Here is a 226381-nt window from a genome sequence, read left to right as displayed (position 1 = left end):
GGGCGCCAGAGGGCATTCCAGCAGCAGCATCCGATCGAAAAGATCCGAGGGAATGCCCGCAGGGGGCGCGTTCGCGACCGGGCCGGCATCGGCATCCCATCCGGCCAGCAGCGCGATCAGCGACGACTTGCCGGTCTGAGCAGGACCCGCGACCGCCACCCGCACCGGCTGCGACAGGCGCTGGCGCAGCCGCATGCCCTGGCGCCGCCCGGGGTCGGGCAGGGTCCCCGCCGCCAGCACCGCGTCGATTCGGGCGATCAGGTCGTCTTCGGGGGCGTCGGTCACGACAGCTCCCCCCGATGGCCCGGAAGCCAGCGGGCCGCCAGAGCGCCGAACCGCGAGCGCGGGGCCGTGGCACAGGGACAGTCCGGGCGCGGCCCGGTCTTCGGGGGAGCGTCGAGCAGGCGCAGCGGCGGATGCGCCTGCACCGTTGGCTGACCGGCCGCGCAAAGCACGCGGATCACGCTGAAGCAGACATTGTCCTGTTCGGGATCGGCGATGTCCTCGATCGCCCGGAACAGCGCATCGGCAATCTCGGTGCTGGACCGGGTCCGGTTCTCTTCAAGAATGGTGCGGATCCGGTCGAGGCCGATATAGGCCAGCCCGTCGCTGGCGGCGACCAGGATGTCGCCCTCTGCAAGCTCCAGCGGGTCTTCGGGACAGTCGATCTGGGTGATCTCGGTGCCGCAGATCGCCGAGGTCAGGCAGTTGCGGTCGGGGTGGCGGCGCGCCTCTTCCGGGGTCAGCAGGCCGATCCGGGCCATGCCGTCGATCTGCGGCGCCAGCGAATGGTCCTTGTTGATCCGCTGCAAGGCGCCGTCGCGCAACAGCAGCAGAGGCGAGTCGCCGACCGACAGCCAGAACAGCCGGTCTCCGGCGACGATGGCCGCAATCAGCGTGGTGCCCATGCCGCGGGTTTCGGCATGGCGCCGGACATGGACGGCGATCGAGGTATTGGCGGTATCCGCGGCGCGGCGCAGAAGCCGGGGCGCGTGGGCCAGCACCCTATCGGGGTCGCCCGCACCGCATTTCAGCGCGCTGAACACCTCGGTCACGGCGATCTGGCTGGCGACATCGCCCGCCGCGTGCCCGCCCATGCCGTCGGCCAGCACCACCAGCCCGACCCGCCCGCCGATGGGGAAGTCCGACACGATGGTGTCTTCCTGATGCGCGCGCCGCCCCTGGGCGATGCCCGAGGCGGTGTCGAGCTTGAGATCAGCGTGTGCGGTCATCGGTGTCGGGTCCGGTCTGAGGGGCGTTCCAGGCGAAACCCGGACCGCAGAGGGCGATGAATCGCAGGCGCGTCTCGCCGAGCCGGATCTCGTCCTCATGGGAAAGTTCTTCGGTCGACAGCAGCGGACGGCCGTTCAGGCGCACGATGTTCGCCTTGCCGCCGCTGCCGAGGTAAAACAGGCCCTGTTCGTCGTCATAGGCCAGCAGCGCATGGCCAGAGCGCGAGATGGCGGTATCGCCGAAATCGAGCCGCACCGCCTGATCGGGGCCGCGCCCGATCTGCGAGACACCGGAAAAAAGCGCGAAATGGGCGCCGCGGCCCGGCCCGGCGGTCACCACCAGCCAGCCGACCGGAAACCGCCGAAGATCGGGGCGGTCGGCGGGCGTCTCGGCTTCGGCCTCGGCCGGGGCAGGGCGATGCCCGGCGAAGGGATCGGCCGTCTCTGCCTCCGGCGCGCCGAAGCCCAGGAACCGGGTCCTGGCGCGGAGGCTCTGCCGCGCGGCGGGGGCGGCGATGGCCAGCGCAGAGAGGTCGTCGTGCTGCCCTGCGGGGGGCGGCGGTGCCCGGCCGGCCGCTTCGGTTTGCGGCAGGGATCGGGGCTGCGCGTCCTGCGCGGTTTCGGGAGTGAGGGGCTCGACCATGCTGTGCAGGCGGGTCATCGGCCGCTCGCTGCCCCGATGCGGGATGTCCGCCATCGGGGCGTCAAGGTCGGTCGGAACGCGCGCAGCCGGGACCCCGGCCGTCCGGGCGGCGGACAGGCTGGGAACGCTCCCGGTGTCGTTTTCGCGGATGATGCTGCCGAAGATCGGCGCATCGGTGCCGAGATCGCTTCCCCAGGGATCGGGAGCGTCGAGGGGCCCGACCTCGCGCCGGACGGCGGGGCCGTGCTCGGCCTCGGGCTTGGGTCTCAGGAAGTCCATCGCGTGCCTTCTCCGTGCGGCGGTGTGGAGGCCCATCGCGGGCCGGTTACGGGCGCGTCCTGCTGCGGCGGCTCAGGGCGCCGGACGCGAACCGTCCGAACAACCCGCAGCCCGGCCGGGGCGGCGCGCCCGGCGGGGCGGGGCCGGCCCCGGCCAGTGTGTCGGCTGCGGCAGTCTGGGGCGCCGCCTGCGGCGCTGCCGCCGCAAGGCGCCTGACCGGCCGGACCGCCGGGGCGGTGCCAAGGCTGGTGTCCGGCTCGGCGGGCAGGGGATCGGGGGCCCGGTCGGGGTTGGGCGTGGCCGGGCCGGGGGCTGTGGCGGTTACCTCGTCCTCGTCGTCGAGGGTGCGCCAGGCGAAGGGGCGGCGGCGCGCGGGCGGGCGCGGCGGCTCGGCCGGGCCGCGGGACCGGGCCTCTTCCTCGGCGAGGCGGCGCGCCTCGGCGACGGCGCGGTTGGTTTCGTCGACCAGCCGCGAGATGACGCTGCGCGTCGCGCTGTCGAGGACGGGGTCGGGGGCCTCGGCGGGCGCGGGACCGGCGGCGGGCCGCGGCGGCGCGGCGTCCAGCAGGGCCAGCCAGTCCCGCGCCGATTGCGGACGGTCGCGCGGGATCACGTTCAGCGCCAGGTCGATCGAGGCCAGCAGGGTCCGGGGCAGTCCGTCGATCCGGCCCGCGAGCGGCTGATAGGGGTCGGGATCGCCCGCGGCCAGCGCGGCGGTCCGGATCTGGCTGTTGGGCGGGGCCGCGCCCGCGATCAGATGATGAAAGCTTGCCGCGAGGCCGTAAAGATCCGAGGCGGGCCCCTGACGGATCCCGGCCACGTAGAATTCCTGCGGCGAGTAGCCGTCCTTGACCACCTGCATGCGCGACAGCACGCGGCTGGTACGGGTCGCGCGTTCGCGGGCCGCGCCGAAATCGATCAGCACCGGATTTCCGTCGCGTTCGATCAGGATGTTGTCGGGCGAGATGTCCCGATGCAGCAGGCTGCGGTCATGGACGAAGGCGACCGCGTCGAGCAGCTTGCGCAGCATGTCCTCGATCTGCGCCGGGCTCGGCCGTTCGCGCGCATCCTCGATGATCTCGAGCAGGGTCTTCCCGTCGACGAAGTCGAGCGCCATGTAGGCGGTCGAGTTGTCGGTGAAGACCTGATGCACGCCGACGATGTTGGGATGGTCGAGCCAGGCCAGACGGTGCGCCTCGTCGATGAAAAGTTCGACGATGGCGTCGAATTCAGGGCCGTGGGCGCGGCTGCGGGCCTGCACGTCGAGCCCCGACCGGGTGCAGAGCGTATCGGGAAAGCACTCCTTGATGACCACCCGGCGACCCAGGCTGTCGCGGGCCAGATAGGTCAGCCCGAACCCGCCGGAATTCAGGAACCGGTCGATCCGGTACTGGCCGCGCAGCAGGTCTGTGCCCGGACGCAACTCTTCCATCTGGCCCTCGGCGGGCGTCGGGCTGTGCATGTCGAGAGCGGCTGTCATGCGGTCGGTCCGTGGCTTCCGGAGGCGGTTGCGGTCTGCGGTTTCGGGTGGCGGTCTCGTGCGGCGGTCAGCCGCCCTTCGGGCCGGACCCGCGGCAGGCAGCCCATGCGGCCAGCCGAGGCCCGGCGGATTGCGGGGCGGCTCGGGCTAGACTGTCACGGAAAACTTGGACCAAAACATGGATGTTGACCGCCGCATTCTGGCAAATTCGAGGCAATGTGCCGGTCGTCTCCCCGGGCATCCGCCGGTCTTTTCCCCTGAACGCTAGGTCAAACCCCGCGGAACGGCCGAACCGGTGCCTCTGGCGAAACACCCGGTGGGCCCCGGCCGTCCGGCGGTCTCGGGTCTGCCCGGCGACGGCCCTTCGGCTGCCATGCTCGGGGCCGCTGCGGGCGGGCGCGCGACGCGGGTTTCGACATGCCCTGCGGGCCGGTCTATAGAAGAAGAACCCGCCGTTCGGGCGGAGCAAGACAGGGGCAGGGGATGGCGCGCGTCCTGATCGTTTCAAGCTTTGTGGCCTCGGGCCATGTCGGCCTTTCGGCCTCGGGCGCGGTGCTGCAGGCGCTGGGCCATGACGTCACCGGGCTGCCGACGGTGGTTCTGTCGAATCACCTGGGCTGGCCGCAGGCGGCGGGCGGGCCTTTGCCGGTGGACCAGCTGCGCGACATGGCCCGGGCGCTTCGGGCGAATGGACTTCTCGAGGGCCATGACGCGGTGCTGATCGGCTATCTGCCCAGTCCCGATCACGTCGCCTTCGCGGCCGATCTGGTGGCCGAGATGCGCGCCATGGACCCGGCGCCCCGGATCGTGGTCGACCCGATCCTCGGCGATGCGCCGGGCGGGCTTTACGTGCCCGAGGCGGTCGCCCGGGCGGTGCGCGAGCGGCTCGTGCCGCTGGCCGACACGCTGACACCCAACCATTTCGAGCTGGGCTGGCTGACCGGCCGGGCGTTGCCCGATCTGACCGCAACGCTCCAGGCAGCGGGGCCGCTCGCGCCCGAGGTGCTGGTCACGTCGCCGCCGCTGGGGGCCGAGGCCACCGGACTGCTGGCGGTGCGCGGACGGCGGAGCGCGCTGTTCCGCACCCTGCGGCGGGGCGGCGTGCCGCATGGCGTGGGCGATGCCTTTGCCGCGATGGTCGCGGCCGGCATGGCGCCGGGCGAGGCGCTGGGCCGGCTCGACGCGCTGGTGCTGTGCAGCATTGGTGCTCCGCATCTGGCAATTGCGACCGCCGCGCCGCGCTGGGTCGCGGCCCCGGCGATCGGCCCTGACTCGCAGGTCTGAAAGGCAACGCCATGGCCTTCGACTTCATCCTGATGCTGACCGAGAACGACCGGACCATCCCCGACGCCCGGGCCCGGCTGGACGAGGCGCTGGAGGGCGGGGTGCGGCATATCGGCTTCAAGGATGTGGGGTTGCCGGTCGCCGATCTCTGCGGCCTCGCGGCCGCGATCCGCGCGGCGGGGGCGCGGTCCTATCTGGAGGTGGTCAGCCTTGACCGCGACAGCGAACTGGCCTCGGCCCGGGCGGCGGTCGCGCTTGATGTCGACTGCCTGCTGGGCGGCACCCGGGCGGCCGAGGTGACGGCGGTGACCCGCGACCATCCGCTGCGCTATTACCCGTTCCCGGGCGCGGTCACCGGCCATCCGAGCGTGCTGGAAGGCCCGGCGACGGCCATTGTCGACTCGGCCCGGGCAATTGCCGATCTGGAACATGTGCACGGGCTCGACCTGCTGGCCTATCGCTTCGCGGGCGATGTGCCCGGGCTGATGGCGGCGGTCTGCGCGGCGGTCGCCAAGCCGGTGATCGTGGCGGGCAGCATCGATCGCGCCGCCCGGATCGAGGCGGCGGCCGAGGCCGGGACGGCGGGCTTTACCGTGGGCACGGCGGCGCTGGCGGGGGCCTTTCCGGCCGAGGCGGCAGGCTTTGCCGGTCAGGTCCGCGCGATCCTGGCGCTGGCGGCACGGGCGAGGGCGCAATCGACCGCGCCGAGGCGGCTGGCGCTGGTCGCCCATGACGCGCGCAAGGCGCAGCTTCGGGCCTGGATCGGGCGCCATGCCCGGGCGCTGGCGGGCCACCGGCTGATCTGCACCGGGGGGACCGGAGCGATGGTCGCCGCGTCGGTGCCGGGGCTTTCGGTGCAGCGGCTTCAGCGCGGCGCGCGGGGCGGCGACCAGCAACTGGGCGCCCTGATCGCGACGGGCGAACTGGACGCGGTGATCTTCTTCGCCGATCCGCTGAGCCATCCGGGCGATGTCGATCTGCAGGCTCTGACCCGGCTGGCGATCCTGCACGACACCCCGCTGGCGCTGAGCCCCAGCGCCGCCGACGCGCTGGTCGCGGCGCTTCTGCCGGGCCTGGCGCCTAGCTGAGGCGCGCGCGCAGCCGCGCCAGCGTGGCCTCGAGCGTGCCGTTGGCGTCGATCCTGGTCCAGCCGATCCGGCCCGGCCCGTGCGAGAGCTGGGTTTCCAGCACGTCGAGCGTGGCGTCCGAGGCGCTTGCGCCCCGGGTTGCGATCCGGTCGCGCAGCCGGTCCGGCGCGGCCTCGAGCCAGACCGCGTCGAACCGGAGGCCCGCGAGCCGGTGTTCCAGCTGGGAACGGTGCGCGGCGCTGTCGAAGACCGCGCCGACGACCACCGTGGCGCCGCCTTCGGCAAGCTTTCGGGCGCGCGCGGCAATCCGGGCATAGACCTCGTCCGAGACGCCCGGAGAATAGGCTGCCTCGGGCAGATGCTCGGTCGCCTCGACGCCGAACATGGCCTTTCGGGTGCGGTCGCTTTCCACGATCCGGGCACCGGGCGCAGGCCCCAGATGTGGCGCGATCCGTTCGGCCAGCGTGGTCTTGCCGCTGCCCGACAGCCCGCCCAGAACCACCACCCGGCCGGGCTCGGGCGCCAGCAGGTCGCGGGCCAGGTCGAAATAGCCTTGCGCGGCGGCGGCGCGGTCCGGGTCGTCCTTCGCGGCGGTGGCGGTCACATGGGCGCGGACCTCGGCCCGGACCGCCATCAGGAAGGGCAGAAGCCCCTGTGCGTCCTCGGCGCCCGCCGTGTCGAAATAGCGGTTCGCCACCCGGTTCGCGAGCTCGGGCAGCCCGCGATGCCAGAGGTCCATCAGCAGGAATGCCAGATCGTAGGCGACATCGACCGTGGCCAGCGCATCGTTGAAATCGATGGCGTCGAAGACCTCGGGGCGGCCCTCGTGCAGCACGATATTGGCCAGATGCAGATCGCCATGGCAAAGCCGCACGAGTCCCCGCGCGCTACGCCGATCAAGCTGCCCGCGATGGCGCCGGAAGGCCCGGCGGAAGCGTTCGTCCAGCGTCGCGACCCTTTCGGGCGCGAAGACCCGGCTGGTGGCGAAGCCTGAGCGGTTGATGTCGAGCACGCCCTCCATCAGCGCGCCGCCGCCGGGGCGGCGCACGACGGGCGCGCGGGCATGCATCGCGGCGACCGTGCGCGCCAGGCTTTCGGCATGGGCCTCGGTCAGCCCGCCCGCCGCAGCCACCCGGTCGAGAATGTCGTCCTGGGCAAAGCGCGTCATCTCGACCACCGCATCGACCAGCGGCCCGTCGCCGTCGAAGGCAAGCCCCCCGGCCTGCCGGGTGATCCGCCGCACGCCCAGATAGATGCCGGGCGCGGTCGGGCGGTTCAGCGCAAATTCCTTTTCGCAGGTCTCAAGCCGGATCTGGGGGGTCGAGAAATCGGCATAGGGCAGGCGCACCGCGCGCTTGAGCTTGAAGGCGCGGTCCCCGGCCAGGAAGATGCGCGAGATATGGGTCTCGATCTCGCGCACGGTTTCGCCGTCCGGCGCGGGCCCACAGGGCTGGCTGCGCAGGAAGTCTGTGACCTCGCTCTGGTCGTCCAGGATCATGGGCGCTCTCCTCCGGGCCAAGCCTAGCCATCGGTTTTCGGTCCGAACAGGGGACAGATGCGCCCGGAAGCGGCGCTGCCCTTGGCCCGGCCCGTCCGGCGGCTAGATCAAGGATGTGGGGCCGCGCCGCCCCCAAGGACAGGAGAGCCGATGGCCGCGACCACGCAGAAGAAATACGAAGACCGCATCCCGGAGCATCAGCGCGAGGCCATGGAGTCCAAGGCGCCGATCCGGGCACTCGCCTTGTTCGAGTCGATCCGCCGCGAGGGCGCGCATGAGCTGAACCGTCCGGCTTCGGCGCTGGCGCTGTCGGGGCTGACGGCGGGGCTGGCGATCGGGTTCTCGGTGTTGTCCGAGGCGCTTTTGCGGACCCATCTGCCCGACGCGCCCTGGCGCCCCTTGATCGAGAATCTGGGCTATTCCGTGGGCTTCGTGCTGGTGATCCTGGGGCAGCTTCAGCTGTTTACCGAAAACACCATTACCGCCGTCTGCCCGGTTCTCGACGAGCCCCGGCCGCGGGTTTTTGCCAGCCTGGCGCGGCTTTGGTCGCTGGTTCTGGTCACCAACCTGATCGGCGCGGCCGCCTTCGGCTGGGTGCTGCATGCGGGGACGATCTACGAGCCAGAACTGCGCGCCGCCGTGGTCGCCCTGTCAGATCACGCGACCTCTTACGGCTGGTGGGAGACGGCGGTGCGGGGCATCGGCGCGGGATGGCTGATCGCAGCCCTGGTCTGGGTCAAGCCGAACGCGCGCAATTCCGAGCTGTTCCTGATCGTGCTGGTGACCTACCTGATCGCGCTTGCGGATTTCTCGCATGTGGTCGCGGGCACCACCGAGGCCGCCGTGATGGTCTATTCGGGCGGCATGAGTGTCGCGGCCGCGTTGGGAGGCTTCGTTCTGCCCGCGCTGGTGGGCAACATCCTCGGCGGCACCGTCTTCTTCACGCTGCTGACCTATGCCCAGATCCGCAGCGAACTGGTCGGCGACCCAGCGCCCGAGCGGGCGCGGCGCCGCTAGGCCCCGGCGCGCGGGCTTTACCCGCTTGCTGGTCGGACTGGTCCCCGCGGACAGGCGGGGACCGTGTCGCGACAGTTAACGCTTGCCTCCCCGGCGCCCGGACGGTTCCATGGCGGGACAAGAAAAGGCCCGTCCCGCGCGGGCCGCAAAACGGGGAGTGACAATCCATGAAGATGCTGACGACCGCCCTGGCCGCGGCCGCGCTTTGCGCCGTGTCGACCGGAACAAGGGCCGAGACCTGGGACATGCCGATGGCCTATGCGGCCTCGAACTTCCATTCCGAGGTCGGCGCGGAGTTCGCCCGATGCGTGGGCGAGGCCACGGGCGGTGCGCTGGAGATCGTGACCCATCCCTCGGGCGCCCTGTTCGGCGGCGCAGAGATCAAGCGCGCGGTGCAGACCGGGCAGGCCAATATCGGCGAACGGCTGCTGTCGGCGCATGAGAACGAGAACCCGCTGTTCGGGGTGGATTCGATCCCCTTCCTGGTGTCGTCCTTCGACGAGCATGAACGGCTTTGGGCCATCGCCGAGCCCCATGTCGCCGCCGCTCTGGAAGAGGACAACCTGCATTACCTCTATTCGGTGCCCTGGCCGCCGCAGGGGCTTTACGTCAACAAGCCGGTCGAGACGGTCGAGGATCTGAAGGGCGTCAAGTTCCGGTCCTATTCGGCGGCGACGGCGCGGATGGCCGAACTGACCCGCATGGTCCCGGTGCAGGTCGAGGCGGCCGAACTGAGCCAGGCGCTGGCCACGGGCGTTGCCGAAAGCTTCATCTCGTCGGGCGCGACCGGCTATGACCGCAAGGTCTGGGAACATCTGAGCCATTTCTACGAGGTCGATGCCTGGCTGCCGCGCAATGCGGTCTTTGCCAATCTCGACGCCTGGACCGGGCTCGACGAGGCGACCCGGTCGGCGGTCGGCGATTGTGCCGCCAAGGCCCAGGCCGAGGGGCTGGAGCGTTCGAAAGCCTATACCGCCTTCACCGTCGAGGGGCTGAAGGAAGGCGGCATGACCGTCGGCCGCGCGCCCGAGGGGCTGGTCGTGGGGCTGAAGGCCATCGGCGAGACGATGACCGGGGAATGGCTCGACCGGGCGGGCGACGAGGGCCGCGCCATCGTCGAGGCTTATCGTCAGGGCCAGTGAGGCAAGGCAGACAATCAGGTCGGCTCCGCGCCTGGCACGCGGGTCCGGCGCGAACCGGCGGGGGCCTCGGATGGCAAGGGCAGCAGCAGGGCTGAGGGCGCTTCGGCGCCTCCTCGATGCCCTTTATCTGGCGGGCGGGGTGATCGCGGCGGGTTTCCTGCTGGCGATCCTCGGACTGATCGTGGCGCAGATGGTGGCGCGCTGGACCGGGCATGTGGTGCCGGGGGCGTCGGACTATGCGGGCTATTGCATGGCCGCGGCCTCGTTCTTCGCCTTTGCCCATGCGCTGGACCGGGGCGCGCATATCCGGGTGGGGCTTTTGCTGACGGCGCTGGGGCGGCACCGGCGCTGGGCCGAGATCTGGGCGATGGCGGTCGGCGCCGTGACCGCCACCTTCTTTGCGCGCTATGCGGTCAAGGGCACTTACTGGTCCTGGAAACTGGGCGATGTCAGCCAGGGTCTCGACCGCACGCCGCTGTGGGTCCCGCAGCTGTCGATGGCGGCGGGCACGGTGCTTCTGGCGATCTGCTTCTGGGACCATCTGATCCGGCTGATCGCGACCGGCGATGACGGCATCCGCACCGAGCAGGCCGAAGACCGCCCGGCGGGGCCGCGCTGATGGAGCAGCTGGCCCCGATCGCGATCTTCCTGTTCGTCCTTTTCCTGCTGCTCGGGTCCGGCGTCTGGGTCGGGCTGGCGCTGATGGGCGTGGCCTATGTGGGGATGGAGCTGTTCACCCTGCGCCCGGCGGGCGATGCGATGATCACCCGGATCTGGTCGGCCTCGTCCTCCTGGACGCTGACCGCGCTGCCGCTGTTCATCTGGATGGGCGAGATCCTTTACAGGACGCGGTTGTCCGAAGACATGTTCCGGGGCCTCGCGCCCTGGATGGCGCGGCTGCCGGGCGGGCTGATCCATACCAATATCGTGGGCTGCACCGTCTTCGCGGCGGTCTCGGGCTCGTCGGCGGCAACGCTGACCACTGTCGGGCGGATGTCGATCCCCGAGCTGCGCCGCCGCGGCTATCCCGAACCGATGGTGATCGGCACGCTGGCCGGGGCGGCAACGCTGGGACTTATGATCCCGCCCTCGCTGACGCTGATCGTCTATGGCGTCACCATCAACGAGTCGATCACGCGCCTTTTCATGGCCGGGGTGGTGCCGGGGCTGGTGCTGGCGGCGCTGTTCATGGCCTATGTCGCGCTGGCTTCGCGGCTGTCGAAGAGCTTTGCCCCCACGCCCGAGCCCGCCCTGTCGCTGATCGAGCGGCTGAAGGCGGCGCGCCACCTGCTGCCGGTGCTGTGCCTGATCGTGGTGGTGATCGGGTCGATGTATCTGGGCTATGCCACCGCGACCGAGGCCGCGGCCTTCGGCGTGCTGGGCGCGCTGGCGCTGGCGGCGGCGCAGGGCTCGCTGTCGGCGGCCAGCTTCGGCGCAAGCCTGATGGGCGCGGTCCGGACCTCGGCGATGATCGCGCTCATCCTCGCGGGGGCGGCCTTCCTGTCGCTGTCGATGGGGTTCACCGGCATTCCGCGCGGGCTGGCCGACCTGATCGCCGGGTTCGATCTGTCGCGGGTCCAGCTGATCCTGGCGCTGCTGGTCTTCTATATCGTGCTCGGCTGTTTTCTCGACGGGATCTCGTCGGTGGTGCTGACCATGGCGGTGGTCGAGCCGATGATCCGTGCCGCCGGGATCGACCTGATCTGGTTCGGCATCTTCATCGTCGTGGTGGTCGAGATGGCCCAGATCACGCCGCCCATCGGCTTCAACCTCTTCGTGCTGCAGGGCATGACCGGGCATGGCATGGGGTTCATCGCGCGCGCGGCGCTGCCGATGTTCCTGATCATGGTGGTCATGGTCTTCGTGCTGATCGCGGTGCCCGGGCTGGCGACCTGGCTGCCCGACAGCCTGCGGCAGAGGCCGGGTGGCTGAGGCGGGCATGAGCTTTACACGTCTTCAGGGTGCGGCATGATCCGATTTCTGGGCGCTTTGGCCGCGCAGGGGCGCTATTTGCTGGTTGCGGGGCTTGCGACGGGCGTTCTGTTGCCGCCGCTGGCGCAGGCGATGCGGCCCTGGCTGCCCGAGATGGTGGCGGGGCTGATGTTTCTGGCGGCGCTGCGGATCGGGCCGCGTCAGGCGCTGGGTGCGGCGCGCGACCTGCCGGGGGTGCTGGCACTGGTCCTGCTCTTGCAACTGGCCCTGCCGCTGGCGGTGGCGGGCGGGGCGGCGGCGCTGGGCCTGGGCGGCACCGCCGTTGCGACCGCGCTGATCCTGATGGCGGCGGCCTCGCCGATTTCGGGCGCGCCCAACCTGACGGTCCTGAGCGGCGGCGATCCCGCCCCTGCGCTGCGACTGCTGATCGTGGCGACCGCGCTTCTGCCCGTGACCGTGCTGCCGGTCTTTCTGCTGGCCGAGGGGCTCGGCAGTCCTGCGGCGGTCCTGGCCGCGGCGGGGCGGCTTCTGGCGGTGATCCTGTTGGCGGCGGGCGCGGCCTTCCTGCTGCGCGCGACCTGGCTGAGGGCGCCGCGACCCGAGACGATCTCGGCGCTGGACGGGCTTTCGGCGCTGGCCATGGCCGTTGTCGTGATCGGGCTGATGGCCGAGGCCGGGCCGACCCTTCTGTCCCGTCCGGCCGAGCTTGCGGGGTGGCTGGCGGTGGCGCTGGCGGCTAATCTGGGGCTGCAGATCGTGGCCGACCGGGTGCTGGCGCGGGGGCCGCTGAGGGACCAGCGCCTTCCGCTGTCGGTTGCTGCGGGGAACCGCAACATCGCGCTTTTCCTGGTGGCGCTGCCACCCGGGACGACCGACCCGCTGCTGCTGTTCATCGCCTGCTACCAGGTGCCGATGTACCTGACCCCGCTGCTCCGGCGACGGCGCGGCGGCTAGGCCGGGCTGTCGGGGGACGGACCGCGGCGCGGCGGTCTCGACACGGGCGGGCGCGCGGCTAGGTATCGGGGGCGAACAACAAGGAGACAGCCGAGATGGCCGATGGAAGCAGGACGGGCGGCGCGTGCCGAAGCCTCGTCGTCAACGGGTTCACCAACAGCGTGCTCGACCCCGATGCGCCGATGCTGGGGCCGGTCGAGAATGGCGGAACGGTGATCGCCAATACCGCGCCGGGTTGCTGGGGGCCGATGATCACGCCCAGCCTGCGCGGCGGCCACGAGGTCACCCGCCCGGTCGCGGTCGAGGGCGCCGAGCCGGGCGACGCCATCGCCATCCGCATCCGCGACATCACCGTGACCTCGGTCGCGACCGCTTCGGGTCATGACAGCTCGCCCGAGGGGTTCTGCCTCGGCGATCCTTATGTCGCGGCGCGCTGCCCGACCTGCGACGCGCTCTGGCCCGAAACCCATGTCGAGGGGATCGGCCAGGAGGCCGTGCGCTGCAATGTCTGCGGCAATGCGGTGACGCCCTTCGCCATCGTCCATGGCTATACCGTCACCTTCGACGACACCCGCAGCGTCGGCCTGACCCTGCCCAAGGCCGCGGCCGAGACCATCGCCCATGACGCGAACCATTACGCCGCGCTGCCCGATGCCAGCCACCAGCACTCGATCCTGGTCTATGCGCCCTCGGACATGCCGGGCGCACTGGTCCGGATGCGCCCCTTTCTCGGCCAGCTGGGCACCTGTCCGTCGAAGGCCATGCCCGACAGCCACAATGCGGGCGATTTCGGCGCCTTTCTGGTCGGCGCGCCGCATCCCTATGCGCTGAGCCCCGAGGAACTGGCCCAGCACAAGACCGATGGCCACATGGATATCGACGCGGTCCGTCCCGGCGCCATTCTGGTCTGCCCGGTCAAGGTGAAGGGCGCGGGGCTTTACATGGGCGACATGCATGCCGGTCAGGGCGATGGCGAGATCGCGGGCCACACGATGGACGTGGCGGGCAGCGTGACGCTGCAGGTCGAGGTGGTGAAGGACTATCCCATCGACGGGCCGGTGCTTTTCCCGCTGGCAGAGGACCTGCCGCCCATGGCGCGTCCATTCACCGCCGAGGAAAAGGCGCGCGGCGAGCGGCTAGCGCGGCGCTGGGACGTGGCGGCGCTGGAAGAGGTGGCGCCGGTTTCGGTCATCGGCACCGGGGCCAACCTGAACATCGCGATCGAGAACGGGCTGGAGCGGGCGGCGACGCTTCTGGATCTGTCGGTCGCCGAGATCCGCAACCGCGCCACGATCAATGGCGCCATCGAGATCGGCCGGGCGCCGGGGGTGATCCAGGTCACCTTCCTCGCGCCGCTCGACCGGCTGGATGCGGTCGGGCTTGGCGATTACGCGCGCGAGCAATACGGTCTGTGAGGACCGGCTCCGGGGGGCGGGAGTGCCGCCCCCCGGGTTTGGTTCGGCCTCCTCAGGCCGGTTTTTTCGCGCTGCGGCGCCGCAGCCCGGCCACCCCGGCCAGGCCCGAGACCAGCATCAGCGCCGAGGCCGGCAGTGGCACCGGCGCGGGCGCGACCGGATCGGCGAAGGCGAAATAGGCGTTGTCGATATAGCCGTCATTGTTCGTGCCGCCGCTGATCCGGGTCGAGCTGAGCACGAAGGTCAGATAGGCGGTGCCGACGGGAACGGCGCCCGAGGTTTCCTGATAGTATTTGCCGCCCGCAGTGATCTGGGTGTCCCAGGACCCGCTGTAAAGCGTGCTCGACATCAGCGCGTCGCTGCCCAGCTGGGTGTCGTCGGCTCCGAAGAAGAAGACCGACATCACGCCACGGTCCTCCTGGGTGTGCCAGCCGAAGAGATCGGCCGACATGGTGTAGTCGAGCCCGGTCGTGCCGAGCCGCGAGAGGTCGTCCGCGTTCAGGCTGTAGGTCTGCGAGATCGCGGTGAAGGTGCCGGGCCCGGCAAAGAAATAGGACCCGGTGTCGATCCAGGGATCGGTCGAGCGCAGCCGGTAGGTACCTTCCCAGCCGTCGGTCGTGTTGTCGAAGGTGCCGTTGACGATCAGGCTGGCGGCCGCGACCGGCGAGGCCAGGGCACCCAGAAGAACGGCGGGCAGCGCGCGGCGCAGGACGGGCCGGAAGAGAGAGCGGAACAGGGCGGTGAACATGGGAGTCCTCATGGAACAGGGAAAGGGCGGCCGGGGATACCGGCCGCAAAAGACAGCGGCTCAGGCCGCGAGGGCCGGACGGCGGCGGCGGGCGAGGCCGCCAAGCGCGGCCATGCCTGCCAGCAGCATCGGCAGCGCGGCCGGAAGCGGCACCGGGGCGGGCGCCACGTCATAACCGCTGTTGGCCAGGGCGGCGTTCACATAATCGGCGTTGTCGGTGATGAAGCCGTCGACACCCCAGGCCAGAAAATCGGCCAGCAGCGCCGCCGCCGAGGCCTCGTCGGTCGGGCGCAGGGTCCAGGCATAGATTTCCAGCCCGGCCGCATGCACCGCCGCAACGAAATCCTCGGTGATGTAGGTGTAGCTGCTGGCCACGGCATCGGCGTAGCCGGCCAGTTCGCTCAGCAACTCGTAGCTGGTGCCCGACCCGTTCAGGCTCAGCGCCCAGCCCTCGGCGGTCTGCACGCCGCCATAGCCCAGCAGGTCGACATAGACATCGGCCCCCGCCGCCTCGAACAGCGCCGACATCTCGCGCACGTTGGCCACGCTGAAGGATTGCACCGCGCCGTTCGAGCCGGTTTCGCCGAAGCCCTTGTCCAGCATCTCGGCCACGACCTTGGCGTTGACCTCGGGAGTGTAGCTCGATTTCAGCTCGGTCAGCACGCCCAGATCGGTGCCATGGGTGGCATTGTAGGCATTCACGGTGTCGAGGAACTCGCCCAGCGTCGGCACGCTGAAATCGGTGGTGGGGGTGAAGCCCGGATGGCTGTAGGAGGCCGACCCCGTCGGCAGAAGCGTCAGCTGCTTGATCTCGGCCAGGGTGAAATCGGCGACGCTGTAGCCGCCGTTCCGGGGCGGGAACCTGGCGGCGATGTTGGTGGTGCGTTCGAGCGTGCCGTCATGCATGACGATTAACTCGCCGTCCCTGGTAACCTGAACGTCGGTCTCGACCATGTCGGCGCCAAGATCGCCTGCCAGTTCGTAGCCGGGCAGGCTGTTCTCGGCCAGATAGTTGGGCGCTCCGCGATGACCGATCACCTTCGGGGCCTGGCCGGACAGGGTCTGCCAGTCGAGCGTGGCGGCCTGGGCGGCCGGGGGCGCCAGCAGCGGGCAAAGCGCAGTCAGCAGCGCACCGACAAGGGCGCCGTTCGAAACGAGCTTCATGATGTCCTTCCTGATTGCGAAGTGGGCGCAGATCGTGCCCGCGGGGGTGCGGGCCCCGTGTCGGTTAAGCCGCGCGGGTCACAGGATCATGACATTTTTAATCAATAGCATGAGGTCTGCCGCGGCGCTGCGGCACGGCGGTCCGGCTGCCCTTGCGGCACCCGGACTTTCCGTCCTTATCCGCGACGGAACGGTGCCGCTCAGCGGAAGCGGCGGCGGTATTCCGAAGGCGACAGGCCGACCTCTTTCTTGAACGCCTTGCAGAAATAGTTGGCGTCCTGGAAGGAGAGGTCGAGCGAGACGTTGGTGATCGGCAGGTCGCTGTCCTGCAACAGTTCCTTGGCGCGCTCGATCCGCTGGGTCTTGAGGTAGGAGATGAAGGTCACGTCCATCTCCTTGCGGAACAGCCGGCTGAGATAGCAGGGGCTGATCTGGGCGAAATCCGCGGCATCCTCCAGCGTGACGCCCTTGTGCAGGTTCCGTTCGATGTAGTTCAGAACGTCCTGGATCCGGCCCGAGGCATGGGCACCGCCGGATTCGCTGGCCTCGAACAGCACGTCGGTGATCTGGCACAGGACTTCCTGCACCTGGAAATGGCTGTGCATGTCGAGCCGCTGCGACTCGAGCGCCTCGACATGACGGGCCAGCGCCGGCGGCAGGGCAAGACCGCGCACCTCGACCACCTGCAGCATGATGCGCAGGAATTCCAGCACCGCGCGGCGCGGCGAGGCCTCGCGCTGGGCGTAGATGGCTTCGAGATGACGGCGCACCAGCGCCAGGCATTCGCGATAGGCGCTGTGATCCACGAGACCGGCAATACGGTCGGCGACCGGCGGTTCGGGCACGCGGATCGCATCGGGGGCAGGGGCGGTCACGGTCCAGGCCCCCGCAGCACGGGCCGCCATCGGCTCGTGCGTGGCGAGGCATTCGTGAACCGCCTTCAGCAGGTCTTCGGTGCGGATCGGCTTCAGCAGGAAATTGTCCGCCTTGAGGTGGATCGCGGTCTGCATGATCTCGAAGTAATCGTAGGCGGTCAGGATGATGACCTTGGTCGCCAGGCCGCGGTCGCGCACCGACTGGATGATCTCCAGCCCGTTGGGGCGCGGGATCTTGATGTCGATCAGCATCAGATCGATATGCTGGCCGTCGATCAGGGCCATGGCCTCGGTGCCGTTGCGGGCCTCGCCCACGATCCGGGCGCCGTCGAGGTTCTTTTCCAGAATGCTGCGCAGGGCACGGCGTTCCAGCTCTTCGTCTTCGATGATCGCGATATCGAACATCTTCTCGCTTCCTTGTCGTTCCGGGGCCTAGACCGCTGCCTCGTCGAAATTGGTGGGCAGGCGCAGCCGCACCAGCGTGCCGCGGCCACCGCGGAACGGGCTGACGATCTCCAGCCCGTGGCCGTCGCCGAAATAGTGCCGCATCCGGCTGTCGACGTTGTGCAGCCCGATGCTCTTGCGTCCGCCACGGTCGGCGACGCCGGTCAGAACCTCGATCCGCCGTTCGGTCGGGATGCCATCGCCGTTGTCGACGACGTCCACGATCACGTCATGGCCATCCCGATAGGCCGTGATGTCGATCAGACCGCCGCTTTCGCGGGGTTCTATCGCGTAGTTCATGCAGTTTTCCACGATCGGCTGCAGCACCATGAAGGGGCAGGTCACCTCGGCCAGATCGGCGGGCAGGTCGATCGAGAAGGTGAAGCGGTCGCCCAGCCGCAGCCGCAGCAGGAACAGGTAGTTCTTGACGTGATCGACCTCGGTCGCGAGCGGCACGAACTGGGTGCCGCTTTTCTTGAGGATGTAGCGCATCATGTCGGCGAAGGCATGGACCGTGTTTTCGGTCTGCGAGGCCTCCTCGATCAGCGCGAGCCGGCCGATGGTGTTGAGCACGTTGAACAGGAAATGCGGGTTCACCTGATAGGACAGGGCCTGCAGTTCCGCCTCGCGGAGCGAACGTTCCAGCTCGGCCCGGCGCTTGGATTCCTCCATCAGCCGCAGGTTCTTGGCGTAAAGCTCCTGGGTGACGCTGCTGGAATAGCTTTCCTCGACGATATGCGAGGCGATGTAGAACAGCGAATAGGCCGCCGAGCGGAGCCGCCCGTAGGAAATCTCGCCGATGTCATGGTAAAGCGCCATCAGGCGCGGGTCCTCGCGCCACGACGCCTCGACCGGGAAGAGGCCCGACAGGTCCACCAGGTCGGGCGCCATCTCGCCGGGCCGCATCTTGACCTGGCCGCAGATCACCGCGCCCAGATATTCGCCCCGCATGATGATCGGCGCGGCGAAGTCGACGAGGCCCGCATGGCACTTGTAGATCGAAGGATCGCCGGTCGACAGCGCCGTGCGCCCGCCCACCGCGTCGCAGTGATAGCACCGCTCGCGCCATTTCGGATGGTGCCGGATGGTGTCGCAGAAGGAACTGAACCCGCTTGGCCGGGTGACCGGCTCGCCTTCGGGGTCGACGATCACCATCGCCACGCCCACCGCCGCGCTGAAGTTGTCCTGCACTTTCTGCAGCATGTCGACGCTCATGAGGTCGGCAAGGCGCTGGCGGCGGGCGGCTTTGGCCTCGACGGTCTCGCTGCCGCCGCGTGGAAATGATGTATTCTTGATGTATGAATTTGGAGGCGCTTCGGATGTCAGTTGCAGGCCTTCTGCAAGGCGACCGTCCGATCCGTCTGCTCCCATGGGAACCCCTCTGTGCCCCGTCCGAAATGCCCGTAGGCCGCCGTTCTCTCGAAGATCGGCCGACGCAGGTGCAGGGTGTCGATCATGCCCGCCACGGACAGAGGAAAAACCTCCCGGACGGCTTTTTCGAGCCTGTCCGGGGTCACCTCGCACCCACGAGGTAAGGTAATCCCGACCATCTCGGGATGAAACTGACCTATCGCAAATGCGAGCGAGACTTCACAACTTTGTGCGATCCCGGCCGCCACGACGTTCTTTGCGATGTAGCGGCACATATAGGCGGCCGTGCGGTCGACCTTGGTCGAATCCTTGCCCGAGAAGGCTCCGCCGCCATGTCGGCCGATGCCGCCATAGGTGTCGACCATCAGCTTGCGGCCGGTCAGCCCGGTATCGGCGGCGGGCCCGCCCAGCACGAAGCGGCCCGTCGGGTTGATCAGCACCCGCGTCTCGGCCCGCAGCCAATGGCCCATTACCGGCGCGATCACCTCTTCGATCAGGCCGCGCAGCATCTCCTCGCGCTCGATCTCTGGCGCATGCTGGGCCGACAGCACGAGGCTGCGCAGCACCGCCGGGCGGCCGTCGGGGCCGTTCTCGAAGGTGACCTGAGCCTTGCCGTCGGGCCGCAGCCAGGGCAGCCGGCCGGTATGGCGCACCCGCGCCAGCGCCTCGGTCAGGCGGTGGGCATAATGGATGGCGGCGGGCATCAGAACCGGGGTCTCGTCGCAGGCGAAGCCGTAGAAGATGCCCTGATCGCCGGCGCCCAGTTCGGCGTCGCGCGACACGCCCATGGCGATGTCGGGCGACTGTTCGTGCAGGTCGGTCAGGATGAAGCAGCCCTCGGCGTCGAAGCCGAGCGCGGGATCGGTATAGCCGATCCGGCGCAGCACGCCGCGCGCCACGGCGGACACGTCGACATGGGCGGTCGAGGTGATCTCGCCCGCGATGTGCAGGGTATTGCCCGAGGCCAGAACCTCGGCGGCGACGCGCGCCATCGGGTCCCGGGTCAGGTAGGCATCGAGGATCGCGTCGGAGATCTGGTCGCAGACCTTGTCCGGGTGGCCTTCGGTGACCGATTCAGAGCTTGTATACGACATGTCCGGCGCCTCCTTCGGTTTGGCGCGCGGCCGGGGGTCAGCCCCCGACCACGCAGGTCAGTCCCAGATCCTCGATGGCCGCGACCAGATGCCCGACATCCTCGGGTTTGATGTTGGGGGTGTCGCCCATCGGATAGGCCCGCCCGAGCAGGGCGTACTTGTTCTCGCCATAGGTGTGATAGGGCAGCAGGTGCACGGTATCGACGCCGGGCATCAGCCTGGCGAAACGGGCCACGGCCTGCGCCGCCTCGACGGTGTCGTTGACGCCCGGAACCACCGGCACGCGGACCACCGTATGGGTCAGCGATGCCATGCAAAGGGCGTTTTCCAGGATGATGCGGTTGTCGACGCCGGTATTGGCGACATGCACGTCGGGATCGACCGCCTTCATGTCCAGCAGCACATGGTCGACATGGGGGATCACGTCGCGCACGATCTCGCGGGTGGTGTAGCCCGTGGTCTCCATCGCGGTGTTCCAGCCCTGTTCATGGCAGGCCATCAGAAGCTGCTTGGCGAAGTCGTGCTGGAAGAGCGGCTCGCCGCCCGACAGCGTCACGCCGCCGCCCGAGCGGCGATAATGGATCGCGTCCTTGCGCAGTTCCTGCATGACCTGGGCCACCGTCATCTTCTTGCCCGAGATGGTCAGCGCCTGGGTCGGGCAGACCCCGGCGCAGGTGCCGCATTTCACGCATTTCTGCCGATCGACGAACCCCGGATTCGTGACCGCCAGCGCCTGGGTCGGACAGACCGGGATGCACTGGCCGCACTTGATGCAGCTGGAGGCGCGGAAGAACAGTTCCGGCTCCGGGTTCTGGCTTTCGGGGTTCGAGCACCAGCGGCAGCGCAGCGGGCAGCCCTTGAGAAACACGATGGTGCGCACGCCCGGGCCGTCATGGATCGAATAGCGCTGGATGTCGAAGACCGTGCCTTCTTTGTCGAAATCGATGTCGGACATCTCTTTGTCCCTTCCGTTTGTCTTGCCGCCACAGGCTGAGCGGCTGGTCAGAAGGCGGGGCTCTGCGCCGCCTCGATTGCCGCCATCGCCGCCCGCACGGCCGAGGTCTCGCCCATCACCGCCAGCGTCGTGGTGGTCTGGGGGCAGGACCCGAAAAGCTCGACCGTGTAGACGTTGGCCGCCTTGCCGGCCACGTCAGCGAAGAAGAAGAGATCGGGGACGCTGGTCTGGACGAACCCGATCGCCGAGATCGGATTCGCCTCGATCCATTTCCGGGTATGCGGGGCGATGCGCCGGGTGAGCATGTCCAGGATATTTTCCTGCGGCGCGTTGATGATCCTCGTGTTCATGGTCCCGTATCCCCTGATCTCTTGCTTCAAGTTTCTGCCGACGCCCGCCTCAGCGGACGTTCAGCGCCTCGACCATCACGCATTTGCGCTTGCGGGCGAAGGACTTGGCCGAGGTCAGACCCTCGCCGGTCGGTCCCGCGATGGTGAAGGTCGTGTAGCCCTCGCCGCCGACGCCGAGCCCCGCATAGGACGGGCCGTTCTTGACGAAGATCGTGGTCTGGATGAGCTTCGCCATCTTGGTCAGCTTGCGCACGTTGGTCGAGTGCATCATCGCGGTGTGGCGGTTGCCGTGTTCCAGCTCGACCGCCAGGTCGATGGCATCGTCGACGCCGGGCGCGCGGACCAGCGGCAGGATCGGCATCATCAGCTCTTCCTGCACGAAGACATGGTCCTTGTCGGTCTCGATCAGGATGATCTTGACGTCATTGCCCGCCTTCACACCGATCTTGTCGAGCAGGTAGGTCGCGCTCTTGCCGACGCAGGAGGTCTGCGGACCGCCCTTGTCGTTGATGACCAGCGCCTCGAGCTTTTTCACCAGCGCCGGGTCCTTGATCAGGTAGGCGCCGCATTTCTGCATTTCCGCGATCAGGTAGTCGGCGATCTGGTTGACCGCGATCAGCTCTTTCTCGGCGATGCAGGGCAGGTTGTTGTCGAAGCTGCAGCCGTTGACGATGTCGCGTGCGGCCTTCTCGATGTCGGCGGTCTCGTCGACCACGACCGGCGGGTTGCCCGCGCCCGCGCCGATGGCTTTCTTGCCGGTCGACATCACCGTCTTGACGATGCCCGGGCCGCCGGTCGCGACCAGCATCCGCACTTTGGGATGGTTCATCATCGCGTTGGTGTTGTCGATCGAGGGCTCCTGCACCGTCACCACGAGGTTCGCGGGCGCGCCCAGCGTGGCCAGCTTGCGGTTGATCAGCTTGACCACCAGAAGCGAGACCTTCTTGGCGCGCGGGTGGGGGCTGAAGACGGCGGCGTTGCCCGCGGCCAGCATGCCGATCGCGTTGCAGATGATCGTCTCGGTCGGGTTGGTGGTCGGGCAGATCGCGCCGATCACGCCGAAGGGCGAATATTCGACCAGCGTCAGCCCCTCGTCGCCGCTGAGAGCGTCGGTCGTCAGATCCTCGATGCCCGGGGTCTTTTCGCAGGCCAGCCGGTTCTTGATGATCTTGTGGGCGGCATTGCCCATGCCGGTATCGTTGGCCGCCATGTGCGAGATCCGCTCGAGCGTGCCGTTCGACAGGATCACCTCGCGGATGCCGTCGGTGAAGCGCTTGCGCGCGGCCATGGTGCAGAACAGGTACTGCCGCTGGGCCAGTTCGGCCGCCGCGACGGCCTCGTCCATGGACGCGAAGACGCCGTCGCCAAGGGTGGTGGCCTCGTCGTCGGACACGGCGACCTCTTCCGAGCTGGCCGAATGCGGGCAGACGGTGCAGGGTTGCTTGTCGCCCAGCGCATGCGCGACCAGCCCGTTGACGATATCGTCCAGCGGATCGTCCGAGGGATGCGCCTTGGACCAGCAGCAGCGTTTCGAGCCGGGCACGTAGGCGGGTTGCGCCGCGTCGCCGGCCGCCGGAGACGAGCCGGTTTCGGCCAGGATCTGCGCCACGAGGTCGGACATGGGCTGACCGCTCTTCGGATTGGCCGGAGGCGCGCCGGCGCCGGTGTCGGCCGCCGCGCTGCCATAACCGCTGAGCACCTGGGCCACGGCGTCGCTGATATCCTTGTCGTTCATCTTTCCGCTCCTTCTTCGGGGCCGCGCCCCAATCCGTTCAAATTCCGTTCAGGGCCTGGCGCGCGATGGCCATGTCCTCGTCGACGGTGCCGCCGCTGATCCCGACGGCGCCGATCACGGTGCCGTCGCGGCGGACCGGAAGCCCGCCGCCGAAGGCCACGACGCGGCCGTCATGGGTGCTTTCGACCCCGAAGAGCATCCCGCCCGGCTGGGCCTGCCGGCCCAGCTCGTCGGTGCCCATGCGAAACGCGGCGGCGGTCCAGGCTTTGCCGGGGGCCAGCGTCGCGCTGGCGGGCAGGCTGCCCTCCATCCGGTGAAACAGGATCTGGGCGCCGGTCGCGTCGGCCACCGCGATCACCATCGGCACGCCCATTGCCGCCGAGGCGGCCTGCGCGCGGGCCGCGATGGCCTCGGCCTCGGCCAGGGTCAGCGACGGGGTCGGGGCGGCGGGCAGGGCGCGCCGTTCCAGCGCGGCCGTGACCAGCCGTTCGATCAGTTGGGCGTCGATATCGCAGTGCATGTCCGGGTCTCCCTCAATGGGTCTCGACGGTGTCTACGATGCCGACGATCGAGGCATCCGAGACCGACTTGCCCAGCGTGCCCGCCATGCGCGCGCCGCTGCCCTTCGAGACGATCACCGTCTCGCCATAGCCCGCGCCGACCGTGTCGACGGCGATTTCGGTGAACCCGGTCGGGTCCAGCTGCGGGGAAAGCCGCGCCACGATCAGCAGCTTGGAGCCCACAAGGCTTGGGTCCTTGCTGGTCGAGACGACGGTTCCGATCACGCGTCCCAGATGCATCGCCCTTCTCCTTACACTCGCACGACCCGGACGTGCCGGGCCCGCAATTCTTCCGCCGCCAGCGGCGTGATCAGCACGTCCGACCCGATCCGCAATTCGGCCGAGTCCAGCGTCTGGGCCTCGCTCCGGCCGAAGACCCGCGACCCGGGCACGGAGGGTGTCGCAGTCCTCCGGCCCGGGCCCGGCCCCCGGTCGCCCGGCCGCGGGGACGCGATGGCATCGCCCAGCTTCGCGGCCCAGGCCAGTTCGACCCCATAGCTTTGCAGGCGGACCAGATGTCCGGCCAGCATCTCGCGGAAGGCCTCGTTTCCGGTCAGCCCGCGTGCGTTGCGCTCGCGGCCCGCGGGGCAGACGCCGTCGCGCGCCACCACCACCCGGCGGCCGCGTTCGAGCGCGCCGGTCAGCAGCGACGAGACCTCGTCCTCGGCCATGCCGAGCGAGGCGCGCGCGGCCAGCGCCACGCTGAGCGCGGGCACCACCACCAGGCCGTTGCGGCTCAGCGCGCCGTCGATATCGGTTTCCCCGGGCGCCGCCATCGGCGGGATCGCCCGCGCGCCGCCCAGCAGCCGCAGCCGTTCCGGGGTCAGAAGCCCGGCCGCGTCGGGGGTGCGGCGGATCTCGAAGCTCCAGCCCGCATCGGTCAGTTTCGACAGCGATTTCAGCGCCGGATCGAGCCCCAGATCGGTGCCCGAAAAGAGCAGGAGCGCCGAGCGTTCGCGCGCCTTCAGCCGGGCGACGATGCGGTCCGACAGAAGGTCCAGCAGGGCCCGGTTCAGAAGGGTGTCGAGCGCGGAGCGGTCCATCACTTGTCTCCTGTCACCTGCGGGAACATGGCAATGCCGAGCGGGGTCACCAGCAAAGGCTCGGCCGGTTTGACGATCCGGCGGCCGGTCTGCTTGGCGAAGACGCCTTCGAACTCGCTGAAGGTGCAGGCGCCGCCCACCACATGGACCGTGTCCACATCGGGATGGGCCTGCAGGAAGCGTTCGACGATGCTGGCCATCTTCTCGACCACCGGGCGGACGACCGCGAAAACCATGCGTTCATTCGCGGGATCGAGCTTTTCGGCCTCGGCCTCGTCGAAGGGCAGGCCGCGCGCCCCGGCCAGGACCAGGGTCATGTGGGTGCCGCCGGTGGCCTCGTCGAAGGAGGCGAGAACCTTGCCGTCCTTCAGCACGCTGATGCCGGTGGTGCCGCCGCCGACATCGACCACCGCCCCGTCCGAGACGCCCAGGAAGCGGGCCGCGGCGGCGGGTTCGTCGACGATCTCGGCCAGTTCGAAATCGGCGGCCTCGACCACATTGCCGATGGCCTTGGTGCTGCCGGGATGGACGCCGGGCGGGATCGCGGCTGCGGCTTTCAGCAGCGGCCGGCCGATCCGCTTTTCAAGCTCGGCCTTCATCGCGGTCACCGCGCTGACCGCGCCGATATAGTCGACGACGATGCCGTCGCGGACCACCGTCGAATGATGGGTGATGCCCGCAACCGGGCGGTTCGACGCATCGAGCACGGCCAGCACCAGGTTCGCCGTGCCGAGGTCGACGCCGACCTTCAGCGGACCCTTGGCCCAGGCGTCGGCGGGCACCACAGACCCCGAGCGGATCAGCTCGGCGAAGTCGCGCAATGTCCTGTCGGTGCTCATCGTTCTCTCTCCGTCTCGCCGCCCGTCCGGATCAGTCCCTGAGGATCCGCACGAGGTCGTCGTTCTTCAGCCCGAAGGCGTTCGCTTCCTCGACGTCGATATGCATTTCGGTGGCCGAGGCTTCGGCCGCGCGGATCACGACGTGATGCATGATCCCGCCGCGCGGACCGCCGACCAGCACGCTGACCTCGTCGCCATTGGCCAGACCCAGCCGGGCCGCGGTTTCGGGCAGCATGTGGATGTGGCGCATCGCGGCGATGACGCCCGAGTCCTTGCGGACCGTGCCCTGCGGCCCGACGATCTCGATGCCGGGCGTGTCGCCCAGCTTGCCGGACATCCGGAGCGGCGGCTTGACGCCCAGCACGAAGCCGTCGGCGATGGAAATCTCGACCTGGGTGTCCTTGCGCAACGGCCCGAGCACGCGGACCTTGCCGATCTCGCCCTTGGCGCCGCGAATGATGACGGTTTCCTCGGCCGCGTACTGGCCGGGCTGTTTCATCGCTTTCTTGCGGGTCAGCATGGCGCCGGGGCCGAAGAGGGCGTCCATGTCCTGACGCGACAGGTGGATATGCCGGTTCGACACGCCGATCGGCACCAGAGCGGGATCGGCCTCGGGGCCGGCAGCCGCCGTCGGGGCCGCCGCCTCCTTCGCCGCGGCGCGGCCTTGGGCCAGCACCTCGGCTACGATCCGATCAATCATGTTCCCAGTCACCTGCATCGCCTTGTCCTGTTCTTCTCGGCCCGCCCCGCCGCGCCGTTCCGGCGCCGGTGGGATCCCGGTTCCGGGCACATGTCGTGCCCGGGCTCCGGCCGTTTCCCGTGCTTGCCCCGCCGGTTCGGCCGGGGCGGTTCGTTTCAGCGCCCTTTACCGCCCGGCTTTCCGGCCGGGCCGGGGCGCCGGCGATTTCGCCGTCCTGCGCCAGACGCCCCGGCTCCGGTCGCCGCCGTCTCACCGGAGGGTCCGGCGGCAGCCTCCGAAGGCGCGGGAGCCGCCGCCGCCTCGGAGGGTGTTTCTGTGTCTTGTGTCTCGTCGCTGGGTTCGGGTTCGGCTTGGTGCGTGGCTGCCGCAGCTCTTTCCGGGTCCGCCGGTTCAGCCGGGGCGGGGGTTTCGTCGGACGCCGGTGTCCCAGCGGCGTCCGACGAGGCTTCGGCGTCCTCGTCCGTATGTGAGACGGCCTCGACCGGGGCAGAGACCTCCGACGCGGCTTCAGCCGCGCTGGAGAGCTCCGCCTCGGCCTCGGCCGCAGGCTCGGACGCCGCGGCCGTTCCGGCGGCCGGTTCAGGAACCGGTTCCGCCGGGACCACGCCCACGGTCGCGGGACTGTCCACCAGCAAGGACACATCCCGCGCCGGGCGCGCGATAACCTGGGTCGACACGACGCGGTTCACGCGTTCGGCCGCCACGGCGCCGGCCGCGACCGCGGCCTTGATGGCGCCCACTTCTCCGCGAAGCTTGACGACCGTCATGCCGTCGCCGTTGGTCAGCTCGTAGCCCACCAGCTGGACGTTGGCCGATTTCACCGCAGCGTCGGCGGCTTCAACGGCAGCGGCCAGGCCGATGGTTTCGATCAATCCAAGGCTTTGCTCGGTCATGACGGTCATCCTCTTTCAAGCTCAGATGTACGGAGTGGTGGTCGACTTGAGCTCGGTGGTCGGATCAAGCGTGCCCAGAAGCTGCTTGCCGACGTCGCGCGCAGCGTGGATCGACTGGCGCACCGCGCCGGAGTCGCCGCTGAACATGTAGATCACCTCGTTCGAGTAGCTGGTGCCGCCGTTGCCCGGCGACGCGTAGCCGACGGTATCGACCGTCGCCGCCTTGGCCGCGGTATCGGCCATCAGCACGCCGATCGCCGCAGGGGCGCCGACGGTGATGCCGAAGGCCTGGCCGATCGGGGCGCCAAAAGCCTTGTTCAGCGCAAAGCTGGCCCGGGCGGTGTACTGGAATTCCAGGTGGCCCGCGGCGTTGCCGTAGACGTCCCCGAAGGTCCGGTCCAGTTCGCTCAGCATGACTTCGACCGCACGGCGGGCGTCGGAAACGTCCGCGGCGCCGAAGATGATCAACGACCCGTGGCCAGCGCCGCCTTCGGTATCCCGCGGCAGTTCGATCACCAGCACTTCGCTGTTGGTCGCCTTCACCGCCTCATCGGCCGCGAAGATGTGGGGACCGGCCCCGGTCCGCGCGCCGACGATGCCGATCGAGCGGTACTTCTTGTCGATCTTCATCGCGTCATGCAGCGCCGGATCGACGTTGGCGATGACCATGCCGATCGTGTTGCCGATCGCGGTGCCGACGAATTCGGTCAGCTGGCACGCCTTGGGGGCTTTGGCGGGAGCCGCCTTGGCCTGGGGTTGGGGTTCGGAGGAGGAGGAGCTGTCGCTCCCCCCCATTTTCCGGATCACTTCCCCCATCAGTTGTTCGACAAGATCGTCTTTCATGACCGATCCTCCTTGTCCTTAATCAGGGGTTATTCGGCGGCCGGGGCGGGATGGGGCAGAATGCGTTCCACCTCGGTATGCGGCCGCGGGATCACGTGGACAGAGGCCACGGTGCCGACCTTGCCGGCCGCCACGGCGCCCGCATCGGTGGCGGCCTTGACCGCGCCGACATCGCCACGCACCATCACGGTGACGAGGCCCGACCCGATTTTCTCGTAGCCGATCATCGTCACGTTGGCCGATTTGACCATGGCGTCAGCGGCCTCGATGGCGCCGACCAGACCTTTGGTTTCGACCATTCCCAGTGCTTCCTGTTGCATCGCTCTCTCCTTGCTCACGATGTTTCGTTGATGAAGTTTGCCTTAGGGTCTTCGCGCTTCTTGCTCTGCTGCATCCTCCCTCGTCTCCTAACCGCCGACCTGCATCAGCAGGGCGTCCAGGTCTGCCTGGGACGGTTTGCGTGGGTTGCTGGTCGTGCAGGCATCGGCCAGCGCTGCCGCCGCGATCTGGGATCGGGCATGGCTGAATTCCTCCATGTCCGTCCCGAGACCCCGGAGGGATGACGGGATGCCGAACCTGGCATTGAGGCCCTGGATTGCGTGGATCAGGGTGCCGACCCCGGCGCGCGTACTGGGCACGTCGAGCCCGATCAGACGGGCGATCCGGGCGTAGCGTTCGGCGGCCTCGGGCTCTTCGGCGTTCCAGGCGATCACCAGCGGCATCAGCACCGCGTTGACGCGGCCGTGCACGACATGGAGCCGCCCGCCGAGGGCATGGGCGAGGCTGTGGTTGATGCCGAGCCCCGCCGCGCTGAACGCCAGCCCGGCCAGGCAGGACGCCTGGTGCATCGCGTCCCGCGCCTCGATGTCGTCGCCATTGGCGAAACAGCGGGGCAGGGAGGCGAAGGCCAGCGCCAGCGCCTTTTCGGCGAAGGCGTCGGTGAAGTGGTTGGCACCGGTCGCGACCACGGCCTCGATGGCGTGGGTGATGACGTCCATGCCGGTATCGGCGGTCACCTTCGGCGGCGCGGTGCGCACGAATTCGGGGTCCAGAAGCGCCACGTCGGGGACGAGCTCTTCCGAGATCAGGGGAAACTTGCGGCCGTTGGCGGGGTCCGAGATCACCGCGAACGAGGTCACTTCGGACCCGGTGCCGCTGGTCGTCGGGATCGCGACGAACGGGATATAGCGGCCTTCGGACATCTGGCGGACGATGGCAAGGATCGCCTTGCCGGCGTCGATCGGCGAGCCGCCACCCAGTGCCAGGATCACGTCCGGGCCGAAATCGGCCAGCAGGCGGGCGCCCCTGGAGACGGTGTCGAGCGGCGGCTCGGGGATCGCTTCGTCGAAGACCAGCACGTCGCAGCCCTTCAGCGAGGCTTTCACCCGGTCGAGCGCGCCCGACTGGGCCATGAAGGCGTCGGTCACGATACCGACTTTCTGACCGCGATAGGCATGCAGGCGGTCCAGCAGTCCGGGGCCGAAGACGATCTCGGTCCTGGGATGGAAGCTTTGATAGCGGGTCATTCGGGTCACCTGTTTCTTCGCGGGTCGGTCGGGTGGGGCGGACACGGGCGGCTGGATGTCAGGGGCCGCCGCCCGCGCCTCTCCCCGGTCGGCCCCCGCGTGCTGCGATGCGGGGACCGGCCAATCGCTGGATCAGAACGTCTGTTCCGTCCGGCTGATGATGTCGTCCTGCACCTCTTTCGCGAGGACGACGAACTGGGCGCTGTAGCCGGCCACGCGGACCACGAGGTCCTTGTGGGCATCCGGGTTTTTCTGCGCGTCCAGAAGGGTCTGGCGGTCGATCACGTTGAACTGCACGTGCATGCCCTTGTGATCGAAGTACGACCGCACCAGCGAGGCGAAGTTCTGCAGACCCTGGTCACCGGCCAGCGCCGCAGGCAGGAACTTCTGGTTGTAGAGGGTGCCGTTCGAGGCGATGAAGTGGTCGAGCTTGGCCACCGAGTTCGCCGCGGCCGTCGGGCCCTTCGCATCCTTGCCTTGCCGGGGCGACACGCCGTCCGAGAGCGGTTTCTTGGCGAGACGGCCGTCGGGCAGCGCGCCCACGTCCTTGCCGAAGAGCACGTTCGCGGACACCGGGTAGATCCCGGCCTGGAACTGGCCACCGCGCGGGTTGGTGTACTTTTCAACCTCGAGGCAGTAGATCCGGGCGCATTTCCGGGCGATCAGGTCGACCTCGTCGTCATCGTTCCCGAAGCACTCGGCCGAGTCCATCAGGCGGCGGATGCCGTCATATTTGGACGAACCCGACTGCGGCGTGTCCTTGGCGGCCAGCGTGCGGTAGACCTCGTCCTTCAGCGTGGCCACATCGACCGAGCTGTTGGTGGAGAGCACCTTGCGCACCGCGGCGTAGACTTCCTCTTCGCTCGGCGTGCCGCCGCCCGACGTCTGGGCGCTCTCGCCCAGCGCGACCCCGAAGTTGGCGTCCAGTGCGTCCTTCAGATCCGCCATCGACACTTTCTTTTCGTCGAAGACGAATTTCTTCATGGCGTAGACCGAGTCGCCGGTATCGGCGACGCCGAAGGCCTGCGGACCGGTGAAGTTGTAGATCGCGCCGCCTTCCTGGACCGACTTGCCGCGACCCATGCAGTCGTCGACCATGGCCGACAGGAAGGGCAGGGGCGCCCGTTCGGCATGGGCGAGGTCGACGCAGTTGTCGGCTTCGGCCAGGTACTTGACGAAGAAAGTCATCTGCGCCTGGAACGCCGCATAGAAGTCGTCAAGCGATTTCCAGTCGGTCATCTCGCCGGTCTTCGGCCCCAGCTGCGTGTCGCCCACGCGGCCGTTGTTCATGGTGATTTCCAGAACCTTGGCCACGTTGAAGAACGCCGCGTCGTGCCAGCCTTCGGTGCGGTGGATCGCCTGCGGTTCGACGCAGCCGACGATGCCGTAGTCGCGGGCATCGGCCAGCGAGACACCGCGGTTCTGCAGCGCGGGGATGATCACCTCGTCGTTGTAGACCGCGGGCACTCCCAGCCCGAGGCGCACGACCTCGGCGGCCCGGAACAGGAACTCGTCGGGCGTGCCCTGCCAGACGCGGATCGAGAAGGACGGCGCGGGCAGTTTCACATGGGCGACCGCTTCCATGCACATGTAGGACATGTCATTGGTCGCATCGAGACCGTCTTCGGTCTGGCCGCCGACGCAGAGGTTCTGGAACACCGCGTAACCGGCAAAGGCCTGGGCCGACACCTCGTCGCGGGTCTTGTTGACGTCGTTGAGCTTGATCCAGATGCAGTCGACCAGTTCCTGCGCGAATTCGCGGCTGATGGATTTGTCGGCTTGCAGGTAGGGGTCCATGTACTGGTCGAACCGGCCCGGCGAGATCGAGTGGCCCGAGGATTCGATCTGCAGCATGCACTGGACGAACCACATGGTCTGGCAGGCTTCCCAGAACGTCGTGGCCGGGTTTTCAGGCACGCGGCGGCAGTTCTTGGCGATCTGTTCCAGCTCGGCCTTGCGGCTCGGGTTCGATTCCTGCCTGGCCAGCTCTTCCGCCTTCGCCGCATAGCGGTGGGCGAAGTTGATCGCGGCGTTGTAGGAGATCACGACCGCGTTGTAGAACTGTTTCTTCTTGATGAAGCCCGGGTCTTTCTCGTCGAGGCATTCAAGCAGCTTGATCGCCTGTTCGATGACACCGCGGAAACCGATCTTGAGGATCTTGCCGTAGTCCACGCAGACATGGCCGACGCCGCCGAAGTAGTAGTTGCCGACGGTGAACACGCCGTTGGCCATGCAATCATGGGCCTTTTTCGACATGTAGGACGCGGCAAGCGCCTGGGTCGTCTTGCCCGGCCAGTACTTGAAGGCCTCATGCAGCTCGGCGGCGGTTTCCTTCGGGATCTCGAAGGGGTCGGCGACGCGGGTCGCCATGGTGTCGAACTCGGCTTCCACCCAGTCGAACGAGAATTCGGGGCAGATTTCGGTCGAGCGCGGGTTCTTGGTGATCGCGCCGACGATCAGCTCGTCGTCGCGGATGGTCACGGGAAGCTCGTTGAAGATCTTCTCGGCCACCTTGGCGCGCCGCAGGATCGCAGGCAGCCCTTCGGTTGCCTTGTAGGCTTCGGTCGCCAGAACCGCACGCTCGGACTCGACATAGGGCCGGGCGTGGATGATCTGGGACTTGAGCCGCATCACGCGGTCCGTCGGTTTCGTAAAGCCCTTCTCAATCATGATTTCCTCCAGGCTGTGATGCCCCGCCGAGCCCTCGCGGCCCGCCGGCGCCGATTGCTTCAGATCGCGAGGTCGGGGGCCACCTGGCGCGCGAAGGCGCGCAGCAGTCCCGGATGTCCGGGCCAAGCCGGAGACGTCGCGAGGTTTCCGTCGATCACGGTGTTTTCCGGCGCGACGGCGACATAGGTGCCGCCGACGGCGCGGATCTCGGGGGCGACGGCCGGGTAGGCCGTCAGGCGGCGACCGGCGAGAACGCCGGCGGCGGCCAGAATTTGCGGGCCATGGCAGATCGCCGCGACCGGCCTGTCCGCCTCCATGACGGTGCGGGTCAGCGCCAGCACGTCCTCGTCGAGCCGCAGGTATTCGCAGGCCCGGCCTCCGGCGAGGTAGAGGCCGTCATAGGCGTCCGCCTCGATCAGCCCGAAGGCGGCGTTCAGATGAAACAGGTGACCGGGTTTTTCGCTATAGGTCTGGTCGCCCTCGAAATCGTGGATCGCGGTCCTTATGGTGTCGCCCGCGCGTTTTCCCGGGCAGGCCGCGTCGACCTGGAAACCGACCATTCCAAGCGCCTGAAAGGGAACCATCACTTCATAATCTTCGGAATAGTCGCCGACGATCATGAGGATTTTCTTTTTCGAGGAGCCGGGCATTTCCATTTCCTTCGCGATTGGCCGCGTCGTTGAAGAGAGAATAGGGTTTTGCAGGGGCCGTCAGCAACGCGAAGGGTTTGACAATGACGGGTAATCCTTTGACGGCGGCAGCAAATCGGACGCATCGCTCTTGAAAACAAGGGGTTTGGCGCCGGCCGGCCGCGGCGTGCAATCGGCCGGGAGGACAAGAAATTACGCGGACCGGTAAATTCTTGTCATCGGGAGGACAAGGTAACCTCGGTCGGAACCGGGCAGGGGCGTGTCGGACAGGGCCTTCGGGAGGTGCCGGGGGACTCGCGCGTTCTTCATAAGATTACGTAATTGAAAAATAAAATCGGCGCGATGCTGCTGCGGCAGGCCGATTCCGGGGACCCCGGAGGGCGAATTTCGGGCCTCCTCCGGCTCCGGCAAGAAATTACCACCGGAGGCCAAGTTCCCCGCGTTGACCGGCCGAGTCAATTCGATCAACATTATTTTCGACGACGCACCCGAATTCGGGACTCGCTTTCGATATCAACATATCGGGGGATGCAGTTTGAACCAACCGGAGGGCTTTTGGCTTTTCCGGAGTCGGCAACCTGCGTTTCGAAAAACGGGCGCGGGTGCGAAGCAAGTGGAAACCGAAAAAATCGACATGCGAACTTGGAAGCGGAATCGAGGCGAACGCGTAAATCTCCTTCGAGGATTTCGCGTGAGGAATGTCGATTGCGTTGCAAGGAGGAATAAATGACTGCACTCGGTTTACTGGTCGCCTTCGGAGGCGGCATCTTCGGGGCGGCGATCGGCGCATTGCCGGCCTTCGCCTTCGTGGGCATCCTGACGATCGCGGGCGTCGCGATCCAGCTGGCGGTCGCACCCGCGGCCACCGACTTCTTCGGGATCCCGTTCGGCGTCTTCGGCCCGCATGTGGGCGGGTTCGCCTCGGGCGTCGCCGCCGCGGCCTATGCGGCCTCGAAGGGCAAGCTTGACAGCGGCCGCAACATCGTGACGGCGGGCATGGGGTTGAACAGCCCCGACGTGCTGCTGGTCGGCGGTATCTTCGGGATCGTCGGCTACGTGATCTGCTGGGGCGTCGCGATGGTGCCCGATGTGGGTCCGGGCCTGCCCTGGACCGATTATCCCGGCATGAGCGTCGTGATCTCGGCCTTCATCGTGCGCTTTCTCTGGGGCACCTGCGGCCTGTGCGGGAAAACGCCCGAGGGCGAGCGGTTCTTCCACCCGACCGATGCCACCAAATGGCTGGTGTTCCAGAGCAGCTTTGGCCAGATCGCCGTGATCGGCATCGGCGTCGGACTGCTGGGCGGCTGGCTGGGCGTGACCTACGGCACCGCTGGCGCGCTGCTGGCCTTCGGCATCGCCGCCGCGAGCCTGCTGTTCCTGACGGTCGGCGTTCTGACCCCGGTGACCCACCACATCGCCCTGCCGGCCGCCATCGTCGGCGTGGCCTCGGGCAGCATCCTCTGGGCCGGCATCGCAGGCTTGGTCTGCGCCTTCGTGGGCGAATTCTTCGCCCGGGTCTTCCTCGACCGCGGCGACACCCATATCGACCCGCCGGCCTGCACTATCGCGGCCATGACGCTGGTCTTCAACGTACTGACTTCCATCGGCTTCTGGGCTCTCCTCCCACTGCCGGTGTGATCCGGGGGCAGACCGACACCCTGCACCCCGAACGGGCGGCGCGACACCCTCCTCCCACCCTCCCCCCCGTCGCGCCGCCCGTCCTTGCTGTTTCAAAGAAAGGACGACACCATGATCCTGACCATCAACTGCGGCAGTTCCAGCCTGAAGTATCAGCTTTACACGACCGATCTGTCCGAAGTCGTGGCGAAGGGTCTGATCGCCCGGATCGGCGAAGACGGCTCCTATTCGGATCACAAGGCCGGAGGCCGCGGCGAGAAGGTCGAGCTTCCGGTGCCCGATCACAAGACCGCGCTTGAACTGATGCTGGCCAGCCTGATGCATGCCGACTATGGCGTGATCGACTGCCCGGCGGCCATCACGGCCATCGGCCATCGCGCGGTCCATGGCGGCGACGTTTTCGTCGACTCGGTCGTGGTCGATGACGCGGTCATGGCCCAGCTGCGGGCCTGCGTCGGCTTTGCGCCGCTGCACAATCCCTGCAACATCGCGGGTATCGAGGCCGCGATGCGTCTGTTCCCGGGCGTCCCGAACATCGTGGTGTTCGATACCGCGTTCCATCAGACCGTGCCGCCCGAGGCGCATGTCTATGCGCTGCCCTACGCGCTTTATGCCAAGAGCGGCATCCGGAAATACGGCTTTCACGGCACGTCCTGCCGATATGTCAGCCAGGCCACGGCCGATCTGCTGAACTGGCCCATCGAGGACATGAAGATGGTGATCTGCCATCTGGGCAACGGCGTGACGCTGACCGCGGTCGATGGCGGCAGGTCGGTCGATACCTCGATCGGGTTCGGCACCTTCGGGGGCGTTCCCATGGGCACCCGGTCGGGCGATTTCGATCCGTCGATCATCTTCCATCTGGTCAATCAGCTGGGGATGAGCCTGAAGGACGTCGAGACGCTTTGCTATCACAAGAGCGGGCTTCTGGGCGTCTCGGGCGTCAGCAACGACATGCGCGAGGTGACCACGCGGGCGGCTGACGGCGACGAGCGGTGCAGGCTGGCGGTCGAGATCTTCGTCTATCAGATCAAGAAGACCATCGGCGCCTATGCGGCCGCGATGAACGGGCTCGACGCGCTGGTCTTCACAGCAGGCATCGGCGAGAACAGCGCCGAGATCCGGACCCGGATCTGTTCGGGGCTGGGCTTCCTGGGCGTCCGGATCGACGAGGCCACGAACGAGGTGGCGCGCGACGGCTATCCGAACATCAGCGCTGCCGATGCGTCGGTCGCGACCCTTGTCGTGCCCACCGACGAAGAGCGGATGATCGCGATGGACACCCTGCGTCTGACCCCCGATCACCTGCTGACAACGCCGCGCGGCGTCTCTGCGCGCGGCTACGAACAGGCGCGGCCGCTCTAGGCCGTCCCTGCCGTCGTCCGGCGGCGTGTCGGGGAGCAGCGGGAGCATCGTCTTCCGCGGGCCCGGCACGTCGTCGGCGACTCCAGTCCGAAGGCCCCGGCATCGGTGCCCCTTCGGGGGCGCGGCTCGGGGCCTTCCGCTGGCTGTTCTCGGGCGTCTTTCCTCGGGCGCCCGCCCGCGCTAAGAGAGCGCGAAAGGAGCCGCCATGCTGAAGATCCGTATCATCCCCTGTCTCGACGTGGCCGAGGGGCGCGTGGTCAAGGGGGTCAATTTCGTCAATCTCGTCGATGCGGGCGATCCGGTCGAGGCCGCCAAGGCCTATGACGCGGCCGGGGCGGACGAGCTTTGTTTCCTCGACATCCATGCCACCCACGAGAATCGCGGCACCATGTTCGATGTCGTGCGCCGGACGGCCGAGCAGTGTTTCATGCCGCTGACCGTCGGCGGCGGGGTGCGGACGGTCGATGATGTGCGGGCGCTGCTGCTGGCGGGGGCCGACAAGGTTAGCTTCAATTCGGCGGCGGTGGCCGACCCCGACGTGGTGCATCAGGCGGCAGACCAGTTCGGCAGCCAGTGCATCGTGGTCGCCATCGACGCCAAGACCGTGAGCCCCGGCAAGTGGGAGATCTTCACCCATGGCGGGCGCAAGCCCACCGGCATCGACGCGGTCGACTTCGCAAGGACCGTGGTCGCCAAGGGCGCGGGCGAGATCCTGCTGACCAGCATGGACCGGGACGGGACGCGGGCGGGCTTCAACCTGCCGCTGACCCGCGCGATTTCCGATGCGGTGGATGTGCCGGTCATCGCTTCGGGCGGAGTCGGCACGCTTGATCATCTGGTCGAAGGGGTCACCGAAGGCGGGGCAAGCGCGGTTCTGGCCGCCTCGATCTTCCATTTCGGCGAATTCACCATCGGCGAGGCCAAGGCCCATATGGCCGCCGCCGGCATCCCCGTGAGGCTGACATGACCGGATCCGAGCTCGAGGCGCTGGCGCGCCTTGCCACCACCGTCGAGGCGCGCAAGGGCGCCGATCCCGACACGTCCTGGACCGCCAAATTGTTCTCGAAGGGGCCCGAGAAATGCGCCGAGAAATTCGGCGAGGAGGCGGTCGAGGCGATCATCGAGGCGGTCCGGGGCGACCGTGCCCGGCTGACCGCCGAGGCGGCGGATGTGGTCTATCACCTGCTGGTGATGCTGGCGGCCCGCGACGTGAGCCTGGCCGATGTCGCGGCCGAGCTGGCGCGGCGCGAGGGCGTCAGCGGGATCGCCGAGAAGGCATCGCGCTGAGCTTTGCCCGGGGGCGGGCGCATGGGCGCGACCCCAAGCCGCGCTTGCCTGTACCCGCGCGCGGTGCCACTTTCCGGCGCATGGACAAGGACAGCAAACAGCCTTCGACAGGGCGGATCGCCTGGGGCGTGGGCATCGCGGTGACGCTGGTCACCCTTCTCATGACCGACTGGGGCTATCTCACGGCGGGCCCGGTCCATACCGTGAGCTCGATCGCGGCGGCGGTCTTCTTCGGCTTTCTGGCGGCGCAGAGCGCGATCTTCGGGATCGAGTTCCGCGAGAAGCGGCGCCGGGAAAAGGACTGAGCAGAAGGCGGGAGCCCGGGCGGGCGGTCAGACGCCGCTCTTCTTGCGCTCGCTTTTCGAATAATTGCTGAAATGGCCTTCCTTCTTGGCGAGGCTTCTAGCCCCCTTCAGGAGCTTTGCGCTTTCGCCCGAAGCGGCCACGCGCGACAGCAGGCGTTTGACCTCGGGGCTGCCGCAATCGGGGCAGGCGGGGGCGCTGTCGTCGCTGAGGCTGCGCAGAAGCTCGAATTCGGCCTCGCAGGCGGTGCAGCGGTAATTGTAGATCGGCATTCTCGAGTCCTCTTGCGCGCGCGTTTCGGGGCCCCTCCATCCTGACGGCTTCGCGGTCCGGGTCAATCCGCAGCGGTGCCGCGCCCCCCTTCAGCCCCGCTCGGCGCAGAGATCGGCCGCCTGCGCCCCGGCGACAGCCAGCGCATCGGCCGGGGCCAGCGCCACCATCAGCCCGCGGCGGCCGCCGTTCAGCACGATTTCGGGCACATTCAGCGCGCCTGCCTCGAAGGCCAGCGGCGCGCGGCGCTTCTGGCCGAAGGGGCTGATGCCGCCGGTATGAAAGCCGGTCAGCCGTTCGGCCTTGTCGGGCGGCATCATCTGGGCCGATTTGGCGCCGAAGGCCGCGGCCACCTTCTTCATCGACAGCGTGCGGTCCGACGGGATCACCGCGCAGGCGGGCTTGCCGTCGATCTCGACCATCAGGGTCTTGAGCACACGGCCCGGCTCGGCGCCGATGGCTTCGGCCGCGTGCAGCCCGATCCGGTCCTGCCCGGCGACATAGTCGTATTCGATGGGTCGGAACGCGACGCCCGCGCGTTTCAGCGCCTGCGTCGCGGGGGTGGCGGTGCTCACGCCCCCGCCTTCAACCCGGCAAAGACCTCGGTCAGCGCGGCCTCGAGCTTTTCGAACATCTCGTCCATCTGCGGCTCGGTCAGGATGAAGGGCGGGCACAGCACGATGGACTGGCCCAGCGGCCGGCAGATCAGCCCGTGATCGGTGCAGGTATTGGCGATCCGCTCGCTGACCGAGAGGTTGGAGGGGAAGGGCGTCCTGGTCGGCTTGTCGGCGACGGCTTCGAGCGCGCCCATCAGCCCCTTGCCGCGAAACTCGCCAATATTGGGGTTCTCGGCCAGCCGCGTCATGCCCTCTTCGAACCGCGGCGTCAGGCGGCGGACATTGTCCAGCAGACCCTCGTTCAGGATGACGTCGATGGCCTTCAGCGCGATGGCGCAGCCGACCGGGTGGCCCGAGGCAGTAAAGCCGTGCGGAAATTCCTCGACCGCCTCGGAGGCCGCGTGCAGCCGGTCCGCCAGCTCGGGGCCGAGGATCACGGCGCCCATCGGGAAATAGCCCGCCGTCAGCGCCTTCGACGAGATGATGGCGTCGGGCACGAAGTCGTAGGTCTCGCAGCCCCAGACGGCGCCGGTGCGCCCGAAGCCGCAGATCACCTCGTCCGAGATCAGCGGGATGCCGTGTTTCTTCAGGATCGGCTGGATCGCCTGGAAATAGCCCGCCGAGGGTGGGATCACGCCGCCCGCGCCCATGACGGGCTCGGCGAAGAACCCGGCGATGGTCTCGGCGCCCTCGCGCGCGATGACCTCTTCCAGTTCGGCCGCCATGCGGGCGGTGAACTGGGCCTCGGTCTCGCCGGGCTGGCCCTCGCGCCAGTAATGCGGGCAGGTCAGGTGGATGAAATCGGGCAGCGGCAGGCCGAACAGTTCATTATAGGGCTTGCCGGTCATCGAGGCCGAGACCGCCGTCACGCCGTGATAGGCGTTCTTGCGGGTCAGGATCTTGCGGCGCTGGGGCTGGTCCTCGGCGCGGGCCAGGAACCACAGCATCTTGACCAGCGTATCGTTCGCCTCGGACCCGGAGTTGGTGTAGAAGACCCGGCCGCGATCATAGGGCGAGACCTCGATCAGTTTCTCGCTCAGCATCACGGTCTGGTCGGACATCCGCCCGAAGAAGGCGTGATAGCCCGGGAAGCGGTCGTATTGCGCCTTGGCGGCGGCGGCGAGCCCGGCATGATCGAAGCCCGCGACCATGTTCCAGAGCCCCGAATTGCTGTCGAGATAGCGCCGGCCTTCGGTGTCGATCACATAAGGCCCTTCGCCATGGGTCAGCACCACCGTGCCGCGCGCCTTGATCGAGGGCAGATCGGTAAAGCCGTAGAAACTGGACGATTCGGCGCGGGCTTCCCAGCTGTTCGGGGCGGTATCGGGCATCTTGGGCTCCTTGGGGCGGTGGCGGGCAGAGGCTAGCGCCGCGCCGGTCCGGGTGCAATCGGGCTTTGGCGCGGGGCGGCTCAGCGCAGCCCGGTCCGGGCGATCTGGGTCGCAAGCTCGCGCAGCGCCGCGCCGCGCGCCGCCGCGATTTCGGCGGGACCGGCGGGGGCGGCGATCGGAACGGCGATCGCGAAGGGTGCGGCCCGGTTCCGCCCGCCGGCATCGGGGGCCACGAAGAACTGGCCGGTCAGGCGGAAGGTCCCGTCGGGCTCGGCCAGCATGTCGGCCACGCGGATCTCGAGCGTGGCCTGGGCACGGTCGAAGAAGGGCCAGGGCTCTGCCGCGACCTGGGCGCCGGTCATCTGCGCCAGCAGGCGCGCCAGATCCTGGGTGATGGCGCGGGTCGGGTCGTCGGCCCAAAGCACGTCCGAGGACGAGGTCAGCGCGCCGCTGGCGCTGCGGCTGTAGATTTCCTCGGACGCGGCATAGGTCGGCAATGACACCTCGCGGATCGCAACGCTGCGCCAGGCGACGGGCAGGTGCGGCCCGGCGACGGCCGTGTCCGGCACGGTATAGCGGTCGGGGCTGCCGCTGCAGGCGGCCAGCGCCAGGGCGGAGGGAACGAGGGCGGCAAGAAGCAGGTGCGGTTTCATGTCAGCGTCCGAACAGGATCGAGTTGGGGTTGCGTTCCAGCGCCCGCGACAGCGTCGTCACGGCCTGGGCGGCGCGCTGGATCTCGCGGAGTGCGGCGTCGATCTCGCGGCCCATCCCGCGCGAGGCGTCATAGCCCTCGATGGTGGCCGAGGCCTGACCCAGAATGCGCTGGGCGCGGTCCAGCAGGTCGGGCAGATCGCGCGCGGCTGTCGAGATGTCGTCGGCGGCCGACCGCGCCGAGGCGAGCGTGGCATTGGCATTGCCGACGATGCCGCCCTCGCGCAGCTCGGCCAGCATCGCGGCCAGTTCGCGCAGGGCGGCGGAAAGATCGGCCGGCAGATCGCGCGCCTGATCGGTGTCGATCAGCCGGTCGGTGCTGTCGAGCAGCGCCGAGATCCGGTCGGCCAGCTCATTCAGCGGCAGGGTCGCGGCCTGATCGGCCACCGCGTTCAGCCGCGCCACCAGATCGGGCAGCCCGGCGGCGGCGGTGTCGATGCTTTGCGCCGCCCCGGCGGCCGCGTCGAGCGCGCCGGTCAGGCGGGTCGCGGCATCGGCCTCGGCCAGCTGACGGGTCAGCGTCTCGATGGCGGCGACGGCCCCGTCGATGCGGCCGGGCAGGGCCTGCATCTCGTCCGAGCCGACGATGCCGCGCGCCTCGCCGACCAGCGCCTTGACCTCGCCCGGCACGGCGCGGATCTCGTCGCTGCCGGCCAGGGTGCTGACGCTGTTCAGCGCGTCGATGGCGCTTTGCATCAGGTCCTCGATGGGCAGGTCGTTGATGCGGTTGTAAAGCCCCTCGGCGGTGGCGGAGACGTCGGAAATGTCGCTCGCGGTAGTCGGGATCACCGGGTTCGGATCGGCGTCGCGGTCGATCTCGGCCGGTGCGTTTTCGGCGGTCTCGACCAGTTCCACCTTGAGCCCGCCGGTCAGGATCGAGGCGGTCACCAGCCGTGCCCGCAGCCCCTCGCGCACCCGGCCCGCGAGATAGTCGAGCGCGTCCTCGGGCGTGGCGCTTTGGGCGATGCCCAGTCGCGAGGGCTGGATCGCCAGCGTCGCCGACAGCCGCACCCGGTCGTCACCGAAGCGCGCGGCATCGACGATGCCGTTCAGCGACGTGACGCGGCCGATCCTGAGCCCGCCCAGCGTCACCGGTGCATCGACCGAAAGCCCTTCGACATTCTCCTCGAAATAGGCGGTCAGGGTCAGCGCGGTGCCCTCGTCGGCGGCAAAGACGCTGGCCCGGGCGCTGGATTCGTCAGGATAGACCTCGAACCGGGTCTCGGGCTCGACCTCGCGCCCGCCCGACACCACGCTCTGGAAGGTGACGCCGCCCGAGACCAGCGCGGCGACGGACGAGAAATCGACCCGCGCGCCGCCGGGCCCGAGCGAGAAGGAAAAGCCCGAACTGTCCCAGAACCGGGTCGAGGTCGAGATCAGCCGGTCATGCGGGGCGAAGACGATGGCATCGGCCTCGACGGTCGAGCCGTCCTGGCTGACCTCGGCCTTGCCGATCCGGCCGACCTCGATGCCGCGATAGAGGATCGGCGCCTCTTCGGTCAGCCCGGCATCGCTGGCGGCGCGCAGCCGCAGCCTGAGGCCCGGGCGGCCCTCGCGGTTCAGGGGGGCCGCGTTCTTGCCCTGGTGGCGTTCGACAAAGCCGTCGGGCCGGTCGTCCCAGATGCCTTGAATGAAGACCCCCGACAGCACGGTCGACAGCCCGGTCACGCCGCGCGCGCTGACCTCGGGCTGGACCACCCAGAAATCGGCACTGTCATCGACATAGGGCGCAACAGCCTTGTCGAGCCGGACCGAGACCAGCACCTCGCCGAGACTGTCGGTAAAGCCGACCTTCTCGACGACACCCACGGTCACGTCGCGGTAATGCAGCTCGGTCTCGCCCGCCTTGATGCCCGAGGCGGTTTCGAAGGTCAGCTCCAGCAGCGGCCCGCGTTCGGCATAGCTGTGCCAGGCCACGCCCAGCGCGATGGCCAAGGCCGCCGCCGGGATCACCCAGACGATGGAAATGCGGTCCAGCAGGCTGCGGCCGGCCGGTTCGACCGGGGTTTCGGGAGGAAGATCGGTCATGCCAGGCGGCTCCGGGGGGCGGGGGACGGATCGGGGCCGTCCCAAAGCAGGCGACTGTCGAAGCTTTGCGCCGACAGCATGGTGGCGATCACCGAGACCGCGAAGAACAGGCTGGCGGGGCCGGGACTGATCGAGACCACGGCGCCGAGCTGCACCAGCGCCGAGAGAATGGCGACGACGAACACGTCGATCATCGACCAGCGGCCGATATATTCCACCACCTCGTAAAGCTGCTGGCGCCGGGTGCGGCTGACGTGGCTGCCATGCGCGACGCTGAGCGCGAGCCCCGCCACCGCGAGGAACTTGCCGATCGGGATCAGCACCGAGGCCGTCAGGATCACCGCGGCGATGCCCCAGCTGCCGTGGCCGGCGATCTCGACCGCGCCGCCGACGATGGTGTTGTCCTGGGTGCTGACGAGGGTCCGGGTTTCCAGCATCGGGTAGAGGTTCGCCGGCACATAGGCGATCAGCCCGAGGCTCCACCAGGCCCAGACCCGCTGCAGCGACAGCGGTTCGCGCGGGTGCAGCCACTGGCCGCAGCGCGCGCAGCTTCGGGTGCCCGCAGGCCAGACCCGGGTGCAGCGGGTGCAGGCCACAAGGCCCATGTCGCGCGCGCTTTTCACTTCTCCAGAGACGTCCATACCGAATACCTGCACATGAAGGTGTCCTGCACCACGATCAGGATGACAAGGGCCGAGAACATCCAGAAGGCCGGGCCGAATTCGACCTGGGCCAGGTCCGAGATCTTGACCAGCGCAACCGCGCAGCCGATGGCGAAGACCTCGGCCATCGACCAGGGGCGCAACGCCTCGGACAGCCGGAAGGCGGCGCGGGCATGGCGCGCGGGGGGCCGGTCAAGCACGATGGGCGTCAGCACGTACAGGATCAGCAATGCCCGCAGCACCGGCACGAAGACGATCAGCGCGGCCACCGCCAGCGTCAGCGCCATCAGCATCGGCCGGGCGCTGAAGGCCAGGGCCGCGCCCAGAACCGAGGTCGCGTTGCTCATGCCGCCCGCCTCGACCCTGAGAAAGGGCGTCAGCGTCGCGGCCCCGATCAGCACCACCACCGCCAGCGCCACCGCGATCAACCGTTGTCCGGCCTGTCGGTGCGGGGCGATCAGCACCGTGTGACAGCGCGCACAGACCGCCCGCGCGCGGGGGGCGGGCTGTACGGCCCGGTAGACCGCGTCGCACTGGGGGCAGGCAATCAGCGAGGCAAGGTCGGCGTCCGGGACACTGCCCGCGACACAGGCCTCGGCTCGGCCCTCGACACGCGTGGAAGCGAGGCCTGACCCCGCGCCGGGGGCTGAGGCCCTCGGGTCTGAGGGTGTATCGCTCATGCAGTCACGTCGCGGCCTTTGAATCGATGTCAGAGCATAGTCCTGTGCCGCGCCTATTCCAGCGTCTTGTCCCGTGCGTACTGTCCGGCGGACCTCCGTCGCGGTTTCGGCGAGGGGCCGAATTGTGGCAGGTGGGTCGGACCTGACAGCGCTTCAGGGCGCCTTTTGCGGGTCGTTTCGAGGCGTCTGGCAAACAATCCGGGCGAGGCACTGTGGATCGTTCCTGCCTCGGGAACCAATGGCCCGACCAATTCCTTAATAAATCACGAACCCGGCCACATTCTGATCCACGGCCGGCCCTAGACTGAGGATATCGCACAGACAGCGTCCTGCGAGGGGAGCGCCAATGGTCGGGAAAACCTTGTTTTTCCTGTGGGTATTTCTGTTGTCTCTGGCGCAGACCGCCCTGGCCCAGAAGGCCGGGGTCGGCGCCTGGGAGAACAGCCGCTACACCACGATCCACTGGGTCGAGGATCAGCCCGCGCTGGGCTGGTACTACACCTGGCGGACCGACCAGCTTTGGACCGACGGGCGCATCTCGCGCACCGTCGAATTCGTGCCGATGATCCATTCCGAAAGCGATCTCGCCAAGCCGATCACGTCGGACCGCCCGGTGCGGGCGCTGATGGCATTCAACGAACCCGACGGCAAGGGGCCGCATCAGGGCGGGCTGTCGGTCGAGCGCGCGCTGGCGCTCTGGCCGCGCGTCGAGGCCAAGGGGCGCGGCCTGCGGATTGGCAGCCCGGCGACCACCCAGGCCGAAACGCTCGGGCCGGGCTCGTGGCAGCGCCGGTTCATGACCGAGGCCGAGCGGCGCGGCTATCGCATCGACTTCATGGCGGTGCATTACTATTCCACCGACGGCGATGTCGCGGCCTTCCGGCGCTGGCTGCAGGCGGTCCACCGCGAATACCGCCGTCCGATCTGGGTCACCGAATACGCCCTTGTCGACTGGGACCGGCCCGGCGCCGTCAGCTACGGGCAAAGTGCGGCCTTCTTCGAACGGGCGGCGAAGATGATGGACGGTCTGCCCTTCGTCGAACGGCACGCCTGGTTTGCCGCCAATCCCTATCCCTGGCAGGGCACGGTTCCGAAGATCAATCTTGTCGACGATTGGATGCAGCCGACGCCCATGGGCGAAACCTTCCGGCGCGTGCTGTCCGAGCTTGGCGGCCGCGAGATCGCCTCGGCCGACTGACCCTTTTCCTTCTGCAAGCGCGACAAGGGCGGGTCTTCAGAACCCGCCGCCGGGGTCTTTGGAGCAGTCGCGCGGGGAGGGTGTCACCGGGGATGACCGAAATTTCGACATTGGATGAAACTTTCCGCTCCTGATGCGGTTATGCTGCAAGTGCATTCGTCATTTTCAGGAGCCAGATATGATCCCATCGCCCGTGCGGACAGCCATTTTTCCCGTGGCCGGGCTTGGAACCCGCTTTCTTCCCGCCACCAAGGCGACGCCCAAGGAATTGTTGCCGGTGATCGACACCCCGCTGATCCAGTTTGCCATCGACGAGGCGCGCGAGGCCGGGGTGGAACGCATGGTGTTCGTCAGCCATCCCTCGAAAACGGCGATCGAGCGTCACGTGCGGGCCGATGCCGACCTGATCGAGACGCTGCGGGCGCGCGGCAAGGCGCGGATCGCCGAGGCGCTGGAGGCGGCGGCGCTGGACGAGGAAGAACATGAGGTCGAATTCACCATGCAGCACGAACAGCGCGGCTTGGGCCATGCGGTGCTATGCGCGCGCGATCTGGTGCTGCCCGGACCGGTCGCGGTTCTGCTGCCCGACGATCTGATCCTGTCCAAGCCGGGCTGCCTGGCCCAGATGGTCGAGGCCTACGGGCGTACCGGCGCAGGGCATATGGTGGCGGCTATGGATGTGACGCCGGAAACCGTGTCGCGCTATGGCGTGCTCGACCCGGTGGGGCAGGAGGGGGCGATCACCCGCGCCCGCGGCATGGTCGAGAAGCCCGCCGCCGAGGAGGCGCCCTCGCTGAAGGCGGTGGTCGGGCGCTATATCCTCGATCCGGCGATCTTTGAAACACTGGCAAGCCAAGGCCCCGGCGCCCATGACGAGATCCAGCTGACCGATGCCATTGCCCGCGACACCGAACGTCTGGGGCTGGCGGGCTTTGCCTTTTCGGGGCGTCGCTACGATTGCGGGTCGAAGGCGGGGATGCTGGAGGCGACGCTTGCGGTGGCCAGCCGCGATCCGGACTATGCCGAGGTGCTGGCCGAGTGGCGGGCCGAGGCGGCGCTGCCGATCGCGGCCGAATAACCCCCGAGCCATCGGATCGAGAAAAAAGGGGCCGCCCGGACAGGCGGCCCCTTTTTCGTTTTCCCATGCGCCGATGGCGCGGTGTTGCGGCTCAGACCCGGCCGGCCAGCAGCGGCAGCGCCATCGCGCGGGAATAGTTGCGCGCCTCGGCCAGCGCGATGTCATAGGTTTCGCGCACCTTGGCCACATCGGGATTGGCGGCGGTCAGTTCGTCCTGCACTTCGGTCCAGGCGGCGCGCTGGGCCGCGACCACGTCGTCGGAGAAGCTGCGGAACTCGACGCCCTGGGCTTTCAGTTCGGCCATCGACTTGGCGTTGAAATGGTCGAACTGCGCCTGCACCTCGTAGGCTGCGGTCAGCGCCGCGCTTTCGCAGATCGCCTGCAGGTCGGGGGGCAGTTCGGCCCAGGCATCCTTGTTGAACACCACCGACAGCCCGGCGCCTGGTTCGGTGAAGGCGGGCAGGTAGCAGATATCGGCGATCTTCTGCAGCCCGAACGCCTGATCGAGATAGGGGGCCACCCATTCCGCAGCGTCGATGGCGCCCGATTGCAGCGCCTGGAAGATCTCGGGCGGGGGCATCAGCACGGCGTTCACGCCGAGCTTGCGGTAGACCTCGCCCGCCAGGCCCGCGACGCGCATGTTCAGACCCTTCAGGTCCTCGACGCTGTCGATGGGTTTCTTGAACCAGCCGGCCGACTGGGTGTTCGAGTTGCCCGAATAGATCGGCTTGAGGTTGCGCTGGGCATAGATCTCGTCCCAGACCTCCTGCCCGCCGCCCCAGCGCAGCCAGGCCATCTGCTCGGTCGAGGTCATGCCGAAGGGCACGCCGGTGAACCAGTGCAGCGCGGGGTTCTTGCCCGCGGCGTAATAGGTGGGGCCATGGCCGACCGGGGCATTCCCCGCCTGAACCGCATCCTCGACGCCGAAGGCCGGAACCAGTTCGCCCGCGCCATAGACGGTAAAGCTCAGCCGTCCGTCCGACATCGCGGCGACGCGCTCGGCGAAATTGGTGACGTTGGTGCCGACACCCGGTGCCATCTTGGGAAAGGCGGTGGGCAGTTTCCAGTGGATCTTGCCGGAGGCAAGCGCCGGGCTGGCCAGCGTGCCTGCCGCCGCGACCCCGGCGCCGGTCTTCAGGAAGGTTCTGCGGTGCATGATGTCCTCTTGCGTTGCGCTTACCGGAATATCGCCTGCGGCAGCCAGGTCGCAAGCTCGGGCAGCGCGACCAGAACGCCCAGCGCCACCAGTTGCAGCAGCACGAAGGGCACCACGCCGCGATAGGTGTCGAGCGTGGTGATGTCGGGCGGCGCGACCGAGCGGAAATAGAACAGCGCGAAGCCGAAGGGCGGGGTGAGGAACGAGGTCTGCAGGTTCATGGCGATCAGGATCGCGAACCAGACCGGAGAGATGTCGGAGCCGAGGATCGGCGGGCCCAGCAGCGGGACCACGATGTAGATGATCTCGACCGCCTCGAGGATGAAGCCCAGCAGGAAGATCACCGCCATCACCAGGAAGATCGCGGTCATGCCGCCGCCGGGCAGGCTGGCCATCAGCTCCTCGACCAGATGATCGCCGCCGAAGCCGCGGAACACCAGCGACAGCAGCGAGGCCGCGACCACGATGCCGAAGACCATGCCCGAGATGCGCACGGTGTCGGTCAGCGCTCCCTGCAAGAGGCCCGCCCGCCAGGTTCGCAGCGCTGCCATCAGCGTGCCCGCCGCGATCAGCGCGGCCGCGGCCAGCGCCAGCAGGCCGGGCAGGGTGCCCAGCGCGGCGCGGCCGAGCCCGGCCATGCCCATGCCGACCAGCACCAGCGCGGCCAACCCCGCCGAGGCGATCAGCCAGCGCCCGACGCGGCTGCCCTTGGCGGCTTGTGCGGCCATCAGCAGTGCGCCGACGGCGCCAAGCCCCGCGGCCTCGGTTGTGGTGGCGACGCCCGCGAGGATCGAGCCCAGAACCGCCAGGATCAGCAGGATCGGCGGCAGGAAGGTGAACAGGATCTCGGAGGCAGCGACCGGTTCGCGCGGAGCGCGCGGCTCGGGCGCTGGGCCAAGCCGCAGGGCGACATAGACGGCATAGATCGCGACCAGCATCAGCCCGGGGATCAGCGCGCCTGCGAAGAGATCGCCGACCGACACCGGATCGGGCGCGAAATTGCCTGCGGCCTGCTGCGCCTCGAGATAGACATTGCCGATCTGGTCGCCCAGCAGCACCAGGATGATCGAGGGGGGGATCACCTGCCCGAGCGTGCCGGAGGCGCAGATCAGCCCCGCCGCCAGCCGCTTGTCGATGCCGGCCTGGCGCATCGCGGGCAGCGAGATCAGCACCAGCATCACCACCGTCGCGCCGATGATGCCCGTCGAGGCCGCGATCAGCGTCGAGAAGGCCAGCACGCTCAGCCCCATGCCGCGCGGCGAGCCCCGGGTCAGTTTGCCCAGCACGCCCAGCATCCGCTCGGCCAGCTGGGCGCGTTCCAGCAGCACCCCCATCAGCACGAACAGCGGCACCGCCATCAGCAGCCGGTTCGACATCACTCCCCAGACGCGGCCCGGGAAGAAGTTGAGGAAACTCAGATCGAACAGCCCGAAAACCGAGGCGATCAGCGCGGTGATCAGCGGCACGCCCGCGATGGCCAGCATCGCCGGGATGCCGCTGAGAATGCCGCCGAACAGCCCCAGCAGCAGGACCAGCAGGGCGCCCTCTTCACCGGTCATAGGGTTTCCTGCACGTCTTTGCGGTGGTCGGCCGGTTTCAGGATCATGGCGAGGCCCTGCAGGATCATCAGCGCCGAAGCCAGCGGCAGAGCGGTCTTGACGATATAGACGCCGCCAAGTCCTCCGGTTTCCACGGCACCTTCGCGGATCGACCAGGAATAGGACAGGTCCGGCCAGAACGCCCGGATCATCAGCCCGAAGACCGGGATCAGGAAGACCAGCACGGCGAGGATGTCGGCGATGCGGATGTAGCGGGGCGAAAGCCGTTCGGAAATGACCTCGACCCGGACATGGCCACCGCGCGCCAGGGTGACCGGAATGGCGAAGACCAGAAGGCTGGCAAAGGCATAGTCGGCCGCGTTCTGAAACTGGATCGACCCGGTGCCGAAGCCGTAGCGCAGGATCACGATGGCCAGCGTCGCCCCGGTCAGAAACAGCGCCGCCGCGACGCAATAGGCCAGCGCGGCCCTGTCGAGCCAGTGGCAGAACTTGAGATAGGCGGATATGGGGCCGGCGCGTGTCATTGGTCAGGGGCATTGCCACAGTCCGGCCCGATCCGCAATTGGACATCTGGACAAGAGGTTGCCCCCCGGCCGCCCCCGGGCCGCCCCCGAACGGCCCCGAACTGTCCCCATGTGCCCGCGATCCTGCCCCGGGATCTGCACGCCGGGACAATATACCGTCTGGCGGCGGACAGTCGATGCGCTATGCTGCATCGCCGCACAAGCCAGGCAGGACCGAGCAGCACAGGAGAGCGCGATGGCGACCAGGATAGTGGTTCTTGGGGGCGGTTTCGGGGGCATGTACACGGCCCGCGCGCTGCGCCGCCGGTTCGGGCGCAAGGCCGAGATCGAGGTCATCAACGCCCAGAACTATTTTGTCTTCCAACCGCTTCTGCCCGAGGTGGCGGGGGGCTCGATCACGCCCGCGCATGCGGTCTCGCCGCTGCGCTTCGTGCTCGATGGGGTGTTCGTGCGCAAGGCCGTCGTCGACAGCGTCGATTTCGAGCGCAAGGTGGTGACCGTCTTCCAGGGCATCCAGCGCCGTCCGACCGAGGTGCCCTATGACCATCTGGTGATCGCGCTGGGGCAAGGCACCGATTTCTCGCGCATGCCGGGGCTCGAGGAACACGCGCTGAAGATGAAGACGCTCGAAGACGCGCGGCGGCTGCGCGGCCATATCATCGAGCAGCTCGAACATGCGCAGGTCACCGAACTCCCCGACACCAAGCGCGGCGCGCTGACCTTCACCGTGGTCGGCGGCGGGTTCTCGGGGGTCGAGACGGTCGGCGAGATGAAGGAGATGATCGACCGCTCGCTGCGCTTCTATCCCAAGATCGACCCGTCAGAGGTACGGGTGCAGCTGATCGAGTTCGCGCCGCGCATCCTCAACGAGATGCCCGAGCCGCTGGCCGATTACGCGGTCAAGCATCTGGAACGCCACGGCATCGAGATCAAGCTGAGGACCGGCGTCAAGAGCGCGACCCACCGCCAGCTTGTGACCTCGGATGGCGAGGTGATCGACACCCGCACCATCGTCGCCACCATCGGCAACGCGCCCCTGCCGGTCGTGCAGCGGATGGGCCTGCCGCTTGACAAGGGGCGGATCCCGGTCGACCGGACCTTGCGGGTCGCGGGCCACGAAAACGTCTGGGCGCTGGGCGATTGCGCGCTGATCCCGCTGAAGGAGGGCGCCTCCGAGCGGACCGACTTCGCCCCGCCGACCGCGCAATTCGCGGTGCGCGAGGCCAAGCGGATCGCCGCGAACATTTCTGCCGCCGTCCGGGGGCGCGAGCTGAAGCCCTTCGCCTATGCCTCGCGCGGGGCGCTGGCCTCTCTGGGCGCCAAGCGGGGCGTGGCCACTGTCTTCGGCCACAACATCACCGGCTTTCCCGCCTGGTTCATCTGGCGGTCCTATTATCTGGCGCTCTTGCCCGGGATCGGCACCCGCATCCGGGTGATGATCAACTGGTCGCTCGACATGCTGGGGGCGCGCAGCCTGGTCCAGCTGAAATTCTACGAAAAACCGCCGCTGCGCTATGTCTATTACCGCGCGGGCGACCGGATCTACAACGCGGGCGACCGGTCGGACGGCTTCTATACGGTGATCTCGGGTTCGGTCGAGATGGAGCGGCCCGATCCGGAGACCGGCGAGACGGCGCTCCGCGTCATCGGCCCGGGCGGGCATTTCGGCGAGCGGCTGATCCTCGGGGCCACCCGTCGCAAGACGACCGTGCGCGCCCGGGAGGATTGCAAGGTCCTGGTGATGAACCGCGAGGAGTTCCTGATGCTGGCCGAGGGCTTTTCGGCTTTCCGCGAGTATTTCCGGCCCTACATGGAGAAACGCGGCGTGACGCTTCCCGGAGGGGATGAAGACTTGGGCAGATAGGCCGCTCCCCGTCCGAAAAGACAGCTTGGCAAGACGGCGCCGCCCCCGAAGGGTACTGCGGGGCGGTCCCCCGAGACCCCCGGGGCGAGCGCCTGTGTTTACAGGACGGATAAAACCGTCTTTGCTGCCGGACAGTACCGTTAACGTTTGGATCCTTCATGGCGATCACCGCGACCATCCGGCACCTGACCCATTACCGCTATGACCGCCCTGTCAGCCTCGGCCCGCAGGTGATCCGCCTGCGCCCCGCGCCGCACAGCCGGACCCGGGTCATCTCGCATTCGCTGAAGGTCTCGCCCGGCGGGCATTTCGTGAACCACCAGCAGGATCCTTACGGCAACTGGCTGTCGCGCTTCGTCTTTCCCGAGCCGGTGCGCGAGCTGAAGATCGAGGTCGATCTGGTCGCCGACATGACGGTCTACAACCCGTTCGACTTCTTCGTCGACGAGACCGCCGAAAACTGGCCCTTCGACTATCCGGCCGAGCTGACCGAAGATCTGTCGATCTACCGCCGACCCGAGCCCGCGGGCGAGGCCCTGGCGGCCTTCCTCGCGACGATCCCGCGCGATGCGACCCGCACGGTCGATTTCCTGGTCGGGCTGAACGCCCGGCTCGAACGCGAGATCGACTACCTGATCCGGATGGAGCCCGGGGTGCAGACCCCCGATGACACTCTGCGGCTGCATTCGGGGTCCTGCCGCGACACAAGCTGGCTTCTGGTGCAGGTGCTGCGCCATCTGGGCTTTGCCGCGCGCTTCGTCTCGGGCTACCTGATCCAGCTGAAACCCGATCTGGTGGCGCTCGATGGGCCTGCGGGCACCGATCACGACTTTACCGACCTGCACGCCTGGTGCGAGGTGTTCCTGCCCGGCGCGGGCTGGATCGGGCTCGACCCGACCAGCGGGCTGCTGACCGGCGAAAGCCACATCCCGCTGGCCGCGACCCCGCACTATCGCAACGCCGCGCCGATCAGCGGCATGGCCAGCCCGGCCGAGGTCGATTTCCACTTCCATATGGAGGTGCACCGCACCGCCGAGCATCCCCGCATCACCAAGCCCTTCCCCGAAGAGGCCTGGTCGGCTCTGGATGCGCTCGGCCACAAGGTCGATGCGCAGATCGCGGCGCAGGACATGCGGCTGACCATGGGCGGCGAGCCGACCTTCGTCTCGATCGACGATTTCGAGGCCGACGAATGGAACACCGGCGCCGTCGGCCCGATGAAGCGTGGGCTTGCGGACCGGTTGATCCGGCGGCTGCGGGACCGCTTCGCGCCCGGGGGATTTCTGCATTACGGCCAGGGCAAGTGGTATCCGGGCGAGACCCTGCCGCGCTGGACCTTCTCGCTGTACTGGCGCCGCGACGGGCGGCCTGTCTGGAAGAACCCCGAATTGATCGCCGAAGAGGGGCAGACCGGGGCGACCGCCGAGGATGCCGACCGGTTCCTGTCGGGCTTTGCCGATGCCATCGGCGTGGGCGCGGACTATGTCCATGCCGCCTATGAGGACCCGGTGGAATGGATCCTCAAGGAGGCCGACCTGCCGGTCAATGTCACGCCCGAGGATTCCAAGCTGAAAGACCCCGAGACGCGCGCCCGTATCGCGCGGGTCTTCAATCGCGGGCTCGACAGGCCCGCGGGCTTCATCCTGCCGGTTCAGCGCTGGCAGTCGAAGGCGGCCGGGGCGCGCTGGCGGTCGGAACACTGGAAGACCCGTCGCGGGCATCTGTTCCTCGTGCCCGGCGACAGCCCCGTGGGCTTTCGCCTGCCGCTGGGGGCGCTGCCCTTCGTGCCGCCCTCGGCCTACCCTTATGTCTACCCGGCCGATACCTCGGTCGCGGTCGGGCCGCTGCCCGATTTCCACGCCGCCCGCGAGGATCGCCGCCGCGCGCTGATGGAGGAATTCGAACGCATCGCCGCCGAGGACGAGGCGCGCGAGATGCCCGAGACCACGCCGGGGCGGTCGCAGCCGGTGTCCGAGCCGAAAGACGCGGGGCCGCGCCAGCGGGTGATGGAACAGGGCGTCGATCCGGCGGGCAGCGCGGTGCGCACCGCCATCGCGGTCGAGCCGCGTGACGGGCGGCTTTGCCTCTTCATGCCGCCAGTCGAGCGGCTCGAGGATTATCTCGACCTGCTGTCTGCCGCCGAAGAGACCGCCGAGGCGCTGGGCCTGCCGATCCATGTCGAGGGCTACACGCCGCCCCACGATTCCCGGCTGAACGTGATCCGGGTCGCGCCCGATCCGGGCGTGCTTGAGGTCAACGTCCATCCCGCGCAAAGCTGGGAGGACTGCAAGGACATCACCTTCGGGGTCTATGAAGAGGCGCGGCAGACCCGGCTGGGCGCCGACAAGTTCATGATCGACGGCAAGCATTGCGGCACGGGCGGCGGCAACCACGTCGTCGTGGGCGGCGCCACGCCGATGGAGTCGCCCTTCCTCAGGCGGCCCGATCTGATGCGTTCGCTGATCCTCTACTGGCAGCGGCATCCCAGCCTGTCCTACCTCTTTTCGGGGCTTTTCATCGGTCCGACCAGTCAGGCGCCCCGGATCGACGAGGCCCGCCATGACAGCCTTTACGAGCTGGAAATCGCGCTGAGCCAGTTTCCCGATCCGGGCGAAGGCGCCGCGCCGCCGCCCTGGCTGGTGGACCGGCTGCTGCGCAACATCCTGATCGACGTGACAGGCAACACCCACCGCTCCGAGATCTGCATCGACAAGCTTTTCTCGCCCGACGGGCCGACCGGACGGCTGGGGCTGGTGGAATTCCGCGGCTTCGAGATGCCGCCCGACGCGCGCATGAGCCTTGCCCAGCAGGTGCTGATCCGGGCGATCCTGTCGCGGCTCTGGGCCGATCCCGTCAAGGGCAATCCGGTGCGCTGGGGCACCGCGCTGCATGACCGTTTCATGCTGCCGCATTTCGTCTGGACCGATTTCATGGACGTTTTGCGCGACCTGCAGGACCATGGCTTTGCCTTCCGCCCCGACTGGTACGAGGCCCAGGCCGAGTTCCGCTTTCCGTTCTGCGGCGAGGTCGAGTACGAGGGCGTGCATCTGGAACTGCGTCAGGCGCTGGAGCCGTGGCATGTTCTGGGCGAACGCGGCGCCATCGGCGGCACGGTGCGCTATACCGACAGCTCGGTCGAGCGGATGCAGGTCAAGCTGACCACGCTGAATCCGGGCCGCTATGCGGTCACCTGCAACAGCCGCACCGTGCCCCTGACCGAGACCGGGACCAGTGGTGTGCGGGTCGGGGGCGTGCGCTTCAAGGCCTGGCAACCGGCCGAGGCGCTGCACCCGGTGCTGCCGGTCAACGCGCCGCTGACCTTCGACATCTACGACACCTGGTCGGGCCGGGCGCTGGGCGGCTGCACCTATCACGTGGCCCATCCGGGCGGGCGCAACTACGAGACCTTCCCGGTCAATGCCAACGAGGCCGAGGCACGACGGCTCGCGCGGTTCGAGAAGATGGGGCATCATGCCGGCGCCTACCGGCCCCCGCTCGAGGTCCCGCATCCCGAATTTCCGATGACCCTCGATCTGCGCCGCCCACCCGGGATATGATATGACTTCGCCCGACGACATCGCCGAGGATCCGGTTCATGCGCTTTTGCAGGGCTACAGCCCGCCCAGCGGCGTGGCCGACGAGTTGCTGCGCCCCGACGGCAGCCTGCGCCCGGTCTGGCAGCCGCTGATCGACCTTCTGGCGCGGCAAAGCCCCGAAGAGATGGCCGAGCGTTTCGCGCGGGGCGATCAGTACCTGCATGACGCGGGCGTCTATTACCGACAGCACACCCAGAGCGGGTCAGCGCTGCGCGACTGGCCGCTGTCGCATGTGCCGGTGGTCATCGCCGAGGAGGAATGGCGCGAGCTGGCCGAGGGCATCGTGCAGCGGGCCGAGCTTCTGGAAAAGGTGATGGCCGATCTCTACGGGATGGGCGATCTGGTGGCGAACGGGCTCTTGCCGGCCGAGCTGATCGCGCGCAATCCCGAATGGCTGCGCCCGATGGTGGGGATCCGGCCGCGCTCGGGGCATTTCCTGCATTTCCTGGCCTTCGAGGTCGGGCGGTCGCCGGACGGGTCCTGGCTGGTGCTGGGCGACCGCACCCAGGCGCCCTCGGGTTCGGGCTTCGCGCTGGAAAACCGGATGGCGACCAGCCGGGTGTTCCAGGACCTCTTCCCCACGTCCAATGTCGAACGGCTGGCCGGGTTCTTCCGCGCCCATCGCGGCGCGATGACCGCGCTGAATGCGGGCGGGGATGGCAAGGTCGCGATCCTGACGCCCGGACATCATTCCGACACCTATTTCGAACATGCCTATATCGCGCGTTATCTGGGCTTGCTGTTGCTGGAATGCGAGGATCTGAAGGTCGAGCGCGGGCGGCTGATGGTGCGCACGATCCATGGCCCGCAGCCGGTCAGCGTGTTGTGGCGGCGGCTCGATTCGCGCTTTGCCGACCCGCTGGAACTCGACGAGAACTCGGCGCTGGGCACGCCGGGCATGGTGGCGGCGCTGCGCGCGCAGGATGTCACCATGCTGAACTGTCTGGGCTCGGGCGTGCTGGAGGCCCGGGCGCTGATGGCCTTCCTGCCGAGGATCTGCGAAAAACTGATGGGCGAGCCGCTGAAGCTGCCCAACATCGCCACCTGGTGGTGCGGGCAGGATCTGGAAAGGGACTATGTCTACGAGAACTTGCACCGGATGATGATCGGCCGGGCGCTGTCGTCGGACCTGCCCTTCGAGGTCGATGCCCTGACCGCGCTTGGCGGCGATTTCCGCGGGACCGCGCGGCACCCGATCGGCGAATGGCTGGACCGCGACGGCCCCAATCTGGTGGGGCAGGAGGCGGTGACGCTGTCGACCACGCCCGCGATGATCGACGGCCAGCTTCTGCCGCGGCCGGCGCTGATCCGGGTCTTCGCCACCCGCACGCCGCGGGGCTGGACAGTGATGCCCGGCGGCTATGCAAGGATCGGGCGGTCGGGAGATCCGACCGCGCTGTCGATGAAGAACGGCGGCTCGGTCGCCGATGTCTGGGTGGTCGGAGACCGACCGGTCGAGCCCGAAACGCTGACCGGCGAGCCCGAGGGGCCGTTCATCCGGCGCGGGCCTGGGCTGCTGCCAAGCCGTGCCGCCGACAACCTTTTCTGGCTCGGGCGCTATGTCGAACGGGCCGAGGCGCGGGTGCGCGAACTGCGCGCCTATCACCTGCGGCTGTCGGAAAGCGGCGACCCGTCTCTGCCGCTGGTGGCACGTCTGGGCGCTTTCATCGAAGGATTCGGCGTCGATATCGACGAACCGGTGCCTGCCGTGGTGCTGGAGCTTTTCGATGCCGCCCAGGGCTGCGCCGGGAAGGTCCGCGACCGGTTTTCGACCGATGGCTGGCAAGCGCTGACCGATCTGGCCTTCACCGCGCGGGGGCATTTCAGCCGGGTGCATCCGGGCGATCAGGCGGTCAAGGCGATGGGAGAACTGTTGCGCAAGCTGGCCGGGTTCTCGGGGCTCGTGCATGAGAACATGTACCGCTCGTCCGGCTGGCGGTTCCTGACCATGGGGCGCGCGCTGGAGCGGGCCGACCAGACCATTTCGCTTTTGGCGGCCTTCGCCGATCCCGCCCAGCCCGGCGGCGGATTCGACGTGGCGATCGAGGTCGGCGACAGCGTGATGACCCATCGCCGCCGGTATTCCGTGCATACCAGCCGCAGCAGCGTGATCGACCTTCTGGCACTCGACGTGGGCAATCCGCGGTCGATCTTCTTCCAGATCGACATGCTGCGCGACCAGGACCGGCTGCTGACGCAGAATGCTGCCGCCGATCCGATGTCCGACCTCGCCCGCGCGATCCTGCTTCTGCATACCGAACTGTCGGTGGCGGTGCCCGAAGATATTACAACCGAACGGCTTTTCGGGCTGCAGGGCGAAATCCGCGAAATCTCGACGCTGCTGACCCAGCGCTATCTGAGCTGAGCTCCGGGAGGGCCCCCGCGTGTCGATCGAATACGACATCCGCCTCGAAATCGGCTATCTCTACGACAGCCCGGCCGCCTCGACGCGGACGCTCTTGCGCATGCTGCCGCTGACCAATGGCGAGCAGACGCTGATCACGGGGCAGGTCTCGACCGACCCGGTTCCGGATTTCCGCCGCGACGGGGTCGATTTCTTCGGCAATGCCACGACCGAGATTGCCCATGACGCGGGCAAGACCGAGTTCCTGTTCCGCTTTTCGGGCCGGGTTCGGCGCATTCCACGCGGCACGACGCTGGATCTCTCTTGCGGGCTGGCGGCGCTTCGGGCCGAGATACAGGGGATCCAGAGCATCACCCCGATGTCGCCTCATCACTTTCTGGGCGAGTCCGAACGCATCCGGCATGAGCCCGAAATCGCCGCCTTCGCCGAAGAGGTGACCGCGCCCGGCATGTCGGTCATGGCGGCCCTGCAGGCGGTATCCCATGCGATTCATGACCGGTTCGACTTCGATCCGGGGGCGACCGAGGTCTCGACCACGCCGATCGAGGCGTTCCAGAACCGGCGTGGCGTCTGTCAGGACATCAGTCAGGTCACCATCGCGGCGCTGCGTTCCGTCGGCATTCCCGCAGGCTATGTCAGCGGGTTTCTCCGGACCGTGCCGCCACCCGGTCAGCCGCGTCTGGAAGGGGCCGATGCGATGCATGCCTGGGTGCGTGCCTGGTGCGGGATGGAGACCGGCTGGGTCGAGATCGATCCGACCAACGACATGCTCGTCGGCGCCGATCACATCGCAATCGCGGTCGGGCGCGATTATGCCGATGTGGCGCCGGTCAAGGGCTCGTCGCGCACCTCGGGGTCGCACCGCACCGAACACCGGGTGGATGTGATCCCGCTCTGATCCGGGACCAGACGGGACCGACTCCGGGTTCGTCGCGACCCGTCGCCCGAAGCCTTGCCCAAACCCGCCGCCGTTACGGCCAATTTTCGACGATTCTACTCGCCATACGCGGGCGTCGACGCGCTCCGGAAGAAATCCGGCCAGTGCCGCCTGTCTGTCGGCCCGAGCCGACGGCAGGGCGTTCGCGACGACAGGCCACTCAATCCTGACGTCTGCCATTCACCACTTCTTAGGCTCCGCAGGGTTATTCAATCTTGAGCAGAGCGTACGTTGCAGGAACTCGAGGGATCGGAATGGAACCCGAATGCCAGTATGACCTCGACATCACCGACCCGGCCTGGTCCGAAGATGCCGGTGGTGTCGTGAAATCCGTCCTTGAGGCGGCCCCGAAGGAAATCCGGGTTCAGGCGGCCGAGGCCCCGGCCCAGAGCGCGCTTTCGGCCCAGCTTCTTCTTTTTCTCAGACGACATGTCGAATCCGGTGGCGGGACCTTCTCGGTCGCCGACGCCTCGCCGGCCTTTTCCGAAGGACTGAGCCTTCTCGGCCTGCATGACTTGATCCTTGGCACAGCGGAGGTCCAGCAATGATCAATATCCTTGCCATCGACGACTCGCTCACGATCCGCGAGATGGTACGGGAGACGCTGAGTTCGGCGGGCTTCGCTGTCACCACGGCGAATGACGGGCAGGCCGGTGTCGACGAGTTCGTGAAGGACCGCTACGACGCGGTCATCACCGATATCAACATGCCCAAGATGGACGGGTTCGGCGTGATCGAGCACATCCGCGGCGGCGGCACCAACGCCCGTGTGCCGATTCTGGTGCTGACAACCGAAAGCGGTGCCGCGATGAAGGAACGCGCCCGCGCCGCCGGTGCGACCGGCTGGATCGTCAAGCCGTTCCAGGACGAAGGCCTGATCAGCGTGATCCGCCGCGTCACGGGGGCGCGCTGAGCCATGTCGCGCGACGATCTTAAAGCCACATTCTTCGCCGAGTGCGAAGACCTGCTGGACCAGCTCTCGGAAGGCACCGGCGAGCTGGAAGCAGGCACCGCCACCGAGGAGACGGTTCACGCCATCTTCCGGGCTGTCCATTCGATCAAAGGGGCGGCGGGTGCCTTCGCGCTCGACACGCTTGTGAAATTCGCACACCGGTTCGAGACCGTTCTCGACCGTCTGCGCTCGGGCTCGCTGGTGCTCGACCCCGATGCCCTGCAGACGATCCTGCGCTCGGGCGACATGCTGGCCGAACTGGTCGAACTGGCCCAGGCCGAAAGCGACGAGGAACCGTCGCAGATGGCCGAACTGATCGACCTGCTGGTCGGCCTTTCCGGGTCCGAAGAAGACGGGCCGGGGGCGCCCGAGCCTGACGAAGCCTTCGAATTCACGGCCGTCTCCTTCATGCCACTGTCGTTTGACGAACCGGGCGAGGACGCGGAAGATGTGTACAAGATCCGCGTGCCCGCGATCGCGGATCTTTTCCGGAATGGCCACGATCCCTTCCTGCTGTTCGCCGAACTGGTCGGCCTCGGACAGCTCGATGTCTCTTGCGACGCCTCCGCGTTGCCTGTGTCGGACGAGTTCGACCCGAACCGCTGCTACCTGTCCTGGGAACTGACGCTTACCGGCTCGATGACAGAGGTCAGCATCCGCGACGCCTTCGTCTTCCTCGATGACATCTGCGAGATCGAACAGGTCTCCGGCGGATCGGCCGGTCCGGTGCTCGACCTTCCTGGGATCGAAACCGAGGACAGTCCGATGACCATTGCCGAACCCTCAAACCCTTCCATGCCGCAGGTCGCAGCTGAAGAAGCTGCGGCAGAACCGGCCGCCGCGACGTCCTCGACGTCCGAGCCGGCTGCGGCCGAGAAATCCAAGGCGGCAAAGCCCGCCGCGTCGATCCCCCAGACCACGCTTCGCGTCGACCCGGAACGGGTCGACCGGCTGATCAACACGGTGGGCGAACTTATCATCAACCAGGCGGTCATCACGCAGAAGCTCGTGGCCTCCGGCATGGCGTCGAATTCCGACATCATGAGCGATCTCGACGACTATCAATACCTTGCCCGCGAGTTGCAGGAAGGCGTGATGGCGATCCGCGCGCAACCGGTCAAACCGCTCTTCCAGCGCATGCAGCGGATTGTCCGCGAGGCGGCCTACAGTCTCGGAAAAGACGTCGCCCTGGTCACCGAGGGTGAAGCCACCGAGATCGACAAGACTCTTGTCGAACGCCTCGCCGAACCGCTGACCCACATGATCCGGAACGCGGTCGATCACGGTATCGAGGGTCCCGAGAAGCGTGCGGCTGCCGGAAAGCCGGCGCAAGGCACAATCAAGCTTTCGGCCGCGCATTGTTCGGGTGATGTGCTGATCGAGATCTCCGACGACGGGGCTGGTCTCAACCGGAAACGAATCCTCGAGAAAGCTGTCAGCCAGGGCATGGTCGCGGCCGATGCGAAGATGGCCGACTCCGAGATCGACAACCTGCTCTTCATGGCGGGGTTCTCCACGGCCGAAAAGGTAACCAATCTGTCCGGACGTGGCGTCGGCATGGATGTGGTCAAAACCGCGATCACCTCGCTCGGTGGCCGGATTTCTATCAGCAGCCGCCAGGGGATGGGGACCAAGTTCTCGATTGCCCTTCCCCTTACGCTGGCGGTGATGGACGGCATGGTGATCCATGCCGCCGGCGAGACTCTGGTTGCCCCGCTTTCCAGCGTGGTGGAAACGATCCGCCCCAAGCCCAAGGATATCCTTCCCTTCGGTCGGGACGGTCGGCTTCTGTCGATCCGCGGCACCTATGTGCCCATCGTCAATCTGGCCAGGCTCCTCGGCTTCCCGACAGAAGCGGAAATCACCTCCGACAACATACTGATCCTGATCCGGTCCGAGCAATCCGGCCTGGTCGCTCTCGCCGTCGACGACATCTCGGACCAGCGGCAGGTGGTGATCAAAAGTCTCGAAGGCAACTACGGCGCGATCGAAGGGATTTCCGCCGCAACCATTCTCGGCGATGGCCGCATCGCTCTGATTATCGACACCGACGCCATCCTGTCCCTTGCCGGCCACTACGGCAGGGAAATGGCCTCCAGAGAGGAGATGGACTATGCCCAGACCGCAACAATGGGGTGATGACGACGTCCTGGAATTCGTCACTCTCAAGGCCGCAGGACAGAGCTTCTGCATCGAGATCACCCAGATCCGGGAAATCCGCAGATGGACCCCGGTCACGGCGCTCCCGCATGCGGAGGAGGCTGTGCTGGGCGTGATGAACCTCCGGGGGGCGGTCATTCCGATCATCGATCTTGCGGCGCGCCTGGGGCTCGGCGAATGCGAGGCGTCTCCTCGGCATGTCATCATCGTCGTCGCGATCGGCTCAAAGACGATCGGCCTTCTGGTGGATTCTGTGTCCGAAATCCTCACGGTCGAAGGAAGTCAGATTTGCGAGGCGCCAACTATGGGAGGCGGTGACATTCCCAACAGCATCCTGGGCCTCATTTCAATCGAGGAAGGGATGTCGCGTATTCTGGCACCCGAAATTCTGGTGCCCCGTGGTCTGACGGATGCGGCATGAACGCTCCAACACCATCCCTGACGCCGCGGCGCCGCTCCGAAATCGCGTTCGGAGAAAGCGATTTTCAGCGCATTGCTGCATTCGCGAAATCCGAATATGGACTTCATCTTGAGCCTTCGAAGAAAGCAATGATCCATTCCCGTCTCGGGAAGCGGATCGTCGCGCTGAATCTCGACGACTTCACCGACTATGACAAATATCTGCGCGCCAATCTCGAGACTGAAAGCGATCACTTCATATCGGCACTGACGACCAACGTCACGAACTTCTACCGGGAAAAGCATCACTTCGAACAGCTACAGTCAGAAGTTCTGCCGCGGCTTGTTGAACGGGCCCGATCCGGTGGACGGGTACGGCTCTGGTCGGCCGGCTGCTCGTCTGGGCCCGAACCTTATTCTCTTTCCGGCAGCGTGATCCTTCTTTGTCCCGAGGCGCCCAAGCTCAATGTCAGGATTCTCGCGACCGATATCGATCCGTTTGTCCTGCGACGGGCTGAGGCGGCGGTCTATAGCGACGAGGAAGCTAAAATCCCGCCCGGGCCATGGGCGAACCAGGTGTTCGAGAAATCCGGGAGCGCGAAAGCCGAATTCCGGGTGCGCGCGGACGTTCGATCCCTCGTGTCCTTCCGACAACTGAACATCAACGGACCTTGGCCAATGTCTGGCCTTTTCGACGTGATAATGTGCCGGAATATGGCGATCTACTTCGATAGCCAAACACAACAGACGCTTTGGCGCAGACTTGCGGAACAGCTCGTTCCAGGCGGGATGCTCTTCATCGGTCACTCCGAACGGGTTTCCGGACCCGCGACGGCAATGCTCGAGGCGGCCGGGGTGACGGCCTACAGAAAACGCTCCGCTTCGTAACTGCGAAGCGGCATTAGGAAAGGAACAACGGATGTCACTCAAAGACAGTCTTCGGATCATGGTCGTCGACGACATGACGGTCAGTCGTGGCCTCGTGACCCAGGCGCTCGAGGAACTCGGCATTTTCCATGTTGCAACAGAAGCGAGCGGCCGCGCTGCGCTTTCGCGGTTGGCGGCGGATCCGGTCCATCTCGTGCTTGCCGACTACAACATGCCTGGCATGGACGGGCTGCAGTTGCTCGAAGGTCTGCGCCGCAATCGCTCCACACAGCGGATCGGCTATATCCTGGTCACCGGTACGCCCACCCCCGAACTCATCCAGAAGGGTCAACAGTTGGGGCTTAACAACATGGTGCGCAAACCCTTCACCACGGCGACCATGAAGAAGGCCATCGAAGCGGTGGTGGGGCGCCTTTGACGCATCACGACCTTCAGATGGTTGCAGATGGCCCCGGGCTTCAACGGGTGATGACCACGTTTGGCCATGAGCTTCTGCACGCCGCAGAGCTTCTCCGGCGGTACGAAAAGGCGGTGCTCGAAAGACGTGCGGCGCACCCCGCACGAGTGGGAAGTGCAAGTGAATTGCAGTTGGTGGACCTGGTCATCCAGATTCTCGAAGATATGGCGCCGTTCGGTCAGGAATTGGCCAGGCTCATGCCCGAGGACGTGCAGGTTCCCGGCAGCCTGATCGAGCAGCTTCGACTGGACCAGTTGCGCGCTGTCATGTCGACAGCCGAAAAACGCGATGCGCCGCATGCGGGTGGAGATATAGATGTGTTCTAGGACACCCGCTTGCGTGGGAGAGCGTAATGCTATGTCAATCCATCCGCGCGAAGGTTGGCGAAATGGGAGCGTCGTGATGTAAATTCGGTGGGGCCGGGGGCGAAGGTCTTCGGACAGATTTCGGCCCCGGCCACTGCAAATCGAGTAAAATTCGGCGCGTGTCGAACCTGCCCGCGTCAGGCACGGAAATTTCACTCGGTTTCAGGTTGCTTGGATGAGAATGAGGATTGGGTCGATGATCGAGATCTTCCGACTGCATTCCAGCCTGGCGAGTTTCGGTTTTCGGTCTCTATCTGGCCGCGAAAAGCGGCTTTTGTGGAATTCCGCTTGTTCCGCAGGAAAGTAAAGGCTCGCAGCGCTTTTCGTTTCCGAGGTGGCAAAGCGTCGGGTCTTGATCAGCGCTAGGTCGACCTCTGGAAACATGAGTTAAGGATTAGGTCCATGCGTGTAATGATCGCGGACGAACGGACGGAAACCAGGAACAGGCTTGCCGCGGCGGTTCAGCAGATGCGGGCCGTTTCTCTTGGCGCGTGCGTCTCGAACCTTAGCGAAACCTACCACATCGCGGAAAGCCGGCCACCGCAGGCGGTGATCGTGGCGGAAGCTTTGGCGCGGCTCGCGGAATTCGAAGTTCTGCTGATGCTCTTCAAGGCTCTCGGCATCCGCTGTGTGGTCGTCGCCGAGACTGAAGCGAATATCGCGCGCCTGCCGTCTTCCCTGATCCGTGAGGGTGTGGCGGTGACCCATAGCGACGCGTCGGTCGAGGACCTGCGGCAGTGCCTCCTGCGGGTTCACCTTGGCAGAACCGCAAGGAATGTTCCTGCGCCGCAGGCGGAATCCACGATGTCGTTCCAGCACGGACGCCTGATCCTCCTCGGTGCGTCGACGGGCGGGGTAGATGCTCTGGTCAAGGTCCTTGAGGCCTTTCCGCCGAATTGTCCCCCGACCCTCATTGTGCAGCACACCAGCGAGTCCTTCAGTTCGGGGCTGGCGCGGTTGCTCGATCGGAATTGTGCCGCTACGGTGGTCGAGGCCCAAGACCAAGAACCGCTGGTGCCGGGCCGCGTTCTTCTTGCCCCTGGCAAAACGCATCACCTGGAGGTGGCCGCAAGCGGTGCTCTACGATGCCGCCTGAGAGAGGGGCCGCTTCAGGCGGGGCACCGTCCCTCGGTGGATGCGCTCTTCATGTCTGCGGTCCCGGTTGCCTCTCGGGTCTGCGCGGCGATTCTGACGGGAATGGGTCGCGACGGTGCCGAGGGTATGCTCGCCCTGCACCGCGCCGGTGCCTACACCATCGGACAGGACGAAAAGACGTCGCTGGTCTACGGGATGCCGCGTGCGGCCTTCGAGCTTGGCGGAGTCCGCGAAAGGCTGCCGCTTGACGCCATTGGCCGGGCGGTTCTTGAAAACTGCAGTCGGAGGAGCGCGGCATGACCCAGAGAACGCCTATTCGGGCATCCGAAAAGGACGCCTGGCCCTCCCGTGTCCATGCTGTAGTCCAGGGTGAATATCATGTCTCGCGCGATGCGAACATCGTGCTTTCGACAGTCCTGGGTTCCTGCGTCGCGGCCTGTGTTTACGACATGAATGCCGGCATTGGGGGCATGAACCACTTCCTTCTGCCGGGGGATACCGAATCCGGGTCGACCGAGCTGAAATATGGCGCCATGGCCATGGAACTGCTTATCAACGAGCTTCTCAAGGCTGGGGCCCGGCGCTCCGATCTCAAGGTGAAGCTGTTCGGAGGCGCGCGTGTCAGTAGCGCCTTCCGGGATATCGGGGCGCGGAATGTCGATTTCGCACGGTCCTACATCCGGAGAGAGGGATTTGAGGTCGTGTCCGAAAGCCTGGGCGGCACGCAAGCGCGGCGCTTGCATTTTCGCCCGGTGACCGGCGCTGCCCGTCTCGTTCTGCTTCCGCCCACCGAGGCGCCGCCCGAGCGTCGCGTTCCTGCGCCCAAGCCGAAGCCGGATACCGATATCACTCTGTTCTGAGTCCTCCAAAGTCTCGCAGCCTTCCGTCTTGTTTTGGGGCCCGCGCGTCTTGGCGTCGGTGCCTTCTGGCCCGGCTGAAACCTGGGCAGGAGGACCGCCGCTGTCACATCGCTGTCGCAAAACGGGTTCAGGTACGGGTCCGAGTTAACCGAGACCAGGAGACCTCCATGACCCTGCGCAGCCAGCTTTTCGCCGCCAGCGCGCTGATCGCCGTGCCGATGCTTGCCCATGCCGGCGAGATCGCCTTTGCCCCCGTGCCCTTTGCCGCCGACGATGCCGCCAAGCGCGCGGTTCTGGCGTCCGAGCATGTCACCATCGACGGCAAAGAGTACTCCGTCGGCTACAGCACGCTGGCCCGGTCTGGCGATCTGATCGGCGGAACGGTTTTTGCCGCGCTCACCGATCGCGCCGGAAATGTGGTGAGATCCGAAGACGGTTCGGAACATATCTCGGTCGATGCCGATTTCACCTCGCTGCTGCATATCGGCGGCAAGATCTTTTCGGTCACGCATTTCGAATCGCGGCCCGGCGCGATGTATGTCAGCGAACTCACGCAAGACACCGAAGGCAATCTGACGCCCGTGTCGACGAAGCCGGTGGACTTCTCGAAATTCGGCGGCCTCTGGGTCCCTTGCGCGGGCTCGGTGACGCCCTGGGAAACCCATCTCGGCTCGGAAGAATATCCCGCCGACGCGCGCGAGATCGAAGAGGCGACCGCGCTCGACCAGATCGACGACTACGATTTCCCGATGGTGCGCTACGAGGGCGTCGATCCCGCGACCATGACGCTTGACGAGTTCAAGGCGGCCTACAAGCCCTATCGCTATGGCTTCCCGACCGAGGTCACCGTGACCGAGGACGGCACCGCGACCGCGGCCAAGCATTTCGCCATGGGCCGCGTCGCGGTCGAGCTGGCCAAGGTGATGCCCGACCAGAAGACCGCCTATATCTCGGATGACGGCACCAATGTCGGCCTCTTCATGTTCGTGGCCGATACCGAGGGCGATCTGTCGGCCGGCACGCTTTATGCGGCGAAATGGGTGCAGACCTCGGACGACGGCGCGGGTGCGGCCGATCTGGAATGGATCGATCTCGGCCATGCCGACGACGCCAGCATCCAGGCCGCGATCGAGGCCGATACGAAATTCTCGGATATCTTCGAGACCGCGCCGATGGCCGATGACGGCAGCTGCCCCGACGGGTTCCTGTCTTCGAACGCCGAGGACCGCGCCGAATGCCTGAAGGTGAAACCCGGGATGGAGGCCGTGGCTTCGCGGCTCGAGACGCGCCGCTATGCCTCGATGCTGGGCGCCACCACCGAGTTCCGCAAGATGGAAGGCATTGCCTACGATCCGGATCACGGCAAGGTCTATCTGTCGATGTCCGAGGTCGCCAAGGCCATGGAAGGCGGCGCCAAGCAGGACAAGGGCGGGCGTGACGACATCCGCGTCAAGAAGAACGCCTGCGGCGCGGTCTATGAGCTGAGCCTCGGCGACGACTTCCGTGCCACCTCGATGAAGGGCCTGATTGCCGGCAAGCCGGTAGACGATGCCGCCAAGGCCGCCGCTGCCGACCCGAACTGCGATGCCGCCCATGCGATGTGCGGTGCCGCGGCCGAGGCGAATACCTGCGATATCAACGGGATCGCGAACCCGGACAACATCACCTACATCCCGGGCTATAACACGCTGATCATCGGCGAGGATACCGGCGAAGGTCACCAGAACGACGCGATCTGGGCGATGAACCTGGGCGACGGCGCGTTGACCCGCATCTTTTCGACGCCCTACGGGTCCGAGACCACCTCGACCTACTGGTATCCGAATATCGGGGGGCACGGCTATCTGATGGCGGTGGTGCAACACCCTTACGGCGAGTCCGATGAGGACAAGCTGGCCGATGCCGCCGATGCCCGCGCGTATGTGGGCTATATCGGACCGTTCCCGGCGATGGACAAGTGACCTGACGGGCGGGGTGCATGGTCCCCCGCCCATCCTTCGGGGTCACGTCATGGCCCCGCTTTCCCTGCGACGGAGGCCCCGATGCGGCACAGTCTTTCCTTGCTCTCGGGTCTTGCCCTGATATGCGCGGCCGGTTCGGCATCGGCCGTCGACCTGCGTCACAGCACGCTGGCGAACCATACCGCCTATATCCCGCCGCAATGCTATACCCGCACCGAGGATGCGGCGGGGACTGCGCATAACCCGTGCCAGACCTGCCACACCCGGTCGCGGGTGCCCCATTACATCAACGATCAGGACCTGCAGCTGTCCTATGCGCTGCCGGGACCGGCGCTGAAGAACCCCTGGACCAACCTGTTCGTCGACCGCAGCGGCGCGGTCGCGGCGGCCGATCCCGAAGAGGTCCGCGCCTGGGTGCGGCAGGACAACTATCTTGGCGCCGATGGCCAGCCGGTGCTGGCCGAAAAGCTCGCCTCGCCGCCCCAAGCCTGGGACAGCGACGGCGACGGGCGCTGGTCGGGCTATGTGCCGGACGCGTTCTATGACTTTGACGAGATGGGCTTCGATCATGCGCCGGACGGGCAGCTGACCGGGTGGCGCGCCTTTGCCTACCAGCCGCTTCCAGGCACGTTCTGGCCGGCAAGCGGCTCGACCGACGACGTGATGATCCGGCTGCCCGAGGCCTATCGGCAAGATGCCGGGGGGCGGGACGACCGGGCGATCTATGCATTGAACCTGGCCATTGTCGAGGCGCTGATCCGGCGTGCCGATGTGCCGGTCGCGCCTGTGGACGAGGCGGCGCTGGGGGTCGATCTCGACCGCGACGGCGCGCTTGGCACCGCGACCCGCGTGGCCTTCGCCTTCGCGCCGCTTGAGGGCATCACCATGCATTGGGTCGGCCGCGCGGGCACGCTGCCGGCCGACGAGGCGCCGCTGGCCGCGGGGCTTTATCCGCTTGGGACGGAATTCCTGCATTCGGTCCGCTATCTCGATCCCGACCCCGCGGGCGTGGGTATGGCGCCGCGCATGAAAGAGCTGCGCTACATGCGCAAGACCCGGTGGCTGACCTATTTCGACCGGATGGATGGCGCCCTTGCCGAAGCCAAGGAGCGGCACGATTTCCCCGACCGCATCAGCCTTTTCTTCGGGGATGCCGAACACGGGATCAGCAACGGCACCGGCTGGCGGTTGCAGGGGTTCATCGAGGACCGCGAGGGCGCGCTGCGCCCGCAGAGTTTCGAGGAGACGGTGTTCTGCATGGGCTGCCATGGCGGCATCGGCGTGAACGACGACGACACGCTGGCCTTTCCGCGCAAGCTGGGGGCCGAGGCGTTTCAGGGCGGCTGGTATCACTGGACCCAAAAGGGTCTGGCCGGAACGCCGGATCTGACCCGGGTCGATGGCGCGGGCGACTATGTGCATTACCTGCGCACGAATGGCGCAGGCGACGAGTTCCGGTCAAATGACGAGCTGATCCGCGCCTGGCTGAAGGACGGTGAACTGCCCGAGGCGGCGGCGGCGAGGATCCGCGACGACATCGCGCCGCTGATCCTGCCCTCGCCTGAACGCGCGCTGGCGCTGGACGTGGCCTACCGGGAAATCGTGCGCGACCAGAGCTTTGCGCTGGGTCGGGATGCGACGGTGACCCCGCAGGATGCGACCGTCTGGCGCGAGGTGGACCAGGACCGCCCGACCGGTATCGCCGAGCCCGAGGCGCCCTGGTATCCCCGGCACCGGCGCTAGGCGCGTTCAGTCCTCGGCGGCGATCCGCGCCACGGCGGCCTCCAGGTCGGCTGCGTCATCGGCATTGTGCTGAAGCCAGGCCCGGATCAGATACTGGTCGTCCTGCGGCAGCCGGGTGCGCGGCCCCATCTGGCGGAAATAGTCCTGCCATTCGGCCATGCTGTATTTCCCGGGCACCCGGCGCGGATGGCAGGCGGTGCAGCGGGTGCGATAGAGCGTGAAGGCGGCGCTCCACAGATCCGCCGGGTCCGAGGCCAGCAGACCGGCGTCGACCCAACCGCGCAGCGCGACCGGCGACCAGCCTTCGGGCGCGGCTTCGCCGGGGGCGGCCGGGCGCGGGGTCAGCCCGCCCGGGACCTCGGCCAGGGTCACGGATGGCGCTGCCGTTGCGAAAAGCGCGCGCCGCTCGGCATCGGTCCAGCCCGGCACCAGGATCTCGGCGCGTCCGTCCTCTATGCGGCCCGTTGCATGCACCGGGCTTGCCACCAGAACCTCGCCCGCCGGGGCGGCCTCGTCCGGTGCCGTGCGGATCGGGGCAGAGGCCGTCAGCCAGCGTAAAGACGCCTCTTGCGCGGTGGCGGGGCCGGCGGCGATGAAGGCCGCCAGAAGGGCCGGGCCGATGGCGTGCATGAAGAAACCTCGCGATTGCCTGTAGTTACCTCTCGCTAGGCTGTGTTCATGTCGGGACCATGACAGCGCGGCCCCTGTGGTCCGCGGCGCATGGCCGGAGGGGGCGGTCCTCAGTGCGCCTGAGCGGCCCCGGCATCGGTGCTGGCGGCTTCGGTCCGGGCCCGGTCCCAAAGCGCGGCGGCGGCGGTTTCGGCGGCCTCCAGCACCGCCATCTTGTCGACGCGGACAGGTTCGCCGCCCTCGATCACCACCTTGCCGCCGACGATCACCGTTTCGACATCGCGGCCCTGTCCGGTATGGACCAGCGTGCCCAGAACGTCGGTCATCGGCCGCAGATGCGGGCGGCGGAAATCGAACAGCACCAGATCGGCGCGCTTGCCGGTTTCGATCGACCCGATCTCGGCCTCGAGCCCCAGCGCCCGCGCGCCGCCCATTGTGGCGGCCTCGAAGGCCATGGCGGGCTGCCAATCGGCGGTGATGCCGCCCTCCTGCAACCGCCCCGTCGCCAGTGCCCAGCGCATCAGCTCGACCATGTCGGCATGCATGTTGTCGGTTGCGAGCGCGAGGTTCATCCCCGCCTTGCGGAGCTTCGCCGTCGGCGCGAGGCAGCCATGGGTCTGGTTGCCCTTGGCGATATGAGCCAGATGCGCCTCGGCCCGGCCCAGCCGCGCGATGTCGCTTTCGGTCAGGTGGATGCAATGGGCGCCGATCAGGCGGTCATCCATCAGCCCCACTTCATCCAGCAGTTCGGGCGGGGTCATGCCGTCGCGCTCGCGGATGAAATCGACCTCGACCCGGCTTTGCGAAACATGGGTGTTGATCCGGAGCCCATGCGCATCGCGCAGCTCGCGCACCCGGGTCAGGAGGGCGCGCGAACAGGTGTCGGGCGCATGGGGGGCAAGGACGACGCCGGTTTGCAGGGGCTCGGGGTCGTGGAACCGGTCGATCAGCTCGGCGGCAAGGCCCAGCGTCCAGTCGCCGATGGCATCGTCATAGCGCCAGTCGCCCAGATGCACGCGGGTGAAGTCGACATCGTGGATGCGGCCGCAGCCGAAGGCCCTGATGCCGGTCTGGGCCATGGCGGGAAGCGCGATCTCCTGATGGGTGAAGCTGTCATTGATGAGGGTGGACCCGAAGCTCAGCGCCTCCAGCGCGCCAAGCTGGGCCAGCGCATGGGCTTCGTCGGGGCGCACATCGTGGCCATGGGGCACGCCCATCGTATAGGCGGGGGCAAAGCCCATATCCTCGGCCACGCCCCGCACCATGCTGAGGATCGCATGGGTGTGGACATTGACGAAACCGGGCGTCAGCACGCGGCCCGCGCCGGGAACGATACGGGTTTTCGGGTCGATCCGTTCGGGCCGGGTGTCGCGGATGGCGGTGATCCGCCCGCCCGTGACCTCGACCCAGCCGGTTTTCAGGAAAGGCCGTGCCGGGTCCGCTGTCAGGATGGCGGCGCCGTCGACGATCAGGTCGGGACTGGCAGAGGTCATGGGTCAGTATCCGAAGACGGAAGGCAGCCAGAGCACCAGCGGCGGGAAGACGACGCAGAGTGCCAGAACGGCGAATTGCAGGATGACGAAGGGAAGCGCCTCGCGGGTCAGTTCGCTCATCGAGACGCGGGTGATGCCGCTCATGACGAAAAGCAGCACGCCCACGGGCGGCGTCATCATGCCCACGACGAGGTTGTACATGAAGAGGAACCCGAAGAAGAGCGGGTCGATGCCGTAGCTGATCGCCATCGGGGCAAAGAGCGGCACCAGCATGATATAGGCCGCGTTCGACTCGATCAGCATGCCGACGACCAGCAGCATCGCCATCACCAGGAGGATGAAGGTCATCGGGTCCGAGGTCAGGTCCTTGATCCAGGATGACAGCCGCATCGGCACCAGATCGAGCGTGAAGACGAAGGTCACGACCGAGGCGAAGGCGATCAGCGCGCCGACCATGGCCGCCATCACCGCGGCGCGGAAAAGACAGCCGGGCAGGTCGGCGAGGCGCAGCTTGCGGGTGATGAAGAGACCCACCACCAGCGCATAGACGACGGCGATGGCCGCGCCCTCGGTGGCGGTGAAGATACCGCCGACGATGCCACCGACGACGATCACCGGCATCAACAGGATCAGGCCCGCGCGCCGGGTCTCGATCAGGGCGTTGCGGACCGAGAAGGGGGTGCCGCTGAGCGCATAGCCCCGGCGCCGGGCGATCAGCGTGGCCAGCGCCATGAACCCGAGCGCGAGGATGATGCCGGGCACGATCCCGGCCATGAACATGCCGCCCACCGACACCGAGGACCCGGCCATCAGTGCATAGACGATCATCGCGTTCGAGGGCGGGATGACTGGGCCCAGATTGGCGGCCGAGGCGATCACCGCGCTGGAATAGCCGTCGGGATAGGTCTTGCGCAGCGCGGGCACCAGCGTCGAGCCCAGCGCGCTGGCCGAGGCGACGGCCGCGCCGCTGACCGAGGCGAAGACCATGCCCGCCAGAATGGTGACATGGGCGACGCCGCCCTGCACCCGGCCGACCAGCGAATTGGCAAAGCTGACGAGGCGGTCGACGATGCCCGCCTTCACCATCAGCTCGCCCGCCAGCATGAACAGCGGAATGGCCATCAGCGGGAAGGAATTCACCGCGAACATCATCCGCTGCGGCAGCACGACCAGATCGAACCCGCCCGTGTAAAGTGCCGCCACCGCGCCCAGCCCGATGGCGAAGGCGAGCGGCGCGCCGATCAGGGCAAGGATGGCGAAGACCGAAACGGCAAGGGCGCTCATAGCAGGGTTTCCTTCCAGGCGTCCTCGCCCCAGACCCGCGGGCCGCCAAGCGCCAGAAGCAGAAGATGCAGCGCCGAATGCGCGGCGCAGAGGCAGACCGGGATGTAGTAAAGCGCGGCGGTGACCGGCAGCGTGGGCATCAGCTCGCCCCATTTGTCCTCGGCCGCGCCAAGGGCCGTGACGAAAACCACGGCCATCAGCATCAGCCCCGCCAGCGCCGAGCCGCGCTGCAACAGATCCTGCCCACGGCCGGGCAAGAGGCGCAGCACGATGTCGATGCCGACATGCACGCCGCGGCGGATGCCATGCGGGATGGCGAGGAAGATCGACCAGACGAAGAAAAGGCGCGACAGCTCGTCGGCGGCGTCGATGGAGGAACTGAGGACATAGCGCTGGAAGACCTGTGCCGCGATCAGCAGCGTCATCGCGCCCATGGCCGCCACGATGGTCCAGCGCGACAGCGCATCGATCAGGTCGACCGCCTTGCGCAAAAGTGCCAGCAGGCCGGCAGAAGCCGGCCCGGGCGAGGGGTGTCCCGACTGGGTCACTGCGCGGCCTGTTGGAGGACGAGGTCGATCACCTCGGGATCGACCCGCGCCTTCAGGCTTTCGGCGATCGAGGCCGTCGCCTCGCGCAGCCGGGCGCGCTCTTCGGCCGAAATCGCGTCGAACTGCATGCCCTCGGCCACCAGCTTGTCGCGGAATTCAAGATCGACCCGCGCGGCTTCGGTCCGCTGCCATTCGATGGCGGTGCGCATCGCGGTCCGCACGGCTTCCTGGTTTTCCGGGCTCAGCGCCTCGAACGCGCCCTTGTTGGCCACGACATTGATGAAATCGAAGAAGTGACCGGTATCCGACAGGTATTTCTGCACCTCGAAGAACCGGCGGGTGTAGATGATGTTGTAGGGGTTTTCCTCGCCATCCAGCACCTTCTGCTGGAGCGCCGAGTAAAGTTCCGAGATGTCCAGCGATTGCGGATTGGCACCGAGCGCGCGGAAGGTTTCCAGATGGACCTCGTTCGGCTGCAGCCGGATCTTGAGCCCTTGGAAATCCTCGAGCTTGGTCAGCGGCCGGGCGCTGTTGGTGACATGGCGGAAACCGAGCTCGCCATAGCCGAGATTGACGAAGCCCTGTTCCAAAAGCGCCTCGTCCATCAGCTTGCCGACAGGGCCGTCCATCACCTCGAAGGCCTTTTCGCGGTTGTCGAACAGGAACGGCAGGCTGACCGCCTCCAGTTCCGGCACCGAGCGGGTGAAATAGGCGATCGAGGTGAACACCGCGAAGATCGCGCCCGACCGGACCTGATCGACGTTTTCCTGCGCGCCGCCCAGCTGCATGGCGGGGAAGTTCTGCACAACGAGATCGCCGCCCGAGAGGCGTTCGACCTCGTCCTTGAAAACGGTCATGGCGCCGGTCGCGCTGTGTTCTTCGGGGAAGTTTCCGGCAACACGCAGCACAGTCTGGGCCGAACCGGCGCCCGCGAGTAGCGAGAGCCCGAGGCAGAGGCCGAAGGCGCGGGGGAGGAGGGATGTCATAGGGCTTGGTCCTTTCCCTGTTGGGGTCCTGTGGTCCGGACGGTGGGGGCCCGCGGCCCGTCCGCCCTGACGTTATCGGGGTGTCATGGGTCCATGTCTCGGCCGAACTGGCGGGTGAGGGCGTCGGGCAGGCCGCTGGCGGCCTTGGCCAAAGGTTTCGATCGCCGCCGGGCAAAGCCTGCCTGACTGCCCAGAGATACCAGCGCCTGGGCCTGCACGGTCGCGGCGGTGATCGGGTCGACCACCAGCGCCTCGACCTCGTTGGCGATCTCGGGGGCCAGCCCCGCCAGCGGCGCGCCGCCGAGGATCACGACATCGGCGTTGTCCTCCTCGACCGCCTGGGCGCAAAGCCGGATCAGTTCGGGGCGCAGGTTCTGCTGAAGGTTGGCCAGATCGCGGACATGGGCGGGGGGCGTGCGCACGCCGGTGAAGCGGGGCATCAACCCGGCATCGCGCACCGAGTCCCCGTACCAGCGCCGCATCACCGGCGAGAAGGTGACGATCGAGATCCGTTCGCCCAGCATCGCCGCCGACATCAGCGCGGCCTCGGCCATGCCGACGATCGGAAAATCGAACAGTTCGCGTGCCCCGGCCAGCCCAGGGTCGCCGAAGGCCGCGATGATCGCCGCGTCGGTGCCTTCGGCATGTTCGGCGATCAGGTCATAGGCCAGCGCGCCGCCGATCTGCGCCTCGGCGCGCGAAGCGATATAAGGAAAGCCGCGTTTGGCGGTCAGAGGCAGGATCTCGGTTTCCGGCGGAGCCACGGTGCGCGCGATTTCGGCCATCCGGTCGGTCATCGCCTCAGTCATGTTCGGGTTAACCAAGAGTAATCGCATCGTTCCGCCACACTGTCCGTCCTACGAGGTCACCATAAGAAATCGCGCGGCAAAGGACATAAATGGCATGCCATTTGGCGATAATGGCATGCCATTCGACCGCGCCGCCCAGATCCGGGGCGCCAGTCTCCGCTACATGCCTAAAAATCGTGCGATTTGTGTCCAGCGATCAGCCGCGCTGGCGGCGGAGCGTCTCGGCGACCGATTCGCCGCTATGGCGCAGATGCTGCCGCCAGATCCGCGCCGCCGCGGCCGGATCGCGGGCACGGAAGGCGGCCATCACCGTCTCGTGCTCGCCGACAGACTGGCGCCAGCGGTCGGCATCGAAGATCGCCATGAACCGCCCGCGCCGGGCGCGCATCGCCACCCGGCGGTGGCTGTCGGTCAAGACCGCATTGCCGGCCTCGACGACGATGGTGTCGTGGATCTCGGTGTTGGTGTCGAAATAGGTCGAGGCATCGCGGGCCTCGTACTGGGCCAGCATCCGCGTGTGCAGGGTTTCCAGCCGGTCCAGTACATCGGCCGTGATGCGCTGGGCCAGACGCTCGGCGGCGAGGCTCTCGATCACCGCGATCAGGTCGAACAGGTCCTCGGCCTCCTCGGCGGTATAATCGACCACCTGGGCCCCCCGATGCAGCGAGATGTCGACCAGACCGTCGACCCGCAGCAGCTTCAGCGCCTCGCGGATCGGCGTGCGCGAGACATTGAGTTCGGCCGAAAGCTTGCGCTCGACCAGCCGCGAGCCGGGCGGCAGGTCGCCCTTGACGATCCGGTCGCGCAGACGGTCTGCGACACGTTCCGCCGAGGCTTGGACGTCGAGCGAGGTATCGGACATTTGCGGAGACCGGTCTTCAAAGTTGAAACACGTGACAGGGTATCACCCGGGGCAAGGGAAACTCCAGACATTCCCCGCCTGTCGGCGCGGCTCTGTGGCTGGCGGGCCGCGGTCGGCCGCGCCGGTCCGGCACCCGCTGCCCACTTGCGGTTCCGGCAGCCTGCGAAGCCGAACCGGCAGGGGCGCGGTGCTGGAAAGCCCTCGCCGGGGTTTCGGGCGGGATGTCCGTGGCGCGCGCCTCCGCAGCCGTCCGGGCCGGGACCGTCGCGCCTAGCGGAGGCAACTCGGGACAGAGGCGTCGATGGCGCGGAGCGCCTCGCAGGCGTCGATCAGGACGCGCCCGTCGCGGGGGCGCAGGCCAGCCCGAAGTGCATCCGCGACGGCCCCGGAGCTCAGCTCGCGCTGGTCCGCAAGCAGCAGCGCGACCACGCCCGTGACATGCGCTGCGGCGACCGACGAGCCGGAATAGTAGCGGTACTGATCGTCCGGCGCCGTGCTGATCACGTCGACCGACGGCGCGGGGATCGCGCTGTCCGCGACGGGACCGGCCGCGATGACCCCGGGAACCGAGGCGGGAAAGGCAGGCGAGGCCGCTTCGCCCCAGGCCGCGACCACGACGATCCCGGCATCGACTGCCGCGCGCACCAGCTCGTCCAGCAGCGGGTCGGCCGGACCGCCGAGGCTCAGGTTCAGCACGTTCATTTCGTTCAGGATCGCGAAGTTCAGGGCGCGGGCCAGCGAGAAGCTGTTGCGGCGGCCGGGCTGGCCGGGGCGCTGCCAGCAGGCGCGCAGGCCGATCAGGTCCGCATCCGGCGCGACGCCGACGATCCCGGCCGCATTGGCCGCATCGGCGGCGATGATCCCGGCGATGGCGGTGCCGTGATCTTCTCCTGTCCCGTCCCGGGTGTCGACGAGGTTCCGGGCCTCCGCGAGGCGTAGCGCCAGGTCGGGATGGGCGCCGTCGATGGCGGAGTCGATCACCTCCCACGCGAATGCCGGCCCCGGTCGAGGCGCGCTGGGCCGCGGTCGCGTTTATGTCGGCCAGGGTGTTCTGGATCGGAAACAGCGGGGCGCCGGACGCGGTCGCGAACGTGTCGAACGTTTGCATCCGCTGGACCGTGCGAATGGCGGCATCGACCCGCATCCGGGTCATGAGCGTGCCCATGTCGGACCGGCCGTCCGTCTCGACCACGAAGCAATGGGCCGAGATCGACTGCAGCGGCCATTCCGCGGTCAGCGTGACGCCGAAGCGGGTCTCGATATCCGCCGCCGCGAGGGCCTCCGGTTCGGCGGCCGGAACGGCGAGGATCAGGTGGGTGTCGGTCGCCATCCCGCTGGCGGGGACAAGACGCCAGACCGGGGCGGGGGCCGGTTCGCCGGTCTGCCCCGCGCGGATCAGAACTGTTGGTCCGGCGCGGCGAATACGATGCCGGGCGTCTGCATCGGCGCAGCCGCCGCAGCCGCAAGGTCGGCCGCGCGTTCGGCGCTGGCGGTGCAGACCCCGCCTTCGGACGGCCCCTACACAAGCGTCAGGCCCTGCCGCGCCAGAACGGCCCGAAGACTTTCGGCGTTCAGGTCCGGAACGGTCTGGAACCGGATCGTTGGCGCGCCGCCGTCGCTGGTCAGGGTCCGGAACCCGTCATCGGACGGCCCGAACGCGACTGCCGCCACCAGGCAGGCGGCGGCGGTCGTTCCGGCCAAGGCCATAGCCTCCCGGACTCCCCTCTGGCGTCCTCCCCAGCCTTCGCGCGGCCGCCGCGCCCGGCTGTCGGCCTCGATCCGCGCCCTCAGGTCGTCCCAGCTTCGGGACAGAGGAACCTCGGAAGGCGCGGTCCCCGCGACCTCGCTTGCAAGGTCGAACTGGCACGCCAGCTTGGCGGCGCAGGCCGGGCAGATGCGAGTGTGATTCCTGACCGCCGCGGCCTCCGGCCCGGGCAGGGACCCGTTCACGTACCACGGAGTGTTGTCCCACACCGCTTTGTGGCGGTCGTCGCTCCGTGCCTTCAGGGCGTCATGAACTGAGCTCTCCGGGATTGTTTGCGCGTCCTCGGACAGCATCGCGCGCAGGCGCTTTCGTCCCGTCATCCTCCGCGTCTTCACGGTGCCCAGGGGGCACCCCAGGATCTCGGCGATATCCGTACGGAGATAGCCGTTGAAATAGGTCAGTTCGACAACGGCCCGCAGTTCGGGTGTCAGGCGCTGCAACGCGCGGGAAAGATCCCGTGCGCGAAGGACCGCCTTGGCACTGTCGCCCTCGTCGCCGATCAGGGGCTCGTCCAGTTCCACGTCGCCCCCGCCGGGCCAGCTTCTGCCGCTGTTTCAAGGACAGCCGGCAAGCGATGCCGAAAAGCCAGGTCGAGGGTTTCGAGCAGCTCGCGAACCGGTCTGCCGTGCGCCAGACGGTCATCAGCGTGTCATTGGCGATTTCCTCGGCGGTCCGCCGAGCGTTGTCGCGAGCGTTGTATTTGAAGGTGCACCCCGGGCCGCCGGTAGGATCTACCGGGGATCGGGCCTGAAGCGGACAAGCGGCTTGGCGCCCCGGTGCGGGTCGTGGCGCATTCCGCGGTCCGCGCGCGGCCCGTTTGTCATAGGGAGCGGGATTTTGTTGGGGGAGTGTGTCGAAGCGGCCCTTCCTGCATTCGCAACCCGCCGGGGCAGGGCAAGCCTAAAAGGGCGCGCGGCGGCGGTTTGCCCGGCGGGGCAGTCGGGCCGACCGACAGTCGGGAAAATGCGTCGGCACCGCCAGTGGCAGGGATGGTGGCGCCGACGGGACAGATGCGTATGATCCGGTTCCGGGGGCGGAACCCGGACCATGCGGGGATCAGGACCGTGGGGAGGAGGACCGGCCCCTGCTTCAGAACGTACCAGACCCCGCCGATGCCGTTGCCGTTCATGTCGACGGGACGGCTGTCGCCTTTGCACTGGTAAAGCGGCATGCCCTTATAGCCCCATTGGGCCGCGCCGTCGGCGCGTTCGATCAGGGATAAGCCGCCTCCGGCGCTGGCGCCGCCCTGGCCGTGACGGGCGGTCAGCTGGCCGCGCAGCCGCCGGTGCAATTGCTGACGCCGGGACGGTCGTTGTCGAAGATGTAAAGCGTCATGCCGGAGCGGTGGACCAGCACGCCATCGCCGGACAAGCCCGCCGGGGCGGCACCGGCTGCCAGCGACAGTGCGGCGCCTGCGATCGGGGACCCAAGTTTCATGGGGCCTCCCCTGTTTTCGGCCCGGACCACTGTGGCCCAGGTCTTGGTTCCGATGGTTTGTGCCCTGGCGTGGCTACAGGAGTCATGCCGTGCCGCGATTTCTTCCCAGCATGTTCTTCAGGATCGGCGGTCCCGCCGGTCCGCCTGGCCTTCGGGGGCGACGAGGGGCAGAGGCTCCCTTGGGCCAGACCGCCACGAACGGAACGCGGCGATGCAGCGAAACCGTCGGCGGCCGTCCGATCCCGAACGACCTGCAATCCGTGTGCGGCGGCGCAGCCGATCCGAAGACCCTCAAGTCGGCCACCGATCCTCAATTGGCCGAGCGTACTAGAGGTCGTTGGCGGGCGTTCCGATCAGCCGGAGAAAGCATGCTTCTGCTCTTCAGTTTTGGCATTGCATGGCGGGTCTACCTTGTGGTGGCGCTTGCGGTCGGGGGCACGGCCTTCATGGCCTGGCAGGCGGTAAGCCTCATGGAGAAAAGCACTTATAGCCTCCGCAAGGTGCACCTGCGCGATATCGTGCAATCGGCGGTGAGCCAGCTGGCTCCCCTGCAGGCCGAGGTCGACGCAGGCACGCTCGGTTCCGAAGAGGCGAAGGCCGAGGGCGTGAAGATCCTCCGCACCATCCGCTACGATGGTAGCAATTATCTGTTTGCCTCCGACATGCGGGGAAACATCGTGGCGCCCCCGCGCGACGACCGGATGGGCACGAACCAATGGAACCTGACCGACCCCAACGGGGTGAGGACCTATCAGGAGCTCATTGCGCATGCGAGAAACCCAGAAGGCGGCGTCGTCCACTATTCGACCGAGCGCGCGGCCGGCGACGGTGACAAGAAGCTTTATCCGAAGATCAGCTACGGAACCGGGTTTGCGCCTTGGGGCTGGATGATCGCGACCGGCAGTTACATCGACGATATCGAGGCGATGGCGGCCGACATGCGCAAGACCCTGATGACGACGCTGCTGGAAGGGCTTGGCGCGATGATCGTGATCCGGCCGATCGACCGCCTGAACGCCCGGATGAAGGCGCTGTCGAGCGGGGATCTGGACAGCGACATTCCCTACATGCGGGGCCGCGCGGAAACCTGGCAGATGGCCCGAAGCATGGTCGTCTTCCGGGACGCCCTCAAGCACAAGGCCGAACTGGAACGGGCCGAGAACGACGCGCGGGCCAGGCGCGAGGCCGATGCAGAGGCACAGAAGAATGTGGTTGCCGCGGTCGGTACGGGCCTGTCCGAACTCGCGCAGGGCGATCTGACCCACACGCTCGATACCCCGTTTCCCGAGCATTTCGAAACCATCCGCTCGAACTTCGACAAGACCCTCATGACCCTGCGGGAGATGCAGTCCGGCGTCGTCGAGAACGCCGACGAGATTCAGGCCCGCGCCGAGGAGGTGGCCTCGGCCTCCGAGGATCTGTCCCATAGGACCGAAAACCAGGCCGCGACCCTGGAAGAGACCGCGGCCGCGCTGGACGAAATCACCAGTTCCGTCCGCAATGCCGCCGAGGGCGCGGTCGAGGTCGAACGGGTGGTGCGGCAGACCCGCGACGATGCCGAACGAAGCGGTCTGATCGTCAACAAGGCGGTCGAGGCGATGTCGGAAATCAAGGCGTCCTCCGAGGGGATTTCGAAGATCACCGGGGCAATCGACGACATCGCCTTCCAGACCAACCTGCTGGCGCTGAATGCGGGCGTCGAGGCTGCGCGGGCGGGCGAGGCGGGACGGGGCTTCGCCGTCGTGGCCTCCGAGGTACGGGCGCTGGCGCAGAATTCCTCTGGCGCGGCCAAGGAAATCAAGCAGCTCATCGAGAAAAGCTCGGAGCATGTCGAGGCCGGCGTCGATCTGGTGAACCGGACCGGCGAGGCCCTGCACGATATCGTCGAACGTGTCGCGAATGTCTCGAAACTTATCAGCGAGATTGCGACCGGGGCACGCGAACAGTCCGCCGGGATCGGCGAGATCAACGCCGGCGTCTCGCAACTGGACCAGGTGACGCAGCAGAACGCAGCCATGGTCGAGGAGGCGACGGCCGCCAGCGTGACACTGCGTCAGGAGGTGGAAAGCCTGCGCCGCCAGATTTCGAGGTTCCGCGTCGACTCGGGGGCATCGGTCGCGCTCATCGCCGAGAAGGCCCCGCGCAGACCGGCGAAACCGGGCAGATCGTTCCCGGCCGCCGACGCGCCCGCTGCGAAGGTGGCAAATGGCGGCTGGACGGATTTCTGAGCCCGGGGGCGTCAGGGCCTGACCCTCCGCTTTGACGCGACGAACGGGCGCCGGGCTCCGCTTGTGACCGGCAGCCCGGGGCTGCGGATCTCGACGCACGTGTCCGCGATGCCGCACGGGCGGGCTGGGTCGTCCTCTCCGGCCGATACGTCCGGCGGGGACGGAGCGTCCGGTCTTGAGGCCGTCAGCCCGTCGCCCGTCTGCCGACATCGCTTTCGGCGCCGCCAAACCGGGCATCGGTCCAGGCGATCAGGCGCGACGTCATGGCGACCTGCCAGAACCGTCCCGCCAGCGTCAACTCGACCGACAGGGGGTGCCCCGTCAGCAACCCGGCGCGCTGCCATTGCGCCAGCAGCGGCGCGGCGTGCGGTTCGAACCCGCCATTGATCCCGCACCCGGCCAAGGCCCGGTCCACCGAGGCGAAGACGAGCCGCCCACGTTCCATACCGGCCTTGATCGCTGCATGGACGGGACCGAGCGGTGCTGGCCTTGTCAGCCCCGCGACCAACCCGGCGCCGCCTGCCGCCGCCCGGTCCCGGTAAGCGTCGAGATCGGGCGTGATGCGGAAGCCGTGGCCTTGCAGGTTGCCGCCCGCGCCCGCGCCGAAGGCCAGGCATTCCGCCCCCGCCTTGACCTCCAGATTATAGAGACTTCGTTCGCGCGTCCCGCGCCGCCAATGGGTCGTCGAAATCGCGTCCCAGCCCGCGCGGTCCATTTCGGCAGCGCCATCGGCATAAAAATGACCAAGCTCGCCGGGTGCGGCGACGGCAAGCTTGCCCTTGTCCTGCGCCATCATCAGCGGCGTGCCCGGGATCGACTTCAGCGAATAGAGGTCGAGCCCGTCGAGCCCCAGCGCCGCGGCCAGACGCACATCCTCCTGGAAGGTGGCGCGGTCCTGGCCCGGCAGCCCGTAGATCAGATCGATCACCACGGCCCCCCGGTCCAGCCGTATTAGCCCCTCGAGAAAACGCACCGTCTCGGCCCGGGTCGACTTGCGCCCCATGCGACGCCGCACGCCGTCATCGAAGCTCTGCACGCCAAGCGAGATGCGGTTCACGCCTGCGTCGAAGGCCGCGCGCGCCTTTTCAAGCCCGAAGCTGACGATCCGGCCTTCCAGCGTGATCTCGCAATCGGGCGTCAGTGGCAGGTGTCGGTGCAGCCCCTCGACCAGCCGGGCAATGTCGCGGGCGGCCAGCGCCGTCGGGGTGCCGCCGCCCAGATAGACCGCCCTCAGCGGGTGGCCCTGCTGCGCTGCGGTCCGGGCGCCGGCGGCAAGCTGCGCCAGCACCGCATCCACATAGGGCGCACCCATCTCGCGCCGCCAGGGGTTCTGGTAGAACCCGCAGAAGAGGCAGCGGTTTTCGCAAAAGGGAACATGCACATAGGCGACCGAAGGCCCGGTACGCGGTGACGCGGTCAGCCTTTCCCAAAGCCCGGCGACCTCCTCGGGGGCGACGGCCATTCCGCCGCCATGGGCATGCGCGCCCATCCGGCCGGAAAACGCATCGGCCAGCGGGTCGGTCGAGGTGCGGGCAAAGAAGGCGTCTGTGTCGCGGAGCTCTGCCGCCGGTCTGTGAACGTTCATCTGCACCTCTGGTGGGCAATGAGCGCAGGGGACCGGGCGGACGGCTTGGGCCTGACTTGGGTGTTTGCGGCCGGTCGTGTGACCAGCCGTTTCCTGACGATTATTATCGGATAATTCCGTCCGGGAAAAGACCCGGTTTCAGGGCCGGTCGCAGGCTTTGGCAGCGGCGTCCGCCCCGGCCTGCCCGCAGGCGGACCGGGGCGTGCCTCTTACTCGACCGGGATCGCCTGCAATTCCGGTTCGTCGTGATGGTGATGCTCGCGCACCGGCCGCATGAAGAGATTGGCGAAGAAGGCCACGACCAGAAGCGCCGCCATGCAATACATCGTCGTGTTATAAAGCGAGGGCGTCGGATCGATGGTGCCCGGGGGGACGATTTCCATCAGGCCCGCGATGGTCACGGTCTTGGCCGCCACCAGCTGATCAAGCTGCGACAGCGGCGCGCCGAACTTCTGGGCGAAAGCCGCCGGGTCGACCCGGCCTGCCAGATCCTGGATGGCGTTGGTCACCGACATCTGCCTCAGCGAGGTGATGGCCAGCGGCCCCAGCACGCCCGCGGTGGACCAGGCGGTCAAGAGCCGTCCGTGGATGCCGCCCACATGCATCGTGCCGAACATGTCGGCCAGATAGGCAGGGATGGTGGCGAAGCCGCCGCCATACATCGAGAAGATGATCATCGTCGCGGCGTAGAAGCCGATCAGATAGATCATCGCCGGGTTGGTCGCCACGGCCGACGCGAAATAGGGGATCGACAGATAGAGCAGCGTGCCCAGCACGAAGAAGCACATGTAGGTCGCCTTGCGCCCGATATGGTCCGAGGCCGAGGCCCAGAAGAACCGCCCCAGCATGTTGAAGACCGAGATCATCAGCACATAGGTCGAGGCGAAGGCGGCGGTGACGACCAGCGGCATCACCGAGCCGAAGATTTCCGACATCATCGTCTTGGCCACGCCGATCACGCCGATGCCCGCCGTCACGTTGAAGCAGAGCATCACCCACATCTGCCAGAATTGCGGGGTCTTCAGGGCCTGGTCGATATGCACGTTGTTCTGGGACACCATGCCCGAGGCCACCGGCTTCGGTGACCAGCCGGCGGGTTTCCAGCCCTCGGCCGGAACGCGGTACTGAAAGGCGGCAAAGATCATCACCACCAGATAGACGACGCCCAGCGTCAGGAAGGTCTGCGCGGCCCCCGTCGCGCCGGTGCCGACGACGTAAAGGCCCGCCTCGCCGCCGAACTCGGCAGCCTGCTTGGCCGAGGCCGCGACCACCTCGACCTTGCCGGCGGCGGTTTCGGCGAAGATCCGGCCGCCCTCGACGACCGTCGCCACCGCATCTTGCGGGCCCAGATAGTCGGGCGCGCGCTTGAACAGGTCGAGCAGCCAGCCCTTGACCGGGGCCGCGATCATCGCGCCGCCGCCAAAGCCCATGATCGCCATGCCGGTCGCCATGCCGCGCCGGTCGGGGAACCACCGGATCAGGGTCGAGACCGGCGAGACATAGCCCAGCCCCAGCCCGCAGCCGCCAAGCACGCCATAGCCGAGATAGACCAGCCAGAGCTGGTGCGCCGAGATCCCGAACGAGCCGATGATGAACCCGCCGCCCCAGAGGATCGCGGCGACGACGCCGACCATGCGCGGGCCGACCTCTTCGAGCCATTTGCCCGCGAAGGCCGCCGCGAGGCCCAGAAAGACGATGGCGACCGAGAAGATCCAGACCACCGAGCCCAACGTCCAGTCGTCGGCCCCCGAAGCCACCACGCCCAGTTCGCGGGTCAGCGGCGGGTTGAAGACCGACCAGGCATAGACCGAGCCGATGCAAAGATGGATCGCGATGGATGCCGGCGGGACGCGCCAGCGGTTGAAGCCGGGTTCGGCCACGATATGGCTCTTGTGCAAGAAGCCCAGCGCGCCGCCTGAGGCGTTGCTCATGATGTTCCTCCCTTGATTGGCGCCGCGGGCGGTCTCCTCCAGGCCGTCCGGGCGGCATGCTGTCGCATGCAATCAGAGAAAGGCAGGCAAGGGCTTGCGCTGTCAAATGAATTTCTTATTTATAACAACAAGGTGCGGGAATTTTTGTCGCCGCTTCGGCAGACCCGCCTCCGGAAGCTGGACATTTTGTCCCGAAACGCTCCGCCCGCACCGCGAAACTGCGTCACCCTGTCCGCATCACGTTTTTTTCGCGCCGGGCAGGAAAACCCGGAACCGGCTTCCGTGCCCGGGGATCGACTCGGCGGTGATGCGGCCTCCGGCCCGGCTCACGATCTGCTGGCTGATCGACAGGCCAAGCCCGGTCCCCTGCGCCTGTTTCGTCGTGAAGAACGGATCGAAGACCCGGGGCAGGACCTCGGGGGCGATACCGGTCCCGCTGTCTTCGACCGTCACCTCGACCCCGTCCTTGCAGTCCTTCGCGACCACCCGCAGGCTGCCGCCCTCGGGCATGGCATGGACCGCGTTCAGGATGAGGTTCACGATCACCTGTTGCAATTCGGTGCGCGGCATGAAGACGGTCCCCGTGCCCTCGGCGCTGATCTCGCTGGCGATCCCGGCGGCCTGGACCTGATGGCGGGTCAGCACCAGACAGTCCTTCACCACCTCGGCGGGGGCGATCAGATCGGCCGAACCGGAATAATCCTCGGGACGGGCGAATTGCAGCAGCTTCGAGACGATGACACCGATCCGGTAGACCTGATCGTCGATCAGCGCGAATTCCTCGGCGACCTTGTCAGCCTCGGCGCCCAGCGTGTTGCGGGCAAGGTCCAGATTGCCCTGGATGACCGCGACCGGGTTGTTGATCTCATGCGCGACCGAGGCGGTGATTTCGCCCACCGCCGCCAGCTTTTCGGACATGATCAGCCGTTCGGTCGTGCGTTCCAGCCGCAAATTGGCGGCGCGCAGGTCGCGCGTGCGCTCTTCGACGCGGGTCTCGAGGCTTTCGGCCCAGCTGCGCAATTCGCGGTCGCGCGCTTGCAGGCGATCGAGCAGGCTGTCGAAATGGTGCGCGAGCTGGGCGATTTCGCCACCCGCCCCGGTCGGGCGGTTGCGCGCTGCCAGGTCTCCGGCCTCGACCTGGGCGATGGTGCGGGTCATGCCTTCGAGGGGCCGAAAGATGTGGCCCGCCCAGCGCAGAAAGACCGGAACCGACACCAGTGCGATCAGCACGAAGGCCGCGCTCAGTGCCAGGATCGAGGTGCGCTTGGCCTCACGGAACGGGGTTTCGAGAAAGCCGACATAGAGCATCCCAACCCGGCGGCCGAAGCTGTCGAGGATCGGCTCATAGGCCGAGATATACCACTCGTTGACGACAAAGGCGCGGTCGAGCCAGATCCGCCCCTCGTCCAGCACCTGCGCGCGCACCTCGGCCGAGACCCGCGTGCCAAGGGCGCGGACAGTCTCGAACAGGCGCACATTGGTCGAGACGCGCACATCGTCGAGAAACAGCGTCGCGGTGCCCTGGCTGCCATCAGGCAGGCTCTGGTCGCGATAGACCAGCGCATTGATCGTGTCGATGAAATCGAGGTTGCGGTTCAGCAGCCGCCCCCCCACAAGCGCGACCCGCCTGCCATCGGGCAGCACCAGCGGTGCGGCCGAGTGGATGATCATCCCGCGCGTCTCGTCGGTCCGGTCGGTCGGAACCGCCGCGCGGGTGTTGACCAGCGCGATCTCGGCCCGATGCGCCAGCCCGGGCGCGAGGGCCTCAAGCTGACCGGCGCCGAGGATGTCGATTGCGCTTTGCCGCTGGCCGTCAAGCGCCGCGGCAATCACCGGCCAGGCGCGTTCGGAGGGCAGCGGCCCGGCGATGCGCAGAAAGTCGAGCCCGAGCCTTTGCCGTTCGCCTTCCAGATAGGCCGCCTGCCGCCCGGCCCCGATTGCCTCGTGCAGATCGACCGACCGGGCGACCGCATCCACCCGCTCTCCCGACATCTCGATCAGCCGGGCAAGGTATTGGTCGGCGATGGTCAGATCGCCGGTGACCTTGGTCACAAGCAGGTTGTCGATCTTCGTCGACCAGCGCCACATCGCGCTGCCCAGCATGACCGGCAGAAGCACCAGCATCGGCAAGAGTGCGATTACCAGCAGACGGACCCGGACCGAACCGAGGATGCCGGGCAGGCGTGGCATCGGCTAAAGGCCCCAGGCCGCGCATTTCCGGTCGATGGTCTTGCGCGAGACCCCCAGGCGGCGCGCCGCCTCGGACCGGTTGCCGTCCAGCGCCTCCAGAGCCCGCAGGATCTCGCGCCGCTCGATGTCCTCCAGGGGCGCGATCTCGGTGCCGGTCTGCGGCGGCCCCAGGGTTTCGACCGGAAAGCGCCCGAAGATCAGCGCGCGCTCGATGAAATTCTGCAATTCCCGGATGTTGCCTGGCCAGTCGTGGCGCAGCATGGCCGACCGCACGGACGAGGTCATGTCAAGCCGAGGCAGGTTCAGCGCGGCCGACAGTTCGGTCTGAAAAAGCTCGGCCAGCTCCAGAATGTCCGAACTCCGCTCTTTCAGGGCGGGCATCCGGACTTCGATCACGTTGATGCGGAACAGCAGATCCTCGCGGAACCGCCCTTCCTGCACCGCCTTTTGCAGCGGTCTGGTCGAGGCGATCACGAAGCGCAGCTGAAGCTGTATGTCGCGCTCGGTGCCGATGGGGCGGATGACGCCGTCTTCGAGAACCCGAAGCAGCGCTGTCTGGGCATTGGCGCCCAGTTCGCTGACGTCGTCCAGAAAGACCGTCCCGCCCGAGGCCGAGGCCAGCAGGCCCTCGCGCCCGGACCGCGCGCCGGGAAACGCGCCCGCGGCATGGCCGAACAACTCGTATTCGATCATGTCGGCGGGGATCGCGCCGCACTGGATCGCCACGAAGGGGGCGCTGCTGCGGCCGGAATGGCAATGGATATGCCGCGCCGCGACCTCCTTGCCCGACCCGGACGCGCCCAGGATCAGCACCGGAGTCGAAAGCGGCGCGACGCGCTCGAGGATCTGGCGCACCTCGGCAATGGCGGGCGACTGGCCGATCAGCTCGCGGCGGCGGGTCCCGGAGGCCCCGTTTTCAAGCTCGCGGCGCAAAAGGAAGTTTTCGCGTCTCAGCCTGGCCAGTTCAAGACAGCGGCCGACCGCGTTCAGGATCTGGTTCGACCGGAACGGTTTCAGCAGAAAATCCGACACCCCGGCGCGCAGGGCCTCGATGGCGGTCTGCAGGTCGGCATAGGCGGTGATCATGATGGTGTCGGTGAACCCGCCCCGATCGCGCTGGGTTTGCAGCCAGTCGAGTCCCTTTCGGCCGGGCATCAGGTTGTCGAGGACCATCACGTCATATTGGCGGGCGGCCAGCAGCCGTTCTGCCGCCTCGGTGTCGGGCGCCTCGTCCACGGCGCGGCAAAGCGGCCGGAGCGTCTTGACCATGAAGTGTCGCATCCCGGGTTCGTCATCGACGATCAGGACGCTGGCCGTGCTCAGGAGGCTTGCGGTTTCTTCCCGATTTTCTGACATCCGATCCGCTTTTCGAAGCCCTTTGTACCTGCGTCTAGGTCGAGACGGGAGATCGGCGGGGCGCGGTGCCCCTGCCGCGCCGGAGAATCGCGTGCCACATCGGTCAGGTCATGCGCGCAGGGGCTTCGGCCCATTGCTCTCCGCCATGTGATTCTGGGATGTGCCCTGGATATGGGCGCGTTGCACGAGCCTCCCCTCTCGTGACTGTCCATGGTCCCAACCCTGCCGACCCGGTCCCGGGCCGGTCGATCTTTCTCCCTGACAGAAAGGGCTAAAGGCGATGGAACGAGGACGCAAGCACCGAGGTGCCCGGGTGAGCGCATCCGGGGGCGACGGTCATGCCGGGCGGCGCGGGGGCGAAAGGGGGCGGGCGCGAGAGCCGGATCGGGTCCGGTCCGGCACGCGCCAGGGCGCCGAAAGCGGTGAACCGTCTTCGGCACGGGCATGTCGCATCAAGGATGGGTATAGCCTGGAGCGGGTAGCGGGAATCGAACCCGCGCCAAGAGCTTGGAAGGCTCGTGTGATACCATTTCACCATACCCGCGAAAGGCCCGACACAGGTATGTCACGTCCCTCATCGGGTCAAGCGGCTTGTGCATCCGCATCGCCTGACGGGGGAAGCGGGGATGGCCCGCGCCGCCCTGAAGGCGGGCCTCAGGCGTTGCGGGCGGCCTCGGCGGCAATCGCGCGGATGTCGCAGCGGAAGATGCCCAGATCTTTCAGGTCGCGGTCGGACAGGGCCGAAAGCTCGCGAACGGTCTGGCGGCGGATGCTGCTGCGGCGGCCGATCTGGAGAAGGGTCTCGGCGAGGGCCGAAAGGCGGAAGGAAAGGGCCGAATTCGGCGCGGCCTGGGTCAGGCTGGTCATGGGAATATCCTCTGTTCGTGCGAGCCCGACATCTATGGAATTTCTGCGCGCGCACAATCGACGACGCGGAATTGCCGCCATGCAGCCCCTGCAACAGGCGCATCGGATCGCCGCTCTGCTGCCCGGGATCTGCCGCAAACGGCGCCATACGCCCAGAAAGCGCCCGGCTTTTCGCGGCCGGGGCCCGGTCAAATCGGTCCAGGCCCCCTTGGCGGCGCCGAATCGGGCAGGGATGGCGTCGGGTTTCGGCGGCTTGACGCGGGCCTCGCGGCTTTCAGAATGGCACTCGGAGCGCAGGGCAGGGAGGACAGACATGACCCGCGATTTCGCCATCTACCCCAGTCTCAGGGGGCGCCGGGTCTTTGTGACCGGCGGGGCCTCGGGCATCGGCGCCGAGATCGTCGCGGCCTTCGCCGCGCAGGGCGCGCGGGTGGGATTTGTCGATCTGGACGGCGCGGCGGCCGGGGCGCTTTGCGACCGGCTGGGGGGCGAGGTCCATCACGAAACCTGCGATCTGCGCGACATCGCTGCGCTCAGGGACGCTTTCGCCGCGCTGAAGACCCGGATCGGACCGGCCGAGGTGCTGGTCAACAATGCCGCCCGCGACGACCGTCACGACTGGGCCGAGGTCACGCCCGACTACTGGGACGAGCGCATGGCCACCAACCTGCGCCACATGTTCTTCGCGATCCAGGCCGTGGCCCCCGACATGATCGCGGCGGGCGGCGGGGCCGTCGTCAACCTCGCCTCGAATTCCTGGATGGAGGCGGTGGGCGGCTTTCCCGCCTACGCGACCGCCAAGGCGGCGGTGCACGGGCTCACCCGGACCCTCGCGCGCGATCTCGGCCCGCACCGGATCCGGGTCAATACCGTGGTCCCCGGCTGGATCATGACCGAGCGGCAGAAGGCCCTCTGGGTCACGCCCGAGAAGCTGGAACAGCATCGCAGGCGGCAATGCCTGCCCGACCTGATCGACCCGGTCTATGTGGCGCGGATGGTCCTGTTCCTGAGTTCGGACGATGCCGCCATGTGCAGCGCCAGCAATTATATGGTCGAGGCCGGGTCGATCTGACCGCCCGGCGCGCTGCCCATCCGGCGGGCAGGTGACCCAAGGCTGCCCGGGAAACGAGCGGACTTCCCTTCGCCGGACGACCGTGCCACTCTCGACCCATTCAAAAACCCCGTCCGATGGCGCCGAATGCGGCCAGTGACGGGGATTCAGGTACAGGGGAAGATCGAATGGCGAAAACGCGGGACGGGATCGCGATCGGGCGGCGTGGATTGCTGCTTGGCAGCGCCGGGGCGGTTGCGGCGGCGGGGCTGGGGCTCTGGCCGCGGCGCGGACTGGCGGCAGAGCCGATCACCGTTGCGGGCATCTACACGGTCCCGGTGGAACAGCAATGGGTGAGCCGTCTGCACAAGGCCGCCGAGGCGGCGAAGGCAGCCGGGCTGATCGAATATACCTTCAGCGAGAACACCGCCAATACCGACTATCCGCGGGTGATGCGCGAATATGCCGAAGCCGGGGTTCAGCTGATCATGGGAGAGATCTTCGGGGTCGAACAGGAGGCCCGCGAGGTCGTGCTGGACTATCCCGAGACCGCGTTCCTGCTGGGGTCCTCCTTCCCGCCGGACGACGCCTATCCGAACCTCGCGGTGTTCGACAACTATATCCAGGATGCCTCGTACCTGTCGGGCATCGTCGCGGGCGCGATGAGCCAGAGCGGCAATATCGGCATGGTCGGCGGTTTCCCGATCCCCGAGGTGAACCGGCTGATGTATGCCTTCATGGCGGGCGTGCGCGAGGTGAAACCCGACGCTACCTTCCAGGTCAGTTTCATCGGGTCGTGGTTCGACCCGCCGAAAGCCAAGGAAACCGCCTTCGCGATGATCGAGAACGGCGCCGATCTGCTTTATGCCGAACGCTTCGGCGTGTCGGACGCCGCGCAGGAAAAGGGCGTGCTGGCCATCGGCAACGTCATCGACACCCAGGCCGACTATCCCGACACCGTGGTCGCCTCGGCGCTCTGGCATTTCGGGCCGACCCTGCAGGCCGCGCTTGACCGCATCGCTGCGGGCACCTTCGAGGCGGCCGATTACGGGGCCTATTCCTTCATGAAGGAAGGCGGCTGTTCGCTGGCGCCGCTCGGGACCTTCGCGGGCAAGGTGCCGCAATCGGCGCTCGATCTGGTCGCCGAGCGCGAGGCCGCGATCAAGGCCGGCAGCTTTACCGTCGAGATCAACGATACCGAGCCCAAGTCGTCCTGATGCCCGATCTGCGACCGGTCGTCCTGAAGCTTGAGGGGATTACCAAGCGCTTCGGGACGCTCACCGCCAATGACGCTATCGGCTTCGCCCTGCACAAGGGCGAGGTCCTGGCCCTGCTGGGCGAAAACGGCGCGGGCAAGACCACGCTGATGAACATCCTCTTCGGCCATTACACGGCCGATGCGGGCACGGTCGAGGTCATGGGGCAGGCCCTGCCGCCCGGCCAGCCCGGCGCGGCGCTGGCCGCGGGCGTCGGCATGGTGCACCAGCATTTCACGCTGGCGGGCAATCTGACCGTGACCGAGAATATCCTGATCGGGACCCGCCCGCTCTGGCGCGGCGGGCTCGGCCGGGCCGAGGCGCGGGCGCGGATCGCGGCGCTGTCGCGCGATTTCGGCCTTGCGGTCCACCCCGAGGCGAAGGTCCGGACCTTGTCCGTGGGCGAATGCCAGCGGGTCGAGATCCTGAAGGCGCTCTATCGCGACGCGCGGGTGCTGATCCTGGATGAACCGACCGCCGTGCTGACCCCGCAGGAAACCGACGCGCTTTTCGCCACCCTGAAGAAGGCCGTGGCCCAGGGCCTGTCGATCATCTTCATTTCGCACAAGCTGCACGAGGTGATGGCGGTTTCGGACCGGGTCATCGTCTTGCGCCATGGCCGCGTCGCGGGCGAGGTCGCCACCGCCGACACCGACCGCCACCGGCTGGCCGAGATGATGGTGGGCGCCGAGGTGCGCCTGCCCGCGCCGTCGCTGGCCCGTCCGGGGGCTGCGCTGATGGAACTGGACGCCGTCTCGACGCCCCCCGAGGGCACGCGCCCCGGGCTGAAATCGGTCAGCCTTGCGCTCCGGGCCGGGCAGATCACCGGGCTTGCCGGGGTGTCGGGCAACGGGCAGGGGGCGCTGGCCGATCTGGTCTCGGGGCTCGTCGCGCCCTCTGCCGGGCGGTTCGAAGTCGCGGGCGCGCGTGTCGAGCGCTGGTCGCCCCGTGCCGCCTTGCAGGCGGGTGTCGGCCGCATCCCCGAGGACCGGCACGCGACCGGGTCCATCGCCGATTTCACCCTGACCGAGAACGCGGTGCTGGAAGACTATGCCCGTCCGCCCTATAGCCGCCGGGGCTGGATGAACTGGCGCGCCGCCCGCGCCCATGCCGAGAAGATCATCAAAGACTATGACGTCCGCTGTCCGGGCTCCGAGGCCCGCATCCGCCTTCTGTCCGGGGGCAACATGCAGAAACTGATCCTGGGCCGGGCGCTGGAAACCGCGCCGCGGATCATCCTGGCGAACCAGCCGGTGCGGGGGCTTGATATCGGTGCGCTGACCTATGTGCAGGACCGTCTGATCGCGGCCCGCGACGGCGGCGCGGCCGTTCTGCTGATTTCCGAGGATCTGGACGAGATCCTGGCGCTGTCGGACGTGATCCATGTGATGTCCGAGGGGCGGCTTTCGCCCGGCTTCCCGAGGGGGACGAAGACCCCGGCCGAGCTGGGCGTCTGGATGGCCGGACAGGGGTTCGATCATGCGGCTTGAACCGGTCCGGGACGCCTCGCTGGCGCGCCGCCTTGGCCTGCCGCTTCTGGCGCTGGCCGTCACCGTAGTCGTGGCCTCGGTCCTCGCACGGCTGGCGGGGGCCGATCCCTTCGCGACGCTGGGGCTGATCCTGAAAGGCGCGGCCGGGTCGAAATTCGCGCTGCTCGAGACGCTGAACCGCGCGACGCCGCTGATCTTCACAGGGCTTGCCGTGGCCGTCGCCTTCCGGGCGAAGCTGTGGAACATCGGCGCCGAGGCGCAGCTTTACGCGGGTGCGCTGATGACGGTGCTGGTCGGCACGCAACTTGGCCTGCCGGGGCCGGTTGCGATCCCGGCGATGGCGCTGGCGGCGATCCTTGCGGGCGCGCTGGTGCTGCTGGGGCCTGCGGTCCTGAAACTCAGGCTTGGCGTCGACGAGGTCGTCACCACGCTTTTGCTGAACTTCATCATGCTGCTGGTCATCTCGATGCTGCTGGAAGGCCCGCTGAAGGACCCGATGGGCATGGGCTGGCCGAAATCGCCGCCCATCCCGCGCGACGCGCGGCTGCCGCGGCTGATCGAGGGGCTGAGGCTGCACTGGGGGTTCGGGCTGGCGCTGATCGCGGCGGTGTCGGTCTGGCTGATCCAGATCCGCACCACGCTCGGCTATGAGATCCGCGCCGTGGGGCTGAACCCGCAGGCCGCGCGCTTTGCGGGCATCCCGGTCAACCGGGTGATCGTCAAGACCGCGCTTCTGTCGGGCGGGCTTGCGGCGCTGGCTGGCTTCTCCGAGGTCGCGGGGCTCAAGGGCAACCTGACCCTGGATCTGAGCCCGGGCTTTGGCTACACCGGCATCGTCGTCGCCATGCTGGCGCTTCTGCACCCGCTGGGCGTCGTCGTCTCGGCGATCTTCGTGGCGGGCGTATTCGTCGGCGCCAACAGCATGAGCCGCGCGGCCGACGTGCCCACCTATATCGCCGATATCTCGGTCGCGGTGGCGCTGCTGTCGATGGTGCTGGCGATCCTGCTGACGAAATTCCGCGTGGTGAGGGGCTGATGGAGATCCTCGACATCCTTCTGTCGGCCAGCTTCTGGGCTGCCGTGCTGCGCATCGCCTCGCCGCTGATCTTCGCCACCATGGGGGAACTCATCTGCGAACGCGCGGGCGTTCTGAACCTCGGGATCGAGGGGATCATGGTCGCGGGCGCCTTCGCGGGCTGGATGGCCGTCTATGCGGGGCTCGGGCTCTGGCCGGGGCTGCTGGTCGCGCTTCTGACCGGCATGGCCTTCGGCGCGCTGCACGGGCTTCTGACCGTGCCCTTCGGGCTGTCTCAGCACGTCGTGGGCCTCGGCATCACTATGCTCGCGACCTCCAGCGCCTATTATGCCTACCGCCTGTCGCTGCCCGAGGTCACCAGCCCGCCCCGGATCGAGCCGTTCCAGCCCGTCCACATCCCCGGGCTCTCGGATCTGCCTTTCTTCGGCGAGGCGCTCTTTTCCCAGACGGCGCTGACCTATCTGGCCTTCGCGACCGTGATCGCCGTCGCGCTGATCCTCTATCGCACCCCGCTGGGGCTGGCGCTGAGGGCCGCGGGCGAGAACCCCTCGGCGGTCGAGGCGCAGGGCCTGTCGGTCACCGCGATCCGCATCGGCGCGGTGATGGCGGGCTCGGGCCTGATGGCCATGGGCGGCGCCTTCCTGACCATGTCGGCCTTTTCCTCCTTCTTCTTCGAGATGGTGAACGGGCGCGGCTGGATCTGCATCGCGCTGGTCGTCTTCGGCGCCTGGCGTCCCGGCAAGGCGTTGGTGGGCGCGCTCTTGTTCGCGGGCTTCGACGCCCTACAGATCAGGCTTCAGCAGACGCCTCTGGGCGCCGACATACCCTATCAGGTCTTCCTGATGGTGCCCTATGCGCTGTCGATCCTGGCGCTGGTCCTGATGTCGCGCCGGGCCGAGGTGCCTGCCGCCCTGATGACACCCTATAATCGCGGAGACCGCTAAATGGCCGAGTTCGACCTTCTGATCACCGATGGCAACCTTCCCGACGGAAAAGTGGGGGATATCGGGATCGTGAAGGACCGCATCGCCGCCATTGGCGATCTCTCGGGCTCGACGGCCGCGCGGGTGATCGACGCGGCGGGTGATCTGGTCAGCCCGCCCTTTGTCGATCCGCATTTCCACATGGACGCGACGCTCAGCTACGGCACGCCCCGGATCAACGCCTCGGGCACGCTGCTGGAGGGCATCGCGCTTTGGGGCGAGCTGAAAGAGATCGCGACCGTCGATCAGATGGTCGAGCGGGCGCTGGCCTATTGCGACTGGGCGGTCAGCATGGGCCTTCTGGCGATCCGCAGCCATGTGGACACCTGCGATGACAGCCTGAAGGGGGTCGAGGCGATGTTGCAGGTGCGCGAGACGGTCAAACCCTATCTCGACCTGCAACTGGTGGCTTTCCCGCAAGACGGATTCCTGCGCGACCCGACCGCGAAGGCCAACACGCTCCGCGCGCTCGACATGGGCGTCGATGTGGTCGGCGGCATCCCGCATTTCGAGCGCACGATGGAAGATGGCCGCGCCTCGGTCCGCGAGTTGTGCGAGATCGCGGCAGAGCGCGGGCTGCTGGTCGACATGCATTGCGACGAGACTGACGATCCGCTCAGCCGCCATGTGGAAACGCTGGCTTACGAGGCGCAGAGGCTGGGCCTTCAGGGCCGGGTCAATGGCAGCCACCTGACCTCGATGCATTCGATGGACAATTACTATGTGTCCAAGCTCTTGCCGCTGATGGCCGAGGCGGGCCTGTCGGCGGTGCCGAACCCGCTGATCAACATCGTGATCCAGGGCCGCCACGACAGTTTCCCGAAACGGCGCGGCCTGACCCGGGTGAGGGAGATGCAGGCCCATGGCATCACCGTCGGCTGGGGCCAGGATTGCGTCCGCGACCCGTGGTATCCGCTGGGCACCGCCGACATGCTGGACGTGGCCTTCATGGGGCTGCATGTGGCGCAGATGACCTCGCCCGCCGAGATGCGGCTCTGCTTCGAGATGGCCACCACCGAAAGCGCGAAGATCCTGCATCTGGAGGGCTACGGGCTTTACGAGGGCGCCCGGGCCTCGCTGGTGATCCTCGATGCGGGCGACGCGATCGAGGCGATCCGGCTGCGGCCCGCCCGGCTGGCGGTGATCTCGAAAGGCAGGGTGGTGTCCGAGACGCCGCGAGCCGATGCGAGGCTCGACCTGCCGGGACGCCCGGCGGGCGTGCGCCGCCGCCACCACGCGAATTGATTTGCGGCGGCCGACGCGGCCTGTATCCTCCGCCTGAAGGAGGACCGATGGCGCGGGACATCACCAGGGGCCTCGTCTCCGGCGAGGGCGAGTTTTCGGACGCGGTCTGGGCCGAGGTGCTGTCCGCCGTCGACCGCACCTATGCCGATCTCATCGACTATCAGGAACGACTCGAGGCCAAGAACGCCGAACTGGAAACCATGCGCTCGTTCCTCGGCTCGATCCTCGCCTCGGTCTCGGACGTGCTGATCGTGGTGTCGCGGTCGGGCCGCGTCGAGGAGGTGTCGGCCTCGCTCGCCGCGCGCACCGGGGCGTCGACGGCGGGCTTTGCCGGCCGGCCGGTGGCCGAGCTTTTCGCCGAAGCCGACCGCCCGGCGCTGGTCGCGGCGATGAAGCGGGCGGCACTCGACCGCCGTCCGGTCACGCTTGAGGCCGGGCTGATCGCGGCCGGGGACACCACGCCCCTGGAACTGTCGCTGTCGCCCCGGCTGAACGAGCGCGCCCGGGTCACCGGGCATGTGCTGACCGGCCGACCCTTGGGCGAGCTGCGTCAGGCCTATGCCCAGCTTGCCGCCAGCCATGACGAGCTGAAGGCCGCGCAGACCCTTCTGGTGCGGAACGAAAAGCTGGCCTCGCTGGGCCGGTTGCTGGCGGGGGTGGCGCATGAGCTGAACAACCCGATCAGCTTCGTCTATGCCAACGCCCATGCGCTTGACCGCTATGCCACCAAGTTCGAGACCTACTTCGACCGGGTGCAGGCCGGGGCAGACCGGGCCGACCTGGTGCGGCTGCGCGAGGACCTGCGGCTCGACCGCGAGATCCGCAACCTGCGCGAGGCGGTGGCGGGCGCGCGCGACGGGGCCGAGCGGGTGCGCGACATCGTCGAGGATCTGCGGCGGCTGTCGTCGGACGGGGCGGGAGAAATGGAGGCCTTCGATCTGGCCGAAACCGCCCGCATCGCCGCCAGCTGGGTCATGCGCGGGTCGAAACGCGCGGTCGGGATCGGCTTTCCCGTCAGCGCGCCGGTGATGGCGCTGGGCCGTCCCGGCCATGTCCAGCAGGTGGTGATGAACCTCGTGCAGAACGCGCTCGACGCGGTCGAGGAGGGCGGTCATGTCGATCTGTCGGTCGCGGCCGAAGCCGGGCGCGCGGTGCTGAGCGTGGCCGATGACGGCCCGGGTGTGCCCGACGCCGTCCGGACGCTGATCTTCGATCCCTTCTTCACCACCAAGGCGGTCGGGCAGGGCACCGGGCTTGGGCTCGCGATCAGTGCCAAGATCGCCGAGGAACATGGCGGCCAGCTGCGGCTTTGCCCGACCGACAAGGGCGCCTGTTTCCGCATCGACCTGCCGCTGGCCGAGGGCGCGGCATGAATGTGCTCTGGTTGCAGGCGGCGGGCTGCGGCGGCTGCACCATGTCGCTGCTTTGCGCCGAAAGCCCCTCGCTGCCCGATCTGATGGTGGGCGCGGGGCTCCGGTTTCTCTGGCATCCCTCGCTTTCCGTCGAAACCGGGGCCGAGGCGGGCGCGCTTCTGGACCGGGCGGCCGAGGGCGAGATCCCGCTCGACATCCTTTGCGTCGAGGGGGCGGTCGCGCGCGGGCCGAACGGCACCGGGCGCTACCAGATGCTGTCGGGCACCGGACGGTCGATGCTCGACTGGGTCGACCGGCTGGCGCATCGTGCCGAGCATGTGGTGGCGGTGGGGTCCTGCGCGGCCTTCGGCGGTGTGACCAGCGCGGGCGGCAACCCCTCGGACGCGGCCGGGCTGCAATTCGAGGGCGCGCATCCGGGCGGCATCCTCGCGGCCGATTTCCGCGGCCGGGGCGGCTTGCCGGTGATCAACGTGGCGGGCTGTCCGACCCATCCCGACTGGGTCGGCGAGACGCTGATGCTGCTGGCGGCGGGCGCGCTCGGCCCTGCCGATCTCGACGATTTTGCCCGGCCCCGCTTTTATGCCGAGCATCTGGTGCATCACGGCTGTCCGCGCAACGAGTTCTACGAATACAAGGCCAGCGCCACCACGCTGTGCGAGATGGGCTGCATGATGGAGCATCTGGGCTGCGTCGGCACCCAGGCGGTGGGCGATTGCAACATCCGGCCCTGGAACGGGCAGGGCAGCTGTACCCGGGCGGGCTATCCCTGCATCTCCTGCACCGCGCCCGAATTCGAGGAGCCGCGCCACGCCTTCACCGCGACGCCCAAAGTCGCGGGCATCCCCGTGGGCCTGCCCGCCGACATGCCGAAGGCCTGGTTCATGGCGCTGGCCTCGCTGTCGAAGGCCGCGACGCCCGAGCGGCTGTCGAGGAACGCCGTCTCCGACCGGGTCGAGGTGCTGCCCGGACCGAGGAAGCCCCGCACATGACCGGCGCACGGCTGATCGTCGGCCCCTTCAACCGGGTCGAGGGCGATCTCGAGGTGCATCTCGATGTCGAGGACGGCCGGGTGCGTGCCGCGCGGGTGAACGCGCCGCTTTATCGCGGGTTCGAACGGATGCTGCTGGGGCGCCCGGCCTCGGACGCGCTGACGCTGACGCCCAGGATCTGCGGCATCTGCTCGATCAGCCAGTCGGCGGCGGCGGCGCGGGCGCTCGCTGCGGCGGGCGGCCACACACCTGCGCCGCAGGGCGCCGCGATGGCCGCACTGATCCATGCGGTCGAGAACGTCTCGGACCACCTTTTCCATTTCAACCTGTTCTTCATGCCCGATTTCGCGCGGCCCGCCTATGCCGACCGTCCCTGGCATCCCCGCGCGGTCGAGCGCTTCACGTCAGGCGCGGGCACGGCCCAGCGCGCGGCCATCGAGGCGCGGGCGGCCCTTCTGCATATCCTCGGCACCCTGGCGGGCAAGTGGCCCCATACGCTGGCGATCCAGCCCGGCGGCGTCACCCGCGCGCCCGGCCCGCGCGACAAGGTGCGGATCATGGCGACGCTCACCGCCTTCCGTCGCTATCTGGAAGGAACGCTGTTCGGTGCCCCGCTCGAAGCCTTCGCAGCCCTTGAGACCCGCGCCGCGCTGATGCGCTGGGCGCAGGGCGATGCCGGGCTGTTTCTGGAGATCGCCGCCGATCTCGATCTCGACGCGCTGGGCCGGGGGGCGGGGCGGTATCTGTCCTTCGGGGCCTATCCGCTGGCCGATGGATACGGTTTTGCGCCGGGGATCTGGCGCGCGGGCGGGCTGTCGCCTCTCGATCTTGGCGGGATGGTCGAGGATGTCTCGCATGCCTGGATGCTGGGCGGCGCCGCGCATCCGGCCGCGGGCAAGACCCTGCCCGACGACGAGATGCGCGAGACCGCCTACAGCTGGTGCAAGGCGCCGCGGTTGGGCGGGCTCGGCTACGAGACCGGCGCACTGGCGCGGCAGGTCGTGGCGGGCCATCCGCTGGCCCGCGATCTGGCGGGGGGCGGCGTTCTGGCCCGGGTCGCGGGGCGGCTGCTGGACCTCGCGCGGACCCAGATCCTGATGGAGGACCTGGTGCGCGCCCTCGACCCCGGCGCCGCCTTCATGGACCCCGCGCCCGAGATCCGCGACGGTGCGGGCGCAGGCCTCGTCGAGGCCGCGCGCGGTGCGCTGGGCCATTGGCTGAGGGTCGAGAGCGGCCGCATCGCCGCCTATCAGATCGTGGCGCCCACCACCTGGAATTTCAGCCCGCGCGATGCCTCGGGCGCCCCCGGTCCGCTGGAGGCCGCGCTGGAAGGCGCGCCGGTCGCGCCGGGCGAGGACACGCCGCTATCGGTTCAGCATATCGTGCGCAGCTTCGATCCCTGCATGGTCTGTACGGTGCATTAGGGTGGAAACCGGCCTCGAGATCAGGGTCCGGGGCCAGGTGCAGGGCGTGGGCTTTCGCCCCTTCGTCTGGCAGCTTGCGCAGGAATTCGGCCTGCGCGGCGAGGTTTTCAACGATGCCGAAGGGGTGCTGATCCGCGTTGCGGGCGGCGATCTCGTGGCTTTTCAGGCGGCGCTGACCGCGCGGGCGCCAGCGCTGGCCCGTATCGACGCGGTGGAGGCGCGGGACTGGGCCGTTGCCGTCGTGCCCGAAACCTTCGCCATCGTGCCCAGCCGCGGGCAGGGCGCCGAGACCCGCGTCGCGCCCGACGCCGCGACCTGCCCGGACTGTCTGGCCGAGATCCGTGGCGCGGGCCGCAGGCGGGGTTATGCCTTCACCAACTGCACCCAATGCGGGCCGCGCTTCACGATCCTGCGCCAGTTGCCCTATGACCGGGCCCGGACCACCATGGCGGAATTTCCGATGTGTCCCGCCTGTCGTGCCGAGTACCAAAATCCCGCCGACCGCCGGTTTCATGCCCAGCCCATCGCCTGCCCCGACTGCGGGCCCCGGCTCTGGCTTGAGCGGGACGGCGCCGAGCTGCCCGGCGATCCCGTCGCGGGCGCGGCCGATCTGCTGGCCCGGGGCGCGATCCTGGCGGTCAAGGGGCTGGGCGGGTTCCATCTGGCCTGCGACGCGGGCAATGCGGAGGCGGTGGACCGGCTGCGCGCCCGCAAGCGCCGGCCTGCGAAACCCTTCGCGCTGATGGCGCGCACGGCCGATCTGGCGGGGTTTTGCGCGCCGACGCCGGCCGATCTGGCGCGGCTTGGCGATCCGGCGGCGCCCATCGTTCTGGTGCCCGGCACTGGCGCGCTGCCCGAAACCGTCGCGCCCGGCATGCGCCATCTGGGGGTCATGCTGCCCTATACGCCGCTCCATCACCTGTTGCTCGATGCGGTGGGGCGGCCGTTGGTGATGACCTCGGGCAATCTGTCGGGCGAGCCGCAGGCGATCGGCAATGACGAGGCACGGGCCAAGCTGGGGGCCTTTGCCGATGCCTTCCTGATGCATGACCGCGGCATTGCCCGGCGGCTTGACGACAGCGTCGAGCGGGCCGATCCGCCGATGGTGCTGCGCCGGGCGCGGGGGCGGGTGCCGGGCACGCTGCCCCTGCCCGCGGGGTTCGAGGAGGCGCCGCAGGTGCTGGCACTGGGCGGGCAGATGAAATCGGCGATCTGTCTTTTGAAGGGCGGACAGGCATTGCTGTCGCACCATCTGGGCGATCTGGACGAGGCGCTGACCTGGGAGGAATTCCTGACCGCCATCGCCGATTACGGCAGGCTGTTCGATCACCGCCCGGCCCGGGTCGCCTGCGACGCCCATCCCGGCTATCGCGCGACGCAGCATGCCCGGACCCTGGGCCTGCCCGTGATTGAGGTTCAGCACCACCACGCCCATCTGGCCGCCTGCCTGGCCGAGAACGGCTGGCCGCGCGATTGCGGGCCGGTGGCGGGCATCGTGCTGGACGGCACCGGCTATGGCCCCGACGGCACGGTCTGGGGCGGCGAGCTGTTGCTGGGCGACTATCGCGCGGTCGAAAGGGTGGGGCATCTGGCTCCGGCGCCTTTGCCCGGCGGCGATGCCGCGGCGCACGAGCCCTGGCGGAACCTGCTGATGCGGCTCGATGCGGCGGGGCTGGCCGACGTCGCGGACCGGATGTTGCCCGACGCCCCGCGCGACACGGTGCGGGCGGCGGTCCGGGCCGGGTTGAACGCGCCCTTGTCCTCCTCGGCCGGGCGGCTTTTCGATGCGGTCGCAGCGGCGCTTGGGCTGTGCCCCGGGCGGCAGAGCTATGAGGGCGAAGCTGCGATGCGGCTCGAGGCGCTGGCGGGCGATGTTCTGGCCGATTGGCCCTATGCCTTCGAGGGGCTCGATCCGGCGCCAGTGATTCGCGCTATGGTTGCAGACCTCGGCGCGGGCTGCCCGAAGCCTCTGATCGCGGCCCGAGTCCATGCCGGTCTGGCGCGGGCCTTTGCCAAACCGGCCAGAGTCCTTGTCGAGACCGGCCAGGCGCGCGCTGTTGCGCTGTCGGGCGGCTGTTTTCAGAACGCGCGGCTGCTGTCCGAAACGCTGTCCGCCTTACGCAGCGTCAAAGTCTTGATCCATAGGGATACTCCGGCGAACGACGGCGGATTGGCGCTGGGTCAGGCGCTTGTTGCCGCATCCGGCGAATTGCCGCAGATGGAAAGAAGCCGATCTTGAAAGCGTTTTTGTCGGTAAGGGAATTTCCGGTCAATCCGGCGCACTGTTCCGGATTAAGACATGTAAATATCTGAAATAGAACGCAATTAACGCGATCTTAAAGATCCTGAGGAAACCCTTGCTGGTGCCGGGCACGCTCTGCTTGCATGCACTGGCATACTGAACCTTCCGCGCGCCGCCGCGGCGCCGGGTCATTGGACGGGAGGACCGACTTGGCCGAAATCGAGACATTCTATGAGGTGATGCGCCGCCAGGGGATCACCCGGCGCAGCTTCATGAAGTATTGTTCGCTCACGGCGGCGGCGCTGGGGCTGGGACCCGCCTTCGTGCCGAAGATCGCCCATGCGATGGAAACCAAGCCGCGGACCCCCGTGATCTGGGTGCACGGGCTCGAATGCACCTGCTGTTCGGAAAGCTTCATCCGCTCGGCCCATCCGCTGGCCAAGGATGTGGTGCTGTCGATGATCTCGCTCGATTACGACGACACGCTGATGGCGGCGGCGGGCCATGCGGCCGAGGCGGCGCTGGAAGACACGATCGAGAAATACAAGGGCAACTACATCCTCGCGGTGGAAGGGAACCCGCCGCTGAACGAGGACGGGATGTTCTGCATCATCGGTGGCAAGCCCTTCGTCGAGCAGCTGCGCCATGCGGCCGAACATGCCAAGGCGATCATCTCCTGGGGGGCTTGCGCGTCCTATGGCTGCGTGCAGGCGGCGGCGCCGAACCCGACCCGCGCGACGCCGGTGCACAAGGTCATCACCGACAAGCCGATCATCAAGGTGCCGGGCTGCCCGCCCATCGCCGAGGTCATGACCGGCGTCATCACCTACATGCTGACCTTCGACCGCATGCCCGATCTCGACCGCCAGGGGCGGCCGAAGATGTTCTATTCCCAGCGCATCCACGACAAGTGCTACCGTCGCCCGCATTTCGACGCGGGCCAGTTCGTCGAGAACTGGGACGACGAGTATGCGCGCAAGGGCTATTGCCTCTACAAGATGGGCTGCAAGGGCCCGACCACCTACAACGCCTGTTCCACCGTGCGCTGGAACGAGGGCGTCAGCTTCCCGATCCAGTCGGGCCATGGCTGCATCGGCTGTTCCGAGGACGGGTTCTGGGACCAAGGGTCGTTCTACGACCGGCTGACCACGATCAAGCAGTTCGGGATCGAGGCCACGGCCGATCAGATCGGCTTTACCGCCGCCGGGGCGGTGGGCGCGGGCATCGTCGCCCATGTCGCCGCCTCGGCCCTGAAACGGGCCCAGAAGAAGTCCCAGGACGCCGCGAAGAAAGAGGAGGTGTAAGCCATGGTCGCTACCCCGAACGGCTTTGACCTCGACAACACCGGCCGCCGCATCGTCGTCGATCCCGTGACCCGGATCGAGGGCCACATGCGCTGCGAGGTGAACGTGGACGACCAGGGCATCATCCGCAACGCAGTCTCGACCGGGACCATGTGGCGGGGGCTCGAGGTGATCCTCAAGGGCCGCGACCCGCGCGATGCCTGGGCCTTCACCGAACGCATCTGCGGCGTCTGCACCGGGACCCACGCCCTGACCAGCGTGCGCGCGGTCGAGGACGCGCTGGGGATCACCATCCCGCAGAATGCCAACTCGATCCGCAACATCATGCAGCTGAACCTGCAGATCCACGACCATATCGTCCATTTCTACCACCTGCATGCGCTGGATTGGGTGAACCCCGTGAACGCGCTGAAGGCCGATCCGAAGGCCACGTCGGAACTGCAACAGGCGGTTTCGCCCAGCCATCCGCTGTCCTCGCCCGGCTATTTCCGCGACGTGCAGAACCGGCTGAAGAAATTCGTCGAAAGCGGGCAGCTCGGGCTTTTCAAGAACGGCTATTGGGACAATCCGGCCTATCTGCTGCCGCCCGAGGCCGATCTGATGGCCACGACCCATTACCTCGAGGCGCTGGACCTGCAGAAGGAAGTGGTGAAGATCCACACCATCTTCGGCGGCAAGAACCCGCACCCGAACTGGCTGGTGGGCGGCGTGCCCTGTCCGATCAATCTCGACGGCACCGGCGCGGTCGGCGCGATCAACATGGAGCGGCTGAACATGGTCAGCTCCATCATCGACCAGTGCACGACCTTCGTGAAGAACGTCTATATCCCGGACGTCGTTGCCATCGGCGGCTTCTACAAGAGCTGGCTTTACGGCGGCGGGTTGTCGGGCCAGTCGGTCATGGCCTATGGCGACATCCCCGAGAACCCCAACGATTTCTCGGCGGACCAGCTGCACCTGCCGCGCGGCGCCATCATCAACGGCAACCTCAACGAGGTCCTCGATGTCGATCCGCGCGATCCCGAACAGGTGCAGGAATTCGTCGATCACTCCTGGTACAGCTATGGCGAGCCCGGCAAGGGCCTGCATCCCTGGGACGGCGTGACCGAGCCGAAATTCGAGCTGGGGCCGAACGCCAAGGGCACCAAGACCAATATCGAGGAACTGGACGAGGCGGCCAAGTATTCCTGGATCAAGGCGCCCCGCTGGAAGGGCCATGCGATGGAGGTGGGTCCGCTGGCCCGCTATGTCATCGGCTATGCCAAGGGCCACGAGGACATCAAGGGCCAGGTCGAGGGGCTTCTGCGCACCATGGACCTGCCGGTCGAGGCGCTGTTCTCGACGCTGGGGCGCACCGCGGCCCGCGCGCTCGAGGCCGAATATTGCACCCGGCTGCAGAAGCATTTCTTCGACAAGCTGATCAACACCTGCCGGAACGGCGACACCGCCACTGCCAATGTCGAGAAATGGGAGCCGAAGACCTGGCCGAAAGAGGCCAAGGGCGTCGGCATGACCGAGGCGCCGCGCGGTGCGCTGGGCCACTGGATCAAGATCAAGGGGGGGCGGATCGAGAACTATCAATGCGTTGTGCCCACCACCTGGAACGGCAGCCCGCGCGACACCGCCGGCAATATCGGCGCCTTCGAGGCGGCGCTGATGGACACCAAGATGGAGCGTCCGGACGAGCCGGTGGAGATCCTGCGCACGCTGCACAGCTTCGATCCGTGCCTGGCCTGCTCGACCCATGTGATGGCGCCGGACGGACAGGAACTGACCCGGGTCAAAGTGCGCTGAGGGAGGAGACGACGATGAGGAAATATCTGCTTGCCGCGGCCCTGGCCGCAGTGGCGGGCCCGGCCCTGGCCCATACCGGCCATGGGGCGTCTACCGGGTTCGTTCATGGGGTACTGCACCCGCTGACCGGGGCCGATCACCTGCTGGCGATGCTGGCGGTGGGGCTCTGGTCGGGCTTTGCGCTGAGCACCCGCCTCTGGGCGGGGGCGGCCGCCTTCATGGGGGCAATGGTCGCGGGCGCAGCGCTGTCCTGGGCGGGGGTACCGCTGCCGGGCGTCGAGGGCATGATCGCGGCCTCGGTCCTGGCCTTCGGTGTTCTGGCCGCCTTTGCCCATCGCGGGCAGGCGCGCTGGGTCACCGGCGCCTCGCTGGGGGCGATCGCGCTGTTCGGCATCTGCCACGGCCACGCCCATGCCTCCGAGGCGACCGGGGCGGCGCTGGCCTATCTGGCGGGCTTCCTGGTCTCGACCGCGGCGCTGCATCTGACCGGCATCGTCCTTGCCCGCGCGGTCGCGGATGCCCGCGCCGCCCGCACCCTCCGCCGGGCTGCCGGAGGCGCGCTGGCCGCCTCGGGCGCCTGGCTCATTGCCGGATGAGGATCGCGCCATGAATGTCGAGGACAGGACCTCCATCCCGATCCATATCCCGAACCCCGAGGCGCCGACCCCGCTGGAGGCCGCGCGGCTGACGGGGGGCGCCCGGGCCGAGGATATCGAAAGCCTGCAGCTGCGCGCCGCCGTCTATGTCTACGAGATGCCGGTCCGGATCTGGCACTGGGTCAACGCGCTGGCGATCACGATCCTGATCGTGACGGGCTACCTGATCGCCTCGCCGCCCCCCACCATGGAAATCGCCGAGGCCACCGACCAGTTCGTGTTCGGCTATATCCGCTTTGCCCATTTCGCCTCGGGCATGGTGCTGACGGTCGCCTTCCTGGGCCGGATCTACTTTGCCTTCGTCGGCAACCGGCATGCGCGGCAGCTGTTCTACATCCCGGTCTGGCGCAAGCGCTGGTGGAAAGAGATGATCTTCGAGGCGCGCTGGTATGCCTTCCTCGAGAAGGAACCGAAGAAGTATATCGGCCATAACCCGCTGGCCCATTTCGCGATGTTCACCTTCATCACGCTGGGCATGACCTTCATGATCGTCACCGGCTTTGCGCTTTACGCCGAAGGGGCGGGGCAGGGGTCCTTCTACGACAGCTGGTTCGGCTGGGTGCTTGGGCTGGTCGGCAATTCCCAGCGGCTGCACACGCTGCACCATCTGGGGATGTGGGCGATCACGCTGTTTGCAATCTTCCACATCTATGCCGCGATCCGAGAAGATATCATGTCGCGTCAGTCGATGATCACCACCATGATTTCCGGCTGGCGGACCTTCAAGGACAACCGGGTGGAATAACACATTCCGAAGACCCCGACGCCGCGGGCACAGCTTTGCCCGCGGCGCGGCGGGGCGCCCGATGCGCTGGCGATCCGCGCCGGCCACAGGGCCTTCCCGCCGCACCGAAAGACCCTATTTTCCGCCGGAGGCGGGGCAGGATGGCCCCCGCTGCCGGCACCGGCCGAGGGAGGACCCCATGCCCGCCGCGACTGACCGCCTGACCCTGATCCTCGGTATCGGAAACGTCCTCTGGGCGGATGAGGGCTTCGGGCCCCGCTGTGTCGAGACGCTGGCCGAAACCCATGCCTTCGACGGCTGCGTGCGGCTTCTGGATGGCGGGACCCAGGGGCTTTATCTGCTGCCCTTTCTCGAAGAGGCCGACGATCTTCTGATCTTCGATGCGGTCGATTACGGGCTGGCACCCGGCACGCTGAAGATCGTCCGCGACGATGACGTGCCCGCCTTCATGGGCGCGAAGAAGATGAGCCTGCACCAGACCGGGTTTCAGGATGTGCTGGCCACGGCCGCCTTCAAGGGCTGCAGCCCGGCGCGGATGACCCTGATCGGCTGCCAGCCCGCCGAGATCGAGGATTACGGCGGCGGGCTGACCCCCACCGTGGCGGCGCGCCTGCCCGATGCGCTGGCCGAGGGGCTGGCCGAGCTTGCCCGCTGGGGCGTCGCCGCGCGGCCGGGCCGCACCGCCGCGCCCGATCTGGCCGATCCCTCGATCCGCCGCGAGGCCTACGAATCCGGCCGGCCCTCGGCCGAGGCGGCCTGCCGGTCGGGCGACGACCGGTTCTTCCCCGGGCAGGGCGATTTTGCCGGGCCGGTGCGCTGATGTGCGTGGGCGAGCCGATGCGGCTGATCGCGATCGACGGCATTGCCGGACGCACCGAAGAGGGCGCGCTGATCGACCTGTCGCTGACCCCCGAGGCGCGGGTGGGCGACTGGGTGCTGACCTTTCTGGGCGCCGCGCGAGACCTGCTTGACCCCGACGAGGCGCAGAAGATCCGCGCCGCTCTGGACGGGCTGCGCGCGGTGATGGCGGGCGGCTCGGCGGGCGATGCCTTCGCCGATCTCGAGGCCCGCGAACCGACCCTTCCCCCCCACCTGCAGGCCGCGCTGGCGGCTGGCGATGCTCAGGGATGACTGCCATGACCCACCCGCTGATTGCCCGTCTCGAAACCGATCTCGGCTGGCCGAGGCTGACCGACATGGCCGGGGTCGCGGCCTTCACCGCGCGGCCGGGGGTGCATTGCCTCTTCGTGCCCGGCGACCCGGTGCGCAACCTCGAGACCGCCGATGCGGCGGTGATCCTGCCCGAGCTGCGGCAGGCGTTTCAGGGCGCCTTCGACTGCGCGCTGGTCGACGACGCGATCGAGGCCGAACTGCGCGAGACGACCCGGGCGCTGAAGACCCCGGGCTTCATCTTCTACCGCGAGGGGCAGCTTCTGGGCGATATCCAGAAGATCCGCGACTGGGACGATTACCTCGCCCGCACCGCGCATATCCTGTCGCTGACCGACGCCTGAGGAGGACATCATGGTTTCCGGCTTTCACTTGCCCCCCACCGGCTTCGGCCCCGGATCGCAACCCGCCGATGACGAGCTTGGCTATATGCAGATGCCCTCGGGCATGCGGACCTATGCGGCGCATCTGCCCGAGATCGACAATACCGATGCCGCCGAACCGGCGCTTGCCCTGCTGGAGCGCGTCGCCGCTGCCTGCGAGCGCGCCGCCGCGACCGGCGAGGGCGAAAGCTTTCAGCTGGGCGACCTGCCGCCCGAGGCACGCGATCTGCTGACCGAGGCGCTGGGGCAGGGCGAGGTGTCGGTGCGTATCCAGGGCGTGCCCGCGGTCGCGGTTCAGGAAAGCGTCTTTGCCGGGGTCTGGCGGGTGATGGGCGCAGGCGTCGACCGGGTCGAGGTCGGCGCGGTGCCTGCGCGCGCCAGGATCGCCTTCGCGCCGCAGCGCGCGGCGCTGGGGCTCGACGCGCCGAAGGGGCTCGATGTCTTCAACGCCCCGGCGCTGCTGGTCGAGCTGCTTGACCGGTCGGCCGCCTGGCGCAAGGGCAAGGACCCGCATGTGGTCAACCTGACCCTGCTGCCCCATACCGAGGGCGATCTGGCCTGGCTTGACGCGGCGCTGGGCGAAGGGGCGGTGACGGTCCTGTCGCGCGGCTATGGCAATTGCCGGATCACCGCCACCGCCACGGCGAATGTCTGGCGGGTGCAGTATTTCAACTCGATGGACACGCTGATCCTCGACACGTTCGAGGTCACCGACATGCCCGAGGTGGTGCTGGCCGCGCCCGAGGATCTGGCCGACAGCGCCGGGCGCATCCGCGAAGTGCTGGAGGCGATCCGATGACCGCCCGCTTCGAAGGCAGCTATGGCGGCCGCGACGACCGGATCAGCGCGGCGGCGGTGATGGAATGCAAGATCTGCTGGACGGTCTACGACCCGGCCGAGGGCGATGATTTCCGCCAGGTGCTGCCCGGCACCCCCTTCGCCGCGCTGCCCGAGGACTGGACCTGCCCGACCTGCGACGCGCGGAAGGCCCAGTTCATGGTCAAGGACGACCCCGGCGCCGCCGAGGCCGCGACGGCGGCCTGGATTGCCGACCGCACCGCCGCGCTCGAGGCCGAGTTCCGCGAGATCTGGCATTCGAAAATGCGCGACGTGCCCCTGGTCAACGCCTCGCTGCATGTCGAGGCGGTGGGCTTCGCGCTTTATGAGGGCCGCCCGCTGGGGGTGCTGGTGGCGCCCTGGTTCATGAACCTGATCCTGCTGCCCGCCGAGGGCGAGGACTGGTCCGGCCTGACCGCGGGCGCCAAGGAAGACCTTTGCTTTCCGTCGGGCGCGTACGAATTCATCCACAATGTCCGGCCGATGGTGGGCGGCTACAAGGCCTGTTCGCTGTTCTCGCCGATGAACGATTTCGCCAGTCAGTTGCAGGCGGTCGAGGTCGCCCGGGCGGTCATGGTCGAGCTGTTCAAGGCCGAGAACCGGGCCGAGACCGACCGCGCCGCCGACATCCGCACCGCGCGCGAGACGGACCTGGCCGAAGCCCAGGTGGCGGAAGCCGAGGCCGCCGAAGGCGAAGTCTCGGGCGCCCCGACCCGGCGCGCGGTGATCTCGGGCGGTCTGGCCGCCGGGGCCGAGGACCGTCCGGCGGAGGCGCCGGGCGCGTGAGCGCGGCCCTTCATATCGTCCTAACCGGCGCGGGGCCGCGGATCGAGCCGCCGGCCCCGCCCGCGCTCGAGGCCCTGCTGCTGCATCGCCGGGTCGAGGAGGCCGCCCTGCTGGTGCCGCGGATCTTCAACCTCTGCCGGGCCGCGCAGTCGCTGGGGGGCCGCGTGGCGCTGGGGCTGCCCGCACGGCCCGAGGACCGCGCGGCGCTGGCCGACGAGATCCTGCGCGACCATCTGATGCGGTTTTTCGTGCTCTGGCCGCGCGCGCTGGGCCTGCCGCCCGCGCCGCTGCCGGGCGGCGATGTCGCTCGCGCGGTCTTCGGCCCCCCGGGCCGCTGCCCCGCGCCCGACGCGCTTGACCGCTGGCTGGCGGCGGGGGCGGGCGTGGCGCCGGTTCTGGCGGCACTCGCCGGACGGTTCGCGCCGGGCGAGGCGGTGGCCGATCTGCCCCCGGCTGACCCCGGACCTGCGCTTGACGCGGCTGCGGAGGAGAACTCGCCCTGGCTGCGGCACCGCACATCGCCGCTGCTGGCCGAGATCGAAGCGCGCTACGGGCGCGGCCCGCTCTGGCGCGCGGCGGCGCGGCTGGTCGATCTCGAGGCCTGCCTGACCGGCCAGTTTCCCACTACCCCCGACACCCGAGGCGGGATCGTTCGCGTGCCCGCGGCACGGGGGACCTATTCCCTGTCGGCGCGGGTCGAGGACGGGCGCGTCGCGGCCTTTCGCCGCCTGACGCCGACCGATCACCTTTGCGCGCGGGGCGGGGCGCTGCAGCTTTCTCTGGAAAGCCTGCGGTCCGGCAAGGCCGATCTGGCCCCGCTGGTGGTCGGTATCCTCGACCCGTGCGTGCCGGTTGTCTTCGACGAGGCCGCCCATGCATGAGATGTCGCTCTGCGAAGGCATTCGCGGGATCGTCGAGGATCAGGCGCGCGCGCACGGGTTCGCGGCCGTGCGGCTTCTGCGGCTTGAAATAGGGCGCTTTGCCGGGGTCGAGAAACCGGCGCTGGAATTCGCCTTCGAGGTGGTGATGCGGGGCAGCCCGGCCGAGGGCGCCCGGCTTGAAATGATCGACCTGCCCGGACGCGCCCTGTGCTACGATTGCGGCGTCGAGGTCGAGATCGAGAACCGGCTCGACCCCTGTCCGCGCTGCGGCGGCGGTCGGCTGATGCCCGTGGGGGGCGACGAAATGCGGATCAAGGACATGGAGGTGGTGTGATGTGCACGGTATGCGGGTGCGGCGGCGCGACGCTGGAAGGGCAGGCAAGGGGGCAGGCCCAGGATCACGGGCAGGATGCCCCTCATCATCATCACCATCATGGCCACAAGCATGGCCATGACCATGATCACACGCATGACCACGTCCATGACCACGGGCACGCTCACGGGCACCACCACCATGGCGACGATGGCGACCTGCACTATGGCGCGGGTGCGGCCGGGGTGTCGGTGCCGGGCATGTCGCAGGCGCGGCTGATCGAGATCGAGACCGACATCCTGTCGAAGAACGATGCCTTTGCCGATGGCAATCGCCGGGTCCTGCGGGCGCTGGGCGCCTTTGCCGTCAACCTCGTCTCGTCGCCCGGTTCGGGCAAGACGACGCTGCTGTGCCGCACCATCGAGAAGCTGGGCGCGCGGCCGCTGGCGGTGATCGAGGGCGACCAGCAGACCTCGAACGATGCCGACCGCATCCGCGCGACCGGCGCCCCGGCCATTCAGGTCAATACCGGCAAGGGCTGCCATCTCGACGCCCATATGGTGGGCCATGCGATGGACCATCTGGCGCTGCCGAGAGGGGCGATGCTGTTCATCGAGAATGTCGGCAATCTGGTCTGTCCGGCGGGCTTCGATCTGGGCGAGGATGCCAAGGTCGCGATCCTCTCGGTCACCGAGGGCGAGGACAAGCCGCTGAAATACCCCGACATGTTCACGGTCGCCCGGCTTGCGATCCTGAACAAGACCGATCTGGCACCGCATTGCGATGTCGATCTGGACCTCTACGAGGCCAATCTCCGGCGGGTCAATCCCGGCATCGAGATCCTGCGCGTGTCGGCCCGCACCGGCGAGGGGATGAAGGCGTGGATCGACTGGCTGACCGCGCGGCTGGCCGAGAAGTCCGCCGGGGCCGCCGCCTGATGGCCCCGGCCAGCGCCCGCCCTGCGGTCCTGCTTGTCGATGACGAGCCGCATTCGCTGGCCGCGATGCGGATGGCGCTGGAGGACGAGTTCGAGGTGCTGACCGCCGCCGATGCCGAGGCGGCGATGGCGGTGCTGCGGGACGAATGGGTGCAGGTGATCCTCTGCGACCAGCGCATGCCCGGGCGCTCTGGGGTCGAGTTCCTGTCCGAGGTCCGCGAAGGCTGGCCCGAGACGGTGCGCCTGATCGTGACCGGCTATACCGACAGCTCGGCCATGGTGGCGGCGATCAACGAGGCCGGCATTCACCAGATCCTGACCAAGCCCTGGCATCCCGACCAGCTTCTGGTGGCGGCCCGCAACGCGGCGCAGCTTTTCCAGTTGTCGCGCGAGAACGAGCGGATGGCGCTGGAAATGCGGCTTCTGGCCTCGACCGCCGAGTCGCGGGTCGAGAAGCGCCGCAAGGCGCTGCGTGAGGGCATGGGGTTCGAAACCGTGCTGCGCGCGCCCAACTCGCCCATGGCCGACGTGGTGCAGATGGCGCGCCGCTTTGCCGGCTTCGACTTGCCGGTGGTGTTGACGGGCGAACCCGGTACCGGCAAGGCGCAGCTGGCGCGGGCGATGCATTATGCCTCGCTGCGCGCCGACAAGCCGTTTTATGACCTCAACCTTGCCGGTTTGCCCGAGGATCTGGCGGCGATCGAGCTGATGGGCGCGAAACGCGGCGTGCTGGCGGGGGGCGTCGCGCGGATCGGGCTGATGCAGAAGGCCGATCGCGGCACGCTTTACCTCGGCGGGATCGAGACCGCGCCGTTGGGGCTGCAGCTGACCCTGTTGCGGGTGCTGACCGAAGGCGCCTTCACGCCGGTCGGCGGTCAGGAAACGATTGGCACCAATCTCAGGCTCATCTGCGGCGCGGGCGCCGATCTGAAGGCGCTGGTCGCCGGGGGCCGGTTCCGCGCCGATCTGTACTATGCGCTGGCGGCGGGCGAGATCGCGGTGCCGCCACTTCGCGCCAGGCGCGGCGACATCGCGCTGCTGGCCCAGGCCAAGCTGGCCGAGCTCTCGGCGAGCCACGGCAAGCCGGTGCACGGGCTCGACGAGGCGGCGCTGGAATTTCTGGAAAACTACGACTGGCCGGGCAACCTGCGCGAGTTGCGCAACGAGATCGCGCGAATGCTGGTGCTGGCCCAGGACAAGGTGCTGGGCGCCGATCTGATCTCGCGCCACATCCTGCAGGCACCGCCCGGCGACGAGGGCGCCGACCGCTCGGCCGATGCGGTGCTGGCGCGGACCGGGTCGCTGAAGGACCGGGTCGAGCTGATGGAGATGCGGATCCTGCGCGAGACCCTGGCCCGGCATCGCTGGAACAAGAGCCGCGCCGCCGCCGAACTGGGCCTGTCGCGGGTGGGGCTGAGGGCGAAGCTCGATCGCTACGGGATCGCGGGTCCCGCGGGCCGGGTCGCCCAGAACGAGGAGGACTGACATGTGTCTGGGAATTCCCGGCCGTATCGTGGCGGTGACCGATGCCGCACGGATGATGGCGCTGGCCGAGGTTTCGGGGGTGCGGCGCGAGGTGAACGTGGCCTGCATCCTCGACGGCCCGGCCGAGGATCTGGTGGGCGAATGGGCGCTGATCCATGTGGGCTTTGCCATGGCCCGGATCGACGCCGACGAGGCCGCGAAGACGCTGCAGGCGCTTCATGATCTGGGCGAGGCGCAGGAGGCGGCCGAGGCCATGGCCGAGGGCGCGAAGGCGTTGGAGGGGCAGGGATGAAATACGCGACCGAATTCCGCGACCCGAAGGCCGCGAAGGCCGTTCTGGCCCGCATCGCCGCGCTGGCCGATCAGATCGGCGCGACGCGCGCGGCCCCGGTCCACATCATGGAGATCTGCGGCGGGCACACCCATGCGATCTTCCGCTACGGGCTCGACAAGCTGGTACATGAGGGGGTCGAGTTCATCCACGGCCCCGGCTGTCCGGTCTGCGTGCTGCCGATGGCGCGGGTCGACGAATGCGTCGAGATTGCGAACCGCCCGGGCGTCATCTTCACCACCTTCGGCGATGCGATGCGGGTGCCGGGCACGAAGATGTCGCTCATGCAGGCCAAGGCCGCGGGCGCCGATATCCGCATGGTCTATTCGCCGCTCGACGCGCTGGAGCTGGCGCGCCGCAGTCCGGGGCGCGAGGTCGTCTTCTTCGGCCTCGGTTTCGAGACGACGACGCCGTCGACCGCGCTGTCGATCCAGCAGGCCGCGCGCGAGGGGTTGGGCAATTTCAGCGTCTTCTGCAACCACATCACCGTGCCCGAACCGATCAGGGCGCTGCTCGACGATCCGCATATGGTGCTCGACGGGTTCATCGGGCCGGGGCATGTCTCGATGGTGATCGGCATCCACCCCTACGATTTCATCGCGCGGGACTATGGCAAGCCCATCGTGGTGGCGGGGTTCGAGCCGCTGGATCTGCTGCAATCGGTGCTGATGGTGCTGACCCAGATCCGGGATGGTCGCGCCGAGGTGGAAAACCAGTATGCCCGCGTGGTGCCAGAGCATGGCAATCCGGTCAGCCTTGCGGCCATGACCGACGTCTATGAGAAACGTCCGTCCTTCGAATGGCGGGGCCTCGGAGAAATCGACCAGTCGGGGCTTCGGATCCGGGCGAAATATCGCGCCTTTGACGCCGAAGAGAAATTCGGTGTCGGCTATGCCGCCGGACCGCGTGTGGTAGCCGAGCCCGAGGGCTGTGCCTGCGGCCAGGTGATGACCGGCCGGATCAAGCCGACGGCCTGCCCGCAATTCGGCCGTGGCTGCACGCCCGAGATGCCGCTGGGCGCGCTGATGGTCAGTTCCGAAGGGGCCTGCGCGGCCTATTGGCAATATGGCGGCGCCCGCGCTCCGGAGGCTGTGGAATGCCCGGAGATTGTGGAATGAATGTGCCGACCCGGGGGCGGCTGCGCGATACCCATGTCACACTCTCCCATGGCGGAGGCGGGCGGGCGATGCGCGATCTGATCGACGAGGTCTTCGCCGCGGCCTTCCGCCCCGACGCGATGGAGGATCAGGCGCGGCTGTCGGATGCGGCGTTGACCGAGCTGGGCGCGCGGCTCGCGATGACCACCGACAGTTTCGTCGTCACGCCGCTGGAGTTTCCCGGCGGCGATATCGGCAAGCTCGCGGTCTGCGGCACGGTGAATGACCTTGCGGTGGGGGGCGCGCGGCCCCTGTGGCTGTCGGCGGCCTTCATCATCGAGGAGGGGACCGAGATCGCCCTTCTGCGCCGGATCGTGGCGACGATGGCGGCCGAGGCCGAGGCCGCAGGCGTGCGGATCGTGACCGGCGATACCAAGGTCGTGGGGCGCGGTGCCGCCGACGGGGTCTTCGTGACCACGACCGGTGTGGGCGCGATCCCGCCCGGGCGCGATCTGGCCGCCAGCCGCATCCGCCCCGGCGATGTGGCGCTGGTGAATGGTGTGCTTGGCGATCACGGCGCGACGATTTTGGCTGCCCGGGGCGATCTGGCCTTGTCGACCGACATCCGGTCCGACTGTCAGGCGCTGGGCCATCTGATGGAGGCGGTGATCGCGGCCGCCCCCGGCACCCGGGCCGCGCGCGATGCGACGCGGGGCGGGCTGGCGTCCGCGCTGAACGAGATGGCCGAGGCGGCGGGTGTGGGCGTCGAGATCGAGGAGGAGGCGCTGCCGCTGCGCGACGAGGTCAAGGGCCTGTGCGAGATCCTGGGGCTCGACCCGCTTTATCTGGCCAATGAGGGAACGCTGGTTCTCTTCGTCCCCGAGGCCGAGGCCGAGGCCGCGCTGGCCGCGATGTGCGCCCGGCCGGAAGGCCGCGATGCCGTCATCATCGGGCGCGCCACCGCAGACCATCCCGGTCAGGTCCGGATGCGAACCGCCTTCGGCGGGGCGCGCATCGTCGACATGCTGGTGGGCGAGCAGCTGCCGCGGATCTGCTGACTGCGGCCGTCGCGCCCGGCATCTCACCCTTCAGGACAGGTTCGAGGACCGGGCGCGGGCCGCGTTTCGGCCGATCAGGGCGGCGTGCCGTCCGCCTCGGTACAGGTCGAAGACCACCCCTTCGGCGGTCTCGGCGAAGGCTGTGTCCCAGTCCCTGGCAAAGATCCGAAGCGTTGCGAGACAGGCGCCGGTCCTGGCCGCGAGGGTCGTGCCCGCGCGCCCGGCGCGGCGGTCAAAATGGGGTCGCATCGACAGTTCTCCCTCCGAGACTCAATCCCTAGTGTTTTTATCAACTAATATCCGCGACCGCGCAATCCCCTTTGGCCGGGCAGCCCGGGCGCAAGAAGAAACCCGCCGGACGCGAGGTCCGGCGGGTCTGGAAAAGTCAGGTCCTGATGCGTCAGGTCACTCGCGGTTGCCGAGGAACTGCAGCAGGAACATGAACAGGTTGATGAAGTCGAGATAGAGGTTCAGCGCCCCCATGATCGCCGACTTGCCCAGCCACTCGCTGTCCATCGCATGGGCATGCTGCAGATAGTCGGTCTTGATCTTCTGGGTGTCGTAGGCGGTCAGCCCGGCGAAGATCAGGATGCCCAGAGCAGAAATCGCGAACATGATCGCGGGGGAGGCCAGGAAGATGTTGACGATCGAGGCCACCACGAGGCCGATCACGCCCATGATCAGGAACGATCCCCAGCCCGAGATGTCTTTCTTGGTGGTGTAGCCCCAGAGCGACAGGCCCGCAAAGGCGATCGCGGTCACGAGGAAGGTCTGCACGATCGAGATGCCGGTGAAGACCAGGAAGATCGAGCTGATCGACAGGCCCATGACCGCGGCGAAGGCGTAGAACACGACCTGCGCCGTGGCCGCCGACATCCGGTTGATGCCCGCCGAGAAGCCGAAGACGAACAGCAGCGGCGCGAACATGATCAGCCATTTCAGCGGCGAGGTGTAAAGCGCCTGGCCAAGGCCTGTCAGGTATTTGTCGGCCCCGATCTGCACGGCGGTCGGCATGTCGGTGACGGCCAGCCCGGAAATCGACCAGGCCGCCAGCGCGGTGATCAGCATGCCCACGGACATGGTGCCGTAGACCTTGTTCATATGGGCGCGAAGGCCCTCGTCGATCTGCGCGGTGCGAACGCCCGTCGCCCCGGCGCGGATCGTGTTGTAGTCAGCCATTGACAGCCTCCTCATTGGTCCATTACCGGCGGTCAAGCGCAAAAGCCCCGCCATTGCCGGGGTATATCGGCAGGGGCGGGGCCCATTTCAAGCCTTGCGGGGGTCAAACGCGCGGCATTCACCGAAGGTTTCGCGGCAGGACGCAGCGGCGGTTCAGCGCAGCCAGTTTTGCGGGACGTCCCAGACCGGGCGGCGCGCCTCGGCGCGCGCTTCTTCGGCGGTCAGGCCGATATCGCGCAATTGCCGGTCATCCAGCTCGATCAGTTGACGGCGCTGGCGTGCAGCGCTCAGCCCCAGAAGAATCCGTTTCACGACGCCGGCATTGCCGAGGTCGCGGGCCGCGCGGATATTCGTGCTGACTTGCGCCATGGTGGTTCACCTACGTTAATCTTGATGGAACGACGCTGTCCCATCATCATCCTTGATATGTATGCCGGATTGTGGTCCATTCTTCAAACGAATGATGGTTATGGTTTGAATCAGGAATCTTGATGTGGCGCGCAATCTGGACATGACCGCCCTGCGCTCTTTCGTGGCCGTGTCGGATGCCGGCGGCGTGACGCGGGCGGCGGGTTTTCTGAACCTCACGCAATCGGCGGTGTCGATGCAGATCAAGCGGCTGGAAGAGGCGCTTGACCTGCAACTGCTCGACCGGACCGAACGCAAGGTCAAGCTGACCGCCTCGGGCGAACAGCTTCTGGGTTATGCCCGGCGCATCCTCAGCCTCAACGACGAGGTCTATGCGCGCATGACCGCGCAGGAATACGAGGGCGAGGTGGTGGTGGGTGTGCCCCATGACATCGTCTATCCGGCGATCCCGTTCGTGTTGAACCGGTTCGCCCGCGATTTTCCCCGGGTCAAGGTGCAGCTGATCTCGTCCTACACGATGCGTCTGCGCGAGATGTTCCGGCGCGGCGATGTCGACATCATCCTGACCACCGAGGATCGCTGCGGCCCGACCGGCGAGACGCTGACCGAACTGCCGCTGGTCTGGGTGGGTGCCATCGGCGGGACCGCCTGGCGCCAGCGCCCGCTGCGGCTGGCCTACGAACATACCTGTATCTTCCGCCAGGGCGTGCAGGCCGCTCTAGACCGCGCGGGCATTCCCTGGGTGATGACGGTCGAAAGCGATTCAAGCCGGACCGTCGAGGCCAGCGTCAGCGCCGATCTCGCGGTCCATACCTCGGTGGACGGGGCGTTGCCGCCCTATGTCGAGCGTATCCAGCACGGCGGCGCGCTGCCGGATCTGAAGACGACCCAGATCAACCTCTATGCCTCGGACCTTGCCGACGGGCCGGTGATCGGCGCCCTGGCCGAACTGATCAGGCAGGCCTATCGGGCGCCGTGAGGCGCCGGTCAGTGCATCGCGATCACGACCTTGCCGGTCGCCTTGCGCTGGCGCAGCAACTCCAACCCCTCGGCCGCGCGCTCGAGCGGCAGCACATGGCTGACATGCGGATGCAGCCGGCCTTCGGCATGCCAGCGGAACAGTGTCGCCAGACTGTCGGTCAGCACCTCGGGGCGGAAGGCCAGATAGCCGCCCCAGTAAAGCCCGATCACCGAGAGGTTCTTGACCAGCAGGTGGTTGGCCTTGATCTGCGGCACCTCGCCCGAGGCAAAGCCGATGGCCAGCAGCCGCCCGTCGGGACGGCAGGTCCGCATCGCTTCGGCGAAGAGCGGCCCGCCGACCGGATCGTAAACCACGTCCGCCCCGCCAAGCGCCAGCACCGCCGCGCGCAGATCGCCCGCGTCGCTGTCGATCAGGTGGTCGGCGCCCGCTTCCCGCGCGACCTCCAGCCGGTCGGCGCCGCGCGCACAGGCGATCACGGTGGCGCCCATCGCCTTGCCGATCTCGACCGCGGTCAGCCCGACCCCGCCGGCCGCGCCGGTGACCAGCAGCGTCTCGCCCGGGGCCAGCCGCGCCTTGTGCGACAGGGCCACATGCGAGGTCCCATAGGCGATCTGAAACCCCGCAGCCTCGATGAAGCTCATGGTCTCGGGCAGGGGCAGGCAGCGCGTCGCGGGAAAACAGCCGGCCTCGGCCAGCCCGCCCGATCCGGCAAAGACCGCGACGCGCGTGCCCAGCAGGCCCGGATCGACGCCCTCGCCCAGGGCGTCGACGGTTCCGGCCAGTTCCATGCCCAGGGTTGCGGGCAGGGGAGGGTGCTCTTGATAGCGGCCCTCGATGGTCAGGAGGTCGGCGAAATTGAGCCCGCAGGCCGCGATCCGCACCCTGACCTCGCCCACGGCTGGTGCGGGGCAGTCTGCCTCGGTCAGGCGGGGCCGGTCTCCGATCCGGTCAAGCTGGAAAAGGCGCATCGAAACTCCGTATAATGGTGTAGACTGACACGGCGGTAACCTTAGTGGGGCCAGGGTGGTGTGACCAGCGACCCCCCTCTTTCGCAGAATGCAAAGGACACCTGTCTAAAGGTTGTTTGCGAAATGCGAAGGTGCTCTTTCAGATTCGCGACATGCAACCATTACGCGAGCTTGAGTCGCTGTACTTAACCAATTTCGTGCACTGCCCCCGGGATCGTACAAATTTAAATTGCCTTTTTTGTTACGGGTTTATTAGCAAAGTCATGGGGCGAGAGCGTTTCCCCGTTCGCTTGGCACAGGTGTTGCTATATGTTCGTCGGTAGAGGAGTTCACCAATGAAACACCCTGTAGATGTCCATGTGGGCAAACGTATCCGACACCGCCGCTGGATGGTGGGCATGACCCAACAGCAACTGGCCGAACGGGTCGGGATCAAGTTCCAGCAAATTCAGAAGTATGAGACCGGCATGAACCGCGTCAGCGCCTCCCGTCTGTGGGACATCGCCGATGCGCTCGACGTCGCGGTCAGCTTCTTCTTCGAGGGCCTCGACGGCCGCACCGCAGAGCAGGCGACCTCCGGCATGCCCGACGATCTTTTGTCGGACAAGGAGGCGCTGGAACTGGTGCGCTCCTACTATGCCATCCCCGAGAACCAGCGGCGGCGGCTCTTCGAACTGGCGCGCGTGCTGAGCGACGTGGCCTGAAACCGGTGCTTGACGGACGAGCGTAGCAAGGCTAGCGCCCAAGTGGCAGGCGCATCAGCGCCCCGTCCGCAAGTCTGCCGGAGGCCGGATGAAAGATACGGAAGCCGACTCCCTGATCGAGACCGCGCATGCGCTGGCGGACGCCGCGCGCGCGGCCACCCTGTCGCATTTTCGCAGCGGTACCCTCGGAGTCGAGAACAAGGCCGGGACGGGCTTCGACCCGGTCACGCGCGCCGATCGCGCGTCCGAGGCGGCGATGCGCGCGATTCTCGCGGACCGCCGCCCCGAGGACGGCGTTCTGGGCGAAGAGCTTGATGGCACCTCGTCCCGCAGCGGGCTGACCTGGGTGTTGGACCCGATCGACGGAACCCGCGGGTTCGTATGTGGCACGCCCACCTGGGGCGTTCTGATCGCGCTTGCCGATGCGGGTGGCCCGATCCTCGGGATCATCGACCAACCCTATATTGGCGAACGCCTTCTGGGCGGGTTCGGGCGGGCCGAGTTTTCCGGGCCCCATGGTCAGCGCAGGCTTGCGACCCGCGCGCCGCGCCCTCTGTCCCAGGCCTCGGTCTTTTCGACCTTCCCCGAGGTCGGCACCCCGGAAGAGGGGCGCGCCTTTGCCGCGCTGGCCGGTCAGGCGCAGATGGTGCGCTATGGCATGGATTGCTACGCCTATGCGCTGGTGGCCATGGGCCATGTCGATCTGGTGGTCGAGGCGGGGCTGCATGCCTATGACATTCAGGCCCCGATCGCGGTGATCGAGGCGGCGGGCGGCATCGTCACCGACTGGAAGGGCGGGCCCGCCCATGACGGCGGGCGGGTGGTTGCGGCCGCCAATGCCAGCATCCATGCCGAGGCGCTGGCGATCCTTTCGGCGGCGGACTGACCCATGGGCCATGTGCTGATCCAGGGCGCCGAGCTGATCGTCACCATGGATGACGAGCGGCGCGAGTTGGCCGGGGCCGATCTGCGGCTGCGCGACGGCTGCGTGGCCGAGATTGGCACGGGCCTTGCGCCCGAGGGGGCCGAGATCGTCCGGGCCGACGGGTGTCTGGTGACGCCGGGGCTTGTGAACACCCACCATCACCTGTCGCAATGCCTGACCCGCGCGGTGCCGGGCGCCCAGGATGCGCTGCTTTTCGGCTGGCTGAAGACGCTCTATCCGATCTGGTCGCGCTTTGGCCCCGAGGAATTCCGCGTCTCGGCCCTGGTCGGCCTGTCCGAACTGGCGCTGTCGGGCTGCACCATGAGTTCGGACCATCAGTACCTCTACCCGAACGGCGCGCGGCTTGACGACACCATCGCTGCGGCGCGCGAGGTCGGAATCCGGTTCCATGCGACCCGCGGGGCGATGAGCATCGGCGAGTCGAAGGGCGGTCTTCCCCCCGACGGGCTGGTCGAGGCTGAGCCCGCGATTTTGGAAGACTGCATCCGGGTGATCGACGCCTTTCACGATCCCGATCCCGGGGCCATGATCCGGGTCGGCGTCGCGCCCTGCTCACCGTTCACCGTCAGCCCCGAGCTGATGCGCGACGCGGCGTTGCTGGCGCGCGACAAGGGCGTTCGGCTGCACACGCATCTGGCCGAAAACGATGAGGATATCGCCTATTCCCTGGACCGGTTCGGCTGCCGCCCCGGGCAATATGCCGAGGATCTGGGCTGGACCGGCGACGATGTCTGGCACGCGCATTGCGTCAAGTTGGACGGCCGCGAGATTTCACTTTTCGCACAATCCCGCACCGGGGTCGCGCATTGCCCCTGTTCGAACTGCCGGCTCGGGTCCGGGATCGCGCCGGTGCGGGCGATGCGCGATGCCGGGGTGCGGGTGGGTCTTGGCGTCGACGGGTCGGCCAGCAATGACGGCGGCAACCTGATCGGCGAGGCGCGGCAGGCAATGCTGTTGCAGCGGGTCGCGCTCGGCGCCGATGCGATGAGCGCGCGCGAGGCGCTTGAAATCGCGACCCGGGGCGGCGCCGATGTGCTGGGGCGGCCCGATTGCGGGCGGCTGGCCCCGGGCATGCGTGCGGATCTGGCGATCTGGGATATGTCGGGGATCGAGGCGGCCGGGCTCTGGGACCGGGCCGCTATCTTGCTGGCCGGGCCGAACCGGGTGCGCGATTTGTTCGTCGAGGGGCGGCAGGTGGTGCGCGACGGCCGCATCGTCACCCACGATCTTGGCACGGCCGTGGCGGCCCAGACCCGGATCGCGCGGCGTCTGGCGGGGCTTTAACCCGCGCGACGGCCGCGCGCCTCGGCTTTCTGAAGCCTCCGGAAAGGTTTTTGGCCGATGCTCGGGCCTGAGGCCGCGCGCGGCCTGCATCCGACCTTGTTGCCTGCAACGGGCAATGGTTATGGTGCGGACAAGGCAGCGGAAAGGCAGGCATGGAAGACGAGGTCATCGACCAGGTTGAGCCCGAGGAAGAGGGCTACGGTCTCGACAACCGGACGGTTGCCGCGATCCGCTTGGCCGTGGCCGCGGGCGACCGGGTGCGCCTTGGCGAACTGCTGGAACCGCTGCACCCGGCCGACATCGCCGACCTTCTGGAACAGGTCGACAGCGGCCACCGGCGCGAGATCCTGCTGCTGGGATCGAGCTTCTTCGACGGCGAGGTGCTGTCCGAGCTAGACGAAAGCCTGCGCGAGGAGGTGATCGCCTTCCTGCCGCGCGATGTCCTGTCCGAGGCCGTCCGCGAGCTTGAATCCGACGACGTCGTCGACCTTCTGGAAGATCTCGACGAACCCCAGCAGGCGGTGATTCTGGACGCGCTGGAAGATGCCGACCGGCTGGCCGTCGAACAGGCGCTGACCTATCCGGAATATTCTGCCGGCCGTCTGATGCAGCGCGAGGTGGTGCGCGCGCCCGAACACTGGACCGTGGGCGAGACCATCGACCATTTGCGCGCCCACAAGGAGGCGCTGCCCGACCAGTTCTACCATGTCATCGTGGTCGATCCCGGCATCCGGCCGGTGGGCTATGTGACGCTTGGCAAGCTTCTGTCCTCGCGCCGGTCGGTGAAGCTGACCGAGCTGTTCGAGGAAAGCTTCCGCACCATTCCCGCGACCCAGGAGGAAGGCGAGGTCGCCTATGCCTTCAACCAGTATCACCTGATTTCGGCGCCCGTCGTCGACGATGCCGGGCGGCTGGTCGGGATCATCACCATCGACGATGCCATGGCCGTCCTCGACGAGGAACACGAGGAAGACATCCTGCGTCTGGCCGGGGTCGGCGACAGCAGTCTCAGCGACCGGGTGGTCGAGACCTGCCGCCAGCGCGTGCCCTGGCTCTTGGTGAACCTCGGCACCGCCATCGTCGCCTCGCTGGTGATCGCCCAGTTCGAAACCGCGATCGCCCAGGTGGTGGCGCTGGCCGTGCTGATGCCCATCGTCGCCTCGATGGGCGGCAATGCCGGGACCCAGTCGCTGACCGTCGCGGTCCGCGCGCTGGCCACGAAGGACCTGACCGGCTCGAACGTCTGGCGCGTCGTGCGGCGCGAACTGGCCGTAGGCGTCATCAACGGCGTGCTGTTCGCACTGGTGATGGGCGCGGTTGGGGTCCTGTGGTTCGGCTCGGGCACGCTGGCGATGGTGATCGCGGCGGCGATGATCATCAATCTCGGGGTCGCGGCGCTGGCCGGTATCCTGGTGCCGGTCATGCTGGACCGCCTCGGGGTCGATCCGGCGCTGGCCTCGGGGACCTTCGTGACGACCGTGACCGATGTCGTCGGCTTCTTCGCGTTTCTCGGGCTCGCCTCGGTGGTGCTGTTGTGATCGTCGCGGCGAAGGCCGCGCTTCGGGCCGAGGCGCAGGCACGGCGCGCCGTCGTCCATGACCCAGCCCGCGCCGCCGAAGCTCTGGCCCGGCTCGACGCGGTGCTGGCGCCTCATCTGGGCCGCCCCGCCGCGGGCTATCTGCCGATCCGGTCCGAGCTTGACCCGCGTCCGGCGATGGCGGCGTTGGGCGCGCGCGGGCCGGTCGGGGTGCCGGTGATCGAGGGGGCGGCGCTGCCGCTGTCCTTCCGGCTCTGGACGCCGGATTGCGCGATGGAGCGGGGATCGTTCGGCGTCTCGATTCCGTCCGAGCCGCGGCCGATGGTCCCGGAGGTGCTGATCGTGCCGCTTCTGGCCTTCGACCGGCGGGGTATCCGGCTGGGCTATGGCGGCGGGTTCTATGACCGGACACTGGCGCTTTTGCGCGCGCGCGGCCCCGTTCTGGCGGTCGGGCTGGCCTATGCGGGCCAGGAACTGCCGGACCTTCCGGCCGAGCCGACCGACCTGCCGCTCGATCTGATCGTTACCGAAGCGGAAGTGATCCTGCCCTAAGACACTTGCGTGCGCGGCCGCTCCGTCCTAGGGCTGACGGCCATGAAATTGCTGTTCCTCGGAGATGTGATGGGCCGCTCGGGCCGGTCGGCCGTGGCCGACCGCCTTCCGGCCCTGCGCGAGGCTTGGGGCCTCGATTTCGTTGTGGTCAACGGAGAGAACGCCTCGTCGGGGGCCGGACTGACGCCTGCCCATGCCAAGGGGCTGCTTGAGGCCGGGGCCGATTGCGTGACCCTGGGCGATCATGCCTTCGACCAGAAAGAGATGCTGGGTTTCATCGAGCAGGAACCGCGCATCTTGCGGCCGCTGAACTTCGCCAAGGGGGCGCCGGGCAAGGGCGCGCGGCTGTTCAACGCCCGGGGCGGGCGCAAGGTGCTGGTCGCGCAGGTGCTTGGCCAGGTCTTCATGAAGCGGCCCTTCGACGATCCGTTCTCGGCCATCGAGACCGTCTTGAAGGCGCATCCGCTGGGGGGGCTGGCCCAGGCGGCAGTGGTCGACGTGCATTGCGAGGCGACGTCGGAAAAGATGGCGCTGGGCCATTATTGCGACGGCCGTGCCAGCCTTGTCGTCGGCACCCATACCCATGTGCCGACCGGCGACGCCCAGATCCTGCCCGACGGCACCGCCTATCTGACCGATGCCGGCATGTGCGGCGATTACGATTCGGTCATCGGCATGGACAAGGCCGAACCGATGCGGCGTTTCATCACCGGCATGTCGAAGACGCGCTTTACTCCGGCCATGGGCGAGGCGACCCTGTCGGGCGTCTATGTCGAGACCGACGACCGCACCGGCCGCGCCACGCGCGTGCGCATGATCCGCCAGGGCGGACGGCTGGAGCAGGCCGCGCCATGACGGCAGCCCCTTGCGGGCCGACCGGACGCCCTCGGGGCGATCTTTCCTGCGACGGCGCGCGGCCGGGCGGAGCAATCCGCGTTGGCCGCCGCGACCTTGCCGGCCCGGGCCGCATCGCTTGCCGAGGCCGGGCCGGGCGCACATACTTGTCCTGAAGCCAGTGAAGGGCCGTCGATGATCCCGCTTTCGCTCCCCCCCACCGGCATGGCGCTGCTGGCGCTGGCGGTCGTGGCCGCGATGTTCGTGGCCTTCGTGCGCGAACGCTATCCTGCCGAGGTGATCGCGATCTGCGGCGCCACGGTGATGCTGGTTCTGGGCATCCTGCCCTACGAGGATGCGCTGCGGGTGCTGTCGAACCCCGCCCCCTGGACCATCGCCGCGATGTTCCTGGTGATGGGGGCGCTGGTCAGAACCGGCGCGCTCGACTGGGTGATCCATGCCGCCGAGCGCGGCGGCAAGCAGAAGCCCAGGCGCGCCATCGCCACGCTGATGGGTTTCGTGCTGATCTCGTCCGCCTTCGTATCGAACACGCCGGTCGTGGTGGTGATGCTGCCGGTCTTCGTGCAACTGTCGCGCAGCCTCGGGGTCTCGGCCTCGAAGCTTCTGATCCCGCTCAGCTATGCTGCGATCCTCGGGGGCACATTGACGCTGATCGGCACCTCGACCAACCTGCTGGTAGACGGGGTGGCGCGGGCCCAGGGGCTGGAGCCCTTCTCGATCTTCGAGGTGACGCCGCTGGCACTGGTACTGGTCGCCTGGGGGATGATCTATCTGCGCGTCTTCGGGCGCCGGTTGCTGCCCGCCCGCGACAGCATGGCCGACCTTCTGTCCGACAAGTCGAAGATGAAGTTCTTCACCGAGGCGGTGATCCCGCCCGACAGCAACCTGATCGGCCGCGAGGTCACGGGCGTGCAGCTGTTCAAACGCGAGGGCGTCCGGCTGATCGACGTGATCCGGGGCGACGAGTCGCTCCGGCGCAATCTTGGCGGCGTGACGTTGCAGACCGGCGACCGGGTGGTGTTGCGGACCCAGGTGACCGAATTGCTGTCGCTGCAGCGCAACAAGTCGTTGCGCCGGGTCGATCAGCTGTCGGCGGTCGAGACCTCGACGGTCGAAGTGCTGATCTCGCCCGGCTGCAAGATGATCGGGCAGACGCTGGGCTCGCTGCGGCTGCGGCGGAAATTCGGGGTCTATGTGTTGGCCGCGCACCGGCGGAACCAGAATATCGGGCGTCAGCTCGACGATCTGGTGGTGCGGGTCGGCGACACCCTGCTGCTGGAGGGTGCGCCCGCCGACATCAAGCGGCTGGCGGCCGATATGGGGCTGGTCGACATCACCCATCCCTCGGGCCGCGCCTATCGCCGGACCCAGGCGCCCATCGCCATCGGCGCGCTGGTGGGCATCGTGGTGCTGGCGGCGCTGGGAGTCGCGCCGATCCTGATGCTGGCGGTGGCAGCGGTCGCGCTGGTGCTGGCGGCGCGCTGCATCGATGCCGAAGAGGCCTTTACCTTCGTCGAGGGCCGTCTGCTGGCGCTGATCTTCGCCATGCTGGCGGTCGGCGCGGCGCTGGAATCCTCGGGTGCGGTCAAGCTGATCGTCGACGGGCTGGCGCCCTATCTGGCCGAACTGCCGCCCTTTTTCGTGGTCTGGGCGGTTTACCTGCTGACCTCGGTGCTGACCGAACTGGTCACAAACAACGCGGTTGCCGTCGTCGTGACCCCGATTGCCGTGGGGCTGGGCCATGCGCTTGGCGTCGATCCGCGGCCGCTGGTGGTGGCGGTCATGATCGCCGCCTCGGCCAGCTTCGCGACCCCCATCGGCTATCAGACCAACATGATGGTCTACGGCCCCGGCGGCTACCGCTTCACCGATTTCCTGCGCGTGGGGATTCCGCTGAACCTGACCATGGGTCTGTTGTCGGCGTTGCTGATCCCGCTTTTGTGGCCGCTGTGACCGGTCAGGCGGTCGCCAGATGCAGCGCGAACCAGATCGCGCCGGCCAGCGCCAGCGCCCAGCCGTACCCGGCCGTCACCCAGACGAGGATCAGCAGCACGAAGAAGGCGAAGAAGCCTGACACCAGAAAGGCGCGGAAGAAGGTGTCGGCGGCGGGGCGATCGGGGCGGTCTGTCATGCCGACAGACTGCCACGAATCGGCGGACGATGGGTAAACGTGGGGGCCTCAGCCCCGGGCGGCCGCCAGCGCCTTCGGCAACTCCTCGGCCAGCACTGCCAGCTGGTCCTCGGGGCCGGCCGCGATCCGGATGCAGCGGTCGAGCGGCGCCACCCCGGGCATCCGCACGAAGACATCGCGTTCGGTCAGTTCGGCCAGCACCCGGCGCGCGAAATCGCCGTCGGCGCCACAATCGACCGTCACGAAATTGGTGGCCGAGGGCAGGGGGGTCAGCCCGTGCGCCTCGGCGATCCGGGCGATCATGGCACGGCCCTCGGCCACCTGGGCCTTGACCTCGGCCAGCCAGGCGGTGTCGGCCAGCGAGGCCAGCGCCCCGGCCTGGCTGATCCGGCACATGCCGAAATGGTTGCGCACCTTCTCGAAGGCCGCGATCAGCGGTGCGGCGGCGATGGCATAGCCCACCCGCGCTCCGGCCAGCCCGTGGATCTTGGAGAACGTCCGGAACCGGATCACCCGCGGATCCTCGGGGTCGATGGCGGGCGCGGTGCCGTCGGGGGCGAATTCGACATAGGCCTCGTCCAGCACCATCAGCGTGCCCTCGGGCACCGCCTCGATCATCGCCTGCACCCGCCCGGCCGGAAGCCAGGTGCCCATCGGGTTGTCGGGGTTCGACAGGTAGACCAGCTTGGCGCCCAGTTCGGCGGCCTTGCCGATCAGCGCGTCCGGGTCTTCGTGGTCGTCGCGATAGGGCACCTTGTGCAGCGCGCCGCCGAAGCCCACGACATGGTAGTTGAAGGTCGGATAGGCCCCTTCGGAGGTCACCACCGCGTCGCCCGGACCGACCACCAGCCGCACCAGATAGCCCAGCAGCCCGTCGATCCCCTCGCCGACCATGATGCAGTCGGGCGCGACCCCATGCGCCTCGGCCAGCGCCAGGCGCAGCTCGTGGTTCTGGGCGTCGCCGTATTTCCAGACCTCGCGCACCGCGGCCTGCATCGCGGCGACAGCTTTCGGCGAGGGGCCGAAAAGGCTTTCATTGGCGCCGAGACGCGCCCGGAACGGCCGACCGCGGCCGCGCTCCAGCGTTTCGGGGCCGACGAACGGCACGGTGGCGGGAAGGCTGTCGACGAGCGGGGTGAAACGGGGTCCAGTCATGGCCGGAGAAAACTCCAATTCGGCGGTCTCCGCAAGGCCCGCCGCCCCGCCGGGCCTTGCCTCTGCCGGGCCGCGCGCCTAGCGTCCGGGCGCAGAAAAAGAAGACCGCGAAGGAGGCCGGGACCGATGACCGAACCGCAGATGCTGACCACGCCCGATGGCCGCCGTCTGGCCTATCACCGCAGCGAAGGGCAGGGGCCCGGCATCGTCTTTCTCGGTGGCTTCATGTCGGACATGGAGGGTACCAAGGCCACCCATCTCGAAACCTGGGCGCGGGCGCAGGGCCGCGCCTTCCTGCGGTTCGACTATTCCGGCCATGGCCAAAGCTCGGGCCGTTTCGACGAGGGCGCCATCGGCGACTGGGCGGCCGATGCGCGCGCCGCGCTCGAGGTGTTGACCCAAGGGCCGCAGGTGCTGGTGGGCTCGTCGATGGGTGGCTGGATCGCGCTTCTGCTGGCGCGGGCGCTGCCCCATCGCGTGGCGGGCCTGGTCGGCATCGCCGCCGCGCCCGATTTCACCGAGGACAGCATGTGGGCCGGGTTTTCCGAGGCCCAGCGGCATGACCTGATGACGGCGGGCCGGATCCAGATCGCCTCGGCCTATGCCGACAGCCCCTATGTCATCACCCGCCGCCTGATCGAGGACGGACGCCGGAACCTCGTGCTGCGCGCGCCCCTCGCGTTCAACGTACCGGTGCGGCTCCTGCAAGGCACCGCCGACGAGGATGTGGACCTCAGCGTCGCGCTGCGCCTGCTCGACCGGATCGAGGCGCCCGATCTTCGACTGACGCTGGTGAAGGGCGCCGATCACCGCTTTTCGACGCCCGAAACGTTTGCCCTGATCGAGACGGCCATCCTCGAGGTCACCTGACCGTTCGCGCGCGGGATCGGCGCTTCGGGTCTTCTTCTTGGTCCAAATACCCGCGCGCCGCAGGCGCCCGCGCCCAGCGGGCGCGGTCCCGCGTCAGACCGATTTCAGATGCGCCCGCGCCGGTTGCGGATCGCCCGAATTGGCGTCGATGAAGTCCAGCACCAGCGGGCGGATATTGTTGCGCCAGCTCTTGCCCGCGAAGATGCCGTAATGGCCCGCCCCGGGTTCCAGATGGCTGGCCTTCTTGTGCGCCGGCAGCCCGGTCAGCAGGTCCAGCGCCGCGATGCACTGGCCGGGCGCCGAGATATCGTCATTGGCGCCCTCGACAGTCTTGACCGCGACATCGGTGATCGCCGCGATATCGACCTTGCGCCCGTCGACCGAAAAGACGTTCTGCGCGATCTCGCGCCGCTTGAAGACACGGTCGACGGTCGAAAGATAGAATTCGGCGGTCATGTCCATCACCGCGAGATACTCGTCATAAAAGCGGTTGTGCTTGTCGTGATCGCCCGACTCACCCTTTGCCGTGCGCAGGATCTGTTCGGAAAAGGCGCGGGTGTGGCGGTCGCCGTTCATCGACATGAACGACGCGAGTTGCAGCATGCCCGGATAGACCAGCCGCCCGACCCCCGCATACTTGAACCCGACCCGCTGGATCACCAGTTGTTCAAGCTGGCCCATCGTGACCCGCCGGCCGAAATCGGTGACGTCGGTGGCCGCCGCATCGGGGTCGATCGGCCCGCCGATCAGGGTCAGGGTGCGGGGCTGGGCTGCAGGGTCTTCCCCGGCGAGATAGGCCGTCGCGGCCAGCGCCAGCGGCGCGGGCTGGCAGACCGCGATGACATGGGTGTCGGGGCCGAGATGCTTGAGGAAATCGACCAGGTACAGCGTGTAGTCCTCGATGTCGAACTTGCCCTGCGACACGGGGATGTCGCGGGCATTGTGCCAGTCGGTGATGTAGACGTCGCAATCGGGCAGAAGGCTCGCCACGGTCGAGCGCAGCAGGGTGGCATAATGCCCCGACATCGGCGCCACCAGCATCACCCGGCGCCGCATCTGCGGTCGGCCATGCACCTTGAAATGGATCAAATCGCCGAACGGCCGGGTCACGCATTTCTCGACCGAAACGATATGGTCGCGCCCGTCGGCACCCACCACGGTGTTGATGTTCCAGTCGGGCTTTGCCACCATGCGGGCGAAGGTGCGTTCGGTGACCTCGCCCCAGGCGGCGACCATCCGGAAGAGCGGGGAGGGAACCATGGCGACGGCCGGATAGGACCCCAGCGCGCGGGCGGTAGCTCCGAACCACTGGTTCGTGTTGCGCGCGGTTTCCATCAGGTCGTAGGTCGTCATGAATTTCATTCGCCACTCCATCTGCGATGGTATATCGGGGGCCGGCCACAACGGTCGGCTGGGCGCCCATGCTGCATCTGCGAAGGTTAAGGGGGAAACAACGCCGTGACAACAAAAGAAGATGCAACGAAAGCTGAACTGTCGGCCACCAATCTCGAACGGCTGAACGAGAACATCGCCAAGATGGAAGACCTGACCGAGCGTCTGGTCGCTGCGGTGGCGAAAAAGCGGCGGATCGATCCGAACCTGCAGGCGCCGGGGCACGATCTCTACATGAAGGCGGCCGCCGCCTACGTGACCGAGATGATGCAGAACCCCTCGAAGCTGATCGAGCATCAGGTGTCCTACTGGGGCAAGGCGCTGAAGCATTTCGTCGAGGCGCAGGAGGCGCTGGCCCGCGGCAAGCTGCAGGCGCCGACCGACAACACCCCGAAGGACCCGCGCTTTTCCAACCCGCTCTGGCAGACGCATCCGTATTTCAACTACATCAAGCAGCAATACCTGATGAGCGCCGAGGCGATCTCGAACGCCGTCAAGGATATCGACGGGCTCGCGCCGCGCGACGCCAAGCGGCTTGAGTATTTCACCCAGCAGATCGTCGATCTGATGTCGCCCGCGAATTTCCTTGGCACCAATCCCGAGGCTCTGGAGCGCGCGGTGGCGACCGACGGGCAGTCGCTGGTCGACGGGCTGGAAAACCTCGTACGCGACATCGAGGCCAATGACGGCGAAATTCTGGTGACGCTGGCCAATCGCGAGGCCTTCCAGGTGGGCGGCAATCTGGCAACCGCGCCGGGCAAGGTCGTGTTCCGCAACCGGATGCTGGAACTGATCCAGTACGCGCCCACGACCGAGACTGTCTATGCCACTCCGATTCTGATCTTCCCGCCCTGGATCAACAAGTTCTACATCCTCGACCTGACCCCGCCGAAATCGCTGATCCGCTGGCTGGTCGGGCAGGGCTACACCGTCTTCGTGGTGTCCTGGGTCAATCCCGATGCCAGCTATGCCGAGGTCGGCATGGACGACTACGTTCAGGAGGGCTACCTGGCCGCCATCGCCGAGGTGAAGGCGATCACCGGCGAGGACAAGGTCAACGCGGTCGGCTACTGCATCGCTGGCACGACGCTGGCGCTGACGCTGGCGCTGATGCAGAAGCGCGGCGACACGTCGGTGCGGTCGGCCACCTTCTTCACGACGCTGACCGATTTTTCCGACCAGGGCGAGGTCGGGGTCTTTCTCGACAACGACTTTGTCGACGGGATCGAGCGCGAGGTGACGCAGAAGGGGTTTCTCGACAGTTTCTTCATGTCGCGGACCTTCTCGTTCCTGCGGTCGAATGACCTGATCTACCGGCCCGCGATCCGCAATTACATGATGGGTGAGGCCCCGCCTGCCTTCGACCTGCTGTACTGGAACGGGGATTCCACCAATCTGCCGGCGCGGATGGTGGTCGAGTATCTGCGCGGGCTCTGTCAGGAGGACCGCTTTGCCAGCGACGGGTTCGAGATCTGCGGCGAGCGGGTGCATATCTCGGAGGTGCGGCTGCCGCTCTGCGCGGTGGCCTGCGAGACCGACCATATCGCGGCCTGGGCGGCCAGCTATGAGGGCGTACGCAAGATGGGGTCGACCAACAAGACCTTCATCCTGTCGCAGTCGGGGCATATCGCGGGCATCGTGAACCCGCCCGACAAGAAGAAATACGGCCATTACGTCAACGATGCGCCGATGAAGGATCTGTCGGCCGCGGCCTGGCGCGAGAGCGCCGAGTTCACCGAAGGGTCCTGGTGGCCGCGCTGGGAGGCCTGGCTGAAACGCCGCTCGGGCAAGCAGATTCCCGCCCGAGATCCGGGAGTCGGAGCGCGCGCGCCGCTCGGCGATGCCCCCGGGACCTATGTTCTGGGTGAAAAGGCGTCCTGAATCCGAGGCTTGCCAGAAATGCTGCAGTGCAGCATAAACATCTTGAAATGCTGCGGTGCAGCGTGTATCTTAATCCTCGGATCACAGCAGAGTTCGGGCGCTTGATGCCCGTAAGAGGAGAGAGACCCATGGCTGACGCACAAGATTTCACCAAGATGATGCAGGACATGATGTCGGCGTTCTCGATGGACCCGACCACCATGCAGGACGCCTTCAAGACCCAGGCGGCCCTGGCCGAGAAGATGTCGAAGGTCGCGCTTGAGGCCGCCGAGAAATCGACCGAGATTTCCGCCAAGTGGACCAAGGACACCCTGTCCAAGGTCGGCGAGGTGACCACGCTCAAGGACGAGCCCACCGATTACACCAAGGCCATGACCGACTTCGCGTCGTCCTCGGCCGAGATGGCGGCCGAAAACATGGCCGCATTCGCGGAAGTGGCGAAGAAGGTTCAGATGGAAACCGTCGAGCTGATGCTGGCCGCGGGCAAGGACTTCTCCGAGGATGCGACCTCGGCGATGAAGAAAGCCACCGCGACGGCGACCAAGACCGCCAAGAAGGCCACCGCGACCATGGCGGCCGACAAGGCCTGATCGGCCGGAGCGTCCGGCCGACCACTCCTCCCTGTCGCCGGACCAGTTCCGGAAGGGTGGGCACTTTGCGTGCCCACCCTTTCTTTTTGCTGCGGGCGCGCCTAAGCTCTCTGCGCTGCAACATGGGGCGCCGCGCCATGGGCGTTGCAGTCACCGGGGGGAGGAGGACAGTCCGTGACCGACGCGAAAGAGCCGCTGCTGATCAAGCGCTATGCCAGCCGACGTCTCTACAACACCGAGACCAGCGATTACGTGACGCTGGAGGACATCGCCAAGGTGATCCGGTCGGGCAGGGACGTGAAGATCGTCGATCTGAAGAGCGGCGACGATCTCACGCGCCAATACCTTCTGCAGATCATCGCCGAACATGAAAGCAAGGGCGAAAGCGTCCTGCCGATCAACGTGCTGAACGATCTCGTGCGCAGTTATACGACCTCGGCGCAAAGCGTGGTGCCGCAATTCCTGGCCGCAAGCTTCGAGATGCTGCGCGACGGGCAGTCGAAGATGATCGAGAATTTCGGTCGCATCAATCCGATGGCAATGCCCGGTTTCGAGGCGCTTCAGGCCCAGCAGGAGGCGTTTCTGAAGGCGATGACGGGCAATTGGGCAGGCGGTTCAGGTCCTGGCGAGGACGATGACGAGGGCGGGCCGAATGAGCTGGACGAGATCAAGCGGCAGCTTGCCGAATTGCAGCAGAAACTCTCCAAGATGAACGGATAGCCGATCGGGGCCGGGCGCGCCCTTTGCGTCCGGTCAGCAATTCGGCACGTTGACCGCAAGCCCCCCCAGCGCGGTTTCCTTGTATTTCTCGCTCATGTCGCGGCCGGTTTGGCGCATGGTCTCGATGCAGGCGTCGAGCGGCACGAAATGCCGTCCGTCGCCGCGCAGCGCCAGCGACGCCGCCGAAACCGCCTTGATCGCGCCCAGCCCGTTGCGTTCGATACAGGGCACCTGCACCAGCCCCTTAACCGGGTCGCAGGTCATGCCCAGATGGTGTTCCAGCGCAATTTCGGCGGCGTTCTCGACCTGTTCGGGGGTGCCGCCCATCACCGCCGCCAATCCCGCCGCCGCCATCGCCGAGGCCGAGCCCACTTCGGCCTGACAGCCGCATTCAGCGCCCGAGATCGACGCGTTATGCTTGATCAGCCCGCCGACCGCAGCCGCGGTCAGCAGGAAATCCCCGATTTTCGAGGGCTGTGCGGCGGGCACATGGCTCAGCCAGTAGCGGATCGTGGCAGGCACCACCCCGGCCGCGCCGTTTGTGGGCGCCGTCACCACCTGCCCGCCGGCCGCGTTCTCTTCGTTCACGGCCATGGCATAGACGCTCATCCAGTCGTTGATGGTGTGGGGCGGCGTCAGGTTCATGCCGCGCTCGGCCATCAGCGCGCTGTGGATCGCATGGGCGCGGCGGCGGATGCCCAGCCCGCCTGGCAGGCCGCCATCGGTGGCAAGTCCGCGCTCGATGCAGTCCGACATCGCCGACCAGATCCGCGCAAGCCCCGTCTCGAGCGCGGCGGGGCTCATCCGCGCCAGTTCGTTCGCGCGCTTCATCGCGGCGATGGACCGGCCCGAGGCGCGCGCCATCTCCAGCATCTCGGCTGCGCTGCCGAAGGGGAAGGGGACCGGGCCTTCGCAGCCCTGATCGACCGGGTCGCCCGCGGCAAGCTCGGCTTCGGTGCGCACGAAGCCGCCGCCGATCGAATAATAGGTTTCGGTGGCCAGCACGTCGCCCTGGGCGTCGGTGGCCGAAAGCGTCATGCCGTTGGCGTGCCCGGGCAGGGGGCTTTCGTAATCGAAGACCAGATCGGTCGCCGGGTCGAAGCGCAAAGGTGGCAGCCCACCGGGCCGCACCTCGGCGGTGGCCCGGATCCGTGCCAGCGCGGTTTCGGCGGCGGCGGCGTCATAGGCCTCGGGCGTGACCCCGTCGAGCCCCAGGATCACGGCCCGGTCGGTGGCATGACCGATGCCGGTGAAGGCCAGCGACCCGTGCAGCGAGGCGCGGAGGCCCACCGGGTGAAAGGGCGAGCCGCGCAGGCTGTCCAGAAACCGCGCGGCCGCCACCATCGGCCCCATCGTATGCGACGAGGAGGGGCCGATGCCAATCTTGAAGATGTCGAAAACGGACAGGTACATGCGCGTCTCCCTTTCCGCTCAAGGTGGCGTGCGGCGGGCGCAAGTCCATTCCGAAAGCGACCTTCGGCGGGCGCTCAGCGCAATGCGGGGCGAAGACCGCGCATCGCGAGGCCGTCCCGCAGGTTGGCGCCCAGCAGCATGAGGTTGGCCGCACCCGCGACAAGCTCGGCCAGTTGCACGACGATGAAGGCCGCGTCGAAGTCCTGTGCCTCTGCCTTGCGCGCCAGAAACAGGGCCGACGGCACGAGGATCAGAAGGCCGTTCATCGCGACGATCCGCATCCGCCGGGTCTTGCGGGCCACAAGCGGGCCGCGACGATGCTGCGCCAGCCGGGCGCCGCCCGCCCCGGCGGCGATCAGAGCGGGTACCAGCAGGACAAGCCCGTAGGGGATCGCGGTCTTGACCGCCGCGATCTGGGTGGTCGTGCCGAACAGCTCGGCGCCCAGCGTCGACAGCCAGAAGCAGGCGATGAGACCGAGGCCCAGCGTGCCGGCGGCGGCATGCAGTCCTGGGGCAGGCAGTCTTTCGGTTGGTTTCGGTTCCATGACGATTCCCTTGTATGGATAGCTTGCTATGTAATATGGCATTGAATAGCGGGCTATGCAATGCCAGAACGGCCCATGAGTTTCGACAAGGACGACTCGGCGGGATATCTCGCCAACCACATGGCGCGGCTGTTCGCGGCGGCGCTGACCCGGCGGATCGCGCCTCTGGGGCTGATGCCGGGGCAGTTCATGGTGTTGCTGGAGCTTTGGCGCGAAGACGGGCTGACCCAGCGCGATCTGGTCGAGCGGCTGGATGTGGAACAGGCGACCATGGCCAACACGCTGAACCGGATGGAACGCGACGGGCTGATCGCGCGCGCACCCGACGCGGCCGACCGGCGCGCGCGCCGGGTGCGGCTGACCGACCGTGCCCGCGCGCTGGAGGCGCCCGCGACCGAGGCCGCGACCGAGGTCAATGCCCGCGCGCTGGCGCGCCTTGCGCCCGGCGACCGCGCGCGCTTTTCCGAGATGCTGCAGGGGGTGATCGCGGCGCTCCGCGCGGATCGGTAACCCCACGGCAAGTCTCCCCTGCCAGTCTGGTCCCCGGGGTCCGGTCGGCGCCGGAATGGACGGCCGCGGCCCCGACGACCCTCTCCTTGTCTTTCCCGCTTTCTCGCAACCCGCCCTGCGCGCCGGGCAATTCGGCCTCGCCGCGCTGGCGGTGGGCGTCTATAACGGCTGGGACTGCAAGAGGAGTGGGACCATGGGCGCAGAGCTTTCCCCCATAGAAATGGCAAAATACGTCGCCGGGCGCCGCGCGGCCGATCTGGTCGAGGACGGCATGCGCGTCGGGCTCGGCACCGGCTCGACCGCCGCCTGGCTGGTGAAAAGCCTCGGCGCGCGGGTCCGCAACGAGGGCCTTTCGATCACCGCCGTGCCGACCTCGAGCCGGACTGCGGCGTTGGCCCGCGAGGTCGGCATCGACGTGGTCAGCCTTGAAGATGCGCGCTGGCTCGACCTGACCATCGACGGCGCCGACGAATTCGATCTGGCCTTCAACCTGATCAAGGGCGGCGGCGGCGCGCATCTGCAGGAAAAGATCGTGGCGACCGCGTCCGACCGGATGGTGGTGATCGCCGATCCCGCCAAGGCGGTGGCCCAGCTTGGGGCGTTTCCGCTGCCGGTCGAGGTGATCGGCTTCGGCTGGACGGCGAGCCGCAAGCTGATTGCCGAGGCGCTGGAGGGGCTTGACGTTCTGGGGCGCGAGATCACGCTCCGGATGGCGGGCGAGACGCCGTTTCGGACCGACGAGGGCAATCTGGTTCTGGACCTGCATCTGGGCCGGATCGGCAATCCGCGCCAGCTGGCGCTTGTGCTGAACCAGATTCCGGGTGTGGTCGAGAACGGGCTGTTCATCGACATCTGCGACGCGGTGGTGATCGGCCATCCCGACGGACGGGCCGAGCTGCGCGATGCCGAGGGCAGCGAGGAGGCCCGGGTCGAGATGGCCGAAAGCGACAATCTCTTCGCAGATCTCTGAGGGGGCCGCATGAGCTTCGACTACGATCTTTTCGTCATCGGCGGCGGCTCGGGCGGGGTGCGCGCGGCGCGGCTGGCGGCTGCCGAGGCTGGCGCCCGGGTCGGGCTGGCCGAGGAATACCGGATGGGCGGCACCTGCGTGATCCGGGGCTGCGTGCCGAAAAAGCTGATGGTCTTCGCCTCGGGCTATCCGGGCGCCGTCGAGGAGGCCCGCGCCTATGGCTGGCAGGCTCAGATCGGCGAGTTCGACTGGCCGGTCTTCCGGGCGCGGCTCGACGAGGAACTGACCCGGCTCGAGGGCGTCTACCGGGGCAATCTCGAGCGCGCGGGCGTCGAGATCTTCGACAGCCGCGCGGTACTGGCCGATCCGCATACGGTCCGGCTGGCCAACGGCATCGAGAAGACCGCGCGCCATATCCTGATCGCGACCGGCGGGCGCCCCTTCGTGCCCGAGTTTCCGGGGTCCGATCTGGCGATCACCTCGAACGACGTCTTTCTGTTCGAACGCCTTCCAGATCGCATCCTGATCGTCGGCGGCGGCTATATCGCCTGCGAGTTTGCCTGCATCCTCAACGGGCTCGGGGTCGAGGTCACGCAGTTCTATCGCGGCGCGCAGATCCTGCGCGGCTTCGACGACGAGGCGCGCGGCCATATCGCCGGGGCGATGTGCGCCCAGGGAGTGGACCTGCGCGTCGGCTGTAACGTCCAGCGCATCGACCAGGTCGAGGACGGGCTTTGGGTCAAGGCCACCGACGGGCGCGACGCGGTCTTCGACGCGGTGCTGTTCGCCACCGGGCGGCGGCCCAATACCGATGGCATGGGGCTTGAAGAGGCGGGCGTGCGGCTGAAGCCGAATGGCGGGGTCGAGGTCGATGCCTGGTCGCAAAGCTCGGTGCCCTCGGTCTATGCGGTGGGCGACGTGACCGACCGGGTCGCGCTGACCCCGGTCGCGATCCGCGAGGGCGCGGCCTTTGTCGAGACCGTGTTCAAGGCCAACCCCACCCGCGCCGATCACGAGCTGGTGCCGGGTGCGGTTTTCACCCAGCCTGAATACGGCGCGGTCGGCATGACCGAGGAAGAAGCGCGCAGCCACGGCCCGATCGAGGTCTATTCGACTGCCTTCCGGCCGATGCAGTCGGGCTTTGCCGGGCGGCCCGACCGGGTGATGATGAAGCTGATCGTCGAGACCGGCAGCCGCAGGGTTCTGGGCTGTCATATCGTGGCCGATCACGCGGCGGAAATGATCCAGCTTGCGGCGGTCGCGATCAAGATGGGCGCGACCAAGGAGGACTTCGACCGGACGGTCGCGGTGCATCCGACCATGGCCGAAGAGCTGGTGACGATGAAGGCGCCGGTCCGGACGGGTTGAATTCGGGCGCGCGGTGACCAGTTACAGCAGACATCGCGAACACGAGAACGAGATTGGGCAAGACAAGAGGTAAGACCCCATATGGCTGGAAATAGTGGCGGTCCCTGGGGGAGCGGAGGCTCCGGACAGGGCGGCGGAGGCAACCGGGGCGGCGGAGGGCGCGGCCCGGGCGACGAGCCGCCCCAGATCCCTGAAATCGACGAGCTGATGCGCCGGGGCCAGGAACAGCTGCGCGTCCTGATGGGCGGGCGCGGCGGACGCGGGGGCGGCCCCAAATTCACCCGGACCGGCGTCGCGCTGGCGGTGCTGGCGGCGGGCGTGGCCTGGGCCTGGGCCTCGTTCTACACCGTCAAGCCGGAAGAGCAGTCGGTCGAGCTTTTCCTCGGCCGCTATCTGCAGACCGGCAATCCGGGTTTGAACTTCGCGCCCTGGCCGGTGGTCAGCGCCGAGGTGATCCCGGTCACCCGCGAACAGACCGAGGACATGGGCGTGGGCCGGGCCGGCGCCGATGCCGGGTTGATGCTGACCGGCGACGAGAACATCGTCGATATCGACTTCCAGGTGGTGTGGAACATCAACGATCCGGCGAAGTTCCTGTTCAACCTGCGCGACCCGCGCCAGACCATCCGTGCCGTGTCTGAATCGGCGATGCGCGAGATCATCGCCCAGTCCGAACTGGCGCCGATCCTGAACCGCGACCGGGGCCTGATCGCCTCGCGGCTGACGGACCTGATCCAGCAGACGCTCGACAGCTACGATTCCGGCATGAACGTCGTGCGCGTGAACTTCGACAAGGCCGACCCGCCCAAGGAAGTCATCGACAGCTTCCGCGAGGTGCAGGCCGCCGAACAGGAACGCGACCGGCTTGAGAAACAGGCCGATGCCTATGCCAACCGCGTCGTCGCCGGTGCGCGCGGCGAGGCGGCGCAGATCCTCGAGGAGGCCGAGGGCTATCGTGCCCGCGTCGTCAACGAGGCTGAGGGCGAGGCCAGCCGCTTTACCGCGGTGCTGGACGAATACACCAAGGCGCCCGAGGTGACCCGCAAGCGGCTCTATCTGGAAACCATGGAAGAGGTGCTGGGCAAGGTCGACATGATCATGCTCGACAAGGACCTGACCGGACCGGGCGGCGTGGTGCCCTACCTGCCCCTGAACGATCTTCGCCGCACCGATTCCGCCAGAGGGGGGAACTGATCCATGAAGAAATCGGCATTCCTCATCCCCCTGGCGATCCTCGTCGGTGCAACCGCCTTGTCGTCGGTCTTCATCGTCGACGAACGCGAACGCGCGCTGGTGCTGCAGTTCGGCCAGGTCAAGGCGGTCAAGGCCGAGCCCGGGCTCGCCTTCAAGGTTCCGCTGATCCAGGAAGTGGTGAAATATGACGACCGCATCCTCAGCCGCGATATCGACCCGCTGGAGGTGACGCCCTCGGACGACCGCCGCCTGGTGGTCGATGCCTTCGCCCGCTACCGGATCGCCGATGTGGTCCAGTTCCGTCAGGCGGTCGGCGTGGGCGGCATCCGCGCCGCCGAGGACCGGCTCGACAGCGTGCTGCGCGCCAATACCCGCGAGGTGCTGGGGTCGGTCTCGTCCAACGACATTCTCAGTTCCGACCGGGCCGCGCTGATGATGCGGATCCGCAACGCCGCCGCCGAAGAGGCGCAGGGGCTGGGGCTCGAGATCGTGGACGTTCGGCTCAAGCGCACTGACCTGCCTGAACAGAACCTCGAGGCGACCTTCGCGCGGATGCGGGCCGAACGCGAACGCGAGGCTGCCGACGAAATCGCCCGCGGCGATGAGGCGGCGCAGCGCATCCGCGCCCAGTCCGACCGGACCGTGGTCGAGCTTGTGTCGGATGCCCGGCGCGAATCCGAGATCATCCGCGGTCAGGCCGATGCCCAGCGGAACCGGGTCTTCGCCGAGGCCTTCGGCGCCGACGAGGAGTTCTTCGAGTTCTACCGCTCGCTCAACGCCTACAAGGAAGCGCTGGGCAAGGGGAAGGCGTCGATGGTGCTGTCGCCTGACAGCGAGTTCTTCGAGTATCTCAGGCAGGCCGACCGGCCTGCGGCCGCCCCGGCTCCGGCGCAGGCCCCGACGTCCAACTGAGGATGGACATGATTGTCCTGGGGCTCGGGATGGCCCTGGTCTTCGAGGGGCTGGTGTTCGCACTGGCCCCTTGGCGCCTGGAACAGGCGCTGGAGCTGATCCGCCGCATCCCGCTCGAGACGCGGCGGGCGATCGGTCTGGGGGCGGTGGCGCTGGGCACCGCAATCGTCTGGGTTGCCCGATCGCTCGGGGGATGAAACACTCGGGTCCGGCGCTGCTCACGGCCTGTTGAGGCGGCTGCGCCAGCACCCGTATTGCGTGCAGGCCGCCCAAGGCCGCATAAGACACAGGCGTCGGTCCCTTGTGCTGGGGGCGTTGGCATATCTTCCAGGAGGACATATCGGTGACATCGCAGGCCATCTCCCTTTCGGTCCGGGGCGTGTCGCCCGCACGGCTGCGTCCGGTCTGGGCGTTGATGCTGGGCGCGGCGCTCCTGCTGGCGCAGGCCAGTCTGGCCCTGGCGCGCGCGGCACCGGAAAGCTTTGCCGATCTTGCCGACAAGGTCAGCCCGGCGGTGGTCAACATCACCACCTCGACCACCATCGAGGGCCATGCCGGGCCGAACCCGCTGGTGCCCGAGGGCTCGCCCTTCGAGGATTTCTTCCGCGATTTCATGAACCCCGACGGCAGCCCCAACATGCCGCCGCGACGCAGCCAGGCGCTGGGCTCGGGCTTTCTGATCTCGGAAGACGGCTACATCGTGACCAACAACCACGTCATCGAGAAGGCCGACGAGATCCAGATCGAGCTTTTTCAGGGCGGCACGCTTGAGGCCAAGGTGGTCGGCACCGACCCCAATACCGACATCGCGCTGCTGAAGGTGCAAAGCGACAAGCCGCTGCCCTTCGTGCCCTTCGGCAAAAGCGAGATGATGCGCGTCGGCGACTGGGTGATGGCGATGGGCAACCCGCTGGGGCAGGGGTTTTCGGTCTCGGCCGGGATCATCTCGGCCCGCGGCCGGGCGCTCAGCGGCACCTATGACGATTTCCTGCAGACCGATGCCGCCATCAACAAGGGCAATTCGGGCGGGCCGCTCTTCAACATGGACGGCGAGGTCGTCGGCGTGAATACCGCGATCCTGTCGCCCACCGGCGGCTCGATCGGGATCGGCTTTGCGATGTCCTCCGAGGTGGTGGCCAATGTCGTCTCGCAACTCAAGGAATTCGGCGAGACCCGGCGCGGCTGGCTGGGCGTGCGGATCCAGGATGTGACGCCCGACATGGCCGAGGCGCTTGGGCTCGATCAGGCGCGGGGCGCCGTGGTGACCGACGTGCCCGAAGGCCCGGCGGCCGAGGCCGGGATGCAGTCGGGCGACGTGATCCTGTCCTTCGACGGCGTGGACGTGCAGGACACCCACGGTCTGGTGCGCCAGGTGGGCAATGCGCCGGTCGGCAAGGCGGTACGGGTGATTGTCTTCCGCCAGGGCAAGACTCAGACCTTGCTGGTGACGCTGGGACGGCGCGAGACCGCCGAAGGAGGGGCGGCCCCGGGCACGGACGCGCCCTCCGCGCCCGAAGCCGAAGCGGCCGAGGTCCTCGGGATGACGCTGGTGCCGCTGACCGACGAGCTGCGCGACCAGCTGGGTGTCGGCACCGTGACCGACGGGCTGGCCGTGACCGATATCGACGAGACCGGCGAGGCCTATGCCAAGGGGCTCCGTTCGGGCGATGTCATCACCGAGGCCGGGCAGCGCAAGGTCGCGACCGCTGCCGATCTGCAGGAACGGATCGAGGAGGCGCGGGACGCCGGGCGCAAGTCGCTGCTGCTGCTGGTCCGCCGCCAGGGCGAGCCGCGCTTCGTCGCGCTGTCGGTCGCGGAATAGGCCGGTTCGGATATGACCCCTCCGGGTCGTCTGGGGGCGCCTTTCCACGGGCGCCCCTTTCTTTTGCGGCGTCGGTGGGGGCGGCTGGCTTAGGAGGGCTGGTCGCCCGCCCGGCACAGATCGGGGCGCAGCAGGTCGTCCAGCATCCCGGAGATGTCCTCGACATGCTCGGCGATCACATGGGTCACGCCCGCCTCGCGCTGGACGCGCCCCGTCACCCGCATCAGCCGGGCGGCGATCACCGCCCGGCGGAACCGTTCGAACACCTTGGCCCAGACCACCACGTTGCAGACGCCGGTTTCATCCTCCAGCGTGACGAAGATCACGCCCTTGGCGGTGCCCGGCCGCTGTCGCACCAGCACCAGCCCCGCCACCGTCACCCGCGCCCCGGAGGGCGGCAGGTCCAGCAGCCCGTGCGGGATCGCCCGGGGCGGGCGAGGCCAGTCCGGCGCGGGCGGCATTTCGGGGTCGTAGGGACGGGCAGCCATGAGAACAAAAATAGAACACATGGGCGTGCGCGCAAGCCTTTCCGCTTTCGCTGGAAAAAGCGGCAAGGCTCGACTATCCCGGCCGCGACAGAGGGCTATGAGCAGGGGACAGCGATGGCGAAGATCACCTATATCGAACATAACGGCACCGAGCATGTCATCGAGGTGGCCAACGGGCTGACAGTGATGGAAGGCGCGCGCGACAACGCCATTCCCGGGATCGACGCCGATTGCGGCGGGGCCTGCGCCTGTTCGACCTGTCATGCCTATGTCCATCCCGACTGGGTCGACCGGCTTCCGGCGATCGAGGACATGGAGGCGGACATGCTGGACTTCGCCTATGCCACCGACCCCAAGCGCTCGCGCCTGACCTGCCAGCTGAAGGTGACCGATGCGCTGGACGGGCTGATCGTGCAGATGCCCGAAAAACAGATCTGATGCGCGGCGCGGCCCTGCTGGCGGCCGCGTTCCTGCTGGCCGGGGCCGTGCCTGTCTCCGCCCGCGACGGGGCCTCGGCGCGGATTGCCGCGGCCCGCTATGCCGACCCGACAGCGCGCTACGATCACGGGGTGCTGGGCGACGGTCTGGAATGGGGCAGCCTCGTGCTGCGCCTGTCGGCGGGCGGAACCCGGCGGATCGTCCTGCCCGACACCCGGGTCTTCGAGGATCTGGCGCCCCGGCTCGCGGATCTCGACGGCGACGGCGCCCCCGAGGTTCTGGCAGTCGAAACCGACCTCTCCCGGGGCGCGCGTCTGTCGGTCTATGGCGCTGACGGGCTGATCGCGGCGACGCCCTTCATTGGCCAGCCCTATCGCTGGCTCGCCCCGGCCGGGGCGGCCGATCTCGACGGCGACGGCCGGGTCGAGATTGCCTATATCGACCGCCCGCACCGGGCGCGGGTGCTGCGGATCTGGCGGCTCGAGGCCGGGCGCCTGGTGCCGGTGGCCGTGGCCGAGGGGCTGACCAACCACCGGATCGGCAAGGATGTCATCTCGGGCGGCCTTCGGACCTGTGGCGTCACGCCCGAGCTTTTGCTGGCCGATCCCGACTGGCAGCGCGTGATCGCGGTGCGGCTGAGCGGCGGGCAGGTCTCGCGCCGCGCGCTGCCGCATCCGCCCAGCCCGGCGGGCTTTGCCGCCGCGGCGGCCTGCCGCTGAGCCGACGAGGAGCGTGACGTGGATCTCTGGGTAATCGTGACCCTCGGGGCGGCGGCGGTGCAGACCGTCCGGTTCATGCTGCAAAAGCGGCTGAGGGGACTTGGGCTCTCGACCGCCGGGGCCACCTTTTCGCGATTCGTCTTCGCCGCGCCGCTGGCGGCGGCGGGGCTTGCCGCCCTGCTGGCGATCCGGGGCGAGGCGCTGCCCGGGATCACGCCCGCCTTCTGGGCCCATGCCGCGACCGGCGGGCTGGCGCAGATCATCGCCACCTTCGCAACCGTCGCGCTGTTCTCGGAACGCTCCTTCGCGGTCGGGATGGCCTTCACCAAGACCGAGGCGATCCAGGTTGCGGCCTTCTCGGCACTTTTGCTGGGCGAGCCGGTTTCAGCGCCGGGGATGGCGGCCATCGGCGTCGGCGTTCTGGGTGTGGTCGCGCTGTCGCGCCCGCCGGGGGGCTGGGGCAGGGTGGGCGTTTCCTATCGCGCGCTGGGGCTGGGGCTGCTGGCGGGTGGGCTGTTCGGGTTGTCGGCCATCGGCTATCGCGGCGCGACGCTGCAGGTCGACAGTGCCGACCCGCTGTTGCGGGCACTGATGGCGCTCAGCTGCGTGACCGCGATGCAGACGCTGGCCATGGCGGCCTGGATGGCCTGGCGCGAACCGGGCGAGCTGGCCCGGGTGGCCCGCACCTGGACATCGGTGCTGCCGGTGGGGGTGGCGGGCGTGCTGGGCAGCGCGGGCTGGTTCACCGCCTTCGCGCTGCAGAACGCCGCCTATGTCCGCAGCCTCGGCCAGGTCGAGCTGATCTTCTCGATCCTCGCCTCGGTGCTGGTCTTCAAGGAAAAACTGCGCCTGGCCGAGATCCTCGGCATGGCGCTTCTGCTGGTGTCGATCCTGATGCTGGTGCTGCTGATCTGAGTGTGGGGCGCTAGAGCGCCCGCCAGCCGATGTCGCGCCGGAAAAACCCCTCGGGCCAGTCGATCCGGTCGATCATCGCATAGGCCCGCTCGCGCGCCTCGGCGAGGCTTGCGCCCCGCGCGGTCACGTTCAGCACCCGGCCGCCGGCTGCCGTCACCTTGCCGTCCTCGGCGCGGGTGCCGGCATGAAACACCATCCGGAAGCTGTCGGCGGGCAGGGCGTCGAGCCCGCCGATGACCGAGCCCTTCTCATAGGCGCCGGGATAGCCCTTGGCGGCCATCACCACGGTCATGGCATGGTCGTCGGCCCAGTTGACCTTCGCGTCGGCCAGACGGCCCTCGGCGCAGGCCAGCATCAGGTCGAGCGCCTGTCCGCCAAGCCGCATCATCAGAACCTGGGCCTCGGGATCGCCGAAGCGGACATTGTATTCGACCAGCCGGGGCTGGCCGTCCCGGACCATCAGCCCGGCATAAAGCACGCCCTTGTAGGGCGTGCCGCGCCGTGCCATCTCGGCGACGGTCGGCTTGACGATGTCTTCCAAAGCCTTGGCGCAGACGGCGTCGGTCATGACCGGGGCCGGGGAATAGGCGCCCATGCCGCCCGTGTTGGGACCGGTATCGCCTTCGCCCACGCGCTTGTGGTCCTGAGCGGTGCCGATGGCCAGCACGTCGGTGCCGTCGCACAGGACGAAGAACGAGGCTTCCTCGCCCTCCATGAATTCCTCGATCACCACCTCGGCGCCCGCGCCCCCGAAGGCACCGCCGAACATGTCGTCGATGGCGGCCTCGGCCTCGGCCTCGGTCTGGGCCACGATCACGCCCTTGCCGGCCGCGAGCCCGTCGGCCTTGACCACGATGGGCGCGTCGGTCTCGCGGATATGGGCCTTGGCAGCCGCGGCATCGGTGAAATGGCCATAGCTTGCGGTGGGCGCGTTGCAGGCGTCGCAGACCGCCTTGGTGAAGCTTTTCGAGCTTTCCAGCTGCGCGGCCGCCTGGCTCGGCCCGAAGCAGAGAAGGCCCGCTGCCTCCAGCCGGTCGGCCACGCCCGCGGCCAGCGGCGCCTCGGGGCCGATCACCACGAAATCGACCGCGTTCTCCTCGGCGAAGGCCGCGACCGCGCCGCCATCCTCGATGTCGAGCGTCGCGCATTCGGCGATGGCCGCGATCCCGGCATTGCCCGGCGCCACGATCAGCCGGTCGCATTTCGGGTTCTGCAGGATCGCCCAGGCCAGCGCATGTTCCCGCCCGCCGCCGCCGAGAATGAGGATGTTCATCTGCCGCCTTTCGCCAAGCTCTCGTCCGGCGCCTTGTAGGCTGCGCGGCGGCCCCGGGCAAGCGACCGCGAAATCGCCTTGGTTTGTCCCCAGCCATGCCCGGCGGCGGGGGCAGATCAGACGAATAAACCTTTCGTTAACCGCCCCCTCCACACCAGTCTCTGCAATCCAGGTGATCCGATGAACCGACGCGCCATTGCCTTCGCTCCCTTCGCCCCCGCCCCGCATGGCCGTCCGGGCGGGGCCTACCGCCCAGATCTGCTGGAACTCGGCTTCGGTCGCCTGGTGCCTGAAGAGCGCGCGGCGGTTCAGGCCGAACTGCGCGAGGTCGGGCTTTACGCTGCGCGGATCGACGGCGCCTTCGGTCCCGCGACCGAGGCGGCGCTGGTGCAGGGCGCGGACTATCTGGCCTGGACCACGCGGGGCGCGATGCGCGTCGATCTGACCACGCCGCGCGGCGTCTCGGTCTATCTGCGCGAACTGTCGCTGGGGCCGGTGCTGGAGTCGGTTCCTGCCTGAGCTGCTCCGCACGACCGGAGAGGCACAAGGACAGTTGAACGCGCCCGGGATTTTGGGCACGAAAGGTCCATGTCCGATCTCATCGACGACGAGGGCCCCGACGGCCCCAGCCCGAATTCCCCGGAATACACCGTGTCGGAAATCTCCGGCGCGGTGAAGCGCACGGTCGAGGGCGCCTTTTCGCATGTCCGCGTGCGCGGCGAGGTCGGGCGGGTCAGCCTGCCGCGTTCGGGGCACATCTATCTCGACCTCAAGGACGACCGGAACGTGCTGGCCTCGGTGATCTGGAAGGGCACCGCGCAGCGGCTGGCGACCCGGCCCGAGGAGGGCATGGAGGTGATCGCCACCGGGCGGCTGACGACCTTTGGCGGCCAGTCGCGCTATCAGATGGTGATCGAGGATATCGCGCCTGCGGGTGTCGGCGCGCTGATGGCGATGCTGGAAAAGCGCAAGGCGGCGTTGGCGGCCGAAGGGCTTTTCGCGGCCGAGCGCAAGCGCGCGTTGCCCTATCTGCCACGGGTGATCGGTGTGGTGACCTCGCCCTCGGGGGCGGTGATCCGCGACATCCTGCACCGGCTGGGCGACCGGTTTCCGCGCCATGTGCTGATCTGGCCCGTTGCCGTACAGGGCGCGGCCTGTGCCCCCGAGGTGGCCCGTGCGATCCGTGGTTTCAACGCCCTGCCCGAGGGCGGCGCGATCCCCCGGCCGGATCTGCTGATCGTGGCCCGGGGCGGCGGCAGCCTGGAAGATCTGTGGGGTTTCAACGAGGAAATCGTGGTGCGCGCTGCGGCCGAGTCGGACATTCCGCTGATCTCGGCGGTCGGCCACGAGACCGATACAACGCTGATCGACTATGCCGCCGACCGGCGCGCGCCCACGCCCACGGCGGCGGCCGAGATGGCGGTGCCGGTGCGGCTGGACCTGATCGCCGCGCTCGACGGGCTCGAGGCACGGCGTTCGGCGGCGCTTGGGCGGCTCTTGACACAGCGGCGCCAGCGGCTGGCGGATCTGGCCCGCGCGCTGCCCCGGCCCGAGACGCTTCTGAATTTCGCGGCCCAGCGTCTGGACCGCGCGGCCGAGCGGCTGCCCGCGGCGCTGTCGGCCCGGGTCGCGCGCGAACGGTTGCGCCTGTCAGAGGCGGCGGCGGTGCTGCGCCCCGCGGCGCTGCGCCGCCGGGTCGCGGACGAACGCCGCCGGACCGAGGACCGCGCCGCCCGCATCGCTCCCGCGCTCGACCGGCTGGTCCGTCAGCGTCGCGCCGAGCTTGTGGCCCTGTCCCGCCGACTGCGTCCGGAGCTTCTGGACCGCCGCACCGTCTCGGGGCAGGAGGCGCTGGCCCGGCTTGAGGCGCGGCTGCGCGCGGCGCTGGCCAGCGATTTCGACCGGCGCCGGGCCCGGCTTGAGGCACTGGAGAGGATGCGGGCGGGACTGAGCTATCAGGAGACCCTGCGCCGCGGCTTCGCCGTGGTCCGGTCGGGCGGGCAGGTGGTCACCACCCGGGCCTCGGCCGAACAGGCGGGCGCGCTGGAAATCGAGTTCCAGGACGGGCGTCTTGCCATCGGCGGCCGCCCGCCGCGCCGCGCCCGCAAGACCGAGGAGCCGCCCGAACAGGGCTCGCTGCTCTGAGGCCCGGCGGTCAGGCCCCGACGTCGGGGCCGGTGCACATCAGCGGCTCTCGGCTCTGGTTGACCTCGATCAGTTCGGTCTGGGCCGGGTCGTTCTCGAACTGCGCCATCAGCCCGCCGCCGGATTCGAAGAAGCTCCAACATTGCGGGTCTTCGGGGTCGTGGTCGTAGCGAAAGCAGATCTGGCCGTTGGACTCGTACCAGACCCCTTCCGAGCAGTTGCCATCGAGGAAGGTCCAGATCACCCGCCGCCCGCTGAGATATTGTTCCGCCCCGTAGGCATGACCGTCCGAGGCATAGAACAGGGTCTTTCCGGTGGCATAGCGGTCGAAGGCGGCCGCCGACATCGGTTCGGCGGTTTCCGCGGCCGGGGCGCGGGCGGCCGGTGCGGCCAGGGCGGCAGCCAGGATCAGGGCGGTTGGCGCAAGGCGCATCGGGGTCCTCCGGGATGTCGGCGGTTTCACTGTGCCAGAGCGCACCGGTCTTCGCCAGCCTGTCCGCCCCGGGCCGCGGGTGCGTCGGCGGGTGCCATGGCCTACGTGCGCCCCTGTGCCAAAGATAGGTCCCGGCACGCCCCCTTCCATATCGGGGCGTTTCCGCTTAGGTCAGATCTGGCCCCCGGACGGGGCAGGCAGGAGGGGATATGGCGTTTTTCAGCAAGCTCAGGCAGCGGCTCGGCAAGTCGTCCTCGAAGATCGAGCAGGGGCTTGAAGACATCGTGCGCGACGGCGGCCGCGAGGAAGAGCTGGAGGCCTCCTCGTCCGAGCCTCTGCCGTCCGACCCTTCCCCGTCCGGTGCCTCTGCCCCGGTCGACCCAACGGGCGATCCGGAGGACCCGCCTTCCGCGGCTCCGGAGGCCGGGCAGGCAGACCCCGAAAGGGCGGCCGAGGCCGATGCGACCGAGTCAGCGAGCGAGCGGGGCCGTCCCGTTCCGCTGGTCCTCGGTGCGGCCGAGGCCATGTCGCGGCCCGCAGAACAGACGGAACCGGAGCCGGAAGCCGGGCCGGTCGCCGAGTTCGATTCCGCCGAATCCGCACAGGAGGTCCCGGGCCGCTCGGGCGTCGCGGCCCAAGAGGAGGGCGCATCCGAGGCCGAGGAACGGGACGGCGACGAGCCGGCAGCCCGTGAGCCCGCTCCCTATGAGTCCAGCGAGGCTGCTTCTGGCGTGTCTTCGGGGCCCGATCCCCTGCAAGATGCCCGGATCGACCGTCCTGCCGAGGCGCCATCCTGGACGATGGCCGCCCCGGAACCGGAACCCGACCTGCCACCAGAGCCTCCCGAGCCTGAGCCCCAACCGGAACCTGAGCCGGACCCGGAACCCGGCCCTCTGCCAGAGCCCGAACCTGAACCGGAGCCGGTCGTGCCGCCCCGGCCCGATCCGCAGCCCGAGCCTCTGAACATCCCGCCCGGGCCGTCCGAGATCCCGCCGGAGCCGCCGCAGGAACTGCCGGACTGGCCCGAGGAAGTCCCGCCCGAGGTGCCGGACGAGATCCCGTCGGACAGCCCTCCGGAACTGCCGGGCCAATTGTCGGGGGGTGCCCTTGCCGCGCGCGACGCGATGCTGGACGAGGCTGAACCCTACGACCCCCCGGAGGCCGGGGCCGGTGCTCCGCGCCGGGGCTTCTTAGGGCGCATGTTCTCGCGCACCGAACAGAAGAAGACGGTCATCCGCCGCGAGCTTGACGACGCGATGCTGGAAAGCCTCGAAGAGCTGCTGATTTCGGCGGATATGGGGGTTGATACCGCGCTGCGGGTCACCGCCAACATGGCCGAGGGCCGGTTCGGCAAGCGGCTTTCGGTCGACGAGATCAAGGAGCTGCTGGCCTTCGAAATCGCCCGCATCATGGAGCCGGTCGCGCGACCGATGCCGCTTTATTCCAAGAAGCCGCAGGTCGTGCTGGTGGTCGGCGTCAACGGGTCGGGCAAGACCACCACCATCGGCAAGCTCGCCAGCCAGTTCCGCGACGCGGGCAAGTCGGTGATCGTGGCCGCGGGCGACACCTTCCGAGCGGCGGCGGTCGAACAGCTTCAGGTCTGGGGCCAGCGCGCGGGCGTGCCGGTGATGACCGCGCCACAGGGCGCCGACCCGGCCAGCCTTGCCTTCGACGCCATGGCCCGGGCCGAGGCCGAGGGCACCGACCTTCTGATGATCGACACGGCCGGACGGCTGCAGAACCGGCAGGACCTGATGCAGGAACTGGCCAAGATCGTGCGGGTGATCCGCAAGCGCGACGAGACCGCGCCGCATAACACGCTGCTGGTGCTGGATGCGACCACGGGGCAGAACGCGCTGAGCCAGGTCGAGATCTTCCAGAAGCTGGCCGATGTCTCGGGGCTGGTGATGACCAAGCTTGACGGCACCGCCAAGGGGGGCGTTCTGGTGGCGCTGGCCGACAAGTTCGGCCTGCCGATCCATGCCATCGGCGTGGGCGAGCAGATCGACGATCTGGCGCCGTTCGAGCCGGAGGACTTCGCCAACGCGCTGGCGGGCCTCGATGGCTGAGCAGCCCTGGCGCGACCGCAGGCGTGGCGATGAGCGGCCGAGGCACCGGCGGCGATGACCGACTGGATCGCCGCCATCGAGGGGACCGAGGCCGGGCACGATCTGGCGCTGGTGCTGGCGCTGTCGGCGGCGGTGCTGCATGCGGTCTTCGGGGCGTTGCAGAAGGGGCGGCACGACCCCTGGCTGTCGCGGGGCGCGATCGACTTCTCCTACGGGGCGATGGCCGCGCCCGTCGCGCTTTTCGTCGTGCCCTGGCCCGAGCCACATATGTGGCCGATCTTCGCGGGCGCCTTCGCGATCCATCTCGCCTACAAGATCGCCCAGGGCTACACCTACACCAAGGGCGCCTATACGGTCGTCTATCCGGTGGTGCGCGGCACCGGGCCGCTGTTCACGGTGATCGGCGCCTGGGCCTTGTTCGACGAGGTCTTCCAGCCGATGCAATGGCTGGGGGTGGCGGTGCTGCTGGCCGGGATCTACGGCTTGGCCATCTATAACCTGCGGCACTGGACCACGAATCGCGAGACCCTGAAGCCTGCGCTGGCGCTGGCGGTTCTGACCGGCGGGTTCGTCGCGGCCTACACCACCTTCGACGCCTACGGCATCCGGGCGACGGCCGACCCGTTCACGTTCCTCGCATGGTTCTTCTTCATCGACGGGCTGACGGTGATGCCCTGGCTGGCGCTGATGCGCTGGCGGCAGATGCCCGACCCGCCGGCGGCGGGGCCACTGATGTTTCGGGGCTTTGCGGGCGGGCTGGTGGCTTTCATGAGCTTCGGCGCGGTGATGATGGCCACGCGGCTCGACAAGGTGGGCGAGGCGGCCGTGCTGCGCGAGACCTCGACCGTGTTTGCGGCCTTGATCGGCTGGCTGGTCCTGGGCGAGAAGGTGGGGCCGCGGCGGCTGGCGCTGATGACGCTGATCGCCGCCGGGGCAGTGATTGTCGAGATGGGAGGCTGAGGCCGATGGCCGAAAAGCGCAAGATCAACGCGGGGCTGAAACTGGCGCTGGAACTGGGGCCGATCGTGGCCTTCTTCGTGGCCTACGTGCGGTTGCGCGACCGGACCTTCACCATCGCGGGCACCGAATACGAGGGCTTCGTGCTGGCGACGGCCGGGTTCATTCCGCTTCTCTTGATCACGACGGCGATCCTCTGGGTGCTGACGCGGCATGTCTCGAAGATGCAGATCGCGACGGCGGTTTTGGTCGTTGTCTTCGGCGGGCTGACGGTCTGGCTGAACGACGAGCGGTTCTTCAAGATGAAGCCGACCGCGATCTACACACTCTTTGCCGCGGTGCTGGGGGTGGGTCTTCTTCGCGGGAAGTCCTATCTGCAATATGTGCTGGATGAAGCGGTGCCGCTCGAGAGGGCGGGCTGGATGATCCTGACCCGGCGGCTGATGCTGTTCTTCGTCGGACTCGCCGTCCTGAACGAGGTCATCTGGCGGACGATGTCGACCGACATGTGGGTGAATTTCAAGACCTTCGGTCTGACCGTCGCGATCTTCGCGTTCTTCATGGCGCAGGGGCGGCTGTTCAAGCGCTATGGTCTCGAGGACGGCAAGCGCGACGGTTGAGCCGGGGCCAAAAATCTTCTGCGAAGATTTTTCGTCCAGCCCCTGCGTCAGATCCGGTCTGTTCGATTTGCCTAGCCCCTGCGGAACAGCATGGCCTGGGCCTTGCGGTCGGTGCTGAGGTCGGACCGTTTCTCGGCGGCAAGCGCGCGACCTCGCTGCACCCCGGGTCGGGCGGCCACACGATCCAGCCAGCGCGCCATGTTGGGCTTGTCGTCCAGCGTCTGTTCCTGGCCTTCCCAGTTCGAGGCCCAGGGCCAGATCGCCATGTCGGCGATCGAGAAGAAATCGCCCGCCACGAACTCTGCCAGCGCCAGCTGCCGGTCGAGCACGCCGTAAAGCCGGGCCACTTCGCTGCGGTAGCGGTCCTTGGCATAGGGCAGGTCCTGCGGCGGCTCGAGGCTCGGCGCGTATTTCAGGAAATGGTGCGCCTGACCCGCCATCGGCCCCAGCCCGCCCATCTGCCACATCAGCCACTGGTCGACCGCGATGCGCTCGCGTTCGGTCCGGCCGCAGAATTGCCCGGTCTTGCGCGCCAGATATTGCAGGATCGCGCCCGATTCGAAGATCGAGACCGGTGCGCCATCGGGCCCGTCCGGGTCGATGATCGCTGGCATCCGGTTGTTCGGCGCGATTTTCAGGAAGTCGGGCTTGAACTGGTCGCCCGCGCCGATATCGACCAGATGCAGGGTGTAGGGCAGCGCCATTTCCTCAAGCGCGATGGAGATCTTCCAGCCGTTCGGGGTCGGCCAGTAGTAAAGCTCGATTTCGGATGTCATAGCGGTCTCCCGGTCCGTGTCGAGGCTCAGGATGGGGCGTTCCCGGCGAAGGGCAAGGACAACTCGACCCGGGGCAGCGCAAGAAGGCGTGACCAGCGGGCCGCCCGGGCTTCGGGCAGACGGGTCCGCAGCAGCTCGTAGGGCAGATCGCCCCGGATCAGCGCCGCGTAAAGGGCCAGCATGCCGGGTCGCACATAGGGGCTCCAGTGGCAGATCCGCCGGTCGGGCGGCGCGACCCGGTGGCCGAGACCCGCCAGCGCCGCCAGTGTCGGGGCATCGTCGATCCGCAGATCCGCCCAGTTGGCCTGCGCAGCTCCCAGCCCCCGGCCCAGCGTCGGGCCGTCGCCGCGCCGCGCCACGAACCGCTCCAGCAGCCAGTCGTAAAGGTCGTTCTCGCCGCTGGTGACGTTCAGTATCTTGGCCCGACGCCCGGCCGTCGAGCGCAGCGCGGCCTGCGCCTGCGAGGCGAATTCGGCGGGCGCCATCAGCACCGCATGGCCGACAGCGTCGGTGCTCAGCGCCGCCATCGCCGACAGGGCCACCCGCGCGCCCAGCGAATGGCCCAGAAGATCGACCCGGCGGTCGGGGGCACGCAGCCGGATCGCCTCGATCAGCCGGGCCAGCGCCAGGCCCGCCCGCGCGGCCTCGTCATAGGCGCGCCAGACATTGCTGCCCGATTCCCAGCCGAAGGCGATGCACAGGCCCTCGGACCGGCTCTGACCGGTGAAGCCAAGCGCGCGCGGCCAGGAAACCGCCTTCCAGCAGCGTTCTTCGGGGTCGAGGGCCAGGATATGCCGGTGCGGGCTCAGCTCCGGGACGCTTGGACTGAATTTGAGCCCATGGATCAACACCGCGATGGGCGCGCGGGGCGGCAGCCCGGCCAACGCCCGGTCGAGCAACAGGCCCAGTCTGGCCGCGCCGCCCTGGGGCTCGGGCCGTTCTCCGGCGGCGTTGACCTGGACGAGGGGCATCCCGACCGCTCCGAAAATCTCTTGCGGCCGTTCGATAGAAAAGCTTTGAAACAAGCCCGTGAAGCCGCTGTTACATGTGCATGACGATGCTTGACGCGCCGACATACAGCGCTTACCCAATGCCTCACGTGGCGATTTGTTCACCGGATTGCGGGCCACGCTAAACATTCCGCTAAAGAGGTCGGAGCTTGTCCCCGGCGTCTTTGACGATTCGGGGATTTTGTTTTGCGCAGGAGGCGCGCTCCATGGACCGGGACTGGACGAAACGCACGCGGGCGGTGCATGAGGGCGCGCGCCGCAGCCAGTTTGCAGAGCTTTCCGAGGCGATCTTCCTCACCCAGGGCTTCGATTATCCCAGCGCCGAGGCCGCCGAGGCACGGTTCGAGAAAGCCGCGCGGGACGAGTTCATCTATGCCCGCTATGGCAACCCGACGGTCGCGATCTTCGAGGACCGGCTGGCGATGATCGAGGGCGCCGAGGATGCCTTTGCCTGCGCCTCGGGGATGGCGGCGGTGAACGGCGCGCTGATGGCGCTTTTGAAGGCGGGCGACCGGGTCGTGGCGGCCCGGGCGCTGTTCGGGTCCTGCCTTTACATCCTCGAGGAGGTGCTGGGCCGCTTCGGGGTCGAGGTGGTGCTGGTCGACGGCACCGATCTCGAGGCCTGGCGGCGCGCGGTCACGCCCGGCACGGCGGCGGTCTTCTTCGAGATGATCTCGAACCCGGTGCTCGAGGTGGTCGACCTGCCGGCGGTGGCCGAGATCGCCCATGCGGCCGGGGCCAAGGTGATCGTCGACAACGTCTTCGCGACGCCGGTCTTTTCGCGGGCCTTCGAACAGGGCGCCGATCTGGTGGTCTATTCGGCGACCAAGCATATCGACGGGCAAGGTCGCTGTCTTGGCGGCGCGATCCTCGGCCCGCGCGAGGTGATCCGGGGGCCGGTGCAGACCTACATGAAACATTCCGGCGGCGCGATCAGCCCGTTCAATGCCTGGGTCATGCTGAAGGGGCTGGAAACGCTCGACCTTCGGGTTCGCGCCCAGGCGGCGGGCGCGCGGCTGATCGCCGAGGGGCTGAAGGACGATCCGCGGTTCGCGCGGGTCATTTACCCCGGGCTTGCCGGGCATCCGGGCCATGCGCTCTTCCCCGAAGGCGGGACGCTGCTGGCGCTCGATCTCGCGGGCGGCAAGGAGGCGGCCTTCAAGGTGCTGAACGCGCTCGACATCTGGCGGATCTCGAACAACCTCGGCGACGCCAAGAGCATCATCACCCATCCCGCTACCACGACCCATCAGAACCTGCCCGAAGAGACGCGGTCGGTGCTGGGGATCGGTCCGGGGCTCTTGCGGCTAAGCGTCGGGCTGGAAGATCCGGCCGATCTGCTGGCCGATCTGCGCGCGGCGCTCGATACGCTTTGAACCGGACATCCGGCAGCGGGCGCGGTCCTGCAAAATCTGGAAAATCGTCATGGACTTTCCGACCTCCGCGCCCATCTTGGAGGCATGGCGAAGCCGAGAAGGGGACAGCCCGATGAACGTTTTCAGCCGCGATATGGACCGCGAGCCCACCCGTGCCGAGGCCGAACGCGCGCTTGCGCTGCTGCGCGACTGGGCCGGATCGGCCTCTGACACCGAGATCGAGACCCTCGATCCGGCGCTCGCCCGCCTTCTGCCCGGGCGGCTGGTCTCGGACTATCCGGCGCTGAGCCGCGCCTATCCCGAGGCTTTTGTCGCCGACGACACCTACAAGGCGACGCTCCCCGATCTGCAGAACGGCCCGGCGAGCCTGATCCGCGGCGCGCGGCGGCCGATCCAGCATGTCGGGATTTCCAACTTCCGTCTGCCCATCCGGTTCCATACCCGGGACAATGGCGATCTGACTCTGGAAACCTCGGTCACCGGGACCGTCAGCCTCGAGGCCGAGAAGAAGGGCATCAACATGTCCCGCATCATGCGGAGCTTCTATGCCCATGCTGAACGGACCTTCAGCTTTCAGGTGATCGAGGCGGCCCTGGCCAGCTACAAGACCGATCTCGAAACCTTCGACGCGCGCATCATGATGCGCTTCTCGTTCCCGATGACCGTGCGCTCGCTGCGCTCGGGACTTGAGGGTTTCCAATATTACGACTTCGGGCTTGAGCTGGTCGATATGGCGGGAACCGCTTGTCAGATCATGCATCTCGACTATGTCTACAGCTCGACCTGCCCCTGTTCGCTTGAACTTTCCGAACATGCTCGGCGCGAACGCGGGCAACTGGCCACGCCGCATTCCCAGCGCTCGGTGGCGCGCATCTCGGTCGCGCTCGAGCCTGGCGGCGACTGCCTCTGGTTCGAGGATCTTGTCGAGCTGTGCCGCAGCGCCGTGCCGACCGAGACCCAGGTGATGGTCAAGCGCGAGGACGAACAGGCCTTCGCCGAGCTCAATGCCGCCAATCCGATCTTCGTCGAGGATGCGGCGCGGCTTTTTGCCGAAGCCCTGTCGACCGATCCGAGGATCGGCGATTTCCGGGTCATCGCCAGCCATCAGGAAAGCCTGCACAGCCACGATGCGGTCAGCGTGCTGACCGAAGGACCGACCTTCGCGTCCGGCAGTCTCGACCCCAAGCTGTTCTCGACCCTGATCCACGCCCGCTGAGCGCGCTTGACAGGCCGGGGCCGCGCCGCCAAGCCTGCGCTCATGCTGGACTTGCGCCCTGTCGGATATGTGATCGGTCTGCTCGTGGCCGTGCTCGGTGCCACGATGCTGATCCCGATGGGGTTCGATCTCTGGGATGGTAACCCCAACTGGTCCGCCTTTTTGCAATCGGCGCTGGTGACCGGCCTGACCGGAGGGATGGTGGCGCTGGCCTGCGCCAGCGGGTCGGATGGCGGTCTGTCGACCCGGCAGACCTTCCTGCTGACATCGGCGGTGTGGCTGGCGCTGCCGGTCTTCGCGGGCCTTCCCTTCGTTCTCGGCCTGCCCGAAGCCCGTCCGGTCGATGCCTTCTTCGAGGCGATGTCGGGGCTGACCACCACCGGGGCCACCGTTTTCACCGGGCTCGACGCGCTGCCCCGGGGCACGCTGATGTGGCGCTCGATGCTGCAATGGTTCGGGGGAATCGGGATCATCGTGGTCGCCATGGTGTTCCTGCCCGAACTCAAGGTCGGCGGCATGCAGATCTTTCGGTCCGAGGCGTTCGAGACAGGGGGCAAGGTGCTGCCGCGCGCGGTCGAGATCGCGGCGCAGATCTCGGGGATCTACCTCTTCCTGACAATCGCCTGCATGCTTTGTTTCACCGCCGTGGGCATGCCGCTTTACGACGCGTTGAACCATGCGCTGACCACCGTGTCGACCGGCGGGTTCTCGACCCATGACGCGTCGTTCGGGCTGTATCAGGGGGTGCCCGAATACGTCGCCTCGGTCTTCATGGTGCTGGCGAGCCTGCCCTTCGTGCGTTACGTGCAGCTACTGGCCGGGCAGGCGCAGCCGATCCTGCGCGACAGCCAGATCTGGACCTATCTCTCGGTGATCGCGGCCTTCGTGCTGATCATCGCCGCGTTCCGGGTCTTCGCCAATGGCGACCATTACGAACACGCCTTCCGCGAGGGGGTGTTCAACGTCACCTCGATCATCTCGGGCACCGGGTTCGCCAGCACCGACTACCAGCTCTGGGGGGCGCTGCCGGTGATCCTGTTCTTCTTCATCGGGCTGATCGGCGGCTGCGCGGGCTCGACCGCCTGTTCGATCAAGATCTTCCGCTATCAGTTGCTGTTCTCGGCGATCCGGGTGCAGATCAAGTCGATCTACGCGCCACACGGGATCTTCCAGCCGCGCTATGACGGGCGGCGGGTCGACGAAGACGTTCTGTCCTCGGTGATGTCCTTCTTCGTCTATTTCGTGGTGGCGCTGGGAATCGTGTCGGTCCTGCTGGGCGCCACCGGGCTCGACGCGACCACGGCGCTGTCGGGCGCGGCCACGACGCTGGGCAATATCGGGCCGGGGCTGGGCGACCAGATCGGACCGTCGGGCAATTTCGCGGGGCTGAACGACATCGCCAAATGGATCCTGTCGATGGCGATGTTCGTTGGGCGGCTGGAACTGCTGGTGGTCTTCGCGATCTTCACCGTGCAGTTCTGGCGGGCCTGAGCGGCGCTGTCGGAAGGTCCGGAGCGCCGACCAAAGCCAGCGCCCCGGGGCAACACATCAGTTCCAGCAGGACACCGGAACGGTCATGTCGGCCGCGCGGCGCGACAGCACCGCGGGCGGCAACGCGCCGGTGCCGGCCGCGGCGCGCGGGTCGACGCCGTTGGCCGACAGGAACGCGCCCACCGCCGCCGCATCGGCCGCGTAGCGCACCGAGTCGGGCAGCTGGCGCGCGCCCTCGGCCGGGGCCAGAAGCACCCCGAGAACCGCCCCCGACGCGTCGAGGATGGGGCCGCCGGTGTCGCCGGGCAGCGCGTCGAGTTCCAGCCGGTCGACCGCCTCTTCGCCGCCAAGGCCCTTGAGATCGGCCAGGACGCCGAAGGTCAGCACCGGCAGATCCAGCACCTCGCCATAGGAAAAGCCCGCAACCGCCACGTCCGACCGCAGCCGCGGCACGCCCGGCGCGAATTCGGCAAAGCCGATGGGGGCCAGCGTCCGCGTCGGCGTCAGCAAGGCCAGTCCCTGGGCCGGGTCGGTCGCCGTCAGCCGCATCTCCAGTTCCGGGCCGATGGTGATCCGGCGGCAGGCATCGAGCCCGTTGGTCGTGGTCAGGACCGTGCCCTTGGGATCGACGAAGAACCCCGAATGGGTCGCATCGGGCTTGCGCACGTCGAGCCCCGACAGCATGTCGGCGCGCTGCTCGGGCGTGGCTTCGCCCAGCGTCTCATCGAGCGCGACGTTCGGCACGGATTCGAGGCTGTCCTTCATCATCGCGACCGCGCGTTGCATCAGGCGGGAATCTTCGGTCGGGGTCCAGATCAGCGAGAAGCCCTTGATCATCCCGCCGGTCAGCACCGCATAGCTGTAGGATTCCAGCCGGTCGTTGCGCCCGGTCAGGGTGAAGCTTTGCGAATTGCGTTCGCGCGCCCCTTCCAGCGGCACGATCTCCAGCGTCTGCATGATGTCGTAAAGCCCGTACAGCGTCGACTGATCGCCGCGCTCGCTGATCAGAAGCGCCTTGACCCCGCTGTCGCCGCGGCTTGCGTAATGCACGAAGGGCGGCTCGTAGCGGTCGAACTGCACCAGGCCCATGGGCATCTCGATGCGAATGCCGGCTTCGGGCTCGTCGACCGGGGTCATCCCCAGACGTGCGATCTGCGCCTGATAGCCGCCGACCAGTTCGGCCCGCTGGCGCGATGTCAGAACGCCGGTCGCCTCATAACCCTTGGCCGCTTGCCAGCTGGCCATGGCGTTGCGCGTGCCCGGGCCGAAGGCCGCATCGATGGTCGAGGTGTAGAACCCTTCCCATTTCAGCGCGGTCTGAATCTCCATCCGGCCCTGGGTGTCGAGCCGCGCCTCGGACTGGCGGGCCTCATACGGGGTCTCGTCGGGAAGCTCGGGCACCGCCACCGGCTCCGGCTCGGCTGCGGCGGCCATCTCGGGGGCCGGATCAGCGGCGGGCGCAGGGGCAGCCGCCGCGTCGGTTGCCGGGGGGGCAGTCACCGGGGCTTCGGTCGAGGGCGTGCCCGCTTCGGCACCGACCGGCCAGACGCGCCGTTCGTAATTGGTGCCGTCGGCGATGAAGGTGTCGGCCGGAACCAGCCCTCCGGCCTTGAAGCGGGCCAGTTCGGCCTCGGCAGAGGGGAAGGGGCCCACGGCAATGGTGTACCAGCCCGAATTCAGACGGTAGGCCCCGACATCGGGCAGGATGGCCGCATAGGCCCGGGCGCGCTCTTCGGCTTCGCGCAGCGTCGGATGGGCCTCGACCTGCACCCAGGCGCGATCCTGCGCGGCCGCGGGCAGCGCCGCCAGCAGCACGAAGGCGATCGTTGCGAAAATTCTCATCAGTCCAGTAAACCTTGTCGTGTATCTCACGTTCGCCCCTGCGGCGAATCTGTCGCGACCCTAGCAGGAAGCGGATTTAATGCACGTCTAACAAGCCCCTTTCTTGTCGGGTTGATTGACCCTGTTGCATCGCTTGCCTATTGAGGCGCAGTCATCCACCGGCACAGGGGATTTAGGGCGCCATGAGCGACGGCAAACCGCGCAGTTTCCAGGAGATCATCCTCAGGCTCCAGACCTACTGGGCGTCCAAGGGCTGTGCGATCCTGCAGCCCTACGACATGGAAGTGGGCGCGGGTACCTTCCATCCGGCGACCACGCTGCGCTCGCTCGGAACCCGGCCATGGGCCGCGGCCTATGTCCAGCCCTCACGGCGGCCGACCGACGGGCGTTATGGCGAGAACCCCAACCGGATGCAGCATTATTACCAGTATCAGGTGCTGATCAAACCCAGCCCGCCGGACCTTCAGGAGCTGTACCTCGGCTCGCTGGCCGCCATCGGCATCGATTTCGACTATCACGACATCCGCTTCGTCGAGGACGACTGGGAAAGCCCGACGCTGGGCGCCTGGGGTCTGGGCTGGGAAGTCTGGTGCGATGGCATGGAAGTCAGCCAGTTCACCTATTTCCAGCAGGTCGGCGGCCATGACTGCCATCCGGTCTCGGGCGAGCTGACCTACGGGCTGGAGCGTCTGGCGATGTATGTGCTGGGCATCGACCATGTGATGGACATGCCCTTCAACGACCCCGATGCGCCGATCGCGCTGAAATATGGCGATGTCTTCCGGCAGACCGAGGAAGAATACAGCCGCTGGAACTTCGACGTGGCCGATACCGACAAGCTTCTGCACTTCTTCGAGGCGGCCGAGGCCGAATGCGCCCGCATCCTCGACCAGCCGACCGAGGACCCGCGCAGCGGCAAGCGCATCATCATGGTGCACCCGGCCTATGACCAGTGCATCAAGGCCAGCCATTTCTTCAACCTGCTGGACGCGCGCGGCGTGATTTCGGTCACCGAGCGCCAGGCCTATATCGGGCGGGTGCGCGCGCTGGCCAAGCGTTGCGCCGACGCCTTCGTCGAAACGAAAGCCGGCGGCTGGACGGGCGATGCGCCCGCAGCCGCGAACTAGAGACGCCCCATGCCCGACCTTCTGATCGAACTTTTCTCCGAGGAAATTCCGGCGCGGATGCAGGCCGGGGCGCGCGAGGCGCTGCGCCAGCGGGTGACCGACGGGCTGGTCGAGGCGGGGCTGAGCTATGCCCATGCCCGCGCATGGTCGACGCCGCGCCGTCTGGTGCTGGCCATCGAGGGGCTTTCGGCCCGCAGCCCCGATCTGAAGGAAGAGCGCAAGGGGCCCCGCGTCGATGCGCCGGAAAAGGCGCTGGACGGCTTCCTGCGCTCGACCGGGCTGACGAAGGACCAGCTTCAGGCCCGCGACGACAAGAAGGGTCAGGTCTGGATCGCGGTGATCGAAAAGCCCGGTCGCGACGCCGCCGAGATCGTGGCCGAGGTGCTGGAGGCGACGATCCGCAACTTCCCCTGGCCCAAATCCATGCGCTGGGGCACGGGCAGCCTGCGCTGGGTGCGGCCGCTGCAGTCGATCCTTTGCCTGCTGACGACCGAGGCCGGGGCCGAGGTCGTCCCGCTGGAGATCGACGGCATTCGTGCGGGCGACATGACCCGCGGCCACCGCTTCATGGCGCCCGAGCCCGTCCGGGTGACGGGCTTCGAGGATTACGCGGTCAAGCTCAAGCGCGCGAATGTCATGCTCGATCAGGACGAACGCGCCGAACAGATCTGGCATGACGCGACCAACGCGGCCTTTGCGCAAGGTCTTGAGGTGGTCGAGGACAAGGGCCTGCTGACCGAGGTCGCGGGGCTGGTGGAATGGCCCGTGGTGCTGATGGGCGCCATCGGCGAGGCCTTCCTGGACCTGCCGCCCGAGGTGCTTCAGACCTCTATGAAGGAGCATCAGAAGTTCTTCTCGGTCAAGGACCCGAAGACTGGGCGGATTGTTCGATTTGTGACGGTCGCGAACCGGGAAACGGCCGATAACGGCGAAACCATCCTCAAGGGCAACGGAAAAGTGCTGTCCGCGCGCCTGTCGGATGCGGCCTTCTTCTGGGGCAACGACCTTGCCGTTGCCAAGGCGGGCATGGAGGAGTGGCGCCAGGCCCTGACCCATGTGACCTTCCAGAGCGCGCTAGGCTCTCAGGCCGACCGGATCGGTCGCATCGCGGCGCTGGCCCGCGAGATCGCGCCCTTGGTCGGCGCCGATCCCGATCTGGCGGAACAGGCGGCCAAGGTCGCCAAGCTCGATCTGGCCTCGCAGATGGTCTATGAATTCCCCGAGCTTCAGGGCCTGATGGGCCGCTATTATGCCGAGGCCGCGGGCCTGCCCGCCGAGGTCGCCGAGGCCTGTGCGCTGCATTACAAGCCCCTCGGGCCGTCCGACGAGGTCCCGACCGCGCCGGTATCGGTCGCCGTGGCTCTGGCCGACAAGATGGACACGCTGACCGGCTTCTGGGCCATCGACGAGAAGCCCACCGGGTCCAAGGACCCCTTTGCGTTGCGTCGTGCGGCGCTGGGTGTGATCCGGTTGGTGTTGACCGGCACGATCCGCATGCCGCTGACCGAGGTGTCGGCCTGGGCTCTTTCTCGCCTGACAGAGACGGGTAAGGGCACGGCGGCCGATCTGCTGTCCTTCCTCCACGACCGGCTCAAGGTCCATCTGCGCGATCAGGGCATCCGCCATGACGTGATCGACGCCTGTCTGGCGATGCCCGGCAATGACGACCTGACCTTGCTGGTCAAGCGGGCCGGGGCGCTGCAGGCGGTGCTGGGCACCGAGGATGGCGAAAACCTGGTGCAGGGCTTCAAGCGCGCCAACAACATCCTGACCCAGGCCGAGGAAAAGGACGGGGTCGAATACTCGTTCGGGGCCGACCGGAAATTCGCCGACGACCCGGCCGAGGACGCGCTGTTCGACGCGCTCGACGTGGCCGAGGCTGCCATCGGCCCGGCGATGGAGGCCGAGGATTTCGCGGCGGCGATGGCCGCCATGGCTGCCCTGCGCGCGCCGATCGACGCCTTCTTCGAGGCGGTGCAGGTCAATTCCGACAACGAGATCATCCGCCGCAACCGGCTGAACCTTCTGCACCGCATCCGCACGACCTGCGGCCGCGTGGCCGACCTGACCCGGATCGACGGCTGAAGGCCGCAGCGTGACGCTTTGCTTGTCAGATTCCGCCATCGGCGTATGCTGCAGCAGGGGCGAAGGATGCTGCGGTGCGGAAACTCACGGATATCGTTGACTTTACCGAGATAACGCCGGACGCGGCCATTACCGCGGACCGTCATGGCGGGCGGGCCAAGTGCCTGCAGCGCCTGATCCGCATCGACCTGCCGGTGCCGCATACCGTCGCGCTGTCCTTCGAGGCCGTGCACCGCATCGCGCTGGGCCAGATGCCCGATACCGAGGCCCTTCTGGCGGTCTTTGGCGCCGCGCCCCTGGTGTCCGTCAGGCCTAGTTCGCAGGACCCCGACTGGGGCGGCCCGGCCTCGATCCTCAATATCGGCATGAACGACGCCCGCCACCGGGCGCTGTGCGACACCCATGGCGAGGCCGCCGCCAACGCATTGTATCTGCGCTTCATCCAGGCCTATGCGGTCCATGTCGCGCGGCTCGACCCCGATCTTTTCGAAGCCGAGGGCAGTTCCGCCGAAACCGTACGCGCGGCACTTGCCGCCTATGCCGAAGAGGCCGAAGAGCCGTTTCCGCAAGATCCGGCGCGGCAGTTGCTGGAGGTGTTGCGGTCGATGGCGCGGGCCTGGGAGGGCACGACGGCGCGGCTTTTGCGGCAGGCCAAGGGGGCGCCGGCCGAGGCCGGGCTGGGGCTTGTGGTGCAGCAGATGGCGCTGGGGCTCGGGCCCGAGGAAAGCGGGTCGGGGGTGATCCAGTTCGTCGACGGCACCACCGGGCAACGGCGCATCACCGGGCGGTATCTGGGGCAAAGCCAGGGTCGCGACGCGGTCAGCCGCCAGAAACAGGCGCTGTTTCTGACCCGGGACCCGCGCGGTCCGGCGCTGGAGGATCGCTGCCCCGACCTTTTCGCCCGGCTCAAACGGTTCGGCGAGACTTGCCGGATCAACCTGCGCGAAGAGATGCAGATCGAATTCACCATCGAGGCCGGGCGGCTTTGGGTTCTGGACGCGGTGCGGGTGCAGCGCAGCGCCCGGAGCGCGGTGCGGATCGCGGTGATGCTGGCCGATGAGGGGATCATCGCCCGTGAAGAGGCGCTGGCCCGGATCGAGCCGCGCGCGGTCAGCGAATTGCTGCACAGTCAGGTCGATCCGACCGGGCGGCGGCATGTGATCGCGCAGGGTATTGCCGCGAGCCCGGGCGCGGCGGTGGGGCGGCTCGTCTTTGGCTCGGCCGCCGCGCAGGCCAGCGCGGCGCGGGGCGAGGCCTGCATCCTGGTGCGGCGCGAGACCACGCCCGAGGACATTCGCGGCATGCATGTGGCGGCGGGCGTGATGACCGAACGGGGCGGCATGACCAGCCACGCGGCCGTTATCGCGCGCGGGCTGGGTGTGCCCTGCGTCGTTGGCGTGTCGGATATGCGGCTGAACCGCCGTGACGGTGTGCTGATCACCTCGGACGGACGGAAACTGCATGAGGGCGATATCGTCACCCTCGACGGCACCAACGGACAGGCTTTGCTGGGCGAGGCCAAGATGCTGCCGCCCGCGCTTGACGACGCGTTCCATGCGCTGATGGGCTGGGCCGAGGCGGCTTGCGATATCGGCGTCCGCGCCAATGCCGACACCCCCGCCGATGCCGAGACCGCGCGCCGGTTCGGCGCGGACGGGATCGGGCTTTGCCGCACCGAACATATGTTTTTCGAACATGACCGGCTGACGGTCATGCATGAGATGATCTTTGCCGCCGGCCCCGAGGATCGCGGCACCGTGCTGGAACGCCTGCTGCCAATGCAGCGCAGCGACTTCATCCGGCTTTTCGAGATCATGCAGGGGCTTCCGGTCTGCATCCGGCTGTTCGACCCGCCGCTGCACGAGTTCCTGCCGCAGTCGCGCGAGGGCATCCGCGAGCTGGCCGATGCGCTGGACCTGCCGCTTTCCGACGTGACCCGCCGGGTGCAGGCCTTGTCCGAATTCAACCCGATGCTGGGGATGCGGGGGGTCCGGCTCGGGATCGCCGTGCCCGAGATCTACGACATGCAGGCCCGGGCCATCTTCGAGGCCACGATCGAGGCCAGCCGCAAGGGCCAGCCGATCGTGCCCGAGATCATGATCCCGCTGGTTTCGGCGATGCGCGAGGTCGAACTGGTCAAGACCCGGATCGACTCGCTGGCGGCTGCGGTGCGCACCGAGCGGGGCGTGGACTTCGCCTTTCGCTTGGGCGTGATGGTCGAGACGCCAAGGGCGGCGCTTCGGGCGGGCGACATCGCCCAGCATGCGGCCTTCCTCAGCTTCGGCACCAACGATCTGACGCAGATGACCTACGGTCTGTCGCGCGACGATGCCGGGCGCTTCATGGGGTCCTATGTCAAGCAGGGCGTGTTTGCCGAGGACCCGTTCCACGTGCTCGACACCGAGGGCGTCGGGGAATTGCTGAGCATCGGCGCCGAGCGCGGCCGCAAGGCGCGGCCCGGGATCGTGCTGTCGATCTGCGGCGAACATGGCGGCAACGCAGATTCGATTGCCTTCTGCCGGACGGCCGGTTTCGACTATGTCTCGTGCTCGCCGTTCCGGGTGCCGGTCGCGCGGCTGGCCGCCGCGCAACTGGCCCTGGGGGCCACCCGCCGCCCAAAACATGGGCGTTATTGAATCAATGGGTTAGGGGCCGTTCTTCAGGTTTCGCGCGAGGCCTCATGCGCAAGTATCTGCCGAGGTTCGCTCTTCTCTGGGTTGCAAAATAGCCCCCCTGATAGACATTTAAGCCATTTTGACTTAAACGGCCGCCCCAGGGCCGCCTGAGGCCCTGCGTTCTGTAGGTCAGCGGTGAGGGGCAAATGGGTCGGGTAAGCGTTCGGGTCGCGGGTATCGCGGCAGCGGCAGCTTTGACATTGGCCGGGTCCGCCGGCCTGGCCGAGATGACCGGCTCGCAGTCGAACGATCCGACGGCGGTGCTGGGCGACAATGTCGCCCGGCTTCTGGGTGCCGAGCGCGCCGGCCTTCAGCGGGTCGGCCAGCGCCGGATCAAGCGGCTGGCCGCGCCCTCGAAGGCCCGGGAGGCGGTGCGCTACGATCCGAAATGGCTGGACGCCCTGCCGCAGGCTCATGGCGCCGCGCCGTGGAAATGCCTGACCGAGGCGCTTTACTTCGAGGCGCGGGGTGAGACGGTCAAGGGGCAGTTTGCCGTGGCCGAGGTGATCCTGAACCGCGTGGCCTCGCCGCTTTACCCCGACAGCGTCTGTGCCGTGGTCAATCAGGGCACCGGTCAGCGCAACCGCTGTCAGTTTTCCTATACCTGCGACGGTCGCGCCGAACATGTGTCCGACCAGCGGCTGTATGCCCGGCTTGGCAAGGTCGCGCGGCTGATGCTGGATGGCAGCCCGCGGGTGCTGACCGGCGGCGCCACCCACTATCACAATCGCAGCGTCGATCCGAACTGGGCGCGGCGCTTTGCGCGGACCGCGTCCATCGGGCAGCACGTGTTCTATCGCCAGCCCGGCGCGGTCGCGGCCAACTGACCTCGGCGGCGGTCGCATCCGCTCGCTGACAGGACGCCCGCGGGGTGTTCGCCGGGCCCGTTTCCGCCTATGAACAAGGCCAGTTTGCCGGAGAGCCCGATGACCGATGACATCCGCCTTGCCTTCGCCCACCCGTCCGAACGGGCCGAAGCGATGACCCCGGAGCGCCCGCTGCGCGACCGGATCTCGCTGCGCGATCATGTGGTGGCGGTCGAGATCGGCGCCTTTCAGGCCGAACGCGGCTCGACCCAGCGGGTGCGCTTCAACGTGGTGGTCGAGGTCCGGCCCAATCCCGCGCCGCTGGAGGACGATGTCGACCGGGTGCTGTCCTATGACCTGATCGCCGACGCCATCGCGGCCGAGCTGTCCTCGGAACGGCTCAACCTGCTCGAGACGCTGGCCGAGCGGATCGCCGAGCGCATCCTGGTCGCACCGCAGGCGATGCGGGCCTTCGTGCGGATCGAGAAACTCGACCGCGGTCCGGGGGCGCTGGGCGTCGAGATCGTGCGCGACCGCGCGCCTGACCAGCCCCGGCCTGTGCCCGTCGCGCCCGAGCCGGAACCGGCCCTGGTGCCGCTGGTTGTCTTTCTCACGAATGCCGCGCTGGCTGCGCCCGATCTGCCCCGCTGGCTCGACCGCTGGCAGGCCGGGGACCGGCCGCTCGTGCTGTGCGTCGGCGCGGCCGACGCGCCCGCGCCGCGTGCGGCGGTGCCGCTGGCCCAGCGGCGGATCGACCTGCTGGCCATCGAACAGAATGCCTGGGTGCTGGCCGGGCGCGATCCGCGCTGTGTGGTGCGCGGCAGCCGGACCGAGATCGACTGGGCGATGAAGCATCGCCAGATCAGCGTCTGGGCGCCCTCGAAGATCGTGCTGGATGCGGTCGAAAGCCCCTCGGCCAGTCCGCGCGACGCGCTGGCGCTGGCCTTGTGGTTCGCCGCGGGCCTTCATGCCGAGCAGGTGCTGGTGATCGGCGAGGATGTGCCCGAACACGACGCGCGCGGGCTTGACGTGCGCTATGTCCCGCCCGGGGCGGTCGGGACCGTGATCTGACGGCTTGCCAAGCGGCGCCCGTTGGCAGATCAACGGCCCATGACACGCTATTTCCGCCCCATCGTCCAGACCGATCCTGCCCGTCCCGCCGACGCCCTGACTTTGGCGGGTGGCTGGGGCTGGTTCGCGATGGCCGAGGTATTGGCCCGGGATGAACCGCCGCGGCTGGTCCCGGCGCGCGCAATCCCCGAGGACTGGCGCCTCGCACTGACAGCACCGCGCCCGGCCATTGCCGGTCTGACCATGGACCGCCCGCGGCTGATGGGCATTCTCAACGTCACGCCGGACAGCTTTTCCGATGGCGGGCAGCACGACCGGCCCGAGACGGCTCTGGCCCATGGCCGGGCGCTGGCCGAACATTCGGACATCCTCGATATCGGCGGCGAGTCGACCCGGCCCGGCGCGGCCGATGTGCCCGTGGCCGAGGAGATCGAGCGCACCGCGCCCGTCATCGCGGCCCTGCGCGCCGCCGGGGTCGCGCGGCCGGTCTCGATCGATACCCGCAAGGCGGCGGTGGCCGAAGCGGCGCTCGCGGCAGGCGCCGATATGGTCAATGACGTGGCCGCGCTAAGCTTCGATCCGGATCTGGCGGGGGTGACGGCGCGGGCGGGCGCGGCGGTCTGCCTGATGCATGCCAAGGGCGACCCGGCCACGATGCAGGACGATCCGCATTACGATCACGTGCTGCTCGACGTTTACGACTTTCTGGTCGAGCGGGTGCGGGCGGCGCTGGCGGCGGGCATTCCGGCCTCGCGCATCGTCATCGATCCGGGCATCGGCTTCGGCAAGACGCTGGCCCATAATCTGGCGCTGCTGCGGGGGCTGAGCCTCTTTCACGGGCTGGGCTGTCCGGTGCTGCTGGGCGCCTCGCGCAAGCGGTTCATCGGCACCATCGGCGGCGCCGAGCTGGCGGCGGCGCGGGGGCCGGGGTCGGTCGCGGTGGCCCTGGCCGCCATCGGGCAGGGGGTGCAGATCCTCCGGGTGCATGACGCGGCCGAGACCCGACAGGCGATGCGGCTGGACGCGGCGGTCAAGGGCATGGAGCTGGGACATGAGTAGACAGATCTTCGGCACCGACGGGGTGCGCGGCCGCGCCAACAACCATCCGATGACGCCCGACATGGCGTTGCGGCTGGGCCAGGCGGCGGGCCGCTATTTCCGCACCGACGGGCTGAACCGGCACCGGGTGGTGATCGGCAAGGACACGCGCCGGTCGGGCTACATGCTGGAAACCGCGCTGACGGCGGGGCTGACCTCGACCGGCATGAATGTGCTGCTGCTGGGGCCGGTGCCGACGCCGGCCGTGGGCTTTCTGACCCAGTCGATGCGCGCCGATCTCGGCATCATGATCTCGGCCAGCCACAACCCGCATGAAGACAACGGCATCAAGTTCTTCGGCCCCTCGGGCTTCAAGCTGTCGGACGAGGCCGAAGCCGATATCGAGGCGATCCTGCAAGGCGAGATCGCGCTGAGCCAGCCCGCCAATATCGGCAGCGCCAAGCGGATCGACGACGGGCTCTGGCGCTATGCGGAATTTCTCAAGACGACCTTCCCGCACGGGCTTCGGCTGGACGGGCTGAAGGTCGTCGTCGATTGCGCCAACGGGGCGGCCTACCGGGTGGCCCCGACCGTGCTGTGGGAACTGGGCGCCGAGGTGGTACATGTCGGCACCGACCCGAACGGGTTCAACATCAACCAGAAATGCGGCTCGACCCATCCCGATACCGCGGCGGCCGCGGTGGTGGCCCATGGCGCCGATCTGGGGATCTGCCTCGACGGCGATGCTGATCGGGTGATGATCATCGACGAGACCGGGGCGGTGGCCGATGGCGACCAGATCATGGCTCTGTTCGCCGAGCGCTGGGCAGCGCAGGGGCGGCTTCGCGATGGCACGCTGGTCGCGACGGTGATGTCCAATCTGGGGCTCGAGCGGCATCTGGAGGCGCAGGGGCTTCGGCTTGAGCGCACCGCGGTGGGCGACCGCTATGTGGTCGAGGCGATGCGCAAGGGCGGCTGGAACCTCGGCGGCGAACAGTCGGGCCATATCGTGATGACCGATTACTGCACCACCGGCGACGGGCTGCTGGCGGGGCTGCAATTCCTCGCGGCGATGGTCGAGACCAGGCGATCTGCCTCGGATCTCGCGCGCCGCTTCGACCGGGTGCCGCAGCTGCTGAAGAACGTGCGCTATGCCGCCGGGGCCGACCCGCTGGGCAGCGCACCGGTCAAGGCCGCCATCGCCGAGGCCGAACACCGGCTGGACGGGCATGGGCGGCTTCTGATCCGCAAGTCGGGGACCGAGCCGCTGATCCGGGTCATGGCCGAGTGCGAGGATGACACGCTCCTGACGGACGTCGTCGAGGGGGTGGTGCATGCGGTCGAGGCGGTGGCGGCGAAGGGCGCGGCGGGCCTTGCCGGGGTCTGACCCTTCCGCGCGGCCGGTCCCCCGGGAAAAAGCGGCAAGGAACGCGTTCAGCCCCGAACCGTTGGGTCTTTGGAAGCGGGCGCAATCAGATGCGCCCGCAGTCTTAAAGGAGAGCCCGTATGGACGCTTCATCCATGGACGCCACGTCCCTGATCGCAAATCTTGCCCTCGGGACGCTTTGCGCCGTTGTGGTCTTCGCCTGGGTCAGCAAGCGCCGGACAGAGGCGCGCAAGGCCGACCCGGATGCCCCCAAGAGCACGCTGGCCGCGGACGCGCCCAGCACCCGGAGCGACGGCAAGGGCGCGCCGTGATCCCGGCTGCCTGTCAGGACAGGGAAACGCGAAGGGCCCCGGAGAAATCCGGGGCCCTTTTTGCCGTATCCGAGAGGGACGGGCTCAGTTCTTCGACTTGTCGACCATCTTGCCGGCGGTGATCCAGGGCATCATGGCGCGCAGTTTTTCGCCGACCTGTTCGATCTGGTGGGCGTCGTTGTTGCGGCGGGTGGCCTTGAAATAGGGCTGGCCGACCGAACATTCCTGCATCCAGTTGCGCACGAAAGCCCCTTGCTGGATGTCGGTCAGAACCGCTTTCATCCGCGCCTTGGTCTCGTCATAGGGCAGGATGCGCGGGCCCGACACGTATTCGCCGTATTCGGCGGTGTTCGAGATCGAGTAGTTCATGTTCGCGATGCCGCCTTCATAGATCAGGTCGACGATCAGCTTCACTTCGTGCAGGCACTCGAAATAGGCCATCTCGGGGGCGTAGCCTGCCTCGACCAGGGTCTCGAAGCCCATCCGGATCAGCTCGACCAGACCGCCGCACAGAACGGCCTGTTCGCCGAAGAGGTCGGTTTCGCACTCTTCCTTGAAGCTCGTCTCAATGATGCCCGAGCGGCCGCCACCGATGGCCGAGCAGTAGCTGAGCCCCAGTTCCAGCGCCTTGCCGGTCGCGTCATTGGCCACCGCCACCAGGCAGGGCACGCCGCCGCCCTTGACGTATTCGCCGCGCACCGTGTGGCCGGGGCCTTTCGGCGCCATCATGATGACGTCGACGCCGGGCTTCGGCTCGATCAGGCCGAAATGCACGTTCAGGCCGTGGGCGAAGGCGATGGCGGCGCCTTCCTTCAGGTTGTCATGGACGTATTTCTTGTAGGTCTCGGCCTGAAGCTCGTCGGGCATGGTGAACATGATCAGGTCGCACCAGGCGGCGGCTTCGGCGATGCCCATGACGGCCAGGCCTTCGGCTTCGGCTTTCTTGGCCGAGGCCGAGCCTTCGCGCAGGGCGACGACGACGTTCTTGGCGCCCGAGTCGCGCAGGTTCAGCGCATGGGCATGGCCCTGGGAGCCATAGCCCAGGATCGCCACCTTCTTGTCCTTGATCAGGTTGATGTCGCAGTCACGGTCATAATACACGCGCATCGCGTTCGTCCTTCATGAGGGTCGGTTGGCGCGAATATAGGCGCATCCCGAACGGGGTGGGTTTCACTCCTTGAAGGAATCCGCTAAAAACGGAAAAATACATTCGCAAGATAAGGCGAAGGCGCAATGATCATTCAACTGGACGATGCCGATCGCCGCCTGCTGCGCTATCTGCAGGCCGAGCCTGGGCTCTCGACCGCCGATCTGGCGGATCGGGCCGGGCTGACCACCGCGACCTGCTGGCGGCGGCTGGAAAAGCTGCGCGCCAAGGGGGCATTGAAGGCCATCCAGGCAGTGATCGACTGGCGGGCGCTGGGCTATTCGGTCGAGGTCAGCCTGCGCTTTTCGCTCGACAAGACCAATCCCCGCGCCTTCGACGAATTCGTTGCGGCGGCGCGCGAGGTGCCCGAGGTGCGCGAGATCCAGACCTTTCTGGGCCGGGTCGATGTGCGGCTGAACATCCTCGCGCGCGACATGGCGCATTATCAGGAACTCTACCGCACCCGCATCCTCACCCTGCCGCATATCGCCGATATCGAGGCGCTGATGCATGTGGCCGACATCAAGCGCGCCGAGGCGCTGCCGCTGTGATCGAACTGGACGATACCGACCGCAGGATCCTGCGTGCGCTGGCCGAGGATGCCACGCAAAGCGCGGGCGCGCTGGGGCGCCGCTTCGGGTTGAGCCAGCCGGCCTGCTGGCGGCGGATCCGCCGGCTGGAAGAGGCGGGGGTCATCGCCGGGCGCCGGGCGGTGCTGGACGCCGAGGCGCTGGGCTTTTCGGTCAGCGTGTTTCTGGGCGTCAAGCTGGCCACCAAGGGCCGGGTCGGGCTGGAACAGTTCGAGCGCGCCGTGACCGCGATCCCCGAGGTCCAGACGGTGCAGCACGTGCTGGGGCTGTTCGACTACCGGCTGAAGGTGGTGGCCCGCGACCTGCCCGATTTCGAGCGGGTGCTGCGGCGCCGGATCATGACCCTGCCCGGCGTCGGCAATGTCGAGGCCAACGTGATCCTCAGCGAGGAACGCCTGCCGGGGCCGCTGGGTTAGGCGCGCTTACCCCCGCGCACCCATGCCCAGCCGCATCAGTGTCCTGCGCACCGGTTTCAGCGCGTAAAGGCTGGCCACGCCCGCCGCCCGCAGATCGCGCAGCGGCTGTGCCGATTGCATCGAGGCACGGTTCAGGATGTCGATGCCGGTCACGCGGGCCAGCACCTCGGGGTGGCGGCGGCGGTGATAGAGATCGAGCATCGGCTCTTCGCCGATCCGGTTCGGCGCGGCGCGGCACAGGTCCAGCAGCACGCGCAGATCGGCGAGGCTCATGTTCAGGCCCTGCGCGCCAATCGGTGGCATCACATGCGCGGCCTCGGCGATCAGCGCGGTGCGTTCCCCGGACATGCGGTGCGCGACCTGGCTGATGATCGGCCAGACGGTGCGTCGCGTTTCCAGCCGCAAGGGGCCGTAGATCGCGCCCGACCGGGCGGTCATCTCGGCATTGAACTCGGCCTCGGGCAGGGCGGCCAGGCGCAGCGCTTCGGGGCCGCGTTCCATCCAGACGATGGCCGAACAGGGCCGGCCGTCGCGGTCGGGCAGCGGCACCAGCGTGAACGGTCCGCCCGAGCGGTGGATCTCGGTCGAGACATTGCCATGGGGCTCGGGATGGGTGACGGCGAAGGCCAGGGCCTTCTGGCCATAGCGCATGGTGCGCACGCCGATCCCCAGCGATTCGCGAACGGGCGAATTGCGCCCGTCGGCGCCGATCAGCAGCCGGGCCGAAACCTTCGTGCCGTCGCTGAGATCGACCAGCGCCTCGGTGTCGCGGGTCAGCACCCCGGTGGTGGCGGTGCCGGGGCGGAAATCGACATTGGGCAGGCCTTCGAGCCGCCGCACCATCTCGCGCCGCAACAGCCAGTTGGGCAGGTTCCAGCCGAAGGGCAGGTCCGACACGTCGGTCGCGTTGAAATCGCGGGTGATGCGCGGCGAGGGGATCTTGCCACCGGCATCGACGATCCGCATCACCTGCAGGTCGGTCGCGAAGGGCGCCAGCCGGTCCCAGAGCCCGGCGGCCTTCAGCACGGCAAGCGAGGGTTGCAGGAAGGCCGTGCTGCGCAGGTCGGCGCCCTCGGCGGTTTCCTCGGTGACCGGCGGAGCGGGGTCCACGCAGATCACGGAATAGCCCTCGGTGCCGAACAGCGCCGCGGCGGTCAGTCCGGCGACGCCGCCGCCGGAAATCAGGATATCGGTGGAAATGCGCGTCATCTGGGTGCCTCCTGATCCTCAGATAGCCTGCTGGCCTCCGGGGTCCAAGAGGACGTTGCTCAGCCGCGGCTGATCCAGATCAGCATCCCGAGGCAGATCCAGGTCGCGACGACCGCGGGCAGGTAGAGGCCCAGCACGCCCCATTGCAGGATCGCGACGATCCACAGGCAGACGCCGCCGCCGACCAGATACCAGACGTTGTCTGCGTCGCCTTCATTCAGGTCGCGGGCGATCCAGCCGATCACCGGAATGGCATAGAAGATGCGCAGCCAGCGCGGCGTTTCGGTGGGTTCGACGGACGTTTCCGATGTCATGCGATTCTCCCTTGGATGCTCCCGATATGGGGGCCGGTCGCGGATGCCCCACGCGGCATCCCGTCGCATACAATGGTGTTTAAGGCAAGGCCGACCAAAGGCGGCACAGGTGTCCGAGAAAGGCCGTCAGGTCGTCGGTATGGTGGTGGATATGGACCGCGTCCTCGCGGACCGGGGCCACATGCACGGTGCGCATGCCCATGGCGCAGGGTTCGGCCAGGTTGCGGGCATCGTCCTCGAAGATCGCGGCCTCGCCCGGGACGATGCCGCCAAGTGCCGCGACCGTCTCGAAGGCCTCGCGCCGGGGCTTGGGGATGTAGCCCGCATGTTCGACCCCGAAGACCGCGTCGAACACGCCGTCGAGCCCGCGCGCCGCCAGCACCCGTTCGGCATAGGGCGCCGAGCCATTGGTATGCACGATCTTGCGCCCCGGCAGGGCGGCGATGCCCGCGCGCAGGTCCGGGTCGGGCCGGATCTGGTCCAGCGAGATGTCGTGGACGCGGGTCATGTAGGGACCTGGCTCGACCCCGTGCAGCGCCATCAGCCCGGCCAGAGTCGTCCCGAATTCGGCCCAGTAGCTTTTGCGCAGGCGGTTGGCTTCGGGCTCGGCCACGCCCAGCGTCTCCATGACGAAGGCGGTCATCCGGACCTCGATCTGGTCGAAAAGTCGTATTTCGGGCGGATACAGTGTGTTGTCCAGATCGAAGACCCAGCCGCTCAGGTTCGAGAAATCTTTAGGCATCATGCGCCTTTGGATAGGGATCTGCGGCAATCGGCACAAGGAGGAGGACTTGATTTGCCCGGCCTCGGAGTCCTATTGTCTACCATCGTATGCAGGAGCCCATGGTTATGAAGGACGTCAGACCCGCACAAAAGGATGCCTACGAGTTGATTCTCGAGGCGATCGACGTCGGTGTCTATCGTCCCGGGGACCGGCTTGTCGAGAGCGAGCTGGCCGAACGCTTCGGTGTGTCGCGCACGCCGATCCGCGAGGCGCTGCAGCGCCTGGAAACCCAGTCGCTGTTGTCGCGCGACGGGCGCAGCCTGATCGTGGCCTCGCTGACCCATGATCAGATGGCCGAGCTTTACGTGGTGCGGGCCGAGCTCGAGGGGCTGGCGGCGCGGCTGGCGGCGCGGCACGCCACCGCCGAGGAGACCCGGGTGCTGCGCGCCATGGTCGAGGACGATTTCAAGTTGCTGAACGACCCGGCCGCGTTGGCGCGGGCGAACCGGCGGTTCCACAAGCAGATCCATCTGGCCTCGCACAACCGCTATCTGGTGCAGCAGCTCGATCTGGTGCATCGGACCATGGCGCTGATGGCGACGACCTCGCTGGCGGTCGAGGGGCGGGGGCGAGATGCGCTGGCCGAGCATGACGCCATCGTCGGCGCCATCGAAGCGGGCGACGGCGATGCGGCCTATGATGCGCTCAAGCGGCATATCTCGATCGCGTTCGAGACGCGGCTGCGTCACGACGCCGATGCGATGCTGGCCGAGGGCTGACCCTCGGGGCTGTGTGGCCGGGCCTCGGCCATGATTTCGGCGGCGCGGCGCGCCTCGTCTTCATGCAGCCCGTGCCGGGTCTTGTCCCAGTAGAACGGCCGCACGGCCATTTCCCAGAGCGCCTTGTAGGACCCGAGCGAGGCCAGCGGGAAGTAAAGATGCAGCGTCGGCAGCCACGGGATAAGCCCGGGCTTGCCCGCCCGCGCCAGTCCCAGCGCACCGATGGCCAGGTTGACGGCCTCGGCGGCGATGAAAAGCGCGAACAGCACCGCAAGACCGGTCGGCGTCAGCGTCGCGGTCAGCGGATGCGGCAGCCCCAGCGGCACCAGCCAGAACGACCACAAGAGCGGCGCAAAGACGAATTGCGTGAGCGTGCCCAGAAACATCACCTGCATCCCGAAGGTGCCCCAGGGGCCAAGCTGGCGCAGCAACTGGCCGGGGCGGCGGCTGTGGGTGGTCCAGGTCATGGCGTAGCCCTTGAGCCAGCGCGAGCGTTGCCGCACCCAGGGCCAGGCGCTGCAATTGGCCTCTTCCTCGGTGACGCTGTCGAGAAATTCGGTGCGGTAGCCGTGGCGGGCCAGACGGATGCCCAGATCGGCATCCTCGGTGACGTTATGGGCGTCCCAGCCGCCCAGGGCCTCGAGCGCGGGGCGCCGGAAGAACAGCGTCGTGCCGCCCAGCGGCACCGGCACGCCAAGCCGTGCGAGCCCGGGCAGGATCACCCGGAACCAGGCGGCATATTCGGCGGTGAAACAGCGCGCCAGCCAGTTGGCCCGGGAGTTGTAGAAATCGAGCACGCCTTGCAGGCAGGCGACCTCGGGGCCCCGGCTGTGGAACTGCGCGACCATCCGGCGGATCTGGTCCGGGGCGGGGGCGTCCTCGGCGTCGTAGACCCCGATGATCGACCCGCGGCAGAATTCCAGCGCATAGTTCAGCGCACGCGGCTTGGTCTTCAGCTGCCCCTTGGGCACGGTCAGGCAGCGCATCCAGGGCGGCAGGCGTGTGCGGTCGAGCATGCCGCGCGTGTCACTGTCGTCGGCCTCAGTGACCAGGCAGATGTCAAGCAAGGCGCGCGGATAATCGAGCCGCGCCAGCCGGGCGATCAGCCGGGGCGCCAGTTCGGTTTCGCGATGCAGCGGCACCAGGATCGACACGGCGGGCAGCCGGGCGATGGTGGGTTCGGGCGAGGGCGGATGGCGCCGGGCATGCAGCAGGGCGCGGATCTGCGCGGTCGCGGCCGCGGCCTTCAGCGCCGTGCCCAGAACCATCCAGAGCACGGTCCAGAGGGTCAGCAGCGTCAGCACGGCCCGTGGCGAGATCAGCGCGGCGAACCCGAGGCCCGAGAGACCCAGCGCCACCCCGGCGCGGGGGCCCGCGTGATACCAGAACCGGCAGCTGTCCCAGGCCCCGACCCGGGTTTCCGCCGCCCGCGCCAGAGCGGGTGCGCGCCGCGCGGCCAGCGCCTCCTGCAATTCGCCCTCGCGGCAGATCACCATCACCGCGGGTTGCAGGTCGGCGGGCAGGTCGGCGCGGTGATCCTCGAACCGTTCGGGCCGGGCGGTGGCGATCAGGGTGGCGCCGCCGACCCGGCGCCAGGGCAGCAGCCCGTCGCGCAGGCAGCGGGCCGGGCCGAGACTGTCGATCAGGCGGGGGTCGGGCGGGTAGGACTGAAAATCGGCGCGCCCGGTGCCATGCAGTCGACACAGCGTCGCGTCGATCTCGTCGGGCAGTACCAGACCTTCGGCCAGCAGCAGATCGGCCAGCCGGATCTCCATCCGGGCCCGCCCGGCCAGCGCGCCGCCAAGTGCCTCGGGCGACAGCGCCCCCGAGGCCAGCAGCAATTCACCCAGCCGCAGGTCGTTCGGGCGGGCAGGCGCGACAGACTCGGGGGAGGACGCGCGGCGACTGCGCGCCGACGCCAGGGAAATGACCTGCGGCATGGGGCTCCCGTTCGGCGAGAAACCCTGCCTTAATGCCCCGTTAAGGTTAATCGGCGGTAAATTGCCGGTGACGCAACGTCACTTTTGAGCGGATGGAAACAATTCGTGACCATCCTGCACGCCCCGGGGGGCTATGGGTCAGACGTCCTCGATCCGGATCGCGACCGGGGCGCCCACCACGACGCCTGTTTCGGCGAATCCCTCCAGCGCCTGATCCAGCGCGTCGCGGGTGGTCTTGTGGGTGACGACCAGCACCGGGGCGGTGGTCTCGCTGTGCCGGGTCTGGCGCATGCGGTTGATCGAGACCCCGGCCTCGCCCAGCACCGCCGCCACCTTGGCCAGCGCACCGGGCTTGTCCTGCAGCTCCATCCGCAGATAGTAGGGCGCCGCGACCGTAGCCCGGGCCGGGCGGGCGCTTTCAAGCCCGGCGGCAGGCTGGCCGAAGGTCGCCACACGATAGCCGCGGGCAATGTCGATCACGTCCGACATCACCGCGCTGGCGGTCGGACCCTCGCCCGCGCCCGCGCCGCGCAGCACGATCTGGCCGACCGCGTCACCTTCCAGCACCACCATGTTGGTCGCGCCCTCAAGCTGGCCCAGCGGAGACTGCGCGGGCACCAGGCAGGGTGACATCCGCTGTTCAAGCCCGCGCCCGGTCATCTGCGCGACGCCCAGAAGCTTGATCCGGAAGCCCATATCGGCGGCGTGGCGGATATCGACGATCGAGATCCGTTCGATCCCCTCCAGCTCGACCGCGTCGAAATCGACCCGGGTGCCGAAGGCGATGGCGGTCAGCAGGGACAGCTTGTGGCCCGCATCGATGCCGCCGACATCGAGGGTCGGATCGGCCTCGAGATAGCCAAGCGCCTGCGCCTCTTCGAAGACGGTTTCATAGGGCAGGCCATCGCGTTCCATCCGGGTCAGGATGTAGTTGCAGGTGCCGTTCATCACCCCCATGATCCGGGCGATCTGGTTGCCGGCAAGTCCCTCGGTCAGCGCCTTGACGACCGGGATGCCGCCCGCAACGGCCGCCTCGAACCGGATCACCCGGCCCGCCGCCTCGGCGGTCTCGGCCAGGGTCTGCCCATGGATCGCCAGCATCGCCTTGTTCGCGGTCACCACGTCCTTGCCCGCGGCCAGCGCGGCCTCGGTCGCGGCCTTGGCGGGGCCATCCGAGCCGCCCATCAGTTCGACCAGGACATCGACATCGTCGCGCCGGGCCAGGGCCACCGGATCGTCCTCCCAAGCATAGCCCGACAGATCGACGCCGCGATCCTTGCCGCGGCTGCGCGCCGAAACCGCCGTGACGACCACCGGCCGCCCGCCGCGCTGGGCCAGCAGATTGGCGCGGGACTGGACGATCTTGAGGACGCCGGCTCCGACGGTGCCGAGACCGGCGATGCCAAGACGCAAGGGGGTAGTCATGAAGGCGGCTCCCGGATCACAGGCTGAGGGTTCGCGGGTTGTTAGCGCGAAGCCGCCGGGCATGCAACGCGACCGGGGCGCGCCCGGGGGCGGCTCAGATCTCGCGGGCGCGCAACCGGGCCGCGCGGGCCTTCAGCGCCGCGGCACGGCCTTCCAGCGAGGGCTCGGGCGGCGCCTGGTCCCGAACCGCCTGCACCCGGTCCAGAAGCGGGTCGATCGGGGCGATTTCGGGCGCAAGCGTCGGTCCTGTCACGGCGCGCTCGGCCGCGTCGATCTCGGGGAAATCGGTGCAGGCGGCAAGCGCGGGCAGCAGCGCTGCGGCAAGGCATAGGGGCAGGCGCGCCATGGGCTCCTCCGTTGACCGCGCGCACCATAGACGGGGCGGCCGGGCGACGGCAAGACGGCGCAGGACGCGGATGGGGCGGGGATTGAACTGAACGCGCGTTCAGATACTCTGGGGCGATGGCACGCACCTCCGGGTCCCATTCCGAGATCACCGGCCCGCGGCTGCGGGCGGCGGCGCAGGCGCTGTTTGCCCGGCACGGGTACGCTGCGGTGTCGATGCGCCGGATCGCGGCCGAGGTGGGCGTGCAGGCGGGGGCGCTTTACAACTACATCCCCGACAAGCAGGGGCTGTTGTTCGAGCTGATGAAAAGCCATCTCGACGAGCTTCTGGCCGCCTGGGAGGCGCTGCCCAAGGGCACGGGCGCGCGCGACGCGCTGGAGGCCTTCACCCGTTTCCACGTGCGCTTTCACCTCGACCGGCCCGATGCGGTCTTCATCGCCTATATGGAGCTGCGCAACCTCGAGCCCGCGAATTTCCGGGCGATCGAGGCGCTGCGCCGCCGCTACGAGACCGTGCTGGAGGACATCCTGCGCCAGGGCGCGGCCGAAGGGGCGTTCGATGTGGCCGACAGCAAGCATGCGGCCTTCGCGGTGATCGCGATGCTGACCGGGGTCACCACCTGGTACCGCGACGAGGGACGGCTGAGTCGCGCCGAGGTCGAGGATCTTTACTGGAGCATGGTGCGAAAGGCCGTCTCGGCCTGACGCGCGGACTGTCCGACGCGGCGGCGTCCCAAGTGCCTAAAACGCGAAACCCGCCGAGAGGTCCCGGCGGGTTCCGCGCCCAAAACGGCTGGCTTTGGCCGGCCCGCTTACTTCTGCGGTTCGCCGGTCATGATGCCGCGAATGAACTTGCTGACCGGGCTGTCGCCGGTGGCTTTGCTGCCGCCTCCGGCCGACGGAAGCTCGGTATCGAACATGGTCGCCTTGTTGCTGAGCAGCGGCCATTTCATCATGTCGGACAGCGGGGTCGTCCCGGTGGTCAGTTCGACCTGGGACTTGCGGCCCGACAGCAGCGGCCACTTGAACTGGCTGGAGAACGGCGTCGGATCGTCCGTTTTCAGCTCGGTTTTCGAGTTGGACGCGCTGAGCAGAGGCCAGTTCATCCGATTCGAGAACGGAGTCGGGTCTTCCAGGAGTTGCGCGGGCTTTTCCGAAGTTTTGTCAGTCATGATCCACCTGTGTTGATCCTGTCCACCAAAATGAATTGGCTTCCCCCCAAAGATGGCGACTTCGTCGCCTCGGGCAAGGTGCTTTTTCGCCGCGTCTGTCCGGTCGCGGCTTGACGTCGGCTCTTTCGCCCAACAAGAGGCGAGCCTACGCGAGACTCTGCCGGAATCACAAGGCGGCGTGGCGGGGTCTGCACGAATTTGATGCAGTCCGAGTCGGGCGCGCGGCGAAGGGGCGGAAATGACGGAAGAATTGGCAACGCTCAGGGTGTCCGCCCTGCGCCGGGTGATCGGACTGGGCGTGCTTCTGGCGCTGGCGGGGCTGTTGTTGCAGATCGCCCTCGTGCATCCGCCCGCTGCGATCGGTTACCGTGCGTTCCTGCTGGCGATGGGGGCGGGTGCGCTGGCTTTGGCCGAGGCGATGCGCCGGGCGACGGCGCGCCGGCTGGTGCTGACGCGCGAGGGTCTTTTCGACGACCGCGGGCGCGAACTGGCGCGGATCGAGCGAATCTCCGGGCTCGACCGGGGCATGCTGGCCTTCAAGCCCTCGAACGGGTTTTCCCTGAGCCTGACCGAACCGCTGCCCCGCGCCTGGGCGCCGGGGGTCTGGTGGCGGTTCGGCCGCCGGGTGGGCGTGGGCGGCGTGACCTCGGCGGGCGAGGCCAAGGCGATGGCCGAGATCCTGACCGCGCTTTTGCAGGAAAAGGCCGGGCGGGGCTGAGCCGAAACCGGCCGCCGTCCTGCGTCTGGTGGCGACTCGCAGCTGCGCGCAGGCCCGGCCGATATGGACAGCCGCCCCCCGCGCCCGATATTGTTCGGCATGAGCTTGCCCCCCGGATTCCTCGACGAGTTGCGCACGCGGACCTCCATCGCCCAGGTGGTGGGGCGCAAGGTCCTGTGGGACGCGCGGAAGTCGAACCAGGGCAAGGGCGATCTCTGGGCGCCGTGCCCGTTCCATCAGGAGAAGACCGCCAGTTTCCATGTCGACGACCGCAAGGGCTATTACTACTGCTTCGGCTGCCAGGCGAAGGGCGACGCGGTCAAGTTCGTGCAGGAAACCGAGAATGTCGGCTTCATGGAGGCGGTCGAGATCCTGGCCCGCGAGGCCGGGATGCCGATGCCGGTGCGCGATCCCGCCGACAAGGTCAGGGCCGACCGCCAGACCCGCCTGCTGGAGGTGATGGAGGTCGCCCAGCGCCATTACCGGATGCAGTTGCAGACCGGCGCGGGCGCCGAGGCGCGGGCTTATCTGGCGGGGCGTGGCCTTTCGCCCGAGGCACAGGCGCGCTGGGAGATCGGCTTTGCGCCCCCCGGCTGGCAGGGGCTGTGGGAGCATCTGACCGGGCGCGGGCTCGACCCGGACCTGATTCTCGCGGCCGGCCTGGCGCGGCCCTCGGACAAGGGACGTCAGCCCTATGACGTCTTCCGCAACCGCATCCTCTTTCCGATCCGCGACGGGCGTGGCCGGGTCATCGCCTTTGGCGGCCGGGCGATGGACCCGAACGACAATGCCAAATACCTGAACTCGCCCCAGACCGAGCTTTTCGACAAGGGGCATACGCTCTTCAACCTCGACCGGGCGCGCGAGGCGGCGGGCAAGGGCCAGCCGCTGGTGGTGGCCGAAGGCTACATGGACGTGATCGCGCTGTCCGAGGCGGGGTTCGGTGCGGCCGTGGCGCCTTTGGGCACAGCCGTCACCGAGCATCAGCTGCGGCTGTTGTGGCGCATTCATCCCGAGCCGGTGATCGCGCTCGATGGCGACAAGGCCGGGATCGGCGCGGCGCGGCGGGTGATGGATCTGGCGCTGCCGCTGCTTGAGGCGGGGCAGGCGCTGCGCTTTGCGATCCTGCCGCCCGGGCAGGACCCCGACGAGGTGATCCGGGCGGGCGGCGCCGGGGCGATGCGCAAGATCCTCGACGAGGCCCGGCCGATGGTTCAGATCCTCTGGGACCGGGCGACCGAGGGCCGGGTCTTCGACAGCCCCGAACGCCGCGCCGCGCTGGAACGCGACCTCACCGCCGCGATCGGCAGGATCCCCGACCAGACCCTGCGCCATCATTACGCCGAAGAGCTGAAGCGCCTGCGCTGGGAGCTGTTCCGTCCGGCGCGGACCGGCGGCGGGGCACGCAAGGGCGGCTGGCCGCGCGCGCCGCACCTGAGGCCTGTTGCCAGCACCAAAAGTTCCGAGCTGGTGCAGGCGATCCCGCGTTTCGAGGAAGAGCTGCGCGAGGCGGTGATTCTGGCTGCGCTGATCACCCATCCCGAGTTGATCGCACAATTCGCGGGCGAGCTCGAGACGCTGGTCTGCGCCGCGCCCGACCATGCCGCCCTGCAACAGGCGCTGCTGAGCCTGCCGCCGCAAGACGACCGCGATGCCATGCTGGCCGCGGTCGAACGGCGCATCGGACCCGAGCCCCTTGAAAAGCTCTTCTCGCTCAGCCATGTGCGCATTGCGCCGCCGGTTCATGCCCCGGGCGACACCGAAAAGGCCGCACTTTGCATCTCGCACGAGTTCAACCGTCTGATCCGGCTTCGCGGGGCAGAACGGGATATCGAGGAGGGCATGCGCGACCTGGAAGGCTTCGCCGACGAGGGGGTGACCTGGCGCCTGAGCCAGGCGGCCCGGGCGCGGCATGGCGCCGGTCTCTCTCAGGACGAGGACGAGGCCGACTTCGAGCTTGCCCCGAACGGGGCGCATGTGGACCGGGACGAACGCGATGCCTTCGCCGAACTTCTGGACCGAATCGACTATGGCAAAGGAAGAACGTCACGCCGCAATGCCCCGGAAAGTTGAGATTTGATCAACGAATCGGGGCTACACAGGTGTTCTTCCCGTTGATTCGCGCTATTGAGTCGGTTTGACCCGGTGGACGAATCAGCCATCCTGCAAGGAGACCTTCATGGCCGCCAAGGACACGGACGACAGCAAGACCGACGAGCAGGACGCCGACCTCGCGCTCGACATGAGCCAGGCTGCGGTCAAGAAGATGATCGCCGAGGCCAAGGAGCGCGGCTACATCACCTATGACCAGCTCAACCAGGTGCTGCCGCCCGACCAGGTGTCCTCGGAACAGATCGAGGACGTGATGTCGATGCTCTCCGAGATGGGCATCAACATCATCGAGGAAGACGAGGCCGAAGAGGGCGAGGAGAAATCGACAGAAGTGGTCGAGACCTCCACCTCGCGCGAGGTCGCGCTGGCCACCAGTACGTCCGAGACGCTGGACCGCACCGACGACCCGGTGCGGATGTACCTGCGCGAGATGGGCTCGGTCGAACTGCTGTCGCGCGAGGGCGAGATCGCCATCGCCAAGCGGATCGAGGCCGGCCGCAACACGATGATCGCGGGGCTCTGCGAAAGCCCGCTGACCTTCCAGGCGATCACCATCTGGCGCGACGAGCTTCTGAACGAAGACATCCTGCTGCGCGACGTGATCGACCTTGATGCCACCTTCGGGCGCTCGCTCGAAGAGGACGAGGGCGACGAGCCGGTCGTCGATGGGCTCGAGGTCGAGGCCGCGAACCCCAACAGCCGCAAGGACGAGGACAGCCCCGAGCTTGACGCCGACGGCAACCCGATCCGCCGCGACGACGATGACGAGGACGAGGAACAGGCCAACATGAGCCTCGCGGCCATGGAGGCGGCGCTTAAACCGCGCGTGCTGGAAACCCTCGACCAGATCGCCGAGGACTATTCCAAGCTCTCCGAGATCCAGGACAAGCGGATCCAGGCCACGCTGAGCACGACCCATCGCTTTTCCGACAAGGACGAGGCCGAATACCAGAAGCTGCGCGCCGAGATTGTGCTGCTGGTCAACGAGCTTCACCTGCACAACAACCGGATCGAGGCGCTGATCGACCAGCTTTACGGGATCAACCGCAAGATCATGTCGATCGACAGCGCCATGGTGAAGCTGGCCGACCAGGCCCGCATCAACCGGCGCGAATTCATCGACGAGTATCGCGGCCACGAGCTCGACCCGAACTGGATGGATCACATGGCCCGCAAGGGCGGGCGCGGCTGGGCGGCCTTCACCGAACGGTCGGGCCACAAGGTCAGCGAATTGCGCGCCGACATGGCCCAAGTCGGCCAGTATGTCGGCGTCGACATCAGCGAATTCCGCCGGATCGTGAACCAGGTCCAGAAGGGCGAGAAGGAAGCCCGTCAGGCCAAGAAGGAAATGGTCGAGGCGAACCTGCGTCTGGTGATCTCGATCGCCAAGAAATACACCAACCGCGGGCTGCAGTTCCTCGACCTGATCCAGGAAGGCAATATCGGCCTGATGAAGGCGGTCGACAAGTTCGAGTACCGCCGCGGCTACAAGTTCTCGACCTATGCCACTTGGTGGATTCGGCAGGCCATCACCCGGTCCATCGCGGATCAGGCGCGCACCATCCGTATCCCGGTCCACATGATCGAGACGATCAACAAGCTGGTCCGGACCGGCCGCCAGATGCTGCACGAGATCGGCCGCGAGCCGACGCCCGAGGAACTGGCCGAAAAGCTGCAGATGCCGCTGGAAAAGGTTCGCAAGGTGATGAAGATCGCCAAGGAACCGATCAGCCTCGAGACGCCCATCGGCGACGAGGAAGACAGCCAGCTTGGCGATTTCATCGAGGACAAGAACGCGGTCCTGCCGCTCGATTCGGCCATTCAGGAGAACCTGAAAGAGACGACGACGCGGGTTCTGGCCTCGCTGACCCCGCGCGAGGAACGGGTGCTGCGGATGCGCTTCGGCATCGGCATGAATACCGACCACACGCTGGAAGAGGTTGGCCAGCAATTCAGCGTGACCCGCGAACGGATCCGCCAGATCGAGGCCAAGGCGCTGAGAAAGCTCAAGCATCCCAGCCGGTCTCGCAAGCTCAGAAGCTTCCTCGACCAGTAACGGAGGCCCCCGGCGGGCGCGGCCATGGGATCGGAGGACATCCTTCCCGACTACGTCGCGCCCGATCTGCGCACTGTCTTTTGCGGCATGGCCGCGGGGCCCCGCTCGGCAGAGCTGGGCCTTTACTATGCCGGGCGGGGGAACCGGTTCTGGCCCGTGCTCTTTCGCGCAGGGCTGGTGCCCGAACCTCTGGCCGTCGGCGATGAGGCGCGGTTGCTGGCGCTGGGGATCGGGCTGACCGATCTGGCCAAGGGCGCCTGGGGCATGGATGCGGCCGTCCCGGCCGCCGCCCACGACGCCGACCGCCTGGCCCGCTTCGTCGAGATCTGGAGGCCCCGCAGCCTGGCCTTCAACGGCAAACGCGCCGCGCAGGTCTTTCTGGGGGTCAAGCGACTGGGCTATGGCCAGTTCGATCATGACGGGCTGCCGGTCTGGGTACTGCCCTCGACCTCGGGCGCTGCGTCTCGATACTGGGACGAAGCCGTCTGGCGTGACTTCGGGGAGGCGCTGCAGGGCAGGGGGTGACGGCGCGCCTGGACAGGTCGCAGGCCTGCGGACCGTGCCGAAGCCGTGATCGCGCCCCCCTTGCCGGGACCGGGCCGGGGTTCTATCCAAGGGAGAACGTGTCCGCATGCCAATCCCGCGGACCGGACGGAGATCGCCCAGATGCGCCTTTTGCCTTGTCTCGCCATTCTTGCCGCCACCGCCAGCCTGGCCGCCTGCGTCCCGCAAGGCGGGCCGACCCGTGCGCCGCACGCGATTCTGACCGACCATGGCAACCGGGTCGATCCGACCGGCAATCCCGGCGAATTCGAGGTGCTGGCGCGGCCCGGCGACGGCGGGGCCCAGCTCTGGTGCGCGGCCGGCGAATTCGCGCAAAGCCAGCTGCGCGCGAGCCCGGATCGGCGGATCTATCTGGTGACCCCGCGCGGTCCCAGCGCCACCCGGCCCGGCCGGACTTCGGCGGTCTTCACCGTGATGCCCAGCCCCGAGCTTCAGGCACGGGGCGACGCCATGTCCAACCAGATGCTTCTGGGGGTGCGCAAGGTGGGAACCAATTTCAGTACGATCCATGCCTACATGGTCTGCCGCCCGCCGATCGACGTGCCGGACTGACCGGGGGGCTCCGGGCTCTGCGTTTGACGCGGTTCAGGTGGTTTGATGCGGGGCTGAAAAATAGCAAGCCTTTTCAGTCGGTTGCAATCGGGCTGGTTCACGAGGTTTGATGCCGATGGGCCGATCTGGGCCGGAAACGCCGCAAAACACCCAAAGGTGGCGTGGAAAAAGCCAATGATATCAATGGGGCTTGCGGAAGGTGTGGGCAAATTCGCCCATGCCACACACGCTAAAGGGCACCATATTCCTTTGGCGATTGAAGGTCGCGCTGCGACGCGGCTTGCGGGTCCCGCAAGTCGTCGTGAAGCGCCATCGTGGTTGCAGTCTCGAAGCTGACATCGGCCTTCTCTTGGTGATTGAGGATCGCCCTCTCGGCTTGGCCCGGAATGGCAAAGAACGCGCGCGTGGCTCCTGCCGCTCTGAGGACTTGATGCAAATCAAGCCCCTCAACCTAGTGCGCCATCACTTTCGTATATCGCAGGAGTGCCAACCCAAACGCCCAGTTCGGGAATGGCCCCCAATCGACCGGAGGCGTCAGCACCGCAACCATATTGCTCTCAGCCGTCTTCTGGCGATCGGACCGACCCTCGCGCGGAAAAGCTCATCGGGAAGATATCCATGGACTTTGGGTTGAGGATGGACCGAAGATCCCGGTTCGAAGCCTCCTAGGCATTGGCGAGATTCCGAAGGACCGGACCTCGCCAAGTAGTTGGTTGAACCGCAACGGCATATGCACGCAATGGATGCCTGCCAAGGGCGGTCGGGCTGCCTTCGTTGCAGTTTTCCGATGCGCTCGATCAGGCAGAGGATGAACTCCGGGTCGGCCCGTCGAACGCGCATTCCAAGGGCGTTCAAATCGGCTTCCAGGACCTGCCGGAACCGTCTGGCCATCGCCGCAATCATCGGCCCGGAAGACCCTCGAAGATCGAGACGGACTCTGAATTGCGTGCCTTTATCGCTGCGCGCATCGACCGGATGACGTTCGACGATATCGCGTCACAGGTATCGCGCACATCTCCCGAAGGCCGCCGGGTCGCGAAGTCCGCAATCCACGCATGGTGGCAGCGCCGCAGACGCCGTTGACCTTGCGCCGGACGCCGCCGGGCCATCCAGGATAACCGGGGCTGCCGGGCTCTTCCGGGATCAATTCTCGTGAACCACCGGTATCAAGCCAGCTGAACGCCAACAGCGTTTCACGCAGTTGTGAGAGCAGCATCCGCCGGGGTCGGCGGGGGCTTGGCCTTGCAGTACAGGCGTTCGTGCGCTCCCTGCGGCAATTGGTGCCCCGGACAGTGCGACAGGTTTGACCTAAGTCAATCCGGATTCTCCCACATCCGGGTATCGACCAGCCATGACAACCGCACCCCAAACTCCACGCCTGCCCGGCGCGTCCGGAGGGTTTCCCTTCCTGCCGCCGCTGCCGCTGTTTCTTCTGCAGCCGGTCCTCAAGCGTATCGTGACCAAGATCGCGGCCGACAATCCGGACATGTTCGACCGGCTGGGCCATCACCGTCACGCCTATTTCCTGATCGACCCGGTCGACATGCCCTTCATGCTGTACCTGCGGCCTGATCCGGAGGCGCTGGACTTCAAGGCGCTGAACCGGCGCCGCGTCCTGCCGCCGCATTGCGCGCGGATCTCGGGCAAGTTCCTCGACCTGCTGACGCTGATGGATACCGAACAGGACGGCGATGCGCTGTTCTTCTCGCGAGATCTGATCGTGACCGGGGATACCGAGGCGGTGGTCTGCCTCCGGAACGCGCTCGACGACGTGGAAGAGCCCATTGCCGAAAGCGTGGCCGACATGTTCGGCGCGCCGGGCCGGGGGGCGCTGAACATGCTGCGCCGGGCGGCCGAGAACGCCCAGAAACGGAAAGGGTCGCACTCATGATCAAACCCGAACTGATCTGCCCGGCGGGCACCCCCGCCGCCTTGCGCTCGGCCGTCGATGCCGGGGCCGATGCGGTCTATTGCGGCTATCAGAACGCCACCAATGCGCGGAACTTCGTGGGGCTGAACTTCACCCCCGAAGAGATGGAGAAATCCATCAAATACGCCCATGACGGCGGCACCAAGGTGCTGATCACGCTGAACACCTTCCCGCCCGCGGGCAATGTGCAGCTGTGGAAGGACGCGGCGGACCTGTCGGCCAAGCTGGGCGCTGATGCCTGCATCGTCGCCGATATCGCGGTCGCGGCCTATATCCAGAAGACCAATCCGCAGATGCGCATCCACCTGTCGGTGCAGGCAGCGGCCTCGTCGCCCGAGGCGATCCGCTACTATGTGCAGGAATTCGGGGTGAAGCGGATCGTGCTGCCCCGGATCATGACCGTCTCCGAGATCCGGGGCCTCGTCGAAGAGATCCCCTGCGAGGTCGAGACCTTCATCTTCGGCAACCACGGTCTGATGGTCGAGGGCCGCTGCTCGCTGACCAATTACGTCACCGGCCAGTCGACCAACATGGACGGCGCCTGTTCGCCCGCCTCCTGCGTGAAATACGAACGCGCCGAGGATGGCAGCATGTCGACGATCCTGGGCGATTACATGATCGACCGCTTCAAGCCGGACGAGACCGCAGGCTATCCGACGATCTGCAAGGGCCGCTACAAATGCGACGCCCGCGATGACGGCTATTATGCCTTCGAGGAGCCGATCAGCCTGAACGCCTCGACGATGCTGCCCGATCTGATCAATGCGGGTGTGCATGCCTTCAAGATCGAGGGCCGCCAGCGGAGCCGCGCCTATGTCAAGAAGGTGGTCGCCGCCTTCCGCGAGGCCGTCGATTCGATCATGGCGGGGCAAGAGCCCAAGCTGGCCGACCTGGTGGCGCTGACCGAGGGTCAGAAACACACCGAGGGTGCGCTCAAGACCAAGAAATGGAGGTAAGCCCGATGGCTGCCGAACTGACGCTGGGCCCGAACCTGTTCCACTGGCCCGCCGAGATGAAGCTCGACTTCTACAACCGGATCGCCGACGAAAGTCCGGTCTCGACCGTCTATCTGGGCGAGGTGATCTGTTCCAAGCGGACGCCGTTCTTCGACGACCACCACCTGGACAAGGTCGCCGACCGGCTGGAGAAGGCGGGCAAGAAGGTGGTGTTCTGCTCGTTCTCGGAAGTGGTCATCAAGCGCGAACGCAACCTGCTGCGGGACTGGGCCGAGCAGGAGGGCCGCGATCTCGAGGTCAACAACACCGCGGCGCTTCTGTATCTGAAGAACAAGCCGCACCGGATCGGCGCGCTGCTGAACGTCTATAACGAAGACACGATGGCCTATCTTCACGAGCAGGGCGCCAACCACTTCGCACTTCTGCCCGAGTTGCCGCGGGCCGCGGTTGCCAAGCTGGGCGAGAAGGCGGCCGAACTGGGCGTCGGGCTTGAGGTGCAGGTCTTCGGCCGGGCGTCTCTGGCGCTTTCGGCGCGGTGTTACCATGCCCGGGCGCACGCGCGGACCAAGGACAACTGCCAGTTCGTCTGCGGCGAGGATCTCGACGGCATGACGCTGAAGACGATGGACGAAAAGCCCTTCCTGACGGTCAACGGCATCCAGACGCTCAGCTATGGCTATCTCGACCTGATGCCCGATATCGACGATCTGAAGTCGATTGGCGTGACCCATTACCGGGTGATGCCCCATACCTGCGACATGATCGCGGTGACGCGTCTGTTCGACGACGTGCTGCAGGGCCGGATGGCCCCGGCCGAAGGCGATGCCAAACTGCGCGAGCTGGGCATCGAGGCGCCCTTCGTGAACGGCTTCTACCATGGGCGCTCGGGCCACACCTGGTCCGACCGGGCGGCGGCCGAGCTGGCGTGAGCCGATGACGATCGGACGGCAGAGCGCAGATCCGCGCTCTGCCCCGCGATCCTCCGTCCCGCCAGACCCTTCCGCGCCTCGCGTCATGCCCTCACGCGCCGCCGCGCTGTCCGTGTCGCAGCGACTGTCCCACTGTCCGGCTCTGCTTCGGGGGACGGCAGCGGTCGACCTCTTCCCCCTTCGCTCCGCGTTCCGTACCTATTGCCGACCGGATCGGCCGACCGCCCGTGGACCGGTCGTCTGGCCGCGTCAGCGCGCCGGGGGCGCCACGCGCGGCGCTGACCCAATCCCCGCCGTCCGTTCCGGGTCAGGCGGGCCATCCGACAACTAACAGGGAAAAGTACATGTTGGAGATACTCAACTCGATCGACTCATTCGTCTGGGGCCCTCCGGTCCTGGTGCTGCTGCTGGGCACCGGGCTTTATCTGTGCCTGGGACTCCGGTTCCTGCCGCAGCGCAAGCTGGGCTACGGTTTCAAGATGATGCTGGAGGGCCGCAAGAAGGGCGGCGCAGGCCATGAAGGCGAGATCACGCCGTTTCAGGCGCTGACCACCGCGCTTTCGGCGACGATCGGCACCGGCAACATCGCGGGAGTTGCGACCGCGATCTTCCTGGGCGGTCCGGGCGCCGTGTTCTGGATGTGGCTGACCGCGCTGGTGGGCATGGCCACCAAATATGCCGAGGCGGTGCTGGCCGTGCATTACCGCGAGGTCGATGCCAATGGCCGCTATGTCGGCGGGCCGATGTATTACATCAAGAACGGGCTCGGTCCGCGCTTTGCCTGGCTGGCCTGGATCTTTGCTTTCTTCGCGACCATCGCCGCCTTCGGGATCGGCAACACGGTGCAGGCCAACTCGGTGGCGGATGCGGTCCAGTCGACCTTCGGCATCCCGCATCTGTGGACCGGGATCGCGCTGGCCGTTGTCACCTTCGTGGTGATCGTGGGCGGGGTCCGGCGGATCGGGGCTGTCGCTGAATGGCTGGTGCCGCTGATGGCGGTTCTGTACATCCTTGGCGCGCTGGTCATTCTTGCCGTCAACTACCAGGCCGTGCCGGGCGCGCTGTCGCTGATCTTCGAGGATGCCTTCACCGGCACCGCGGCGACCGGCGGGTTTGCCGGGGCGGCGGTGATGGCCGCCATCCGCTTCGGGGTCGCGCGCGGCGTCTTCTCGAACGAGGCGGGGCTCGGGTCCGCGCCCATCGCCCATGCCGCGGCACTGACCGACGACCCGGTGCGCCAGGGCAACGTCGCGATGCTGGGCACGTTCATCGACACGATCCTTGTCTGCTCGATGACCGCGCTGGTCATCATCACCACCGGGGTCTGGACCAGCGGCGAGACCGGGGCCGCACTGTCGGCGCTGGCCTTCCAGACCGGGTTGCCGGGCGGTGAACTGATCGTCAGCCTCGGGCTGATCGTCTTCGCCTTCACCACGATCCTCGGCTGGAGCTATTACGGCGAACGGGCGGCCGAATACCTGTTCGGGTCGAAGGTGATCCTGCCGTTCCGCCTGCTTTGGGTGGCCGGCGTGGTCTTGGGCGCGGTCGCCAATCTGGGCGTGATCTGGATCGTGGCCGACATCATGAACGCCCTGATGGCCATTCCCAACCTGATCGCGCTGATTGCACTCAGCGGCACGGTCTTCGCCGTGTCCCGCGCCTACTGGCGCGCCAACCGGGCGGGCTGATCCGTCGCTCCCGGCGGGGTCCGCCCCCGCCGGGAGTTCTGTCCCGCGCCGTTTCCCGACAACCCCACGTTAATGGTGGCTTGCGTAAACATGGCGCATGTCGGTCCACGATTCCCAGCTGTCCGAAACCCTCGCGCTCGATACGCCGCAGCTGTCGACGCTGCGCGGGGCGTTCCTGATCGCCGCGCATAACGGTATCATCCTCAGCCCCGATGAACTGCCCGATCTGGGGCAGGACGACCTCGCGCCCGGTCTGATGGCGCTGTTCGCGGCCAAGGGCCTGCGCTGCCGCCTGATCGGCAAGGCCGGATGGCGCATGGCCTCGCGGCTGGGGCAGGGGCTGCCGGTGCTGGCCGAGGTCGAACAGGGCCGCTGGATCGTGCTGGTCCATGCCGGTCTGATCGAGAAGGCCCGCACCGCCGCGCTGCTCGATCCAAGGCACGAAGCCGATGGCGTGCGCAGCGTTCCCTGGGAGGAATTCGAGCTGCGCTGGACCGGCCGACTGATCCTGATCGGGCGGACGGATGCCAAGGCCGACGCGGCCCGGGCCTTCGGCCTGCGCTGGTTTCTGCCCGCGCTCCGGCGCGAACGCAGCCTATTTGCCGGGGTGGCCGTGGCGGTCGTCACCGGCAACCTGATCGCCTTTTCGCTGCCCTTGCTGCTGCAGGTGATGATCGACCGGGTGATCGCCCATCAGGCCTGGTACACGCTGATGTCGGTGACCGCGGTCTATGTGCTGCTGGTGCTTTTCGATGCGGGCTTCGGCTATGTGCGCCAGCGTCTCAGCCAGATCGCGGGCGGCCGGATCGATGCCGATATCGGCTCGCAAAGCGTCGCCCATCTGTTGCGCCTGCCGATGACCGTGTTCGAGACAACGCCCGCCGGGGTAATGACCCGCAACATCCAGCAGACCGACAAGATCCGCCATTTCCTCACGGGGCGGCTTCTGCAGACGATGCTGGACGCGGCCCTGCTGCCGCTTCTGTTGACCACGCTGGCGCTTTTGTCGGGCACGCTGACGCTGATCATCGCGCTGTACGCCATCGCCATCGCGGGCTGCATCGGGCTGATGCTGCCGATCCTGCAGAACCGGCTGAACGCGCTTTACGGGGTCGAGGCCGAACGCCAGGCGCTGCTGGTCGAGACGCTGCACAACATGCGCGCGGTCAAGTCGCTTGCGGTCGAGCCCGCGCGCCAGCGCCTGTGGGAAGACAGCCTGGCCCAGTCGGTGCGCAAGCAATGGGATCTGGGCCGGATCTCGGCGCTGACCGGCACGCTGACCGGCCTTCTGGAACGGATGATGCAGGTCACGGTGGTCGCGGTCGGCGTCGGGCTGGCGCTTCAGGGCACGATCACGGTCGGCACGCTGGTCGCTATCCTGCTGCTGTCGGGCCGGGTTTCGGGGCCGCTGGTACAGATCGTGGGCCTGATCAACGAATGGCAGGAGGCCGCGCTGTCGATCCGGATGCTGCGCAAGATCATGGATCACCCGCCCGAACGGCAGGATGACGGGCAACTGGCACAGCCGATGCTGTCGGGCGCGCTTGAGTTGCGCGAGGTGGGCTTTGCCTATCCCGGCGCCGCGACCCCGGCGCTCGACCGTGTCAGCCTTTCGGTCGCGCCGGGGCAGGTCGTGGGCATCGTCGGGCGGTCGGGGTCGGGCAAGACCACGTTGACGCGCCTGATCCAGGGGATCGAGACCCCGCAACAGGGGCTGATCCTTTTCGACGGAATCGACATCCGCAACATCGCGCTGTCCTCGCTGCGCCGTCAGGTCGGCATCGTGCTGCAGGACAACTTGCTGTTTCGGGGCTCGATCCGGGACAATATCGCGGTCGCGGTGCCCGGCGCCCCGCTCGAGGCGGTGCTGCGCGCGGCGACGCTTGCCGGGGCCGACGAATTCATCCGCCGCCTGCCGTTGGGGTTCGACACCATGGTCGAGGAAAGCGGCGCCAACCTGTCGGGCGGACAGCGCCAGCGCATCGCCATCGCCCGCGCCCTTCTGGCCGACCCGCGCATCCTGATCCTCGACGAGGCGACCTCGGCGCTCGACCCCGAATCCGAGGCGCTGGTCAATCGCAACCTCGCCGCCATCGCCCATGGCCGCACCATGATCGTCGTCTCGCACCGGCTGTCCTCGCTGGTCCGGGCCGACCAGATTCTGGTGCTCGACCAGGGTCGGTTGCTCGACATGGCCCCGCACGACACGCTTCTGGCGCGGTGCGAGACCTATGCGATGCTCTGGCGCCAGCAGACCGAGCATATCACATGAGCGCCCGCCCATGAGCAATGTCGCGCGCGACGCGCTCCCGTTCCAGCCGCCGCTGGTGCAAATCCGCGAAGAGCCCTTGCCCTGGCTCCTGCGGCTCTGGCCCTTCGGGTCGGCCGTGCTGCTGATTGCGCTGGTCACGCTGGCGGCCTTCGTGCCGATCGACGTCGTGGTCACCGCCGAGGGCGGGATCGTGACCGACGATCCGCCCGTGGTGATGAAACCTCTGGGCTCGGCGGTGCTCGACCGGCTTCTGGTGCGCCCGGGCGACGCGGTCGAGCCGGGTCAGCTTCTGGCGCGGCTCGATGCGCGCGATCCCGCGACCGACGCCGCCGTTCTGGCCGCCGAGCGGGTGGCGATCGAGGCCCAGATCGCCCGGATCGAGGCCGAACTCGACAACCGCCCTGTCGCGGGCGAGGGCGAGGAATTCGCCCTTCAGGCCCGGATCCAGAGCGAACGCGCCGCAACCGAGGCGGCGCAGCGCGACCAGCTGGTCACGGCGCTTGCCCAGATCGACGGCGGGATCGACGCGGCGCTGGAAAGCGTGCCGGCGCTGGCCGAGGCGGTCGCGACGGCCCGCGAGATCGAGACCATGCATGAAACCCTGCTGGCCCGGCAAAGCGGCACGCGCCTTGCGGTCAACCAGGCCCGGCTCTTGCGGCTGGATGCCGAAACCAGCAGTCGGGACAACATGGCCCAGCTTCTGTCCCTGCGCCAGGAACGCGAAACCGCCGCCGCCCGCCTTGCCGCCTTTGAAAGCGACTTGCGGCAGAGCCGTCTCGAGGAACTGGCCGGGCTCCGGCCGCGACTGGCGGTGATCGACCGCCAGCTGTCGCAGGCGACCGATCGCGCTCGGCTTTACGATCTGCGCGCGCCGCAGGCGGGCGTCGTGCTGTCGGTGGCCGAGGGCGGACCGGGCTCGCTGATGACCATCGCCGATCCGGTGGTGGTCATCGCGCCCACGGGCGGTGCGATGCATGCCGAGATCGGGCTGCTGTCCCGCGATGTGGGGCTGGTCCATCCCGGTGATCCGGTGCGAATAAAGGTGGATGCCTTTCCCTGGCGCCGCCATGGCCTGATCGCGGGGCGGCTGACCGATGTTGCGCCCAGTTCCAGCGTGCCGACCGGCGGCGGCCCGGCCCGCCATGCCGCGCGCGTGGCCTTCGACCGCGCCACCGCCCTGCCGGACGGGCTGATGCCCGGCATGACGCTGACCAGCGACATCGCCACCGGTCACCGGACCCTCCTGACCTATTTCCTCGATCCGGTTCTCAACGGGTTGAGCGAAAGCCTGCGCGAACCCCGATCCTGAACCCGGAGCTCCTTCATGGACACCCTCACCCTCGACCCGGAAGATGTGACTGCCTCTCTCAAGACCGTGCTTCATGTGGGCTGTGGCATGGCCGACCCCGCCAAGCTTCCGGCCGACGCCTTCCCGGCCGATGGCTGGCGCGAGCTTCGGCTTGACATCGATCCGTCGGTGATGCCCGACATCGTCGCGAGCATCACCGACATGAGTGTGCTGGCCGAGGGCGCGGTCGATGCTGTCTGGTCGTCGCACAATCTCGAGCATCTGCGCGCTCATGAGGTGCCGCTGGCACTGTCCGAATTTTGCCGCGTGCTGCGGCCGGGCGGGTTCGCGCTGATGACGATGCCCGATCTGCAGCGCGTCGCGATCCTGGTGGCCCAGGGGTTGCTGGAAGAGCCCGCCTATGTTTCGGCCGCGGGCCCGATCTCGCCGATCGATATCCTTTACGGCTATCGTCCTTCGATTGAGGGTGGAAACGATTTCATGGCGCATCGCACCGGGTTCACGATCGGCTCGCTCAGTGCCCACATGACGCGCGCGGGTTTCGTCGACGTGCAGGTCGAATCCGACGGTCGCTTTGCGCTTTGGGCCAGGGGGGTGCGGCCCGCCTGAGTCCCCGGCCCGGCGCGCAAGAACGCCCCGGACGGCTTTCCGTTCCGGGGCGTTCTTGCATCTGCCGGGCGACCCTGCCGGGCGACCCTGCCGGGCGACCCTGCCGGGCGACCCTGCCGGGCGACCCTGCCGGGCGACCCTGCCGGGCGACCCTGCCGGGCGACCCTGCCGGGCGACCCTGCCGGGCGACCCTGCCGGGCGACCCTGCCGGGCGGCGCCCCGGGTCAGGCGCGTTTCACGACCGAAAGCAGGGCGGTTTCGAAGCGGCGGGCGAAATCGGCGCAATCGCCCAGGGTTTCGGTCCAGCGGGCCGCGAGGGCCGGGCCGCGCAATACCGGCCGGCCGGCCGGATCCGTGGCCATGGCGACGGCGCGGCGCACGTAATCCTCGGGATCTGTGGCGATGCAGTCGGTCAGGCCGACGGCGGTCAGAAGGCTCGTGCCCATCCGGGCAGAGAAGGTGCGCCCGGCCATGGTCAGAACCGGCAGCCCCATCCGCAGGGCATCCGAGGCGATGGTGCCGGCATTGTAGGGCGTGGTGTCGAGGAAGAGATCGCCAAGCGCGAGCCGCGCCCGGTAGCGTTCCGGATCGACCCTGGGCGCAAAGATCAGCCGGTCGGGGGCGAGGCCCGCCGCCTGCCAGCGCGCGCGCAGGGCGGCGACGCTTTCGGGCGTGTCCTCGATCAGCCAGAACAGCGCCTCGGGCGCGGCTGCAGCGATCCGGCACCAGGCGGCGAAGACGGGTTCGGTGATCTTGTAGTGATGCGAGACGCAGACGAAGACGAAGCGGTCCTCGGGCAGTCCTTCGCTGGCGCGGCTGACCGCGGGAAGGTCGGGCCGGCGGCCGTCATTGGCCTGGTAGCAGCCCTCGATCCGCAAGGGGGCAGGGGAATAGCGGGCGGTTTCTTCCTCGGGCACCGTGATCGCGTCGCACAGCAGCCAGTCGAGTTCGGGCACAGGAACCGAACCGATATAGCCCAGATAGGTGGCCTGGACCGGCGCGGGCTTCCAGCGCAGGATGCCCGGGCGACCGCCGCTGGTCAGCCCGTTCAGGTCGATCAGGATGTCGATCTCGTCGGCCCGGATGCGTCGCGCGGCCTCTTCGTCGGTCATGGTCCCGACCGGCACATGGCGGTCGAGTGCTGCAAGGATGCGGGCGCGTACATCGCTGCCGTCTTCGGGCGAGACGCAGTAGCCCGTGACCTCGAACCGGCTGCGGTCGTGGCGTTCCAGCAGTTCGGCGATCAGGTAGCTCATGGCGTGGCGGCAGAAGTCCGAGGACAGATAGCCCAGCCGGATCCGGCCGTGCCGGTAGCCCTCGGGGGGCGCGAGGCGTTTGCCCGGATCGGGGACGTTGCGCGCGATCCAGTCGGCGGCGACGCGGCGCTGCATTTCGGGGTCGTCATGCAGCGCGAGTGTTGCGAGCGGGCCGCACCAGAGTTCGGCCTCGGCGGTGCCGAGCCCCGGAACCGCAAGCTCGGCGGGCGGCCAGGCCGCCATCTTCTGGCGGGTATGCACGAGATGCTGGATCACGTCGGGCTGGTGCGGTTCGATCAGCAGCGAGGCGCGCAGCTCTTCGGCCGAGGCGCCGAGGCTCTTGTCGAGTTCCAGCATCCGCCCCAGTTGCTTGTGCAGCGCCACCCGGCCCTCGGCCGGCGGCAGCGCCTGGCGCAAGAAGGCGATGGCCGCAGCGCGGTCGCCGAGGGCTTCGGCAGCCTGGCCCGCGGCAAGCGCGGCCTGCCAGAGGTCCGGTTTCATCCGGAGCGCCTGCACGGCCGCGTCATAGGTGCCGGCGAGATCGCCCGCCACGTTCAGCAACACCGACAGGTTGAACCAGGCGGCCCAGGCATCGGGGCGCGCGCCATTCCGGTCGAGCCAGATGCGGTAGATCGCGGCCGCTGACTGCGGGGCGCGGCTCGCCAGATCGACCACGGCGGCGGCGTCGGCGCAGGCCGCGGTCATCCGGGTCAGGGCGTCGAGGTCCGGAACGCGGTCCGGGTCCGTCCGGCCGGTGCGCGACAGGAACCCGGCTGGCGGCGTCGGGCCGCCGGAGGGCAGGAACACGGTCTGGGACATGTCGGTCATCGGGACTCTCCTCGGTTTGAGGCAAACTCGCGCTTAGCGGTTAAGACGGGATTGCCATTTGAGCCCAAAAAACGCCGCGATGTTTATCGAGAGTGTCCGACGACGCTTCTTGCCGGTTAGCAGCTTCTTTACGGGTTGCGCGGCAGGCTGGCGCGGATCCGAAGTCAGCAGGACTTCGACTGTCAGGCAGACGCGCGCGAGAAGCCGAGGCGTCGCCCCCCGAGTCGGACCCAGAGCCCATGTCGACCCTCAGTAACCTGTCGACCGCGCAAATCGCGGCGTTGACAACCGCCACAATCGCCTCGCTGACCAGCAGCGACATCGCCAGTATCAGTTCGGCACAGATGGGGGCTATGACGACGGCTCAGGTCGGTGCCCTGACCACCATGGCCATTCGCGGCATCGGCTCGGTCCAGGCCTCGGGCCTGACCACGGCCCAGATGGCCAAATTCTCGACCGCGCAGCTTCAGCAGCTGTCGTCGCTGGCCATTCGCGGCCTGTCGACTGACAATATCGTGGCGCTGACGACCGCTCAGGCGGCCGAACTGTCCTCGCGGCAGGTTTCCGCACTGAGCTCGACCCAGGTCGCGGCGATGGAAACCGCCGATCTGGTCAAGCTGTCGACGATTGCCGTGAAGGGCCTTGGCAAGACGCAGGTGGCGGGTCTGACCACCGGCCAGGTCGCGGCGCTGACCACCGCGCAGACCGCGGTGCTGAGCAGCCTCACCCTGTCGGGCCTGTCCTCGACCCAGGTTGCGGCCCTGACCACGGCGCAGATCGGGGCGCTGACCTCGATCGCGATCAAGGGCCTGACCTCGACCCAGACCGCCGGTCTGACCACGGCGCAGGTCGCGAAGCTGTCGACCGCCCAGATCAAGGCGCTGAGCGTTTCCGCGATGAAGGGCCTGAGCACGGCCAATATCGTGGCGCTGTCGACCGCCCAGGCGGCCGAGATCTCTTCCCAGCAGGTCGCGGCGCTGAGTTCGACCCAGGTGGCGGCGATGGAAACCGCCGATCTGGTCAAGCTCTCGACGGTTGCGGTCAAGGGCCTTGGCCAGAGCCAGGTGGCCGGTCTGAGCACCGCTCAGGTTGCGGCCCTGACCACGGCGCAGGCTGCGGTGCTGAGCAGCGTGTCGCTGGGCGGGCTGTCCTCGACGCAGATGGCGGCGATGACCACGGCGCAGATCGGCGCGCTGACCTCGATCTCGATCAAGGGCCTGACGGCGACCCAGACCGAGGGTCTGACCACGGCACAGCTGGCGAAACTCTCGACCGCACAGATCAGGGCGTTGGGCAGTTCGGCGATGGCGGGGCTGAGCACGGCCAATATCGTGGCGATCTCGACCGCGCAGGCGGCCGAACTGTCCTCGGTGCAGCTGAAGGCGTTGAGCTCGACCCAGATGGCGGCGATGGAAACCGCCGATCTCGTCAAGCTGTCGACCGCCGCGTTCCGCGGACTTGCCTCTGACCAGATCGACGGGCTTTCGACCGCTCAGGTTGCCGCGATCACCACGGCCCAGGCCGCGGTGATGAGCAGCACCATGCTGGGCAGCATGTCCTCGACCCAGTTGGCTGCAGTGACCACCGCCCAGATCGGGGCGATGAGTTCGATCGCCATCAAGGGGCTGACCTCGACCCAGACCGAGGGCCTGACCACGGCGCAGCTTGCGAAGCTCTCGACCGCACAGATCAAGGCGCTGAGCGGCTCGGCGATGTCGGGGCTGAGCACGGCCAATATCGTGGCGATCTCGACGGCGCAGGCGGCGGAACTGTCTTCGGCGCAGATCCGCTCGCTGAGCTCGACCCAGATGGCGGCGATGGAAACAGCCGATCTGGTCAAGCTGACCACCCTGGCCGTGAAGGCGCTGGGCGAGGATCAGGTCGAAGGCCTGACCACGGCGCAGGTCGCCGCGTTGACCACCGCGCAGGCCGCGGTCCTCAGCGATACGGCCCTGGGCGGGCTCTCTTCGACCCAGATGGCGGCGATGACCACGGCGCAAATCGGGGCGCTGACCTCGCGGTCGATCAAGGGGCTTGGTGCGACCCAGACCGCGGGCCTGACCACGGCACAGCTGGCGAAGCTCTCGACCGACCAGATCAAGGGGCTTGGCGCCTCGGCCATGTCGGGGTTGAGCACCGCGAATATCGTGGCGATCTCGACGGCACAGGCGGCGGAACTCTCCTCGGTTCAATTGCGGGCGCTGAGTTCGACCCAGATGGCGGCGATGGAAACCGCCGATCTCGTCAAGCTGTCGACGGCTGCGATCCGCGGGCTTGCCGCCGACCAGATCGACGGCCTGTCCACCGCGCAGGTCGCGGCGATCACCACGGCGCAGACCGCGGTTCTCAGCAGCACCATGCTGGGGGAACTGTCCTCGACCCAGATGGCAGCGATGACCACCGCGCAGATCGGCGCGCTGAGCACGCTGGCGCTCAAGGGCCTTGGCGCGACCCAGACCGAGGGTCTGACGACCGCGCAGATGGCCAAGCTCTCGACTGACCAGATCAAGGTTCTTGGCAGCTCGGCGATCTCGGGGCTGAGCACCGCGAATATCGTGGCAATCTCGACGGCGCAGGCGGCGGAGCTGTCCTCGACCCAGGTCTCGGCGCTGAGCTCGACCCAGGTCGCTGCGATGGAAACCGCCGATCTTGTCAAGCTCGACACCTCCGCGATGCGGGGCCTCGGGGTCGATCAGGTGGCGGGGTTGACCACGGCGCAGGTCGCGGCACTGACCACGGCGCAGGCGGCGGTGCTGACCGACATCACGCTGTCGGGTCTGTCCTCGACCCAGATGGGGGCGATGACCACTGCGCAGATCGGTGCCCTGACCTCGCGGTCGCTGCGCGGCCTGACTTCGACCCAGACCGAGGGCCTGACCACGGCGCAGATGGCGAAGCTTTCGACCGACCAGATCAAGGCGCTGGGCAGCTCGGCCATGTCGGGGCTCGGCACGGCCAGCATTGTCGCCCTGACCACGGCGCAGGCGGCAGAGCTGTCCTCGGTGCAGATCGCGGCGTTGGGCTCTGCCCAGATGGCGGCGATGGAAACCGCCGATCTGGTCAAGCTCGACACCTCGGCGATCCGCGGGTTCGGGGCCGACCAGGTGTCGGGTCTGACCACGGCGCAGGTCGCGGCGATCACCACGGCGCAGACCGCGGTCCTCAGCAGCTCGATGCTGGGCGCGCTGTCCTCGACCCAGATGGCGGCAATGACCACGGCGCAGATCGGCGCGCTGGGAACGCTGGCGCTCAAGGGCCTTGGCGCGACCCAGACCGAGGGTCTGACCACGGCACAGCTGGCCAAGCTCTCGACCGATCAGATCAAGGTTCTGGGCAACTCGGCGATCTCGGGACTGAGCACGGCGAATGTCGTGGCGATCTCGACCGCGCAGGCGGCCGAACTGTCCTCGACCCAGGTCGCGGCCTTCAGCTCGACCCAGATCGCGGCGATGGAAACCGCCGATCTGGTCAAGCTCGACACCTCGGCGATCAAGGGGCTCAGCTCGACCGGCATCGCGGGGCTGACCTCGGCCCAGGCGGCGGCGCTGACCACAGGGCAGATCACCGCGCTCTCGACGCTGCAGATCGGGAATATCTCGACCTCCAGCATCGTCGGCATGGGGACCGCGGCGATCCAGGCCTTCACGACCAACCAGATGGGCGGGTTCAACTCGCAGCAGATCGCGGCGCTGACCACGGCCCAGGTCGCGGCCCTGCAGACGCAGGACATCGCGGCGCTGTCCGATACCCAGACCGAGGCCTTCACCTCGACCCAGCTGGCGGCCATGTCGACAGCGCAGCTGAACGCGCTGTTCCTCTGACCCGAACCCGGGGCCGGCCGCCGCGCCGGCCCCGAAACACCTTTCGACGGCCGGTGCCCCAAAGGGCATCGGCCTTTTCCTTTGCCGCGCAGCGGTATCGGCGGACCGGCGGGTGGCGTTGACCGAAGCGCGCGCCCTGACCTCCTGTCGCCGCAGGGGCGGGCGGCCCGAGGCCCCGGGATCGCGGCTCTTCCGCCCGTACCCGGATCGCGCGCCCGGCCGGACGGTGCGGCAAGATGCGGGCCTGCGTTCCGTGGCCTCCGGGCCTATCGGGAGGCGCAAAAGCGCCGATGCGGGGGGCCGCGACCCGGGGCGAAACCGTCTTCGCCCGTGGCGTCCCGACCTGCGGGTGCCAACATTCTGGGTGCAGTCCGGTGGAATTTGCCCAAATGTCAGGATAATTCCGAATCGAAGGCGGCATCGGTCCGCCTGAGTTTCGGGAGGAGGCAAGAATGACGGATAGCCCAACGGCATCCCAATCCGGCGTCAGATCGCGGATCGAGGGCTTGCGCGACAGCGAGCCCGCCGACCGGCGCGCGGCCGTGGCCGCGGCGGCCGGTCTCGACGGCGCGGCGATGGAGGCACTGTCGGATGCGACCGCCCTGCCGCTTTCGGTCGCCAATGGCATGATCGAGAACGTCATCGGTACCTTCGAGCTGCCGCTGGGCGTCGCCACCAATTTCGTTGTGAACGGGCGCGAGTATCTGGTGCCGATGGCGGTCGAGGAACCCTCGGTCGTGGCGGCGGCCTCCTACATGGCCAAGCTCGCGCGGGCGGGCGGCGGTTTCACCGTCAGCTCGACCGCGCCGATCATGCGCGCCCAGATCCAGATCGTGGGGCTTGGCGATCCGTTCGGGGCGCGCGCGGCGCTGCTGGCGCATCGGGACGAGCTGATCGCGCTGGCCAATACCCGCGACAGCGTGCTGGTGGGCCTGGGCGGCGGCTGCAAGGATATCGAGATCGAGGTTTTCGCCAGCTCGCCCATCGGGCCGATGGTGGTGATGCATCTGCTGGTCGATGTGCGCGACTCGATGGGGGCCAATGCGGTCAATTCCATGGCCGAGTTGCTGGCTCCCCGGGTCGAGGCGATCTCGGGCGGGCAGGTGCGGCTGCGCATCCTGTCGAACCTCGCCGACCGGCGGGTGGTGACCGCCAGCGTCCGGGTGCCGGCCGAGGCTCTGACCACCAGGGCCCATGACGGGACCGAGGTCGCGCGGCGGATCGTCGAGGCCTGCGCGCTGGCGCTGATCGACCCCTACCGCGCCGCGACCCATAACAAGGGCATCATGAACGGCATCGACCCGGTGGTCGTCGCGACCGGCAACGACTGGCGCGCGATCGAGGCGGGGGCGCATGCCTATGCCGCGCGCTCGGGGCGTTATACCTCGCTGACCACCTGGGAAATCGCGGCCGACGGCGCGCTGGTGGGCACGCTGGAAATGCCGATGGCGCTGGGCATCGTGGGGGGCGCCACGCGCACCCATCCGGCGGCTCAGGCTGCACTCAGGCTGATGCGGATCGGCTCGGCGCAGGAAATGGCCGAGGTGACGGCCGCGGTCGGGCTTGCGCAGAACATGGCCGCGCTGCGGGCGCTGGCGACCGAGGGCATCCAGCGCGGGCACATGACGCTTCATGCGCGCAACATCGCCATCACCGCCGGGGCGACGGGCGGCGATGTCGACCGGGTGGCCAAGGCCATCGTCGCGGCGGGCGACGTCAGCGTCGCCCATGCCAAGAAGGTTCTTGAAGGTGCCTGACTCAGTTAAAAATCCGGGAGAGTTACCCATGACCCAGACGACCCGACGCAAGATCCTGCATCTCGGCGGGGCGGCGGCGCTTGCCGCGCCCGCGATCCTGTCGACCGGCGCGGCCCGCGCGCAAGGCGTCACGAAATGGCGGATGCAGGCGCTGTGGGGCGGCGGCACCACGCCGATGCGCTACGAGGAAGACTTCTGCGCCCGCGTGGCCGAACTGACCGGCGGCGCCTTCGAGATCACGCCGTTTTCGGGCGGGCAGATCGTGCCGTCGGCCCAGGCCTTCGACGCGGTCCGGGGCGGCGCCTTCGAGATGATGAAGACCTTCGACGGCTATACCGCCGGCAAGATCCCGGCGCATGGGTTTTCGTCGACCGTGCCCTTCGGCTTTCCCGAGGCCGACCAGTACGAAGCCTGGTTCTACGAACGGGACGGGCTGGCGCTGGCACGCGAAAGCTATGCCCCCGCCGGACTGACCTATATCGCCCCCACTGTCTATGGCGAGGAGCCGATCCATTCGCGCGTCGCTATCCGCAAGATCGCGGACATGGACGGGCTCAAGGGCCGCTTCGTGGGCCTTGCCTCGGCGGTGATGGCGCGTTTTGGCGTCTCGGTCTCGCCGCTGCCGACTTCCGAGGTCTATTCGGCGCTCGACAAGGGGCTGATCGACATCGCCGATCGCGGCGACATCAAGGCCAATTACGAAGAGGGCCTGCACGAGGTCGCGCCCTTCCTGATCCTGCCCGGGGTGCACCAGCCGACGACCGCCACCTCTTATGTCGCCAATACCCGCGCCTATGAGGCGCTCGACGACCAGAAGAAGGCGGCGCTGGCCGTGGCCGCGCGCGAAATCTCGGGCAGGCTGCGCCAGAACATCATCGTCTCGAACGGCGAATACCTGGCCAAGTTCGAGGAGGCGGGGGTCGAGATCCTGACCCTCGACCCCGAGGACGTTGCCGAGGCGCGCGGCCGGGCGGTCGAGTTCTGGGCCGAGGCCGCCACCGACGACCTGTCCCGTCGCATGATGGACTCGCAGGTCGCGCTGATGAAGGACCTGCGCCTTCTCTAGGCCTGACCCGGTGCCGGCCCCTTGGGGCCGGTGCCCTACGCGGAGCATCCGATGACGACACTGGCCCGGCTTATCACCGCCCTCAACCGCGGGCTTTTCGGCATTGCGAAATGGCTGGTCTACGCCATCGTGCTGCTGATGCTGTGGGAGGTGGTGTCGCGCTATTTCCTGGCCCATCCCACCTCCTGGGCGCCGGAACTGGCGACGCTGATCTTCGGGCCGTTCTTTCTGCTGGGCGGGCCGTACCTTCTGCATCTGGGCGGCCATGTCGCGGTCGATCTGCTGTCGGCCCGGGCGACCGGCGGGCTTGCGATCCTGCTGCATCTGGTGGGGCTTGCCCTGGCCGCGGCCTTCGGGCTGATCCTGCTGTGGTTCAGCCTGCCGCTGGTCGCGCAGTCGATCAGCTATGGCGAGACCAGCTATTCCGCCTGGAACCCGGTCGTGTGGCCCGCCAAGGCCTTCCTGCCGCTTTGCGCGGGGCTGCTGGTCCTGCAGGCGGCGGCCGATGCCGTCTTCGCGGTCAAGGGGGCGGATGCGACGTGATCGAAAGCTCTCTCGTCCTCCTTTTCATGTTCACCGCGCTCGTGGCCTTCATGCTCAGCGGCGCGGGGCTTGCCTTCGTCCTTGGGGCCATCGCCTTCATCTCGACCATTCTTCTCTGGGGGCCGTCGGCGCTGATCGTTGCGGTGCTGAACACCTTCGAGACGATGACCTCGGAATCGCTGATGGCGATCCCGCTTTACGTGCTGATGGCCGCGATCCTGGAAAAGTCCGGGATCATCGAGGCGCTTTACGAGGCGATGGAAACCTGGTTTTCGCGGCTCAATGGCGGACTTGCGGTCGGCACCATCGCGATCTGCACCATTCTGGCCGCCATGACCGGCGTCGTCGGCGCGGCGGTGGCGGCGATGGGGATCCTGGCGCTGCCGTCGATGCTGGCGCGGGGCTATCACCCGCCGCTGGCGCTGGGCGCGATCTGCGCGGGGGGCACGCTGGGCATCCTGATCCCGCCCTCGGTGGTGACGATCGTCTATGCAATCACAGCCCAGATGTCGATCGGCCAGATGTTCGCCGCGGGCATCGTGCCGGGGCTGATCCTGGCGGCCAGCTATTCGGCCTATGTCCTGATCCGGACCGCGATCAATCCCGCGCTGGCGCCGAAGCCGTCCGATGTGGCGACCCTGCCGCTGGGGGTGAAGCTCGCCAAACTGAAAAGCCTGACCCTGCCCGCCTTCGTGGTGCTGGGCGTTCTGGGCTCGATCTATGCCGGGCTGGCGACGCCGACTGAGGCGGCGGCGGTGGGCGTTCTGGGCGCCGCGCTGTCGGCGCTGGTCACGCGCAAGCTTACCCTGCCGATGCTGTCCGAGGCGGCCGGGGATACGCTTCGGGTGACGGCGATGATCCTCTGGATCACCATCGGCGCCCGGGCCTTCGTGTCGGTCTTTGCCGCGACGGGCGGGGCGGATTCGCTTCTGGGCTTCGTCGAGGGGCTCGAGACCTCGCGCTGGGTCGTGCTGGGCGCGATGGTGCTGGTGCTGGTCTTTCTGGGGCTTTTCCTCGACGAGATCGGGATCATCCTGCTATGCGTTCCGGTCTTTCTGCCCATCGTCAAGGCGCTGGGCTTCGATCCGCTCTGGTTCGGGGTTCTGTTCATGATCACCGCGCAGATGGCCTATATCACGCCGCCCTTCGGCTATACGCTGTTCTACCTCAAGGGGGTGCTGCCACCCGGGCTGGGCATCGGGCAGGTCTATCGCGGCATCGTGCCCTTCTTCCTGATCCAGCTGGCCGTGCTGCTCTTGTTCGTGGTGTTTCCGGGGATCGTCACCTGGCTGCCCGAAACCCTGCTGCCCAGCCTCAAGTGACGAAGGTCGCGAGAACCCCGGGTGCGCACCCCGGCAGGGGTGCGACGCGACGTCCCCCGGGGACGGTTTGGGCTTGGCGCGGCCGGCCGGTCGGCGGTATGGGACGGCGACGCCGCGACGACATCCTCAGCCTTTCCGGATCTGGCGGGATCGATACCGGCGTCGCGGAGTTTCGCGTGGCGCATCAGTTCCTTTTGCAACCCGGCCGTCGCCTGGCCCCCTCGGAGCAGCCCGCCGGGATGTGCGACCGCCCGGCAGGGGGCGCCCGATGACCGTCGCGACCGCCCCTCACGGCGCCGCCGATGCCCTTCCCGAGGACGCCTCGCGCGCCCATGCGCCGGGCAAGATCATCCTTTCGGGCGAACATGCGGTGGTTTATGGCGCGCCCGCACTGGCCGTTGCGGTGGCGATCTATACCGAGGTCTGGTTTCGCCCGATCCATCCCAGCGACGGGCTGAAGACTGTCTTCGCCCAGGTTTCGCAGGGCGCGTTCTATCCGCTTTCGGCGCTGAATCATTTCAAGCAGTCGCTCGACCACCGGTTCGAGTCCTTCCTCCGCGGCGAGCTGAAGGTCCAGCAGATCCTGCAGCGGCCCGACGACCTGATCGTCTATACCCTGATGTCGCTGGCGCAGCGGCTGCCGATGCCGGGCAAGAGCCCGGGCCATTGCCTGCCGGTGCCGGGCCAGCTGGGCGGCACCAGCGCACTGCCGGTCGGGGCGGGGATGGGCTCGTCGGCCTCGATCATCGCGGCGACCATGGTGCTGTACGAGACCCTGCTCGACCGGCTGCACAGCACCGAGGAACGCTTTGAATGGGTGCGCTTCTGCGAGCGGCTGCAGCATGGCAAGGGCGGCGCCATCGACGCGGCGGCGGTGACCCATGGCGGTGCGATCCGGGTGCAGGGCGACAGCCGCTTCGCCCCCGCCATTCCGCCCGGCCACGGGCTCTGGCATGGCGAGGGCTGGTACTGGGTGCTGCATGGCAAGCCCGCCAGCTCTACCGGCGAATGCGTGGCGGCCGTGCGCGAGGCCCATGGCACCGATCAGGCGCTGTGGCATGGGTTCGAGGCCTGCACCGATGCCTTCCAGACCGCGCTTGAAACCGACAGCTCGCCGGTCTCAAGCCTGCGCGAGAACCACCGCCTTCTGACCCATATCGGCGTGGTGCCCGAAGCCGCGGCCCGTTTCGTCGACGAGGTCGAACAGGCCGGGGGCGCGGCCAAGATCTGCGGCGCCGGATCGATCCGGGGCGAAAGCGGCGGCGTGATCCTCGTGCATCTGCCCGACGCGCCCAGGATGGACCGCCTCATGGCCGCCCATCCCGACCTGCGCTGGGCGCCGCTTCATGTCGCGCCGACCGGGGCCGCGTTCGGACCGCCGCAATGAAGGTCTCCGCCCCTGGTTCGATCATGATCACCGGCGAACATGCGGTGGTCTACGGCCATGCCGCCATCGTCGCGGCGGTCGAACAGCGCATCACCATCGAGGTGACGCCGCTGGCCGAGCGGCAACTCGAGATCCTGTCCGACATCGCGCCGCCCGCCACGGTGCCGCTCGATCCAATCGTTGTCGAGGGGCCTTATCGCTTCGTGCTGGCCGCGGCGGCGCGCTTTGCCGGGCACCTGCCTTGCGGTGCGCGGCTGGAGATTTCGTCCGAGATCGACCCGACGCTGGGGCTCGGGTCTTCGGCTGCGGTCACGGTCGCGGCGCTTGGCGCCTTCGCGCGGCTGAGCGGGGTGCCGACAGAGGGGCTGCATGCCGACGCGCTGGCCGTCGTCCGGCGAATTCAGGGCCGGGGCAGCGGCGCCGATCTGGCCGCCAGCCTCAAGGGCGGGATGAATGCCTACCGTCTTGGCGCCGACATGCTGACCGGCGCGCCGCCCGAGACCGCCCGCGCGCGGATCGACCGGCTGCCGATGCCGCCCGCGCTCAGCCTGCGCTATGCGGGCTACAAGACGCCTACCGGCGAGGTGCTGGCCCGGATCGCCGCCGCGATGGAAGGTCGCGAGGCCGAGTTCGCGGCGCTTTACGACCGGATGGGCGATTGCGCCGCGACCGCCATCGCTGCCGCCGGGCGCGGTGATTGGGCGGGCCTTGGCGCGGCGCTGTCGGTCTATCAGGGGCTGATGGCCGAACTGGGGGTCTGCGACGACACGCTGGGCCGGATCATCGCCGAGGCAAAGACCACGCCGGGCCTTCTGGGCGCCAAGATCTCGGGCTCGGGGCTGGGCGATTGCGTGCTTGCGCTGGGCGCGCGGCCCGAGGGCTTCACGCCGGTCGCGGTGGCAGAAGAAGGACTGAAAATAGATGACTGACCGCGCCCGCGCGATCTTCGACGCCGTTCTTCCGGCGCGGCTTTCCGGACCCGTGTCCTTCTCGGCGGCTGCCCCCAGCAACATCGCGCTGTCGAAATACTGGGGCAAGCGCGATGCCGGGCTGAACCTGCCGCTGAACAGCTCGCTGTCGATCTCGCTGGCGGAATGGGGCACGACGACCCGGGTCGAGCCCGCCGGGGACGGCACTGACGCGGTCTGGCTGAACGGCGAGCGGCTTGCCCCCGAAACCGGCTTTACCCGCAAGGTCGTGGCCTTCGCCGACCGGTTCCGGCGCGACCAGATGCTGCCGTTACATGTCGTGACCGAAAACACCATCCCGACCGCGGCGGGGCTGGCCTCGTCGGCCTCGGGCTTTGCCGCGCTGACCCGGGCGCTTGCGGGCAGTTTCGGGCTCGACCTGACCGAGGACACGCTCAGCATGCTGGCGCGGTTCGGCTCGGGTTCGGCCACACGCTCGCTCTGGCACGGCTTCGCGCGGTGGGAGCGCGGCACGCGCGAGGACGGGACCGACAGTTTCGCCCGCCCGCTGCCCGAGGTCTGGCCCGAGTTCCGCATTGCCATCGTCCGGGTCGATACCGGCCCCAAAAGCCAGTCCTCGCGCGATGGCATGGGCCATACGGTTGCGACGAGCCCGCTGTTCGCAGGCTGGCCCGCGCAGGCCGAGGCCGATTGCGCCGCCATCGAAGCCGCCATCAAGGCCCGCGATTTCATCCGTCTGGGCGAGTTGACCGAGGCCAATGCGCTGGGCATGCATGCCACCATGATCGCGGCGCGTCCGGCGCTGGCCTATCTCAAGCCGGAAAGCTGGCAGGTGCTGGACCGGCTCTGGGCGGCCCGCCGCGACGGGCTTGAGGCCTATGCGACGATGGATGCGGGCCCGAACGTCAAGCTGATCTTCCTGGAAGACAGCACGCCCCGCATCGCGGAGCTTTTCCCCGATGCCGCCATCGTCGAGCCCTTCGGGGCTGCGGCAAAGCTTTCGGGGCAGCCCCGGCCCTGAGGCCGGAGCGCCCGGAGAGACGACGGGTCCGGGTCAGCCCAGCACGCGGCGCGCGATGACCTGCGCCTGGATCTCGGCGGCACCCTCGAAGATGTTCAGGATGCGCGCGTCGCACAGGATGCGGCTGATCGTGTATTCCAGCGCGAAGCCGTTGCCGCCATGGATCTGCAACCCGTTATCGGCGGCAGCCCAGGCAACGCGGGCGCCCAGAAGCTTGGCCATCCCGGCCTCGAGGTCGCAGCGCCGGTCATGGTCCTTTTCCCAGGCCGCGAAATAGGTCAGCTGGCGCGCCACCATGATCTCGACCGCCATCATCGCCAGCTTGTCGGCGACGCGGGGGAAGGCGATCAGCGGCTTGCCGAACTGTTTGCGGTCCTCGGCATAGCGCATCGAGACATCGAGCGCGGACTGCGCCACGCCGATGGCGCGCGCGGCGGTCTGGATGCGGGCCGATTCGAAGGTTTGCATCAGCTGCTTGAAGCCCTGGCCCTCGACCCCGCCCAGAAGGTTTTCCGCCGGAACCGCGAACTTGTCGAAGCCAAGTTCGTATTCCTTCATGCCGCGATAGCCCAGCACCTCGATCTCGCCGCCGGTCATGCCGGGGGTGGGGAAGGGGGTGTCCTCGGTCCCGGGCGTCTTTTCCGCCAGGAACATCGAGAGGCCCTTGTAATCGGTCGTCTCGGGGTCGGTCCGCGCCAGCAGCGTCATCACATGGGCGCGGGCGGCATGGGTGATCCAGGTCTTGTTGCCGGTCACCTCGTAGCTGTCGCCCGCCTTGACCGCGCGGGTCCGGAGCGCGCCCAGATCGGACCCGGTATTCGGTTCGGTGAAGACCGCCGTGGGCAGGATCTCGCCCGAGGCGATCTTGGGCAGCCAATGCGCCTTCTGGTCGTCGGTGCCGCCGCACAGGATCAGTTCGGCCGCGATCTCGGAGCGGGTGCCAAGCGAGCCCACGCCGATATAGCCGCGCGAAAGTTCCTCGGAGACGACGCACATCGAGGCCTTGGACAGTCCGAAGCCGCCGAATTCTTCTGGGATGGTCAGCCCGAAGACGCCCAGCTCGGCCATCTCCTCGATGATTTCCATCGGGATCAACTGATCCTTCAGGTGCCAGTCATGGGCGTTCGGTTCGACCCGGTCGAGGGCAAAGCGGCGGAACTGTTCGCGGATCATTTCAAGCTCGTCGTCGAGCCCGGTCGCGCCCAGCGTGACATTGGCGACCTGCTCGCGCATCAGCGCGACCAGACGGGCACGGGCGGCGGGGGTGTTGCCGCCCCGGATCAGCGCGGTCACCGCATCGGAATAGAAGGCGTGATGGGCCTCGGACGAAACGCCCAGCTCGGGCAGGCGGACGATCTCGCCCTGGCTCATCGGGATGCCGCCCGCGATCTGAGCCAGATATTCACCGAAGGCGATCTGCAGGATCAGCTGTTCGATCTCGCCGAACTTGCCCTGTTCGGTCAGCCGTCCGGCCCAGGCCTGCATCTGGCGCAGCGCCTGGGCATAGGTCGCGAGCCAGGCCAGCCCGTGGGCGGCGTGCTGTTCGGCCTCGACCAGGCGGCCCGAGACGCGGCCCTCCTCGGTCACGCGGGCAGCAAGCGCGGTGCGCGCGGCCTCGGTCACCGCCTCGACCGGGCCAAGCGCGGCCTCGGTCAGCGTCAGAAGATCGGCGAGAAGCGCCTGTTCGGCGGGCCTGTCCTGACCGTCATGGGGCATGAATCGTCTCCTTCCTTCGGGCTTGCCGTGACATAGGGCTTTCGCAGATGCAGCGCAACAAAAATTCAATTGAGTTGCATGTTTTGAAGGATAATGACCCGTCCATTTTGCGGCTGCGGCATGCGCCGGTCCGGGCTATAGCCGGAGCGGGGAGGCGCGCATGATCCTGGGTATCGACACGGACCTTTTCGCCGCCGCGCTGGCGGTGGCGCTTCTGGCGGGCTTCGTCAAGGGTGCGGTGGGCTTTGCCATGCCGATGATCATGATCTCGGGCCTGTCGAGCTTTCTGCCCGCCGATCTGGCGCTGGCCGGGCTGGTGCTGGCGACGCTTTTGACCAACATCGCGCAAGCCTTCCGGCAGGGGACTGCGGCGGCCTGGCGGTCGCTCCGGCGCTACCGGCTGCTGATCGGCTGCGTGGTGCTGGCGATCGGCCTCAGCGCGCCGCTGGTCGCGATCCTGCCCGACCGGGTCATGTATCTGTTGATCGGGCTGCCCATCGCCGCCTTCACGGTCTCGCAGCTGGCCGGGCGACAGCTGATCCTGCCCGCCCGCCACCGCGCCCGGGCCGAGATCGCGATGGGGCTGACCGGCGGGTTCTTCGGCGGCATCTCGGGGGTCTGGGGGCCGCCGGTCATCGCCTATCTGCTGTCCTTCAACACCGAAAAGACCGAGATGGTCCGGGTGCAGGGCGTCGTCTTCCTGATCGGGGCGGTGATGCTGCTGCTGGCGCATCTGGGTTCGGGCGTGCTGAACGCGCAAAGCCTGCCCTTCTCGGCGGTGCTGGTGCTGCCCGCAGCGCTGGGCATGTGGGCGGGGGTCAGGCTGCAGGACCGGCTTGACCCCGTCCGGTTCCGCCGCGCCACCCTGGCCGTGCTGGCGTTGGCGGGGCTGAACCTGATCCGGAAGGGGCTGATGGGCTGAGGCGGCCGGTTAGCGCGCGTTGATCCGTTCGATATAGGCGCGCAGCTCCTCGGCCTCCTGGCGGGCATGTTGCAGCCCGTCCATCGCGGCGTTCAGCTCGGCCTCGGTCTGGTTGAGCTGGTTGGTCAGTTCGGCCTCGCGCTGGTTCAGATAGCCCACCGCCTGATCGCGGGCCTCCTCGGCCTCGTGCAGCGCATGCGCCATGCGGTCCAGCTCGCCCATGTCGGCGGTCGTGGTGCGCCCCAGCCGCTGCACCAGCCAGCAGGCGACCCAGCCAAGTGCGAAGGCCACGAACAGCATGACGCTGGTGACCAGAATGAATTCAGTCCTGTCCATCGATCTGGTCCTCTTCACCGGCATCGGCCGGGTCCTCTGCGTCCCGGGCGGTGTCGTCTACCCCGGTCTCGGGCCCGGTTTCGGCCCCGATATCGTCCTGGGGTTCAGCCCCGGTTTCGTCCTCTCCCTCGGCTTCACCTTCGGCCTCGGACGTCGTGTCGTCGCCGGTATCGGCGGCTTCCGCTTCGGTGTCTTCGGCTTCGCTCCCGTCGGGACCGGCGTCTTCGATCAGGTGGAACTCGATCCGCCGGTTGGCCTCGCGGCCCTCCTCGGTGTCGTTTTCCGCGACCGGGTCCTGCTCGCCATAGCCCTTGGCGGTCAGGTTGCCGACCAGAATGCGGCGGGCCATCAGCGCGTCGACCACCGCATTGGCGCGGGCCTGGCTGAGCCGCAGGTTCATTTCGTCCCGGCCCTGGCTGTCGGTATAGCCCGCGATTTCCATCTTCGCGCGGGGGCAGCCGCGCAGGATGTCGGCGATCTGGTCGACCACGCGCAGCGAGGCGCCGTCGATGGTGGCCGAGCCGGGGTCGAAAGTGATCTTGGTTTCCGCCAGCACCGCGCCGATCTCTTCGACGCAGACGGCCGGATCGGCAAGCGCCGCGCCGGGCGTCTCGGGAGGCTTGCGATAGGTGATCTGCAGCCCGAAGTTCTGCGCATCGCCCAACCTGTCCGACAGGATCTGCGCGACCCGGGCGCGGGCGGTTTCGTCCTCGGTCAGCCCGTTGATCTGCACGAAATCGGGCTGCACCACGGCCGAGCCGTTCCGGAGCTGCGACAGCGCCTCAAGCCCGGCCAGAACCCGCATCGGCCAGCCCTCGGGCAGCGCGGGGTCGAGCCGCAGCGCCGAATGCACATGCTCGCCGCCAAAGCGCGACCGGGCATAGGTTTCGGTCGCGTCGCGGACCATCGCATCGGTCACCCGGCCGCGCATCTGTACCAGGCCCTCGGGGCTCAGCGTCGCCACGAACTCGGCCGGTCCGGGGGCGGCGCCGTCGGTCTTGACCGGGGCGGGCAGAACGGTGTGCAGGGTGAAGGCCTCGGGCAGGTCTGCCTTGAGCGCGGCGCTGACCCGGTCGAACAGGGCGGTCTCGGTCCCGGTGGCCGCCACCAGCGTCACGTCCGTATCCGAAAAGGTCAGGCTTCCGCCGCCCAGCTCGGCCAGCGCCGCGATGCCGCTGGCCGCGGCCGTGCCCCAGTCGGCCGAGGGGGCGCCAAGCCCCAGCGTGCAGGTGGCGTCGTCGGGCGCACCCGCTTCGCGCGCGGCGGCAAGGATCAGCGCGGCCGCGCCTTCGGTATCGGCGGCGCAGGCATCGAAACGCGCGCCCGCCTCGTCCATCAGGAAGCGCAGGGTGAAGGGGGCGATGGTCGGCCGCGGTGCAGAGATGTCCAGCGCCAGATCGAGCCCCCTGGGGGCTGCCGCACGCAGTTCGCGTTCCAGCCGCGCCTTGTCCTTGGCGCTGTCCGAAATCGCGGTGACGGAGACCCGGTTCGCGGTGATCGATATTTTCGAGCGTTTCAGCCGGTCGAGCGCGATCAGACCGAAGTCAAGCGCGGCATCCCAGCCCTCGGGCGCGGCCGCATCGGCGCTGTCCATCATGTCGGTGACCGGCAGCCGCCCGGCGATCCGGGCCAGATCGGCGGCCAGGACCTCGGTGCGCGAGCGCCGCGGAATGAGCCCGATCACCGAAATGCCGGTGTCGTTGCGCAAAAGCTCGACCGAAAAGCGCGGCCCGTCCAGCGGCGTCGGTGCGGCGACCTCGATATCGTCGATCAGGTTGGTGCTGTCGACCACCGTCCCGGCGGCTGCCAGTGCGTGGAACCGGGCGGCCTCGTCCGGCGCGGTGCCGGACAGATGCATCAGCATGCCGTCGGCCCGCACGTTGGCCCAGGGGATACCCCGTTCGGTCAGCGCCGCCCGCACCGACTGGCGGGTGTGGGATTCGATCCAGTTGACCGCCAGCAGCGCCGCGCAAAGGCAGACAAGTGCTGCCAGCGCAAAGACGGCGGGGGCGATCAGTTTCGACAGGAGATGCCGCATCGGCCGGTCCGGGCTTGGGGTGTCATCGAAGGCCTTTCATCGCTTGGGGGCGGGACGGTGCGGCGGTCAGGCAAGGATTGCGAGGCCGAAGCACAGCACCGGGATCAGCCCGGCATCGCGGTTGCTGCGGAACAGCGACAGGCAGCGGTCGGTATTCTCGGTATCGAGGCGCCGAAGCTGCCAGGACATGTGCAGCGCAAAGCCCGCAGTGCCGATCAGCCCCATGAAGGCCGCCGTGCCTCCGGCCGGGCGCAGGAGCGCCAGCAGCACCCCCAGCACCATCAGCCCGGTTGCGGCGATCAGGAACTGTTGCAGACGGACCGGCGTGTTTTCGGCAAAGAGCCGCGCGGTCGACTTGACCCCGATCAGGGCGTCGTCCTCCTTGTCCTGATGGGCATAGATGGTGTCGTAGAAGATCGTCCAGGCGATGCCCGCCAGATACAGCAGGACCGGGGCGAGGCTCAGGCTGCCGGTATGGGCGACCCAGGCCAGCATCGCGCCCCAGTTGAAGGCCAGCCCCAGAAAGACCTGCGGCCACCAGGTAAAGCGCTTGGCGAACGGGTAGATCGCCACCAGCGCCAGCGAAGCCACGCCCATCGCGATGGCGGCCGCGTTGAAGGTGATCAGGATGCAGAAGGCGGCGAGCGACTGGATCACCATCCAGAACACCGCCTGCGCCACCGTCACCTGCCCCGAAGGGATCGGGCGCGAGCGGGTGCGCGCGACCTCGCCGTCGATGTTGCGGTCGGTAATGTCGTTCCAGGTGCAGCCCGCGCCGCGCATCAGGAAGGCGCCGATGCCGCAGCCCAGCACGATCCAGAGGTCGATCCAGCGGAACCCTGTCGAGGCCGCAGCCAGCGTCACGCCCCAGAGGCAGGGCAGGTACAGAAGCCAGGTGCCGACCGGGCGGTCGGCCCGCGACAGCCGCAGATAGGGGCGGGTCCAGACCGGGGCGAGGCGGTCGACCCAGTTGCCCTTGACTGCATCGGCGACCTGGCCCTCCACGGCTCTGTCCAAGGCGCTGTGGACCTCTGGCGTTTCGGCGGTGTCGGACATAACAATGGCCCCCATGAACGATCTTCGGTCAGCAAGAATCCGGCTCTATGTAGAGCAGCCCTTGGGGGAAGGGCAAACCGTTCCTCTGACGGGCGACCAGGCGCATTACCTGTTCGCCGTGATGCGGCTGGTTCCGGGCGACCCGGTGCTGGTTTTCGACGGTAAATCAGGTGAATGGCTGGCCGACGTGGTCGAGGCGAAGAAGCGCGCAGGGGTGCTGGTCTGCCGCGAAAACACCCGACCGCTGCAGCTTCCGCCCGATCTGTGGCTGTGCTTCGCGCCGATCAAGAAAACGCGAACGGATTTCATCGTCGAGAAGGCGGCCGAACTGGGCGCGGCCCGGATCTGTCCCGTGCAGACCGAGTTCACCAATTCCGAACGCATCCGCCGCGACCGGCTGCAGGCTCATGCCGTCGAGGCGGCCGAGCAATGCGGCGGCACTTATGTACCCGAGGTGGCCGATTTGCAAAAGCTGTCGGATCTGCTCGATGCCTGGCCCGAGGGCCGCCATCTGATGTTCTGCGACGAGGCGCTGGTCGGGGCCGGTCAGGCGCTGGGGGAGGCGCCGAAGGGCCCCTGGGCGATCCTGATCGGGCCCGAGGGCGGGTTTTCCGAGACCGAGCGCGCCCGGCTTCGCGCGCTGCCCTTCGCCCATCCGGTCAGCCTCGGCCCCCGGGTATTGCGCGCCGATACGGCGGCGGTCGCCGCGCTGACGGTCTGGCAGCAGGCGCTGGGGGATTGGGGGTGAGCTTTCTGCGGCCCGAGGCGGTCGCGGCTCTCCGGCAGCGGCGCGAGGTCATCGCGGCGGGCGGCGTCGCGCTAGCCGGGCTCTGGATCTTCGGGCTGGGCGGGTATCTGTTCCAGGCGCTGGGCGTGTTGACGGTGGCGCTGGGGGCGGGGCTTGGTTTCGTCGCGATCCGACGCAACCGGTTCCGCATCCCGGGCAATGGCCCCGGGATCGTGCAGGTCGACGAGGGCCAGATCACCTATCTGGCGCCCCGGGGCGGCGGCTTTGTCGCGCTGAGCGAGATTACCCGCATCGAGATGGTCTTCGACGAGACCGGGGCGCGCGGCTGGCGGCTGAGCCAGACACGGTTTCCGGAGGTCACGATTCCCGCCTCGGCCAGCGGCGCCGACGCGCTGTTCGACGTGTTCATGGCGCTGCCCTGCGCCAATCCCCGCGCGATCCTCTCGGCGCTCGACCGCAGCCCTGCCGACGGCCCGGTGACGGTCTGGTCGAGGATCGTCCGTCCGGCCTTGACTTGAGCCCGCCCGCGACGCAGGTCTTGGCCGGAACACGAGCGAACAATCTGGAGGCCGCTGGCCCATGTCCATTCCCCAGTCAGGCGGCGGCCCGATCGAATCCCATGCGCAACTGGCCGAATACCTGGCTTCGGGCTGCAAGCCCAAGGCCGACTGGCGGATCGGCACCGAGCACGAGAAGTTCGGCTATTGCAAGGATGCGCTGAAGCCCATCCCCTATGACGGCCCGCGCTCGGTCAAGGCGGTGCTGGAAGGGCTGCGCGACCGCCATGGCTGGGCGCCGGTGATGGAAGGCGAGAACCTTATCGGGCTGCAGAAGGACGGGGCCAATGTCAGCCTCGAGCCGGGCGGCCAGCTGGAACTGTCGGGCGCGCCGCTCGAGACCATCCACCAGACCTGCGACGAGGTCACCGAGCATCTGCGCGAGGTGAAGGGCGTGGCCGACGAGATCGGCGTCGGCTTCATCGGCCTCGGCGCCGCTCCGGTCTGGAGCCATGAGGACATGCCGATGATGCCCAAGGGGCGTTACCGGCTGATGACCGATTACATGGACCGGGTCGGGACCATGGGCAAGACGATGATGTACCGGACCTGCACGGTTCAGGTAAACCTCGACTTTGGCTCCGAGGCGGACATGGTGCAGAAGCTGCGGGTGGCGCTGGCGCTGCAACCCGTCGCGACCGCGCTGTTCGCCAATTCGCCCTTCCTCGACGGCAAGCCCAATGGCATGAAATCCTGGCGCAGCCGGGTCTGGCGCGATCTCGATGCCGCGCGCACCGGCATGCTGCCCTTCGTCTTCGAGGACGGGTTCGGGTTCGAGCGCTATGTCGACTATGCCCTCGATGTGCCGATGTATTTCGTCTATCGCGACGGCCGCTATATCGACGCGCTGGGCCAGTCCTTCCGCGATTTCATGGCCGGTCGGCTGCCCGCCCTGCCGGGCGAGGTGCCGACGCTGTCGGACTGGGCCGATCACCTGACGACGATCTTCCCCGAGGCGCGGATGAAGAAATTCATCGAAATGCGCGGCGCCGATGGCGGGCCGTGGCGCAGGCTTTGCGCGCTGCCCGCGCTCTGGGTCGGGCTGACCTACGATCAGGGCGCGCTCGATGCCGCCTGGGATCTGGTCAAGGACTGGGATGCCGAGACCCGCGAGGCCTGGCGCGTCGCCGCCGCCACCGACGGGCTCGATGCCGAGGTGAACGGCGTCAAGATGCTGGGCCTTGCCCGGCAGGTGGTCGACATCGCCCGGGGCGGGCTCAAGGCCCGCGCGCGGCCGGGGCTGGGCGGCATGGTCCAGGACGAACGCCATTTCCTGCATGCGCTGGAAGACAGCGTCGAGACCGGCAAGACCCCGGCCGACGAGCTGCTCGACCATTATCACGGCGACTGGAACGGCGATCTGAGCCGGATTTACGCGGATTTCAGCTACTGACACTGCGGCTTCGGCTCGCCAGTCCGTCTTCTTTCAGCGCCTGTTTGCCCGCGACGTCGGAATAGTCGATAAAAAGACTCGGAAACGACGCGCGAGGGACAGGACGTGGGGATCATCGACAGGCTCCGCACCCGGGGACGGGTGGCGGACCGGGCAGAGGCGGCGCTGGAGGCGCTGCGCGCACTGGCCAGGGACTGGGAGAGGCCCCTGACCGAAAGCGCCCAAGGGCTGGTGCTGGAGCTTTTCCGGGCGCGGGTCTCTGCGCGGCGCGAGGGCGCGAATCTGGGGCTGGAGATCGTCGCCCCCGACGCGGCCTGCCGATGCCGCGCGTTTCGGCACGGGCGGGCTGCATGTCCGGCTTCTGGTCCCGCCCGACGGGCGGGTACCGGCCTGGCCCCGGATCGGTGGCAGCGCGCGGGTCGACTGGCCGAGCGGCCCGGACGCGTTGCACCGGCCAGTCTACACGGTCTCCGACTTGGGGGCAGACCGGGTCGATATCGACATGTTCGACCATCCGGGCAGCCCGACCTGCGACTGGGCGCGCGGCGTCGTTCCGGGGGCACCGGTCGGGATCATGGGGCCGGGCGGCGGCTGGTTGCCCGAGGGCGATCCGCTGCTGCTTTTCGGTGACGAAACCGCGGTGCCCGCCATCCTGCGGATCCTGAGGATCACCGGAGTCCCGGCCCGGGCCTGGGTCACGGCCGCGCCCGAGGATCTGGCGGCGCTGGGCGCCGACCGGCGCGTGACGCGCAGCGGCGATCTTCTGGAGGCGCTCGATGCGGCCAATCCGGGGCCGGGCGGCTTCGTCTGGTTTGCCGCCCGCGACGGGATCGCCCGCGAGGCGCGGCGCCGACTGACCGCGTGCGGCCTGCCGCGCGGGCGCTTTTCCGCCATTGCCTATTGGCGCTGAGGCGCAGGCGCTCGGGCTGACCTGCCGCTCGCGGGAAGTTCAGACCGCGTGGGGCCGGTCGCCTTGAAGGGCGCCGGGCCGGTCCATAGCTCTGCCTGGATCACGCGAAAGGGAGAGGCGCCATGAATATCGAACGGCTGCTGCAGGAGGCGCTGGGCTCGGGGCAGGCCCCGAGACAGGATCGGGGGCAGGGCGGCTCGGCGCTGCCGGGCGGGCTTGCAGGCGGTGCGGCCGCCGGCGGGCTGGTGGCCCTGCTTCTGGGCAGCAAGAAGGCCCGCAAGCTGGGCGGCAAGGCGCTGACCTATGGTGGCATGGCCGCGGTCGGCGGGCTGGCTTACAAAGCCTGGCGCGACTGGCAGCAGAACCGCCCCTCGGGCACCGAGGCCGATCCGCTGCACCTGCCGCCGCCGCCCGCCGATAGCGGCTTCGACATGGCTCAGGAGCGCGACAGCGCCGGGCAGGATTTCCGGCTGGCGGTGCTGCGCGCGATGATCCTCGCGGCGAAATCCGACGGCCATATCGACCCCGAGGAACACGGCCGCATCCGCGACCGGATCGAGGCGCTGGGCCTCGGAGCCGAGGAAAAGGCCGCCCTGTTCGACAGTTTTGCCGCGCCCGCCGATCCGGCCGAGGCCGCGCGCCCGGCACGGACAGACGCCCAGCGGGCCGAGCTGTATCTGGCCTCTGCCCTGGCCGTCGATCCCGACACGCCCGACGAACGACGCTATCTCGACGATCTGGCGCGCCATCTGGCTTTGCCAGAGGGCCTGCGCGGGCATCTCGACCTCGAGGCCGAGGCGGCGCGCCGTCAGGTTGGGGCCTGAGCGCCGCTCTGGCATCCTGACGTTGGGGCAGGGCGCAAGATCAGAGGTTTAACTGTCGTCTCCGCGGGCTAGGCTCTGGCCAAAGTCTTCGGGGAGGAGTGGATATGCTTTCGGTTGTGGCAAGGCCGCTGGTGCGCGTGTTCGAGCGTTACCTGCCGGACCCCTATGTTTTCGTGATCATCCTGACCATCGTCGTGATGGCGGCGGCGGTGCTGTTCGAGGGCCGCTCGCCGGTTGCGGTGATCGAGATGTGGGGCGACGGCTTCTGGACGCTGCTGTCCTTCTCGATGCAGATGCTGCTGGTGCTGGTGACGGGCTACATGATGGCCTCGACGCCTGCGGTGCGCGGGCTTCTGAACCGTCTGGCCGACACCGCCCGCGGGCCGGCCCGCGCGATCTTGCTGGTCACGCTGGTCTCGCTGCTGGCCAGCTGGATCAACTGGGGCTTCGGTCTGGTGGTGGGCGCGCTGCTGGCCAAGGCCGTCGCCCGCCGGGTCGCGGTCGATTACCGGCTGCTGGTCGCCTCGGCTTATTCGGGCTTTCTGGTCTGGCATGGCGGGCTGGCGGGCTCGATCCCGCTGGCGATCGCGACGCCCGGCCATACCTTCGAGGATCAGATCGGGATCATCGGCACTTCCGAGACCATCTTCGCGGCCTTCAACCTGATCATCGTCGCGGCGCTTTTCATTGCCGTGCCGCTGGTCAACTGGCTGATGCTGCCCAAACCCGGGCATGAGATGATCGTCGATCCGGCGAAGCTGGAAGAGCCCGAATTCGGCGGCGGGCCGACCCACCGGCCCTCGGACCGGATCGAGAATTCGCCGATCCTGTCCTGGATCATCGGCGGCGCGGGGCTGGCCTGGCTGGTGATCGACCTGCTGGACGGTGGCGGGCTGACGCTGAACTACATCAACTTCCTCTTTCTCTTCGTCGCGATCCTTTTGCACGGCACGCCCCGGCGGCTGCTCGATGCGCTGGCCGAAGGTGTCAAGAGCGGCGCTGGCATCGTCATCCAGTTCCCGTTCTATTCCGGGATCATGGCGATCATGGCGGGGTCCGGGCTGGCGGTCTCGATCTCGGACGGGCTGACCTCGTTCGCCAGCGCCGAGAGCCTTCCGTTCTGGAGCTTCATCAGCGCGGGCATCGTCAATTTCTTCGTGCCCTCGGGCGGCGGGCAATGGGTGGTGCAGGCGCCGGTGATGCTGCCCGCGGCCGAGGCGCTGGGCGTCGATCAGGCGCGCGTTGCGATGGCGGTGGCCTGGGGCGATGCCTGGACCAACATGGTGCAACCCTTCTGGGCCTTGCCGATCCTCGCCATCGCCGGGTTGAATGCCAAGGACATCATGGGGTTCTGCGTCGTCCAGCTGGTGGTCAGCGGGATCATCATTGCGCTGGGGTTGAGTTTCCTGTGACGCGGCCCCCGGCCTGCGGGAAGGCTAGCCGCACCCGCAGGCCCGGGGCGTTGTCCTCAAGCGTCAGGCGCGCGCCATGCAGGCTGGCGATGGCCGCGACCAGCGACAGGCCCAGCCCGTGGCCCGGCGTCGTGCGGCTGCGTTCCAGCCGGTAGAGCCGGCGCAGGACCTTGTCGCGTTCGCCCTCGGGGACGCCGGGGCCGTCATCGGCGACGATCAGGCCCGGTGGATCGGCGGTGACGGCAATGTCGATCCGGCTGCCCTCTGACGTGTGGCGAAGCGCGTTTTCGACCAGATTTGCCAGCGCCTGCGCGATCAGGCTCGGCTCGCCCCGGACGGTCGGGCCGGTTTCGGGGCAGGAGAGGCTCAGCCGGTGGCCGGCATCCTCGACCGAGGGCTGGTAAAGCTCGACCACCTGCCGGACCGTGAGGCCCAGATCGAAGGGCTGGAACCGGGCCGAGGCCTGACCGCCCTCGATCTGGGCGATCTCCAGCATGGCGCGGAAGACCGATACGGCGCGGTCGACCTCGGCACTGGCGCGGTCGGCAAGCTCGGCCGGATCGCCCTCGTCGGGCAGCCGCGCGCGCAGGTCCTGGATCAGCACCGAGATCCGCTGGAGCGGTGTGCGCAAGTCATGGGCGATGTCGGCGGTCACCTGGCGCAGCGCCTCGGTCGCGGCTTCCTGGCGGGCGGCCAGCCGGTTCACCCCGGCGCCGATCCGCGACAGGTCGTCGGCCGGGAGCGGGTCGGGCGGAAGCCGGGCGCTGAGATCGCCCGCCGACAGCCGGTCGAGCGTCTCTTCGATGCCATCCACCCGGCGCGCCGTGCGCCGGGCGATCAGCACGCCGACGCCCAATGAAATCAGCACCGTCGGGCCGAGGCTGAAGGCCAGAAGCGACAGGAAAGTGCGGCGCAGCTCGGCGATGGGGGCGAGGCTTTCGGCCACGATCAAGAGCCCGCCCGACAGCGGCCGCACTTCGTGCAGGTAGCCCGCAGCCCCCAGCGGCTGGTCGCCCGGACTCAGATGGATGTCGCCGCCGTCAAGCGTGGCGCGGGCATTGCCCACCTGCCGCCCGTCGGCCGCCAGAAAGACCGTGACCGTCTTGGCAGGATCGGCCGCCCGCGCCCGCGCCCGCACGATGGCCGACAGGGCTGCAGGCGTGGCACTCAGATCGAAGCTGGCCAGTTCCGCGTCGAGATCGGCCCGGATCGACCGGGCCAGATCGGCGCGAAGCGTCAGATAGGCCCCGCCCAGAGACAGCAGGTTCGCCAGCGCCACCACCGCGACCAGCGCCAGCGCCTGCCGGACCGGGGTCGAGCGCATAAGGTGCCTGAGCGAGGCGGCGCGGGGCCCCATCTCAGTCGCCGATCCGGTAGCCCGCGCCGCGCACGGTGGTGATCAGTTCCTTGTCGAAGGGCCTGTCGACCTTGGCGCGGAGCCGGCTGATATGGGTTTCGACCACGTTGGTCTGGGGGTCGAAATTGATGTCCCAGACCGATTCCAGCAGCATGGTGCGGGTCTGCACCCGGCCCTTGTGGCGCAGCAGATGTTCCAGAAGCGCGAATTCGCGGGGCAACAGATCGATCTTTCGGCCCGCCCGGGTGACGGTGCGGCGGACCAGATCCATCTCCAGATCGGCCGCCTTCAGCACGGTTTCGGTCTCCTGCATCGGCGGGCGGCGCCCCAGGGCCTCGATCCGGGCGGAAAGCTCGCCGAAAGCGAAGGGCTTGACCAGATAGTCGTCGCCGCCGGCCCTCAGTCCGTCGATGCGGTCGTCGACCCCGCTCATCGAGGTCAGGAAGATCGCGGGCGTGGTGACATGGGCGGCGCGGAGCGCGCGCACCAGCGACAGCCCGTCCAGTTCGGGCAGCATCCGGTCGACCACCATCACGTCATAGGCGGTGGCCAGCGCCCGGGCCAGAGCGTCGCGGCCATTGTCCAGGCAATCGACCGAGTGGCCCTCTTCGCCCAGCCCGCGGGCGATGAACTGGGCGGTGGTGGGATCGTCCTCGACGACGAGCAGTTTCATGGCGAACGGCCTCCGACCCTCGATCCTTGACGCGACTGGCCCTCACTATGGCGCCGCGCGGGCCGCGTTCAACCGCCTCTGCGCCCGGGTTTCGGCCCCGTCACCGGCACGTGAGAGCGATTGCAGGAATGTAATCGGCGCGGGGATGTGACCGCAATCCCGGGGCGCCATCTTGGTCCTGCAACCGGCGTTCCGGCCGGCAAGATGCCCCAGTTCAGGAGACCAAGGACATGTCGAACAAAGCAAAGCGCAATGCCGTCTCGGCCGTGGCGCTCGCCGCGCTCCTCGGGGCGACGGCGGGGATCGGGCTCGACCATGCGGTGCCGGCGGCCAATGCCGCGACGGCGCCCGCGGGCGGGTATGTCGATCTGGTGGCGCGGGTCGCGCCCGCCGTCGTGACCATCGAGGTCGAGAAGGCCGCGCCGCAGGCCCAGCTGCAGACCTTCCAGTTCCCCGACGGCTTTCCGATGGAGGAATTCGCCCGCCGCTTCGGCCTGCCGATGCCCGGCTATCCGCAAGGCCCGCAGGGCGAGGCGCCGCGTCTGAAGGGCGTCGGCACCGGTTTCATCGTGTCTCAGGACGGCAAGATCGTGACCAACGCCCATGTGGTCGACGGCGCCGACAGCGTGACCGTGACCCTGTCCGATGGCCGCAGCTTCGACGGCAAGGTGCTGGGTGCCGACACAGCCTCGGACATCGCGCTGGTCTCGATCGACGGCCAGAACCTGCCGCATGTCGATTTCGGATCCTCCGATGCGCTGAAGGTCGGTCAGCCGGTTGTCGCGATGGGCAACCCGTTCGGTCTGGGCCAGACCGTCACCAGCGGCATCGTCTCGGCGCTGGGCCGCGACATCAATTCGGGACCCTTCGACAACTTCATCCAGACCGATGCCGCCATCAACAAGGGCAATTCGGGCGGGCCGCTCTTCAATGAAGAGGGCGAGGTCGTCGGCATCAACACCGCGATCCTGTCGCCCACCGGGGGGTCGGTCGGCATCGGCTTTGCCGTGCCCTCGGACATGGCCAAATCGGTCGTGGCCGACCTTGAGAAAGGCGGTCAGGTCGATCGCGGCTTCCTCGGTGTGCAGATCGGCCAGGTCAGCGAGGAGGTCGCCGCGGCGCTGGGCTTCGACAGCCCGCACGGCACCATGATCGTTGACGTGACTGCCGACAGCCCGGCCGCGAAGGCGGGGCTGAAGAAGGGCGACATCGTGCTGGCGGTGGACGGCCAGGAGGTGACCGGGCCGCGCGATCTGACGCGCTTCATCGCGACCGACGCGCCCGGCACCGATGTGTCGCTGAACGTGTTGCGCGCGGGCAAGTCGATGGATGTCTCCGTCACCCTCGGCAACCGCGCGGATCGGCCGGCCTGACGGCCGGTCGTGACAGGCGACCGGACGCTCCCACCCTTCGGCGTCCGGTCGCGGCCCACGCCTTTTCTTCTTTCGGGCAAGTCCCGTCCCGGAAGGAGGAAGGCTCCGGGCCCTGACATCGCCCGTTCCGACCCTCTTGGCCGGTGCGGCGACCCCGGACCCGATCCTTGCCCCGGGTCCGGTCGGATACTCCCGCGCCCCGGCTGGACACCGGGGTGTAGCCTGCCCCGCCCGGCCTCCCCCCGGACGGGGCTTTTTCTTGTGACACGGCGTGCCGACCTGTCCGGACCGCGCGGCCCACGCGTTCGCAAGCGCGCCCGCGCACGGGCCACTGCAGAGGCGATGAAGATCGGAATACAGCAGATTCGGGCGACGCTTGCCGGCGGCAGTCGGCCAAGCCTCGACAGGCGGCTGGAAAAGGGCGGGCGCGGGGACGCGCGCCCGCCAGAGATGGCGCGGGACGGCCCGGCCTATTCGGCCTGCATCGAGCCGGTCTTGACGAAGCGCAGGTGCCAGGACAGCGCCTCGTCCAGAAGATGCGGCGCGTGCTTGCCGTAAGAGCCTTCCATCGCGCGCTTGTAGTAGTCGCGCAGCGCCGGGCGGAAATCGGGATGGGCGCAATTCTCGATGATCAGCGCCGCGCGCTGCTTGGGCGCGAGGCCGCGCAGGTCCGCAAGCCCCTGTTCGGTCACGAGGATCTGCACGTCCTGGGCAATGTGATCAACATGGGCGACCTTCGGCACGATGGCCGAGATCTTGCCGTTCTTCGCGGTCGAAGGGGTCATGAAGACCGAGACATAGGCGTTGCGCGCGAAATCGCCCGAGCCGCCGATGCCGTTCTGGATCCGCGAGCCCATGACATGGGTCGAGTTGACGGCGCCGTAGATGTCGGCCTCGATCAGCCCGTTCATGGCGATGCAGCCGAGGCGGCGGACGATTTCGGGGTGGTTCGA

209 protein-coding genes, 1 tRNA gene, 2 pseudogenes and 1 riboswitch (2 of these 213 running past the window's edge) are annotated in these 226381 nt (G+C 67.9%); of the genes and pseudogenes, 129 read left to right on the top strand and 83 right to left on the bottom strand.

The genetic code is table 11. The features are described from left to right. The 4 genes in view from C8N38_RS04055 to C8N38_RS04040 are tightly spaced (at most 46 nt apart) and all read right to left on the bottom strand, a layout consistent with a single transcriptional unit that may run on beyond the window. A protein-coding gene (locus C8N38_RS04055; RefSeq protein WP_108024183.1) for a P-loop NTPase family protein crosses the window boundary here: on the bottom strand, positions 1-285 show its 5' end (the start). Its footprint begins 846 nt before the window's first position; only the first 285 of its 1131 coding nucleotides appear in the window; the start codon lies at positions 283-285; the stop codon falls past the left edge of the window. After that, on the bottom strand, positions 282-1232 hold the full coding sequence (locus tag C8N38_RS04050) for a PP2C family protein-serine/threonine phosphatase (RefSeq protein WP_158272297.1): 951 nt from the start codon (positions 1230-1232) through the stop codon (positions 282-284). The genes C8N38_RS04055 and C8N38_RS04050 overlap by 4 nt, the downstream gene beginning before the upstream one ends. After that, positions 1216-2154, bottom strand: coding sequence for an FHA domain-containing protein (locus C8N38_RS04045; RefSeq protein WP_245895503.1), 939 nt, complete (start codon positions 2152-2154; stop codon positions 1216-1218). The genes C8N38_RS04050 and C8N38_RS04045 overlap by 17 nt, the downstream gene beginning before the upstream one ends. Before the next feature lie 46 nt (positions 2155-2200). Next, positions 2201-3634, bottom strand: coding sequence for a serine/threonine-protein kinase (locus C8N38_RS04040; protein WP_108024177.1), 1434 nt, complete (start codon positions 3632-3634; stop codon positions 2201-2203). Between the two features lie 483 nt (positions 3635-4117). On the opposite strand from C8N38_RS04040, the gene C8N38_RS04035 reads away from it, so the two are divergent. Continuing rightward, a complete protein-coding gene (locus tag C8N38_RS04035; protein ID WP_158272296.1) occupies positions 4118-4918 on the top strand; it encodes a pyridoxal kinase in 801 nt (266 codons plus the stop codon). Between the two features lie 11 nt (positions 4919-4929). After that, positions 4930-6006: a methylglyoxal synthase gene (locus C8N38_RS21610; protein WP_108024173.1), complete on the top strand. Its 1077-nt coding sequence runs from the start codon at positions 4930-4932 to the stop codon at positions 6004-6006. Here the strand turns inward: C8N38_RS21610 and C8N38_RS04025 are convergent. Continuing rightward, complete coding sequence (locus C8N38_RS04025) at positions 5999-7504, bottom strand: bifunctional aminoglycoside phosphotransferase/ATP-binding protein (protein WP_108024171.1); 1506 nt, start codon at positions 7502-7504, stop codon at positions 5999-6001. The two genes, C8N38_RS21610 and C8N38_RS04025, sit on opposite strands and share 8 nt — an antisense overlap. A 150-nt stretch (positions 7505-7654) precedes the next feature. On the opposite strand from C8N38_RS04025, the gene C8N38_RS04020 reads away from it, so the two are divergent. The 6 genes from C8N38_RS04020 (at position 7655) to C8N38_RS03995 (ending at position 13964) form a co-directional block, all read left to right on the top strand. Further along, complete coding sequence (locus tag C8N38_RS04020) at positions 7655-8521, top strand: formate/nitrite transporter family protein (protein WP_108024169.1); 867 nt, start codon at positions 7655-7657, stop codon at positions 8519-8521. 167 nt (positions 8522-8688) lie between these two features. Continuing rightward, on the top strand, positions 8689-9663 hold the full coding sequence (locus C8N38_RS04015) for a TRAP transporter substrate-binding protein (protein WP_108024167.1): 975 nt from the start codon (positions 8689-8691) through the stop codon (positions 9661-9663). Between the two features lie 70 nt (positions 9664-9733). Continuing rightward, positions 9734-10282 (top strand): TRAP transporter small permease, encoded by a 549-nt coding sequence (locus C8N38_RS04010; RefSeq protein WP_108024165.1) that lies wholly within the window; start codon positions 9734-9736, stop codon positions 10280-10282. After that, entirely contained in the window at positions 10282-11595 is a 1314-nt protein-coding gene (locus C8N38_RS04005) for a TRAP transporter large permease (RefSeq protein WP_108024163.1), read from the top strand. The genes C8N38_RS04010 and C8N38_RS04005 overlap by 1 nt, the downstream gene beginning before the upstream one ends. 36 nt (positions 11596-11631) lie before the next feature. Further along, positions 11632-12549, top strand: a complete 918-nt coding sequence (locus tag C8N38_RS04000) for a hypothetical protein (RefSeq protein WP_108024161.1) — start codon at positions 11632-11634, stop codon at positions 12547-12549. 95 nt (positions 12550-12644) lie between these two features. Next, positions 12645-13964, top strand: coding sequence for an acetamidase/formamidase family protein (locus C8N38_RS03995; RefSeq protein WP_108024159.1), 1320 nt, complete (start codon positions 12645-12647; stop codon positions 13962-13964). 52 nt (positions 13965-14016) lie between these two features. Here C8N38_RS03995 and C8N38_RS03990 read toward each other — a convergent pair whose 3' ends face one another. From C8N38_RS03990 to C8N38_RS03900, 19 genes are all read right to left on the bottom strand, one after another. Further along, positions 14017-14712, bottom strand: a complete 696-nt coding sequence (locus C8N38_RS03990) for a VPLPA-CTERM sorting domain-containing protein (RefSeq protein WP_158272295.1) — start codon at positions 14710-14712, stop codon at positions 14017-14019. Between the two features lie 60 nt (positions 14713-14772). Next, complete coding sequence (locus C8N38_RS03985; protein WP_108024155.1) at positions 14773-15876, bottom strand: glycerophosphodiester phosphodiesterase; 1104 nt, start codon at positions 15874-15876, stop codon at positions 14773-14775. Between the two features lie 200 nt (positions 15877-16076). After that, positions 16077-17156, bottom strand: a complete 1080-nt coding sequence (locus tag C8N38_RS03980) for a response regulator (protein WP_108024153.1) — start codon at positions 17154-17156, stop codon at positions 16077-16079. A gap of 27 nt (positions 17157-17183) precedes the next feature. After that, positions 17184-18410, bottom strand: a complete 1227-nt coding sequence (locus C8N38_RS03975; protein WP_108024151.1) for a sensor histidine kinase — start codon at positions 18408-18410, stop codon at positions 17184-17186. A 107-nt stretch (positions 18411-18517) separates the two neighbouring features. Further along, positions 18518-19660, bottom strand: coding sequence for a methionine adenosyltransferase (gene metK / locus C8N38_RS03970; protein ID WP_108024149.1), 1143 nt, complete (start codon positions 19658-19660; stop codon positions 18518-18520). Between the two features lie 37 nt (positions 19661-19697). After that, positions 19698-20615, bottom strand: a complete 918-nt coding sequence (locus tag C8N38_RS03965) for a glycyl-radical enzyme activating protein (protein ID WP_108024147.1) — start codon at positions 20613-20615, stop codon at positions 19698-19700. 47 nt (positions 20616-20662) lie between these two features. Then, positions 20663-20965 (bottom strand): BMC domain-containing protein, encoded by a 303-nt coding sequence (locus C8N38_RS03960; protein WP_108024146.1) that lies wholly within the window; start codon positions 20963-20965, stop codon positions 20663-20665. A 49-nt stretch (positions 20966-21014) separates the two neighbouring features. Beyond that, complete coding sequence (locus tag C8N38_RS03955; RefSeq protein ID WP_108024144.1) at positions 21015-22700, bottom strand: aldehyde dehydrogenase family protein; 1686 nt, start codon at positions 22698-22700, stop codon at positions 21015-21017. 37 nt (positions 22701-22737) lie between these two features. Further along, positions 22738-23220 (bottom strand): GlcG/HbpS family heme-binding protein, encoded by a 483-nt coding sequence (locus C8N38_RS03950; RefSeq protein WP_108024142.1) that lies wholly within the window; start codon positions 23218-23220, stop codon positions 22738-22740. Between the two features lie 13 nt (positions 23221-23233). Further along, a complete protein-coding gene (locus tag C8N38_RS03945) occupies positions 23234-23500 on the bottom strand; it encodes a EutN/CcmL family microcompartment protein (RefSeq protein ID WP_108024140.1) in 267 nt (88 codons plus the stop codon). A gap of 11 nt (positions 23501-23511) precedes the next feature. After that, the gene (locus tag C8N38_RS03940) at positions 23512-24303 is read right to left on the bottom strand and encodes a hypothetical protein (RefSeq protein ID WP_108024139.1); all 792 of its coding nucleotides are present in this window, start codon (positions 24301-24303) and stop codon (positions 23512-23514) included. Beyond that, positions 24303-25142: an ethanolamine utilization protein EutJ gene (gene eutJ, locus C8N38_RS03935; protein ID WP_108024137.1), complete on the bottom strand. Its 840-nt coding sequence runs from the start codon at positions 25140-25142 to the stop codon at positions 24303-24305. The genes C8N38_RS03940 and eutJ overlap by 1 nt, the downstream gene beginning before the upstream one ends. 31 nt (positions 25143-25173) lie before the next feature. After that, a complete protein-coding gene (locus C8N38_RS03930; protein ID WP_245895501.1) occupies positions 25174-25842 on the bottom strand; it encodes a phosphate propanoyltransferase in 669 nt (222 codons plus the stop codon). Between the two features lie 155 nt (positions 25843-25997). Continuing rightward, positions 25998-26735, bottom strand: coding sequence for a BMC domain-containing protein (locus tag C8N38_RS22270; protein ID WP_108024456.1), 738 nt, complete (start codon positions 26733-26735; stop codon positions 25998-26000). Positions 26736-26756: 21 nt separating this feature from the next. Then, positions 26757-27578, bottom strand: a complete 822-nt coding sequence (gene pduB / locus C8N38_RS03920) for a propanediol utilization microcompartment protein PduB (RefSeq protein ID WP_108024133.1) — start codon at positions 27576-27578, stop codon at positions 26757-26759. Between the two features lie 29 nt (positions 27579-27607). Beyond that, positions 27608-27898, bottom strand: coding sequence for a propanediol utilization microcompartment protein PduA (gene pduA / locus C8N38_RS03915; RefSeq protein WP_075787138.1), 291 nt, complete (start codon positions 27896-27898; stop codon positions 27608-27610). 87 nt (positions 27899-27985) lie between these two features. Beyond that, a complete protein-coding gene (locus C8N38_RS03910; RefSeq protein WP_108024131.1) occupies positions 27986-29104 on the bottom strand; it encodes a 1-propanol dehydrogenase PduQ in 1119 nt (372 codons plus the stop codon). Positions 29105-29236: 132 nt separating this feature from the next. Next, positions 29237-31774 (bottom strand): glycyl radical protein, encoded by a 2538-nt coding sequence (locus C8N38_RS03905; RefSeq protein ID WP_108024129.1) that lies wholly within the window; start codon positions 31772-31774, stop codon positions 29237-29239. 59 nt (positions 31775-31833) lie between these two features. Continuing rightward, positions 31834-32394, bottom strand: coding sequence for a DJ-1/PfpI family protein (locus C8N38_RS03900; RefSeq protein ID WP_281258205.1), 561 nt, complete (start codon positions 32392-32394; stop codon positions 31834-31836). 756 nt (positions 32395-33150) lie between these two features. Between C8N38_RS03900 and C8N38_RS03895 the strand changes: the two genes are divergently transcribed. The 5 genes from C8N38_RS03895 (at position 33151) to C8N38_RS03875 (ending at position 37019) form a co-directional block, all read left to right on the top strand. Further along, a complete protein-coding gene (locus C8N38_RS03895) occupies positions 33151-34062 on the top strand; it encodes a DUF7973 family transport facilitator (RefSeq protein WP_108024125.1) in 912 nt (303 codons plus the stop codon). Positions 34063-34173: 111 nt separating this feature from the next. After that, a complete protein-coding gene (locus tag C8N38_RS03890) occupies positions 34174-35427 on the top strand; it encodes an acetate/propionate family kinase (RefSeq protein WP_108024124.1) in 1254 nt (417 codons plus the stop codon). A gap of 205 nt (positions 35428-35632) precedes the next feature. After that, positions 35633-36394, top strand: a complete 762-nt coding sequence (gene hisF, locus C8N38_RS03885) for an imidazole glycerol phosphate synthase subunit HisF (protein ID WP_108024122.1) — start codon at positions 35633-35635, stop codon at positions 36392-36394. Then, on the top strand, positions 36391-36714 hold the full coding sequence (locus C8N38_RS03880; RefSeq protein WP_075788310.1) for a phosphoribosyl-ATP diphosphatase: 324 nt from the start codon (positions 36391-36393) through the stop codon (positions 36712-36714). The genes hisF and C8N38_RS03880 overlap by 4 nt, the downstream gene beginning before the upstream one ends. 80 nt (positions 36715-36794) lie before the next feature. Beyond that, a complete protein-coding gene (locus C8N38_RS03875; protein ID WP_042463027.1) occupies positions 36795-37019 on the top strand; it encodes a hypothetical protein in 225 nt (74 codons plus the stop codon). Between the two features lie 27 nt (positions 37020-37046). Here the strand turns inward: C8N38_RS03875 and C8N38_RS03870 are convergent, their stop codons facing one another. The 7 genes from C8N38_RS03870 to C8N38_RS03840 all read right to left on the bottom strand — a co-directional run bounded on the left by C8N38_RS03870 (position 37047) and on the right by C8N38_RS03840 (position 43187). Then, the gene (locus C8N38_RS03870; protein ID WP_108024120.1) at positions 37047-37289 is read right to left on the bottom strand and encodes an FmdB family zinc ribbon protein; all 243 of its coding nucleotides are present in this window, start codon (positions 37287-37289) and stop codon (positions 37047-37049) included. Between the two features lie 90 nt (positions 37290-37379). Next, positions 37380-37862 (bottom strand): aminoacyl-tRNA deacylase, encoded by a 483-nt coding sequence (locus C8N38_RS03865; protein ID WP_042463024.1) that lies wholly within the window; start codon positions 37860-37862, stop codon positions 37380-37382. Further along, positions 37859-39235 (bottom strand): aminotransferase, encoded by a 1377-nt coding sequence (locus tag C8N38_RS03860; protein WP_108024118.1) that lies wholly within the window; start codon positions 39233-39235, stop codon positions 37859-37861. Before C8N38_RS03860 ends, C8N38_RS03865 begins: the two co-directional genes overlap by 4 nt. 80 nt (positions 39236-39315) lie before the next feature. Beyond that, positions 39316-39888, bottom strand: a complete 573-nt coding sequence (locus C8N38_RS03855; RefSeq protein WP_108024116.1) for a PqiC family protein — start codon at positions 39886-39888, stop codon at positions 39316-39318. A 1-nt stretch (position 39889) separates the two neighbouring features. Beyond that, positions 39890-41974 (bottom strand): MlaD family protein, encoded by a 2085-nt coding sequence (locus tag C8N38_RS03850; protein WP_108024114.1) that lies wholly within the window; start codon positions 41972-41974, stop codon positions 39890-39892. Further along, a complete protein-coding gene (locus C8N38_RS03845) occupies positions 41971-42615 on the bottom strand; it encodes a paraquat-inducible protein A (protein ID WP_245895500.1) in 645 nt (214 codons plus the stop codon). Before C8N38_RS03845 ends, C8N38_RS03850 begins: the two co-directional genes overlap by 4 nt. Continuing rightward, entirely contained in the window at positions 42594-43187 is a 594-nt protein-coding gene (locus tag C8N38_RS03840; RefSeq protein WP_245895512.1) for a paraquat-inducible protein A, read from the bottom strand. Before C8N38_RS03840 ends, C8N38_RS03845 begins: the two co-directional genes overlap by 22 nt. Positions 43188-43662: 475 nt before the next feature. Between C8N38_RS03840 and C8N38_RS03835 the strand changes: the two genes are divergently transcribed. Together C8N38_RS03835 and C8N38_RS03830 are read left to right on the top strand one after the other, a co-directional pair. Continuing rightward, a complete protein-coding gene (locus tag C8N38_RS03835; protein WP_108024108.1) occupies positions 43663-44514 on the top strand; it encodes a glycosyl hydrolase in 852 nt (283 codons plus the stop codon). Positions 44515-44692: 178 nt separating this feature from the next. Beyond that, positions 44693-45592, top strand: coding sequence for a UTP--glucose-1-phosphate uridylyltransferase (locus C8N38_RS03830; protein ID WP_108024106.1), 900 nt, complete (start codon positions 44693-44695; stop codon positions 45590-45592). A 91-nt stretch (positions 45593-45683) separates the two neighbouring features. Here the strand turns inward: C8N38_RS03830 and C8N38_RS03825 are convergent, their stop codons facing one another. The 3 genes from C8N38_RS03825 to C8N38_RS03815 are packed head-to-tail and all read right to left on the bottom strand — an operon-like array spanning position 45684 to position 48831. After that, positions 45684-46748: a TRAP transporter substrate-binding protein gene (locus C8N38_RS03825; protein ID WP_108024104.1), complete on the bottom strand. Its 1065-nt coding sequence runs from the start codon at positions 46746-46748 to the stop codon at positions 45684-45686. A gap of 20 nt (positions 46749-46768) precedes the next feature. After that, a complete protein-coding gene (locus C8N38_RS03820; protein WP_108024103.1) occupies positions 46769-48307 on the bottom strand; it encodes a TRAP transporter large permease in 1539 nt (512 codons plus the stop codon). Next, entirely contained in the window at positions 48304-48831 is a 528-nt protein-coding gene (locus C8N38_RS03815) for a TRAP transporter small permease subunit (RefSeq protein WP_108024101.1), read from the bottom strand. The genes C8N38_RS03820 and C8N38_RS03815 overlap by 4 nt, the downstream gene beginning before the upstream one ends. A 235-nt stretch (positions 48832-49066) precedes the next feature. Between C8N38_RS03815 and C8N38_RS03810 the strand changes: the two genes are divergently transcribed. The 15 genes from C8N38_RS03810 to C8N38_RS03740 all read left to right on the top strand — a co-directional run bounded on the left by C8N38_RS03810 (position 49067) and on the right by C8N38_RS03740 (position 68473). Further along, positions 49067-50695 carry an FAD-dependent oxidoreductase gene (locus C8N38_RS03810; RefSeq protein WP_108024099.1) on the top strand — a complete coding sequence of 543 codons (1629 nt, stop codon included), beginning with the start codon at positions 49067-49069 and terminating at the stop codon, positions 50693-50695. 158 nt (positions 50696-50853) lie between these two features. Next, the gene (locus tag C8N38_RS03805; protein ID WP_108024097.1) at positions 50854-54252 is read left to right on the top strand and encodes a transglutaminase family protein; all 3399 of its coding nucleotides are present in this window, start codon (positions 50854-50856) and stop codon (positions 54250-54252) included. Position 54253: 1 nt separating this feature from the next. Next, positions 54254-56656 (top strand): circularly permuted type 2 ATP-grasp protein, encoded by a 2403-nt coding sequence (locus tag C8N38_RS03800; protein ID WP_108024095.1) that lies wholly within the window; start codon positions 54254-54256, stop codon positions 56654-56656. Positions 56657-56675: 19 nt separating this feature from the next. After that, positions 56676-57554 (top strand): transglutaminase family protein, encoded by an 879-nt coding sequence (locus C8N38_RS03795; protein WP_108024093.1) that lies wholly within the window; start codon positions 56676-56678, stop codon positions 57552-57554. A 293-nt stretch (positions 57555-57847) separates the two neighbouring features. Then, the gene (locus C8N38_RS03790) at positions 57848-58141 is read left to right on the top strand and encodes an STAS domain-containing protein (protein ID WP_108024091.1); all 294 of its coding nucleotides are present in this window, start codon (positions 57848-57850) and stop codon (positions 58139-58141) included. Next, positions 58138-58506, top strand: a complete 369-nt coding sequence (locus tag C8N38_RS03785) for a response regulator (protein ID WP_108024089.1) — start codon at positions 58138-58140, stop codon at positions 58504-58506. The genes C8N38_RS03790 and C8N38_RS03785 overlap by 4 nt, the downstream gene beginning before the upstream one ends. A 3-nt stretch (positions 58507-58509) precedes the next feature. Beyond that, positions 58510-60684: a chemotaxis protein CheA gene (locus tag C8N38_RS03780; protein WP_108024088.1), complete on the top strand. Its 2175-nt coding sequence runs from the start codon at positions 58510-58512 to the stop codon at positions 60682-60684. Beyond that, positions 60659-61126, top strand: coding sequence for a chemotaxis protein CheW (locus tag C8N38_RS03775; protein WP_108024085.1), 468 nt, complete (start codon positions 60659-60661; stop codon positions 61124-61126). Before C8N38_RS03780 ends, C8N38_RS03775 begins: the two co-directional genes overlap by 26 nt. After that, positions 61123-61992: a CheR family methyltransferase gene (locus C8N38_RS03770; protein ID WP_108024083.1), complete on the top strand. Its 870-nt coding sequence runs from the start codon at positions 61123-61125 to the stop codon at positions 61990-61992. Before C8N38_RS03775 ends, C8N38_RS03770 begins: the two co-directional genes overlap by 4 nt. Before the next feature lie 31 nt (positions 61993-62023). After that, positions 62024-62410, top strand: a complete 387-nt coding sequence (locus C8N38_RS03765) for a response regulator (RefSeq protein ID WP_075787112.1) — start codon at positions 62024-62026, stop codon at positions 62408-62410. A gap of 17 nt (positions 62411-62427) precedes the next feature. Next, a complete protein-coding gene (locus C8N38_RS03760; RefSeq protein ID WP_108024081.1) occupies positions 62428-62775 on the top strand; it encodes a hypothetical protein in 348 nt (115 codons plus the stop codon). A 441-nt stretch (positions 62776-63216) separates the two neighbouring features. Further along, positions 63217-64209 (top strand): CheB methylesterase domain-containing protein, encoded by a 993-nt coding sequence (locus C8N38_RS03755; RefSeq protein ID WP_108024079.1) that lies wholly within the window; start codon positions 63217-63219, stop codon positions 64207-64209. Then, positions 64206-64769: a chemotaxis protein CheD gene (locus C8N38_RS03750; protein WP_108024077.1), complete on the top strand. Its 564-nt coding sequence runs from the start codon at positions 64206-64208 to the stop codon at positions 64767-64769. The genes C8N38_RS03755 and C8N38_RS03750 overlap by 4 nt, the downstream gene beginning before the upstream one ends. Before the next feature lie 167 nt (positions 64770-64936). After that, entirely contained in the window at positions 64937-66730 is a 1794-nt protein-coding gene (locus tag C8N38_RS03745; RefSeq protein ID WP_108024075.1) for a PhoX family protein, read from the top strand. A gap of 81 nt (positions 66731-66811) precedes the next feature. Beyond that, positions 66812-68473, top strand: coding sequence for a hypothetical protein (locus C8N38_RS03740; protein WP_108024072.1), 1662 nt, complete (start codon positions 66812-66814; stop codon positions 68471-68473). 6 nt (positions 68474-68479) lie between these two features. Here the strand turns inward: C8N38_RS03740 and C8N38_RS03735 are convergent, their stop codons facing one another. The 12 genes and pseudogenes from C8N38_RS03735 to C8N38_RS21605 all read right to left on the bottom strand — a co-directional run bounded on the left by C8N38_RS03735 (position 68480) and on the right by C8N38_RS21605 (position 78287). Next, positions 68480-69103: a hypothetical protein gene (locus C8N38_RS03735; protein ID WP_108024070.1), complete on the bottom strand. Its 624-nt coding sequence runs from the start codon at positions 69101-69103 to the stop codon at positions 68480-68482. Positions 69104-69213: 110 nt separating this feature from the next. Next, positions 69214-70596, bottom strand: coding sequence for an amidohydrolase family protein (locus tag C8N38_RS03730; protein ID WP_108024068.1), 1383 nt, complete (start codon positions 70594-70596; stop codon positions 69214-69216). A 3-nt stretch (positions 70597-70599) separates the two neighbouring features. Continuing rightward, on the bottom strand, positions 70600-71880 hold the full coding sequence (locus C8N38_RS03725; RefSeq protein WP_108024066.1) for a TRAP transporter large permease: 1281 nt from the start codon (positions 71878-71880) through the stop codon (positions 70600-70602). Beyond that, positions 71877-72428 (bottom strand): TRAP transporter small permease, encoded by a 552-nt coding sequence (locus tag C8N38_RS03720; protein ID WP_108024064.1) that lies wholly within the window; start codon positions 72426-72428, stop codon positions 71877-71879. The genes C8N38_RS03725 and C8N38_RS03720 overlap by 4 nt, the downstream gene beginning before the upstream one ends. Then, on the bottom strand, positions 72425-73414 hold the full coding sequence (locus C8N38_RS03715) for a TRAP transporter substrate-binding protein (RefSeq protein ID WP_108024062.1): 990 nt from the start codon (positions 73412-73414) through the stop codon (positions 72425-72427). The genes C8N38_RS03720 and C8N38_RS03715 overlap by 4 nt, the downstream gene beginning before the upstream one ends. Before the next feature lie 83 nt (positions 73415-73497). Next, positions 73498-74250, bottom strand: a complete 753-nt coding sequence (locus C8N38_RS03710) for an aspartate/glutamate racemase family protein (RefSeq protein ID WP_108024060.1) — start codon at positions 74248-74250, stop codon at positions 73498-73500. Positions 74251-74419: 169 nt separating this feature from the next. Next, on the bottom strand, positions 74420-75085 hold the full coding sequence (locus tag C8N38_RS03705; RefSeq protein ID WP_108024059.1) for a GntR family transcriptional regulator: 666 nt from the start codon (positions 75083-75085) through the stop codon (positions 74420-74422). Between the two features lie 270 nt (positions 75086-75355). Further along, on the bottom strand, positions 75356-76066 hold the full coding sequence (locus C8N38_RS03700; protein ID WP_108024056.1) for a S8 family serine peptidase: 711 nt from the start codon (positions 76064-76066) through the stop codon (positions 75356-75358). A 537-nt stretch (positions 76067-76603) separates the two neighbouring features. After that, complete coding sequence (locus C8N38_RS03695) at positions 76604-77371, bottom strand: RNA polymerase sigma factor (protein ID WP_108024055.1); 768 nt, start codon at positions 77369-77371, stop codon at positions 76604-76606. Between the two features lie 22 nt (positions 77372-77393). After that, a pseudogene (locus C8N38_RS22265) lies at positions 77394-77513 on the bottom strand (hypothetical protein); the annotation flags it as partial. 157 nt (positions 77514-77670) lie between these two features. Beyond that, positions 77671-78021, bottom strand: coding sequence for a COG4315 family predicted lipoprotein (locus C8N38_RS22260; RefSeq protein WP_425440020.1), 351 nt, complete (start codon positions 78019-78021; stop codon positions 77671-77673). Positions 78022-78113: 92 nt separating this feature from the next. Beyond that, positions 78114-78287 carry a COG4315 family predicted lipoprotein gene (locus C8N38_RS21605; protein ID WP_215731076.1) on the bottom strand — a complete coding sequence of 58 codons (174 nt, stop codon included), beginning with the start codon at positions 78285-78287 and terminating at the stop codon, positions 78114-78116. A gap of 368 nt (positions 78288-78655) precedes the next feature. On the opposite strand from C8N38_RS21605, the gene C8N38_RS03680 reads away from it, so the two are divergent. Continuing rightward, positions 78656-80515 carry a methyl-accepting chemotaxis protein gene (locus C8N38_RS03680; RefSeq protein WP_158272294.1) on the top strand — a complete coding sequence of 620 codons (1860 nt, stop codon included), beginning with the start codon at positions 78656-78658 and terminating at the stop codon, positions 80513-80515. A 184-nt stretch (positions 80516-80699) separates the two neighbouring features. On the opposite strand, the gene hutW is transcribed toward C8N38_RS03680, so the two are convergent. The 6 genes from hutW to C8N38_RS03650 form a co-directional block, all read right to left on the bottom strand. Further along, a complete protein-coding gene (hutW, locus tag C8N38_RS03675) occupies positions 80700-82100 on the bottom strand; it encodes a heme anaerobic degradation radical SAM methyltransferase ChuW/HutW (protein ID WP_108024051.1) in 1401 nt (466 codons plus the stop codon). A gap of 209 nt (positions 82101-82309) precedes the next feature. Continuing rightward, a complete protein-coding gene (locus tag C8N38_RS03670; RefSeq protein ID WP_108024050.1) occupies positions 82310-84031 on the bottom strand; it encodes an OFA family MFS transporter in 1722 nt (573 codons plus the stop codon). Positions 84032-84268: 237 nt separating this feature from the next. Continuing rightward, positions 84269-86221, bottom strand: a complete 1953-nt coding sequence (locus C8N38_RS03665) for a sensor histidine kinase (protein ID WP_108024048.1) — start codon at positions 86219-86221, stop codon at positions 84269-84271. 3 nt (positions 86222-86224) lie between these two features. Continuing rightward, positions 86225-87577, bottom strand: a complete 1353-nt coding sequence (locus tag C8N38_RS03660) for a sigma-54-dependent transcriptional regulator (protein ID WP_108024046.1) — start codon at positions 87575-87577, stop codon at positions 86225-86227. A 470-nt stretch (positions 87578-88047) separates the two neighbouring features. Then, positions 88048-88121, bottom strand: a tRNA-Gly gene (locus C8N38_RS03655). A 110-nt stretch (positions 88122-88231) separates the two neighbouring features. Further along, positions 88232-88444, bottom strand: coding sequence for a DUF1127 domain-containing protein (locus tag C8N38_RS03650; protein ID WP_108024044.1), 213 nt, complete (start codon positions 88442-88444; stop codon positions 88232-88234). Positions 88445-88757: 313 nt separating this feature from the next. Here C8N38_RS03650 and C8N38_RS03645 point away from each other — a divergent pair, with 313 nt between their 5' ends. The 26 genes from C8N38_RS03645 (at position 88758) to hypE (ending at position 115310) form a co-directional block, all read left to right on the top strand. Then, a complete protein-coding gene (locus C8N38_RS03645; RefSeq protein WP_108024043.1) occupies positions 88758-89516 on the top strand; it encodes an SDR family NAD(P)-dependent oxidoreductase in 759 nt (252 codons plus the stop codon). Positions 89517-89683: 167 nt separating this feature from the next. Beyond that, on the top strand, positions 89684-90712 hold the full coding sequence (locus tag C8N38_RS03640; protein ID WP_108024041.1) for a BMP family protein: 1029 nt from the start codon (positions 89684-89686) through the stop codon (positions 90710-90712). Beyond that, complete coding sequence (locus C8N38_RS03635) at positions 90712-92241, top strand: ABC transporter ATP-binding protein (protein ID WP_108024040.1); 1530 nt, start codon at positions 90712-90714, stop codon at positions 92239-92241. Before C8N38_RS03640 ends, C8N38_RS03635 begins: the two co-directional genes overlap by 1 nt. Continuing rightward, the gene (locus C8N38_RS03630; RefSeq protein WP_108024038.1) at positions 92231-93277 is read left to right on the top strand and encodes an ABC transporter permease; all 1047 of its coding nucleotides are present in this window, start codon (positions 92231-92233) and stop codon (positions 93275-93277) included. The genes C8N38_RS03635 and C8N38_RS03630 overlap by 11 nt, the downstream gene beginning before the upstream one ends. Next, positions 93277-94221 carry an ABC transporter permease gene (locus tag C8N38_RS03625; RefSeq protein WP_108024037.1) on the top strand — a complete coding sequence of 315 codons (945 nt, stop codon included), beginning with the start codon at positions 93277-93279 and terminating at the stop codon, positions 94219-94221. The genes C8N38_RS03630 and C8N38_RS03625 overlap by 1 nt, the downstream gene beginning before the upstream one ends. Beyond that, entirely contained in the window at positions 94222-95505 is a 1284-nt protein-coding gene (locus tag C8N38_RS03620) for an amidohydrolase family protein (protein WP_108024035.1), read from the top strand. It abuts the gene before it with no gap. A gap of 47 nt (positions 95506-95552) precedes the next feature. Next, positions 95553-96878, top strand: coding sequence for a sensor histidine kinase (locus tag C8N38_RS03615; RefSeq protein ID WP_108024033.1), 1326 nt, complete (start codon positions 95553-95555; stop codon positions 96876-96878). Beyond that, on the top strand, positions 96875-97867 hold the full coding sequence (locus tag C8N38_RS03610) for an NADH-quinone oxidoreductase subunit B family protein (protein ID WP_108024031.1): 993 nt from the start codon (positions 96875-96877) through the stop codon (positions 97865-97867). Before C8N38_RS03615 ends, C8N38_RS03610 begins: the two co-directional genes overlap by 4 nt. Continuing rightward, the gene (locus C8N38_RS03605) at positions 97864-99291 is read left to right on the top strand and encodes a nickel-dependent hydrogenase large subunit (protein WP_108024029.1); all 1428 of its coding nucleotides are present in this window, start codon (positions 97864-97866) and stop codon (positions 99289-99291) included. Before C8N38_RS03610 ends, C8N38_RS03605 begins: the two co-directional genes overlap by 4 nt. 1 nt (position 99292) lies before the next feature. Further along, positions 99293-101530: a carbamoyltransferase HypF gene (gene hypF / locus C8N38_RS03600; RefSeq protein WP_108024027.1), complete on the top strand. Its 2238-nt coding sequence runs from the start codon at positions 99293-99295 to the stop codon at positions 101528-101530. A gap of 212 nt (positions 101531-101742) precedes the next feature. Then, on the top strand, positions 101743-102837 hold the full coding sequence (locus tag C8N38_RS03595; RefSeq protein WP_108024025.1) for a hydrogenase small subunit: 1095 nt from the start codon (positions 101743-101745) through the stop codon (positions 102835-102837). Between the two features lie 3 nt (positions 102838-102840). Further along, positions 102841-104631, top strand: a complete 1791-nt coding sequence (locus C8N38_RS03590) for a nickel-dependent hydrogenase large subunit (RefSeq protein WP_108024023.1) — start codon at positions 102841-102843, stop codon at positions 104629-104631. A gap of 14 nt (positions 104632-104645) precedes the next feature. After that, entirely contained in the window at positions 104646-105227 is a 582-nt protein-coding gene (locus C8N38_RS03585) for a HupE/UreJ family protein (RefSeq protein ID WP_108024021.1), read from the top strand. Positions 105228-105237: 10 nt separating this feature from the next. Beyond that, positions 105238-106032 carry a Ni/Fe-hydrogenase, b-type cytochrome subunit gene (cybH, locus tag C8N38_RS03580; protein ID WP_108024020.1) on the top strand — a complete coding sequence of 265 codons (795 nt, stop codon included), beginning with the start codon at positions 105238-105240 and terminating at the stop codon, positions 106030-106032. Between the two features lie 178 nt (positions 106033-106210). Then, complete coding sequence (locus C8N38_RS03575) at positions 106211-106852, top strand: HyaD/HybD family hydrogenase maturation endopeptidase (RefSeq protein WP_108024018.1); 642 nt, start codon at positions 106211-106213, stop codon at positions 106850-106852. Further along, positions 106852-107163 (top strand): HypC/HybG/HupF family hydrogenase formation chaperone, encoded by a 312-nt coding sequence (locus C8N38_RS03570; protein WP_108024016.1) that lies wholly within the window; start codon positions 106852-106854, stop codon positions 107161-107163. The genes C8N38_RS03575 and C8N38_RS03570 overlap by 1 nt, the downstream gene beginning before the upstream one ends. A gap of 5 nt (positions 107164-107168) precedes the next feature. Further along, positions 107169-107546 (top strand): thioredoxin domain-containing protein, encoded by a 378-nt coding sequence (locus C8N38_RS03565; protein WP_108024014.1) that lies wholly within the window; start codon positions 107169-107171, stop codon positions 107544-107546. 10 nt (positions 107547-107556) lie between these two features. Further along, positions 107557-108384 carry a hydrogenase expression/formation protein gene (locus C8N38_RS03560; RefSeq protein ID WP_108024012.1) on the top strand — a complete coding sequence of 276 codons (828 nt, stop codon included), beginning with the start codon at positions 107557-107559 and terminating at the stop codon, positions 108382-108384. Continuing rightward, on the top strand, positions 108381-109208 hold the full coding sequence (gene hybE / locus C8N38_RS03555) for a [NiFe]-hydrogenase assembly chaperone HybE (RefSeq protein WP_108024010.1): 828 nt from the start codon (positions 108381-108383) through the stop codon (positions 109206-109208). The genes C8N38_RS03560 and hybE overlap by 4 nt, the downstream gene beginning before the upstream one ends. Further along, a complete protein-coding gene (locus tag C8N38_RS03550; RefSeq protein WP_108024008.1) occupies positions 109205-110089 on the top strand; it encodes a hypothetical protein in 885 nt (294 codons plus the stop codon). Before hybE ends, C8N38_RS03550 begins: the two co-directional genes overlap by 4 nt. Continuing rightward, a complete protein-coding gene (gene hypA / locus C8N38_RS03545; protein WP_108024005.1) occupies positions 110082-110423 on the top strand; it encodes a hydrogenase maturation nickel metallochaperone HypA in 342 nt (113 codons plus the stop codon). The genes C8N38_RS03550 and hypA overlap by 8 nt, the downstream gene beginning before the upstream one ends. Then, a complete protein-coding gene (hypB, locus tag C8N38_RS03540; RefSeq protein ID WP_108024003.1) occupies positions 110423-111340 on the top strand; it encodes a hydrogenase nickel incorporation protein HypB in 918 nt (305 codons plus the stop codon). Before hypA ends, hypB begins: the two co-directional genes overlap by 1 nt. Next, positions 111340-112824, top strand: coding sequence for a sigma-54-dependent transcriptional regulator (locus C8N38_RS03535; protein ID WP_108024001.1), 1485 nt, complete (start codon positions 111340-111342; stop codon positions 112822-112824). The genes hypB and C8N38_RS03535 overlap by 1 nt, the downstream gene beginning before the upstream one ends. Position 112825: 1 nt before the next feature. Next, positions 112826-113116 (top strand): HypC/HybG/HupF family hydrogenase formation chaperone, encoded by a 291-nt coding sequence (gene hypC, locus C8N38_RS03530; RefSeq protein WP_108023999.1) that lies wholly within the window; start codon positions 112826-112828, stop codon positions 113114-113116. Continuing rightward, complete coding sequence (gene hypD, locus C8N38_RS03525; protein ID WP_108023997.1) at positions 113113-114273, top strand: hydrogenase formation protein HypD; 1161 nt, start codon at positions 113113-113115, stop codon at positions 114271-114273. Before hypC ends, hypD begins: the two co-directional genes overlap by 4 nt. After that, positions 114270-115310 carry a hydrogenase expression/formation protein HypE gene (gene hypE / locus C8N38_RS03520; RefSeq protein ID WP_108023995.1) on the top strand — a complete coding sequence of 347 codons (1041 nt, stop codon included), beginning with the start codon at positions 114270-114272 and terminating at the stop codon, positions 115308-115310. Before hypD ends, hypE begins: the two co-directional genes overlap by 4 nt. A gap of 30 nt (positions 115311-115340) precedes the next feature. On the opposite strand, the gene C8N38_RS03515 is transcribed toward hypE, so the two are convergent. The 3 genes from C8N38_RS03515 to C8N38_RS03505 form a co-directional block, all read right to left on the bottom strand. Further along, positions 115341-115559 (bottom strand): hypothetical protein, encoded by a 219-nt coding sequence (locus C8N38_RS03515; protein WP_108023993.1) that lies wholly within the window; start codon positions 115557-115559, stop codon positions 115341-115343. Positions 115560-115715: 156 nt separating this feature from the next. Then, complete coding sequence (locus C8N38_RS03510) at positions 115716-116489, bottom strand: Bax inhibitor-1/YccA family protein (RefSeq protein WP_108023991.1); 774 nt, start codon at positions 116487-116489, stop codon at positions 115716-115718. Positions 116490-116642: 153 nt separating this feature from the next. Next, positions 116643-116858, bottom strand: a complete 216-nt coding sequence (locus tag C8N38_RS03505; RefSeq protein WP_108023989.1) for a YjiS-like domain-containing protein — start codon at positions 116856-116858, stop codon at positions 116643-116645. A gap of 124 nt (positions 116859-116982) precedes the next feature. On the opposite strand from C8N38_RS03505, the gene C8N38_RS03500 reads away from it, so the two are divergent. Further along, the gene (locus C8N38_RS03500; RefSeq protein WP_108023988.1) at positions 116983-117837 is read left to right on the top strand and encodes a LysR family transcriptional regulator; all 855 of its coding nucleotides are present in this window, start codon (positions 116983-116985) and stop codon (positions 117835-117837) included. 8 nt (positions 117838-117845) lie between these two features. On the opposite strand, the gene C8N38_RS03495 is transcribed toward C8N38_RS03500, so the two are convergent. Beyond that, positions 117846-118808, bottom strand: coding sequence for an NADPH:quinone oxidoreductase family protein (locus tag C8N38_RS03495; protein ID WP_108023986.1), 963 nt, complete (start codon positions 118806-118808; stop codon positions 117846-117848). 335 nt (positions 118809-119143) lie between these two features. Between C8N38_RS03495 and C8N38_RS03490 the strand changes: the two genes are divergently transcribed. From C8N38_RS03490 to C8N38_RS03460, 7 genes are all read left to right on the top strand, one after another. Beyond that, positions 119144-119512, top strand: coding sequence for a helix-turn-helix domain-containing protein (locus tag C8N38_RS03490; RefSeq protein ID WP_108023984.1), 369 nt, complete (start codon positions 119144-119146; stop codon positions 119510-119512). An 88-nt stretch (positions 119513-119600) separates the two neighbouring features. Then, the gene (gene hisN / locus C8N38_RS03485; protein WP_108023982.1) at positions 119601-120398 is read left to right on the top strand and encodes a histidinol-phosphatase; all 798 of its coding nucleotides are present in this window, start codon (positions 119601-119603) and stop codon (positions 120396-120398) included. Between the two features lie 3 nt (positions 120399-120401). Continuing rightward, the gene (locus C8N38_RS03480) at positions 120402-121742 is read left to right on the top strand and encodes an 8-oxoguanine deaminase (RefSeq protein WP_108023981.1); all 1341 of its coding nucleotides are present in this window, start codon (positions 120402-120404) and stop codon (positions 121740-121742) included. A 152-nt stretch (positions 121743-121894) separates the two neighbouring features. Further along, positions 121895-123280, top strand: a complete 1386-nt coding sequence (gene mgtE, locus C8N38_RS03475) for a magnesium transporter (protein ID WP_108023979.1) — start codon at positions 121895-121897, stop codon at positions 123278-123280. Continuing rightward, the gene (locus C8N38_RS03470; protein WP_108024454.1) at positions 123280-123831 is read left to right on the top strand and encodes a 5-formyltetrahydrofolate cyclo-ligase; all 552 of its coding nucleotides are present in this window, start codon (positions 123280-123282) and stop codon (positions 123829-123831) included. Before mgtE ends, C8N38_RS03470 begins: the two co-directional genes overlap by 1 nt. Before the next feature lie 42 nt (positions 123832-123873). Continuing rightward, entirely contained in the window at positions 123874-124686 is an 813-nt protein-coding gene (locus C8N38_RS03465) for a TIGR00282 family metallophosphoesterase (RefSeq protein WP_108023977.1), read from the top strand. A 174-nt stretch (positions 124687-124860) separates the two neighbouring features. Continuing rightward, positions 124861-126639, top strand: a complete 1779-nt coding sequence (locus tag C8N38_RS03460) for an SLC13 family permease (RefSeq protein ID WP_108023975.1) — start codon at positions 124861-124863, stop codon at positions 126637-126639. Between the two features lie 4 nt (positions 126640-126643). On the opposite strand, the gene C8N38_RS21360 is transcribed toward C8N38_RS03460, so the two are convergent. Both C8N38_RS21360 and C8N38_RS03455 read right to left on the bottom strand, forming a co-directional pair. Then, positions 126644-126817: a hypothetical protein gene (locus tag C8N38_RS21360; protein ID WP_158272293.1), complete on the bottom strand. Its 174-nt coding sequence runs from the start codon at positions 126815-126817 to the stop codon at positions 126644-126646. Between the two features lie 48 nt (positions 126818-126865). Then, the gene (locus C8N38_RS03455) at positions 126866-127972 is read right to left on the bottom strand and encodes a pyridoxal phosphate-dependent aminotransferase (protein ID WP_108023974.1); all 1107 of its coding nucleotides are present in this window, start codon (positions 127970-127972) and stop codon (positions 126866-126868) included. Between the two features lie 126 nt (positions 127973-128098). On the opposite strand from C8N38_RS03455, the gene C8N38_RS03450 reads away from it, so the two are divergent. After that, positions 128099-128842 carry an alpha/beta fold hydrolase gene (locus tag C8N38_RS03450; protein ID WP_108023972.1) on the top strand — a complete coding sequence of 248 codons (744 nt, stop codon included), beginning with the start codon at positions 128099-128101 and terminating at the stop codon, positions 128840-128842. Positions 128843-128935: 93 nt separating this feature from the next. Here C8N38_RS03450 and phaZ read toward each other — a convergent pair whose 3' ends face one another. Further along, a complete protein-coding gene (gene phaZ, locus C8N38_RS03445; protein ID WP_108023970.1) occupies positions 128936-130204 on the bottom strand; it encodes a polyhydroxyalkanoate depolymerase in 1269 nt (422 codons plus the stop codon). A 96-nt stretch (positions 130205-130300) separates the two neighbouring features. Between phaZ and C8N38_RS03440 the strand changes: the two genes are divergently transcribed. The 3 genes from C8N38_RS03440 (at position 130301) to phaR (ending at position 133425) form a co-directional block, all read left to right on the top strand. Then, positions 130301-132115 carry a PHA/PHB synthase family protein gene (locus tag C8N38_RS03440; RefSeq protein ID WP_425440014.1) on the top strand — a complete coding sequence of 605 codons (1815 nt, stop codon included), beginning with the start codon at positions 130301-130303 and terminating at the stop codon, positions 132113-132115. 128 nt (positions 132116-132243) lie between these two features. After that, the gene (locus tag C8N38_RS03435) at positions 132244-132705 is read left to right on the top strand and encodes a phasin family protein (protein WP_108023968.1); all 462 of its coding nucleotides are present in this window, start codon (positions 132244-132246) and stop codon (positions 132703-132705) included. Positions 132706-132879: 174 nt separating this feature from the next. Continuing rightward, positions 132880-133425, top strand: a complete 546-nt coding sequence (phaR, locus tag C8N38_RS03430; protein WP_108023966.1) for a polyhydroxyalkanoate synthesis repressor PhaR — start codon at positions 132880-132882, stop codon at positions 133423-133425. A 33-nt stretch (positions 133426-133458) separates the two neighbouring features. Here phaR and C8N38_RS03425 read toward each other — a convergent pair whose 3' ends face one another. Beyond that, positions 133459-134838, bottom strand: coding sequence for an L-serine ammonia-lyase (locus C8N38_RS03425; protein ID WP_108023964.1), 1380 nt, complete (start codon positions 134836-134838; stop codon positions 133459-133461). A gap of 74 nt (positions 134839-134912) precedes the next feature. Continuing rightward, positions 134913-135383: a hypothetical protein gene (locus C8N38_RS03420; RefSeq protein ID WP_108023962.1), complete on the bottom strand. Its 471-nt coding sequence runs from the start codon at positions 135381-135383 to the stop codon at positions 134913-134915. Positions 135384-135458: 75 nt separating this feature from the next. Here C8N38_RS03420 and C8N38_RS03415 point away from each other — a divergent pair, with 75 nt between their 5' ends. The 7 genes from C8N38_RS03415 (at position 135459) to C8N38_RS03385 (ending at position 142159) form a co-directional block, all read left to right on the top strand. Then, the gene (locus tag C8N38_RS03415) at positions 135459-135893 is read left to right on the top strand and encodes a MarR family winged helix-turn-helix transcriptional regulator (RefSeq protein ID WP_108023960.1); all 435 of its coding nucleotides are present in this window, start codon (positions 135459-135461) and stop codon (positions 135891-135893) included. A gap of 193 nt (positions 135894-136086) precedes the next feature. Further along, on the top strand, positions 136087-136863 hold the full coding sequence (gene rpiA, locus C8N38_RS03410) for a ribose-5-phosphate isomerase RpiA (protein WP_108024450.1): 777 nt from the start codon (positions 136087-136089) through the stop codon (positions 136861-136863). Positions 136864-136872: 9 nt separating this feature from the next. After that, complete coding sequence (gor, locus tag C8N38_RS03405; protein ID WP_108023958.1) at positions 136873-138231, top strand: glutathione-disulfide reductase; 1359 nt, start codon at positions 136873-136875, stop codon at positions 138229-138231. A gap of 81 nt (positions 138232-138312) precedes the next feature. Beyond that, positions 138313-139425 carry an FtsH protease activity modulator HflK gene (gene hflK / locus C8N38_RS03400; protein WP_108023956.1) on the top strand — a complete coding sequence of 371 codons (1113 nt, stop codon included), beginning with the start codon at positions 138313-138315 and terminating at the stop codon, positions 139423-139425. A gap of 3 nt (positions 139426-139428) precedes the next feature. Further along, positions 139429-140337, top strand: a complete 909-nt coding sequence (gene hflC, locus C8N38_RS03395) for a protease modulator HflC (protein ID WP_108023955.1) — start codon at positions 139429-139431, stop codon at positions 140335-140337. Between the two features lie 2 nt (positions 140338-140339). Continuing rightward, complete coding sequence (locus C8N38_RS03390) at positions 140340-140534, top strand: DUF2065 domain-containing protein (RefSeq protein WP_108023953.1); 195 nt, start codon at positions 140340-140342, stop codon at positions 140532-140534. A gap of 146 nt (positions 140535-140680) precedes the next feature. Continuing rightward, positions 140681-142159 (top strand): Do family serine endopeptidase, encoded by a 1479-nt coding sequence (locus tag C8N38_RS03385; protein ID WP_425440013.1) that lies wholly within the window; start codon positions 140681-140683, stop codon positions 142157-142159. An 89-nt stretch (positions 142160-142248) separates the two neighbouring features. Here the strand turns inward: C8N38_RS03385 and C8N38_RS03380 are convergent, their stop codons facing one another. Further along, on the bottom strand, positions 142249-142668 hold the full coding sequence (locus C8N38_RS03380) for an OB-fold nucleic acid binding domain-containing protein (protein WP_425440012.1): 420 nt from the start codon (positions 142666-142668) through the stop codon (positions 142249-142251). Positions 142669-142761: 93 nt separating this feature from the next. Here C8N38_RS03380 and C8N38_RS03375 point away from each other — a divergent pair, with 93 nt between their 5' ends. The 3 genes from C8N38_RS03375 to C8N38_RS03365 are packed head-to-tail and all read left to right on the top strand — an operon-like array spanning position 142762 to position 144719. Beyond that, positions 142762-143085 (top strand): 2Fe-2S iron-sulfur cluster-binding protein, encoded by a 324-nt coding sequence (locus tag C8N38_RS03375; RefSeq protein WP_108023951.1) that lies wholly within the window; start codon positions 142762-142764, stop codon positions 143083-143085. Beyond that, entirely contained in the window at positions 143085-143804 is a 720-nt protein-coding gene (locus tag C8N38_RS03370) for an FG-GAP repeat domain-containing protein (protein WP_108023949.1), read from the top strand. Before C8N38_RS03375 ends, C8N38_RS03370 begins: the two co-directional genes overlap by 1 nt. 18 nt (positions 143805-143822) lie before the next feature. Next, the gene (locus C8N38_RS03365) at positions 143823-144719 is read left to right on the top strand and encodes an EamA family transporter (protein WP_108023947.1); all 897 of its coding nucleotides are present in this window, start codon (positions 143823-143825) and stop codon (positions 144717-144719) included. A gap of 10 nt (positions 144720-144729) precedes the next feature. On the opposite strand, the gene purD is transcribed toward C8N38_RS03365, so the two are convergent. Further along, a complete protein-coding gene (purD, locus tag C8N38_RS03360) occupies positions 144730-145992 on the bottom strand; it encodes a phosphoribosylamine--glycine ligase (protein WP_108023945.1) in 1263 nt (420 codons plus the stop codon). A 180-nt stretch (positions 145993-146172) separates the two neighbouring features. Between purD and C8N38_RS03355 the strand changes: the two genes are divergently transcribed. Together C8N38_RS03355 and xseA are read left to right on the top strand one after the other, a co-directional pair. Continuing rightward, complete coding sequence (locus C8N38_RS03355) at positions 146173-146511, top strand: peptidoglycan-binding domain-containing protein (RefSeq protein WP_108023943.1); 339 nt, start codon at positions 146173-146175, stop codon at positions 146509-146511. Positions 146512-146580: 69 nt separating this feature from the next. Next, positions 146581-148137, top strand: coding sequence for an exodeoxyribonuclease VII large subunit (xseA, locus tag C8N38_RS03350; RefSeq protein ID WP_108023941.1), 1557 nt, complete (start codon positions 146581-146583; stop codon positions 148135-148137). 10 nt (positions 148138-148147) lie between these two features. Here xseA and C8N38_RS03345 read toward each other — a convergent pair whose 3' ends face one another. Further along, complete coding sequence (locus C8N38_RS03345) at positions 148148-148570, bottom strand: hypothetical protein (protein WP_425440011.1); 423 nt, start codon at positions 148568-148570, stop codon at positions 148148-148150. A gap of 800 nt (positions 148571-149370) precedes the next feature. On the opposite strand from C8N38_RS03345, the gene ftsY reads away from it, so the two are divergent. The 3 genes from ftsY to C8N38_RS03330 are packed head-to-tail and all read left to right on the top strand — an operon-like array spanning position 149371 to position 152216. Continuing rightward, a complete protein-coding gene (gene ftsY / locus C8N38_RS03340; RefSeq protein WP_215731081.1) occupies positions 149371-150639 on the top strand; it encodes a signal recognition particle-docking protein FtsY in 1269 nt (422 codons plus the stop codon). A gap of 54 nt (positions 150640-150693) precedes the next feature. Then, on the top strand, positions 150694-151599 hold the full coding sequence (locus C8N38_RS03335; protein ID WP_108023939.1) for an EamA family transporter: 906 nt from the start codon (positions 150694-150696) through the stop codon (positions 151597-151599). Between the two features lie 5 nt (positions 151600-151604). Beyond that, positions 151605-152216 carry an inner membrane-spanning protein YciB gene (locus tag C8N38_RS03330; RefSeq protein WP_108023937.1) on the top strand — a complete coding sequence of 204 codons (612 nt, stop codon included), beginning with the start codon at positions 151605-151607 and terminating at the stop codon, positions 152214-152216. 71 nt (positions 152217-152287) lie between these two features. Here the strand turns inward: C8N38_RS03330 and C8N38_RS03325 are convergent, their stop codons facing one another. Beyond that, positions 152288-152992: a glutathione S-transferase N-terminal domain-containing protein gene (locus tag C8N38_RS03325; protein WP_108023935.1), complete on the bottom strand. Its 705-nt coding sequence runs from the start codon at positions 152990-152992 to the stop codon at positions 152288-152290. A 26-nt stretch (positions 152993-153018) separates the two neighbouring features. Beyond that, positions 153019-153963, bottom strand: coding sequence for an alpha/beta fold hydrolase (locus C8N38_RS03320; protein ID WP_158272292.1), 945 nt, complete (start codon positions 153961-153963; stop codon positions 153019-153021). Positions 153964-154081: 118 nt separating this feature from the next. Then, positions 154082-154160: riboswitch (SAM riboswitch) on the top strand. Between the two features lie 48 nt (positions 154161-154208). On the opposite strand from C8N38_RS03320, the gene metZ reads away from it, so the two are divergent. From metZ to C8N38_RS03305, 3 genes are all read left to right on the top strand, one after another. Beyond that, positions 154209-155378, top strand: a complete 1170-nt coding sequence (metZ, locus tag C8N38_RS03315) for an O-succinylhomoserine sulfhydrylase (protein ID WP_108023931.1) — start codon at positions 154209-154211, stop codon at positions 155376-155378. 112 nt (positions 155379-155490) lie between these two features. Beyond that, the gene (gene folE2, locus C8N38_RS03310; protein WP_108023929.1) at positions 155491-156594 is read left to right on the top strand and encodes a GTP cyclohydrolase FolE2; all 1104 of its coding nucleotides are present in this window, start codon (positions 155491-155493) and stop codon (positions 156592-156594) included. 42 nt (positions 156595-156636) lie between these two features. After that, a complete protein-coding gene (locus tag C8N38_RS03305; protein WP_108023927.1) occupies positions 156637-158085 on the top strand; it encodes a TrkH family potassium uptake protein in 1449 nt (482 codons plus the stop codon). A gap of 57 nt (positions 158086-158142) precedes the next feature. Here the strand turns inward: C8N38_RS03305 and C8N38_RS03300 are convergent, their stop codons facing one another. Next, positions 158143-159927, bottom strand: coding sequence for a serine protease (locus tag C8N38_RS03300; RefSeq protein ID WP_108023925.1), 1785 nt, complete (start codon positions 159925-159927; stop codon positions 158143-158145). A 182-nt stretch (positions 159928-160109) separates the two neighbouring features. On the opposite strand from C8N38_RS03300, the gene C8N38_RS03295 reads away from it, so the two are divergent. From C8N38_RS03295 to C8N38_RS21065, 8 genes are all read left to right on the top strand, one after another. Further along, positions 160110-161054, top strand: coding sequence for a glycine--tRNA ligase subunit alpha (locus C8N38_RS03295; RefSeq protein ID WP_108023923.1), 945 nt, complete (start codon positions 160110-160112; stop codon positions 161052-161054). 9 nt (positions 161055-161063) lie between these two features. After that, a complete protein-coding gene (gene glyS, locus C8N38_RS03290) occupies positions 161064-163139 on the top strand; it encodes a glycine--tRNA ligase subunit beta (protein ID WP_108023921.1) in 2076 nt (691 codons plus the stop codon). Between the two features lie 74 nt (positions 163140-163213). Then, complete coding sequence (locus tag C8N38_RS03285; protein ID WP_108023919.1) at positions 163214-165775, top strand: putative PEP-binding protein; 2562 nt, start codon at positions 163214-163216, stop codon at positions 165773-165775. A gap of 185 nt (positions 165776-165960) precedes the next feature. Continuing rightward, complete coding sequence (locus C8N38_RS03280; RefSeq protein WP_108023917.1) at positions 165961-166641, top strand: cell wall hydrolase; 681 nt, start codon at positions 165961-165963, stop codon at positions 166639-166641. Positions 166642-166740: 99 nt separating this feature from the next. Next, positions 166741-167691 carry a dihydroneopterin aldolase gene (locus C8N38_RS03275; RefSeq protein ID WP_108023915.1) on the top strand — a complete coding sequence of 317 codons (951 nt, stop codon included), beginning with the start codon at positions 166741-166743 and terminating at the stop codon, positions 167689-167691. A gap of 39 nt (positions 167692-167730) precedes the next feature. Next, positions 167731-168750, top strand: a complete 1020-nt coding sequence (gene folP / locus C8N38_RS03270) for a dihydropteroate synthase (protein ID WP_108023913.1) — start codon at positions 167731-167733, stop codon at positions 168748-168750. Further along, entirely contained in the window at positions 168743-170116 is a 1374-nt protein-coding gene (gene glmM / locus C8N38_RS03265) for a phosphoglucosamine mutase (protein WP_108023911.1), read from the top strand. The genes folP and glmM overlap by 8 nt, the downstream gene beginning before the upstream one ends. A gap of 119 nt (positions 170117-170235) precedes the next feature. Beyond that, positions 170236-170427, top strand: a complete 192-nt coding sequence (locus C8N38_RS21065; RefSeq protein WP_146176221.1) for a hypothetical protein — start codon at positions 170236-170238, stop codon at positions 170425-170427. An 84-nt stretch (positions 170428-170511) separates the two neighbouring features. On the opposite strand, the gene ilvC is transcribed toward C8N38_RS21065, so the two are convergent. After that, positions 170512-171534, bottom strand: coding sequence for a ketol-acid reductoisomerase (gene ilvC, locus C8N38_RS03260; protein ID WP_108023909.1), 1023 nt, complete (start codon positions 171532-171534; stop codon positions 170512-170514). Positions 171535-171660: 126 nt separating this feature from the next. Here ilvC and C8N38_RS03255 point away from each other — a divergent pair, with 126 nt between their 5' ends. Next, positions 171661-172125, top strand: coding sequence for an Lrp/AsnC family transcriptional regulator (locus tag C8N38_RS03255; protein WP_075784940.1), 465 nt, complete (start codon positions 171661-171663; stop codon positions 172123-172125). Further along, on the top strand, positions 172122-172580 hold the full coding sequence (locus C8N38_RS03250; RefSeq protein WP_108023907.1) for an Lrp/AsnC family transcriptional regulator: 459 nt from the start codon (positions 172122-172124) through the stop codon (positions 172578-172580). Before C8N38_RS03255 ends, C8N38_RS03250 begins: the two co-directional genes overlap by 4 nt. 6 nt (positions 172581-172586) lie before the next feature. Here C8N38_RS03250 and C8N38_RS03245 read toward each other — a convergent pair whose 3' ends face one another. The 3 genes from C8N38_RS03245 to C8N38_RS03235 form a co-directional block, all read right to left on the bottom strand. Continuing rightward, on the bottom strand, positions 172587-173789 hold the full coding sequence (locus C8N38_RS03245) for a UbiH/UbiF family hydroxylase (protein WP_108023905.1): 1203 nt from the start codon (positions 173787-173789) through the stop codon (positions 172587-172589). A gap of 59 nt (positions 173790-173848) precedes the next feature. Then, positions 173849-174103, bottom strand: a complete 255-nt coding sequence (locus C8N38_RS03240; RefSeq protein ID WP_108023903.1) for a hypothetical protein — start codon at positions 174101-174103, stop codon at positions 173849-173851. 79 nt (positions 174104-174182) lie between these two features. Next, a complete protein-coding gene (locus tag C8N38_RS03235; RefSeq protein ID WP_108023902.1) occupies positions 174183-174848 on the bottom strand; it encodes a pyrimidine 5'-nucleotidase in 666 nt (221 codons plus the stop codon). A gap of 104 nt (positions 174849-174952) precedes the next feature. On the opposite strand from C8N38_RS03235, the gene C8N38_RS03230 reads away from it, so the two are divergent. Beyond that, positions 174953-175606, top strand: a complete 654-nt coding sequence (locus C8N38_RS03230; protein WP_108023900.1) for a GntR family transcriptional regulator — start codon at positions 174953-174955, stop codon at positions 175604-175606. On the opposite strand, the gene C8N38_RS03225 is transcribed toward C8N38_RS03230, so the two are convergent. The 3 genes from C8N38_RS03225 to C8N38_RS03215 form a co-directional block, all read right to left on the bottom strand. Next, entirely contained in the window at positions 175573-177546 is a 1974-nt protein-coding gene (locus C8N38_RS03225; protein WP_245895498.1) for a glycosyltransferase family 2 protein, read from the bottom strand. The two genes, C8N38_RS03230 and C8N38_RS03225, sit on opposite strands and share 34 nt — an antisense overlap. Before the next feature lie 138 nt (positions 177547-177684). Continuing rightward, positions 177685-178971 (bottom strand): homoserine dehydrogenase, encoded by a 1287-nt coding sequence (locus tag C8N38_RS03220; protein WP_108023898.1) that lies wholly within the window; start codon positions 178969-178971, stop codon positions 177685-177687. A gap of 94 nt (positions 178972-179065) precedes the next feature. Further along, positions 179066-179317: a hypothetical protein gene (locus C8N38_RS03215; protein WP_108023896.1), complete on the bottom strand. Its 252-nt coding sequence runs from the start codon at positions 179315-179317 to the stop codon at positions 179066-179068. 116 nt (positions 179318-179433) lie between these two features. Here C8N38_RS03215 and C8N38_RS03210 point away from each other — a divergent pair, with 116 nt between their 5' ends. Beyond that, a complete protein-coding gene (locus C8N38_RS03210) occupies positions 179434-180021 on the top strand; it encodes a TetR/AcrR family transcriptional regulator (protein WP_108023894.1) in 588 nt (195 codons plus the stop codon). Positions 180022-180128: 107 nt separating this feature from the next. On the opposite strand, the gene C8N38_RS03205 is transcribed toward C8N38_RS03210, so the two are convergent. After that, positions 180129-180488, bottom strand: coding sequence for a hypothetical protein (locus C8N38_RS03205; protein WP_146176220.1), 360 nt, complete (start codon positions 180486-180488; stop codon positions 180129-180131). Between the two features lie 238 nt (positions 180489-180726). Between C8N38_RS03205 and C8N38_RS03200 the strand changes: the two genes are divergently transcribed. The 13 genes from C8N38_RS03200 (at position 180727) to C8N38_RS03145 (ending at position 196183) form a co-directional block, all read left to right on the top strand. Continuing rightward, a complete protein-coding gene (locus tag C8N38_RS03200) occupies positions 180727-181206 on the top strand; it encodes a hypothetical protein (RefSeq protein ID WP_108023890.1) in 480 nt (159 codons plus the stop codon). 99 nt (positions 181207-181305) lie between these two features. Next, positions 181306-183279 (top strand): DNA primase, encoded by a 1974-nt coding sequence (dnaG, locus tag C8N38_RS03195; RefSeq protein ID WP_108023888.1) that lies wholly within the window; start codon positions 181306-181308, stop codon positions 183277-183279. A 106-nt stretch (positions 183280-183385) separates the two neighbouring features. Next, a complete protein-coding gene (gene rpoD / locus C8N38_RS03190) occupies positions 183386-185374 on the top strand; it encodes an RNA polymerase sigma factor RpoD (RefSeq protein WP_108023886.1) in 1989 nt (662 codons plus the stop codon). Positions 185375-185398: 24 nt separating this feature from the next. Then, positions 185399-185899, top strand: a complete 501-nt coding sequence (locus C8N38_RS03185; protein ID WP_108023884.1) for a mismatch-specific DNA-glycosylase — start codon at positions 185399-185401, stop codon at positions 185897-185899. 141 nt (positions 185900-186040) lie between these two features. Next, positions 186041-186490, top strand: a complete 450-nt coding sequence (locus tag C8N38_RS03180) for a hypothetical protein (RefSeq protein WP_108023882.1) — start codon at positions 186041-186043, stop codon at positions 186488-186490. Between the two features lie 774 nt (positions 186491-187264). Then, the gene (locus C8N38_RS21060) at positions 187265-187573 is read left to right on the top strand and encodes a hypothetical protein (protein WP_146176219.1); all 309 of its coding nucleotides are present in this window, start codon (positions 187265-187267) and stop codon (positions 187571-187573) included. Between the two features lie 268 nt (positions 187574-187841). Beyond that, on the top strand, positions 187842-188381 hold the full coding sequence (gene ubiT, locus C8N38_RS03175; RefSeq protein WP_245895497.1) for a ubiquinone anaerobic biosynthesis accessory factor UbiT: 540 nt from the start codon (positions 187842-187844) through the stop codon (positions 188379-188381). Next, on the top strand, positions 188378-189376 hold the full coding sequence (gene ubiU / locus C8N38_RS03170; protein WP_108023880.1) for a ubiquinone anaerobic biosynthesis protein UbiU: 999 nt from the start codon (positions 188378-188380) through the stop codon (positions 189374-189376). The genes ubiT and ubiU overlap by 4 nt, the downstream gene beginning before the upstream one ends. 5 nt (positions 189377-189381) lie before the next feature. Further along, a complete protein-coding gene (gene ubiV, locus C8N38_RS03165; protein WP_245895496.1) occupies positions 189382-190305 on the top strand; it encodes a ubiquinone anaerobic biosynthesis protein UbiV in 924 nt (307 codons plus the stop codon). A gap of 344 nt (positions 190306-190649) precedes the next feature. Continuing rightward, a complete protein-coding gene (locus tag C8N38_RS03160; RefSeq protein ID WP_108023876.1) occupies positions 190650-191993 on the top strand; it encodes an alanine/glycine:cation symporter family protein in 1344 nt (447 codons plus the stop codon). A 97-nt stretch (positions 191994-192090) separates the two neighbouring features. Continuing rightward, a complete protein-coding gene (locus C8N38_RS03155) occupies positions 192091-194265 on the top strand; it encodes a peptidase domain-containing ABC transporter (RefSeq protein ID WP_108023873.1) in 2175 nt (724 codons plus the stop codon). 10 nt (positions 194266-194275) lie between these two features. Beyond that, the gene (locus tag C8N38_RS03150; RefSeq protein WP_108023871.1) at positions 194276-195574 is read left to right on the top strand and encodes an HlyD family type I secretion periplasmic adaptor subunit; all 1299 of its coding nucleotides are present in this window, start codon (positions 194276-194278) and stop codon (positions 195572-195574) included. 15 nt (positions 195575-195589) lie between these two features. Continuing rightward, positions 195590-196183, top strand: a complete 594-nt coding sequence (locus C8N38_RS03145) for a class I SAM-dependent methyltransferase (protein ID WP_108023869.1) — start codon at positions 195590-195592, stop codon at positions 196181-196183. 224 nt (positions 196184-196407) lie between these two features. On the opposite strand, the gene C8N38_RS03140 is transcribed toward C8N38_RS03145, so the two are convergent. After that, positions 196408-198267 carry an O-linked N-acetylglucosamine transferase, SPINDLY family protein gene (locus C8N38_RS03140; protein ID WP_245895495.1) on the bottom strand — a complete coding sequence of 620 codons (1860 nt, stop codon included), beginning with the start codon at positions 198265-198267 and terminating at the stop codon, positions 196408-196410. Positions 198268-198506: 239 nt separating this feature from the next. Here C8N38_RS03140 and C8N38_RS03135 point away from each other — a divergent pair. The 9 genes and pseudogenes from C8N38_RS03135 to mvaD form a co-directional block, all read left to right on the top strand. Continuing rightward, positions 198507-200993 (top strand): annotated as a pseudogene (locus C8N38_RS03135) (beta strand repeat-containing protein); the annotation flags it as partial. A 210-nt stretch (positions 200994-201203) separates the two neighbouring features. Next, positions 201204-202088 carry a hypothetical protein gene (locus tag C8N38_RS22255; RefSeq protein WP_425440019.1) on the top strand — a complete coding sequence of 295 codons (885 nt, stop codon included), beginning with the start codon at positions 201204-201206 and terminating at the stop codon, positions 202086-202088. Between the two features lie 452 nt (positions 202089-202540). Then, entirely contained in the window at positions 202541-203845 is a 1305-nt protein-coding gene (locus tag C8N38_RS03130) for a hydroxymethylglutaryl-CoA reductase, degradative (protein WP_108023865.1), read from the top strand. A 28-nt stretch (positions 203846-203873) separates the two neighbouring features. After that, a complete protein-coding gene (dctP, locus tag C8N38_RS03125) occupies positions 203874-204911 on the top strand; it encodes a TRAP transporter substrate-binding protein DctP (protein ID WP_108023863.1) in 1038 nt (345 codons plus the stop codon). Between the two features lie 51 nt (positions 204912-204962). Continuing rightward, positions 204963-205454 carry a TRAP transporter small permease subunit gene (locus C8N38_RS03120; protein ID WP_108023861.1) on the top strand — a complete coding sequence of 164 codons (492 nt, stop codon included), beginning with the start codon at positions 204963-204965 and terminating at the stop codon, positions 205452-205454. Continuing rightward, positions 205451-206776: a TRAP transporter large permease gene (locus tag C8N38_RS03115; protein WP_245895494.1), complete on the top strand. Its 1326-nt coding sequence runs from the start codon at positions 205451-205453 to the stop codon at positions 206774-206776. The genes C8N38_RS03120 and C8N38_RS03115 overlap by 4 nt, the downstream gene beginning before the upstream one ends. A 268-nt stretch (positions 206777-207044) precedes the next feature. Then, on the top strand, positions 207045-208163 hold the full coding sequence (locus C8N38_RS03110; RefSeq protein WP_108023859.1) for a mevalonate kinase family protein: 1119 nt from the start codon (positions 207045-207047) through the stop codon (positions 208161-208163). Then, on the top strand, positions 208160-209092 hold the full coding sequence (locus tag C8N38_RS03105; RefSeq protein WP_108023857.1) for a mevalonate kinase family protein: 933 nt from the start codon (positions 208160-208162) through the stop codon (positions 209090-209092). The genes C8N38_RS03110 and C8N38_RS03105 overlap by 4 nt, the downstream gene beginning before the upstream one ends. Next, the gene (gene mvaD / locus C8N38_RS03100; RefSeq protein WP_108023855.1) at positions 209085-210113 is read left to right on the top strand and encodes a diphosphomevalonate decarboxylase; all 1029 of its coding nucleotides are present in this window, start codon (positions 209085-209087) and stop codon (positions 210111-210113) included. The genes C8N38_RS03105 and mvaD overlap by 8 nt, the downstream gene beginning before the upstream one ends. Positions 210114-210146: 33 nt before the next feature. Here mvaD and C8N38_RS03095 read toward each other — a convergent pair whose 3' ends face one another. Beyond that, on the bottom strand, positions 210147-211829 hold the full coding sequence (locus C8N38_RS03095; protein WP_108023853.1) for an acyl-CoA dehydrogenase family protein: 1683 nt from the start codon (positions 211827-211829) through the stop codon (positions 210147-210149). A 160-nt stretch (positions 211830-211989) separates the two neighbouring features. Between C8N38_RS03095 and C8N38_RS03090 the strand changes: the two genes are divergently transcribed. Further along, positions 211990-212751 carry a sulfite exporter TauE/SafE family protein gene (locus tag C8N38_RS03090; protein ID WP_108023851.1) on the top strand — a complete coding sequence of 254 codons (762 nt, stop codon included), beginning with the start codon at positions 211990-211992 and terminating at the stop codon, positions 212749-212751. Positions 212752-212760: 9 nt separating this feature from the next. Here C8N38_RS03090 and C8N38_RS03085 read toward each other — a convergent pair whose 3' ends face one another. The 3 genes from C8N38_RS03085 to ubiA form a co-directional block, all read right to left on the bottom strand. Then, entirely contained in the window at positions 212761-213087 is a 327-nt protein-coding gene (locus C8N38_RS03085) for a hypothetical protein (RefSeq protein WP_075786816.1), read from the bottom strand. Further along, the gene (locus C8N38_RS03080) at positions 213074-215125 is read right to left on the bottom strand and encodes an OmpA family protein (protein ID WP_108023849.1); all 2052 of its coding nucleotides are present in this window, start codon (positions 215123-215125) and stop codon (positions 213074-213076) included. Before C8N38_RS03080 ends, C8N38_RS03085 begins: the two co-directional genes overlap by 14 nt. Before the next feature lie 66 nt (positions 215126-215191). Further along, on the bottom strand, positions 215192-216181 hold the full coding sequence (gene ubiA, locus C8N38_RS03075; protein ID WP_108023847.1) for a 4-hydroxybenzoate octaprenyltransferase: 990 nt from the start codon (positions 216179-216181) through the stop codon (positions 215192-215194). Between the two features lie 13 nt (positions 216182-216194). Here ubiA and C8N38_RS03070 point away from each other — a divergent pair, with 13 nt between their 5' ends. From C8N38_RS03070 to C8N38_RS03045, 6 genes are all read left to right on the top strand, one after another. Then, complete coding sequence (locus tag C8N38_RS03070) at positions 216195-216929, top strand: 16S rRNA (uracil(1498)-N(3))-methyltransferase (protein ID WP_108024432.1); 735 nt, start codon at positions 216195-216197, stop codon at positions 216927-216929. Further along, complete coding sequence (locus tag C8N38_RS03065) at positions 216926-217447, top strand: hypothetical protein (protein ID WP_108023845.1); 522 nt, start codon at positions 216926-216928, stop codon at positions 217445-217447. Before C8N38_RS03070 ends, C8N38_RS03065 begins: the two co-directional genes overlap by 4 nt. Before the next feature lie 61 nt (positions 217448-217508). After that, positions 217509-218879 carry a glutamate--cysteine ligase gene (locus C8N38_RS03060; protein ID WP_108023843.1) on the top strand — a complete coding sequence of 457 codons (1371 nt, stop codon included), beginning with the start codon at positions 217509-217511 and terminating at the stop codon, positions 218877-218879. A gap of 259 nt (positions 218880-219138) precedes the next feature. Then, complete coding sequence (locus C8N38_RS03055) at positions 219139-219789, top strand: siderophore-interacting protein (RefSeq protein ID WP_342750288.1); 651 nt, start codon at positions 219139-219141, stop codon at positions 219787-219789. Between the two features lie 122 nt (positions 219790-219911). Beyond that, positions 219912-220613 (top strand): tellurite resistance TerB family protein, encoded by a 702-nt coding sequence (locus C8N38_RS03050; protein ID WP_108023839.1) that lies wholly within the window; start codon positions 219912-219914, stop codon positions 220611-220613. A 104-nt stretch (positions 220614-220717) separates the two neighbouring features. Then, a complete protein-coding gene (locus C8N38_RS03045) occupies positions 220718-222025 on the top strand; it encodes a short-chain fatty acid transporter (protein ID WP_108023837.1) in 1308 nt (435 codons plus the stop codon). Here C8N38_RS03045 and C8N38_RS03040 read toward each other — a convergent pair. Both C8N38_RS03040 and C8N38_RS03035 read right to left on the bottom strand, forming a co-directional pair. Next, positions 221997-223382, bottom strand: coding sequence for a HAMP domain-containing sensor histidine kinase (locus tag C8N38_RS03040; RefSeq protein ID WP_108023834.1), 1386 nt, complete (start codon positions 223380-223382; stop codon positions 221997-221999). The two genes, C8N38_RS03045 and C8N38_RS03040, sit on opposite strands and share 29 nt — an antisense overlap. A gap of 1 nt (position 223383) precedes the next feature. Further along, on the bottom strand, positions 223384-224055 hold the full coding sequence (locus C8N38_RS03035; protein WP_108023832.1) for a winged helix-turn-helix domain-containing protein: 672 nt from the start codon (positions 224053-224055) through the stop codon (positions 223384-223386). 230 nt (positions 224056-224285) lie between these two features. Here C8N38_RS03035 and C8N38_RS03030 point away from each other — a divergent pair, with 230 nt between their 5' ends. Next, complete coding sequence (locus C8N38_RS03030) at positions 224286-225428, top strand: Do family serine endopeptidase (RefSeq protein WP_108023830.1); 1143 nt, start codon at positions 224286-224288, stop codon at positions 225426-225428. Between the two features lie 470 nt (positions 225429-225898). Here the strand turns inward: C8N38_RS03030 and scpC are convergent, their stop codons facing one another. Beyond that, a protein-coding gene (gene scpC / locus C8N38_RS03025; RefSeq protein ID WP_108023828.1) for a succinyl-CoA:acetate CoA-transferase ScpC crosses the window boundary here: on the bottom strand, positions 225899-226381 show its end. The gene runs 1050 nt beyond the window's last position; only the last 483 of its 1533 coding nucleotides appear in the window; its start codon lies beyond the right edge, outside the window; it ends in the stop codon at positions 225899-225901.

The organism is Rhodovulum kholense, from assembly GCF_003053725.1.
GTDB classification, from domain to species: Bacteria; Pseudomonadota; Alphaproteobacteria; order Rhodobacterales; family Rhodobacteraceae; genus Rhodovulum; species Rhodovulum kholense.
The sequence above is the reverse complement of the archived record's forward strand: the minus strand, read 5'-3'. Positions and strand labels throughout refer to the sequence as shown.

Bases quoted from the DNA above. Each gene is read 5' to 3' on its own strand.
- C8N38_RS03380 (WP_425440012.1), bottom strand. From the start codon at position 142,668: ATGTGTTCTATTTTTGTTCTCATGGCTGCCCGTCCCTACGACCCCGAA.
- C8N38_RS03950 (WP_108024142.1), bottom strand. From the start codon at position 23,220: ATGCACTGCGATATCGACGCCCAACTGATCGAACGGCTGGTCACGGCC.
- C8N38_RS03640 (WP_108024041.1), top strand. From the start codon at position 89,684: ATGGCGAAAACGCGGGACGGGATCGCGATCGGGCGGCGTGGATTGCTG.
- gor (WP_108023958.1), top strand. From the start codon at position 136,873: ATGAGCTTCGACTACGATCTTTTCGTCATCGGCGGCGGCTCGGGCGGG.
- C8N38_RS03855 (WP_108024116.1), bottom strand. From the start codon at position 39,888: ATGAAACCGCACCTGCTTCTTGCCGCCCTCGTTCCCTCCGCCCTGGCG.
- C8N38_RS03875 (WP_042463027.1), top strand. From the start codon at position 36,795: ATGGACAAGGACAGCAAACAGCCTTCGACAGGGCGGATCGCCTGGGGC.
- C8N38_RS04015 (WP_108024167.1), top strand. From the start codon at position 8,689: ATGAAGATGCTGACGACCGCCCTGGCCGCGGCCGCGCTTTGCGCCGTG.
- C8N38_RS03355 (WP_108023943.1), top strand. From the start codon at position 146,173: ATGAACCGACGCGCCATTGCCTTCGCTCCCTTCGCCCCCGCCCCGCAT.
- C8N38_RS03390 (WP_108023953.1), top strand. From the start codon at position 140,340: ATGGACATGATTGTCCTGGGGCTCGGGATGGCCCTGGTCTTCGAGGGG.
- metK (WP_108024149.1), bottom strand. From the start codon at position 19,660: ATGTCGTATACAAGCTCTGAATCGGTCACCGAAGGCCACCCGGACAAG.
- C8N38_RS04025 (WP_108024171.1), bottom strand. From the start codon at position 7,504: ATGATCCTGGACGACCAGAGCGAGGTCACAGACTTCCTGCGCAGCCAG.
- C8N38_RS03050 (WP_108023839.1), top strand. From the start codon at position 219,912: ATGAATATCGAACGGCTGCTGCAGGAGGCGCTGGGCTCGGGGCAGGCC.
- C8N38_RS03980 (WP_108024153.1), bottom strand. From the start codon at position 17,156: ATGTTCGATATCGCGATCATCGAAGACGAAGAGCTGGAACGCCGTGCC.
- C8N38_RS03715 (WP_108024062.1), bottom strand. From the start codon at position 73,414: ATGACATCCCTCCTCCCCCGCGCCTTCGGCCTCTGCCTCGGGCTCTCG.
- C8N38_RS03910 (WP_108024131.1), bottom strand. From the start codon at position 29,104: ATGACCCGCTATCAAAGCTTCCATCCCAGGACCGAGATCGTCTTCGGC.
- hypA (WP_108024005.1), top strand. From the start codon at position 110,082: ATGCATGAGATGTCGCTCTGCGAAGGCATTCGCGGGATCGTCGAGGAT.
- C8N38_RS04020 (WP_108024169.1), top strand. From the start codon at position 7,655: ATGGCCGCGACCACGCAGAAGAAATACGAAGACCGCATCCCGGAGCAT.
- C8N38_RS03455 (WP_108023974.1), bottom strand. From the start codon at position 127,972: ATGACTGGACCCCGTTTCACCCCGCTCGTCGACAGCCTTCCCGCCACC.
- C8N38_RS03815 (WP_108024101.1), bottom strand. From the start codon at position 48,831: ATGACACGCGCCGGCCCCATATCCGCCTATCTCAAGTTCTGCCACTGG.
- C8N38_RS03245 (WP_108023905.1), bottom strand. From the start codon at position 173,789: ATGACGCGCATTTCCACCGATATCCTGATTTCCGGCGGCGGCGTCGCC.
- C8N38_RS03895 (WP_108024125.1), top strand. From the start codon at position 33,151: ATGACTGCACTCGGTTTACTGGTCGCCTTCGGAGGCGGCATCTTCGGG.
- C8N38_RS03085 (WP_075786816.1), bottom strand. From the start codon at position 213,087: ATGGACAGGACTGAATTCATTCTGGTCACCAGCGTCATGCTGTTCGTG.
- C8N38_RS04005 (WP_108024163.1), top strand. From the start codon at position 10,282: ATGGAGCAGCTGGCCCCGATCGCGATCTTCCTGTTCGTCCTTTTCCTG.
- C8N38_RS03040 (WP_108023834.1), bottom strand. From the start codon at position 223,382: ATGGGGCCCCGCGCCGCCTCGCTCAGGCACCTTATGCGCTCGACCCCG.
- C8N38_RS03765 (WP_075787112.1), top strand. From the start codon at position 62,024: ATGTCACTCAAAGACAGTCTTCGGATCATGGTCGTCGACGACATGACG.
- C8N38_RS22255 (WP_425440019.1), top strand. From the start codon at position 201,204: ATGTCGGGGCTCGGCACGGCCAGCATTGTCGCCCTGACCACGGCGCAG.
- C8N38_RS03605 (WP_108024029.1), top strand. From the start codon at position 97,864: ATGACCGGCGCACGGCTGATCGTCGGCCCCTTCAACCGGGTCGAGGGC.
- C8N38_RS03145 (WP_108023869.1), top strand. From the start codon at position 195,590: ATGGACACCCTCACCCTCGACCCGGAAGATGTGACTGCCTCTCTCAAG.
- C8N38_RS03235 (WP_108023902.1), bottom strand. From the start codon at position 174,848: ATGATGCCTAAAGATTTCTCGAACCTGAGCGGCTGGGTCTTCGATCTG.
- C8N38_RS04035 (WP_158272296.1), top strand. From the start codon at position 4,118: ATGGCGCGCGTCCTGATCGTTTCAAGCTTTGTGGCCTCGGGCCATGTC.
- C8N38_RS03845 (WP_245895500.1), bottom strand. From the start codon at position 42,615: ATGGACGTCTCTGGAGAAGTGAAAAGCGCGCGCGACATGGGCCTTGTG.
- C8N38_RS03670 (WP_108024050.1), bottom strand. From the start codon at position 84,031: ATGAGCAACGCCTCAGGCGGCGCGCTGGGCTTCTTGCACAAGAGCCAT.
- C8N38_RS03965 (WP_108024147.1), bottom strand. From the start codon at position 20,615: ATGTCCGACATCGATTTCGACAAAGAAGGCACGGTCTTCGACATCCAG.
- C8N38_RS03335 (WP_108023939.1), top strand. From the start codon at position 150,694: ATGACCGACTGGATCGCCGCCATCGAGGGGACCGAGGCCGGGCACGAT.
- dctP (WP_108023863.1), top strand. From the start codon at position 203,874: ATGACCCAGACGACCCGACGCAAGATCCTGCATCTCGGCGGGGCGGCG.
- ubiA (WP_108023847.1), bottom strand. From the start codon at position 216,181: ATGTCCGACACCGCCGAAACGCCAGAGGTCCACAGCGCCTTGGACAGA.
- C8N38_RS03080 (WP_108023849.1), bottom strand. From the start codon at position 215,125: ATGCGGCATCTCCTGTCGAAACTGATCGCCCCCGCCGTCTTTGCGCTG.
- C8N38_RS22260 (WP_425440020.1), bottom strand. From the start codon at position 78,021: ATGCCGCTTTACCAGTGCAAAGGCGACAGCCGTCCCGTCGACATGAAC.
- C8N38_RS03420 (WP_108023962.1), bottom strand. From the start codon at position 135,383: ATGGAACCGAAACCAACCGAAAGACTGCCTGCCCCAGGACTGCATGCC.
- C8N38_RS03060 (WP_108023843.1), top strand. From the start codon at position 217,509: ATGTCCATTCCCCAGTCAGGCGGCGGCCCGATCGAATCCCATGCGCAA.
- C8N38_RS03730 (WP_108024068.1), bottom strand. From the start codon at position 70,596: ATGACCTCTGCCAGTCCCGACCTGATCGTCGACGGCGCCGCCATCCTG.
- C8N38_RS03705 (WP_108024059.1), bottom strand. From the start codon at position 75,085: ATGTCCGATACCTCGCTCGACGTCCAAGCCTCGGCGGAACGTGTCGCA.
- C8N38_RS03805 (WP_108024097.1), top strand. From the start codon at position 50,854: ATGGCGATCACCGCGACCATCCGGCACCTGACCCATTACCGCTATGAC.
- C8N38_RS03215 (WP_108023896.1), bottom strand. From the start codon at position 179,317: ATGGCGCGCCTGCCCCTATGCCTTGCCGCAGCGCTGCTGCCCGCGCTT.
- C8N38_RS03510 (WP_108023991.1), bottom strand. From the start codon at position 116,489: ATGGCTGACTACAACACGATCCGCGCCGGGGCGACGGGCGTTCGCACC.
- C8N38_RS03035 (WP_108023832.1), bottom strand. From the start codon at position 224,055: ATGAAACTGCTCGTCGTCGAGGACGATCCCACCACCGCCCAGTTCATC.
- C8N38_RS03030 (WP_108023830.1), top strand. From the start codon at position 224,286: ATGTCGAACAAAGCAAAGCGCAATGCCGTCTCGGCCGTGGCGCTCGCC.
- C8N38_RS21610 (WP_108024173.1), top strand. From the start codon at position 4,930: ATGGCCTTCGACTTCATCCTGATGCTGACCGAGAACGACCGGACCATC.
- C8N38_RS03515 (WP_108023993.1), bottom strand. From the start codon at position 115,559: ATGCGACCCCATTTTGACCGCCGCGCCGGGCGCGCGGGCACGACCCTC.
- xseA (WP_108023941.1), top strand. From the start codon at position 146,581: ATGTCCGATCTCATCGACGACGAGGGCCCCGACGGCCCCAGCCCGAAT.
- C8N38_RS03160 (WP_108023876.1), top strand. From the start codon at position 190,650: ATGTTGGAGATACTCAACTCGATCGACTCATTCGTCTGGGGCCCTCCG.
- C8N38_RS03295 (WP_108023923.1), top strand. From the start codon at position 160,110: ATGAGCGACGGCAAACCGCGCAGTTTCCAGGAGATCATCCTCAGGCTC.
- purD (WP_108023945.1), bottom strand. From the start codon at position 145,992: ATGAACATCCTCATTCTCGGCGGCGGCGGGCGGGAACATGCGCTGGCC.
- C8N38_RS03490 (WP_108023984.1), top strand. From the start codon at position 119,144: ATGAAACACCCTGTAGATGTCCATGTGGGCAAACGTATCCGACACCGC.
- C8N38_RS04050 (WP_158272297.1), bottom strand. From the start codon at position 1,232: ATGACCGCACACGCTGATCTCAAGCTCGACACCGCCTCGGGCATCGCC.
- C8N38_RS03735 (WP_108024070.1), bottom strand. From the start codon at position 69,103: ATGCACGCCATCGGCCCGGCCCTTCTGGCGGCCTTCATCGCCGCCGGC.
- C8N38_RS03630 (WP_108024038.1), top strand. From the start codon at position 92,231: ATGCGGCTTGAACCGGTCCGGGACGCCTCGCTGGCGCGCCGCCTTGGC.
- C8N38_RS21360 (WP_158272293.1), bottom strand. From the start codon at position 126,817: ATGACAGACCGCCCCGATCGCCCCGCCGCCGACACCTTCTTCCGCGCC.
- C8N38_RS03835 (WP_108024108.1), top strand. From the start codon at position 43,663: ATGGTCGGGAAAACCTTGTTTTTCCTGTGGGTATTTCTGTTGTCTCTG.
- C8N38_RS03960 (WP_108024146.1), bottom strand. From the start codon at position 20,965: ATGAACACGAGGATCATCAACGCGCCGCAGGAAAATATCCTGGACATG.
- C8N38_RS03045 (WP_108023837.1), top strand. From the start codon at position 220,718: ATGCTTTCGGTTGTGGCAAGGCCGCTGGTGCGCGTGTTCGAGCGTTAC.
- C8N38_RS03275 (WP_108023915.1), top strand. From the start codon at position 166,741: ATGACCGATGACATCCGCCTTGCCTTCGCCCACCCGTCCGAACGGGCC.
- hisN (WP_108023982.1), top strand. From the start codon at position 119,601: ATGAAAGATACGGAAGCCGACTCCCTGATCGAGACCGCGCATGCGCTG.
- C8N38_RS03130 (WP_108023865.1), top strand. From the start codon at position 202,541: ATGACGGATAGCCCAACGGCATCCCAATCCGGCGTCAGATCGCGGATC.
- pduA (WP_075787138.1), bottom strand. From the start codon at position 27,898: ATGCAACAGGAAGCACTGGGAATGGTCGAAACCAAAGGTCTGGTCGGC.
- C8N38_RS03780 (WP_108024088.1), top strand. From the start codon at position 58,510: ATGTCGCGCGACGATCTTAAAGCCACATTCTTCGCCGAGTGCGAAGAC.
- C8N38_RS03740 (WP_108024072.1), top strand. From the start codon at position 66,812: ATGCGGCACAGTCTTTCCTTGCTCTCGGGTCTTGCCCTGATATGCGCG.
- C8N38_RS03785 (WP_108024089.1), top strand. From the start codon at position 58,138: ATGATCAATATCCTTGCCATCGACGACTCGCTCACGATCCGCGAGATG.
- C8N38_RS03180 (WP_108023882.1), top strand. From the start codon at position 186,041: ATGCGCCTTTTGCCTTGTCTCGCCATTCTTGCCGCCACCGCCAGCCTG.
- C8N38_RS03830 (WP_108024106.1), top strand. From the start codon at position 44,693: ATGATCCCATCGCCCGTGCGGACAGCCATTTTTCCCGTGGCCGGGCTT.
- C8N38_RS03890 (WP_108024124.1), top strand. From the start codon at position 34,174: ATGATCCTGACCATCAACTGCGGCAGTTCCAGCCTGAAGTATCAGCTT.
- C8N38_RS03255 (WP_075784940.1), top strand. From the start codon at position 171,661: ATGATCATTCAACTGGACGATGCCGATCGCCGCCTGCTGCGCTATCTG.
- hybE (WP_108024010.1), top strand. From the start codon at position 108,381: ATGACCGCCCGCTTCGAAGGCAGCTATGGCGGCCGCGACGACCGGATC.
- C8N38_RS03070 (WP_108024432.1), top strand. From the start codon at position 216,195: ATGAACGATCTTCGGTCAGCAAGAATCCGGCTCTATGTAGAGCAGCCC.
- C8N38_RS03570 (WP_108024016.1), top strand. From the start codon at position 106,852: ATGTGCGTGGGCGAGCCGATGCGGCTGATCGCGATCGACGGCATTGCC.
- eutJ (WP_108024137.1), bottom strand. From the start codon at position 25,142: ATGAGCACCGACAGGACATTGCGCGACTTCGCCGAGCTGATCCGCTCG.
- rpiA (WP_108024450.1), top strand. From the start codon at position 136,087: ATGGGCGCAGAGCTTTCCCCCATAGAAATGGCAAAATACGTCGCCGGG.
- C8N38_RS03220 (WP_108023898.1), bottom strand. From the start codon at position 178,971: ATGACTACCCCCTTGCGTCTTGGCATCGCCGGTCTCGGCACCGTCGGA.
- C8N38_RS03930 (WP_245895501.1), bottom strand. From the start codon at position 25,842: ATGATTGATCGGATCGTAGCCGAGGTGCTGGCCCAAGGCCGCGCCGCG.
- C8N38_RS03505 (WP_108023989.1), bottom strand. From the start codon at position 116,858: ATGGCGCAAGTCAGCACGAATATCCGCGCGGCCCGCGACCTCGGCAAT.
- rpoD (WP_108023886.1), top strand. From the start codon at position 183,386: ATGGCCGCCAAGGACACGGACGACAGCAAGACCGACGAGCAGGACGCC.
- C8N38_RS04040 (WP_108024177.1), bottom strand. From the start codon at position 3,634: ATGACAGCCGCTCTCGACATGCACAGCCCGACGCCCGCCGAGGGCCAG.
- C8N38_RS03460 (WP_108023975.1), top strand. From the start codon at position 124,861: ATGATCCCGCTTTCGCTCCCCCCCACCGGCATGGCGCTGCTGGCGCTG.
- pduB (WP_108024133.1), bottom strand. From the start codon at position 27,578: ATGAAAGACGATCTTGTCGAACAACTGATGGGGGAAGTGATCCGGAAA.
- C8N38_RS04010 (WP_108024165.1), top strand. From the start codon at position 9,734: ATGGCAAGGGCAGCAGCAGGGCTGAGGGCGCTTCGGCGCCTCCTCGAT.
- C8N38_RS03495 (WP_108023986.1), bottom strand. From the start codon at position 118,808: ATGCGCCTTTTCCAGCTTGACCGGATCGGAGACCGGCCCCGCCTGACC.
- hisF (WP_108024122.1), top strand. From the start codon at position 35,633: ATGCTGAAGATCCGTATCATCCCCTGTCTCGACGTGGCCGAGGGGCGC.
- C8N38_RS03990 (WP_158272295.1), bottom strand. From the start codon at position 14,712: ATGTTCACCGCCCTGTTCCGCTCTCTCTTCCGGCCCGTCCTGCGCCGC.
- C8N38_RS03660 (WP_108024046.1), bottom strand. From the start codon at position 87,577: ATGTCAGAAAATCGGGAAGAAACCGCAAGCCTCCTGAGCACGGCCAGC.
- C8N38_RS03585 (WP_108024021.1), top strand. From the start codon at position 104,646: ATGAGGAAATATCTGCTTGCCGCGGCCCTGGCCGCAGTGGCGGGCCCG.
- C8N38_RS03955 (WP_108024144.1), bottom strand. From the start codon at position 22,700: ATGAACGACAAGGATATCAGCGACGCCGTGGCCCAGGTGCTCAGCGGT.
- C8N38_RS03820 (WP_108024103.1), bottom strand. From the start codon at position 48,307: ATGACCGGTGAAGAGGGCGCCCTGCTGGTCCTGCTGCTGGGGCTGTTC.
- C8N38_RS03635 (WP_108024040.1), top strand. From the start codon at position 90,712: ATGCCCGATCTGCGACCGGTCGTCCTGAAGCTTGAGGGGATTACCAAG.
- hutW (WP_108024051.1), bottom strand. From the start codon at position 82,100: ATGAACGTTCACAGACCGGCGGCAGAGCTCCGCGACACAGACGCCTTC.
- C8N38_RS03210 (WP_108023894.1), top strand. From the start codon at position 179,434: ATGGCACGCACCTCCGGGTCCCATTCCGAGATCACCGGCCCGCGGCTG.
- C8N38_RS03150 (WP_108023871.1), top strand. From the start codon at position 194,276: ATGAGCAATGTCGCGCGCGACGCGCTCCCGTTCCAGCCGCCGCTGGTG.
- C8N38_RS03985 (WP_108024155.1), bottom strand. From the start codon at position 15,876: ATGAAGCTCGTTTCGAACGGCGCCCTTGTCGGTGCGCTGCTGACTGCG.
- C8N38_RS03110 (WP_108023859.1), top strand. From the start codon at position 207,045: ATGACCGTCGCGACCGCCCCTCACGGCGCCGCCGATGCCCTTCCCGAG.
- C8N38_RS03205 (WP_146176220.1), bottom strand. From the start codon at position 180,488: ATGACTGACAAAACTTCGGAAAAGCCCGCGCAACTCCTGGAAGACCCG.
- C8N38_RS03560 (WP_108024012.1), top strand. From the start codon at position 107,557: ATGGTTTCCGGCTTTCACTTGCCCCCCACCGGCTTCGGCCCCGGATCG.
- C8N38_RS03995 (WP_108024159.1), top strand. From the start codon at position 12,645: ATGGCCGATGGAAGCAGGACGGGCGGCGCGTGCCGAAGCCTCGTCGTC.
- C8N38_RS03535 (WP_108024001.1), top strand. From the start codon at position 111,340: ATGGCCCCGGCCAGCGCCCGCCCTGCGGTCCTGCTTGTCGATGACGAG.
- C8N38_RS03120 (WP_108023861.1), top strand. From the start codon at position 204,963: ATGACGACACTGGCCCGGCTTATCACCGCCCTCAACCGCGGGCTTTTC.
- C8N38_RS03330 (WP_108023937.1), top strand. From the start codon at position 151,605: ATGGCCGAAAAGCGCAAGATCAACGCGGGGCTGAAACTGGCGCTGGAA.
- C8N38_RS03575 (WP_108024018.1), top strand. From the start codon at position 106,211: ATGCCCGCCGCGACTGACCGCCTGACCCTGATCCTCGGTATCGGAAAC.
- C8N38_RS03850 (WP_108024114.1), bottom strand. From the start codon at position 41,974: ATGACCGATCTTCCTCCCGAAACCCCGGTCGAACCGGCCGGCCGCAGC.
- C8N38_RS03610 (WP_108024031.1), top strand. From the start codon at position 96,875: ATGAATGTGCTCTGGTTGCAGGCGGCGGGCTGCGGCGGCTGCACCATG.
- C8N38_RS03800 (WP_108024095.1), top strand. From the start codon at position 54,254: ATGACTTCGCCCGACGACATCGCCGAGGATCCGGTTCATGCGCTTTTG.
- C8N38_RS03770 (WP_108024083.1), top strand. From the start codon at position 61,123: ATGAACGCTCCAACACCATCCCTGACGCCGCGGCGCCGCTCCGAAATC.
- C8N38_RS03650 (WP_108024044.1), bottom strand. From the start codon at position 88,444: ATGACCAGCCTGACCCAGGCCGCGCCGAATTCGGCCCTTTCCTTCCGC.
- C8N38_RS03345 (WP_425440011.1), bottom strand. From the start codon at position 148,570: ATGCGCCTTGCGCCAACCGCCCTGATCCTGGCTGCCGCCCTGGCCGCA.
- hypB (WP_108024003.1), top strand. From the start codon at position 110,423: ATGTGCACGGTATGCGGGTGCGGCGGCGCGACGCTGGAAGGGCAGGCA.
- C8N38_RS03225 (WP_245895498.1), bottom strand. From the start codon at position 177,546: ATGCCGCAGGTCATTTCCCTGGCGTCGGCGCGCAGTCGCCGCGCGTCC.
- C8N38_RS03565 (WP_108024014.1), top strand. From the start codon at position 107,169: ATGACCCACCCGCTGATTGCCCGTCTCGAAACCGATCTCGGCTGGCCG.
- C8N38_RS03325 (WP_108023935.1), bottom strand. From the start codon at position 152,992: ATGACATCCGAAATCGAGCTTTACTACTGGCCGACCCCGAACGGCTGG.
- C8N38_RS03975 (WP_108024151.1), bottom strand. From the start codon at position 18,410: ATGAGCGTCGACATGCTGCAGAAAGTGCAGGACAACTTCAGCGCGGCG.
- C8N38_RS03760 (WP_108024081.1), top strand. From the start codon at position 62,428: ATGGTTGCAGATGGCCCCGGGCTTCAACGGGTGATGACCACGTTTGGC.
- C8N38_RS03860 (WP_108024118.1), bottom strand. From the start codon at position 39,235: ATGCCCGATACCGCCCCGAACAGCTGGGAAGCCCGCGCCGAATCGTCC.
- C8N38_RS03155 (WP_108023873.1), top strand. From the start codon at position 192,091: ATGTCGGTCCACGATTCCCAGCTGTCCGAAACCCTCGCGCTCGATACG.
- C8N38_RS03095 (WP_108023853.1), bottom strand. From the start codon at position 211,829: ATGCCCCATGACGGTCAGGACAGGCCCGCCGAACAGGCGCTTCTCGCC.
- C8N38_RS03790 (WP_108024091.1), top strand. From the start codon at position 57,848: ATGGAACCCGAATGCCAGTATGACCTCGACATCACCGACCCGGCCTGG.
- C8N38_RS03435 (WP_108023968.1), top strand. From the start codon at position 132,244: ATGGCTGACGCACAAGATTTCACCAAGATGATGCAGGACATGATGTCG.
- C8N38_RS04045 (WP_245895503.1), bottom strand. From the start codon at position 2,154: ATGGACTTCCTGAGACCCAAGCCCGAGGCCGAGCACGGCCCCGCCGTC.
- mvaD (WP_108023855.1), top strand. From the start codon at position 209,085: ATGACTGACCGCGCCCGCGCGATCTTCGACGCCGTTCTTCCGGCGCGG.
- C8N38_RS22270 (WP_108024456.1), bottom strand. From the start codon at position 26,735: ATGACCGAGCAAAGCCTTGGATTGATCGAAACCATCGGCCTGGCCGCT.
- C8N38_RS03905 (WP_108024129.1), bottom strand. From the start codon at position 31,774: ATGATTGAGAAGGGCTTTACGAAACCGACGGACCGCGTGATGCGGCTC.
- C8N38_RS03625 (WP_108024037.1), top strand. From the start codon at position 93,277: ATGGAGATCCTCGACATCCTTCTGTCGGCCAGCTTCTGGGCTGCCGTG.
- hflC (WP_108023955.1), top strand. From the start codon at position 139,429: ATGAAGAAATCGGCATTCCTCATCCCCCTGGCGATCCTCGTCGGTGCA.
- folE2 (WP_108023929.1), top strand. From the start codon at position 155,491: ATGAACGTTTTCAGCCGCGATATGGACCGCGAGCCCACCCGTGCCGAG.
- C8N38_RS03280 (WP_108023917.1), top strand. From the start codon at position 165,961: ATGGGTCGGGTAAGCGTTCGGGTCGCGGGTATCGCGGCAGCGGCAGCT.
- C8N38_RS03645 (WP_108024043.1), top strand. From the start codon at position 88,758: ATGACCCGCGATTTCGCCATCTACCCCAGTCTCAGGGGGCGCCGGGTC.
- C8N38_RS03750 (WP_108024077.1), top strand. From the start codon at position 64,206: ATGACCCAGAGAACGCCTATTCGGGCATCCGAAAAGGACGCCTGGCCC.
- C8N38_RS03480 (WP_108023981.1), top strand. From the start codon at position 120,402: ATGGGCCATGTGCTGATCCAGGGCGCCGAGCTGATCGTCACCATGGAT.
- C8N38_RS03375 (WP_108023951.1), top strand. From the start codon at position 142,762: ATGGCGAAGATCACCTATATCGAACATAACGGCACCGAGCATGTCATC.
- C8N38_RS03880 (WP_075788310.1), top strand. From the start codon at position 36,391: ATGACCGGATCCGAGCTCGAGGCGCTGGCGCGCCTTGCCACCACCGTC.
- C8N38_RS03200 (WP_108023890.1), top strand. From the start codon at position 180,727: ATGACGGAAGAATTGGCAACGCTCAGGGTGTCCGCCCTGCGCCGGGTG.
- C8N38_RS03620 (WP_108024035.1), top strand. From the start codon at position 94,222: ATGGCCGAGTTCGACCTTCTGATCACCGATGGCAACCTTCCCGACGGA.
- C8N38_RS03450 (WP_108023972.1), top strand. From the start codon at position 128,099: ATGACCGAACCGCAGATGCTGACCACGCCCGATGGCCGCCGTCTGGCC.
- hypD (WP_108023997.1), top strand. From the start codon at position 113,113: ATGAAATACGCGACCGAATTCCGCGACCCGAAGGCCGCGAAGGCCGTT.
- folP (WP_108023913.1), top strand. From the start codon at position 167,731: ATGACACGCTATTTCCGCCCCATCGTCCAGACCGATCCTGCCCGTCCC.
- C8N38_RS03900 (WP_281258205.1), bottom strand. From the start codon at position 32,394: ATGATCGTCGGCGACTATTCCGAAGATTATGAAGTGATGGTTCCCTTT.
- C8N38_RS03590 (WP_108024023.1), top strand. From the start codon at position 102,841: ATGGTCGCTACCCCGAACGGCTTTGACCTCGACAACACCGGCCGCCGC.
- C8N38_RS03320 (WP_158272292.1), bottom strand. From the start codon at position 153,963: ATGCCCCTCGTCCAGGTCAACGCCGCCGGAGAACGGCCCGAGCCCCAG.
- C8N38_RS03810 (WP_108024099.1), top strand. From the start codon at position 49,067: ATGGCGACCAGGATAGTGGTTCTTGGGGGCGGTTTCGGGGGCATGTAC.
- ubiT (WP_245895497.1), top strand. From the start codon at position 187,842: ATGACAACCGCACCCCAAACTCCACGCCTGCCCGGCGCGTCCGGAGGG.
- hypE (WP_108023995.1), top strand. From the start codon at position 114,270: ATGAATGTGCCGACCCGGGGGCGGCTGCGCGATACCCATGTCACACTC.
- ubiU (WP_108023880.1), top strand. From the start codon at position 188,378: ATGATCAAACCCGAACTGATCTGCCCGGCGGGCACCCCCGCCGCCTTG.
- C8N38_RS04000 (WP_108024161.1), top strand. From the start codon at position 11,632: ATGATCCGATTTCTGGGCGCTTTGGCCGCGCAGGGGCGCTATTTGCTG.
- cybH (WP_108024020.1), top strand. From the start codon at position 105,238: ATGAATGTCGAGGACAGGACCTCCATCCCGATCCATATCCCGAACCCC.
- hypC (WP_108023999.1), top strand. From the start codon at position 112,826: ATGTGTCTGGGAATTCCCGGCCGTATCGTGGCGGTGACCGATGCCGCA.
- C8N38_RS03090 (WP_108023851.1), top strand. From the start codon at position 211,990: ATGATCCTGGGTATCGACACGGACCTTTTCGCCGCCGCGCTGGCGGTG.
- C8N38_RS03140 (WP_245895495.1), bottom strand. From the start codon at position 198,267: ATGACCGACATGTCCCAGACCGTGTTCCTGCCCTCCGGCGGCCCGACG.
- ilvC (WP_108023909.1), bottom strand. From the start codon at position 171,534: ATGCGCGTGTATTATGACCGTGACTGCGACATCAACCTGATCAAGGAC.
- C8N38_RS21065 (WP_146176221.1), top strand. From the start codon at position 170,236: ATGGACGCTTCATCCATGGACGCCACGTCCCTGATCGCAAATCTTGCC.
- C8N38_RS03725 (WP_108024066.1), bottom strand. From the start codon at position 71,880: ATGAGCGCCCTTGCCGTTTCGGTCTTCGCCATCCTTGCCCTGATCGGC.
- ftsY (WP_215731081.1), top strand. From the start codon at position 149,371: ATGGCCGCCCCGGAACCGGAACCCGACCTGCCACCAGAGCCTCCCGAG.
- phaZ (WP_108023970.1), bottom strand. From the start codon at position 130,204: ATGAAATTCATGACGACCTACGACCTGATGGAAACCGCGCGCAACACG.
- C8N38_RS03870 (WP_108024120.1), bottom strand. From the start codon at position 37,289: ATGCCGATCTACAATTACCGCTGCACCGCCTGCGAGGCCGAATTCGAG.
- C8N38_RS03680 (WP_158272294.1), top strand. From the start codon at position 78,656: ATGCTTCTGCTCTTCAGTTTTGGCATTGCATGGCGGGTCTACCTTGTG.
- C8N38_RS03665 (WP_108024048.1), bottom strand. From the start codon at position 86,221: ATGCCACGCCTGCCCGGCATCCTCGGTTCGGTCCGGGTCCGTCTGCTG.
- glyS (WP_108023921.1), top strand. From the start codon at position 161,064: ATGCCCGACCTTCTGATCGAACTTTTCTCCGAGGAAATTCCGGCGCGG.
- C8N38_RS03940 (WP_108024139.1), bottom strand. From the start codon at position 24,303: ATGGACCGCTCCGCGCTCGACACCCTTCTGAACCGGGCCCTGCTGGAC.
- C8N38_RS03755 (WP_108024079.1), top strand. From the start codon at position 63,217: ATGCGTGTAATGATCGCGGACGAACGGACGGAAACCAGGAACAGGCTT.
- C8N38_RS03775 (WP_108024085.1), top strand. From the start codon at position 60,659: ATGCCCAGACCGCAACAATGGGGTGATGACGACGTCCTGGAATTCGTC.
- dnaG (WP_108023888.1), top strand. From the start codon at position 181,306: ATGAGCTTGCCCCCCGGATTCCTCGACGAGTTGCGCACGCGGACCTCC.
- C8N38_RS03305 (WP_108023927.1), top strand. From the start codon at position 156,637: ATGCTGGACTTGCGCCCTGTCGGATATGTGATCGGTCTGCTCGTGGCC.
- mgtE (WP_108023979.1), top strand. From the start codon at position 121,895: ATGGAAGACGAGGTCATCGACCAGGTTGAGCCCGAGGAAGAGGGCTAC.
- C8N38_RS03710 (WP_108024060.1), bottom strand. From the start codon at position 74,250: ATGCGATTACTCTTGGTTAACCCGAACATGACTGAGGCGATGACCGAC.
- C8N38_RS03105 (WP_108023857.1), top strand. From the start codon at position 208,160: ATGAAGGTCTCCGCCCCTGGTTCGATCATGATCACCGGCGAACATGCG.
- metZ (WP_108023931.1), top strand. From the start codon at position 154,209: ATGGACCGGGACTGGACGAAACGCACGCGGGCGGTGCATGAGGGCGCG.
- C8N38_RS21605 (WP_215731076.1), bottom strand. From the start codon at position 78,287: ATGAAACTTGGGTCCCCGATCGCAGGCGCCGCACTGTCGCTGGCAGCC.
- C8N38_RS03185 (WP_108023884.1), top strand. From the start codon at position 185,399: ATGGGATCGGAGGACATCCTTCCCGACTACGTCGCGCCCGATCTGCGC.
- C8N38_RS03465 (WP_108023977.1), top strand. From the start codon at position 123,874: ATGAAATTGCTGTTCCTCGGAGATGTGATGGGCCGCTCGGGCCGGTCG.
- C8N38_RS03615 (WP_108024033.1), top strand. From the start codon at position 95,553: ATGGCGCGGGACATCACCAGGGGCCTCGTCTCCGGCGAGGGCGAGTTT.
- C8N38_RS03300 (WP_108023925.1), bottom strand. From the start codon at position 159,927: ATGAGAATTTTCGCAACGATCGCCTTCGTGCTGCTGGCGGCGCTGCCC.
- C8N38_RS03240 (WP_108023903.1), bottom strand. From the start codon at position 174,103: ATGACATCGGAAACGTCCGTCGAACCCACCGAAACGCCGCGCTGGCTG.
- C8N38_RS03825 (WP_108024104.1), bottom strand. From the start codon at position 46,748: ATGCACCGCAGAACCTTCCTGAAGACCGGCGCCGGGGTCGCGGCGGCA.
- C8N38_RS03415 (WP_108023960.1), top strand. From the start codon at position 135,459: ATGAGTTTCGACAAGGACGACTCGGCGGGATATCTCGCCAACCACATG.
- C8N38_RS03425 (WP_108023964.1), bottom strand. From the start codon at position 134,838: ATGTACCTGTCCGTTTTCGACATCTTCAAGATTGGCATCGGCCCCTCC.
- glmM (WP_108023911.1), top strand. From the start codon at position 168,743: ATGAGTAGACAGATCTTCGGCACCGACGGGGTGCGCGGCCGCGCCAAC.
- C8N38_RS03230 (WP_108023900.1), top strand. From the start codon at position 174,953: ATGAAGGACGTCAGACCCGCACAAAAGGATGCCTACGAGTTGATTCTC.
- C8N38_RS03370 (WP_108023949.1), top strand. From the start codon at position 143,085: ATGCGCGGCGCGGCCCTGCTGGCGGCCGCGTTCCTGCTGGCCGGGGCC.
- C8N38_RS03945 (WP_108024140.1), bottom strand. From the start codon at position 23,500: ATGCATCTGGGACGCGTGATCGGAACCGTCGTCTCGACCAGCAAGGAC.
- C8N38_RS03745 (WP_108024075.1), top strand. From the start codon at position 64,937: ATGACCCTGCGCAGCCAGCTTTTCGCCGCCAGCGCGCTGATCGCCGTG.
- hflK (WP_108023956.1), top strand. From the start codon at position 138,313: ATGGCTGGAAATAGTGGCGGTCCCTGGGGGAGCGGAGGCTCCGGACAG.
- ubiV (WP_245895496.1), top strand. From the start codon at position 189,382: ATGGCTGCCGAACTGACGCTGGGCCCGAACCTGTTCCACTGGCCCGCC.